Annotated in this window: 183 protein-coding genes, 8 tRNA genes and 1 other RNA gene (2 of these 192 only partly in view); 99 read left to right on the top strand and 93 right to left on the bottom strand. The window is 40.3% G+C overall.

Going from position 1 to position 230,686, the window contains the following annotated elements; genetic code table 11:
- Positions 1 to 758, top strand: partial view of a GNAT family N-acetyltransferase gene (locus NSE_RS02660; protein ID WP_081430825.1) — the 3' portion only. The gene continues 7 nt to the left of window position 1, outside the view; 758 of the gene's 765 nt are visible here — the last part of the coding sequence; its start codon lies beyond the left edge, outside the window; it ends in the stop codon at positions 756 to 758.
- 398 nt (positions 759 to 1,156) lie between these two features.
- On the opposite strand, the gene NSE_RS02655 is transcribed toward NSE_RS02660, so the two are convergent.
- From NSE_RS02655 to NSE_RS04135, 4 genes are all read right to left on the bottom strand, one after another.
- Complete coding sequence (locus NSE_RS02655) at positions 1,157 to 1,564, bottom strand: hypothetical protein (protein ID WP_011452040.1); 408 nt, start codon at positions 1,562 to 1,564, stop codon at positions 1,157 to 1,159.
- Between the two features lie 817 nt (positions 1,565 to 2,381).
- The gene (locus NSE_RS02650) at positions 2,382 to 2,810 is read right to left on the bottom strand and encodes a hypothetical protein (RefSeq protein WP_011452037.1); all 429 of its coding nucleotides are present in this window, start codon (positions 2,808 to 2,810) and stop codon (positions 2,382 to 2,384) included.
- Positions 2,811 to 3,298: 488 nt separating this feature from the next.
- Positions 3,299 to 4,126 (bottom strand): hypothetical protein, encoded by an 828-nt coding sequence (locus NSE_RS02645; RefSeq protein ID WP_041917512.1) that lies wholly within the window; start codon positions 4,124 to 4,126, stop codon positions 3,299 to 3,301.
- Positions 4,127 to 4,278: 152 nt separating this feature from the next.
- A complete protein-coding gene (locus NSE_RS04135; protein ID WP_011452034.1) occupies positions 4,279 to 6,708 on the bottom strand; it encodes a DNA translocase FtsK in 2,430 nt (809 codons plus the stop codon).
- 257 nt (positions 6,709 to 6,965) lie between these two features.
- Between NSE_RS04135 and NSE_RS02635 the strand changes: the two genes are divergently transcribed.
- On the top strand, positions 6,966 to 7,598 hold the full coding sequence (locus NSE_RS02635; RefSeq protein ID WP_011452033.1) for a 3,4-dihydroxy-2-butanone-4-phosphate synthase: 633 nt from the start codon (positions 6,966 to 6,968) through the stop codon (positions 7,596 to 7,598).
- 296 nt (positions 7,599 to 7,894) lie between these two features.
- Entirely contained in the window at positions 7,895 to 8,788 is an 894-nt protein-coding gene (locus tag NSE_RS02630; RefSeq protein ID WP_041917511.1) for a hypothetical protein, read from the top strand.
- Positions 8,789 to 9,012: 224 nt separating this feature from the next.
- Here the strand turns inward: NSE_RS02630 and NSE_RS02625 are convergent, their stop codons facing one another.
- On the bottom strand, positions 9,013 to 10,191 hold the full coding sequence (locus NSE_RS02625; RefSeq protein ID WP_011452030.1) for a CCA tRNA nucleotidyltransferase: 1,179 nt from the start codon (positions 10,189 to 10,191) through the stop codon (positions 9,013 to 9,015).
- 5 nt (positions 10,192 to 10,196) lie between these two features.
- Here NSE_RS02625 and NSE_RS02620 point away from each other — a divergent pair, with 5 nt between their 5' ends.
- The 4 genes from NSE_RS02620 (at position 10,197) to groL (ending at position 14,993) form a co-directional block, all read left to right on the top strand.
- Positions 10,197 to 11,960 (top strand): SurA N-terminal domain-containing protein, encoded by a 1,764-nt coding sequence (locus NSE_RS02620; RefSeq protein WP_227028936.1) that lies wholly within the window; start codon positions 10,197 to 10,199, stop codon positions 11,958 to 11,960.
- A gap of 32 nt (positions 11,961 to 11,992) precedes the next feature.
- Entirely contained in the window at positions 11,993 to 12,904 is a 912-nt protein-coding gene (locus NSE_RS02615) for a hypothetical protein (RefSeq protein ID WP_227028935.1), read from the top strand.
- Between the two features lie 146 nt (positions 12,905 to 13,050).
- A complete protein-coding gene (locus NSE_RS02610; protein ID WP_011452027.1) occupies positions 13,051 to 13,347 on the top strand; it encodes a co-chaperone GroES in 297 nt (98 codons plus the stop codon).
- Entirely contained in the window at positions 13,347 to 14,993 is a 1,647-nt protein-coding gene (gene groL / locus NSE_RS02605) for a chaperonin GroEL (RefSeq protein ID WP_011452026.1), read from the top strand. The genes NSE_RS02610 and groL overlap by 1 nt, the downstream gene beginning before the upstream one ends.
- 154 nt (positions 14,994 to 15,147) lie before the next feature.
- On the opposite strand, the gene NSE_RS02600 is transcribed toward groL, so the two are convergent.
- The 3 genes from NSE_RS02600 to NSE_RS02590 all read right to left on the bottom strand — a co-directional run bounded on the left by NSE_RS02600 (position 15,148) and on the right by NSE_RS02590 (position 17,087).
- Positions 15,148 to 15,885, bottom strand: coding sequence for a YebC/PmpR family DNA-binding transcriptional regulator (locus tag NSE_RS02600; RefSeq protein ID WP_011452025.1), 738 nt, complete (start codon positions 15,883 to 15,885; stop codon positions 15,148 to 15,150).
- Between the two features lie 40 nt (positions 15,886 to 15,925).
- Positions 15,926 to 16,222, bottom strand: coding sequence for an HU family DNA-binding protein (locus tag NSE_RS02595; protein ID WP_041917510.1), 297 nt, complete (start codon positions 16,220 to 16,222; stop codon positions 15,926 to 15,928).
- Positions 16,223 to 16,544: 322 nt separating this feature from the next.
- A complete protein-coding gene (locus NSE_RS02590; protein WP_227028934.1) occupies positions 16,545 to 17,087 on the bottom strand; it encodes a hypothetical protein in 543 nt (180 codons plus the stop codon).
- Positions 17,088 to 17,388: 301 nt separating this feature from the next.
- Between NSE_RS02590 and NSE_RS02585 the strand changes: the two genes are divergently transcribed.
- The 6 genes from NSE_RS02585 (at position 17,389) to NSE_RS02565 (ending at position 25,059) form a co-directional block, all read left to right on the top strand.
- Complete coding sequence (locus NSE_RS02585; protein ID WP_011452021.1) at positions 17,389 to 18,765, top strand: ABC1 kinase family protein; 1,377 nt, start codon at positions 17,389 to 17,391, stop codon at positions 18,763 to 18,765.
- 11 nt (positions 18,766 to 18,776) lie between these two features.
- Positions 18,777 to 19,295, top strand: a complete 519-nt coding sequence (gene nuoE / locus NSE_RS02580; RefSeq protein ID WP_041917509.1) for an NADH-quinone oxidoreductase subunit NuoE — start codon at positions 18,777 to 18,779, stop codon at positions 19,293 to 19,295.
- Between the two features lie 245 nt (positions 19,296 to 19,540).
- Complete coding sequence (locus tag NSE_RS02575) at positions 19,541 to 22,189, top strand: hypothetical protein (protein ID WP_227028933.1); 2,649 nt, start codon at positions 19,541 to 19,543, stop codon at positions 22,187 to 22,189.
- Between the two features lie 245 nt (positions 22,190 to 22,434).
- The gene (rpmF, locus tag NSE_RS04045; protein WP_011452017.1) at positions 22,435 to 22,626 is read left to right on the top strand and encodes a 50S ribosomal protein L32; all 192 of its coding nucleotides are present in this window, start codon (positions 22,435 to 22,437) and stop codon (positions 22,624 to 22,626) included.
- 45 nt (positions 22,627 to 22,671) lie between these two features.
- The gene (gene plsX / locus NSE_RS02570; RefSeq protein ID WP_011452016.1) at positions 22,672 to 23,703 is read left to right on the top strand and encodes a phosphate acyltransferase PlsX; all 1,032 of its coding nucleotides are present in this window, start codon (positions 22,672 to 22,674) and stop codon (positions 23,701 to 23,703) included.
- Between the two features lie 420 nt (positions 23,704 to 24,123).
- The gene (locus NSE_RS02565) at positions 24,124 to 25,059 is read left to right on the top strand and encodes a beta-ketoacyl-ACP synthase III (protein ID WP_011452014.1); all 936 of its coding nucleotides are present in this window, start codon (positions 24,124 to 24,126) and stop codon (positions 25,057 to 25,059) included.
- A 287-nt stretch (positions 25,060 to 25,346) separates the two neighbouring features.
- Here NSE_RS02565 and NSE_RS02560 read toward each other — a convergent pair.
- A tRNA-Arg gene (locus NSE_RS02560) sits at positions 25,347 to 25,420 on the bottom strand.
- A 182-nt stretch (positions 25,421 to 25,602) separates the two neighbouring features.
- On the opposite strand from NSE_RS02560, the gene ubiG reads away from it, so the two are divergent.
- Positions 25,603 to 26,295 (top strand): bifunctional 2-polyprenyl-6-hydroxyphenol methylase/3-demethylubiquinol 3-O-methyltransferase UbiG, encoded by a 693-nt coding sequence (gene ubiG, locus NSE_RS02555; protein ID WP_011452013.1) that lies wholly within the window; start codon positions 25,603 to 25,605, stop codon positions 26,293 to 26,295.
- A gap of 284 nt (positions 26,296 to 26,579) precedes the next feature.
- Here ubiG and secD read toward each other — a convergent pair whose 3' ends face one another.
- The 11 genes from secD to bioD form a co-directional block, all read right to left on the bottom strand.
- On the bottom strand, positions 26,580 to 28,088 hold the full coding sequence (gene secD / locus NSE_RS02550) for a protein translocase subunit SecD (RefSeq protein ID WP_011452012.1): 1,509 nt from the start codon (positions 28,086 to 28,088) through the stop codon (positions 26,580 to 26,582).
- Between the two features lie 56 nt (positions 28,089 to 28,144).
- Positions 28,145 to 28,915, bottom strand: a complete 771-nt coding sequence (locus tag NSE_RS02545; RefSeq protein ID WP_011452011.1) for a cytochrome c1 — start codon at positions 28,913 to 28,915, stop codon at positions 28,145 to 28,147.
- A 9-nt stretch (positions 28,916 to 28,924) separates the two neighbouring features.
- A complete protein-coding gene (locus NSE_RS02540; protein ID WP_011452010.1) occupies positions 28,925 to 30,157 on the bottom strand; it encodes a cytochrome b in 1,233 nt (410 codons plus the stop codon).
- Positions 30,150 to 30,671, bottom strand: a complete 522-nt coding sequence (petA, locus tag NSE_RS02535; RefSeq protein ID WP_011452009.1) for a ubiquinol-cytochrome c reductase iron-sulfur subunit — start codon at positions 30,669 to 30,671, stop codon at positions 30,150 to 30,152. Before petA ends, NSE_RS02540 begins: the two co-directional genes overlap by 8 nt.
- 14 nt (positions 30,672 to 30,685) lie before the next feature.
- Complete coding sequence (locus NSE_RS02530; RefSeq protein WP_011452008.1) at positions 30,686 to 31,594, bottom strand: heme o synthase; 909 nt, start codon at positions 31,592 to 31,594, stop codon at positions 30,686 to 30,688.
- A gap of 9 nt (positions 31,595 to 31,603) precedes the next feature.
- The gene (gene ctaD / locus NSE_RS02525; protein ID WP_011452007.1) at positions 31,604 to 33,163 is read right to left on the bottom strand and encodes a cytochrome c oxidase subunit I; all 1,560 of its coding nucleotides are present in this window, start codon (positions 33,161 to 33,163) and stop codon (positions 31,604 to 31,606) included.
- A gap of 28 nt (positions 33,164 to 33,191) precedes the next feature.
- Positions 33,192 to 33,959: a cytochrome c oxidase subunit II gene (gene coxB, locus NSE_RS02520; protein ID WP_011452006.1), complete on the bottom strand. Its 768-nt coding sequence runs from the start codon at positions 33,957 to 33,959 to the stop codon at positions 33,192 to 33,194.
- Positions 33,960 to 34,179: 220 nt separating this feature from the next.
- Positions 34,180 to 34,410, bottom strand: a complete 231-nt coding sequence (locus NSE_RS02515) for a hypothetical protein (protein ID WP_011452005.1) — start codon at positions 34,408 to 34,410, stop codon at positions 34,180 to 34,182.
- A 128-nt stretch (positions 34,411 to 34,538) separates the two neighbouring features.
- Positions 34,539 to 34,612: transfer RNA gene (locus NSE_RS02510), tRNA-Val, on the bottom strand.
- A gap of 197 nt (positions 34,613 to 34,809) precedes the next feature.
- Entirely contained in the window at positions 34,810 to 36,153 is a 1,344-nt protein-coding gene (bioA, locus tag NSE_RS02505) for an adenosylmethionine--8-amino-7-oxononanoate transaminase (RefSeq protein ID WP_011452004.1), read from the bottom strand.
- A gap of 199 nt (positions 36,154 to 36,352) precedes the next feature.
- The gene (gene bioD, locus NSE_RS02500; protein ID WP_011452003.1) at positions 36,353 to 37,102 is read right to left on the bottom strand and encodes an ATP-dependent dethiobiotin synthetase BioD; all 750 of its coding nucleotides are present in this window, start codon (positions 37,100 to 37,102) and stop codon (positions 36,353 to 36,355) included.
- 505 nt (positions 37,103 to 37,607) lie between these two features.
- On the opposite strand from bioD, the gene bioC reads away from it, so the two are divergent.
- Positions 37,608 to 38,360 carry a malonyl-ACP O-methyltransferase BioC gene (bioC, locus tag NSE_RS02495; RefSeq protein ID WP_011452001.1) on the top strand — a complete coding sequence of 251 codons (753 nt, stop codon included), beginning with the start codon at positions 37,608 to 37,610 and terminating at the stop codon, positions 38,358 to 38,360.
- A 111-nt stretch (positions 38,361 to 38,471) separates the two neighbouring features.
- Here the strand turns inward: bioC and NSE_RS02490 are convergent, their stop codons facing one another.
- Both NSE_RS02490 and NSE_RS02485 read right to left on the bottom strand, forming a co-directional pair.
- Positions 38,472 to 39,119, bottom strand: coding sequence for an alpha/beta fold hydrolase (locus NSE_RS02490; RefSeq protein ID WP_011452000.1), 648 nt, complete (start codon positions 39,117 to 39,119; stop codon positions 38,472 to 38,474).
- Positions 39,116 to 40,297 carry an aminotransferase class I/II-fold pyridoxal phosphate-dependent enzyme gene (locus tag NSE_RS02485; RefSeq protein ID WP_011451999.1) on the bottom strand — a complete coding sequence of 394 codons (1,182 nt, stop codon included), beginning with the start codon at positions 40,295 to 40,297 and terminating at the stop codon, positions 39,116 to 39,118. Before NSE_RS02485 ends, NSE_RS02490 begins: the two co-directional genes overlap by 4 nt.
- A gap of 578 nt (positions 40,298 to 40,875) precedes the next feature.
- Here NSE_RS02485 and bioB point away from each other — a divergent pair.
- Entirely contained in the window at positions 40,876 to 41,853 is a 978-nt protein-coding gene (bioB, locus tag NSE_RS02480; RefSeq protein WP_041917574.1) for a biotin synthase BioB, read from the top strand.
- A gap of 251 nt (positions 41,854 to 42,104) precedes the next feature.
- On the opposite strand, the gene mutL is transcribed toward bioB, so the two are convergent.
- From mutL to prfB, 4 genes are all read right to left on the bottom strand, one after another.
- Positions 42,105 to 44,063 carry a DNA mismatch repair endonuclease MutL gene (gene mutL, locus NSE_RS02475; protein WP_011451995.1) on the bottom strand — a complete coding sequence of 653 codons (1,959 nt, stop codon included), beginning with the start codon at positions 44,061 to 44,063 and terminating at the stop codon, positions 42,105 to 42,107.
- A gap of 319 nt (positions 44,064 to 44,382) precedes the next feature.
- Positions 44,383 to 46,644, bottom strand: coding sequence for a hypothetical protein (locus NSE_RS02470; RefSeq protein WP_011451993.1), 2,262 nt, complete (start codon positions 46,642 to 46,644; stop codon positions 44,383 to 44,385).
- Between the two features lie 205 nt (positions 46,645 to 46,849).
- Positions 46,850 to 48,208, bottom strand: a complete 1,359-nt coding sequence (locus tag NSE_RS02465; protein WP_227028932.1) for a hypothetical protein — start codon at positions 48,206 to 48,208, stop codon at positions 46,850 to 46,852.
- A gap of 249 nt (positions 48,209 to 48,457) precedes the next feature.
- Positions 48,458 to 49,556 (bottom strand): peptide chain release factor 2 gene (prfB, locus tag NSE_RS02460; RefSeq protein ID WP_011451990.1). Its coding sequence is split into 2 segments (ribosomal slippage): positions 48,458 to 49,486 and positions 49,488 to 49,556, totalling 1,098 coding nucleotides; the frame shifts between segments, so codons are not numbered across the junction.
- A 285-nt stretch (positions 49,557 to 49,841) separates the two neighbouring features.
- Between prfB and NSE_RS02455 the strand changes: the two genes are divergently transcribed.
- Together NSE_RS02455 and NSE_RS02450 are read left to right on the top strand one after the other, a co-directional pair.
- Complete coding sequence (locus NSE_RS02455; RefSeq protein ID WP_011451989.1) at positions 49,842 to 52,475, top strand: valine--tRNA ligase; 2,634 nt, start codon at positions 49,842 to 49,844, stop codon at positions 52,473 to 52,475.
- A 263-nt stretch (positions 52,476 to 52,738) separates the two neighbouring features.
- Positions 52,739 to 53,710 (top strand): class I SAM-dependent methyltransferase, encoded by a 972-nt coding sequence (locus NSE_RS02450; protein WP_011451987.1) that lies wholly within the window; start codon positions 52,739 to 52,741, stop codon positions 53,708 to 53,710.
- Between the two features lie 178 nt (positions 53,711 to 53,888).
- Here NSE_RS02450 and acnA read toward each other — a convergent pair whose 3' ends face one another.
- Positions 53,889 to 56,606: an aconitate hydratase AcnA gene (acnA, locus tag NSE_RS02445; RefSeq protein ID WP_011451986.1), complete on the bottom strand. Its 2,718-nt coding sequence runs from the start codon at positions 56,604 to 56,606 to the stop codon at positions 53,889 to 53,891.
- 405 nt (positions 56,607 to 57,011) lie between these two features.
- Between acnA and NSE_RS02440 the strand changes: the two genes are divergently transcribed.
- The 4 genes from NSE_RS02440 to NSE_RS02425 all read left to right on the top strand — a co-directional run bounded on the left by NSE_RS02440 (position 57,012) and on the right by NSE_RS02425 (position 63,327).
- Positions 57,012 to 57,641 (top strand): O-methyltransferase, encoded by a 630-nt coding sequence (locus NSE_RS02440; protein ID WP_011451984.1) that lies wholly within the window; start codon positions 57,012 to 57,014, stop codon positions 57,639 to 57,641.
- A gap of 365 nt (positions 57,642 to 58,006) precedes the next feature.
- Complete coding sequence (locus NSE_RS02435; protein WP_011451982.1) at positions 58,007 to 59,305, top strand: hypothetical protein; 1,299 nt, start codon at positions 58,007 to 58,009, stop codon at positions 59,303 to 59,305.
- 253 nt (positions 59,306 to 59,558) lie between these two features.
- Positions 59,559 to 62,042: a type I DNA topoisomerase gene (topA, locus tag NSE_RS02430; RefSeq protein ID WP_011451980.1), complete on the top strand. Its 2,484-nt coding sequence runs from the start codon at positions 59,559 to 59,561 to the stop codon at positions 62,040 to 62,042.
- Between the two features lie 346 nt (positions 62,043 to 62,388).
- The gene (locus NSE_RS02425) at positions 62,389 to 63,327 is read left to right on the top strand and encodes a fructose-bisphosphatase class II family protein (protein WP_011451978.1); all 939 of its coding nucleotides are present in this window, start codon (positions 62,389 to 62,391) and stop codon (positions 63,325 to 63,327) included.
- Between the two features lie 108 nt (positions 63,328 to 63,435).
- Here the strand turns inward: NSE_RS02425 and NSE_RS02420 are convergent, their stop codons facing one another.
- Positions 63,436 to 64,908, bottom strand: coding sequence for a hypothetical protein (locus NSE_RS02420; protein ID WP_011451977.1), 1,473 nt, complete (start codon positions 64,906 to 64,908; stop codon positions 63,436 to 63,438).
- Positions 64,909 to 65,003: 95 nt separating this feature from the next.
- Between NSE_RS02420 and NSE_RS02415 the strand changes: the two genes are divergently transcribed.
- The 3 genes from NSE_RS02415 (at position 65,004) to NSE_RS02405 (ending at position 67,660) form a co-directional block, all read left to right on the top strand.
- Entirely contained in the window at positions 65,004 to 65,852 is an 849-nt protein-coding gene (locus NSE_RS02415; RefSeq protein ID WP_011451976.1) for an FAD-binding protein, read from the top strand.
- A 472-nt stretch (positions 65,853 to 66,324) separates the two neighbouring features.
- A complete protein-coding gene (locus tag NSE_RS02410) occupies positions 66,325 to 67,134 on the top strand; it encodes a F0F1 ATP synthase subunit gamma (protein ID WP_011451974.1) in 810 nt (269 codons plus the stop codon).
- A complete protein-coding gene (locus tag NSE_RS02405; RefSeq protein ID WP_227028931.1) occupies positions 67,115 to 67,660 on the top strand; it encodes a GTP cyclohydrolase I in 546 nt (181 codons plus the stop codon). The genes NSE_RS02410 and NSE_RS02405 overlap by 20 nt, the downstream gene beginning before the upstream one ends.
- 253 nt (positions 67,661 to 67,913) lie before the next feature.
- Here NSE_RS02405 and NSE_RS02400 read toward each other — a convergent pair whose 3' ends face one another.
- The gene (locus tag NSE_RS02400) at positions 67,914 to 68,450 is read right to left on the bottom strand and encodes a cell division protein FtsQ/DivIB (protein WP_011451971.1); all 537 of its coding nucleotides are present in this window, start codon (positions 68,448 to 68,450) and stop codon (positions 67,914 to 67,916) included.
- A 359-nt stretch (positions 68,451 to 68,809) separates the two neighbouring features.
- On the opposite strand from NSE_RS02400, the gene rpsD reads away from it, so the two are divergent.
- From rpsD to NSE_RS02370, 6 genes are all read left to right on the top strand, one after another.
- On the top strand, positions 68,810 to 69,427 hold the full coding sequence (gene rpsD / locus NSE_RS02395; protein ID WP_011451969.1) for a 30S ribosomal protein S4: 618 nt from the start codon (positions 68,810 to 68,812) through the stop codon (positions 69,425 to 69,427).
- Positions 69,428 to 69,436: 9 nt separating this feature from the next.
- A tRNA-Leu gene (locus NSE_RS02390) sits at positions 69,437 to 69,519 on the top strand.
- Positions 69,520 to 69,772: 253 nt separating this feature from the next.
- Positions 69,773 to 69,976 (top strand): Fe-S cluster assembly protein IscX, encoded by a 204-nt coding sequence (gene iscX / locus NSE_RS02385; RefSeq protein ID WP_011451968.1) that lies wholly within the window; start codon positions 69,773 to 69,775, stop codon positions 69,974 to 69,976.
- Positions 69,973 to 70,767: an MBL fold metallo-hydrolase gene (locus tag NSE_RS02380; protein WP_011451967.1), complete on the top strand. Its 795-nt coding sequence runs from the start codon at positions 69,973 to 69,975 to the stop codon at positions 70,765 to 70,767. Before iscX ends, NSE_RS02380 begins: the two co-directional genes overlap by 4 nt.
- On the top strand, positions 70,764 to 71,351 hold the full coding sequence (locus NSE_RS02375) for an L-threonylcarbamoyladenylate synthase (protein ID WP_011451966.1): 588 nt from the start codon (positions 70,764 to 70,766) through the stop codon (positions 71,349 to 71,351). Before NSE_RS02380 ends, NSE_RS02375 begins: the two co-directional genes overlap by 4 nt.
- 184 nt (positions 71,352 to 71,535) lie before the next feature.
- Positions 71,536 to 74,253, top strand: coding sequence for a 2-oxoglutarate dehydrogenase E1 component (locus tag NSE_RS02370; protein ID WP_011451965.1), 2,718 nt, complete (start codon positions 71,536 to 71,538; stop codon positions 74,251 to 74,253).
- 262 nt (positions 74,254 to 74,515) lie between these two features.
- On the opposite strand, the gene ruvB is transcribed toward NSE_RS02370, so the two are convergent.
- The gene (gene ruvB, locus NSE_RS02365) at positions 74,516 to 75,511 is read right to left on the bottom strand and encodes a Holliday junction branch migration DNA helicase RuvB (protein ID WP_011451962.1); all 996 of its coding nucleotides are present in this window, start codon (positions 75,509 to 75,511) and stop codon (positions 74,516 to 74,518) included.
- Positions 75,512 to 75,787: 276 nt separating this feature from the next.
- The gene (gene ruvA, locus NSE_RS02360) at positions 75,788 to 76,414 is read right to left on the bottom strand and encodes a Holliday junction branch migration protein RuvA (RefSeq protein ID WP_227028930.1); all 627 of its coding nucleotides are present in this window, start codon (positions 76,412 to 76,414) and stop codon (positions 75,788 to 75,790) included.
- 659 nt (positions 76,415 to 77,073) lie between these two features.
- Here ruvA and NSE_RS02355 point away from each other — a divergent pair.
- Positions 77,074 to 78,090, top strand: a complete 1,017-nt coding sequence (locus NSE_RS02355) for a hypothetical protein (protein WP_227028929.1) — start codon at positions 77,074 to 77,076, stop codon at positions 78,088 to 78,090.
- Here the strand turns inward: NSE_RS02355 and ccsA are convergent.
- A complete protein-coding gene (ccsA, locus tag NSE_RS02350; RefSeq protein WP_227028928.1) occupies positions 78,087 to 79,898 on the bottom strand; it encodes a cytochrome c biogenesis protein CcsA in 1,812 nt (603 codons plus the stop codon). The two genes, NSE_RS02355 and ccsA, sit on opposite strands and share 4 nt — an antisense overlap.
- A 437-nt stretch (positions 79,899 to 80,335) precedes the next feature.
- Here ccsA and NSE_RS02345 point away from each other — a divergent pair, with 437 nt between their 5' ends.
- The 6 genes from NSE_RS02345 (at position 80,336) to NSE_RS02320 (ending at position 85,542) form a co-directional block, all read left to right on the top strand.
- Positions 80,336 to 80,644 (top strand): hypothetical protein, encoded by a 309-nt coding sequence (locus tag NSE_RS02345; RefSeq protein ID WP_041917508.1) that lies wholly within the window; start codon positions 80,336 to 80,338, stop codon positions 80,642 to 80,644.
- A 13-nt stretch (positions 80,645 to 80,657) separates the two neighbouring features.
- The gene (locus NSE_RS02340) at positions 80,658 to 81,575 is read left to right on the top strand and encodes a tRNA (adenosine(37)-N6)-dimethylallyltransferase (protein WP_011451957.1); all 918 of its coding nucleotides are present in this window, start codon (positions 80,658 to 80,660) and stop codon (positions 81,573 to 81,575) included.
- 217 nt (positions 81,576 to 81,792) lie between these two features.
- The gene (serS, locus tag NSE_RS02335) at positions 81,793 to 83,040 is read left to right on the top strand and encodes a serine--tRNA ligase (RefSeq protein WP_011451956.1); all 1,248 of its coding nucleotides are present in this window, start codon (positions 81,793 to 81,795) and stop codon (positions 83,038 to 83,040) included.
- Positions 83,041 to 83,645: 605 nt separating this feature from the next.
- A tRNA-Asn gene (locus NSE_RS02330) sits at positions 83,646 to 83,718 on the top strand.
- A 79-nt stretch (positions 83,719 to 83,797) separates the two neighbouring features.
- Positions 83,798 to 84,964, top strand: coding sequence for an NADH-quinone oxidoreductase subunit D (locus NSE_RS02325; protein WP_011451954.1), 1,167 nt, complete (start codon positions 83,798 to 83,800; stop codon positions 84,962 to 84,964).
- Positions 84,961 to 85,542 (top strand): hypothetical protein, encoded by a 582-nt coding sequence (locus NSE_RS02320; protein WP_041917507.1) that lies wholly within the window; start codon positions 84,961 to 84,963, stop codon positions 85,540 to 85,542. The genes NSE_RS02325 and NSE_RS02320 overlap by 4 nt, the downstream gene beginning before the upstream one ends.
- Before the next feature lie 747 nt (positions 85,543 to 86,289).
- Here NSE_RS02320 and NSE_RS02310 read toward each other — a convergent pair.
- Positions 86,290 to 87,717, bottom strand: a complete 1,428-nt coding sequence (locus tag NSE_RS02310; RefSeq protein WP_011451951.1) for an NADH-quinone oxidoreductase subunit L — start codon at positions 87,715 to 87,717, stop codon at positions 86,290 to 86,292.
- A 281-nt stretch (positions 87,718 to 87,998) separates the two neighbouring features.
- On the bottom strand, positions 87,999 to 89,510 hold the full coding sequence (murJ, locus tag NSE_RS02305; RefSeq protein WP_011451949.1) for a murein biosynthesis integral membrane protein MurJ: 1,512 nt from the start codon (positions 89,508 to 89,510) through the stop codon (positions 87,999 to 88,001).
- Between the two features lie 393 nt (positions 89,511 to 89,903).
- On the opposite strand from murJ, the gene ndk reads away from it, so the two are divergent.
- The 5 genes from ndk to NSE_RS02280 all read left to right on the top strand — a co-directional run bounded on the left by ndk (position 89,904) and on the right by NSE_RS02280 (position 93,889).
- Positions 89,904 to 90,323 carry a nucleoside-diphosphate kinase gene (gene ndk, locus NSE_RS02300; RefSeq protein ID WP_011451948.1) on the top strand — a complete coding sequence of 140 codons (420 nt, stop codon included), beginning with the start codon at positions 89,904 to 89,906 and terminating at the stop codon, positions 90,321 to 90,323.
- A gap of 153 nt (positions 90,324 to 90,476) precedes the next feature.
- Complete coding sequence (locus NSE_RS02295; protein ID WP_011451947.1) at positions 90,477 to 91,079, top strand: peroxiredoxin; 603 nt, start codon at positions 90,477 to 90,479, stop codon at positions 91,077 to 91,079.
- 6 nt (positions 91,080 to 91,085) lie between these two features.
- Positions 91,086 to 92,030: a thioredoxin-disulfide reductase gene (gene trxB, locus NSE_RS02290; protein ID WP_011451946.1), complete on the top strand. Its 945-nt coding sequence runs from the start codon at positions 91,086 to 91,088 to the stop codon at positions 92,028 to 92,030.
- A 125-nt stretch (positions 92,031 to 92,155) separates the two neighbouring features.
- Complete coding sequence (locus tag NSE_RS02285; RefSeq protein WP_011451944.1) at positions 92,156 to 93,073, top strand: RluA family pseudouridine synthase; 918 nt, start codon at positions 92,156 to 92,158, stop codon at positions 93,071 to 93,073.
- A 297-nt stretch (positions 93,074 to 93,370) separates the two neighbouring features.
- The gene (locus tag NSE_RS02280; protein ID WP_011451942.1) at positions 93,371 to 93,889 is read left to right on the top strand and encodes an HK97 family phage prohead protease; all 519 of its coding nucleotides are present in this window, start codon (positions 93,371 to 93,373) and stop codon (positions 93,887 to 93,889) included.
- Between the two features lie 71 nt (positions 93,890 to 93,960).
- On the opposite strand, the gene NSE_RS04040 is transcribed toward NSE_RS02280, so the two are convergent.
- From NSE_RS04040 to NSE_RS02265, 3 genes are all read right to left on the bottom strand, one after another.
- On the bottom strand, positions 93,961 to 95,370 hold the full coding sequence (locus tag NSE_RS04040; RefSeq protein ID WP_157858675.1) for a replicative DNA helicase: 1,410 nt from the start codon (positions 95,368 to 95,370) through the stop codon (positions 93,961 to 93,963).
- Between the two features lie 25 nt (positions 95,371 to 95,395).
- Positions 95,396 to 95,470 (bottom strand) — tRNA-Pro (locus tag NSE_RS02270).
- 169 nt (positions 95,471 to 95,639) lie between these two features.
- Positions 95,640 to 96,200 (bottom strand): SCO family protein, encoded by a 561-nt coding sequence (locus tag NSE_RS02265; RefSeq protein WP_011451940.1) that lies wholly within the window; start codon positions 96,198 to 96,200, stop codon positions 95,640 to 95,642.
- Positions 96,201 to 96,212: 12 nt separating this feature from the next.
- Here NSE_RS02265 and NSE_RS04130 point away from each other — a divergent pair, with 12 nt between their 5' ends.
- Positions 96,213 to 96,383 (top strand): hypothetical protein, encoded by a 171-nt coding sequence (locus tag NSE_RS04130; RefSeq protein ID WP_011451939.1) that lies wholly within the window; start codon positions 96,213 to 96,215, stop codon positions 96,381 to 96,383.
- A gap of 133 nt (positions 96,384 to 96,516) precedes the next feature.
- Here the strand turns inward: NSE_RS04130 and NSE_RS02260 are convergent, their stop codons facing one another.
- Positions 96,517 to 97,836: a TldD/PmbA family protein gene (locus NSE_RS02260; RefSeq protein ID WP_227028927.1), complete on the bottom strand. Its 1,320-nt coding sequence runs from the start codon at positions 97,834 to 97,836 to the stop codon at positions 96,517 to 96,519.
- 264 nt (positions 97,837 to 98,100) lie between these two features.
- Here NSE_RS02260 and odhB point away from each other — a divergent pair, with 264 nt between their 5' ends.
- From odhB to NSE_RS02245, 3 genes are all read left to right on the top strand, one after another.
- Positions 98,101 to 99,384, top strand: a complete 1,284-nt coding sequence (odhB, locus tag NSE_RS02255; protein ID WP_011451937.1) for a 2-oxoglutarate dehydrogenase complex dihydrolipoyllysine-residue succinyltransferase — start codon at positions 98,101 to 98,103, stop codon at positions 99,382 to 99,384.
- A 210-nt stretch (positions 99,385 to 99,594) separates the two neighbouring features.
- On the top strand, positions 99,595 to 100,194 hold the full coding sequence (gene tmk, locus NSE_RS02250; protein ID WP_011451936.1) for a dTMP kinase: 600 nt from the start codon (positions 99,595 to 99,597) through the stop codon (positions 100,192 to 100,194).
- Positions 100,166 to 100,807: an RlmE family RNA methyltransferase gene (locus NSE_RS02245; RefSeq protein ID WP_011451935.1), complete on the top strand. Its 642-nt coding sequence runs from the start codon at positions 100,166 to 100,168 to the stop codon at positions 100,805 to 100,807. The genes tmk and NSE_RS02245 overlap by 29 nt, the downstream gene beginning before the upstream one ends.
- A gap of 127 nt (positions 100,808 to 100,934) precedes the next feature.
- On the opposite strand, the gene ftsY is transcribed toward NSE_RS02245, so the two are convergent.
- Complete coding sequence (ftsY, locus tag NSE_RS02240) at positions 100,935 to 101,864, bottom strand: signal recognition particle-docking protein FtsY (protein ID WP_011451934.1); 930 nt, start codon at positions 101,862 to 101,864, stop codon at positions 100,935 to 100,937.
- Between the two features lie 185 nt (positions 101,865 to 102,049).
- Between ftsY and NSE_RS02235 the strand changes: the two genes are divergently transcribed.
- From NSE_RS02235 to NSE_RS02215, 5 genes are all read left to right on the top strand, one after another.
- Positions 102,050 to 103,030, top strand: a complete 981-nt coding sequence (locus NSE_RS02235; RefSeq protein WP_011451933.1) for an NAD(P)H-dependent flavin oxidoreductase — start codon at positions 102,050 to 102,052, stop codon at positions 103,028 to 103,030.
- A 171-nt stretch (positions 103,031 to 103,201) separates the two neighbouring features.
- Complete coding sequence (locus tag NSE_RS02230) at positions 103,202 to 104,212, top strand: methyltransferase domain-containing protein (protein WP_157858674.1); 1,011 nt, start codon at positions 103,202 to 103,204, stop codon at positions 104,210 to 104,212.
- A 5-nt stretch (positions 104,213 to 104,217) separates the two neighbouring features.
- Positions 104,218 to 104,868: an RDD family protein gene (locus NSE_RS02225; RefSeq protein ID WP_011451931.1), complete on the top strand. Its 651-nt coding sequence runs from the start codon at positions 104,218 to 104,220 to the stop codon at positions 104,866 to 104,868.
- A 104-nt stretch (positions 104,869 to 104,972) separates the two neighbouring features.
- Complete coding sequence (locus NSE_RS02220; protein WP_227028926.1) at positions 104,973 to 106,346, top strand: hypothetical protein; 1,374 nt, start codon at positions 104,973 to 104,975, stop codon at positions 106,344 to 106,346.
- A gap of 6 nt (positions 106,347 to 106,352) precedes the next feature.
- Positions 106,353 to 107,702, top strand: a complete 1,350-nt coding sequence (locus NSE_RS02215) for a signal recognition particle protein (RefSeq protein ID WP_011451929.1) — start codon at positions 106,353 to 106,355, stop codon at positions 107,700 to 107,702.
- Positions 107,703 to 107,792: 90 nt separating this feature from the next.
- Here NSE_RS02215 and NSE_RS02210 read toward each other — a convergent pair whose 3' ends face one another.
- From NSE_RS02210 to ileS, 3 genes are all read right to left on the bottom strand, one after another.
- Positions 107,793 to 108,851, bottom strand: a complete 1,059-nt coding sequence (locus NSE_RS02210) for a hypothetical protein (protein ID WP_227028925.1) — start codon at positions 108,849 to 108,851, stop codon at positions 107,793 to 107,795.
- A 136-nt stretch (positions 108,852 to 108,987) separates the two neighbouring features.
- A complete protein-coding gene (gene pyrE, locus NSE_RS02205) occupies positions 108,988 to 109,608 on the bottom strand; it encodes an orotate phosphoribosyltransferase (RefSeq protein WP_011451927.1) in 621 nt (206 codons plus the stop codon).
- Positions 109,609 to 109,610: 2 nt separating this feature from the next.
- The gene (gene ileS, locus NSE_RS02200; RefSeq protein WP_011451926.1) at positions 109,611 to 112,748 is read right to left on the bottom strand and encodes an isoleucine--tRNA ligase; all 3,138 of its coding nucleotides are present in this window, start codon (positions 112,746 to 112,748) and stop codon (positions 109,611 to 109,613) included.
- A 667-nt stretch (positions 112,749 to 113,415) separates the two neighbouring features.
- On the opposite strand from ileS, the gene der reads away from it, so the two are divergent.
- Positions 113,416 to 114,837, top strand: coding sequence for a ribosome biogenesis GTPase Der (gene der / locus NSE_RS02195; protein WP_011451925.1), 1,422 nt, complete (start codon positions 113,416 to 113,418; stop codon positions 114,835 to 114,837).
- Positions 114,838 to 114,906: 69 nt separating this feature from the next.
- Here der and dnaJ read toward each other — a convergent pair whose 3' ends face one another.
- A complete protein-coding gene (gene dnaJ, locus NSE_RS02190; protein ID WP_011451924.1) occupies positions 114,907 to 116,046 on the bottom strand; it encodes a molecular chaperone DnaJ in 1,140 nt (379 codons plus the stop codon).
- A gap of 277 nt (positions 116,047 to 116,323) precedes the next feature.
- Between dnaJ and NSE_RS02185 the strand changes: the two genes are divergently transcribed.
- Positions 116,324 to 117,088: a succinate dehydrogenase iron-sulfur subunit gene (locus NSE_RS02185; RefSeq protein WP_011451923.1), complete on the top strand. Its 765-nt coding sequence runs from the start codon at positions 116,324 to 116,326 to the stop codon at positions 117,086 to 117,088.
- Positions 117,089 to 117,365: 277 nt separating this feature from the next.
- Here the strand turns inward: NSE_RS02185 and NSE_RS02180 are convergent.
- Positions 117,366 to 117,457 (bottom strand) — tRNA-Ser (locus tag NSE_RS02180).
- A gap of 54 nt (positions 117,458 to 117,511) precedes the next feature.
- Positions 117,512 to 119,071, bottom strand: a complete 1,560-nt coding sequence (locus NSE_RS02175) for a sensor histidine kinase (protein WP_157858673.1) — start codon at positions 119,069 to 119,071, stop codon at positions 117,512 to 117,514.
- A gap of 205 nt (positions 119,072 to 119,276) precedes the next feature.
- Between NSE_RS02175 and recA the strand changes: the two genes are divergently transcribed.
- Genes recA through NSE_RS02155 form a run of 4 tightly spaced genes read left to right on the top strand, consistent with a single transcriptional unit; the run spans position 119,277 to position 121,647 of the window.
- Entirely contained in the window at positions 119,277 to 120,260 is a 984-nt protein-coding gene (recA, locus tag NSE_RS02170; RefSeq protein ID WP_011451920.1) for a recombinase RecA, read from the top strand.
- Positions 120,261 to 120,298: 38 nt separating this feature from the next.
- Positions 120,299 to 120,919: a ribonuclease D gene (locus NSE_RS02165; protein WP_011451919.1), complete on the top strand. Its 621-nt coding sequence runs from the start codon at positions 120,299 to 120,301 to the stop codon at positions 120,917 to 120,919.
- Between the two features lie 7 nt (positions 120,920 to 120,926).
- Positions 120,927 to 121,190 (top strand): NADH-ubiquinone oxidoreductase subunit NDUFA12 family protein, encoded by a 264-nt coding sequence (locus NSE_RS02160; RefSeq protein ID WP_049821604.1) that lies wholly within the window; start codon positions 120,927 to 120,929, stop codon positions 121,188 to 121,190.
- Between the two features lie 19 nt (positions 121,191 to 121,209).
- Positions 121,210 to 121,647: an MlaD family protein gene (locus NSE_RS02155; protein ID WP_011451917.1), complete on the top strand. Its 438-nt coding sequence runs from the start codon at positions 121,210 to 121,212 to the stop codon at positions 121,645 to 121,647.
- Here the strand turns inward: NSE_RS02155 and NSE_RS02150 are convergent.
- The 6 genes from NSE_RS02150 to nusA form a co-directional block, all read right to left on the bottom strand.
- The gene (locus tag NSE_RS02150) at positions 121,640 to 123,844 is read right to left on the bottom strand and encodes a hypothetical protein (RefSeq protein ID WP_157858672.1); all 2,205 of its coding nucleotides are present in this window, start codon (positions 123,842 to 123,844) and stop codon (positions 121,640 to 121,642) included. The genes NSE_RS02155 and NSE_RS02150 overlap by 8 nt on opposite strands.
- A 237-nt stretch (positions 123,845 to 124,081) precedes the next feature.
- Positions 124,082 to 125,527: an IMP dehydrogenase gene (gene guaB / locus NSE_RS02145; RefSeq protein WP_011451915.1), complete on the bottom strand. Its 1,446-nt coding sequence runs from the start codon at positions 125,525 to 125,527 to the stop codon at positions 124,082 to 124,084.
- A gap of 195 nt (positions 125,528 to 125,722) precedes the next feature.
- The gene (locus tag NSE_RS02140; protein ID WP_227028924.1) at positions 125,723 to 127,900 is read right to left on the bottom strand and encodes a RecB family exonuclease; all 2,178 of its coding nucleotides are present in this window, start codon (positions 127,898 to 127,900) and stop codon (positions 125,723 to 125,725) included.
- Positions 127,901 to 128,033: 133 nt separating this feature from the next.
- Positions 128,034 to 128,327 carry a ribosome-binding factor A gene (locus NSE_RS02135; protein ID WP_011451913.1) on the bottom strand — a complete coding sequence of 98 codons (294 nt, stop codon included), beginning with the start codon at positions 128,325 to 128,327 and terminating at the stop codon, positions 128,034 to 128,036.
- 8 nt (positions 128,328 to 128,335) lie between these two features.
- The gene (infB, locus tag NSE_RS02130) at positions 128,336 to 130,675 is read right to left on the bottom strand and encodes a translation initiation factor IF-2 (RefSeq protein WP_011451912.1); all 2,340 of its coding nucleotides are present in this window, start codon (positions 130,673 to 130,675) and stop codon (positions 128,336 to 128,338) included.
- Between the two features lie 9 nt (positions 130,676 to 130,684).
- Positions 130,685 to 132,298 (bottom strand): transcription termination factor NusA, encoded by a 1,614-nt coding sequence (gene nusA / locus NSE_RS02125; RefSeq protein WP_011451911.1) that lies wholly within the window; start codon positions 132,296 to 132,298, stop codon positions 130,685 to 130,687.
- A 236-nt stretch (positions 132,299 to 132,534) separates the two neighbouring features.
- Here nusA and NSE_RS02120 point away from each other — a divergent pair, with 236 nt between their 5' ends.
- Genes NSE_RS02120 through NSE_RS02105 form a run of 4 tightly spaced genes read left to right on the top strand, consistent with a single transcriptional unit; the run spans position 132,535 to position 136,196 of the window.
- A complete protein-coding gene (locus NSE_RS02120; protein ID WP_011451910.1) occupies positions 132,535 to 133,503 on the top strand; it encodes a ribonucleotide-diphosphate reductase subunit beta in 969 nt (322 codons plus the stop codon).
- Entirely contained in the window at positions 133,496 to 133,972 is a 477-nt protein-coding gene (locus tag NSE_RS02115) for a Na+/H+ antiporter subunit E (protein ID WP_011451909.1), read from the top strand. The genes NSE_RS02120 and NSE_RS02115 overlap by 8 nt, the downstream gene beginning before the upstream one ends.
- Positions 133,969 to 135,270, top strand: a complete 1,302-nt coding sequence (locus NSE_RS02110) for a glutamate--tRNA ligase (RefSeq protein WP_011451908.1) — start codon at positions 133,969 to 133,971, stop codon at positions 135,268 to 135,270. Before NSE_RS02115 ends, NSE_RS02110 begins: the two co-directional genes overlap by 4 nt.
- Positions 135,270 to 136,196 (top strand): hypothetical protein, encoded by a 927-nt coding sequence (locus NSE_RS02105; protein ID WP_041917505.1) that lies wholly within the window; start codon positions 135,270 to 135,272, stop codon positions 136,194 to 136,196. The genes NSE_RS02110 and NSE_RS02105 overlap by 1 nt, the downstream gene beginning before the upstream one ends.
- A gap of 78 nt (positions 136,197 to 136,274) precedes the next feature.
- Here the strand turns inward: NSE_RS02105 and NSE_RS02100 are convergent, their stop codons facing one another.
- A complete protein-coding gene (locus NSE_RS02100; protein WP_011451906.1) occupies positions 136,275 to 136,550 on the bottom strand; it encodes a glutamyl-tRNA amidotransferase subunit C in 276 nt (91 codons plus the stop codon).
- A gap of 228 nt (positions 136,551 to 136,778) precedes the next feature.
- Between NSE_RS02100 and NSE_RS02095 the strand changes: the two genes are divergently transcribed.
- The 3 genes from NSE_RS02095 to NSE_RS02085 are packed head-to-tail and all read left to right on the top strand — an operon-like array spanning position 136,779 to position 143,245.
- Positions 136,779 to 141,539, top strand: a complete 4,761-nt coding sequence (locus tag NSE_RS02095; protein ID WP_011451904.1) for an NAD-glutamate dehydrogenase — start codon at positions 136,779 to 136,781, stop codon at positions 141,537 to 141,539.
- Positions 141,540 to 141,543: 4 nt separating this feature from the next.
- The gene (locus NSE_RS02090; RefSeq protein WP_011451903.1) at positions 141,544 to 141,819 is read left to right on the top strand and encodes a hypothetical protein; all 276 of its coding nucleotides are present in this window, start codon (positions 141,544 to 141,546) and stop codon (positions 141,817 to 141,819) included.
- A 55-nt stretch (positions 141,820 to 141,874) separates the two neighbouring features.
- Positions 141,875 to 143,245 (top strand): PleD family two-component system response regulator, encoded by a 1,371-nt coding sequence (locus NSE_RS02085; RefSeq protein ID WP_011451902.1) that lies wholly within the window; start codon positions 141,875 to 141,877, stop codon positions 143,243 to 143,245.
- 335 nt (positions 143,246 to 143,580) lie between these two features.
- Here NSE_RS02085 and NSE_RS02080 read toward each other — a convergent pair whose 3' ends face one another.
- The 3 genes from NSE_RS02080 to ccmC form a co-directional block, all read right to left on the bottom strand.
- Entirely contained in the window at positions 143,581 to 145,164 is a 1,584-nt protein-coding gene (locus tag NSE_RS02080) for a hypothetical protein (protein WP_011451901.1), read from the bottom strand.
- 549 nt (positions 145,165 to 145,713) lie between these two features.
- Complete coding sequence (locus NSE_RS02075; RefSeq protein ID WP_011451900.1) at positions 145,714 to 146,592, bottom strand: aspartate carbamoyltransferase catalytic subunit; 879 nt, start codon at positions 146,590 to 146,592, stop codon at positions 145,714 to 145,716.
- The gene (gene ccmC, locus NSE_RS02070) at positions 146,573 to 147,274 is read right to left on the bottom strand and encodes a heme ABC transporter permease CcmC (protein ID WP_011451899.1); all 702 of its coding nucleotides are present in this window, start codon (positions 147,272 to 147,274) and stop codon (positions 146,573 to 146,575) included. The genes NSE_RS02075 and ccmC overlap by 20 nt, the downstream gene beginning before the upstream one ends.
- Before the next feature lie 227 nt (positions 147,275 to 147,501).
- Between ccmC and NSE_RS02065 the strand changes: the two genes are divergently transcribed.
- Positions 147,502 to 148,119 (top strand): helix-turn-helix domain-containing protein, encoded by a 618-nt coding sequence (locus NSE_RS02065; RefSeq protein WP_041917504.1) that lies wholly within the window; start codon positions 147,502 to 147,504, stop codon positions 148,117 to 148,119.
- Between the two features lie 70 nt (positions 148,120 to 148,189).
- Here the strand turns inward: NSE_RS02065 and NSE_RS04100 are convergent, their stop codons facing one another.
- The gene (locus NSE_RS04100; RefSeq protein ID WP_157858671.1) at positions 148,190 to 148,489 is read right to left on the bottom strand and encodes a hypothetical protein; all 300 of its coding nucleotides are present in this window, start codon (positions 148,487 to 148,489) and stop codon (positions 148,190 to 148,192) included.
- Between the two features lie 328 nt (positions 148,490 to 148,817).
- On the opposite strand from NSE_RS04100, the gene leuS reads away from it, so the two are divergent.
- The 7 genes from leuS (at position 148,818) to ligA (ending at position 156,169) form a co-directional block, all read left to right on the top strand.
- Entirely contained in the window at positions 148,818 to 151,313 is a 2,496-nt protein-coding gene (gene leuS, locus NSE_RS02055; RefSeq protein WP_041917503.1) for a leucine--tRNA ligase, read from the top strand.
- Positions 151,314 to 151,406: 93 nt separating this feature from the next.
- The gene (locus tag NSE_RS02050; protein WP_157858670.1) at positions 151,407 to 151,973 is read left to right on the top strand and encodes a DUF1013 domain-containing protein; all 567 of its coding nucleotides are present in this window, start codon (positions 151,407 to 151,409) and stop codon (positions 151,971 to 151,973) included.
- Positions 151,974 to 152,151: 178 nt separating this feature from the next.
- Positions 152,152 to 152,403 carry a hypothetical protein gene (locus NSE_RS02045; RefSeq protein ID WP_011451894.1) on the top strand — a complete coding sequence of 84 codons (252 nt, stop codon included), beginning with the start codon at positions 152,152 to 152,154 and terminating at the stop codon, positions 152,401 to 152,403.
- 79 nt (positions 152,404 to 152,482) lie between these two features.
- Complete coding sequence (gene rpmE, locus NSE_RS02040; protein WP_011451893.1) at positions 152,483 to 152,713, top strand: 50S ribosomal protein L31; 231 nt, start codon at positions 152,483 to 152,485, stop codon at positions 152,711 to 152,713.
- Between the two features lie 11 nt (positions 152,714 to 152,724).
- A complete protein-coding gene (gene carA / locus NSE_RS02035) occupies positions 152,725 to 153,834 on the top strand; it encodes a glutamine-hydrolyzing carbamoyl-phosphate synthase small subunit (RefSeq protein ID WP_049821603.1) in 1,110 nt (369 codons plus the stop codon).
- A complete protein-coding gene (locus tag NSE_RS02030; RefSeq protein WP_011451891.1) occupies positions 153,815 to 154,141 on the top strand; it encodes a dihydroneopterin aldolase in 327 nt (108 codons plus the stop codon). Before carA ends, NSE_RS02030 begins: the two co-directional genes overlap by 20 nt.
- Positions 154,142 to 154,156: 15 nt before the next feature.
- Positions 154,157 to 156,169, top strand: a complete 2,013-nt coding sequence (ligA, locus tag NSE_RS02025) for an NAD-dependent DNA ligase LigA (protein WP_011451890.1) — start codon at positions 154,157 to 154,159, stop codon at positions 156,167 to 156,169.
- Between the two features lie 34 nt (positions 156,170 to 156,203).
- Here ligA and ribD read toward each other — a convergent pair whose 3' ends face one another.
- Positions 156,204 to 157,322 carry a bifunctional diaminohydroxyphosphoribosylaminopyrimidine deaminase/5-amino-6-(5-phosphoribosylamino)uracil reductase RibD gene (ribD, locus tag NSE_RS02020; protein ID WP_011451889.1) on the bottom strand — a complete coding sequence of 373 codons (1,119 nt, stop codon included), beginning with the start codon at positions 157,320 to 157,322 and terminating at the stop codon, positions 156,204 to 156,206.
- A gap of 140 nt (positions 157,323 to 157,462) precedes the next feature.
- Here ribD and NSE_RS02015 point away from each other — a divergent pair, with 140 nt between their 5' ends.
- The gene (locus NSE_RS02015; protein ID WP_011451888.1) at positions 157,463 to 159,922 is read left to right on the top strand and encodes an AsmA-like C-terminal region-containing protein; all 2,460 of its coding nucleotides are present in this window, start codon (positions 157,463 to 157,465) and stop codon (positions 159,920 to 159,922) included.
- Between the two features lie 41 nt (positions 159,923 to 159,963).
- The gene (gene lnt / locus NSE_RS02010) at positions 159,964 to 161,337 is read left to right on the top strand and encodes an apolipoprotein N-acyltransferase (RefSeq protein WP_264370747.1); all 1,374 of its coding nucleotides are present in this window, start codon (positions 159,964 to 159,966) and stop codon (positions 161,335 to 161,337) included.
- Between the two features lie 38 nt (positions 161,338 to 161,375).
- Here the strand turns inward: lnt and NSE_RS02005 are convergent, their stop codons facing one another.
- The gene (locus NSE_RS02005) at positions 161,376 to 167,141 is read right to left on the bottom strand and encodes an ankyrin repeat domain-containing protein (protein ID WP_011451886.1); all 5,766 of its coding nucleotides are present in this window, start codon (positions 167,139 to 167,141) and stop codon (positions 161,376 to 161,378) included.
- Between the two features lie 204 nt (positions 167,142 to 167,345).
- Entirely contained in the window at positions 167,346 to 169,208 is a 1,863-nt protein-coding gene (gene htpG / locus NSE_RS02000; protein WP_011451885.1) for a molecular chaperone HtpG, read from the bottom strand.
- A 315-nt stretch (positions 169,209 to 169,523) separates the two neighbouring features.
- Between htpG and NSE_RS01995 the strand changes: the two genes are divergently transcribed.
- From NSE_RS01995 to NSE_RS03985, 4 genes are all read left to right on the top strand, one after another.
- Positions 169,524 to 170,183, top strand: coding sequence for a CADD family putative folate metabolism protein (locus tag NSE_RS01995; protein WP_227028980.1), 660 nt, complete (start codon positions 169,524 to 169,526; stop codon positions 170,181 to 170,183).
- A gap of 205 nt (positions 170,184 to 170,388) precedes the next feature.
- The gene (dnaX, locus tag NSE_RS01990) at positions 170,389 to 171,579 is read left to right on the top strand and encodes a DNA polymerase III subunit gamma/tau (protein ID WP_011451882.1); all 1,191 of its coding nucleotides are present in this window, start codon (positions 170,389 to 170,391) and stop codon (positions 171,577 to 171,579) included.
- A gap of 237 nt (positions 171,580 to 171,816) precedes the next feature.
- Entirely contained in the window at positions 171,817 to 172,233 is a 417-nt protein-coding gene (locus NSE_RS01985) for a YbaB/EbfC family nucleoid-associated protein (protein WP_227028979.1), read from the top strand.
- A gap of 42 nt (positions 172,234 to 172,275) precedes the next feature.
- The gene (locus NSE_RS03985; protein ID WP_049821602.1) at positions 172,276 to 172,656 is read left to right on the top strand and encodes a helix-turn-helix domain-containing protein; all 381 of its coding nucleotides are present in this window, start codon (positions 172,276 to 172,278) and stop codon (positions 172,654 to 172,656) included.
- Between the two features lie 2 nt (positions 172,657 to 172,658).
- Here the strand turns inward: NSE_RS03985 and metK are convergent, their stop codons facing one another.
- On the bottom strand, positions 172,659 to 173,807 hold the full coding sequence (gene metK, locus NSE_RS01975) for a methionine adenosyltransferase (RefSeq protein WP_011451878.1): 1,149 nt from the start codon (positions 173,805 to 173,807) through the stop codon (positions 172,659 to 172,661).
- Positions 173,808 to 173,887: 80 nt separating this feature from the next.
- Between metK and folK the strand changes: the two genes are divergently transcribed.
- Together folK and folP are read left to right on the top strand one after the other, a co-directional pair.
- Positions 173,888 to 174,445: a 2-amino-4-hydroxy-6-hydroxymethyldihydropteridine diphosphokinase gene (gene folK, locus NSE_RS01970; protein WP_227028978.1), complete on the top strand. Its 558-nt coding sequence runs from the start codon at positions 173,888 to 173,890 to the stop codon at positions 174,443 to 174,445.
- A 246-nt stretch (positions 174,446 to 174,691) separates the two neighbouring features.
- Positions 174,692 to 175,477: a dihydropteroate synthase gene (gene folP / locus NSE_RS01965; protein ID WP_049821601.1), complete on the top strand. Its 786-nt coding sequence runs from the start codon at positions 174,692 to 174,694 to the stop codon at positions 175,475 to 175,477.
- Between the two features lie 287 nt (positions 175,478 to 175,764).
- On the opposite strand, the gene NSE_RS01955 is transcribed toward folP, so the two are convergent.
- A complete protein-coding gene (locus tag NSE_RS01955) occupies positions 175,765 to 176,535 on the bottom strand; it encodes a thiazole synthase (RefSeq protein ID WP_011451873.1) in 771 nt (256 codons plus the stop codon).
- Positions 176,536 to 176,661: 126 nt separating this feature from the next.
- Between NSE_RS01955 and NSE_RS04125 the strand changes: the two genes are divergently transcribed.
- The gene (locus NSE_RS04125) at positions 176,662 to 176,799 is read left to right on the top strand and encodes a hypothetical protein (RefSeq protein WP_011451872.1); all 138 of its coding nucleotides are present in this window, start codon (positions 176,662 to 176,664) and stop codon (positions 176,797 to 176,799) included.
- Between the two features lie 12 nt (positions 176,800 to 176,811).
- Here the strand turns inward: NSE_RS04125 and tatA are convergent, their stop codons facing one another.
- From tatA to pstA, 3 genes are read right to left on the bottom strand one after another with little or no spacing between them, the layout of a single operon-like run.
- Positions 176,812 to 176,967 (bottom strand): twin-arginine translocase TatA, encoded by a 156-nt coding sequence (gene tatA, locus NSE_RS01950; protein ID WP_011451871.1) that lies wholly within the window; start codon positions 176,965 to 176,967, stop codon positions 176,812 to 176,814.
- A gap of 12 nt (positions 176,968 to 176,979) precedes the next feature.
- Positions 176,980 to 177,993, bottom strand: coding sequence for an ABC transporter ATP-binding protein (locus tag NSE_RS01945; RefSeq protein ID WP_011451870.1), 1,014 nt, complete (start codon positions 177,991 to 177,993; stop codon positions 176,980 to 176,982).
- 6 nt (positions 177,994 to 177,999) lie between these two features.
- Positions 178,000 to 179,193 (bottom strand): phosphate ABC transporter permease PstA, encoded by a 1,194-nt coding sequence (gene pstA, locus NSE_RS01940; protein WP_011451869.1) that lies wholly within the window; start codon positions 179,191 to 179,193, stop codon positions 178,000 to 178,002.
- Positions 179,194 to 179,462: 269 nt separating this feature from the next.
- Here pstA and NSE_RS01935 point away from each other — a divergent pair, with 269 nt between their 5' ends.
- Positions 179,463 to 180,440, top strand: a complete 978-nt coding sequence (locus NSE_RS01935; RefSeq protein WP_011451868.1) for a Mur ligase family protein — start codon at positions 179,463 to 179,465, stop codon at positions 180,438 to 180,440.
- Positions 180,441 to 180,669: 229 nt separating this feature from the next.
- Here the strand turns inward: NSE_RS01935 and aspS are convergent, their stop codons facing one another.
- On the bottom strand, positions 180,670 to 182,466 hold the full coding sequence (gene aspS / locus NSE_RS01930; protein ID WP_081430823.1) for an aspartate--tRNA ligase: 1,797 nt from the start codon (positions 182,464 to 182,466) through the stop codon (positions 180,670 to 180,672).
- Between the two features lie 315 nt (positions 182,467 to 182,781).
- On the opposite strand from aspS, the gene NSE_RS01925 reads away from it, so the two are divergent.
- From NSE_RS01925 to NSE_RS01905, 5 genes are all read left to right on the top strand, one after another.
- Positions 182,782 to 182,854: transfer RNA gene (locus NSE_RS01925), tRNA-His, on the top strand.
- A 46-nt stretch (positions 182,855 to 182,900) separates the two neighbouring features.
- Positions 182,901 to 184,421, top strand: coding sequence for a leucyl aminopeptidase (locus tag NSE_RS01920; RefSeq protein ID WP_011451866.1), 1,521 nt, complete (start codon positions 182,901 to 182,903; stop codon positions 184,419 to 184,421).
- Between the two features lie 59 nt (positions 184,422 to 184,480).
- On the top strand, positions 184,481 to 185,059 hold the full coding sequence (gene purN / locus NSE_RS01915) for a phosphoribosylglycinamide formyltransferase (protein WP_011451865.1): 579 nt from the start codon (positions 184,481 to 184,483) through the stop codon (positions 185,057 to 185,059).
- 141 nt (positions 185,060 to 185,200) lie between these two features.
- Complete coding sequence (locus tag NSE_RS01910; RefSeq protein WP_011451864.1) at positions 185,201 to 185,740, top strand: c-type cytochrome; 540 nt, start codon at positions 185,201 to 185,203, stop codon at positions 185,738 to 185,740.
- A gap of 189 nt (positions 185,741 to 185,929) precedes the next feature.
- Complete coding sequence (locus NSE_RS01905) at positions 185,930 to 186,706, top strand: alpha/beta hydrolase (RefSeq protein ID WP_041917502.1); 777 nt, start codon at positions 185,930 to 185,932, stop codon at positions 186,704 to 186,706.
- Positions 186,707 to 186,792: 86 nt separating this feature from the next.
- Here the strand turns inward: NSE_RS01905 and NSE_RS01900 are convergent, their stop codons facing one another.
- From NSE_RS01900 to NSE_RS04035, 3 genes are all read right to left on the bottom strand, one after another.
- Positions 186,793 to 188,430: an aminopeptidase P family protein gene (locus tag NSE_RS01900; RefSeq protein ID WP_011451862.1), complete on the bottom strand. Its 1,638-nt coding sequence runs from the start codon at positions 188,428 to 188,430 to the stop codon at positions 186,793 to 186,795.
- A 209-nt stretch (positions 188,431 to 188,639) separates the two neighbouring features.
- Positions 188,640 to 189,326 (bottom strand): DNA polymerase III subunit epsilon, encoded by a 687-nt coding sequence (dnaQ, locus tag NSE_RS01895; protein ID WP_011451861.1) that lies wholly within the window; start codon positions 189,324 to 189,326, stop codon positions 188,640 to 188,642.
- On the bottom strand, positions 189,310 to 189,480 hold the full coding sequence (locus NSE_RS04035) for a zinc-finger domain-containing protein (protein WP_011451860.1): 171 nt from the start codon (positions 189,478 to 189,480) through the stop codon (positions 189,310 to 189,312). The genes dnaQ and NSE_RS04035 overlap by 17 nt, the downstream gene beginning before the upstream one ends.
- A 151-nt stretch (positions 189,481 to 189,631) precedes the next feature.
- On the opposite strand from NSE_RS04035, the gene mnmA reads away from it, so the two are divergent.
- The 4 genes from mnmA to mgtE all read left to right on the top strand — a co-directional run bounded on the left by mnmA (position 189,632) and on the right by mgtE (position 196,340).
- The gene (gene mnmA, locus NSE_RS01890; RefSeq protein WP_049821600.1) at positions 189,632 to 190,738 is read left to right on the top strand and encodes a tRNA 2-thiouridine(34) synthase MnmA; all 1,107 of its coding nucleotides are present in this window, start codon (positions 189,632 to 189,634) and stop codon (positions 190,736 to 190,738) included.
- Positions 190,739 to 190,844: 106 nt separating this feature from the next.
- A complete protein-coding gene (locus NSE_RS01885) occupies positions 190,845 to 193,568 on the top strand; it encodes a UvrD-helicase domain-containing protein (protein ID WP_011451858.1) in 2,724 nt (907 codons plus the stop codon).
- A gap of 177 nt (positions 193,569 to 193,745) precedes the next feature.
- Positions 193,746 to 194,855, top strand: coding sequence for a phage major capsid protein (locus tag NSE_RS01880; RefSeq protein WP_011451857.1), 1,110 nt, complete (start codon positions 193,746 to 193,748; stop codon positions 194,853 to 194,855).
- A 171-nt stretch (positions 194,856 to 195,026) separates the two neighbouring features.
- Positions 195,027 to 196,340 (top strand): magnesium transporter, encoded by a 1,314-nt coding sequence (gene mgtE, locus NSE_RS01875; RefSeq protein ID WP_011451856.1) that lies wholly within the window; start codon positions 195,027 to 195,029, stop codon positions 196,338 to 196,340.
- Positions 196,341 to 196,498: 158 nt separating this feature from the next.
- On the opposite strand, the gene NSE_RS01870 is transcribed toward mgtE, so the two are convergent.
- The 6 genes from NSE_RS01870 to NSE_RS01850 all read right to left on the bottom strand — a co-directional run bounded on the left by NSE_RS01870 (position 196,499) and on the right by NSE_RS01850 (position 201,356).
- The gene (locus tag NSE_RS01870) at positions 196,499 to 196,852 is read right to left on the bottom strand and encodes a YraN family protein (protein ID WP_041917501.1); all 354 of its coding nucleotides are present in this window, start codon (positions 196,850 to 196,852) and stop codon (positions 196,499 to 196,501) included.
- A gap of 80 nt (positions 196,853 to 196,932) precedes the next feature.
- The gene (lpdA, locus tag NSE_RS01865) at positions 196,933 to 198,306 is read right to left on the bottom strand and encodes a dihydrolipoyl dehydrogenase (protein WP_011451854.1); all 1,374 of its coding nucleotides are present in this window, start codon (positions 198,304 to 198,306) and stop codon (positions 196,933 to 196,935) included.
- Positions 198,307 to 198,486: 180 nt separating this feature from the next.
- The gene (locus NSE_RS01860) at positions 198,487 to 198,948 is read right to left on the bottom strand and encodes a ClpXP protease specificity-enhancing factor SspB (RefSeq protein WP_041917500.1); all 462 of its coding nucleotides are present in this window, start codon (positions 198,946 to 198,948) and stop codon (positions 198,487 to 198,489) included.
- 7 nt (positions 198,949 to 198,955) lie between these two features.
- Positions 198,956 to 199,272, bottom strand: a transfer-messenger RNA (tmRNA) gene (gene ssrA, locus NSE_RS04010).
- Between the two features lie 158 nt (positions 199,273 to 199,430).
- A complete protein-coding gene (gene recO, locus NSE_RS01855) occupies positions 199,431 to 200,144 on the bottom strand; it encodes a DNA repair protein RecO (RefSeq protein ID WP_011451852.1) in 714 nt (237 codons plus the stop codon).
- Between the two features lie 54 nt (positions 200,145 to 200,198).
- Complete coding sequence (locus tag NSE_RS01850; RefSeq protein WP_011451851.1) at positions 200,199 to 201,356, bottom strand: deoxyguanosinetriphosphate triphosphohydrolase; 1,158 nt, start codon at positions 201,354 to 201,356, stop codon at positions 200,199 to 200,201.
- A gap of 359 nt (positions 201,357 to 201,715) precedes the next feature.
- Here NSE_RS01850 and NSE_RS01845 point away from each other — a divergent pair, with 359 nt between their 5' ends.
- Positions 201,716 to 202,252: a HesB/IscA family protein gene (locus NSE_RS01845; protein ID WP_011451849.1), complete on the top strand. Its 537-nt coding sequence runs from the start codon at positions 201,716 to 201,718 to the stop codon at positions 202,250 to 202,252.
- A gap of 278 nt (positions 202,253 to 202,530) precedes the next feature.
- Here NSE_RS01845 and NSE_RS01840 read toward each other — a convergent pair whose 3' ends face one another.
- From NSE_RS01840 to NSE_RS01820, 5 genes are all read right to left on the bottom strand, one after another.
- Positions 202,531 to 204,621 carry an inverse autotransporter beta domain-containing protein gene (locus NSE_RS01840; protein ID WP_011451847.1) on the bottom strand — a complete coding sequence of 697 codons (2,091 nt, stop codon included), beginning with the start codon at positions 204,619 to 204,621 and terminating at the stop codon, positions 202,531 to 202,533.
- Positions 204,622 to 204,796: 175 nt separating this feature from the next.
- Complete coding sequence (locus NSE_RS01835) at positions 204,797 to 205,378, bottom strand: retropepsin-like aspartic protease family protein (protein ID WP_011451846.1); 582 nt, start codon at positions 205,376 to 205,378, stop codon at positions 204,797 to 204,799.
- A gap of 44 nt (positions 205,379 to 205,422) precedes the next feature.
- Positions 205,423 to 206,307 carry an oxygen-dependent coproporphyrinogen oxidase gene (gene hemF / locus NSE_RS01830; RefSeq protein ID WP_049821599.1) on the bottom strand — a complete coding sequence of 295 codons (885 nt, stop codon included), beginning with the start codon at positions 206,305 to 206,307 and terminating at the stop codon, positions 205,423 to 205,425.
- Positions 206,276 to 207,523 (bottom strand): beta-ketoacyl-ACP synthase II, encoded by a 1,248-nt coding sequence (gene fabF, locus NSE_RS01825; protein WP_011451844.1) that lies wholly within the window; start codon positions 207,521 to 207,523, stop codon positions 206,276 to 206,278. Before fabF ends, hemF begins: the two co-directional genes overlap by 32 nt.
- Complete coding sequence (locus NSE_RS01820) at positions 207,524 to 207,958, bottom strand: acyl carrier protein (RefSeq protein ID WP_011451843.1); 435 nt, start codon at positions 207,956 to 207,958, stop codon at positions 207,524 to 207,526.
- A gap of 447 nt (positions 207,959 to 208,405) precedes the next feature.
- On the opposite strand from NSE_RS01820, the gene NSE_RS01815 reads away from it, so the two are divergent.
- On the top strand, positions 208,406 to 210,907 hold the full coding sequence (locus NSE_RS01815) for a hypothetical protein (RefSeq protein WP_011451840.1): 2,502 nt from the start codon (positions 208,406 to 208,408) through the stop codon (positions 210,905 to 210,907).
- Between the two features lie 91 nt (positions 210,908 to 210,998).
- Positions 210,999 to 211,721, top strand: a complete 723-nt coding sequence (locus NSE_RS01810; RefSeq protein ID WP_011451839.1) for a phosphoribosylformylglycinamidine synthase subunit PurQ — start codon at positions 210,999 to 211,001, stop codon at positions 211,719 to 211,721.
- Between the two features lie 229 nt (positions 211,722 to 211,950).
- Here the strand turns inward: NSE_RS01810 and NSE_RS01805 are convergent, their stop codons facing one another.
- Entirely contained in the window at positions 211,951 to 212,874 is a 924-nt protein-coding gene (locus NSE_RS01805; RefSeq protein ID WP_011451838.1) for a tyrosine-type recombinase/integrase, read from the bottom strand.
- Between the two features lie 95 nt (positions 212,875 to 212,969).
- Positions 212,970 to 213,644, bottom strand: coding sequence for an SDR family NAD(P)-dependent oxidoreductase (locus tag NSE_RS01800; RefSeq protein WP_011451837.1), 675 nt, complete (start codon positions 213,642 to 213,644; stop codon positions 212,970 to 212,972).
- Between the two features lie 519 nt (positions 213,645 to 214,163).
- Between NSE_RS01800 and cgtA the strand changes: the two genes are divergently transcribed.
- Positions 214,164 to 215,189 (top strand): Obg family GTPase CgtA, encoded by a 1,026-nt coding sequence (gene cgtA / locus NSE_RS01795; RefSeq protein WP_011451835.1) that lies wholly within the window; start codon positions 214,164 to 214,166, stop codon positions 215,187 to 215,189.
- Positions 215,190 to 215,389: 200 nt separating this feature from the next.
- Here the strand turns inward: cgtA and NSE_RS01790 are convergent, their stop codons facing one another.
- From NSE_RS01790 to NSE_RS01775, 4 genes are all read right to left on the bottom strand, one after another.
- On the bottom strand, positions 215,390 to 216,559 hold the full coding sequence (locus NSE_RS01790; protein WP_011451834.1) for a 1-deoxy-D-xylulose-5-phosphate reductoisomerase: 1,170 nt from the start codon (positions 216,557 to 216,559) through the stop codon (positions 215,390 to 215,392).
- Positions 216,556 to 217,728 (bottom strand): EAL domain-containing protein, encoded by a 1,173-nt coding sequence (locus NSE_RS01785; RefSeq protein WP_041917499.1) that lies wholly within the window; start codon positions 217,726 to 217,728, stop codon positions 216,556 to 216,558. Before NSE_RS01785 ends, NSE_RS01790 begins: the two co-directional genes overlap by 4 nt.
- A gap of 92 nt (positions 217,729 to 217,820) precedes the next feature.
- Positions 217,821 to 218,531 (bottom strand): uroporphyrinogen-III synthase, encoded by a 711-nt coding sequence (locus NSE_RS01780; RefSeq protein ID WP_011451832.1) that lies wholly within the window; start codon positions 218,529 to 218,531, stop codon positions 217,821 to 217,823.
- Positions 218,528 to 218,824 (bottom strand): hypothetical protein, encoded by a 297-nt coding sequence (locus NSE_RS01775; RefSeq protein ID WP_011451831.1) that lies wholly within the window; start codon positions 218,822 to 218,824, stop codon positions 218,528 to 218,530. The genes NSE_RS01780 and NSE_RS01775 overlap by 4 nt, the downstream gene beginning before the upstream one ends.
- A 155-nt stretch (positions 218,825 to 218,979) precedes the next feature.
- Here NSE_RS01775 and ispH point away from each other — a divergent pair, with 155 nt between their 5' ends.
- A complete protein-coding gene (gene ispH, locus NSE_RS01770) occupies positions 218,980 to 219,954 on the top strand; it encodes a 4-hydroxy-3-methylbut-2-enyl diphosphate reductase (protein WP_227028977.1) in 975 nt (324 codons plus the stop codon).
- 110 nt (positions 219,955 to 220,064) lie between these two features.
- On the opposite strand, the gene NSE_RS01765 is transcribed toward ispH, so the two are convergent.
- The 6 genes from NSE_RS01765 to NSE_RS01740 all read right to left on the bottom strand — a co-directional run bounded on the left by NSE_RS01765 (position 220,065) and on the right by NSE_RS01740 (position 224,322).
- The gene (locus NSE_RS01765) at positions 220,065 to 221,192 is read right to left on the bottom strand and encodes a phosphoglycerate kinase (RefSeq protein WP_011451827.1); all 1,128 of its coding nucleotides are present in this window, start codon (positions 221,190 to 221,192) and stop codon (positions 220,065 to 220,067) included.
- A 315-nt stretch (positions 221,193 to 221,507) separates the two neighbouring features.
- Positions 221,508 to 222,512: a type I glyceraldehyde-3-phosphate dehydrogenase gene (gene gap / locus NSE_RS01760; protein WP_041917497.1), complete on the bottom strand. Its 1,005-nt coding sequence runs from the start codon at positions 222,510 to 222,512 to the stop codon at positions 221,508 to 221,510.
- 82 nt (positions 222,513 to 222,594) lie between these two features.
- Positions 222,595 to 222,677 (bottom strand) — tRNA-Leu (locus NSE_RS01755).
- Between the two features lie 6 nt (positions 222,678 to 222,683).
- Entirely contained in the window at positions 222,684 to 223,244 is a 561-nt protein-coding gene (locus NSE_RS01750; RefSeq protein ID WP_011451824.1) for a complex I 30 kDa subunit family protein, read from the bottom strand.
- A gap of 15 nt (positions 223,245 to 223,259) precedes the next feature.
- On the bottom strand, positions 223,260 to 223,763 hold the full coding sequence (locus tag NSE_RS01745; RefSeq protein ID WP_011451823.1) for a NuoB/complex I 20 kDa subunit family protein: 504 nt from the start codon (positions 223,761 to 223,763) through the stop codon (positions 223,260 to 223,262).
- 166 nt (positions 223,764 to 223,929) lie between these two features.
- Positions 223,930 to 224,322: an NADH-quinone oxidoreductase subunit A gene (locus NSE_RS01740; RefSeq protein ID WP_041917496.1), complete on the bottom strand. Its 393-nt coding sequence runs from the start codon at positions 224,320 to 224,322 to the stop codon at positions 223,930 to 223,932.
- A gap of 206 nt (positions 224,323 to 224,528) precedes the next feature.
- On the opposite strand from NSE_RS01740, the gene NSE_RS01735 reads away from it, so the two are divergent.
- Positions 224,529 to 224,942, top strand: coding sequence for a DoxX family membrane protein (locus tag NSE_RS01735; RefSeq protein ID WP_227028976.1), 414 nt, complete (start codon positions 224,529 to 224,531; stop codon positions 224,940 to 224,942).
- A gap of 312 nt (positions 224,943 to 225,254) precedes the next feature.
- On the opposite strand, the gene ftsA is transcribed toward NSE_RS01735, so the two are convergent.
- Positions 225,255 to 226,457 (bottom strand): cell division protein FtsA, encoded by a 1,203-nt coding sequence (gene ftsA / locus NSE_RS01730; RefSeq protein ID WP_011451819.1) that lies wholly within the window; start codon positions 226,455 to 226,457, stop codon positions 225,255 to 225,257.
- A 74-nt stretch (positions 226,458 to 226,531) separates the two neighbouring features.
- Entirely contained in the window at positions 226,532 to 229,162 is a 2,631-nt protein-coding gene (ytpR, locus tag NSE_RS01725) for a YtpR family tRNA-binding protein (protein WP_011451818.1), read from the bottom strand.
- Between the two features lie 288 nt (positions 229,163 to 229,450).
- Between ytpR and ftsH the strand changes: the two genes are divergently transcribed.
- On the top strand, positions 229,451 to 230,686 hold the 5' portion of the coding sequence (ftsH, locus tag NSE_RS01720) for an ATP-dependent zinc metalloprotease FtsH (protein ID WP_011451815.1). 675 nt of this gene lie beyond the right edge of the window; only the first 1,236 of its 1,911 coding nucleotides appear in the window; its start codon is at positions 229,451 to 229,453; the stop codon falls past the right edge of the window.

Raw genomic sequence — 230,686 nt, 5'->3', positions numbered from 1 at the left:
GTTTGCTTCATTTCCGTAACCTTCGGCAGTATGTTTGCTATCTCGCGAAGATTTCCAACTGGGAAATTATCGCGGTAGGGGATCACCTTATTGTTTACAACGGTGTCAAGGATTCTTTGTTTAACTATGTATTCTGTTCAAGTGCAATAACAGAATCTGAGTTCGTAACGATCCTGGCGAAGCTCAATGAGCGTGGTTGGAACATGTCCTGGGCTGTTGAGCCGGGTATGAGCGTCCTAAAAATGTACCTAGGTAAGTATAATATCGGGCGCACAAGTAATCCGAAAAAAGCTTTCCTAGATCTTTCAAGATATACAATACCCTCAAGTAAGATTGATACTTCTGTAAAATTTAAGCAAATCTTCACACTCGAAGAAGTACAACTATTTGATGATTTATCGTCGAGAATTTTCTGGCACAGGCCCGGAGTATTGGTTCCGTCATTTCGAGGTATAGGAGAAGCTGATCCTAATAGGCTTCGATTTTTTCTCGCTTCTTTGGATGGCAAAATCGTGGGTGTGTGTGGCTTCTATCTTGATGAGCGCGTGGCATGTTTTTATGCTGATGGTGTGCTTCAGGAGTATAGGGAACGTGGTATAGGAATGCAATTAATACTACAGCGGCTTGCCTTAGTTAAGGAGCTAGGTTGCGATGCAGCAATTGCTCATTGTATCAATCCAATTTCTGAGAGCTTATACAGGAAAATGGGTTTCAAGATGCTTGGCGGGCTAGGATTGTACTACTCAGAGTGTGCCTGAATCCATGTTTTTCTGATGGATTTGTAGCTGTTTTTCCTGTTTTATGGCCCTGAACGCTGTATTTTTAGAAGCGCAGGCGGGAGTGATCTCCAACTAGGCATCATTGAGCATATATCGACTGTGTGAGCGCTTTCTCATTGTGTAATGTCAAGAACTGTATTTTTAGAAAGGTGAAGGGACGCGTTTGTGACTGGATCCCATTAGGTAAACAGAAACCGACGCGTCTTTTTCATATGATGCTAACAGAAATATTTCTAGGGAAGTGGTGAGGGACGCTGCAATCAGGTATCAATAAGTATACATCAATGAGATTGACAAATGAGGTGCATCCATGGTCTCGTACTTTCCATCAACTGTACTATGAACAGTAGGATGTAGTATGTCAATTCTTGGCGTTTTCATGTGACTCCACCGCCACGATTTTTATCCTGATCTGCCGCGTGTTTCTCCGTGTCACTTGCCGATAATTTTGACCCTGGTGCTGTGGCAGATGGATTTGTGCATGCAGCAGAAAGAGGTTCTTTGCTCTGAGGAAAAGGTCCAAAAGGGTTAGTAGGGCGCAGTGCACTTCTAACTTTTTGCAGGTATAGCAATGGACCTTTTGTATCTGCTGCGGGAGCGGTGTTGCTTCCTCCGGAACCTCCACCAGCTGCTCCTTCTCTCATATCATTTGATTGATCTTGTCCACCCTGTGGTTCAGATGTTTGGTTTTTCTCTGACTCTTCATCACTATTTGAAGAACTCGTAAGTCCTTCAGGTAGGAAGTCTTTTAATGTTGTTGGTTTTAGGTGTCTTGGATGTGGCATGCGTAACTGTTCTGATAAAACAGTCTCATTGTAGATTTGATTTATTAAAAAATTGTCTATTTTCTTACTATTTTTTTACTTGATACGACTAGGAACATTCTCCAGTGAGTCACGATCTGGATACCTTAGAGCTACTTACCACTCTGAATGATAAGGTGTTAACTACTTAGTTATTTTTTCATTTGCCATAATAAGAAGCATTCAAAACGATTTGCACTACCCAAAATATATTGATTATTGAATTACATAGTTGGAGTCAGGCGGAGTAGCTTTTTAATTGTTAGAGTGGTCTAGCGTCCCACTCTTGAGGAGTCTCTTCCGGTTCGGGATAGGCAATATTTCCCTGTTGTGATTACCCGGCTTTTGTATGTCAATTCCCCATTCTATAATCCAGCACGTGTATAAAAAGCAGAGCAATGTGGAAAGTGGGAATAGCAAAAGATGTAAACCAATCTCCACATTCCCAGGAGACTTAATTCCGTGTCCTTGACCTAGTTCTCTCAAATCCCGAGTACGTATGGTCCGACTTGGGAAAGGACGAGATCATGTGATGCAATAAAAAGCACACACAAGGTGTGAGCAGGGCAGTAAAAGCAATGATAAAGTGGGCAAGTACATTTGGGTCAGCTGTGATACCTATATCAGTTGTTTCCACTAGATTTAGAGCTGTGGCACCTTCGTTTTCAGGTGTATCTTGCGTAGGAGTATACTCGTTTTCCTATATGCCTGTACGTACTTCCTGCGTATTCGCTTCATCTTCTGACGCGCTTACATTAAGATGGTCACCAGGATCCCATATTGACGTTACGCTTAGTGCTTAGCTAAAATCCCGGCCTTCAGTATGTTCTTCTGGTTCCGGATCATCAAGTGTACCAGTAAGTGATCCTTCTCCTGAGAGAAGATTATCCTCACGCTGTCCTGCATCTGCTCCTCCACTCCCTAGAAGCATTCTAAGTCGATTGCCCGGTGCTCCAAGTAAACCTACTGCTCCCGTTACAAGTGCTACTAAAAAATATAAGAACCAACCCAGCACAATCACGTAGAGGGGACCAATTTGTGGTAGCGGGCTTTCTTTTGGTTCGTGCCTTTCTTGGTAGCCTCCACTTTGTTCTCTGGCATGATCCCTTATTTTAATAAGAGATGACCGAAGAAAATAATTTAAACAAAATGCAACAACAAGGAGTATAAAAACGTACTGAAGTTGTCTTCCTTCAGCGCCTTCTGGTTCGTCATCCCATTGTTCCACGCCGTCCGTTTGGCGGGCACCTCCTCCTACGTTACTAGTCTCTCTATCACTACTTTCATCCTGACCCCCCCGCTCTCACGCGTCTACGTCTCCTTCTGCCTCTTATAGGTGCTTGTTGGCCCCTACCTTGTGTCGGGTTGTTACCTTGATCTGGGTTATTACCATCATTTCCTGTATCTCCACTTTTGTTAGTGCAGGCACCTCCACCCCTTGAGTTTAACATATTTACTTTACATTTAATAAATCAACAGCAGACCCTAATTAAAACTTCAATCGCGCCCGCGCCGTCGTCTTGTTTAATCTATACTTGATGCCGTAAGCCTTCTCGGATTCCCCCCACCATTTCCTTGTATCACGACCGTTTTGATTGGGGTCTTTATCATTTGTGTTTAACATATTGATTGCTTTCTATTTTTCTAAATTTATTAAGTAAACGTTCAACTTGTCAAGTAAATATTTAACTTATTAGGCAAACATTAGCTAAAATTTTAATTATGATTTCGTCCTCCTTGATCTATCCTACCTACCCTGGCTTCGTTAAGTCCTCCGTGAGGGGGTGGTTGCTGTCCATTTTCATCATGATCTTCAAAAACACCTATCGCATCCAACATGAGGTACACTATGCACCAGAGACACATTTTAACTATCGTGTACATGGCCATGAACATACCAAACAGTATTGACAGCATATCGAACACAAATCTTGGATCTGTCATGAATCTCTCTAATACTCTTCTCTGAGCAGCTCTTTCTCTTGGGAATATCCAGTCAAACCGACCCGTTCTTAGTAGATGTCTGCGGAAAAATATTCGCGTTTGTGGATCAATAGCATATGCAAATCCTGCAGCACAGATGATCTGAAAAGGAGTACATTTTCTTGGAACATCGGTTAGTCCTGTCAGCAGGCGAGCCAGTTCCTGTGATGGTGATGGCTCTTGGTTGCCGAGTTGTGGTGCACCTCCTACAGCGCCTTGCTCTTCTTCAGGTGGTTGTGGAGCATCTTGCTGAGCACCTGTTCCACCTGTGGCGCCTTCTGCTTCTTGAAAGATCTCTTCCTCGCCGTTACTACTGGACTCTCCTGCTTCAGCATCTTGCTGGGCATCCACACCTCCTACAGCGCCTTGCTCTCCTTCAGGTGGTTGTGGAGCATCTTGCTGGGCACCTGCTCCACCTGTGGCGCCTTCTGCTTCTTGAAAGACCTCTCCCTCGCCGTTACTACTGGCTGCTTCTGCATTGTTACCTTGTTGGGTCTGATTGTTTTGTTCTTCGTCAACGTGTTCAGGTGGGTCACCCTGCTTGCCAGTTGGATTGTCCATTTACTTAAACCTTTGTTAAAGGTAAATAATAATTAAATTGTTAATGAGTTTTAGCGGTGAAAGCAAGATTGACCGAGTGCCTTAATTCTCTCTAAACAGCGAGTGACTCTTGCTCCTGTGAAGCTTATTCTTATTGTTAGTGCAAAAGTTTGCTAAAGGAGAGTTCTTTTTCCTGCATTATTTGGCGGGCTCACAACACCTTCCTCTTCCATCTTTTCAACGAGTTTTGCAGCCTTGTTATATCCAAGTGAGAGTCGTCTTTGGATGTAACTGATTGAGACCTTATTATCTTTCCTTACTATTTCTATTGCCTGCGCGTAGAGAGAATTGAAATCATCACCACCAGCAACACTGACTGCTGTATCTTCATCTGATTCCTCTTCAAGCACGATATTTTCGTTGTACTGCGGACTCCCAGATTTTTTTAAATATTCTGCAATTTTCTCTACTTCGGGATCGCTCACATATGGTCCGTGTATTCTCACAGGTGCTTGGCCAGCAGCCATATATAACATGTCACCACGTCCAAGAAGTTGCTCTGCTCCCTGTTCACCAAGGATAGTCCTACTATCAATTTTTGAGGTAACTGCGAAACTGATTCTAGTTGGGAAGTTTGCCTTAATAACACCAGTGATGATGTCCACCGACGGACGCTGTGTTGCCATTATTATATGGATTCCCGAAGCTCTAGCCATTTGCGCTAGTCTTTGTATTGATGTTTCAATTTCCTTCCCTGCAACGAGCATTAAATCTGCCATCTCATCAACTACAACTACGATAAAGGGTAACTTCTCGAGTTCAATGCTTTGTGTACGAGTGAGTTTCTCTTTTGTTGTGGGATCTATTCCAATTGTTTCTTCATATTCAAAAAGCTTGCCTCGCTTTATAAACTCCTCAGCTTTTTTGTTGTAGCTCTCAATATTCCTCACAGAGAGTTTTGTCATGAGTCGGTAGCGTTCTTCCATTTCCTTGACTACCCACTTTAGTGCGACCACAGCCTTTTTAGGGTCTGTTACAACAGGCGAAAGCAAATGAGGAATATCATTGTAAATGGACAGCTCAAGCATTTTTGGGTCTATCATTATGAGCTTGCATTTGTCGGGTTCAAGTTTGTATATCAATGAGAGGATCATTGTGTTTATTGCCACGGATTTCCCGGATCCTGTTGTGCCTGCAACTAAAAGATGCGGCATCTTTGCGAGGTCGACGACTACTGGTTCACCGCTAATACTTTTGCCAAGTGCTATTGGGAGAACCTTATCAGCTGCTTGATACTCGCCCGATTCTAAAATTTCTCGCAAAAGCACAACTTCCCTGTGCTTATTTGGAAGCTCTACCCCAATTACGCTTCGTCCTGGTATGATCGAGATTCTTGCTGAGATGGCACTCATTGTTCTTGCAACATCTGCTGAAAGTGCAATGATTGAGGATGATTTTATGCCAGCTGCCGGCTGTAGTTCGTACAGCGTCACTACAGGTCCAACTGTGATCTCGACCATTTTGCACTCTATTTTAAAGTCTTCTAGTACTTTTCTTAGATTCTCACCTTCTTTTTGTGTATCTTCTAGTTGTTTGGGCTCAGGGCTACGTTCCTTAAGTAGCTCCAGCGGGGGTATTGTGTTTGTCTCGATAGCAAAAGTACCGGATTTGAATTTCTTCCTGATTTCATGAGACGTAAACTTTCTCATGATGGAGCTTTCTTTGAGAGAGGAAGACTTGCTTGTTTTTTCGGTTTCGATACGTTCTTCATGAGCCGGAATAGAGTCCTTCTGTGAAAATGATTTTGTACCTGATGACTCCATCCTCTCCTTGAGTGATGGCTTTTTCTTGGGTTTAATTGTAGGTGTTAAAACTTCATGGGAAGCTTTTTTATTTATTTCAGAGAAGGTTTGGCCTTTATCTTCTTCATTTACATGTGGTTCCTTCTCTTTGATGAAATTGTATGTGCACTTTATAGGAAGGTCTTCTTCCGGTGTCTCATTATGTATGTGGCCTTTTTGTGTAACCGCGTTGCCCTTATCATCGTGCGACTTGGATTTTAATTTCTTCTTCAGGAGTAACAGCGGTAACGAGGCAAGCACTTTCACAGTGCAAAATGCTTTTCTTATAGCTTTTTTTATCTTCCTTATCGTGAGGAAATTGAAAATCCATAAGCTTAGAATGATTGTCAGCGCTATCAAAAAGTGTGACGCGTGTGGGTGGTCCAAATAACTCGCGAGTAATGAACCCATGATTCCTCCGTATGAGCCGAATAGCCATTCATCAGACGGTGGGACCTTTGATAACAACGTGATCAATATAAGAATTAACACGCTTAAAAGAATGACTTTTTCTCTGGAAAGAATGAAACTGCACACAAGTAGCGTACAGAGTGGGTAGAATCCAAGTCCAATTAGAGTCATTAGATAAGTTGCTGCTGACCGACCGAAAAATATAAATTTGCTGCTATGTAACTCTGCTGCAGTAGTAAAGGAAGGTATCTCCTCACCACTTTTTAAGCTGCAAACCATTAGGAAAAGCAATACAAGTCTACACGTGATTGATGAAAGTATGTAAAGAAAGTTTTTGATTTTTTGTGCCATCCTCACCGAGCTCTTTCTTTGATACTGGGCAGTGTAGCATTGATTGAAGAGCACTTTAAGAGAGTGAAATACCGAAAGAGGCATCGGTAAAAGCCCTTAGCGCAACTATGGACGTGGGTTATTGTGTGAATTACGATGATACTGCCGGGATAGAGGTGCGCTACTTTTGATCGTTATTTTTGTGTTGTGTCAGGCCTAGACATTGGATTTTTATAGGAACATGCTTTACTCTATACATTGCCTAACTTGCTATATAAATGTTTTCCACTGTAGAAGAGGTAATACACCAGCTTAAAGAAAGGAATAAGCCTTTTGTTCTTGTTGACTCCAGTGATAGAGAGAATGAGGGTGATATAGTGGTACCAGTTCAAATACTGACAAGTGAGATCATGAATTTTGTAGTCACACATTGTCGTGGTCTTCCATGTGTCTGTGTAACTAAAAGTTTGTGTGAAAAGCTCGGCTTAGATCTTATCAAGCGGTCTGATTCGTGTGAGTCTTCCAATGTTGCTAGATTTGTCACTACCATAGAGGCAAAGGAAGGTGTGAGTACGGGAATATCTGTTCGTGACCGTGTGCGCACTATGCGCCTGTTGGCGAATGATAATGTCGATAAGGATAGCTTTGTTTCACCTGGACATGTTTTTCCGTTAATGATAGAGGAAGGAGGGTTGATGGTGCGCTCTGGGCACACTGAGGGTGCTGCAACTTTTGCTCGTTTAGCTGGTTTTAAATCAGAGTCCATGCTGTGCGAGATACTTGATGAGGCTGGTGATGCAGCTAGATTACCCTATTTAACGGACTTCGCTAGGAAATATGATCTTTGCCTTACTAGCATAGATCTTTTAATTACTTATCTGAAAGAGAAAGGTACTAGCATTCTCTTTTAACGAGTCAGACGATATGGATTCTTTATGAAACTTCTTAGGTGGCGTCTTTCTCTTGTTATGGGGTTTCTTTGTTTGTCTGTGATCGCTTGCTTTTCTAGTAGTGCAGCCTTTTTTGAAAAGCTGGTTCGACCCTAGTGATATATGTGTTTTACGTTCTGGGGAGTTGCAGTTGATGTAGCACTGTTATAGTGCTCTACTTCAGTTTCCTTCTGCGCAGCAGATTCTCTGCTGTTGCATGTGCGTTGCAATTTTTTTACTTATTTTACTATGCCATTGTATGTTAGTTTCTTGTTTTTGTGGAAAAGAAAGTAGCTGAAGAAATTGTCAATGAGATAAAGCGTTCTATCAGAGAAGCATTAGCAAGCTTCGATGGTGCGGATTCTCGGTACTATCAAAGAGCCTACAGATACTTTTACGAACAGCAAAAGAAGATTGCTAAGATATCTGGTCTTCCACTACGCATTATCGAGGAGATAGTTATGCTTGTGGGCAAGAAAAGGGTTCTGCCGATCGGCAAAGAGTTATTTGAAGAGGATGTCCAGTATATTATCGAGAATCTAAATCCTTCAGATACAAGAGAGAGGGACCAGCTTAGAATTAGAGAAAAAGAACAAGAAGAGGAAAAGAAGGAAGAACAGGAAAGAGAAGACGAAATCGAAGAAGAACTTGGAACCGATTTGCTTGCGAAGCTATCTAAAAGAAAGCAGAAGCAAGATGCAAAGGAAATTTTAAAGAGACTGCTCATTTGCATGATTGCGGCGAGGATGGACCCAAGACGTAGGGCTGGTGAAAGCATAGAGTCGAATGCCCGAAGCGCAAAGACATACGGAAGGGAAGGGCAAGTTTCACTCAAAGATCTCGTGAAGGCAGGTGTTGTTAGTGCAGCCGTTTTATTGAGGTTAAATGCTCAAGGCATTTCTGGTAATGCAAGTCTTTCGGTGAGTAAAATTCAGTCGTTTGTTGCTAGTCAGTTTGAATCTATTATTAATCTGATTAGGAGAGAAGATTTCGGACGACTTGCAACAAGAGTTCCAAATAAGTCTCAAGGATTGCTTACCTTAGCTAAGGTGAATAATAGTCTTGGTATTTTGACTGAGAAAGCTTCCAGTATCGCTGTTGGAAGCAATATCTGTGCTGGGTTCACACCTTTTGTTGATAGGAAATCTAAGGAAAGTGACCGGGGTAGGTAAGTTTGTGATTGGGTTCTATAAAAGGCTAAATCCCGTTCATTGTATATGAATGTAAACGCATAAGAAGGTGTTTCTTAGATTTTTCTCCCCGTGTCGAGCAGTACTTCTAATCGAATAAGTAGTACTGATCTTCTACTTTGGTTGGTGCTTTAGTGTGGAGAAATTTCCTAGGTTTCACTTTTTAAGTCTGGGTTTTGCAGTTCTGTGTTATCTGAAAAATGGGATTAATTTACTTGTTTCCTAATTGCCATCAAAAGGAGCTCGTTTTTACTGAGGACACAACTACTTTCTCTCCATAGATATTCTAATTGCTTCAATTTCTTTCCTATCTCGGGTCCGGTGTAACCCAGCGGTATAAGATCCCTACCCATTACCGGAAAAATTGGTCTTTCAGAATTATTTGTGACCAACATAAAATCTTTGCGTTGTATGTCAGACAGTTTATTTTCTGCATACAGGATGTTAATCAGTTTTCTTGTGAGCTCATTGCCGAGCTTTGCCAGGGTCTTTTTTGGACAGTGCATTTCTTTTTCTTCTGAAAGAATTGAAATAGCCTTTTGTACCTTTTTCGAGATTCTCCATCGTGAATACAGCCATTGTAGGTTATAGCTATTCTCTGTATTCCTTATGAGTAGCGTCAAAGCCGCGATATGATCTTGTATAAGCCGACTTTTTTCATAATCTAATCCTGAGAAGGACACTTTCGCACCTAGAACTTCGTCTATTATTTTTGCTTCCTGCATTGTGAAAACTGTGCTAAGGAAGTTCACATAAGAAAGCAGTTTAAACATTTCTCCTTGGATCCTCTCACCCGAAAGTGAAGAGATTTTTTTTCTGTACTTTGTGCAAGCATGAAGGATTTCTTCCGAGAGCGGTGTCTTGCAAATAGATGCCTGGAAGCGAAATGCTCTCAATATGCGTAGATAATCTTCTTCGATTCGCTGATGAGGTTCTCCGACAAATTTTAATCGTCTGTTCTGTAAATCTTCCAATCCGGAAAAATAATCATGAATATTACCCTCGATGTCTATATACATTGCATTGAATGTGAAATCCCGTCTTTGAGCATCTTCTTTCCAGCTATCTGTGAATGAAACAGTTGCGTGACGCCCATCGCAGTGTAGATCCTGCCTTAGTGTTGTTATCTCAATTGGTCTTGAATTGACTAGAACAGTGAAGGTACCGTGCTTAAGCCCAGTGGGAATAGTTACTAAGCCGTTTGTTTTGAGTGCCCTTATCGCTTCTTCTGGTTTGAGGGTTGTAGCCAGATCAATATCGCTAATTTTTCTTCCTAAGAGCTGGTCCCGCACGCAGCCGCCAACGAATCTTGCTTCTCCGCCATTATTACGTATTATTTGAACGAGGGTTCTTAAGTCCTCAGTCCAGCTTGTTTCGACCTTCATTGACTATGCGACTAAAGAAGCTTTTCTCTCCAAAATGGTTAATCCTTGTACTCCTGATTCTAGCACTCTTGGTTACTGCAATAAACGCGTCCATTACGGGTAGCAGGTCTGACGTGGTCGCTTCGGTTGGAAGGGAGAAAATCCTGGTTGACGATTTTGTTTCTGAGTACAAGAAGCACGAGCGCTATTTTCAAAGTATGTTTGACTTTAGGCTCACAGATACCCAGCTTAAAGATATCGGAGTTGGCAGGATTGTTCTCACGACTTTAATCCAAGACAAGGTGATAGAACAGCTCTTTAAGCAGATGGGTCTCCATATTGATACCTCGATCGCAATTGACAAGATAAAGAAAAATCCTGTTTTTAATGAAAATGGAAAATTTGATCGAGCTAAGCTTGATGATTTCCTCGATCGTAACGATCTTACGGAAAGAGAATACATAAGAAAAGTGAAGCGTGAAATCGGTAAAGACTTTGTTTTTGGTCCGTTTTTTAATATTCAAGGTGAGTATGGGAAGTTGGCTGAACTTTTCTACAATTTTGAGTACGGACTAAAAGAGGTCAGTATTGCGAAAGTAGATAAAAATGCGTTGCCTACTCCTCCTGTACCAACCGAGAGTGAGCTCGTATCTTTCTATGAAGAAAATAAGGATAAGTTTTTCAGTGATGAGTACAGAGCTGCTGCGTGTATTCTTATTTCGGAGGATAATGTAAAGCCCGAGTTGGTCGAGGTAGCAGATGAAGATGTACAGAAAAGCTTTGAGAGTCTGCAATTAGGAAAAAGGTATTACATCAATTACGTGGAGTTTGACTCACGTGACGAAGCGGAGCGCATGAAGAGATCTATTTCTGCAAACCCAGAGTTCTACGCAAATGATCTAACTCGGATAGAGGGTTCAGTTAAGACAGATTTGCCAGCTTTTCTTCCGAAAAATATCCAATGGGATGGAAATAAATGGCTCCTCGCAAAGTATATGGGCAAGTTTTACATTTACACAGTTGTGAAAATAGTTTCTGTTTCTCCAGAGGAGAAAGAGAAAAATTTAAATGAGCTCCGGAAGTTCATGCGTTTGAACAAACTAAATCAGATAGTCGATGAAATAAGAGATAAGGTTCATTTAGGTGAAGATTGGAAAGTAATAGTAGGAAAATACGGTGGAGAAATAGATTACCTTACTCCCATGAGTCGACTTTCCTTGGATAAGGATGGGAAGAAAGTTAAAGTAAGTGAAGAGCTATTAGAGCAGGTTTTTTCAAGTAGCGAAGGTGCTATAAGCGAAGTTATCACTGGCAAGAATGAGTTTATACTGTTTCGTGTTACTTCCGTTGAACCAGTGGCTAAGCAACCTTTCAGTAAAGTTAGAAGCAAAGTGATGGAAGCATTGTCTAAAAAAAGACAAATGCAAGTTGCGCTTGAGCTTCTACAAAAGCAGCAGGAAAGGGGAGAAAAAACAGAAAAGGTGGCTCTGTACCGGCCAGGGATTGCGAAGCGTAAAGGGCTGAACTACCACTATCCTGATGAATTCATAGCAGAAGTATTCCAGATTGATTCCGGGGGCACAACAAAAGTTTTTGAGTCGGATGTGGAATTCTTTTCTGGCAAGGTTCTGGGTAACAGAAATCCTGAGCTAGATAAGTCAATAGTTGCCGAAATTGAGGCTAAGCTGCGCGAAGAGATTGGGTTTTCAATGCTAAGTGAGCTAACTCAAGCTGCGATGAAGCAGTTTAAGGTAAAGGTAAATTCGGATCTTATAAAAGACCTTTTGTAATGTGTAGCATAAACGCTTTCCTGTTCAGCGATTTGGCTTCAAAGCGGATTTTCCTTTTTGAGGGTCAGCTCGAGTTGATCTATCTGGCCTATGTCAAGGAAATACAGGAAATCTTCAAGAGGAGCGGGCAGTTATTGGTAGAACACGTTTATTTTAAGGACTGTTCGCATACACTTTTGTTGGAGAAATTGCACTCCCCCTCTTGTTTTGGAAGAGTATTTTTCACTTATGATGATCCAAAACTTTCTCTAGAAAAGATAGGAAAAATAGAAAATTACCTCTGTTTGTATTCTCGAGATGGCTTTAAGGTTCATCCACAAAGGGACGATCTAGTAAGGATAGCATTTTCAGACGCAACACTAGAAGAGTTAGTCATATATTATTCAAATAAGTATTGTTTGAATTTCGGTGGAGAGGCGATCAAAGTTTTTGTTCAACATCTCAAAAGGAACGCCTTTGCAATAGATACGGAAATGTTAAAGTTCAAGCACTACTTTGGTGCGCGCGATATCACTGTGGATGATATGCTTACTCTATGTGAGCCTGCATCACCTTCGGTTAATAGGTTTTGTCGCAGTATTTTTGCACTGGAGGTGCATGACTTTTACGATAGTATAGCTCAGTTCTCGGAGGCTGAAGGGATGTTAATGATTCGCAGTTTGATGAAGTGCTGCGATGCGATTCTTGATGTTCTTACGAGCGCCGTACGTGGCATCCCAAAAAATGAAATTATTAAAGACTTGCGCAAAAAGCAATTCTATGACCTGGAAATTATTGATCAGGCACTGAAAAATGTTTTTTATCAAGATAGGGCCAAGATAATGCTACTTGCGCTGCCAAAATTAGAAGCACAGTATAAGCTTTTTCCCGAGAGAAGGTTCACTCTACTTGTGGCAGGATTATCAAGTCTGTTTGCTCAAATGAAACAATCCGTTTGTTCGTAGCGAAATAACTCATTTATCGAAAATAGGACTTGGCAGATTCATATGTACATGTGATGTAGGTCTTGAAAAATATCACAGCGATTACGATATTTGATTCTGTAGGTCATTAGAATGGTTAATCGAGATTGATAGGAGAGAAGATACTTATGAAAGTTGGATTAAAGATGTTACATGATCAGGTCCTTATTAGGCCTCATGAAGAAAAGGATGGTGCTGGTGGGATATATATTCCTGATTCAGCAAAGAAGAAGCCAACAATGGGTCTTGTTGTAGCTGTTGGAGCAGGTGCGAAAAACTCAAACGGCACTTTTCAGCCTGTGTGTGTCAAAGAGGGAGATATTGTTCTTTACAGAAAATGGGCAGGCAGTGAAGTGGAGCATGACGGTGTTGAGTACGTCGTGATGAAGGAGACTGATATTATTGCTATTAAGGAGGGTAAATAATGGCGAACGAAGTAATAAGTGGTGAACAGTTGCAGAGAGTTATCCGTGATGCAGCTGACTTGGTTGTATCAAGTGCTGGTGTAACACTTGGGCCTGAGGGTAGACCAGTCATAATGAGTAAGTCTTATGGTGGCCCGGAAGTAACCAAGGATGGTTATAAGGTGATGAATCAGCTTAAACCGGAAGATGAGAAGGTTGCAAAGATAGTCGAGCTATTAAACCAGGCTACCTCACAGGCGAATGAAAAAGCTGGAGATGGGACTACTACTGCTACTATCTTGGTGGGCAACATGATCAAAAATGCTCACAAACACATTGCTGCTCAAAGGTCCCGGATGAAGCTTAAATCCGGTATGAAACGTGCACGCGACGAGGTCGTGAAGTATATTCAATCAGTTGCCAAGAAGATAAATTCGGAAGAAGAGATAGCACAAGTTGGTTCAATTTCTGCTAACGGCAATAGTGAGATTGGTGGCAAGATTGCCGAAGCTATGAATAAAGTTGGTAAAGAGGGTGTTATTACTGTCGAAGAAGGTAAAGGATTAGATGAGTTTTCTGTATCCGTTGTGCAAGGTATGGTCTTCGACAGAGGATACGTTTCTCCTTATTTTATAACAAACCCGGAGAAAATGATTGTTGAGTTTGACAATCCTTATGTCCTTCTCGCGAATAAAAAACTCTCTAGCATACAACCAATGGTTCCTCTTTTGGAAACGATTGTTCGTTCGAACAGAGCAGTCGTCATAATCGCTGAGGATGTTGAGGGTGAAGCTCTTACTTCTCTTGTTCTTAGCAAAATGAGGGGTAGCTTGAAAGCTTGCGCTGTTAAAGCTCCAGGCTTCGGTGATCGCAGATCTGAGATGCTCGAAGACATTAGGATACTTACCGGTGCTAAAACACTAGTAAGTGACGATTTGGGCGTGACAGTTGAGAGCCTTACTGTTGAAGATCTTGGTACTGCAAAGAGCATCATTATATCTAAGGATTCCACGACTATAGTAGATGGTGGTGGCGAAAAAACAGCAATTGAAGCGAGGGTCAAGCAGATTAAGACACAAATAGACAAGACTACTTCTGATTACGACAAGGAGAAACTTCAGGAGAGACTTGCTAAACTTGCTGGTGGTGTTGCTGTCCTCAAGGTTGGTGGTGCTACAGAAGTTGAGGTTAAAGAACGCAAAGATCGTGTAGAAGATGCTCTACATGCTACACGTGCCGCAGTTGAGGAAGGTATAGTTCCTGGTGGTGGTGCTACATTGCTTAGTGCAATCGCTGTTTTGGAAAAGCTCTCTTCTGATGATGATGATGAGCAGGCTGGTATTAACATCGTAAAGACGGCACTCAAGGCGCCTATTTCTCAGATTGTTGAAAATGCCGGTGAAGATGCTTCTGTGATCACATACAATCTTCTGGAATCAAAGGATCCTAACAGGATCTTCGATGCACGCGAGCTTAAGTATGTAGATGCCTTCAAGGCAGGCATTATAGATCCAGCGAAGGTAGTGCGTGTCGCACTGGAAAGTGCTGTTTCTGTTGCTAGTGTTCTAGTGACTACCGAAGCCCTAATAGTTGATTTGCCGACTAAAGATAACGGTTCTTCTTCAATGATGCCTGGTGGTGGCATGGGTGGAATGGGCGGTTTCTAATTGCTTGTTGGGAGGGGTACTCTGGGCCCCTCCTGCTTATCCCTTGTGTTATTTGATCCAGGTAGTCTTCGTTCTGGATGGGGTTGGTTCAGGTGTCTCATTCATGTGACGTATCAGCGCCCCCATTTTATTATTCAGGGTTGCCCTACTTGATTTATTTCTCTGATTGCCGCTCTGTGAGTATGGAAGTGTAGACGCGCTGGACATCGTCATCTTCCTCGAGAGCATCTACCAATTTTTCTAAACGGACGTGCACCTCAGGCGGTACTTCTTGATGTGTCTTTGCCCTCCATACCAGTCCCGAATGTTCATACTCTCCGAGCTTCTTTCTCAGTTCTAAGGAAGTTGCAGCGAAACTCTCCCTGCTACAATAGACATCAAAGTGGTTCTTTTCAGTCTTAATGTCCAATGCGCTAGCTTCAAGAGCGACCTCCATTAGCTTGTCGAAATCTGTAGATTTCGGGTACGAAAAAACCCCGAAACTCTCAAACATAAAAGAAACGTCGGCTAAAACCAAACCAGATTTAGAAAGAATATGCTTAACATTCGAGGCAGTCCTGTTCTTATTATCCGTCAGTGCAGTCACAACGACTGCAAAACCACTAGGCCACATGCCACCAGAACTAGCAGCCATATAGCACACTTCTTGATAATCACCTTCCGTTTTGTCAGTTGAACTCTTAATCGCAGACTCGATTTTATCCTTCGGAAGGCCAAAACGCCGTGCATTTGCAAGAGCGGACCGCAAACGCGGGTTAAATTCAGGATCTGGAAGGCCAGAACGCGCTGCAACGAGAATCTCTCTTCTCAACTTGGTAAACTTCCTTGCCCGCTTCGCATCTTGAGCGTTTTTCCTATGCTTTATATTGGCATACTGAGAATGACCAGCCATAACTCAGATGAGACACTATCTGGATGCAAGATAGCTAAAACTAACTTCCAGACCTGAGATCACCTTTCACAACACTGCTTATAGTGAACTTCACTCTTTCAGTTTCAGCTTGCCTCACCATCTGCTTGGTCTTAGGGTCACAATAAGTAGTTGCTTTTTTCTTAACCACTGAGAGAGTTCCAATCTTTGGAATTCTAATAGACTTCCTGCGTTTGAGCGATTCATATATGTACTCATACAATGCGTTTATAGCACGCTTGGCATGGCCTTTAGAAATCGAAGCACCTTCAGCAACAACATTGATCAAGTCAACATTTTTCACTACTTCTTTTGTCATCAAAAGCTCTCTGAAACAATCAAAACTGCAGATTATGATATAAACCCGAATAAATCAAGAGGAAATGCGAATATCGAGGCGCAACTTCAGGAAATTTCGAGTTGTGCATTAAGAATTTCACAATCAATAAACTTTACTCTTCTTGCAGTAGTTCCTCTTGAAAAGAAAATTGACCAAAACTGCCTTCTAATCCATCAAGAATATATCTTTGTGGGATGATGCTGTGAAGAATTTCTGAGACTTTGCTGCATCTATTCATTTGGAATCAGAGCTCATTGCCTGCATGTCCTTACGACATGAGCAATGGGGTGTAAGAGAAATTTTAGTTACAGTTTTCTTTCATTTTCGTATACGCTTTTGCGAAGCCCCTTAGTGAATAAAAGTTAGTTGAACAGCCATGCTGGCTCGACTTTGCTACTACGACTGCGTAAAGACCTGCATTCATTGAGCGCACGGCATTTTCATCGTTTTCGACATTCTTAAACCAGGCCCTTTCGCCTTCAATCAGGTCGAAGATATACGCGTCGTATGGTTTTCCTTTGTTGCAATTACCCGTTCTTGCGCCATCTATCATCGTCTGTCTGTGCTCAAAAAATTCATCTCTCCTTCTGTAGGTTGCGAGTTGGGGCAATGAGCTGTCTCCATAGTCGTGACCGGAAGTAATACTAACTTCATCGATGTTTGCACTGATGTGTCTCACCCAGAGATACGAAGCCCCATGATCAGTTTGGTATCCTGCAACAAAGAATGGTTTAGAAGCAATAAAACATGTAGTTTTCCCATCTTCAACCTGGGTGTAGAAAGTCCAACGCTCAAAAGTCCATATCTTAGTCAGCGTACCATCAGCTAAAGTTAAAAAGGGCACGAAGAGGAACAACAATACGCATAGCGCTCTTTCCATTACCGCGGAACTATGTGGGGTGAAGGAATGTTACATCGAAAGTCTCTAAGTTTCAAATGCACAAGGTTGGCGATGTTTCAATCTTAGAGACTTCCTGGTATATGTATTTTTTATCTGTTTTCCACTCTTTTTGGGTTGGAAATTGTACCTGTGTATGTAGTACTGAGGGGTGGACTGTGTTACCGGCCTGAGTTTAGTACCTAAGTTGCTTTGAATTGCACCTATTTCCTTTCGCTCTTGTACTTAGTAGAAAAATTGTTTGTGCATGTATTTGTTCTTTAGGGTATTCAGAATAGCGTATTTTGTCTTTTACGCGTATTTTGAGCTCCTGTACAGGAAAAATTATTCTGTTCTGGTTTCTGAAGTGGAGAAGATGGGTCCAGCATTCATCAAATTTGGACAGTTTTTCTCCAGTATGGGTGATTTTATCTGCTCCGATTTATCTACCGAATTAAGGAAGCTGTGTGATAACGTGAAGCCCGTTTCTTACGTAGAGGTAAAGGCATCTATTGAAAAGGAATTTTCAAAAGGAATAGACAGGCTCTTCAAGTGGATAGATGAGAGGCCAACGGCTTCTGCATCGATTGCGCAAGTGCATAAGGCAATTACGCTATCAGGTGAAGTTGTGGCTGTAAAGATTCTGAAACCAGGAGTAAAAAAGATCTTTAAGCGAGATATCAAAATCGCCTTTTCGATCGTGTACATTTTATCGTTTTTTCTCCCGAAACGCTTTAACCTAATCACGATTTTGAAGAAATTTTCTGCTTCCACAAAAAACGAGCTGGACCTCAAAATGGAGGCAGCTGCATTGTCAGAGATGAAGGACAAGCTTCTTACCAATAAAACAGTTGTGATACCTGAAGTTTATTGGGGCCTAACGACTAATGAAATTCTCACTATGTCTTGGCTTGAAGGGGTGCCACTGACACACTGCAAGTTATGTGATCCACAGTTTGCACGAAGACTTGTTGAGACATTTTTCGTGCAAGTCTATGTAAATGGCTTTTTTCATGGGGATATGCATCTGGGAAATATATTTCTCATTTCTGGACACAAAGTTGGATTAGTAGACTTTGGAATAATTGGAAGGATTGATGAGCAAACAAAGGTTTACGTTTTGGAACTGATTAAGGGGTTCTTAGAAAGAGACTACGACCGCGTGGCAGAATTACATTATTCAGCTGGATACGTAGAAAGGTCCCGAACAGATTTTGCTTCTGCGTGTCGTGCTCTCGCTGAGCCTATAGTAGACAAACCGCTGAAGGAGGTCTCACTATCTCGTCTTCTGGGTGATTTCTTTAAGCTTTCTAGGGATTTCCGTATCGAGATTAACCCAAATCTTATTTTGATGCAAAAGAATTTAATTTTTCTCGAGGCAAACTGTGCGAAACTTGATCCAGAGATAAACGTATGGCGAATAATAGAACCAATGATAAGGAGGTGGTATAAAGACAGGATGTGTCCAACAGTGCTAGTGAGGGAGAAAATCCATAAGATAGCGGTTGTTTTAAAAGAGGCCTTCGAGGACAATAAGGAGAGTAAGTATCGTGCGGTTACTGCGTCACGATGTGAGGTGTTTTTCTGGATCTGTCTTGCCTCAATTATCAATTTCCTTGCCATACTTGCTTGCAGGTTTTTTTAGTTTTGCTTTTCATGAAAAAACGTATTGCTCATGCATCAATTCAACCGGACAAATTCTGCTTTAGTGAAGAGAATTCACGAGAGGTAGCTAGAATCCTTGCTAAATATCCCGCTTCCCGTAAGAGGAGTGCTGTCCTTCCGTTGCTACACCTTGTCCAAAGACAGCATGAAAACTGGATTCCTATCGCTGCAATGGATCATGTTGCACAGTTACTTGGACTACCGGTTATTAAAGTGTATGAAGTGGCGTCTTTCTACAGTATGTTTAATACTGCCCCGGTGGGGAAGCATACCATACGTGTCTGCAGAACCACGCCATGTTGGTTGAGAGGTTCCGATTGTCTAATTGAAGCTGCGAAACGAGAATTAGGGATCAAAGTGGGCCATAAAACCGAAGACAACAAATTTTCTTTAGATGAAGTAGAGTGTCTTGGGGCCTGTGTTAGCGCGCCAGTCGTACAGATTAACGACGACTATTTTGAAAATTTGGACGAAAGGTCTTTTCTCGAGCTTTTATCCAGGCTTAAGTAACTGACTATTTTTGAGTCCTAGCGATATTTTAATTACTTAATGTTACAATGAAAGCATGAGGGGGTCCCTCTAGGAGGAGGTTCCTTTTGGTTTTTAAAATAGTTATATTATTTACATAATAGAGCATAGATATCTTTCTAGAATAATGCTATTATTATCACAGTTGATATAGTAACCATCTGGCAATTTAGGCGTGTCCTTTATTTGAGGGCGGTCTTCTTGCTAGAGGTGGCCTTGGAGCTGTGATGGGTAATTTAAAAAAGGGTCACACTTTCCTCAGGAATGTTGTTTCTCGTCTTTCTCGTAAAAAGAAAGATGGAAGGTCTGCTGCTGTACGTAGTCTACTATCTATTCCGGGTGATGCTGAAGTTTCACCCGTAGTTGATGGGTCTGTATGTGACTCTGGTCAGTTTTCTGGCTCTAGTGGGAGTAGCGTTGTTGGTAGTTATAGTAGCGATTTTGTAGCTTTTGATCTGATTCAATCTCCTAAAAAGGAGAAGTCTTCAGGGAATCTACACAGAAAAAAGAATGAGAAAAAGGTCATTTTAGGTAAAAAGCAGTCGATGTTCAGTAATATCAAAGGTACATTGCAGTCTAGTAATGAGCTAGTTAATACTTTTGTTTCTCCAGGATTCTTGTCGGCTCTTTTAACTTCGATTGGAGAAGAGGGAGGATTACACGTCCATTTTATCGCAGAACTAGTCTCATGTTTCAGAGCAGTTGAAGAGATGCTGTACCCTGTCAGGGATGGCAGGGCTGCTCAAGACCTCGTGAAGATCCGAAAGAATGTTGTATGTTCCCTTGAGAGCGTAGTAACTATGCTTTCACCTTTTGCAACACTCCCAAGTGACGAGAGCGGTTCTATTAAGTCTTGTCCTACTGCCGCCGCTTCTGCCCCATCAGAGATCGCTCTGGCACGTATTTTGTTTTTTTATGTCAGTGCTTTGTTGGACGAGGTAAGAGGGATAGATGAGGCAAGATCAAGTAGGTCACAGCAAATCGCTGAAGACGCTATTAATAAGTGTCGTAGGTATGTTTGTGCGCTTTCCCTATATCCTGTCTTTAGGAGTGGTAGTGCTACATTAAGAGAGATATTTGGCGATGCTAGTGCTTTCCTAGATAGTTTATCTACTGCTGTTACAGGTATTTCTGCCTCTTGTGGGGTGGGTCTTTCGCTTGAAGATTTACATGCTTTAAGAGGTCTAGCAGAGGATCCAACTAATGCGGCTGACGCTGGTGAAATTCATGCTGTAATTGGCGCATGTGGTACTGGTGATCTTGCGGCTGCAAGAGCAGCTGCAGATAAGATAAGCGATGCGCGTGTCAGAGAAGAAGCTGTAAGATGCATAGAAAAGGTACGGCGGATACGCTCGACTATAACTAGCCTTCCTGAAAATGTCAGCAATACCTCCAACAGTATATTCACTCTCGTTACAGGTATTTCTGCCTCTTGTGGGGTGGGTCTTTCGCTTGAAGATTTACATGCTTTAAGAGGTCTAGCAGAGGATCCAACTAATGCGGCTGACGCTGGTGAAATTCATGCTGTAATTGGCGCATGTGGCAGGGGTGATCTTGCGGCTGCAAGAGCAGCTGCAGATAAGATAAGCGATGCGCGTGTCAGAGAAGAAGTTACAAGATGCATAGAAAGAGTACGACAATTGCGCGCATCAATAAGACGGATTCCAGCTGATGTCGCTAGTGCTACCGGTGAAGTGTGCAAAGTAATTGAGCAATCTAAGGGTTTTGTGCGGAGTCTAAGAGAGACCCTTGGTCTTAACGGGTTTGTAGAGGATTTGATCTCATCTACCAGTAATCTATATGCTGCTCTATTGGATGTAGGGGGAGAGTCTTCAAGATCAACTGCCTCAATTACTTTACTTCTTGGAAGAATGCAAGAATATGCTGCTTGCGTGCCTATTCAGCTCGCGATTGCTGCAAGTAATCCAAATGTCGTTGCTTCCTGCACTGTGTCTGGGCGAGAGAGTGGCCCTTTAGACGATGGTAGCTCAAGTCGGCAGGTTGTAGAGTCTGTTCTTGGAGCTGCTTTTGCGTCTCTGTTTGGAGGTGTGTATTCGAGTCCGCATCAGCCTGTCAAGAGTTTGAGCGCTGTTTATTCACTGGTCACTGTACTAGAAAATTCTGCAAGCACCACACGTACAGAGATTTCTGATGCGGTGTCTGCTGCGTGCTCAGAAGTGCTCGATTTTATGTACGCACTAAACGTCCTTAAGGAAAAGCATTTTAACACAGCAGCTGAGGGTGTGCGTAATGCTGTTAATACAAGCGCTAAAGCCGATCATGTCATGAAAAAAGTTGTTTCGTGCTTTGGGCCAAGGGTTATCTTTTTCTTCTCTATAGTTTTAGGGATGGTTTTAGTTGCTCTTGCGTCTATTGAAATCCCTTGCTTTAAGGATTTCAGCGCTGGTGGAGTGGCATCAATGATTATGCTTTGTGCTGGGATAGTCCTTCTTGGGGTCGCTTTCACTCAAACTTATAGGCGGGCTCCTAAAGATTCTAAGCGATCTAGGTCAGCCGAGCTTTGTCGCGGCGTTTTTTGTGCTTTAATACCGGGGCTTATATTTTGTGCAGCAGCTTTTGTATCCTTGCTGAGGTTAGTTAGAGAAGACCCCTTGGGCATACCTAATCTTTCAGAAACACTAACCTTAGAAAGAGTTTGTATTGTTGCTGGAATTCTTTTCTCACTAATATCCGCTCTTGTGCTTGCATGTTTTGATGTTGTTCAGTGCAAAATTGATTCCTTTTCTTCATTAAGCGCGTCTTTTAAAGGTATAAAAGCCGGTCATCGTCCTGCTTCTGGAGAGTGTGCTCCACTCTTGGATTCTGCCTCAGTCTCTTCCGTATCAGAGGAAGATCCAGCTTCTCTCGCTGTTTGAGGAATAACATAGTGTTGTTGTTCTAACGTGTCCAATGTTCAGTTTATCTTTGCACTTTCAAGTTGTTGAACCATTTGTTTAATAGAATTGCAATTTCTGGTAGGATTTTTTTTGCTCTTACTAACGGTAAAGATATTGTTAAATTTTTGCTCTCGTACAGTGTTCTCTACTTAAAGAGGAGACTCTTGTTTTGAAGTGCACCGCGTAATATAATTCCCTCAGCGTGAAAACTTATTAGCTCTGTTATGCCTGTTCCCAAAAGGAAGACCAGCCCGTCCAGGCGCGGTAAAAGACGTTCCCATGATGGCCTTCGGCCTGAGAATGTTATTGTGAATAAAACTACGGGGGAGTTTCAACGGTCGCACCATGTGTCGTTGGATGGTTTTTACAATGGTAGACGGGTTCTTTCTCCAAAGGGAAAAGCAGGTTCTAGTTGATTCTCTCAATTGGGGGCTCTTGCTGTGGCGGTACCGGTTTATGTGATGGATCAGGTAGGGCGTAAGGTTGTAGTTGCCCTTGATACTATGGGCGGGGATAGGGCACCTGATGAAATTCTTCTTGGTGCCTCTGTGTATCTTCGGCAGAATCCATCTTCGGTTTTCTTCAGGCTTTTTGGCAACTCTTCATCTATCGAGCGCTGTTTATCATCTAAGGCTAACGTTCATTTACTGGAGAGTTGCGAAATCATCCATGCTGGCGATGTTGTGATGTCTGATGACAAGCTCTCTTCTGCAGTGAGAAAGAAGGGCTCGAGCATGTATAAAGCTGTTCAGGATGTGAGAGAAAAGGCTTCTCAGTGTGTTGTGTCTGCTGGAAACACAGGGGCGTTTATGGGGATATCGAAGATACTGTTAGGGATGCTGGAGAACATATACAGACCGGCTATTGTTACAACTCTTCCAACGAAAAAGGGTGAGGTGGTGGTTTTAGATCTTGGTGCGAATCTGGACTGCAGCTCGGATGTTTTGTATCAATTTGCCTTTATGGGTTCTGCTTTCGCAAAGGCAGCGTTGGGAGTAAAAAATCCCAGAGTGGCACTTTTAAATGTTGGTGTTGAAGAAAACAAGGGTACTGATGCGGTGAAAGAAGCTTTTCATTTACTTAATGAAAGGACTGATGAGGACTTCACTTTTATAGGTTATGCGGAGCCTTCTGATGTACTTGGGGGCGAAGTGGATGTTGTTGTCAGTGATGGCTTTACTGGGAATGTAATGCTCAAGACGGCCGAGAGTATTTTTCGTTTGCTCAGGGATGATATTGTTGGTGCGACTAGGACTTCATTGCTCTCTAGATTAGCTGGGTTAGTCCTAGCAAAAAGCTTGAAGAAATCAATATCTAGGTTTAATCCTGATCTCAGGAATGGGGCGATGTTAATAGGAGTGAATGGAGTTGCGGTAAAGGCTCATGGAGGTTCTGATAGTGTTGCCTTCGCAAACGCAATAGGAGCTGCTGTGAAACTCGTAGCAAATAATCTTAATTCCAAGATTATTGACAGTATTTGCACGATTGATTAAAAAGCACCATTTTTTGTCGGTTTTACTCTAATAGCTTACATCAGGATCTTGTCATAAAAGGGCATGGAATGTGTGTTAGGTAGGGGTCTGTGTTTCAATTTGATATTCTGTTGGTGGTGTGTATTCTATGAGCTATTGGGTGATTCATGTAAGCAAAGTTTCTACAATATTTGTCAGACCTGACGGTAAGTAGTTGTATTCTCCAGAAAGGGGTGGTAGGGGAGAATGCGAGTCTCATTCTATTGACCAAGGGTTGTGAAAAAGGGATTTGCTGTACCTGTACGCTCTTCTTATACTTTACGGTATGTTGTTTTTACTGAGTTAGACGTGCACTTTCTTGTACCTTGTTGTAAATTTTATCCACCTCTGGAAGAGAAGTAGTATTCTACATGTATTCATAGAGTTTTACACAGGATTATAATGAAGAAAACTAATTTCTTGAGTTTTGGTTGCTATCTACCAAAAAAAGTGCTTACTAATTTTGACCTTGAGGAGTTGGTTGATACATCTGATGAATGGATTCTCAGGCGTACTGGGATTAAAACCAGGTATATAGCCGAGGAAGAGGACGTATGTGAGCTTGCTTTTAGAGCGTCTTTGAACTGTCTTGAGAGGGCAATGCATTTTTCCCAAAAAGAGGTTGATGCGATAATCGTTGCGACCTGTACTGCTAATAAAAGGTTACCTGCAGTTGCAAATATGTTGCAGGCAAGATTAGGCATAGGGAGACACATTCTGTCCTTTGATGTCAATGCTGCATGTACTGGATTTCTATATGCTCTCTCAATTGTTGATGCAATGATCGTGTCCGGTAAAGTTTCTACAGTACTTTTAGTTGGAGCAGAAGCGATGTCCACAATTATTGATTGGAATGATCGAAATACTTGTGTTCTCTTTGGTGATGGTGCAGGTGCCGTATTGGTTTCGGCTGGTGATTCTGGTGGGGTCTTATATGAACACATGGCTTGTGACTCTTCCCTTGGAGAGGCACTCTTAGCAGAGGTTGGTGGAACGCTTAAAATGGATGGTCGAAGTGTATTTGAGGCAGCTATCAAAAGGTTGACTCTTGCCATAGGTGAGGCGCTCAAAACAACTGGTATTAGTGTTGAAGAACTGGACTATTTTATAATGCACCAGGCAAATATAAGAATTATAGAACTGATAGGTGAGAAGATAGGGATAGATCGCTCTAAAATCATTGTCACTGTGGATCGTTATGCAAATACCTCTGCTGCATCCATACCAATTACACTAGCTTATATGGATTCTCATGGATCGATAAGAAAGGGTGCTAAGATACTTTTCGCAGCTATGGGTGCTGGATTTACCTATGGTGTAACAATTTTTGAGTACTAAAAGAATAGCTGTTCATGTTAGGATGGCTTTCTTACTACTGTATTATGGGTAAGATCTCTTATTTATTACTAGAGGATTGTATATCGAGAGGGTAACCGCGTAATTACAGTGAAAATTAAGCAAGATTAGTAGTGAGAGTCTAAGCAAAATAAAAAGATTGATCGAGGCAAGCAGGTTACAGAATCATTTTCGTTAGTACGCGTGCAAGCACACACTCGGGAAAGTCAAAGAGGTAGCTCCTTAACATATGGATAAGGCAGAACCCTATCCGGAAAACACTAAACTAGTGATCCCGGTGCGATTCGAACACACGACACACAGATTAGGAATCTGTTGCTCTATCCTACTGAGCTACGGGACCCAAGCCTAAAGTATAAAGGAAACTTATGTTTTGTAAAACCAAGAAGAGAGGCATTACAGTGATTGTTTTTCCTCTATAACGGATTTAGTTAGAGTGTTTGTTGACTTCTTTGAGTGGAACGCATGGGTTATCTTTATTTTTAAGCGTAAATGCCAATTTAAGGAGGAAGAGGGACTCTACGAATGACGACTGTAAATAAAAAGGAAATAGAAAAGTTTGCCGCTCTTGCTGATGAGTGGCACATCGCGAATGGCAGTTTCGAGATGCTTCACAAAATGAATAAAGTGCGAGTGCGATATATACTAGGCCACGAAGACATAGTAGCGAAAAAGATACTCGATATAGGCTGTGGGGGCGGAATTCTTTCTGAAAATCTAGCAAGCCTTGGAGGAATTGTGACAGCAATAGATCCATGTAGCAAGAGCATAAGAGTTGCTGAGGATCATGGTCGAGGTGAAGTAAAATATTTTGCTACGTCATTAGAGGATTATGTGAAGCAAAATAATAATGATAAATTTGATGTTATATGTATCATGGAAGTAATAGAGCATATTGATAATCTCAAGGAGTTTATGCACCTTTGTGCAGAAATTTTGCTCCCAGGAGGAAAAATCTTTTTTTCTACACTGAATAAAACCGTGAAATCCTTTTTACTCGGTATTCTTACAGCGGAATATATCCTCAGACTTGTTCCAAAGCATACTCATTCCTGGAAAAAGTTTTTATGTCCTTCTGTATTGAACAAGTTTTTTGAATGTTCCGGCTTGGAAATAAGAGGTATCAAAGGGCTAACTTATAGTATTCTATCCGACTCTTGGAGATTAGGCAGTGATGTTTCAATGAACTATGTAGGTCTTGCGATGCACAAAAAATAAAGTATGATCCTATCACTCAGGTTATTGGGAATTTTCAAACTTCTAGAACTCCTGTATGTGTATTGCGTGGACGAAAGTTGGGGTACGATTTGATTCTCTTTAGTGCAATGTTAGATACTTAGAATTCCCTTGTTGGGAAAGTATACACATCCGATCGAGAGACCGTCGCGACTTTGCTACTGCTTATGGAAAGGTGGACCGTTACCGATGAAAACCAAACGAGCTCATAAGAAGTCCGTGGTCATAACCTCAAGAGAATCGCCATGACATGGCCAGCCAAGATCCTACCTAGATGGTTTCTTGGGTAACACAAATACTTCTAACAATACTCTTGTCACAAAAATTGATGAAAAAACTGAAGTGATGATTCCGAGGGAAAGTGTAACGGCAAAGCTTCTGATTGGACCAGAACCAATGAAAATCATCATAAGCGCAGCAAGTATTGTGGTAATATTCGCGTCAAAAATTGTTGCCTTTGCATGTTCAAAGCCATTCATTAATGAATTTCTCAGGACACCTGTCCTTTTGAATTCTTCGCGCATACGCTCAAAAATAAGTACGTTTGCATCGACTGCCATGCCTATTGTTAGTATCAACCCAGCGATTCCTGGAAGAGTGAGTGTCGCTTCGAGTAATGTCAAACTTGCTACCAGTAGTGTCAGATTTACTATTAATGCTATAGTTGCAGCTACGCCATACCAACCGTACCCAAATAACATGAATGTTACTACCAATAGCATTGCAAGGAGGCTAGCTCTTTTCCCCAAAAGTATTGCCTCTGCGCCTAGTGAAGGTCCAATGGCTCTCTGTTCTATTACCGTAAGTTCTGCAGGTAAAGAACCAGATTTGAGCAGTAGTGCAAGTTCTTTTGCTTCCTTAACATCGAAATTGCCGGATATTTCACCCCGGCCATTAATTATTGGATCACGAATCACCGGTGCAGTCAAAATAAGATCATCCAGTACTATTGCCATAGCTCTCCCTACATTAGCCTTTGATAGTTGTTCTAGTTTTTTTGTGCCATAGGCATTGAATTTAAATCGCACTACTGGCACACCCCTTTGACTAAATGCAACACTAGCGTCGTCCAGGAGATCCCCAGTAAGAGAGGGAGTCCTTTCAAGGGGTAGGTTCCTGCCAAGTTTATCTTTCAAAAAGAATTTGCCCAGGATAGTTGCAGTATCATTTACAACCATATGGAAACTCAGTTTCGCTGTTTTACCAAGCAATGTCACTAACTCTTCTGGATCATGCAAACCCGGGACTTCTATTGCAATACGGTCCCCACCGAGCGAATAAATCAATGTTTCCCTTACACCAAACTCATCTACTCGTCTCCTAAGGTTATTTATGGAATCTTCAAGCAATTTCTTATCTATTTCGTTAAGGTAGCGCTCGGAGTACGAAAGTTGCATATATGCACGTTTCTGATCGATGCTATCAAATACTATTTCGTCAGAAGTTTTAAAAAAATCCCTTATAACCGCAATATTGTTTTCTTCCGACTGTTCAAGTGAGATTGAAATTATTTGGTTTGACTCATCAATCCCAATTTTTTTTATTTTAATACCTTTCTCTTTTGCAAATTCTAGGATTTCAGAAACAAGTCTGCGCAGTTTTTCTTGAATGTACCCGGTGCGATTTATAGACATTATAATGCTTACACCCCCGCGCAAATCTAATCCAGGATTAATTTTCTTATTTGATCCAGAAGAAAAATTACCCCAAACAACGAAGGCAGAAACCAGAAAAAGAAACAACAGAAAAAAACACTTTACGCGCAACGAACGCATTGGATTAATACAACAAAAGCGATAACAACCTGGTTATTATAATATGAGAAATCCATTTAGGATGTGCCATCATTACTTACCTGCTTAATATCCTTCCAAATGCGTTTGTTCGAAACCCATGAGAGTACTAGTAATATCGAAAGGAATCCCATCACTTTTAACCCAAGTCTCTTGCGATGTTCCATCTCGTATTCGGATGCCCACTGAAGAAAATTCACCACGTCAAAAGCCATTTGTTCAACCGTAGCCGGGGTACCGTCCTCGTAGGACACGATATCTTCAGACAGAGGCGGCGCCATGGCAATTTTACCGGTGGAAAAGTACGGATTACTGTATAAACCTTCAGGCGCTTCATCGTCTGTAAATCCAATCAAAAGAGAATACAAATAATTCGCTCCACCAATTCTACCTCGCGCAATTAGAGATAAATCCGGCGGATACGCAGCATTGTTTGCTGCTTCTGCTGCTTTTCTGTTCGCATAAGGAGGAACAAAATAGTCTGAGAGCATGCCCGGGCGTTCATAATATTCACCATCATCATTAGGGCCATCCTTCACCTGATACTCCGATGCTATCAACTTGGCTTCTTCGGGCGTAAAACCGGCACCTAGAAGATGGCGGAACGATATTCTATTAAGTGAATGGCAAGCCGCACAAACCTGTTGATAGACTTTCAGGCCACGCTTTATGGCCTGTTTATCAAAGGTACCGAGCGGTCCCTCAAACGACCAAGACATTTTAACGAGCTCTTTTGGTTCAAAGCTTCCTTCACTCGCAAGTGCAGAAACTTGGCAGAGCAAAAGAGCAATAAAAAAATACTTTTTCATATCACAGACCTACTCTTTGTTGCTCTCCTTGAGGCTTTCCTCAATACTTTTTGGTAGCGGTAGCGTTTTCTCAAGCTTCCCTAAGATAGGCAGCACAACCATGAAATAACCGAAGTAGTATAACGTCGCTACTCTACTCATACTTATGTATGGTTCCACAGCTTCTCTACCTCCTAACCAAAGCAAAAATAGAAAATTCACTAAGAAGACAAAGAAGAACTTTTTAAAAAGCGGACGGTACCTACCACTTTTAACTTTTGAAGTATCCAACCATGGTACTGCTATCAGTATTAGAACTGAGGAAAGCAATGCTACCACTCCTCCAAGTTTATTTGGAATTGCACGTAAGATTGCATAAAAAGGGAGGAAATACCACTCCGGCACTATATGACTTGGTGTAACCAATGGGTCTGCCTCAATAAAATTATCTGGGTGCCCTAAGTAGTCAGGTGCAAAAAATACAAACCCTGAGAATACAAGGAAAAACAGCACAACTGTTACAAAGTCCTTAGCAGTATAATACGGATGAAAAGGCACGGTTTCTCTTGTAGAGGCTACTTCTATCCCAGACGGATTATTCGAACCAAACCTATGTAATGCAATCATGTGCAGACAAGCCAGTGCAACTATGATGAATGGAAAAAGGTAATGTAAGGCAAAAAACTTATTCAAGGTAGGATTTCCCACAGCAAATCCACCCCAAATCCACTGTGCTATTGACTCTCCAAAAACAGGGATTGCTGAAAAAAAATTAGTTATCACAGTTGCTGCCCAAAAACTCATCTGTCCCCATGGGAGGACATATCCAAGGAAGCTAGTGGCCATCATGCATAAGTATATTACGATTCCGATTATCCACAGTAGTTCGCGCGGGTTTTTATATGATCCATAATACAGTCCCCTGAAGATATGAATGTATACCACGGCGAAAAACATCGATGCTCCAACCTGATGTGAGTATCTAAGTAGCCATCCAAAATTAACATCCCTAGTTATATGTTCCACACTCGCGAACGCATTAGCAGCATTTGGATCGTAATGCATAGCCAGAAATATCCCTGTCAGAAGCTGAATCCCCAGTGACAGCGCAGCTAATATACCGAAATTCCAAAAAATATTCAGGTTCTTTGGTGCCCTATAATCGACAAAAAACCCCTTTAAAAACGAGAAGATGGGCAACCTATGTTCTATCCATCCTACAACACCAGAATTCCCCTTTAGAGTAGCTTCAGTATCAGACATTTTTTTCCTTTGCTCCTACCACAACTGTTGTATCGTTGATGAAATAATAATCCGGCACAACAAGATTAGTCGGCGCTGGACCGGAAACAACCCTGCCGGAAGTATCATAGTGCGACCCGTGGCAAGGACAGAAGAAAGTACCATCAGTATTACTAAGGGGCACACACCCAAGGTGCGTACATACACCGACCACCACAAGCCAGTTCTCCTTGTTCGGTTTTACACGCGCAGCGTCGCGTTCAGGATCCTTAAGAGAGGTAAGATCAGCGTTCCGCGCCATCCTTATCTCTTCTTCTGTCCTGTTTCTTATGTAGACGGGTTTTCCCTGCCATAAAACCTTAACACCCTGACCAGGCTTCACATTGCTTATATCCACTTCTCTTGTAGCTGTCGCGAGTACATCCGCAGAGGGACCAAACGACTTCAACAAGGGCCAGGTAGCAGCAACAGCACCACCAGCACCGAAGGCAACCGTAGTTGTAACTATGAAATCTCTTCTTTTTTTATCTACCATCTGTCTACAGAAAATTAAATAAGCATACCCAAAGCCGTGGACAAAGCTGCATCAAGAATGAATACTCCAAAAAGCAGGAATAAGTATAACACGGAATAATAGAATAACTTCATACATTTCTTCTCGTCTAGATAAACATTAATTGCATAATACAAAAAGACAAGCCCGAGTATGAAGGCCACGATCATATAGGTTCCACCGGAGAACCTTAAGAGGTATGGTAGGATTGAAGTTATAAATAGGAGGACAGAATAACACAATATCTGCATTTTTGTTGCCTTGACTCCGGAAGTAACTGGTAACATAGGGATCCCAGCAGCCTCATATTCTCCTGAATTTTTTAATGCTAATGCCCAGAAATGCGGGGGAGTCCAGAGGAATATTATCAGAAAAAGAACTAAGCTTTCCACGCCTATATGATTAGCCACGGCTGCCCATCCGATCATGGGTGGAAATGCTCCAGCACCACCTCCTACGACGATATTTTGAGGTGTACGTCTCTTCAAATAGACCGTATAAATCACAGAATAGTAGAATACCGCTACGGATAAAAGAACCGCGGACAAGTGATTCACTGCCAATTCCATTAGTAGTACGGACAACGCAAAAAGTACCAACCCGAAGACCAATGCCGCTTCTGGTGAGATCTTTCCTTGTGGGATAGGCCTTTTGCTGGTACGGCTCATGATCGCGTCTATGTCACGATCATAATACATATTTAGTGCACCGGCCGCACCAGAACCCACAGCAATGCAAAAAATAGCAGTGAATACTGAAAAAAAAGGTGCATGATACCCAGAAAAATATGCAAGCACAGCACCGGTCACTGCCGTAAAAGTGACCAAACTGACAACACGAGGCTTGAGGAGGGCAAAGTACGCCCTCACGGTCAGCCAATCAGTCTTGGATACAACCTGAAACACCTTGCAATGCTATTCTACCACAGGTTGCTTTTCAAACGAATGGAACGGAGGAGGGGATGACAAAGTCCATTCTAGAGTCTTTCCACCCCAAGGATTAGCTTCACATTTTTTCCCCTTACAGAGTGTATGAAAGACTATAAACACAAAAAATAACGCCGATCCAAACGAAAGTGCTGCGCCAAAGGAAGAGACATAGTTCCATGGAATGAAGGCATCCGGATAGTCGGGTATTCTTCTTGGCATACCTGCTAAACCTAAAAAGTGCTGTGGTAGGAATGTTATATTTACGCTAACGAGCGTAATCCAAAAATGGATTTTAGCAAAGCACTCGTTGTACTGTTTCCCTGAAATTTTACCAATCCAGTAATAGAAAGCGCTGTATACAACAAACAGCGCTGCGATCGACATCACATAGTGAAAGTGTCCAACAACATAGTATGTGTCGTGTAGAGCCTTATCTAGCGCAGAATTCGAAAGTGCAATACCCGTAACGCCACCGACCACAAACAAGAACATGAAGCCTATAGCAAAAAGCATAGGTGCTTTAAGATCTATAGAACCACCCCACATTGTTGCTATCCAACTAAAGACTTTTATGCCTGTTGGAACGCCAACTAGCATTGTTGCAACGGTGAAATAGGCAAGAGCATTGAAGTTAATACCAGTAATAAACATGTGGTGAGCCCACACGAAACAACCGATTATGCCGATTATTGCCATTGCAGCAACCATACCTTTGTACCCAAAAACCGGCTTTTGCGAGAAGGTAGACACAACTTCACTAACAATACCAAAGGCAGGAAGGATGATAATATAAACTTCAGGGTGACCAAAGAACCAGAACAAGTGTTGAAAAAGAAGTGGATCACCACCACCTGCGACTTCAAAAAAAGCTGTACCCAAATTACGGTCGGTGAGCAGCATCATAAGAGCGCCAGCCAGAACCGGCATTACTATAAGGACCAGTATAGATGTCACAAAAATAGACCATACAAAAAGTGGCATCTTGAACAATGTCATACCAGGTGCGCGCATGTTCAATATAGTTGCGACAAAGTTAATGGCCCCGAGAATTGATGAAATACCAGCCAAATGTAAACCGAAAATTGCTAAATCAATGGATACATCAGGATGAAAATGAATTCCCGCGAGTGGCGGATAGAACGTCCAACCTGTACCAGGTCCTTCGCCAATAAGCGCGGACATGACGATAATCACCAGAGAGAAGAAAAGTATCCAAAAGCTGATGTTATTGAGCCTCGGAAAACACATGTCTGGTGCTCCTATCATAAGTGGAACGAACCAGTTTCCAAATCCAGCTATGAGTGCTGGCATAAGCATGAAGAACACCATAACCGCCGCATGAGCAGTTATAGATACATTGTAGAGTTGATAGTTGCCCATAAAGACATCTAGGTGTGCAAGTTGTGCACGTAGCATCAACGAGAAAAGGCCACCTACAATTCCCCCAGCTACAGAAAGAATAATGTACAAAGTGCCTATGTCTTTATGATTTGTTGAAAAAAGCCAACGCCTTATGCCGCTAGGGACCTCTGAATGTTTATTCATAATAATTAACCTTAACTAATCTCCAAAACTAAAAACTGTCTTTCGCTTGAGTAACCCATTCTTTAAATGCTTCTTTACTTACGGCAGTCACAGCTATAGGCATAAACCCGTGCAGTATACCACAAAGCTCAGAGCACTGTCCGTAGTAAGTGCCTTCCTTGTCAATACGAACCCAGGTTTCATTTAGTCTACCTGGGATCGCATCCTTTTTTATTCCAAGCGACGGCACCGCCCAGCTATGTATTACATCATCGGAAGTAATTTGAATTCTTACTGTCGTATCAACAGGTAAGACGAGATTATTGTCTACAGCCAGCAATCGAGGTTCGCCCTCATCCAAGTCGTGCTTTAAATTGCTGTCGAAGGTAATTTCACCATGATCCGGGTAGTTGTACGTCCAATACCATTGATGCCCGATAACTTTGACTGTCATGTCTGCATCTGGAACATGCTCCTCGTATTTTAGCACCTTTAATGAAGGGAAAGAGATGCCTACCACGATAAGCACTGGTATCACTGTCCAAATAATTTCCAGCAAAGTATTGTGCGATGTCCCAGAAGGAGATGGATTCCTCTTCTTGTTAAACCGGATAACAGTATATAGGAGAAGAGCATTAACCCCAGCGGCAATGCAAATCATGATTATCAGCATTAGATTGTGGAAGTCATTGATATAGTCCATCACAGGACTAGCTGATCGCTGAAATCCAAGCTGCCATTCATAGGGTTGTCCAAGTTGTTCGCTAAAACCGAAGACCGGCAACAGAAAGATGAGTATTAAAACAAGCTTCCGCATAAAACGACGTCGATCCTAAAGAGTTGATCAATTATACAACACGAATAGAAGATCTTTAATACCACAAACATACTAGCAAGCGCAATGCTCGCAGATAAGTTGAATGAAAGTAAGATTAACGAAACAATAACCCTATTTTCTTAATTTAAAATATTATAAACTCATCCTTATTCTACCTTGCTCCTGCATAAGGGCCAAGGCCCACACACGACTTAGAGGGTTATTTTTTATTATTCGATAGGTAAGCTCTTTTTAGTAATTTTTTCAATGCCGCTACCAGCTCAAGCTTGAGGTTTTCCGAAAGGTTCAAACGACATATTTCATCAATCTTTTTCTCCAGTGATAGGAGTCTATCTTTCACCTGATTCACACCCGTAATGTTCCCATCAAACTGCAACAGGGTTGTTATCTCATCAATATCTTCAAAGGCCTTTTTAATGATTTCAGACAAAACGATTCCTCATCTAAAAAGTATGCTGCTTCGTTCTGTATAGAGCAGAACACTTGTCTGCACGAAGCCTTACGCTTTATCTTCTGTTGAATATATGAACGCCAAACAAGAAAACAAGTCAAAGCGACTGGGTGGTACTGGACTCGAACCAACAACCTCTTACACGTCAAGCAAGTGCTCTAACCAATTGAGCTAACCACCCAGATGAACCCTAATAATACGTAAAATTTTCATTGTAGGAAAGTCCAAGCAAGTAGGGTTTAATTCGATGGCTATTTAGCTATATATGATGAAGGCAAGTTCTTGATGTATAAATTGAAACTGTGATGGATCAATCAACTGGGCAGTAAAAAGGTAATTTCTTACGGTGCCACCAACGCAATTATTTAAAGGATGTAATTAGGTAAAAGAGCCTGCAATGGAGCTAATTAGCTCCATTACTTTGCAGTGTGCCTCTTTTAGCGCTTTCTCAGAGATGCAGTAAGGCGGCATTAAGTAAATCGTGTTTCCGAGTGGTCTTATTAGCAGTCCCTCTTTCATGAATATCTCTCTTAGTTTTACTGCAATCGTGTGATTGTAATTGCATTCCTCTGAAAAGAGATTAAATGCCACAATGGTTCCACAAACCCTTTCTGCTTTAATTATTTCTGGTAACGTAAGTTTCAGATCACAAATGAAACTTCTATGTAGTTGTTCAATCTTAGCAATTTTGTCGAGTGTGCTTGTACTTTTAAGTAATTCTAATGAGGCAATAGCAGCTGCGCAGCCAAGGGGATTTCCGGTGTATGAGTGACTATGAATTAGCGCACTACTAAAGTTGTCAGATAAGAATGCGTTGTACACTCTCTCAGTCGTAATCGTGAGCGATAGTGGTAAAAAGCCGCCTGTTAATCCTTTTGAGAGACATAAAATATCTGGTTTGCTAAGGATATAATCCGAGGCGAACATTTTGCCTGTACGGTAAAAACCAGTCATGATTTCATCAAATATGGTCAGTATGCCATATTCTTTAAATAACTTTACACACTGTTCGAGGTACTTGTATCGACACATCCGCATACCTCCAGCTCCCTGGACTAATGGTTCAGCTATGAAACCTGCTACTCGGTTTAAATTTTGTTCTAGAAAGTTTTGGATTGTATTTAGTGAAGCCTCCTCCTTTATCTCTACATCTGGATCGTTTTCCCAGGTTGCAGGAAAAGGCACATGCACTGTCTCGAATAGAATTTTCTTGTATTGGTCGAAAAAGCCAGATGATGCACCCAAGCTCATTGCTCCAACGGTGTCTCCGTGATACCCCTTATCAAATGAAATAAAGATATCCCGCTGTTTCTCACCTGAGTTTTTCCAGAACTGCAATGCGATTTTCAATGCTACCTCAACTGATGTAGACCCGTTATCAGAGAAAAAAAATCTTGTAAGGTTTTCAGGCAATTCTACTTTGAGGTTTTCGCATAATTGGATGGCTTGATCGTGCGTAAAACCTGCGAAAATTACTTGTTCAAGTTTTAGTGCCTGCTCATATATCGCATGTGCGATTGCTGGATTAGCATGACCGTGTAAGTTTACCCACCAACTCGATATAAGGTCCAAGTATTTTTTGTTTTGCTCATCATAGAGGTACTCACCTTCTCCCCTAATTATCGCGATTGATGGAGAAGAGGTTTTTTCTTGTGTAAGTGGGTGCCAAATTAGGCTCTTATCCCTCACAGACAGGTTAACTGTTTTATTATGTTGATACATCTCTCCTATAGCCGCGTAGGTGTTTTTATGCGGATTCTACTATTACCCGTGTTGTAACACAAGTTAAATTAATATCTTTATAATAGCGCTGAACAGACTTTTCTGTTTTTCAAAGAAGTTGAAATTTGTCAGCTCGAAATAATAACTCCATAGCTCAATTTTGTATGACGTATACAGAAATATCTTGCTCCAAGAATCACTAGAGCAGCGAATTTTTGCATTTTAGTGTGGATTCCAGTAGTGCTTTCATTGAATCACCCATCTGTACGCTGAGGATGCTATCTCTGGTTACTTCCTTTAGGTATGGAAAAGTGGCTAAGATCTCGGTCGAACCGTATTCTGCTATTGCTTTTGAATTGTAGTCCAGAAAGTCCTCGCACATTGAGTTTATCACTATGCCGAGAACTTTTATTTCTCTTGCCTGTAGTGCTTCGAGTGTAAGTAAAGTGTGGTTAATTGCGCCTAGAGTAGAGCGCGATACAATTATCACCGGTACGTTCAGGTGTTGAATCAGATCCACCATTTTAGTCCCGTTTTCCTGGAGGGGCACAAGGACACCGCCAGCACCCTCGATAACAATTTTGTTATTTTCTTTTTCCCAATACTTTGTTTGAGTAGTTGCGCTGATGAACTTACTTCGCCCGTGTTCTGTGGTCGGAATAGAGTTTATTTTGTTGCTAAGGCTTTTCCTATATTCAGGTAGTTGAATTTTGAGAATATCAATTGAGCTTCCACTCATCTTAGCTGCAACATGTGGTGCAATTGGATCAGGGAAGGAAAAGACCGAATCATAGGCTGGCACACCAGTGGTACTGGAAACGAAATCGCTGTCACTATTACCTCCGGTTTGTATTGGCTTAAAATAACCCCAACCCAAGTGCAAGCATATCCAAGTGCTTATTATTGTTTTGCCGACATTTGTGTCTGTTCCAGTGATAAAGATGGCCATGTTCTACTCAGCCAATACGGAGGGTTGCTTGTTTATATAAATCACACTGCGTTAGTACTTCAAGATGTGCTTGCTTGTAATTCGCTAAGGCTGTTTTAGATGTATCTATCTTGTCCAGCATCGTATAGTTGATGCGGAAACATGTGAGGCTTCGTAGATCCATATTATGCACTCGAAAGCGATTTAGTAGTTGCTTGCGCCCTTTTGAATTTGCTAATCGTTTGATTCCATAAGTGATTTTGCGTTTAAGATACGAGTGTGAGAGATGCATGGTAATGTGTTTGATGCAATGCTAATTGGCTAATAATTGTGATAAGTGAGTTGTGTTTCTCTGCATTGGAGCCATTTTACCTAGCTGTACGGCCCGTAATTGGTGTATGTAAGATGAAGGAATTCATTGAGTTTATACACAGGGTTCACTGTTACTGCCGTGTGTGGTGTTTTTTCAGCTGCATAGAAAACGCATCAGGATGATATGATTGTATACGCTACTTATTGATTGTAGATGCCAGATATAAATAACGATGTAGTAGCGGCAAATTTTAGTAGAGCAAGTTGCTCTTACGACCTCGTGGCAAAAATACAAAAAGAGTGTTGTTATAAGTTGGTTGCGATGATACGAGAGAGGCTTCCACACTTTATACCGGCATCTGTCCTGGATATTGGGGCTGGAACTGGTTACTTGACAAAATTATTGCTCTCAGAATTTCCTGATGCTAGTTTCACAATGAACGATATATCCTATGCAATGCTCAGCCGTGCTAAGGAGATAGTAGGAAAAAATGTATCCACGATCTTAGGTGATATGTCGAAAGTTAAATTTCCCGTATCTGACCTCATTGTGTCCAGTATGGCTATACACTGGAGTTCAAACCCTGTAACAGTTTTAAAGAGGGTGTGTAGGTCAAGTAAAGTGTTTGCATTTTCAATACTTGTTCAGCCTTCCTTATATGAATGGAATAGGTTATTTCATGAGCTTTCTTTGCCATCGCCAGGATTACACTATATTTCATCCGAAGAAGTAGAGTTAGCAATGTTGGATACTTCTCCGACATTATTTACTTGGGAAGTGTGCAATTTCGATATGCGGTTTGCCTCACCAAGGGAGTTTATAAGGTATATGAGACAGCTTGGCTCTAACTATTCGCCAGATGGGTTCAATGCATATCATGTGAGGAAAGTTTTAAAACATGCGCCTGGTGAATTTTTTTCAAAATACTCAGTAATGTTTGGGGTGGTTTCATGGCCATATTCTTAATTTTTTCTAAATACGCGAATGAATGGGATCTAACTTTCCACTTTACTCAGGTATTGCAACTGTCATAGGAGTTAGCAATTCGACGATGCAGTTTTAAGAGCAAAATCGATGTCAAATTTGCAAAAATCTCTCTATCAAGCCATAGATTGAAAAAGGTAGTGAGCCTACTAGGTTGTGTCCGCCTCCTTCAAAAAGTACTACTTCGTGGTTGGGGAAATTGTCATATAGAATTTCTATCGGTACGATACGGTCCGAGGTACTACCGAGAATAAGTGTGGGTATTTCCGGTACTGGAACAGGCGATTTTAAATTCTCCAAGTCGGTAAGAAGTTTTTGTGTATCCATTTTACCGCTTGGAAGTTGCTTTTGAATGTCTTTAGCACCTTCGAGGCTTCTCATATGGAAATTTTGCAATGTCCCATGTGGATCGTATCTAAACGCTTTAAGCATTTTCGTGAGCTCATGTGTTCTCTTATTTTGTAACTTGGGGTTTTTTCCTAAGAAGTTTACAAAACCGTTTATGCTGATGATGCGGTTGAGTCTGTCTCCGAAAAACAGGATAAGCTTCGCCATGCCAAGCGAATGACCTATTCCTACGTAATTCGTATCTGCTTCTATTACTTGGTTAGTGATCTCAGTTCCGAAATACCCTAAATCAAGTAGTTTGACATCATCTTTTGCAAAAAGTTGTATTATCGGTGACCAGAATTTTTGATCGAAACCCCAACCATGACATAAGAGTATCACTTTCCTATTCATGCAGTGTCTTCGGTTAGGTTTTTGGTGCTTTTGATGTTTTGTAGAAGGTGGGCAATGTCGTGTTTAGTGTGAAATGCACACAATGCTATACGAATTCTTGATGTGTTCACAGGTACAGTTGGTGGACGCACAGCAGAGACAATTATTCCTTTTCCGAGAAGTTTTTGCTTCAATGTGAGAACTTTTTCTTCCTCTCCAAGTATGATGGGAATTATATGATTGGTTGAATTGCCGATATTGTACCCTTCCTGGCTAAGAAATTTTCTTGCTTTACTTGCCATTTCTAGCAGTGTTTTTCTTTCTTTGCTTAAGAGCGCTACCGTTTCCCATGCTTTTGCTATTGCACCTAGCAGAATAGGTGGGAGTGCGGTCGAGTATATCAAACCAGGGCATTTGTTGATCAGGTAATTTTTTATCAATGTAGAAGATGCGATATAGCTTCCAAAGACCCCAATTGCCTTGCTAAATGTTCCCATGATTACATGTGTGATCCCTGAAAGGTCAAAGTTAGTTGAGAGACCATACCCACTCTTTCCAAGAATGCCTGTAGCATGTGCTTCATCCAGATACAGCACTGCCTTATGTTGATGTGCTAAAGTAGCTATACGCTCCATGTCTTGTACATCGCCATCCATTCCGAATAATGTCTCCGTTACTATGAATTTTGGACGTCTATCCGCAGAGTATTTTTCCATTAATCGGGAAAGATCTTCCATATCACAGTGTCTATAACGGACCATTTCTGCACCAGCAAGAAGTATTGCGTGGTACAGGCTGGAGTGATTCAACCTATCGAAGAACACAATTGCTCTTTGGCCAAGGACAGATCTATCAAGAAGAGTGGAAAGTACCGTTATGTTTGTCTGAAAACCCGAACCCATTACTAAGGCAGCTTCGGTATTTTTGTCTTTTGCGATTTGTTGTTCGAGTTCTTTAAAAATTGTGTTGTTTCCTGAGAGAAGTCTCGATCCAGTCGCCCCAATCCCGCTCTTTAAACCATATGAATAGGCAGCTTCTAATGTCTCCCTAGATTTACTTAAGCCAAGGTAATCATTTGACGAGAAATTAATGCAACTTCTTTCATTCAGGCACGTCTCGAGTTGACGATAGAGATTCTTTGCGCTTCTTTGTGTGAGAAAATCTGCATAGCAAGATGTATTTTCCGAAGCTTCTTCCATAAAGAATCAGAGATTTTTAAGTGATCCAGATGATCTTGATTTTATAGTTGTTTCTTAAAAAATGTTACTTCTATTCACGCTCGTATGAGGCAACGCGACTTATTTTTGTGAGATGCAATTTCTCGTGGTGGCACAAAGCTAGTAGTGTTATAGCGGTGCGTTTAAAAAATGGTCTACCTCATTTGAGATAAAAATGCACAGTTTGCAAATTCACCTCTTTAGAAAAGAAACACATGTAAGCTGTATTGCGATTAATAATGGGAAGTATTCTTGGTGTTATGTGGGACGGTCGGGCATTTGTAATCCTTTATCAGACAAAATATTGGTGACTACAGCTCGAGTAGTGTGGATCTGGGGTGGATGCTAGTGTAGTTTTTAAGAATTGTGGTTAGAGTGATACCGAATTCAAGCGAGTTAATTTCTTAGATAGTTCAAACTTGGCCTTTGTATAGAAGACTGACTTGCATAAGGGGAGATTAGGTCTGGAAATGTTGAATGAGGTATCGATACGTTATTGGATAGGAAGATTCATTTCTCTTAACCAGGGTGGTACAATGGCACCGGTTCCAGCAGGTATTATGGCGAAAGTTTGGCAATTCTCTGAGGCTGAGGAGTTATTCCACCTTCCTTTTTTAGATCTTCTTTATTCTGCTCAACATGTGCATAGGGAAAATTTTCCACATAATGAGGTGCAGCTCGCTATGTTGCTCAGTGTTAAGACTGGTGGGTGTCCGGAAAATTGCTCCTACTGTCCACAGTCTGCACACTATGACACAGGACTGAGAAAGGAACCCGTAATGCATGTCGAAAAGGTACTTGAGGCAGCGAAGAGAGCTGTTGAGCTTGGTGCCACGAGATTCTGTATTGGTGCTGCCTGGCGCGGACCGCGTGGGAAAGATTTGGATATAGTCTGTGAAATGATTTCCAGAATCAAGAAGCTCGGATTAGAAACTTGCGCTTCGCTGGGCCTTCTCTCTTACGAACAAGCTGTTTCCCTGAAAGCAGCTGGTTTGGATTTTTACAACCACAATATTGATACCTCACAGGAATATTATTCTAAAATAATAACTACCAGAAGGTTCAGCGACAGGATAGAAACCCTAGAGAATGTTGCGAAAGCTGGTTTAAAAATCTGCTCTGGAGGTATTTTAGGGATGGGTGAGAGTAATGAAGACCGCATAAAGATGCTTGTTGAGCTTTCTCACCTGAGTTTTCCACCCGAATCAATACCCATAAATAAGCTCATTCCGATTCCGGGGACTCCACTAGCGGAAAAAAATGCTGTTGATCCTTTAGATTTCGTAAGGATTATCGCGCTTGCGAGGATTATGTTTCCTAAATCCTATGTGAGGCTTTCTGCAGGTAGGGAAAGCATGTCAGATGAATTACAAACTTTATGTTTTATTGCCGGTGCTAATTCCATTTTCTATGGTGAGAAGCTTCTTACATCTGCCAACTCTGACCCAGAGAGCGACGAGAAACTCTTATTGAAATTAGGTCTTCTGAGAGAGAAAAGTAAAACAGCTGTTGATTGTTCCATTAATTTGGGATCATAGAGAAAGCAGCTTGCCTAAGGATTTTTTTCTGGGATGTGTAATACCTCTGTGTGTCTGTTTAAGTCATACAAGAAATAAATCCGTTCTAAAGGAATGGTAGTGATACCGCTTAGGGGAGGCTGTTTTTTTGCATAGCTTTTTCTTTTTGAGAATCTTATAGTACACATCCAATTTTGGTTAAGTATAATTTCGGATTCTTCTGCGCTTGCGTCACTATAGCAGATGATCGTCTGCTAAGTTTTTTTGGGTGTTCAAGAACGGAGGAATAACTTTTCAATCTCTTTTCTAGGTAGACGAATGTGAGTGGGGCGGCCGTGATTACACTGACCTGTGTGTGGAATATCCTCCATCAGTGTTAATAGCTCCTCTATCTCTTCTCTTGTGAGATTATGGTTTGCCTTTATAGCTCTTTTGCATGCTATATTTGCGTGTATTCTTTCGAGGAGTGTTTTTGGTTCGATTTCTTCTTCCAGCAGGGAAGCTATGTCTTCTATTAGTTCGTTCGTAGGTACATTTTTAAATGCTTCTGGTAGCGAATTCACCATGACGGCACAATGACTAACACGCTCTACTACCAAACCGATTTCCTTGAGCTTTTCTACGTTGAAAGAAAGTATCTCGACAGCTTTTTCGCTAAGTGGTACGAACTCTGCTGTTAATAAGTTTTGTCCAGGTGAAGTAATGCTCTTTTTCATCTGTTCATACAGTATACGTTCGTGTGCTGCGTGCTGATCTATTATAATCATTTCGTTCTCCGTTTCTGTGATTATAAAAGTTCCGTGTACCTGGCACTTGAACTTTCCAAAAGTCTCGAAGTGTTTCTCATTTTGCAGGTGTTCGCAATGGTTTATCTTCCTCAGTTGTTGCTGCAAGAACGAGGTGTCTCGATTGTCATGTAGAAAAATTGAAGGGCTCTGTTGCTTTTCTAGTGGAAGTTTGTTTGAGTAATCCTCAGAAGTTTTTTTGTGACTCATCAAGGGGAGTGCTTCTTCAGATTGGTCTGTTGAAAAGTGAAACGGGCCGTTGTTGTTTTGCATCTGATCAAAATCCAGATTTCTTTTGCCCTCAAATTGTTTCGCATATTCTTGCGATTGATCTATCGCTTTTTTTGCTTTAGGTGACTGAAAAAAACCACTTTCTGTTGTTTTTGAAACGGTTTCCTTGCGAAAGGCAGTTTGCTTTTTGAGTAATTGATTGAATTGTTCAACCGCACGATCTGCAACAGTTGTAGAGGTACTACGGCCACATTGTAAGAGGCTCCTACTGCTCACTGAAAGGAGAAATCTTCTAATTACTTGAGGGTCACGGAACTTTACTTCAGACTTATTGGGATGAATATTGACATCCACTTCGTTGTTATGAACCCTAATGAAAATAACAGCAATCGGATATGTATTTTTGGGGATGTAGTCATTATATGCATGCCTCATTACCGACGAAATAACGCTGTCTTTTACTGGTCTCCCGTTTACGAAAATAAGACAGTTGTTCCTCTTTTGAGTGAGAGTGGGTAGCCCTAAAAATAGTTCACCGAAGATACCGTCGTTTGTGTGCTTCACATGTATCATATTCTCGACAAATTCCTTGCCCAAGACTTTCAGCTGTTCCATCCGTTTTAGTTGGGTTGCAGTCTGGTAATCGAATACCTGCCTACCATTTGAGATGAGTTCAAACGCAATATTAGGGTTTACTAGAGCCAGCCTATTTAAGAGTTCAATTATGGATGAGAGTTCTGTCTTTTCGCTTCTCAAGAAACGGAGTTTATTTGGTATGTTGTGAAAAAGTTTCCTTACTTCAACTAGCGTACCGCACTTTATATGGTGAGGCTTTACTTCTTTCGTCTGAGCATCAATTACGTATCCCTCTCCATTGAAACAGGAGGCGATCTTCATTTCGGAAGTGATAGCAATTGAATGTAAGGCTTCTCCCCGAAAACCTAGGTAACTGATATCGTAAAGATCCTTTGTATTCAGTTTTGATGTTGCATGTTTCTCTATTGCTAAAGGTAAGTCCTCTCTTGAAATTCCTACGCCATTATCAGTGACACGAATAAGATTTCTGCCTACCTCCTCCAGCTCGACTTTGATGCTGGTCGAGCCTGCATCTATAGCATTTTCAACGAGTTCCTTAACAGCATTGGCAGGCTTCTCAAGGATTTCACCCGCAGCGATCTTATTTATTATCTCTATTGGAAGTATATGTATCTTCACTGCATTTATGAAAGTGCGTTTTATAATTTCGAGGGAATAACCGTACCCTTATTTTAAACGTTATTATTCATACTAGTACAGAAATAGTTTTTCTACTGCTTTGTGTGTCGGATATTTTGCTGGTTTATATGGTATTTCAATGAAAATATACTTTGGTTGTGTTAGCTATTTTCTACCAGTTTGTGTAGTCTTTAGATGGGGACCCGATCTTATTGAACGATCTGCGAATCTGTATTGTTTATGGGGTAGACAACGTGTGTGTGGTCATGTGCCACACCAGTTATTGGAGGCGAATAACTCGCCTCCAATGCATCCAAAATCAGCGTTGAGGTGCTTCGGGCTTTTGATCAGCTCCTCCAGCTCCAGGCCCTTTGACTGAGCCTTCTGGCACTGTTCCCTGTGATTGGACGCCTTGCAAACCCACGGCCGCTTCAGTTAGTTGCCCCATTGGGATATCTTCCGGCTTTGGTGAAGGAGATCTAGGATCTACTTTAGCGTCTCCGGAAGTTGCCTGAGACTCCCTCTGTTCGAGTACACCTTTAAGCTGCGCCATCATCGCTTCTCGTGGGGTAGGTTCTGTCTTACTTTTTTCAACTGCCTTAGCTGAAGGAGTACGATCTCTTGATGGTTTTAGTCCACCTCCTGATTGAAGTCGTGCTGACAGCTCGCTTAACATAGCTTCAGCAGGTGATGGAGGCTTAGGCCCCGCCTTCTTTGGTCCACTAGGTGCAACTGCCTTAGGTGCTGCTTTAGCGGGTGGTTCAGGTAATGGTGGTGCTGGAGGAGGGAGAGGTTTATCATCTGGACTCTTTGTAGTTGATGCAACTGCTGACTGCTCACTCCCGGAGGGGTGCCTACTTCCCGTAGTTGTAGTTTGTGTGGCAGTTCCCGTTTTTTTAGTAGGTGTGCTTGGACTTCCATCTCCTAGTGTTCTTTCTAAAGTTTCACGCAGTGCTTGCATTTTTGGTGTAAGTATTTTGCGACCATGACCAGCAGTGGACGGTGTATCTCTCCCGCTTTCATGCTCGAACGTCCTAGGTGGTTTAACAGGTGCTACACCACTCCCTGCAGCATGATCCTGTTGCTCCAGAGGTGTTTGTGTAGCAGCATCACGTACTTCCCCTCCACGCAGTCGGTACATATCTTGAATGGCTAGACCCGGATCAGAATACCTACGTGGGCGTGCGCCTTCTTGTCCTTGTTCCACATCAGGAGAGCTTAAACCTTGCTCAGAAGTACTACGTTTCTGTAGCCCGTCAGCTCCGTCATGTGCACGCCTGCTTTGAAAGATTTCCCTGAAACTACGGCTCTCGAAGGGTGCCCCTATCATCGAACTCAAGGTCTCTAGAACACCCTGGACTAAGATAAGAAACCTTTGGAACAATGTATTTAAAGTGCCAGGTTCTTGTCGCTGTGTTTTGTCTTGTTTTTCCTCTTCTCTACTTTCTTCCGGAGGAAGTGGTGTACGTTTTGAAGTAGATTTTTTCTTTTTTTCTGCAGACTCTTTCTCTTCTCCTGAGTCATGTCCTGTTCCTCTTTCTTCCGGCGCAAATTCTTGTTCTGCAGAGGAGAATATTTCTTCTACCTCGAGATCCTCAGATGTTGAAGATTCTGGAGATGGTTCTGGCTCTTGCTGCGGAGTATCTGGGGCTGCTGGTGCAGCTGCTTGGGCTCCTGCAGGTCCCTCGCCGCCTACAGAAATGTCTTCCTCAGACCCTTCAAGTGGAGGCATCTCTGGATCCGTACTAATGGAATCTTCTGTCACATCAGACAAAAGTTCTTCCTCTTCCCCTGGTTCTGTATGTTCTGCTTCTTCTGTTAGCACTCCTGTTGACACTTCAGCGGTTTGTGCTTGGTTTGGGTCTACGCATGCAGCCTGAATAGTACTAGATAACGTGCTACCTGTTGCAGCTGCAACCAGCTGGATTAGACTGCAGAGCTTCTCTCTTTCCACTTCGAAACCCTTGCCTTCTTGGGGTTTTACACCTGGAACACCTGTTATTTCTTCCTCTAGGGCAAATGCAAATTGACCTGAATAAGTTGCCTCAATTCCCCTACGGGCAGAAGCTGCAGCAGACTGTGCTGCTTGCGCCAACCCGCCAGGTTCTGTTGCCCCTGTAGCCGATAGCATATTGTCTGCATATTGATCGAGTAGTGCGCTTAATACACGAGATGCTGAAGCGGGTAAATTAGGAGCAGCACTCCCCAAGAGCCCTGAGAGAGCTTTGCAGGCTTTTGCCAGGCCACCTGCTGCTTTTAGTCCCTTGTCACGTGGAATAGCGGTGTCGTTGTGTCCATCTGTGTCTACATACTTTATAACCCTTTCCGCACACCGAAGAATTTTGTCACGACATTTAATAACATCCTGCTTGTCAGGAGCATCTATCTCTTTGAGTCTAGCCTGTTCATTCCCGAAAATAGTGAAGACATCGAGTGCCGCAGCGAGCAGCGTTTTCCTTTCCTTGTGAGATGCTCCCTGTTGTTGTGTACCTTGAACTATGATAGAGCCCAGTTTTCCTATTGCCTCAATTGCGGAGACGACATCGTGAGTTATAAAAGGTGCATAACGAAGTGGGAGCATTCTACATTCAGATATAGTAAATTTCCTAACAGATTAAGATAAAACTCTTAACAAAAGATGTAATATCCCAATACGGATATTTACTAATTTATTTGAATGTTAATTGGCTACAGGCACGCAAAAGGCTTATATGAGGAGAAAACGTGCTTTCATCTATTCATGCAAACCCTTCCCAAAGTTGAACTTCCTAAACCAGAACCATTGATTACCTGTGGCTCTGTGTAGTTTCTATTACCTTCTTTGTGTCAGAAATAACAATGTTACTCCCTGTCTGGCTTGAGGCATCTCTTTTCTGTTGGACGATATTCTCTGTTTGAGTTGAAGCATCTTTTTTCTGTTGGACAACGTTGTTAGTTTTTGGCGTAAAAGTTTCTTTTTTTAACATATCAAAAGATAATTTTTTCTGATTTTTTAAAATGCCATTGTTACTCAGTTTCGTCATAGCTGTTTTTCCTATGGAAGGCTTTTTTTCTGGTACGGTGGGAGATGATTTTCTTTTCTCCTTAATGGTATTCTTGCTTTCTGGTGTGGTTTTAGTTGATTCTTCGAATTGCTTTTTTAGCACGCTAGAATAGGGGTTTTCTCCTTTAGTTGGCTTGTCATTTATGGGGATATTCTTTTTTGCATTACCGACTTTTTCTTTAAATTGAATAATCTTTTTCATAACAAGGTTGAATAACCGTTGTGACTTACCTTTATCCTTTCTTTGTTTTAATTTAGCTGGATCTACTGGCTCAACTGAGAACCTTGCTTTTATCTTGATAAGTCCTGCGATGTGTTGTACCAGGCTTGTTCTGACTAAATCCCTAACTTGCTCTATTGATTTTAATACACTTTTTCCCAGTTCTTTTTCTGATTCTCCTTCTTTAGCATATTTTTTGGCATGTTCTCCTAGAATCTGAATCGTTCTTTCCACTGCTGTTGTCTCACTCTTGATTGTATCTTCGATAAGCTTTATGAGTGCTTCACTTTCAAGTGTGGGATTTGCCTGAGTAAGCGTTTCCGTTACCATTTTCCTATAGGCCTGAGGTGCTGTAATTGCCGTAAAAGAGTTGACGCGATTAGTCTGGGCTTTGTTTTCGTACTCTTCATAGGTTGCCTCTTGCTGTTCTCTACCTGATTTTTCTAAGACATCCACTACAAGTGTTGTTGCATCTTGAAATATTTTGTATATGTATTCGGTAGCTTTCTCATGCGTGGGAATCTCATTGTATAGATGCAGTTTACTTATGGTGCTAAGAAATTTCTTGTGCGTCTCTCTTAGCCGTATAGTAATGTTTTCCCTGTATTTCGTTGGGAGCATAGGGTCTCTGGTTTTGTTAGGGTTTGCAAACAACACAATTGCCTGGAGTGTGTCTAGAAGGGAACTCATCGCACCTTGTATGAGTTTTTCGGATTCATTTGCCATTCCCATTGCAGAATTCAACCCTTCATTGAATGAATTTTCTGCTTCTTGTAATAGCATCTTCATAGAGTTTAGTTTCTCTTGCTGATTTTTTAGGGATAGATTCAGCTCTAGTACTGTATCTAAAGCAAAAATATCGGTTTGGATTAAGGTTTCCACAAGATTTTTAAATTTATTGTCCAGCATGCGTAGATAAGTATATAAAGAAATATTATCTATATCTTTTAATTAGAATATTATTAAATATCTATGCTAACTATAGTGGGATATACTCATTACATACTAGCCAATAGATGCGGCTTACCTGATTGCAAGCGCCATTAAGAGATGTATGGGCTCGAGTTTTGTAAGCGTGGGTTCAGGTGAGTGAGTTGTGCGGAACCAGAGTAACCTCTAGAAGATGAATCTTCAGGAATTGTTAGATATGGTAGCGATAATAAAAGAGTCCAGATCACCATCAAGAACCGAGGTGATGTTTCCTACTTCGTGTCCAGTACGAAGGTCTTTTATCATCTGATATGGGTGCAGCACGTATGATCTAATCTGGTAACCCCAGCCAATGGAGTCTTCCACATTACGTGCAGCGTTGAGTTTTTCTTCTTTTTTGCGGAGTTCTATCTCGTATAACCTGGACTTTAGCATTTGCATTGCCTCTGCTTTGTTCTGGTGCTGTGATCTGCTGCTTTGCGATTGTACAACTATTTTACTCGGCAAATGAGTAATTCTGATGGCGCTTTCAGTCTTGTTTACGTGCTGTCCACCTGCGCCCGAAGCTCTATATGTATCAATCTTGAGGTCTTTTTCATCAATGCTGATGTTGATCTCACCTTCTATACATGGTGAAACGAAAATTTTGGCAAAACTTGTGTGGCGCTTTGCATTCGCGTCAAACGGGGAAATTCTTACCAACCTATGTACTCCAGTTTCCGTTCTAGCCCAGCCGTAAGCATTCTTTCCCATTACCTTGAGCGTGCAGGATTTTATTCCAGTCTCCTCTCCTTCAACTTTGTCTACAATCTGAACTTGGAATTTGTGATAAATTTCTGCCCATCTCGTATACATCCTCAGTAACATCATTGCCCAATCATTGCTCTCTGTTCCGCCTGCGCCGGATTGTATTTCTAGAAGACAATCGTTACCGTCTGCCTCACCTGAAAAAAGGCATTCTATCTCTTTTTTTTGGATTTTCTCCTTGAGCAATAAAAGCTCTCTTTCAAGATCTTTCATTGTTTCTTCTTCGTGGTCCTTCGACGCAAGCTCAATCATTTCGATTAGGTCATCGAGCTGAATCGAAAGTTCTTTGAATTCTTTTAGGCTTGTCTCTATTTGTGATTTCTCTTTGAGCAAGAGCTGTGCCCTGGATTGATCTTCCCAGAGTGTGGGAGAATCAACTAGAGCTTGGATCTCTTCCAAACGACTGTGCTTCTTCTCGATGTCAAAGCTGCCTCCTGATTACTTCGACAGACTTCTTCAAATTATGCAGTACTACTTGTGTTTCAAAATCCATTGCTTTTATTTATCATACGAGGTGATTGTACTTCAGGTGTTCTTTAAGTCAAAGGACGGGTTTATCGTGTGTTATTTTCTCCAAACTATTTCACCCTAGGAGGGATATACTTACGTCTTTCTATTTTCCACACATGCTGTCAAGTCACGAGCTCTGTGTTTAAAGAGAGCTTTCGCTCAAGAAATATGCACTGTTTTGAGAGCACTCCATTAGTTACGGAAGAAGGTGATTTAATAGTTCTATTTTCTTGGATAACATGAAAGAAAGATAGGTAAGTTCAAGGCAATGGCAAAGCTGGAAAGCAGGTACAACTTTTCTCAGATCGAATATAAATGTAAGACTAGGTGGAAGGAGAGCCAAGTATATAAATTTTCTCCGCAATTTAGGGATATTTTCTCGATAGATACGCCTCCACCTACTATTTCTGGCTCTCTACATATTGGGCATGTATTTAGCTATTGCCATACCGATTTTATAGCTCGATACCAAAGAATGCGTGGTAAAAATGTATTTTATTCTTTGGGATTCGATAATAATGGTCTTCCAACGGAGAGACTTGTTGAAAAGTCCTGTAAAGTTAAAGCTAGCAGATCTGATAGAGCAGAATTCGTAGCTCTGTGTGAGGAAATTTCGGCGGAAAAAATTGAAGAATTCAAAGATCTTTTTAATAGCATAGGCCTAAGTATCGACTGGGATTTTAGTTATCAAACAAACAGTGAAGATTGTAAGCGTCTATCACAGGAGTCCTTTCTGTACCTGTACAAGAAGGGACTGCTCTACAGGAAGAAGATGCCCATACTTTGGGATGTAATAGATCAGACGGCAATTGCTCAGGCTGAGGTCGAGGAGAAAGAATTTGATTCCAAGATGAACTACATTATTTTCTTATATGAGGAGAATGAGGATGTTAATATAGAAACCGATATTCAGGGTAAGTACGAGGTTGCAACTAAAATTTCGGAGAAGACAAGTGGTAATGTTTCTGTTGTCGTTGGTAATCCTAATGACAATAGTTTAGAAGCCGATAGAGTATGCGAAGATGATTTTACAGGAGCTAATTTTCCCGAGCAGTGGTGGTCTAGTGGGCTGTCATCGTGTACAAATTTGAGAAAACTTGAGGTTGGTACAACAAGACCGGAACTTCTTCCCGCATGTGTAGCGCTTCTCTATAATCCTTCTGACGAGCGCTACAAAAATCTTGAAGGCAAGTATGCTATCACCCCAATCTTCAGCAAAAGAGTTCCTATTATTCCTGATCCAGACGTTATCGTTGAAAAGGGAACGGGTCTTGTAATGTGCTGCACTTTTGGTGATGAGATGGATATCAAGTGGTGGCAAAAATATGATCTTCCCTTACTCGAGGTAATTGATAGATACGGTAGAATAGAACTACTTAATGGTAAAAAAGTCGAAGATGCGCGTGGGTATGTGTTGGAAAAGTTAAGGGAAAAGGGACTTTTGACAAGGCAGGAAGCTATCACGCATCGTGTTAAGTGCGCAGAAAGGTCGGGTGGAAAGTTGGAGATTATCTCGACATATCAGTGGTATATCGAAATCCTCAAGCATAAAGAAGATCTGAAAAGTAAGGTTCAGGAGATTTGTTGGTTGCCTGAGAAGATGCGAATCAAAATAGAGCAGTGGATTGATGGGCTCAAATGGGATTGGTGTATTTCCAGGCAGAGGTATCTTGGGGTGCGGGTTCCAGTTTATTACGAAAAAGAAACAGGAAGTATACTGCTACCCGAATTGTCTGAATTGCCTGTGGAAAGTAATGTGATTTTCAGAGATGGGAAAACATATATACAGGATAAAGATGTCTTGGACACGTGGGCAACTAGCTCTCTTTCACCGCAGATTAATTACTTGCTACTTATGAAGAGTGTGTATAATTCCAGGGTAGTAGAGCAAATGGATGCTGATCCAGTCACCGGCATAAGTCCTAACTTACTGGATGAAGAACGGCTACAGTTTCAGCCAATGTCGCTTAGGCCACAAGCACACGAAATAATACGCACTTGGGCTTTCTATACAATTCTCCGATCGTTGTTAGAGTACCAAACAGTTCCTTGGAGAAGAGTTATGGTTAGTGGTTGGTGCCTTGCAAGTGACAAAAGTAAGATGAGCAAGTCCAAGGGTAATACGGTTGATCCAGTAAAACTTATTGCCGAATATGGTGCTGACGTCGTTCGGTACTGGAGTGCAAGTGCAGGACTTGGCTGCGATACGTGTTTTAGTGAGAACGTTCTCCTTATAGGTAAAAAGCTCGTTAATAAGATATGGAGCGCTGCTAGGTTCATTGAGCAGTTCCTTGTAAGTGATCCGGAACTACTCAAAGTGGATTATGTAACTGATTTATGGATTCTTAGCAGGTTATCTGAGGTAGTGAAGGATACGGAACTTGCGCTTGAGAACTGTGATTATTTTCACGCAAAAGCCTTAATGGAAAGGTTCTTCCTACACGAGTACTGCGATAATTACTTGGAGCTTGTCAAGTCCAGGGCATACAATGATGTCCCCGGGAGAGAAAGTGTTCTGCATTCCTTAAGCATATCCCTAGCAGTAATTTTAAAACTTTTTGCCCCTTTTCTCCCATATGTGACAGATGAAATATATTCGGCACTTTTTCCGAATTCTGTATCCTTGCATGGCGGTTTTACTTGGCCTAGTGAAATTCATTTAGCTCGTGGAATAACTTTTTCTGGTAACGATTTTATAAAGATTCTCGCAAAAGTTAGAGGGTTTAAATCAGAACACTCTATTTCCATGAAGAAAGAGGTCAGCTTGGTTGAGATAAAAACAGCTGCACTTGAGATGCTGGAGGCAGAATATGACATTAAGGCGGCTACCAATAGTGCACGTATTGTATGGGAAATAGACGATAATGTGCCAAATGGACTGGAAGTGAGAGTCTTTCTATAGCCCGCTTTTCTATCTTGCGTGTGGCTTGTTGAATCATCATGTTTTACGGACTGCGAGTCCTTTTTTGGTCTGTGTATTTATAGGGGTATAGCAATTGTGCTGGCGCGGTTTTCTATATAGTCATGTAAGTTTTATTTGTTGATCACAACCCAGATCATGTAAAGTAGATCTCTTATGTCTCTTTGAAGTTGGTTTGTGTATCGATTATTCTTCTACGCAAAGTGCTCGAGGGATGTATTATTGGCGGGTTTTAATAAGAACAGATGAGATCTTATATAGAGAATTTTATTAGAGGAAATGGATCTATCTCATTCTCAAAATTTATTGAGTTGAGCATGTACCATCCGAGCAAAGGGTACTATATGACAAGAAACCCAATAGGTAAAAGTGGGGATTACATTACTGCACCAGAGATCTCGTCTCTTTTTGGAAAGACGATTGCAGTGTGGATCCTTGAACAGTGGGAAAAGTTAGGAAAACCAGGTGAAATTGTACTAGCAGAACTTGGTCCTGGGAGCGGAATGATGATGTTTGATATTCTTAATACCATAAGGAATATTGAGCCTTTCTATGATGCAGTTACTGTTCATATGGTAGAGATAAGCCCGTTTCTCAGAGGTGTACAGATGGAAAATTTACGTCCTCATAGCTGTAAGACTCGGTGGTGTAAGAGTGTAGATGAGCTTCCGAACGGTAAACTGCTTGTTCTGGCAAACGAGTTTTTTGATGCACTTCCAATAGACCAATTTATTTTTTGGGGTGGAAATTTTTTTGAACGGAAAATAACGGAGGATTTTCAAGTAGAGGAAGAAAAAACTCAAAAAAAATTTAGTGGAGAATTTAAAGATGGAGATATAGTTGAGATAAGTTTGCTTGGGAAGCAGATCGCCTCGTCAATACTTGCTAGAATTGCGAAAGACGGGGGAGGTGGACTCATAATAGATTATGGGCACGCTACCCGCACACGAAGAAGTACAGTACAGGCAGTTAAGGGACATAGATTTATCGATATTTTTGAAAGTATAGGCGAATCAGATATAACCCATGAAATTGATTTTTCTTACTTATTTCCGAGGGCCAAATTAATGACACAAGGAGATTTTTTATCCCTCTACGGTATATTTGAGTTTGCGAAGAGGTTTTCCGCTACCGACACTGGAATACTTGAGCAAACTTTATCTAGGCTTGTAGATAAGGGAAAAATGGGCAGATTATTTAAGTGTGCAATAATTTAAATTGAATCAATGGCTCTCATGTAAGCTTCAGTTCGCTAGTTGCGGTAGCTCTGGGGGAGTAGTCATCAGCCTCACACGGAGAGTCTATCTGAAGTCAAAATCAGAAGACGACCGTGATTCCGCCTATCAGTACTTCAAGATCCTAGTAGGTTATACGGGTTTCATCGAACCTACTTATTTAGTGCTTTTGTTCTAGAAAAGATTCTTTGAGCACGTACTTTAGTATATTACCAACTTTTACATAATTCATCTCTTTCTCCGTTGTAACCATTAGGATAAGCCTTAGAGGAAGTGTTACACCTGTTTCTTTGATAAGTTGACACTTTATTTTGCACATCGGTGAAAGGTTGTCTTCCAACTCTATAGTAACAATTTCCCTGCCAGTAAGTTCTAAGCGACTGTATTCTTTAGGATCAGAATAAACAAGCGGAAGAACGCCCATGCCAACTAGGTTGCTTCTATGGATGCGTTCGAAACTTTCTGCTATCACCGCCTTGATGCCAAGCAAGTACGTGCCCTTTGCAGCCCAATCGCGACTTGAGCCAGTACCATATTCCTTACCTGCAAAAATAACAAGATTGGTTCCAGAGGATTTGTAACGCATTGCTGCTTCATAGATACTAACGATTTCCTCTCTACCATCACGGCTGAAATGAGTCGTATATCCTCCCTCGACATTCTCAAGTATCTTATTTTTGATCCTTGTGTTCGCGAAGGTGCCACGTATCATGACCTCATGATTACCTCGCCGGGCTCCATAAGAATTGAATTGCTGTGGAGTTACACCTAATGTCTTCAGGTACTCCCCTGCTGGGCTCTCTACAGGAATCGTCCCAGCCGGAGAGATGTGGTCAGTTGTGATAGTATCCCCGAAGATGGCAAGTATTCGTGCATTCCTCACTGATATATCAAATTTCGCAGGGTGGTGATCTACTTTTTCATTGATCTTAGAAGTTATATCCTGAAGGCTGACCTGATCATCACTCCTAAAAAATGGGGGACTTTTAATATAGGTACAGTTTTCGTCCCATTTGTAAGTGACTGAGCTAGTACACTCTAATTGTTGCCAGTTCTTGTCGCCTAAGAAAACATCCTGATATTTTGACAAGAATATCTCCCTTCTGAGGACGCGACGAACATAAGCATCAATTTCATCATCTGAGGGGGTGATATCTCTTAGGTATATTGCTTTACCGCTTTTATCATACCCAAGAGGTTGAGACTCTAGGTTTACGTTTATATTGCCCGCAATAGCATAAGTAACCACGAGCATGGGCGAAGCTAGGTAATTTGCTTTTACTTTTGAATGAATTCTGCCTTCAAAGTTACGGTTACCGGAAAGTACAGATACTACTACTAGATCTTTCTCATCGATTTCCTCAGAGATTTCCTCTTTCAATTCACCCGAATTACCTATACAAGTCGTGCAACCAAAACCCACGATGTTAAAACCCAGCTTGTCCAGATAGTCCTGTAGTCCAGACTGCTTCAAATATTCTGAGACAACTTGGGATCCAGGTGCAAGAGATGTCTTCACCCAGTTCTTTACGCGTAGCCCAGATTGTACAGCTCTTTTTGCCAACAGGCCTGCTGCAATCATCCCAGATGGGTTAGAAGTATTTGTACAACTCGTGATTGCGGCAATCACTATGGACCCATTTTGAAGCTTGGGCGAATCTGCCAATCTATCTACAGAAGTTTGCGGTACTTGAATACATTCTTCATCAGGTGCGGAAGAAGTTTCCACCTTTTCTTCAGAACGAATACATACCTTATTAAAGTTCTCTGGTACCAAGTGGAGAGGTATCTTGTCTTGTGGTCTTTTTGGTCCTGCAAGGGTCGTACGAACCTCACAGAGATCCAGCTCAATCACGTCTACGAAGTCTGTTGCACGTGCGTAATCTGCCCACATTGTTTGACTCTTTGTATAGTCTTCTACTAGGTCGATTTGTTCCTGTGTTTTCCCTGTGAGGTCGAGATAATCTAGTGTCTTTTGATCCGGAGCAAAGAAATTGCAAGTCGAACCGCATTCAGGTGCCATGTTTGCTATTGTTGCTCGATCTGCGACAGAAAGGTTCCTGACTCCATCACCAAAGACTTCAACGAATTTTCCTACTACTTTGTGTTTTCGAAGTAGGTGAGTAATGTGTAGAACCAGATCAGTTGCAGTAAGACCAGCTTTTAATTTTCCTTCAAGTTTTAATCCAATTACTTCAGGAATTACCATCGAAATAGGTTCACCCAACACCACTGATTCGGCCTCTATTCCACCGACACCCCACCCAAGCACGGAGAGACCACCGCTCATAGTAGTATGACTGTCTGTACCTACGAGGGTATCTGGATATGCTAATACTTCTGTTTCTTGCCGTTCTGTGCGGACAACCTGTGCCAGGTACTCTAGATTGACTTGATGGCAAATACCAGTTCCTGGTGGAACTACTCGAAAATTCTGAAAGGACCTTTGGGCCCATTTTAAGAATTTGTATCTCTCTATGTTTTTTTGAAATTCTATTGTTTTATTTTCGGTGGCCGAGCTTGCCTTGCCATAAGAATCAACCTGAATCGAGTGGTCTATAACAAGGTCCACCGGGATTTTTGGGTTTACGCTTCTGGGGTCTCCTTGTGCTTTAGAAACGGTGTCACGTAGGGCTGCTAAATCTACTATAGCAGGTACGCCAGTAAAATCCTGCATTAGCACGCGAGAGGGATAGTAATCCACAGTGAGGTTTCCAATATGCCGTTTGTAATTGCATAATGCCCTCACAACTGAATCTTTTTCTCCATTTCTCAGTGCATTCTCTACCAGTATCTTAATTACACAGGGAAGATTAGGGACCCCTTTCTCGAGCTTTATATCGAAGTAGCTTATTTCGGATTTTAGTTTCTTCTTCATTTTGTGTATATTTCTGAGTCCAGACTAGCCTGTAAAACTAAAGGAAAAGTATCATGCAAGGAAGTAACTTTTATTCTCTGCATGTGTGCTTGAAATGCAAGGCAGCTTTTGCCCCAATTGTTCCTCACTATGTGCACTCAACTTTTTCACGTGAAAGTGCTAGGTATCCGAGTAATGCTGTAAATAGTTGAGCCACGGCGGGATTAGGTCTGCTAATTGTTTTGTGGTACCTTTAGAGTAGTTTGGGTTTTCGTTAACGGGTTGGTAACCGAAAAATCCAGATTCCAAGCATGCTTCTAATACTCCAGATGAAGTGATACTTCTAGGACATAAGTATCTTGACGCAGCCATGTAAGTTTTGTGTCGTGCGCTTTTCCATATTGTTGATCTTAGTCGATACTAGCCATGCGTTTTGAGGATTCATGGGCTGAAGAATACATCATTTCCAAGTTACCGGTCGAATGTCAGTTGATGAAGAAAATTAGGGAGGAAACTTTTTCTGATGAGAGGCGATTTATCCAAATTGGGCAGATAGAATCGGCGATTCTAGCATTTCTGATAAGGATGAATAATGTAAAGACCATCGTTGAGGTTGGAACATTAGTTGGCTACTCGGCGATTTGCATGGCAAAGGCTGTTGGGAATGGTGGTAAAGTATACACGATTGAAAAGAATCCTGAATATGCGCAAATTGCACTAAGAAACTTCTCCACTTTTCCACAAATAGAGCTTTTCACAGGTGATGCAAAGGTTAAGCTCTCGGAGCTTAGCTTCTTTGGTCCTTTTGATATGCTGTTTATTGATGCAGAAAAGTCCGGTTATCCAACTTATCTTGAATGGGGAGAAGTCAATGTAAGGGTTGGGGGACTCATTGTTGCTGATAACACACTTAGTTTTGGAAAAAATAATCCTTCCAGTAATAGTAGGGCCTGGCAATTTATGGAGCGGTTTAACACAATGATTAGCGATTCAGATAAATATGATTCAATTATCTTGCCAACTGCTAATGGCCTTACTGTTGCAATAAAGAGGTAATTTTATAGAGGTGGAAAAGTGGATGTGTTCATAGCCTTCGTAGCTGTGGTCTGGTCTACCGTTTTTATTCTTACCACTGCTGACAAAAGGGGTGCCTTATTTTTCTAGTGTTGCGCTCTTCTGTATCTGAGCAGGAGAAAAGTCTTGCCGAAATCGGAGTTATTTCCTGAACTGCTCCTACTACTAAGGTCTAGTTGTTTGTTCTTTTTCATTTGAAAGGCTTCAGTCTTCTTATTCGGCAAAACAATATCAATTAACGCATAATTAGTAATACTTTACTTTAAATCTGAGTAACTGTCATATATAGCATATCGCTAATTATAGACAGAGTATTTTGTTTCTATTGTTTGAGAAGTAAGAGTGTTATGCATAGTGGAGCAGTTGTTGAGGAAGAAGTAGGTAATTCCGAGTTTGTGCTTGTTTATCAACCTTTTTACGAAGGTATTATGAAAGGTATTCGTAACCTGTTGTTTTTGGATAAAACTAATCCTGCGTATTTGGTAACCCAGCTCTGGAGTGCTGGTGCAGCGTCCATAGAACCTTATAGTGCGGCGATAAAAGAGAGAGTTGCGGTAAATGGGAGCTTATATAAAGGCGCTGCTAGAAGGAGTTCGTTTGAGAACAGAAAGATTAGGGATGCAAACCAGTTAATGTGCAGTCTCTGCATTGTAGATGAACGAAGCAGGGACCTTTTTCTTGATCTTTTTGAATATGCGCTCTGCGAATTTATTTCAGACTGCAAAAAACGCGATTTACCAGTGGGATCAAGCAGCATAGCGACGGTGTTAGAGGGGTTTAGAGAGTTTTTCAATAAGCGTCCCATCTATATGAGTATAAATACGATAAAGGGTGCAGGTGCAATAAAGCTTGGTGCACCGAAAGAAGGCTACCTTGATGGTGATTCAGGTGGTTCGTGTATGCGTTTTCACCCCGTTTTCTTTCGTTTTAAAAAAGAAACTTCGCAAAAGGAAGAGGTTAACACAACAATACTGCTCTTGTTCTTATCATCTTTAATAGACTTTTTTTCTATCCTGGTTGTAAATAAGGAGAGCCTCTTTAGGCGGGGAGGTGTAAAGGTATTTTATGAGGGCTTGCGCATCACAGAACGCGGTATTTCAGCTAGCGACGCCCATGCAGCAGAGTGTAAAAAGGAAAGAATGTTGTATATTGCCAATGAATTTTTGGCTAGTAATAAAGCAAGAAGGTGGGATTTTGCTCTTGAGGGTGTCGAGTTTCTTAGTCATGATGAACTTACTTATCTTCCTAAACGTGTTTTAGGTTCAGGCACAGTTGAGTGGGCAAAATGTCAGGCACACTTGTCTCCAGATAATCTTTGTCATGACGGGAAAGAGGTTAGTGTAGAGGAAGTTTGTCAACGTTTGTATGGGTCTCGTCTGCTCAATGCTTCATCGGATGGGGTCATGCATCCGGGTATGAGTGGACAATCGAAAATACTGTCGGAGGTGATTTCTCATACAGGGAGTTCTGCCGTTCTTCCTCTTGGAAATAATTCAACGCATTTGAGTGCAGGTAATTATGTAGTTTTTGATCCTGTTACAACTGCTTCTGCTGCCTCTATTTCTAGCGGCATTCCGAGTATGCTAGAAGAGCCTGCGGTTGTTGAATCCCCTGCAACCATTTCTTCTTTTCTGGAGCGTGCTTAGGTTTTTGAGCACCGTATTAGGTTAGTTTTCTCGTTTGGGACGCCTCCTTGTTGGTTGTTCCATTCGAGCGGTTTTGCTTTTACAGCAACTCTATCGTGCTGTAGGTGTAGAGGTTCATTTTTGTTCAGGGATGAGGCTCAGTTGTTTTTCAGAACTATACTTGCCGAATTGTTCGGGGTAGCTTATCTCTTTATTGAAGCACTACGTTGTTTCTGAGTTTTTGTTATTTTCGTTCATAGAAAGTCTCTGAGAGATGAATGTCCTCATAGTAGAATCACCCACTAAAGGTAAGGCTATTGCTCAATATTTGGGTAAAGACTTTAGGGTACTGTCGTCCTTTGGTCATGTGCGAGCGCTTCCCAATAAAAAGGGCTCTGTTGATGTGACGGAGTCGTTCGAGATGCTCTATAAACTTACCGATACCGGTGAGACAGTCGTGCCTCAGTTAATTAAGGATGTAAAAAAGGCGACAGCCCTCTATCTTGCTACAGACCCTGATAGAGAAGGGGAAGCTATTTCTTGGCACCTTGTTGAGGTGTTTAAGGAGAATGATGTGCTTCCCAAAGACGTACACAGGGTTGTGTTTCATGAAATTACAAAAACCGCTGTGCAAAATGCCATCGCTTCTCCAAGAAAGATAGATGAGAATCTTGTTCGCGCACAAAGGCTAAGACAGGCACTTGACTATCTTGTTGGGTTTAGTATTTCTCCAGTGCTATGGAAGAAATTACCTGGAAGTAAATCTGCTGGGAGAGTTCAATCTGTTGCCCTCAGGATCTTGTGCGATAGGGAAAACGAGATAGGTCTGTTTACACCAGAGGAATATTGGACGGTAACTGTGAATATGACCGATGGCGAAGCTCTTGTCCTTCCTACTCAACTTTCACACATGAATGGTGAAAAACTCGAGAGAATGTCTATAAGAAGAGCAGAGGAAGCTGAAAAGATTGTTGAGGAGATCAGTGGACTTCCATTTCTTGTTGAAGAAATCAAAAAGAAGGAACTTAAGCAGAAGCCTAGTCCCCCATTTATCACGTCCACTATGCAGCAAACGGCATCAACCATACTTGGGTTTAGTGTAAAAAAAACTATGAGTCTAGCGCAAAAGCTGTATGAGGGTATCGAGATAGGTGGTGTGATTGAGGGCCTCATCACGTATATGAGGACAGATGCTACTCATCTTTCTGTTGAGAGTGTTGATGCTATAAGAGAGTTTATCCAAGAAAAATTTGGGCAAGAGTATTTGCCTGCATCTCCTGTTTTATTTAAGAAAAAAGTGAAAAACGCTCAGGAAGCACACGAAGCTATTCGTCCAACAAGCATTTTTCGTACACCTGAAGAAATTGAATCTTATCTCACACCAGATCAGTATAAGTTGTACAGGCTTATATGGGAGAGAGCACTTGCCTGTCAAATGAGTGATGCTATTACGAGTAGTCAGAACATCGTATTTGTTTCTCAAGACAAGAAGTTCAAAACTTCTGCGTCGGCATCACTGCTTATTTTTGATGGTTTCAATGCTGCTTTTTCGCATGGTAAAAACAAAAATAAAAATCAGGATGTTATAGATTTTATAAAGAAGCATAAGGAAGGTGCTCAGGTAAAAGTAGGTGATGTATTGCTTACACAAAACTTTACTGAGCCCCCACATCGCTACTCGGAAGCAGGGTTGGTCAAACATCTTGAGGAGTTGGGTATAGGGCGCCCTTCAACTTACGCTACTGTGGTTTCTGTTCTGCAGGAGAGGGGATATGCATCTATTGTCAACAAGTCGTTTATTCCAGAAAGCAGGGGAAGGCTAGTTTCTGAGTTTTTGGTACATTTTTTTAGCAAATATGTTGAGTATCATTTTACTGCTGAATTGGAAGATAGACTGGACAAAGTCGCAGATGGAACAATTTTTTGGCTAGATGTAATTCAGGATTTCTGGGACAGCTTTCATTCTAATGTAGAAGAGGTGGAAAAAGTTCCGATCACTGAGGTTCTAGCATTTGTAAATGGTGCCCTTGCAAGACAAAAGCTTGTTTCGGCTGAGGTAAAGGTTGGTGACAAGTGTCCAAAATGTGAAAAAGGGTATATGCATTTAAATGTAAGTCGTTATGGAGTTTTCCTTGGCTGCACAGATTATCCGGTTTGTAGGTTTATAGTGAATAGTTATAGTACTGATAATGATACTGAATATCCTAAGCAAATTGCTCAGGATATTAGCCTCCACAAGGGTCCTTATGGTATCTACCTTAAATGCAAGGGCAAAAATAGTAGCATACCAAAAGATGTTGATCCCGTTTCTATAGATGAAGAGTTTGCTCATAAAATCGCTTCCTTACCAAAAATTCTTGGTAAACACCCGATAGATGGTAAAGAAATCAAGATGGGTCTGGGCCCATATGGTCTGTATCTTTTTTGGAATGCAAAATATTACAACTTGCAGTTTTCCCAAATGGATGAAATGACACTAGACCAAGCTGTTCAGTTCATGGAGGACTATGTTAGTCATGACAAGAGTTTGCTCCGTGTGCTTGGATCCCATGAAGGTGAAGAGATACAAATTCGTGATGGGAGATACGGTCCGTACATTAAGTATAGTAAGATGAATGTTCCTATACCGAAGGGGGAAAGTCCGGAGTCGTTGTCCCTTGAAACGGCGATTCTTCTCATTGAGAAAAAGAAAAATACCTCTAAGTCCGCAAGGAAAGTAACAACAAAGAGAAAGGTCTTCACAAAAGAGAAGAAATAACGCTTTCAATATGCATTTCAAGGTTGATAAGAAAATGGATACAGCAACTTCGAGAGCGAAGAGGGGGTTTATCTTTTTTCAGTTTCCTTGAAAGTATCTTGGTCCGCTTACATTACCTATTTCCGCGTGTTTAATAACTTGTTATGCTGTGCTTTCCCGATATTGTAGTGAGATACCTCATAAAGGGAGCATTGGATTCGTGTCACTTGGTATTCGTACAAGGAATACTTCGTAGTTCGCGTGAGTTTAATCGTGTTGCTTATTTATTAATTGGATAAGAGTCAATTTGCCCAATCTCTGGATTTCGGGTAATCTTCCTGGGGCGTGTCTGTGATGAGTAATTAATATGTTGCATTCGTATATTTTGGAGTTTTTATCTGTGGCGCAGAAAACAGCAATTTCTTGCTACGATATGGCTGGCCTGGGTGATAGTAAAGAGGCGGATCGTGTCGCTGTAGAGACGATGCGGAATGCTCTGAATGAGATCAATGCAACTACTAATGTTATGATAGGCGAAGGCGAAAGAGATTGTGCGCCAATGTTACGTGTAGGAGAAGTGCTGGGCAAGGGAGGGCCACTCTTAGATCTAGCTGTGGATCCATTAGAGGGAACAGATATTTGTGCATCCTTTATGGATGGTTCGCTAGTTGTACTTGGCTTTGGTGAGTCCGGAAGCATAATTTCTGCTCCGGACGTTTATATGGAAAAGATATACACACCTTATGACTGTGATATAGGTTTTGGTAACACGGTTGCTGAAAACTTGAAAAAGATTGCTTCTGCTAAGGGGGTTAAAGGGCCCGAAGAGCTTATTGTTGTAATTCTAAGGCGAGAACGTAATCAACAACTCATTGCTGAAGTTAGGGATGTTGGTGCAAGGGTCCAACTGGTGACGGATGGAGATATATCAGCTATTGTCTCAATGGTTATTGGGAATGCCGGAGATGCGTATATGGGCAGTGGTGGCGCTCCAGAAGGTGTCTTGTCAGCTATGGCTGTACGTAATCTCGGAGGACGAATGGTAGGTAAATTCCTTTTTAAGAGCGATGAGCAGAGGGAGCGTGCACGAAAAGTTGGGATCACAGATTTTGAGAGGTCTTATTCACATGATGAACTCGTAAAGGGGAATGTAATACTTATTTTAACTGGCGTTACGGAGGGGAAGTTGTTGGATGGTGTCAGAAAGGATAAGCTTGAACACCTAACTTATTGTGAATCACTAGTTATATTGCCAGGGTCGTTTAACAAGGTGTGTTCCACTATTCGAGGCTCGCATGTAGGATAACTAAAAAGAGTTTTCGGGCAGCGATAGCAGGTCGTACAGATGTAGGCCTTATCGCTCCGCACGAAATATGTGACTTATGATGGAGCCCTTACATAAGTAAGTCCTTTACTAATTTTCCTCTTCACTCTGATCACCTTGGACATTTTCTATTATCGGGTCAGTCGAGTATATGACTGTGCTGGCGCATTCGTTTTTGCAAAATGGCAGACCTGGCAGAATTTTTGCTAAGGCTTCACCGCTTTTAAGGGTATGCTTTGCACAACTACTCTGAGTGGCTTGGACCGCCTTACTTTTTTCTATAGGAGGGATGCTCTTCTGAACTTCTTCTTTTACTTCATTGGTTTCACTGCAACAGGAGCACTCACATGGATCTACAGTAAGATTGTTCTGCTGAGACACGTTTTCCTCTGCAGAAAGTGTATCGTTTTGGCTTTCTTCTTCTGTTTCATCGATTCCATCACAAGTACAAACGAAAGGACTATCTTGTTGCGTCACACTTCCGTCTTGTTCTTCCTGAACTGCTTCCCTTTTTTGGTCATCCACGCTTTCTGAGTGGGATGATTCAGTGAAACTCGAATCTTCTATTTTTGTGTTCAGCGTAGAGTCATTCTGCCAAGTCAAATTTCCGTATTGATTATCTTTAGCCGTTCTGCTTTTTTGATCATTTTCACTTCCCGATTGAGATGGGTCACTGGAACCTGAATCTTCTGCACCTGGTGTTGCGGTTTCGTGGTCGGTTTTCTCAGGATTAAGCTCCTCTGTCGGACGGCTGTTATCACGATTTTTTAGATCAGAATTTTCTTCCTTATCGACACTCATCTGCTTTTGCTCCAGATGAGCTACGCGGCTGTCTTCTGTTTTGATATCATCTGTTTCAGGTAGTCCTTCTGCTGAGGGTTCCAGAAGCTCACCAACGTTTTGAGTACTTTGGTCGCTCTGCAGATCAGTTTCTTCGAAAGCTGTATTCCTTTCTTGCGCGTTACTTTTTTCTTGTGTGTTACTTGAGACTGTTACATTTTCGGCCTCTGTCTCTACAGTGATCCCTGCTATTTCAGTGGTGCCCTGACTGTTGTTTGATTTCCTTGCTGTGGATTTAGATGCAGCACTGCGAAAGGTACGTCTGGCACGTTTGCTACTACGACGTTTAACATTATTACCACGCTGTTCAGCAAGGGATTTCTTCGTTACGTTTGCAACTGCTCCAAACGAATCATTTGCCTGTTTAACCGCGTCCGTAATATTGGTTTTTAAGGCATCCAAATTATCAGTGAGGAACTCTTCAAAATCTGTTTTTCCTGGAGGGATTTTGTCGACTTCCCAACCTGCATCAACAGGCTCGAACTCTTCTAGTTCTTCAACACTGTCTAGTTCGAATATGCTTGCACCTTTTCCCGGGTTTTTTTGACCATCTGCGATGCCTAAGTACCTCATGTAGGATGATACAAATTCAGGATCGCCTTCAAAATCTATTCCTTGAGGGTTCTGGAGCGGATAGGATGCAAAGTCCCTTCTTTTTTTTCCACAAGAAGGTAAACAGAGAAGCAGTATAAGGGAAAGTATAACAAAACGGATCCGTAACATTTATCCTATAACTTTACAAACTAAAAGTCTGCCCCTTGGAACATGGCAGCAGAGATTGCTAAGATATCACGATATTTGTTTTATTTCTATGAATCTTGCGCAACGCGAAGTATAAGCTGAAGGAAGTTGAGTTAAGTAGATATACTCGGCTCAGAGTTGGAGGTAAGACCAAGTTACTTTACGCAGCAAATGTAAATGAAATTGTGCATTTCACTAAGAATCACAATTTCCATGTTATAGGTGCTGGATCCAATATTCTTGCAGGCCAAGTGTTAGACAAGCCCATTTTGAAACTGGGGAAAGGCTTTGAGTATGTATCATACGCAGATGGAAAAGTGAAAGTCGGAGCGGCAGTACTTACATCGACTCTGGCGAGATTTGCACTTGAGAATGAGATTGGTGCTTTTGAGTTTTTTGCGGTTATGCACCGGACTATCGGAAGTGCTATCACAATGAATACGGGTGTTTATGATCAGAGGGTCTCAGACCTTTTAGTAGCTGCAACTTTTATTGATGAGAATGGAGAGATGCTCACACTTTCTCGTGAGGAAATAGGTTTTAAAAATGGGGGCAACTCATTGCCGAAGAATTACATCTGTGTTGAGGCAGTTTTCGATGCTGGATGTAAGATGCAGAAGGAGAAGATAAAACTGCTGACACTCGAGATGTTAAGAAAAAGCCAGGATTTCCAACCTGCATTTTCTGAATCAGCCTGTCAGCTTTTTCAGGATCTACCAGAACAAAAAGCCTGTGAGCTTATTGCCAAGGCTGGATATGCAGGGTTTTCTGTAGGGTGTGCAAGGATTTCCGAAAAGTACAACAATTTCATCATAAGTGGTGGGTGCAAGACAGCTGATCCACTTTTAGAGCTTTGTTACGTTGTGAGAAATGGGATAAAAAACAGATTGGGAGTTACCCTGGATTTTTCGGTGGTCTTCATATGAGACTTTATTCATGAGTGGGGAATAATGAATAACACACAAAGTTCATTTACGTAATTTTGTTTCACACAGTGATGGATGTAAGGTGTGCATGATGTGCTTGTCTTGAATGTTTTATTTCAGAAGAAATGTCTGCTCTAACTAGCTGATGAATATGCAATGCATGTGAGTACTAGAAGAGTCATTTAATGTGTAAAATCATGTACTTGACTAGATTCTATCAGTACTGGTGGAAAGTAGACTATCTCGTTTTTATTCTCTCTTGTAGACACCTGCGAGAGCGTAAAGGTTGGCTGCGCTGGGTTTTCTGATTTTTCGGCTTTCTGTCTTTGTGAAATTGAGGCCAAGTATCGCTTTATGCACCTTTGTGAACAATCTAGTCATGAAAAAGTAGGAGAGGTTTATTCCTTTGGTGTTTAAAAAATCCACGGAGCTGCTATGATGCTATAGGCCTACTGCTTATTTTATTTGTCAAGTGTCGGACCTAAAAAGCCTTTTACTCCGGATTAACAGCGTAAATTCTACGAAAAAGATTACCAGAGTGATGCAAATGATTGCCACTTCGAAACTAAAACAGGCAAGAATTTCGCTGATGGCTGCACGTCGTTATAGAGACGAGGTGCTACGATCTTTGGAGATATTTGGCAAATTTCGTGAAGAAAGACCTTCTTCAGACGCTCCAACTCAAGGAGATGTGTTGGTTGCTTTCTCTGCGGATAGAGGATTGTGTGGGGGCTATAACTCTTCATTGATTAAGCATCTACGTAGTCTTACTGATAAGTTCAAGGATGGGGGTGCTGCATTTTACTTTATTGGAAGGAAAATTTCTCTTTTTGCTGAGCAGTTTTCATCTATGCACGCAAGTACTTCAGGCAGTGAAGTAGACTTTCACTTTCTCAATAGGCTGGTTACCAGCTTAGGTAGTAGCGCTGTTTTTCATTGTCTCTACACTAAGTGCAAAAGTGCGATGAATATGCACTCTGTGCTACTTAGGATACCTACCGTCAGTGATTTTGTTTTTCATGATGAGTGTACTTCATATCTTGAGCCAGAACATAAGAAGTTGTTTGCGTTCCTCTACACTAAATATGTGTGTGCACAACTTTATGTATGCCTAAGAGAAGCAAAAGTAAGTGAAAATATGAGCAGAATGCTTGCAATGGATGGCGCAACTAAAAATGCTCAGGAAGTGGGTGATAAGCTGAGACGTCGCTATAACAGCGCAAGGCAGGAGAAGATTACAAAGGAATTGATAGAGGTTGTCAGTGGTGCAGAAGTTATCTGAGGGCGATATTCAGGATTTTTTCGGTGTCGGGGTAGGTGAGACTGATCGCCTAGGGGCACGTGGTGCGTCACACTCATTTCTCAAGATGTTTGCAAACTATTTTTCGGGTTATGCATGCAGCGACTTCTCTTCTCTTGTGGCAAAAATGGAAAATCCCGATGGAGGTGAGTCTTTGCTCGTGCTAAAAAGGACTCCATTTTTGTCTTTTTGCGAACACCATGTTTTACCCATTTCAGGGTATATTTCTATCGGATACATTCCGGATAAGAGTATCACAAGTCTTGGGAGTCTAGGAAGATTGGTAAGTGCTTGTACTAAAAGACTGCAGTTACAAGAGAGGATTTGTGCTCAGATTGCACTTGCAATTGAGGAATCTCTGTCTCCAAAAGGAGTAATAGTGTATGCTTCAGCCAAGCATGCTTGCGTGGCGCATAATACCTCGGTCTTTGAGTCTGTAGCAAAAAGAGGGGCTTTCGCTGCTAACACCAAAGGAGAAGTTCAAGAATTTTTTTCTATCTTAAAATAAATTCTCATTCCTATTAATTAGAAATTTTTGAGGATTATACTCTCTGAAATTGTGTTGCGTGGTGCTTCCGGATAAGTGGTGCATCTTTTTATGGGGCTGCAGGGCTATTTCAAGGAGTTTGTTATCTGTGTGCACCACGCCTTTCCTCTTCACAAAGGGATTTTTATGTTTTGTGTGTGCTTCCTTATTGAAGGGGCATCATCTTATCGCCTTTGAGTATCGGGTTGCGGTTTTTGTTAAGTAAATCTTGGACCTATGTAAGTTGATTAGAGCCTCTTTTCCTCATTTTTTCGCGCAACTCTGCTAGTAATTGTGTCCTATCTTCTAAGCTTTTTGACTCGATTCTCAGGAGGTTGCGGAATCGATTTCTTTCCTGTGGAGTTTTTAAGGGAATGATGGTAACTAAGTCATCAGCTATCACGCTATCATCGTTCAACAGTGCAAGCGGTTTATATTCCTCAACGATGATCATGATCGTATTGGGTAATTTCCTTATTACGGATGCTTTAGCAGCCCATTTCTCTTGAAGAACTTTATTTCTTATTTCAGTAAGTGGAACTGAGAGTATATTCCCACCTTTGTACGGTTCAACAAACGAGAATACCTGTTGTTTATCCATATAATTGCAGCCTCTGGTCTCTATTTTATCCACGGTGTATCCGTTCTCTATAAGCAGAGTATTAAAAAGGTGCTTTAATTTACTTGTGAGACTTATTCCTCCGAATACACAGATCAAGAAAAAAAGTAAACAAGATAGCAAAGTAAAGGATTTTTTAATTCTTTTACTCATAGTCTTCTGAGTGCCAAAACTAGGTCTATTAGGTAATACAAAACGAGCAAGCTGTACCTCGTTGAGTTAGTAACGCTCATTCAACTATTAAATCAACGAAAAATCTCCTTGGGATATTTGCTTGAGAAAAGTGTATGGGTAATGTCTTGCTTTTGTGTAGCCACCTGATTTTCATTCCTTTGATATCTAGATCTTAATGATTGTATGTATATTCCTACGAAGCGAGTCACAATGCTACTCTACTCATGCTTTTTATAGGTTGCTACAAGATCATGTTCTCTTTAGTTATAGAAATATTTGTTTTTTTGTTGCTCAAAAGGTCGCGGCATGTTAGAAGTAATTGGTGATTTTGTACGACCATGACAACTACGATAAGACGAAAGTTCAGAGTAAGCAGGCAGATGAAGGCAAGTCTCTGGGGGTCGCAGAAGGATCCAGTGCATAAGAGGAATTATGCTCCGGGACAGCATGGTAGGGCCCCGGTAAAGAAGATTTCGGATTTTTATAAGCAGAACGCTGCGCAGCGTGCTTTTAGAACTTACTATGTTATTGGAAAAAAGCAGTTCGCGAACGTGTTCAGTAAGGCCTATAGGGGTAAGGGCAATACGAACGATAATTTAATTTCTCTTCTTGAAAGCCGTGTTAGCTCAGTTCTGTACAGGTCTGGTATGGTTCCGACGATTTTTGCTGCTAGACAGTTGATATCGCACAAGCATGTTACCGTTAATGGGGAAATAGTAAACATTTGCAGCTTTACCTTGAAAGAGGGGGATGTCGTCCAGATAAGGGATAGGGCTAGCAATATTCCTTGTGTTGTTGCCGCACTTAATTCGAATTCTGAAAGTCCACACTATTTGGAAGTGGATAGAGAAAAGAGATCTGTTAAACTGCTGGTTTTGCCAAAGTTTGAGGATGTTCCATATCCTGTTGTAATGGAGCCGAACTTGGTGACCGAGTATTTTTCCAGTAAGATGTGAGGTTTTTCTGCCCATGTGACGGAACGGTAGACGTAGCGGACTTAAAATCCGTGGGCCTTTTGGCCTTGGGAGTTCAACTCTCCCCATGGGTATTCTCAGAGTTTACTTCGTATAGTGGCTCTGGTGTGTCACTTTTCATTTTGCTGGGCAGAGTTATGTTGTGCGTTTATCAGCGGGTTTGCTGTCTCTGTCTTTTATAAATAGGAATGGGTCAGGCTTTGGTGCGCTTGCGTTAAGCCTGTTTTTAGGGTGAACGTGCGGGTTACAATCTTGTGCTGGTGTGTGGGACTTGTGAAGTTGGATGTACCATCTATAATGCGGGTTCTGTTATTTTTGTTTTGTTGAATGAAATGGAATGATTTCGAGGATATAGCAAGTGCCCTGGAGCTGCGTTATTCCGATAAAGATAATGTTAATCTTCGATTTACTGATCTGCGCAAGTGGGTTCTCTCGCTGGAGGGTTTTGATGACCATCCCGATGCTTGCAATGAGAGAATACTAGAATCTATACAAGCGGCTTGGATGTCTGAGCGGGAAGACCGGGAATGAAGATTACGGTTTTAGGTTGTGGCAATTCTTCAGGTGTGCCAGTTTTAGGTTGTGCATGTTCGGTATGTTTATCAAGTAATCCGCTTGATACGAGAACGAGGTGCTCTGTTTTTGTGGAGACTGCTTCTACCCGCTTACTCATAGATGCATCACCAGATTTGCGAGCTCAAGCGATGCGGGAGGGGTTCTCGAGTGTGGATCAGGTTTTTTACACTCACATACACTTCGATCATCACGCTGGAACTCACGAGCTTTCTTCCTTTGCCACCTCAGAAGGGAATTGTATTCATGTATTCAGTGATGAATTTACTATCTCTCATATAGAGAGTCTCTATGGATATCTTTTCAAGCCGGAACATTTAAGCAATGCAATGTGGAAAAGATGTTACCTTAGTGCAAAGGTTGTCCCGTACTACGAGGAGTTTGCTGTGGGGGATATGCTTTGCATGATTTTCCCCCAAACACACGGCAGTATAAACAGTTGTGGAATTATTCTGAATGGAAAGTTTGCATATTGTACTGATGTTCGTTTAATACCGGATCGTGCCCTTGATATTATGAAGTCCCTCGAGCTAGAGGTTTTTATTATTGAGTGTTTTGACTATCAAAGTTCCTATGCTCACTCCAATTTTTCTGAAGCTTTGGAGTATATAAATCTCATACAACCGAAAAGTGCTTTTTTTACCCACATGACGCATAAGTTAGCGTATGACGATCTGCTTACCAGGCTAAAAGTCAGTGGTGTTAGTCATGTGATGCCAGCACACGATGGTCTCTCTTTGGAGATATGATCTTTGAGACAGTTAGTTTGCTACGTGTTGGTGGGGTTGTTATCTTTCCAACTGAGACTGTGTATGCGCTTGCTTGTGATGCATCAAATTATCGTGCCATGTTGCGGATATACGATATTAAACAAAGAAATTTCAGAAAGAGTTTGCCTATTATGGTGGCAGGTATTTCAGACTTAGGGAGCTTTGCATCATTTAATGAATCTCAAGCCAGGCTGATACAAGAATGTTGTCCTGGTCCAGTGACGTTCATACTTAAGCGTAAGAAAAGCGCTCATCTAAGGTTCAGGTTTCCGGAGAAAGTTGCAGTGAGAGTTCCGGACTCAAAAGTAGCACTTAAAATCCTTAGAGGATTCAAACGGCCAGTTTTCGCTACCAGTGTGAATCTCTCAGGTAGACCAGCGGTAAGCAATTTTACTCAAATAGGTAGTTATATAAAAAAAAGAGTCAGTCGCATCATATGTGATAACCGTGAAGTTAAAGGTACTGCTTCATCCATTATTGATATTTCTGGAAAAAGAGCCGTTTTAGTCCGAAAAGGAGCATTCAGCACATCTTTTGTTGAAAATTTAGAGTTTATAGAATAGGATACTTTGCAGTTTTCAGACGGTGCTTATTATTATAAGCCCTACATTTGCCAATTCGGAATCTCAGGAATGTAGAAAATTTCACTGAATGAAATTCTGTTCAGTGTATTCATTCATCAACAAATATTGCTCACTTCTAAAAGTTGTAGTCTAATATCAGGTAGGAATAGCGCCTCTGGGGTGCATGAAGGGAACTCGCATGAAAGTTGCAGATGATGAATTATTGAAGAAAGTTCACCGGGCCTATCTAGATAGTCCGAATTCTGTTGACCCAAGTTGGAGAGCTTTTTTCGAATCGAGGGGATGTGTGAAGCGTTCTGGTGGGCAGAGTGGATTCTCAAACATGTCGTTCGTTCGGAAGGATAATGGTGCTGTTAGAGAAAATGCGGTTAGTGAGCAGTCTCTACTTGATATAAAAATCAAAGATTTGAAGGACGCATACCGAAGATTTGGATACCTCGCTGCTGATTTGGATCTTCTTGGGTTGGTTAAGCCAATTGTTAGGCCAGAGCTTAACCCGGAGTTTCATGGCTTGAGTGACGTATCTCTTTCAAGTGGGTTCACAGTAGAGCAGATCGTATGTGAAATGCATGCTGTTTATTGTGGACACATCGGAGTGCAATTTATGCATCTAAGCGATAATAGTGAAGTTACTTGGCTCGAAGAAAGGCTTGAAGGTAGACCGTTTTGTCGTATAGGTTTTGGGACATCCCATAAGCTCGCTCTTCTAGATGTACTAATAAGAGTAAATGGGCTCGAGGAATTTGTTAACACCAAGTTTAGAGCTGTCAAACGCTTTTCTGTTGAAGGATGTGATACTGCCCTGGTTGCATTGGAGTCGATAATAGAGGTTGCAGCTAATGCTGGATGTACAGATGTTATAGTGGGGATGTCTCACAGGGGGAGGCTGAATTCTCTGGTCAATACATTTGGAAAGAAATATAGGGCTCTATTCCATGGTTTTGAGGGTAAGTCACCTTTTCCGGAGGAATGTAAAATTCACGGTGATGTAAAATACCATTACGGTTTTTCTTGTGAGCGGAAAACTTTCTTGAGCGAAAAGACTATATTTGCGAGGTTATTGCACAATCCATCGCATCTAGATTCTGTTGACCCAGTTCTCGTTGGTGCTGCGCGTGCTGCTAAAGATTCCGGTGCGGTGGTCTTTCCTGTGCTTTTACATGGTGATGCTGCATTTTCTGGGCAAGGAGTGGTATATGAGACCATGCTCTTGGAAGAGTTACCTAACTATGAATCGGGGGGTGTGATCCACATTATACTTAACAATCAAATAGGTTTTACTACTTCACCACAGGATGTCAGAAAGCAGCGTTACCCTTCTTTCATTGGAGAGTCGTTTGATATTCCTATTTTTCATGTCAATGGAGATGATCCGGAGGCAGTATTTTATGTCACCTTACTTGCTGCAGAGTTCAGAAATACATTCAATAAGAGCGCTATAGTTGATATAGTCTCTTACCGTCGTCATGGGCATAATGAAATCGACGAGCCAAGGTTCACTCAGCCGGAGATGTACGACGTGATTGAGAGGCATAAACGGTCGGTTGATATCTACGTTGAGCGTCTTATAAAGGAAGGTGTTATTTCACAAGATAAATTTGTGGAACTTACTCAAAATTTCGGGGGACTTCTCGATAAGGAGCTGAAGGAAGCTAAGACTTATAAACCTAGCTATGAGGGTTTGATCCAGAAAGGCTGGGAGCGATACCTTGGGCAGGAAGGTCGTGATGAGCCTCAAGTGGAAACAAAGGTACCTAAAGAAGTGCTTCTTTCACTTTCTGAAAAGCTTAACCATATTCCTGAGGGATTTGATGTTAGTCCCAAAGTACTGCGATTGCTCGTACGGAGAGAAGAAACTATTGTTTCTGAGTGTGATGTAGACTGGGGGAATGGAGAGAATCTTGCTTTTGCGACGATACTGAATGATGGGATGTCGGTAAGGCTTGCTGGACAGGATTGTAAAAGGGGTACTTTCTCGCATAGGCATGCCGTTCTCACGTCTCAGTCTACAGGGGAAGAGCTATGTCTGCTGAACCACATTTCCGATGTAGCAAAAATGCAAGTAATTGCCACACCACTATCTGAATATGCTGCACTGGGATTCGAGTACGGCTATAGTCTTATTAATCCAAAGACACTTGTGTTATGGGAGGCGCAATTTGGTGATTTCGCTAACGGTGCTCAGATTATTATAGATCAGTTTATTTCCTCTGCTGAGTCGAAATGGCTTAGCAGAAGTGGTCTAGTTATGTTGCTTCCGCATGGATATGAAGGTCAAGGAGCTGAACATTCATCTGCGAGAATTGAAAGGTTCTTGCAACTTGCTGCTGACAACAACATGCGTGTAGCCAATTGTACAACTCCAGCGAATTTTTTTCATGTTCTGCGCAGACAAGTTCTTAGTGAAATAGTAAGACCTTTGGTAGTTTTCACGCCTAAGTCGCTGCTCAGACATAAGATGGCTGTGTCAAAGTTAGAGGAGTTCTATGAAGGGAGCTTCAGGCCTGTAATTAGTGACTATTGTAGTGATGCTAAGAAAATCCATAGGGTGATTTTCTGTAGCGGTAAGGTTTATTATGATCTCTTGGCAGAACTCAAGTCAGAGAGCATACTTCTCGTGAGGGTGGAGCAACTTTACCCAGTTCCAGATCGTGAAATTCGTGAAATTTTAGATGTGTACAGGGATGCGGAGTTTATATGGTGCCAAGAGGAGCCGAGAAATATGGGTGGATGGTCCTTTATGCTTCAGGTATTTGAGGAACGCTATTCGAAGAAGTTAAGGTATATTGGCCGGAATTATTATCCGGTTCCGTCAGAAGGTTTAATGGATGATCATATTGCTAACCAAGCTGCCCTAATTAAGCAAGCTATTACCGTCTAAAAAGAAGTAAAGCAGTTCTCTAGTTGAGAACTCTCGGTAAGGGTTTGTGAGAAGAGAAGAGGAGCTGCTCCCGCTCCGATTTGTAAATGTAGTTCATCCACACTACGTGCGAGCTCTTCAGTGTGTGTTATTTAGTTTGCAGATTCGTCTTGGTAATTGGGTGTCCCTTATTTGGACTTCTCCTAAGAAGAACACTGAATATGCTATTCCTACCTGCAGAACAAAAGCAAATATAACTTCATATCCCATACGAATCTTTTTCTCAGGGCAGCCTTGCTGAATTAATTGTTGACAAGTAGTCTAATGCTTTTCCCGTTAGTCGACGACCCCGTTGTGTACGACTCAGAAAGCCTATTTTTATCAAGTATGGCTCTATTAACTCTTCTATCGAATCCTCTTTTTCCGAGATTGCTGCAGCAATGGTTTTGATACCCACCGGATTATCAGAATAATTTTTTGCTATGAAATCCATATACGTGTAGTCTAACTTATCTAAACCGAATTGGTCTACCTCCATCTTATTCAGTGCTAGGTCTGCAAATTCGCGAGTTATGACATCAGAATCGCTGACTTCAAGAAAGTCACGCACCCTTTTGAGCAGCCTAAGAGCGATTCTTGGTGTTCCTCTAGAGCGTTTTGCAAGCTCTATCATGGCGCCATTTTCTATATTAACAGATAACCTTTCTGCTGCTTGCTGAAGAAGTTGAAGTAGTTCGCTTACAGTATAAAAGTCGAGCCTAAGTGTAATACCAAATCTATCTCTGAGTGGATTGGAGAGCATCCCTATACGCGTAGTTGCGGCAACTAGTGTGAATTTAGCTAGATTTATTCTAATACTCTTTGCTGCTGGTCCATCTCCGACAATGAGATCAAGGTGGTAGTCCTCCATAGCGGGATAGAGGACTTCTTCTACAGCTGAAGGTAGTCTATGTATTTCATCTATGAAGAGGATGTCATTTTTGTGCAAGTTTGTAAGTATTGCTGCAATATCGCCAGCCTTTGAGAGAAGCGGTCCAGCGGTTGTGTGGATTCTACTTTCAAGCTCGTTACTTATAATATGTGCTAATGTTGTTTTTCCGAGACCTGGTGGACCACAGAAAAGTACGTGATCAAGGGAGTCATTCCTTTTTTGTGCGGAGTCTATAAAAACTTGCAAGTTTTCTACGACACGTTGCTGTCCAACGAACTTTTCGATAGATTTCGGTCTAAGTGAAAGGTCCTGGAAAGTCTCCTCTTGTTCAAATATACTATTTCGCACTTTCTCTTGGTTGGGGCCAGCAGCTAACGTAACTTTACTATACTTTCCATCACCAAAATAGTGGTGATGATGGTCTTATTTCCCTTGAATTCCTGATGTGTTTAACTGAGTTACCATATGTAGCTAATCCACTAAGGCATTCTCAATTAGAATGGGTTTTTCATCAGTAGTTACCGTATTTCTTTATTGTTGAAATGATCATTGTAATGAGAGTATGTTGCTGGTTTACCGAACATGACTTTAACAGAAATGACAAGTTGGTAGATTACACAAAGATTACAGCATTTTGAGCGCTAGCGTGATTAGTTCGGCTATTTCAATTGCAGGTCGTTTTGTCATGATTTCCATGACCACTTTGTGGGAGGGTTTATGTTGAAAACCTAGCTTTACTAGAGCAGATACGGCCTCACTTGCTATATGTACATTTGTCGAGGAAGCAATTCCAGAAAGGTGTGAGTCTAACTTCAAGAAGTCTTCATACGTTTCTGTGATAATGCGTTTTACTAGTTTCTCTCCTATACCTTTGATTTTTAAGCGGGATTCATCTTTATTTTGAATTGCTAGGATTAACTCTCCTAGTTCGAGATGATTTAGCAGACTAAGAGCAATCTTGTAGTTTATTCCCTTTACTTTGCTCAGCATTCTTGCTACTTCTTGCGATTTTCTGCATTCAAACCCGTAAAGTTTGTTTATGTTCTCCAAGAAATAATGTTCTATGTACAAAGATAGATTTTGCCCAGTACGAAGACTATCAATGAGTCTGCGTGTTGTAAAGACGTTATATCCTACTCCGCCTACGTCTAATATAAGAGATTCTTGGCATAGGTCTGTTACCGTGCCTGTGAGTTTACCTATCATATTGGAAGAAAGATTCCAGCGATGAAATAAATAAAGTAACTCCATAAAGAGTGAATCCAGTGACAGATTAAGCGCAAAAGGTGTTTATGTGCTTTCTCGAGCTGGAGATGCCTGCAGCGCAGACGATGCGCGGTTGTGTCTAAACGCTCAGGACATGGATGATTCTATTTGCTCACACAATAAAAGACAAGTGATAAAGCAAGTGTTCCCTTATAAAGCCATTAGCCATTGGCTCTGAAAAATAGTAGTATAAAATATGTAGCAATTGAATAATAATTTTATTTTTCGAGAATAAAATTAAATCTTTGTTGAGGATATGGAGGACATAGGCAATGCTTTTTGCGGGTTATGAAAAGTCTAATCCTTATGCGCAGAATGAGGGTTAATAGATCTGCAATTTATACTCCAGTGGTTCTTCAACTGTGTGTATCAAGATAAAAGTTGCCGTATGGATAGGATCATAGGTAGGTAGCCTAAAGATTATTTTCCGTCATAAATATACTATAATTAACCTAATAGGTGTGCGGGGCTGTAAGCTTTTTCAGTTGATCTTTGCAATTGGAACTGTGACCAAATTTTGGATCTCTTTGTTGTAGAAGTAAAGGATCATCTTTTTGGAGCGTAATCCGTGTCTGTTATCCTGTTTGATAATCCGACCGCGACGTCCGCTCTTTCACGTACCATCTGTTTTCTGGTTAGTTGATTTGCCTTCCTTTCGTCGGAGGATTTTAATGTTTGGTGATAATGGAAAAAAAAAGAGAGGATATAAGCTTCTTCGGGATGCTAACTCCGGTGAATTGCTTACTCAGTATGTAAAAGTAAAAAAAACGGAAGCGATTGTTGCGGTTACTGCTGTTGTTCAGAGTACGGCGTCTCTGGTGTTTATCTCGTTTGTGTCGATACTAAATCAGAGGGGTTTATTTAGAAGTGAGCTGAAAAGTAAAGTCTGGGCCTTTGTTGAGTTCGCAGCTCTTTTATTGGTGTCCACATCACTTGTGCTGAGTGCTGTGTCCTTAGCATATATTAGTCGTAAAAAGGCACGGTTACGGAAACTACTGGAAAACTCTGATACGAAGATCAGTGATGCAGAGCCTCTCTGTGCAGTGGAGCATTGTGCTGAAAGCACTTCCCCAATTGTTAATGGCAGTTTTGTATTGGAAGTCCTTGCAACCTCAGTTTTGCTTGTTAACCAGGTCCTTGTAGTTGTTGATATATTTTGTCCTTATGGATTCCAAGAGCTGCATAAGTCTTGGGGAATGCCTTTCAGTACCCCATGCCTTGTAGATCTTGTTGCTCTAGCTATATTACTTGCTGCTTCGGTTCTAAGGGTAATCGCAGCAGATGAAAAGCGCCGAAAAGATCTTACTACCGGAAGTAAAAAGCCGCAATGCAAAGTTGGTGTATTTTCGTATATTACGCTTCCTCTACTTTCCCTCTGTGTGGGGATCTGTAGCACAGTTGGTAAAGTGCTTCAAGGTATGGAAAGCAATGCCGTAATCGAGATAGGAAAAGATTCTCATGGTACTTTTCCTCTTGGGTTTACAATTAAAGCGGTTTGTGTTGCCCTTGTTATATGCCTTGGTGTTTATAAGGCTGTTTCCGCTGTTAGCGAATACATAGAGGTGAAAACTCGTTTTGAGATGGAAAGCGGTCATGTGAAGCATGCTATTGAGAAGAGTGATCAAGCGGAAACGCTTGGAGTGCAATCAATCCTAGATTAACGAATGAATAACTTGTGTGTCGTCCCCAGTATAATTAGCACTAGTCCCAACCAGATTAGCTGTATCTTGTCTCTATAATAAATTTCTACTGCGAGTCCCAAGGTCTTGTCTATCCCAGTTACTAGTATTTGTATATCACTCAATAGACAATGGAAGGTGTCTGACTCTGTGTTAAGAGTGTTTTCATACTTATAAAATCGCAGTTCTGGCTCTAGTTTGGCTCTTCCGTTGATAGTAAAAGTAGCCCTTATACCGGAAAAAAGATCGTTGTTGATTTTGTCGAAATCTGTGAGCTTTATAATATGCTGCTTTACTATACGTTGTTCTCCTATCTGAAAGTATTGTTTGTTTTCTAATGAATTTGATGCAAATCCAGCCACTGCGTAAAGAAATAATCCAAATCCAAAGTGCGTCAGAAAGAAAGCATTCTTTTTTGTTCTGAAGATCCCTTTTATGCTATCTTCTTGCTGCAGATCTTTTACATGTTTGGTCAGGAGACTGAGCATTGTCATCATCCCTGAAATCGAGAGAAAAGCAGTAAGAATGTTTACGAAATTTCCTAATGAGAGTACTATTGCAGCTAGGGTTAACACGATGAATTTTGTGCACCTTTCCTTACTTGTGAGTACAATAAATAGGCAAATGCAAACCGCTAAGGTCCCAGCAACTTCTCCAGAAACAGTGTTGTAAAAAGATTGCATTATGTAAATGGAATCGTAGCCAAATATCTGAGAGAACTTTGGTGCAAATGTTGTTAAAAGTAACACTATAAACAATCCAAGACACAAAATACTCTGTGCTGACATCAAATAGTCTCTTGACTCTGTATTGCTGTTGCTGCTCACGTCGGTGCTACTAAGAGTACGGAATTTTGCAATGAAAATAACTGCTGAGGTTAGTGATAATAGGCTAGTTATTATCAATAAGTATATTCCACTTTCTGTGTTCGTGTTAAATGTGTGAAGAGAATCTGTAATGCCCATTCTAGTGATAAAGGTACCGAATGTCGCTGTAACAAATCCAAGGATCGAAAGTCCTATGGAAAGAGCTTTAGACTTCCATTTTTTAATTGATAGAAATGACGAGTGTATTGCACCGAGTATAACTAAATATGGGAATAATGATATATTTTCCACTGGGTCCCAAGACCAAAACCCTCCCCATCCAAGTTCCCTGTATGACCACCATCCGCCAAGTGCTATACCGGATGTTAAAAAGATAAATGCGAGTAGAAGGAAGAAGTTCAACAGCTTAAACTCTTCTTTTCCAGATTTTCCCGTGAGTAAAACCGCTATTGCAATTGAAAAACAGATTGAGGTTCCAACATACCCAAGATAGAGAATTGGTGGATGGATCATGAGAGCTGTATCTTGTAAAATCGGGTTCAGCCCAGCGCCTTCAGAGGGGGCAAGAATGAAGAGTTTGAACGGATTACTCGAATAAATTGTGAACAATAGAAATATGGACGCAATGTAAGATTGTATTGTTATAACGGCTTGGTAAATTTGTGAGTTTCTATATTTTCTTGAAAATATAAATAGATATAGTGAAAGTGACCAGTTCCAGAGGATCATAGATCCCTCATGTGTCGTCCAGCTTGCAACGAGTTTGTAATAAAGTGGAAGATTTGTGTGGGAGCTTGAGTATACGCTTTGCAGGAGGAAATTATTTGATAGATGTGCGTGAAAAAGAATGATGAAAATGATCGAATTCAAGAAAAATAATGTCCCGGGTTTTCTCACGAGACTTGAGAACAGACTGAGAAAGAGCAGTATTGTTCCAAGATAGTAGTGAATTGTTGTCAGCATCGATATGCACGATGAGGGTACCATCTATGGATTATACATGACGCATTGAAGTTGTTTAAGTAAAATAGTTGACCAGCTGTCAAAAAAGGATAAGTTATCTTTTACGGTGGTCCGGCAGTTTTCCCGAGATGCGTTAGTTGCTATATTAGAGCATTCCCTATTAGAATAGAGGGAATTTCTAGTTTATTCAATATTAACCTATGTTATTTAAAGTATTACCGAGGATCTATACGGACTTCTTCTTGTTCCCTCATATTTTTAGTATTTATAGGAGTGAGTTTTGGTTTGTCAGTGTCTTCTTAGTGTTTCTGATAAGAGCTGTTTTCTTAATTATTAAACTGATCTAGTTAAATAGATGTTTACATTCATGAGTTAATATGCTTTTATTGTAATAAAGTATACCCTTTGTTTTTTGATATTTGATCGTGAAAAGTAGTATGAGTGAAGAAATGGGATTCGAAGAGGATTATTCGATCAGGCAGGCTTTTAGGAACAAGTTGCAGGAGATGTACTACAATGCCGTTGTTCTTGGTGATCAAGATATGTTGATTGATAGTAATGATCAGGTTATTTTGTTTGAATCTAAGTTGATCATGAGGAAGTATTTTTGGAATCGCAGAACGCAAACCTTTGAGAAGATTCCTACTGGTGTGATGCGTGGTGTGAGAAGGGGTAAAGGAGGTTCGCAGCAAGAAGAGCACGACTCTGAGGAGATTCACCAGAAGGAAGAGGAGCTGGTACAGTAGGAGTCACTTTGCCATGCCCAATGCAAGTCGGAGGGTTCTTGTTCTTACAGGGCCTACTTCCTCTGGGAAGACTTCTGTTGCATGTGCGGTCAGTCAGGTGTCTGATGATCTTGTGATTATTAATGCCGACTCGAAACAGGTTTATAGGGAGTTACCCATTTTGACCAGTCAGGCTTCTTGCGGAATGCTTTACGGGTATTTGTCGGTTTTTGATGAGTTTATTCCATCAGTTGCTTCTTGGATGCGTGATTGTGCTGATTGTCTCGAGAGTGTCTGGGCGCAGAAAGGTATACCTTTAATTGTTGGTGGGACCCCAATGTATCTGTATTCCCTGCTGCATGGGATTAATCTTCTTCCTTCCTTGCCCGATTGTCTGATGCGGGAGCTTTCGGAGGAACTTGATAATCTTGGTCCTTCTGGTTTTCTTAATCGTTTTGTTTGTAAATCAGGTGAGGACTTGTCCCGGTTTTCATGCGATTCGTATAAGATGCTTAGGGATGTTGCATACTTCCTATACACTGGTAAAACGATTCAAGAGTTGTATCGAGAATCTTCCGTATACAAGATTCCATATGACTCCATTGACGTTGTAGCTATTATCCCGTCGGATAGAGATTCTCTCTACTCCAAAATAAATGAGAGGTTTCTTGAAGCAGTGAATTCAGGGGCGATAGATGAGGTAGCCTCAGTTGTTGAAAATAAAGCGGCTTTTAGGAACCGTGCGGTGACAACCATATGTGGTTTTAGAGAGATAGCCTCATATTTAAGGGATGAAATCACCCTCGAGCGCATGGTTGCGATGGGTCAGCGAAGTATTCGTAATTATGCTAAAAGGCAGTTAACCTGGTTTAGAAACAAGTTCAATGGAATTAAAGCTTTCGACCAACCTCAGGATGCTGAGAGGTACATTTTAAGGGAAATACTTCTCTGACGTCTAGCATAGTTGCAAAACTAAATGAAGGGAATTACTCGGAAAAGCTAGTTTCACATAAAATTAGCCACTTGGACTTTCCTTGTGATTGGTGCGGTCTTCTAAGGTGACAAAGAAAGTGCTTCTGATGTTGTGTTACTGCGAACCGTGCCCAAAGAGTACAAAGTGACTACGTTAGGCGATATATTCTCATTGAATCACACAGGCAAAATGAACGATGAATGATCTCGAATATATAGTCTCTAATCCAGAAGGGTTCACTGAGATGATGAAGAGGCGAGGTGTAAGGTTTGATCCTCTGCCTCTAATTACACTGTATGAAGAACGAAAAAGTTGCGTTACTTCACTCAATAATCTTCAAGCGAGCAAAAATGAATTGACCAGATCTTTTCAGGTTATTCAGGAGAACAAAAGTGAGCTTTTTGAAAAAGCCAAAGTGATAGATAAGGAGATTTTAAGAGTTAAGAAGCATCTCCAAAAAATTTGTGAGCAGCTTGAGTTAATTGTGTTAGATTTACCTAACATCTTAGCTGAGGATGTCCCAATAGGTGAAGATGAGAGATCTAACGTTGTAGTAAAGTCGTGGGGTGCAGTTAGGGATTTTGGGTTTGAACCTAAAGCCCATGATGAACTTGGTGTCGCTCTTGGTATATTGGATTTTTTAAATGTTGCTAAGGTTTCAGGGGCGAGATTTTCGGGATTCATTGGCAGTGGGGCAAGGCTGTTTAGAGTGCTCAAAGATTTCATGCTTGAGCATAATACGGAGCATGGTCACCGTGAATATTTTCTACCGTACCTGGTGAAAGAAGATGCCATGTATAAAGCTGGGCAGTTACCGAAGTTTTCTCAAGAGTCATTTAAAGTGGATGGCGGAATGCGCTTGGTTCCGACAAGTGAAGTTTCTCTGCTAAACTTTGTGTCTGATAATTTCTATGGGGAGACTGAGCTACCACTTAGGATGACCTCCTACAGTGAATGTTTCCGTTCTGAGGCGGGGAGCAGCGGTAAGGATACTAAAGGCATAATAAGGCAACATCAGTTCGGCAAGGTCGAGCTTTTGTCGGTAACGGAGCCGGAAAAATCGGATGATGAACTCGAGCGAATGTTGTGTATAGCTGAGGGTTTATTACAGAAGCTGAAGCTGCCATACCGAGTTGTTAATTTATGTTCGGGTGATATTGGTTTCTGTTCAAAAAAAACATATGACATAGAAGTGTGGATTCCGTCTCAATGCTGTTATAGAGAGATTTCTAGTTGCTCTAACTGCGGAGATTTTCAGTCTAGAAGGTTAGCGATCAAGTATAAATTCAAGAAAAAAAAGGGCTTTTTGCATACACTGAACGCGAGCTCTCTTGCTATTGGTAGAACTATTGTTGCAATTTTGGAGAATTATCAGATGCATGATGGTTCTATTGAAGTTCCAGAAGTCTTGAGAAGTAGGTTCGGTGCTGATTTTATCAAGTAAGTGAGTTGTCTGCTGCAACGGTCCCTATGAGATGGGAGTAGTGTACCTTTTAACTTGCAAATGTTAGTGACATGCGGTGTTCAAAGATAACCGGGATGGTTGCCCAATTTCTTATGTGGTTCCAAAAATGGCGTCGCCGCAAATCGCATTTCCGCTTTCACGTGATTTATGGAGCTTTGCGGAAGAAAGTACTTCCTTCTTTGAGTCTATCAGCTTTGCTTGAAATAAGGTGTCTGGAATGTGTGTATGTTTCTGTCACTTATTCTACGGCCTACTCTTATCAGTTTTGTATACTTACGAATCAAAGCGAGTAGTTGATCTTGGTTATTGATCTAATTTGAAAAGATCCATTCAAATAGGAGTAGACTTTCCCCGTGTGCTGTATACGTGAGACAGATGGTCGTTTTTGTTGTCTTATCTAATGAGGACGAATTGTGTGACTTTTTCAAAATCCTTCTTGTATGAGTGTGTTTCTTAAAATTTGGATATCAAATATCTAATAGGAAACGTGTTCTATGTACTTACTGATGTGGAGCAAAGTGCTAAAAGCTGCTTTGTATTTCCTCTTGTTTCAATATGGCTTTTATAGTAGAATCCTGGGAGTTTCCTCGGTAGCTCAGTTGGTAGAGCATGTGGCTGTTAACCACAGGGTCGCTGGTTCGAGCCCGGCCCGAGGAGCGTCTGGCTCTGATGGTTGCGAGCTACGGTTGGTATCCGGGTTATACGGTGCCCTTTCTTTTTCATATTTGTATTAGGTATGACCGTAATAAAGGAGCTTAACTTCGGGCCTCAGCATCCGGCTGCGCATGGGGTGCTCCGCCTGATTATGCAGCTTGATGGGGAGACAGTTGAGCGCCTTGATCCGCATATTGGTTTTTTACACAGAGGAACTGAGAAGCTAATAGAGCATAAAACGTATCTTCAGGCTTTACCGTACTTTGATAGGCTGGATTATGTCTCACCGATGGCACAGGAGCATGCCTATTCGCTTTGCGTAGAAAAGCTGCTCGGCATTACGGTACCTCCTAGAGCGCAGTATCTGAGGGTAATCTTTGTCGAGATCACTCGCATTTTGAATCACCTACTAAATGTCACTACTCACGCGCTTGACGTAGGTGCTATGAATCCCTTGTTTTGGATGTTTGAGGAGCGTGAGAAGATGCTTTCTTTCTATGAAAAGGCTTCTGGGGCGAGATTCCATGCTGCGTATATACGTCCTGGTGGACTGGCTGCTGATATACCAGATGGTCTCGACGAAGAAATAATGTCCTTCTTGGAGAGTTTCACACATAAGCTTGACGATGTGGCAGATGTTCTTACAGACAATCCAATTTTTAAACAACGCTTAGTTGATATAGGTAAAGTAAGTAAACGGGAAGCAGTTGCACTTGGTTTCTCTGGACCAGTTTTGCGTGCTTCGGGTGTACCTTGGGATCTACGTAAAAGTCAGCCATACGAAGTATATGAGTCGTTGGATTTTGCGATTCCGGTGGGAAGTTGCGGAGATTCGTACGATAGATATTTGGTGAGGATGGCTGAAATGTATGAATCAGTCAAAATCATTAAACAATGTATAGATAAGCTTCCAGAAGGGCCGGTTGTGGTGGATGATAGGAAAGTTGCTCCGCCGAGTCGTGCTGAAATGAAAACTTCCATGGAAGCTCTTATTCATCACTTTAAGCTTTATTCAGAGGGCTATCATGTTCCTGAGGGGGAGACATATTTTGCAGTAGAATCTCCAAAAGGAGAGTTTGGAGTTTATATTGTTTCCGATGGCACGAATAAGCCATATCGTTGCAGGATCCGTGCACCTGGGTTTGTTCATCTACAAGCCCTTGATACTCTTTCACGGAAACATCTTCTTGCCGACGTACCTGCTATTCTTGGGTCCTTGGACATTGTTTTTGGTGAGGTAGACAGATGATCGATTGGTACGGCCTGGTTTTTGAGAGGAGTAAGAGTTTTTATTTGGTGTCACTGGTGATTTTCATGTGTATAGTTGGGCTAAGTGGCTTTGGTTTGTATAAACATTTTGACAAGGCTCCTGCATTGAGGGAAAGTATTTTGCTTTACGATGCTCTCAGCACAGAAAATCTTCGTGATTCAAAGGGAAAACTACAAAGCATCGTGGCTGCGAAGCATCAGCCCTATGCAAGTATTGCTGCTATCTACCTTGCTAAGTTCCCACCTGAGTATTTAGATGATTCAAAAAGGAAAGGGTTGTACAATTTTGTTTGTCTCAATTCACCTTATGTGTACATTCGTGAACTTTCTAAGTTAAACCTCGAATTACTCGATCGGCATGTTGAAAACCATTCTATCTATGGCTCAACCTCACAGTTTCTGGATGCAGTTATGCAATTTTTGGAGGGTAAAGTAGATAGTGCCGAGATATCTCTAAGTAACCTGGGGGCGGCTGTTGATGTGAATCCGTATTTAAGGAGCCTTTCTAATAGACTTTTAGAAGCTATTTCTTATCAGCATTCTGTATCCGATTCGTGATCCTGCTTCCTTTTATCTGTCTTCAGTAGGTTGCTCTCTCATTGGGGTGGCATCGTTCCTCTTTTGTTGTTGATCCATTTCCTGTTGTACCCGCACGTTTTCGTGAGGTGGATGTGTTGGTGTTACATTATCTTGTATGTATGAAGGATGGTGGCACGTGTAACTGAATGTGTCATTCCGATTATTCAATTTGTTTATTCTTCTTTTTCCTGGGGACACAGGTTGGTTCGCACGATGTCGTGCACACTTAGATAGTAATTTTTTTAATACTTGTGATTTCAGAGCTTTCAAGTATTGTTTTCCACTTTTTCTGAGTTTTCCTATTGTTGTTTTTGCTGTCTTTTTTATGTATTTCCAACTCAAGTAAGGTGTAATAAACGAAATAAGTGTATAAAAGAAGTACTCTAGACTGATATGTCTTTTATTAAACCATAGCCATCTTAGGTACCCAAGCAGGTAGTGAAGACTCTCACCTGGATTCAGAATTGCATGTTTGGTAGTGGAAATACTAGTCGTAAGAAGTGCGATAAGTATAACACTTGAGAAAAAAAGGTATGCTACTGCTAATATCAGCTTTGGTATTAATGTCAGTAGTGAATCGATTAAATACGAAAATAAAAGTACCCTGTAAAAAAGCATCTTATTGTTTAAGTAATCGAAATCATATAGCTACCTGGTTAAATGAGTATTTACAGATAATAGGAGAGGGCATTTGTGTTCAAGCTGTTGTTGTATAAACACTGCTGTTTAAAAAAGTTTGTATACAAAAAGAACGATACAGATGCTTCCAGTAAAGAGATATGACAGTGTGAGCGGATGGCATACCGTATATCTAGTCGGAGTCTTTGCAATAGAAGTGGCTACTGTAGGTTCACAGAAAAATGCATTGAAAATAATTGGTAAAAAGTATCCGCAATTAAGAGCGGTGCTTATAACTAAAGTGATAATAAGTATATAGTTACCTTGTCCCAATGCCTCTGATAGAATGTCAGCCTTGCATAGAAGGGTTGCAGTAGGTGGGAGTCCTATCATTGTAAGTGCTCCTATTATAAAGGAGGACATTGCTATAGGCATGTCCCTTCCTATTCCGTGGAGTTGCTTTATGCTTGTCTTTCCGGTTCTTGCATATATAGCTCCTGCAGTAAAAAAAAGTGTTATTTTCGCAAAGGCATGTAGGATCATATACAGAGTTGCATAGTGGAATGAGTTTTCAGTGAATATACTTAACGTAATTCCAATATAGGAAAGTTGACTAATAGTAGAATAGGCTAAGATTTCCTTGAGGGAGTGTTTTTTCAGTGCAACGACAGATGCGAAGATGATTGTAAAGGCATAAATACAAGTCATTGGTGTCATGAGAACTACATTGGCCGGATCAGATATTGTAAAAACGTATTTCACAATCTTCAGCATGCAAAATACTCCTGCTTTGACAACTGCAACGGCGTGTAACAATGCGCTTACAGGGGTTGGTGCAACCATGGCTCTTGGTAACCAACCATGTAAAGGAAAGATAGCAGCTTTTGCGATTCCGTACGCGAACATCAAGAATAGGGCCAACCTTGGAAGTCCGACGATGCTTATATGTAAGCTTTTATCAAAGGTGAAGGTGCCAGTAATCTTGTATGTAATGAGGATTGCAGGTAATAGTAATCCGACTGACGGAAGAACTAGATATGCTAGGTAGGTCCGTACAGCTCTGAGACTATTTTCTGTCTTGTCGTGATTTACGAGTGCATAGGTCGCGAGGGTGAGTAGCTCATAGAAGATAAACATCGTTACCAAATTTCCTGAGAATGCTAAAAGCATAGTAATAGCAAGCGAAAGATGGATCCGTGCGAAAAATATGGCTTTTCTTTTTCCATTTATTGCATACATATAGCTGATTGCATATATTGTCGCTGGTATGCCAAGTAGCGAGCATAACAAGGCAAATGTCAGTGTGATTCTATCCAACCCGAATGCGATTCCTATATGATGTGTGATTTGAAATACTTCAATCGCAAGCGGCTCACCTTTTATTGCTAGCACTGCTGCAGCAATAAAACTTAATGTTGCAGTGAAGGTGCTAATTGTATAGTAAAAAACGGGCTTGCACCGTCCTGCTGTGTAGTACAGCAAAAATGCGAACAAGTGTGCTAGCTCAGTGACCCATAAAAAACCTGATTCGCTCATTTCTCACTTGTAACTCATCTATTTGTTTAAGCATATGGAAATTTTCTTAGTTGCATACTGTAAGGTAGGATTTGTGCGAAGAGTAAGTAAGTCATGTGGTAAATTTATTAAAAATGGAAGAGGGTTTATGTAGCATGTTCGAGGATAATTGACTGTTTTTAGTTTTGTTATTCTTCGACAGAGTTAGTCGCTTTGTTTGAAACTATCCTGTCGACTTTTTAGTCCGCAGTTGCGAATTATCCTATGAGAATGGCCGTAGACAAAATAATTGAGCTCAATGATTATTTTTTCTTCCATGGAATTTTTTTAAGCTGTGAAAGCAAAAAATAGTAGATGAATATACTTGATATACAGACGATCACCAAGGAAGCCAGCCTTAGTGAGTAAATTGTTGATATACCCGGATGGCTCTCTATGAATGCTTCGCAAATCTGTATAAAGAAAATCGTTATAGAAGCCGGAAAAAAGACAGTGCTTAATAAACGTGGAATTTTCCCGTCCGAACTAAACATTTTCCTTCTTTTTAAATAGACGATAATTAAAAGCGTATCTAGCCATGCTGCGGCACATAAGGCTATTGCTATTCCAGTATATGAATAATGTGGTACCAGAATTATGCTTGTGATAGCGTTTAAAACCACCGAAGCAACGGTAAAGCTCACTGGAGCTTTTAGCTTGTCAAAGGCAAGAAAGGGTTGTAAGAAGCCTTTTTTCAACGCATGTGCTGGAAGGGCAAAGGCAAGGATTTCTAGCATGTGTGTCGTGTGTTTTACAGATTGAATGTCAAATTTTCCTCCAAGTAGAAATAATGAGGCAGTAATGTGTTCCGGCATGAAAATTAACATGATTGTCACTGGAATGCACGCAGTAATCACTTTCTTGAGAGCTTTATTTTGCGTTTTTTTCAACTCCTCCGCATTATGTGTAAACATAATTGATGAGGAGCCTGAAATTTCCAGAAGTGATGTATTCGTGAGAACGAAAAACAGCTGGATTATTCCCTCTGCGTAGCATAGTGAGGAAATTGCTTGTGGGATCTTACTAGCAAAATAGATACTAACTAAAATGTTTATTTGATACGCTTCAGATGCAAGTGCTGAAGGGAGAAAGCATTTAAAAAAGTTCTTTATATTCTTACTCAGTGAAAATTGTATAAGAACAGGGATGAGGTCACTTTTTTCAAGCTGATGTAAAAATAGGAGCATCTGTATCATTCCGGAAAATGCAATGGTACAGCCCATATTAGGTAGTAGAAGAGTACTATTGTTTCCTGTAAAAAGGATTACTGCCGTCAGAGCAGTATTCGTTATAATCGTGTAGGGGGTTATGAGGGCAAAATTTCTTCGTGTGTGCACCATTGAGTAGTAAAGTGATGTAAGTGGGATAAAAAGGATGCTTGGAAAGGCAATTTTTGCAGTTGTAATAAGGGAATCTCTTACCGGGGAGGAAAGCATCCCTGGCATTAGACAAAATAAAATCTTTTCTGTGAATATCTCTGCAACTGTGAATATAACAATCCCTATAAAAGCAAGTATCAATTGAATTTCATGTGAGAATTGTAATGCCGAATTTCGACCCTCTCTCAAGAGCTGCAAAAAAATTGGGGAAAAAAGTGCAGAGAAAATACCGTTTGCAAATAAAGAGGTTATTAGGCTTAGTAATCTTGATATTCCAAAGAAGGCATCTGCAAATTGTGATGTTCCTAGGACTACTGCGATTAGCATATCCCTAATTACATGCAAGAACTTCGATAGGAAAACTACACTATCTGAAATTAAAAAATATTTCCTCATAATTATATTGAGTGGACGGAAATCATCTTTTGAAGGAAAATAACGTAAGTAGGAAATTATCAATTTCCTTTTGTTCCGTTAATGTAGGGTCTTTCTGTAGGTGAATGATGGTGGACCATTTCTTTATCTCTGTGTGCAAAATATATGTAGCATCTGGCTGTATAAATCTATGTAACTGTTGAATTGAAGGTAGTTTTGTTGCAGGATTTTTAGATATTCGCGCGTGTTCCGACAGGTGTTTTTGTAAAAATTCATCTAATTTTTCGATGGGCGGTTCATGATTTGGTAGAGTATCGCAAGTAGAGTATAGTAATGTACATAAGTGTTATGGATTTCTAAATCCGTTAAGTCTAAGCCCTTTGGTTGTTAAAAAAAAGCATTTTAACATTAGTCATGAAGAGAACTTTATCTATTCTTAAGCCAGATGTTATTTCTAGGAATATAACAGGTAAGGTTAATGCCTATATCGAGGCTGCCGGTCTGCAGATTATTGCGATGAAGCAACTTCATCTGACGCGTATTCAAGCCGAAGCTTTTTATGTGGTCCACAAAGATAGATTCTTTTTCAACGACCTGGTTAACTTTATGACATCTGCTCCCGTTATAGTGCAGGTATTATCAGGAGATGATGCTGTTCATCGCTACAGAAAGCTTATGGGTGATACGGATCCAAAAAAGGCTGCAAAGGGAACGATCCGTGGTGACTTCGCCGAGAGTATAGATGCAAACTGCGTTCATGGCTCTGACAGCGAAGAGAATGCTAAGAATGAAATTGCATTCTTTTTTAGTCGGTGCGAGATTTTTGACAGATGATATCATGAGGGCACTATCGCTCTTCTGACTAAAAGTTCGAGCACAGTTTGTGTTTTTAGATCGCTTATGTATCTGAAACAAAAAATTTTTAGGATACTTTAAGCTTCAAAGTAAATGGTATACAATCCCCTTCTTGGAGGTGGTCTTATTGGTATGTCTACTTTAGTTGGTAAGAAAGCGTTTGATTTCACAGCAAAGGCTGTACTCAAGAACGGTTCTTTTTGTGATGATTTTAATCTTCAGCGTGAATTGTCTGGCAAATACGGGGTGCTCTTCTTTTATCCATTGGATTTTACTTTTGTCTGTCCAACGGAGATTATTGCTTTCAGTAATAGGATTCCTGCGTTTATCGAGAGAAATGCGGTTGTTGTAGGTGTTAGTGTTGACTCCCATTTTTCGCACTTTGCCTGGCGCAGCTTGCCTGTAAAAGATGGTGGAATAGGCAGTATTGGTTACACTCTGGTCTCAGACATAACAAAGTCTATTTCACGTGACTACCAGGTTTTGCTAGACGATGCAGTTGCTCTTCGTGGTACATTTATCATAGATCCGAATTTTGTTATCAGAGTTGCTCATGTTAATGACCTGAACGTGGGTCGGAACGTCGATGAGGTTCTCCGTACTTTGGATGCGCTCAAGTATAGTGACGAAAATGGAGAGGTTTGTCCGGCAGGTTGGAGCAAGGGCAAAGAAGCGATAAAGGCGACGCATGAGAGTATTTCCGATTATCTAGCTTCCAATAGGGATGAGCTTTGACTAAAGATGTGTGATGCTCTTGAAAGCGATGTAATAATAATCGGGTCTGGGCCAGCCGGGTGTACGGCTGGGATATACGCGGCACGTGCATCTCTTAGCGTTGTTATAGTCAGTGGGAATCAGTCAGGTGGGCAACTTACCACAACAACCGAGGTCGAGAATTATCCGGGTTTTGCTCTACCTGTGCAGGGTCCCTGGCTTATGGAACAAATGCAGCAGCAAGCTGTGAATGTTGGGTGCCGTCTTGTTAATGATCACATCTTGCAAATTGAAGCCCCATATAGCTCTCCATTTGTCCTTCGAGGAGAGGGTGGAAATAAGTATCGTGCTAGAAGTATTGTTGTCGCGACAGGTGCACAGGCTAAGTGGTTGGGTCTTGAGAGCGAGAAGAAGTACCAGGGTTATGGAGTGTCTGGCTGTGCAACGTGTGATGGCTTTTTTTTTCGCGACCAGGACGTAATTGTTATTGGTGGTGGAAATACCGCCGTAGAAGAGGCACTTTATCTTACCAGGCATGCTAAAAAGGTTTACCTGCTTCACCGTAGGGAACGTCTTAGGGCAGAGACTGTCCTTCAGGAACGCCTTTTTGCGAATGCAAAGGTAGAGTTAATTTGGAATTCTGTTCTTGATGAGATCCTTGGCCGCGACTCGCCTCCTGAGGTAACAGGTGTGCGTGTCCGCTCATTGATGGACGGTACTTTTAGGGAGATACTTGTTTCTGGAGTGTTCGTTGCTATCGGTCATGCTCCAAACACAGCGCTGTTCAGCGGTATTCTGGAAATGGATTCTGCTGGGTACATCAAGACATCCAGTTCAGATACTTCTACTAGCGTGTCTGGTATTTTTGCGTGTGGCGATGTTCAGGATCCTGTCTACAGACAAGCTGTTACCGCAGCTGGAACCGGTTGTATGGCTGCCCTTGATGCCATAAGGTTTCTTGACTGCATATAGTTTATACTCTTTGCGTGTTAGCTTGTAAGATGTGTGTGCAAGCCACGGAGCACTGTCTATTTTTTGTCTGGGGGATGTTTGTTTTTTGTGTGGCGGTGTAATCCTTGTTAGGGTAGTTCAGTCTGGTGAGAAGTTTTATTGTCGAAAATGACTGCCGACGATTAGATAAATATCTGAGAGATACGTTTGGTCAGTTTCCTCAGTCTGCACTTCAAAAGGCACTGAGAAAGAAAGCAGTGAGGCTTAATAATTCTGTGGTTAAGGCTTCTGCTGCTGTTTTAAAAGGTGATTCATTGACTCTTAGTGCCAATTTTCTCCAAATTCTATCTTCACCCAGAGAGATACCGAGTGATAGCTCAAAGGTAGTTGATAGTAAGTTTGTCGAGTTTATTGCGTCACTCATGTTATACGAGGACGAAAATGTCTTAGCCATTAGTAAGCCATTTGGATTTCCTGTTCAGTCGGGTTACGGCATTACAGCAAGCATAGATAATGCAATGAAGTCTATCAATCCTGAATATCGTGTTGTTCACAGGCTTGATAAACATACTACTGGCGTACTTATCTTTGCAAAGACGCTGGATGCGGCTAGAGAGTTGTGGCGACTGTTCTCGAACAGGCTCGTCAAAAAAAGCTACCTTGCTATAGTGATTGGAGAGTTGAAAGAAAAAAAGGGGGTAGTTGATTGTTACATAAACAAAGTCCTTTTTAAGGGTGAAGAAGTAATGCAGTGCAACAATATCGGCAATGGTGAACATGCTATTACACAGTTTCACGTTATCAAGAAATTCAAAAATACATCACTAATTGAACTCTTTCCTTTAACTGGAAGAAAACACCAGATTAGAAGCCAGATGGCAAGTATTGGGCATCCGGTATTAAATGATGGAAAATATGGAAGAAGAAAAGCATTTTTAGAATGGTCCGTGAATAAGAAATTATGCTTGCACGCATGCGAAATAGAGTTTGAACTTTTTGGAAAAGTGATAAAAGTCACCGCGGAGCTACCAGTTCACTTTGCCGAAAATCTCGCGATAATGTGACCCAATTCGTTGTATTTTAAAGATCTCCACTAGCAATACCTTTTTGCAAGACATTGCAGCAGTTGGAACTAAAAGATCTTATTCACGGGTGAAAATAATTCATGGTGTGCTAAGAGCAATAACTATGTCGCACAAAAGTAGAGTAGAGGAGCTCTGATTTAAGAAGGGGCACTTCTATGAAACTAGATTGTACAATGAAGGTGTTAGTCGCGACCTATAGGAATCCAACTTATGTGATTTGCTTACCTTGAGAAAGCTCTTCTATTAAAATGATTCTTTTCCCATATACGTGCAATTGTGATCGAAAAAAAAGTTATTTTTGACATTGATACAAAGAACCTCAACGAAGAAGGTGTTTTTTATGGCTATGCTAGTGTCTTTGATGTAGTTGATGAGCAAGGAGATATTATCAGTAGTGGTGCTTTTGACTTGACGAAGTGTGTACCACTTTTGTGGCAACACAGGCAAGATCAACCTATTGGGAAAGTTCTTGAAATGCAGGAAACTGAGAAAGGACTTTATTTAAAAGGTCATATAATTATGGAGGTGAATCAGGGGTATGAAGCGTATAAGCTGCTCAAGGCAGGAGTGCTAAACGGGCTGTCAATTGGATACATACCAAAAAAGTATAAGATGGATAAGCACACAGGAGCGAGAGTTATGACAGCTGTGAAACTCATAGAGGTAAGCCTCGTGACCTTTCCAGCAAACAAGTATGCAAGGGTAAGCTCCGTGAAAAGTCAATATGATGCGGATCAGTTACTAGAAGCAAGATTAGTAAGACTAATAGAAATAATGAGAAAGGAATTTACTTAAAATTTTACTATTCCTTTATGGATATCCCCTTGACTGTTGCGCTTTCCTCAAAAGGGTATCAACAGTGCCTATTAATCATCTGAGAATAGGGACAGATCATCAAAGACTGTAGTTGACTGATCGAAAAAAAGTAGGGCGGTCCCAACTGGGCCGTTCCTTTGTTTTGCTATTATTATCTCGGCTTTGTTTCTTACTTCGTCCATCTTGAATTGCCAATTCTCATAATTTTCATCATCACTTAAAGGTTGTTTACGCATCATGTAGTAGGCTTCGCGAAAAACAAACATTACAACGTCTGCATCTTGTTCTATTGAGCCCGACTCTCTTAAATCAGAAAGTTGCGGACGCTTGTCTTCTCTCTGTTCAACCAGTCGGGAGAGCTGCGAGAGAGCAATAACTGGTACATTAAGTTCCTTAGCGATTAACTTTAGTCCCTTAGTGATTTCAGAGACTTCTTGTACTCTGTTGAACTCTGTACCCTTAGAGCCTCGTAAAAGTTGTAGGTAATCTATGAAAATGGCCCCGAGTTTTGCCTTTCTATGCAATCTGCGTAGTTTTGTGCGTAGCGCTGAGATTGATACAGAAGCAGTATCATCTATAAAAAGGGGTAGTTCGGACAATGCTTTGCTACTTTCAATCACTTTCTTTAGTGATTCTTCAGAAAACTTTTTACCTGTTCTAATGCTGAATGCGTCGACTCCAGAATGCACAGACAGCATTCTAGAAGCAATTTGATCAGCTGACATTTCTAAGGAGAAAAAGCACGCAGACATTCCTTGCTTTTGTAGCTCTCTAGTTACCCTTAGGGCCATACTTATGGCTAAAGATGTTTTACCCATAGATGGACGTCCTGCGATTATTAAGAGGTCTGAATTTTGCAGCCCGCCCAAAAGATTATCTATATCTCTGAAGCCAGTGGAAGTATTCTGAAACGGTGCCTTTGCTTTGAAAGTAATTTTTGCTCGTTCAACCGCGACCTCAATCGGTTTAGAAATGTGTAAGCAGGATGAATCAAGTTCACCTGAGCTCGCAAGTTGAAATAAAAAATGTTCGGCTTCTTCTATCTGCTCGCTTGTAGTTATATTGCTATGTTCGCCGGTGGCCCCAGAAATCATTTTTTGCGCCAAAACGATTAGTTGCCTTCTTATGTAAAGCTCTTGTATTACACGTGCTAAACTTGATACGTCCACTACAATACTAGCTTTTTCAATTATATTGAGTAGATATTCTTGACCACCAATAGCGCTTAATTCATTGCTTGATTCAAGATAATTCTTCAGGGTTACGGGATTAGCAACAAGTTCTTTTGATCTAAGGTGAAGTAAAACTTCAAAGATTTTTCTATGTACCGGAGCATAAAAAGAAGATGATGAAATAATCTCTTCTATCTCATCACAGGCATCATTATTAGTGAGTAGAGCACCGAGTATAAGTTGTTCTGCTTCAATATTGTTAGGAAGTTCGGCGGAAAAATTATTCAACGCTTTTTGATAATGCAGAAAAGTGTCGGAGTGGAGGGATTCGAACCCCCGACCTCTTGGTCCCAAACCAAGCACACTAACCAGGCTGTGCTACACTCCGCACACAGCTCGAGATTCTAAATCAAAGCTTGTTTATAGTCAATTCAAGAGCACGCACACTAATTTTGTCTCCCGCTTTCAAAAGCGAATCTCGAAAAGATGAAACGGGCAAGCGTGTATATGTAGAAGTCCAATTAACTGAGTAAAAAGTAAAACTACGCCCAACCGAATTATATTGTATGGTGATATATAAATGCGAGTAATTCATCTTCACTACGAGGTGCTATATGACTTATATAACGACCATCTAGTCCCATAAGATACATAAGGGCTGAATGATTGAATTTATCAGGATCCTCATTCGCTGCTACATAAACTTTATAATCGTTGGCAATTTTTTCTATCATCTCATTCGGACCTGTAAGCATGAGTATTCGCTTGTGAAATGAGCGACTAAATTTATTTAGAACTTCTACTGTATCATTTGCGGGATCTAGAGTAATAAAAAGTGCCTGAAGTTTTGGGAAAGCATCAAGCGTTTTTTCCAAAAGGGTTAATTGTCCTGGGCAAATATGCGGGCATCTACTAAAGCCAAAAAGGACGAGAGTGTATTTCCCTTTTAGTATGTTGTTCGTGACTTGATCGCCATTCTGATCGGTTAGTTTAAACGTTCCACCTATGTCTATTTGTGAGGTCGTAATTTCTTTGTTGAATCCTTCTGCTTGATATGAGATTCCAAAAAGCAAGGCAACACTCAGCAATTTAAAAACAAAAACGATTTTATTGATCATCTTTTTCCTACCATGAGCATACAGCTTATTTCTTTTATAGCTGAGATTTTTGTTAAAGTAAAAAAAAGTATCATCAGCGCTGATAATATAGGTAAAAAGGGAATTTATTCGAGCATATTAAAGCGATGCATTAAGGTATTGTTGTATGAATTTTTATGGTTAAAGCATTACTTAAGCCACTAATGCAGATATTTCATCGGGATCTAATCTTATAAAAGTCACTGCATGGACTAGCATGAGTTTTGGTTAAGATGAAACCCCACTTTAAAGTAGGGTTTTATTAAAAGCCTATTTTAAAGTAGGAAATATTTTTATTTCATGTTCCGCCAATAGACATAAATCCGAGATATAGAGAAGGAGAGTTCGCTCTACCAAAAAACTTTATGTTATTAGCTGCGATAATTTCTTTGAAAACATCTTTTAGTTGTCCAGCAATCGTAATCTCGCTCACGGGAAACGAAAGTTGCCCATTTTCAATCCATAACCCTTGAACTCCTTGGCTATAGTCTCCGGTTATTGGGTTAATACCGCAGCTAAATAAGCTTGTTACGTACAACCCTTCCTTGATTCTACTTATCAGTTCCTTTTCAGAATATGTATCGCTGCTTTCTAGATAAATATTTGTCACTAAAGGAAGGATGCTTCCGCTAAGGGTGCGTTTGGCAAAACCATTTGATTGTAAGCCAAGTTTGTTGGCGTTGTACTGATCAAGTATCCAGTTTTTTAATATCCCTTTTTCTATTAGCGGAAAGCATTTGCTCGTGTAGTTTCCCTCATCATCAAAGGCTGGTGTTTCGATTTTACAGTTTGCTCCTTCTGGATTGTTCAATATGTTTATACTGCTTGGAAGTATCTCTTTATCCATATAATTTTTTAAAAAGGTTGCTGATTGGGTAACTGATTTGCCACTAAGGAAACTGCTAAAGTTGTTGAGAAAAGTCGAAGCGCACCTTGCATCAAATATAACTTCTCGTTTGCACGTCGGGATTTTCCGTGGTTTTAGGCCTTCTATAGCTCTTTTTTCTGCTTCGGCTGCTAATTCTGCTGGGATGAGGTCCTTAAGCGAGTTGCTAGTGACGTATGAATAACCTGCATTCAGGTTGCCTTCATTTTCCGCGACTACGCCTACTACAGCAGAGAATAGTTGGTTTTGAAAAGTTCCAGAAAACCCATTCGTATTTGCAACTATTTTTTTTATGATTTTTTTTTCAAATTCAATGGTTTCTGTGGTTTTTAGTTTCCCATTTGAGTGGGCTATTTGCTCAGTTTCGATTGCCAACTCCTTTAATTTATCGGGAAAGTTGTGGTCAGTGTGAGTACTATAAATATCATCAATTACTGCCACATTTTGTGGTAGTGAAGCGTATTCATTTTCTGGAATATATGCTAATGTATCGTATGCTTGGGAAACTAAGCGTCGGACATCTGCAGAAGGGTCACATCTTATAGAGGTTACCTTCTTGTCTTTTATTAGTCTAAACGTAACGCTCGAGAATAAAGATTCCTCTAGTTTTTCTATTTCGAAGTTTCTTGCGTTCGCGATCGTGCTTTGAGTTTGAGTCAGCAATAAATCTGCTTGGCAATCTCGTTTTCTTGCTTCGCTTAATATGACTTCTATGCAATTTTTGACGTTCATTTTGGTATTTTTGAGATCTTTATAAAACTTAAGTATCTTGCTCTCAATTCGCAATGCGTTGTTATTACATTTGCTGATGTTTTATGGATTTTATTACACTAGTAACGTTATCCGGCAAACATCATAAATGTAATAATTCGATCTCATTCATCATTTATGTAATGAAGAAATGAAATTGCGGGAAGCTATGTCTATTCAGTTAGAGTGGGTTTATAATTGCGCCTGAGTGCTAGTGATAAACATTTAATTTGTATTAACTGAAACATGAAAAAAGTTCTCGTCCCAAGAATGGGTGAATCAATTGCAGAAGCATCCGTTGTGAAAATTATCAAAAATATTGGTGAATCCGTGAGGGAGGACGAATTACTTTTTGAGCTTGAAACCGATAAGGCAGCCGTAGAAGTATCTGCTCCTGTTTCTGGAATCCTGAGTAAAATCAACGTTGAAATAGGGCAAGCGGTAAAAGTAGACGATGTTCTCGGGTTAATTGATGAAAATGTTGTCGCACCCGGTGGAGGTAACCCAATTTCATCTGGAGTTGGTGATCGTAATATCGTTCCGCCATCTGTTGCCATTGCAGGAGGAGTCGCATTGGGTGCAAGCGCGGAAAAGAATATTTCCTCGATAAAATCTTCTGAGTTAATTTATGCAAAGCAGGATGCACCATCTGCGCGGATTCTGATGGAAGAAAAGTTCTTGTCCCCGTGTGATATCGTTGGTACGGGGAAAGATAACAGGATAAGGAAAGTTGATGTATTAAGTCGACTGTTTTATGGTGATCCAGAGCAAGAAAAAGATTCGGAATCAGAACAGCGTGCAGTTGCTGGTAGTAGTTCTGTGAGTCCTGGGTTCCCTGAAAGGGTTGTGCCGATGTCTAAGTTGAGACAAAGAATTGCGTCGAGACTGAAGGAATCACAAAATACAGCTGCAATTTTAACGACTTTCAATGAAGTAGATATGGGGAATGTCATTCAAATAAGAAAGCGTTACAAGGATTCCTTTGAAAAGGTCCATGGCTTAAAACTTGGCTTTATGTCGTTTTTTGTACAAGCTGTTATTTGTGGGCTTGAAGCTTTTCCGGAAATTAATGCCGAGATTCGTGGAAAGGACATAGTTTATAAGGATTACTATAATATTGGGGTTGCCGTTGGAACAAAGAACGGTCTTGTTGTGCCAGTAATAAAAAATGCGCAGAATCTTTCCTTTGCAGAAGTTGAAAGACAAATACTTGAGTACGGAAAAAAGGCTAGGGATGGCAAGATAGAGCCAGACGATATGCAGGGTGGTACTTTTACCATTTCTAATGGTGGTATTTATGGTTCACTCATGTCAACGCCGATTATTAATCCCCCACAATCTGGCATACTTGGAATGCACGCAATAAAAGAAAGGCCTATTGTTATTGATGGTGCGATTGTTGTGCGGCCAATGATGTACCTTGCTCTCTCTTATGATCACCGTATAGTTGATGGTAGGGAGGCAGTGAGCTTCCTTGTTCGTGTGAAGGAGTGTTTAGAAAACCCTGAGAGACTCTTACTTAAAGTCTAGTAGAGCTTCTAGAGATGGTTCAAATTTTACCTGACCTTTTGCTTTGGGGGAATTTATTTACTTTGGCCGCGTGGTTGTGTCTCTGTTATTCGGCAAGAGCGGGATTTCTTAGCTGTACTAAGGGTTAGAGTATGATATACAGAGATGCTATTTTCTAGATGCGGGTTCGCAGAAAGATTTGTTTTTCTTATGTAGTTTATACAGGGTAGTGTGTTTATAGTATTAGAGGGAATTGATGGGTCCGGTAAGAGTACACAGGTAAAACTTTTGAGTAAGTTTCTTGCAAAAGATGGTTATCCTTGCGTTTTAACGAGGGAGCCCGGTGGTACTTCCTTTGCCGAGAGTTTAAGATCCATGATCCTCCATGATCCTATAGATCCTATGGCGCGGTTGTTGCTCATAGTTAGTGCACGTGTTGATCATTACAATAAAGTGATACTGCCCGCATTGAAAGAAGGTAAGGTTGTCGTTTGCGACAGGTTCATTTATTCGACCTTAGCATATCAGGGATATGGGGATAAAATTGACCTACAGACAATTTTAGATTTACACAGGCTTTCCGGTTGTCTGGTTGAACCTGATTTAACTCTGCTTCTTTTGGGATCTGGTCATAAAAAATTAGGTCGTGATAACTTTGAACGTATGCCCAGAGAGTACCTTTCGAACGTATGTATGGGATACGAGAAAATTGCACGTATGTATCCGAATATTCATGTTATTAAATGCATGGGAGTCGGTCGTACGAGTGAGGAGATCGTTAAGATAGTACAAGGAAAAATAAGTGAAAAACAAACTTCATCGTGTAGGTAGATGCACTGCTTCTTCAAGTCGGTGGCTTTATAGACACGTTAATGATCCTTTCGTGAAAAAAGCGAAAGCTGAACAATACAGATCCAGAGCGGCATACAAACTTCTAGAAATAGATGAAAAGTTTAATCTCATTCGGAAGGGTTTTGTTGTGCTTGAGCTCGGAAGTGCACCTGGTGGTTGGAGCCAAGTAATCGCAGATATTTTGAATGGTACTGGACGGCTAATTGCAGTTGATTTGGCTGATATGGATCCTATTTCTGGGGTTGAGGTCGTAAAATTGGATATAGAGTTGCAGCGTAAAGAGCTCTATGAATACATTAGCGGTGTTGAGTTAGATGTTATTGTTTCGGATCTTGCACCAAGCGCTTCTGGCAGCAGAGTCACGGATAGCATTTCATCAATAAGATTGGCTGAGCTAGTTCTGCATTATGCAAAAAACAGCTTGAAGAAGTTTGGTACAGTGGTAACCAAGATACTTAGAGGTAGTGAGGACGAATATAGATTTGTTAATTCACTAAGGAAGCAGTTTAAGAAAATAGAGTATTTCAAACCGGACGCTAGTAGGAAGGCTTCTCGGGAAATATACCTTATTTTGCTTGGTAAGCTTTCTTAGCTTGTCTGTTTCTATAATACGAAATCTCTTTTTTTTTGTGGAGTAAAGCGGAATCCCTACTATTCCGATTACGGGTCGTAAAAATCTGTGGAATTTTTGAGGTCCTGATTCTGTGGCAACAATTTTATTAAGATGTAGTTTTTACTTCAAGCAAAGCATCTACAAACTCTGAAGGAGAGAATTCTTCCAGATCGGTTATTTTTTCTCCTGTCCCAACAAAGTATATCCCAAGATTAGGATACCTTTCAGCTATAGCTACAATCACTCCTCCTTTGGACGTGCCATCTAATTTTGTCACGACCAGTCCAGTGAGATTGACCGCATCTTTAAAAACCTGCACTTGGTTAAGAGCATTTTGCCCAGTACTGGCATCGAGAGCTAGTATAACTTCGTTGGGTGCTGAGGGCATTAGCTTCGAAAGTACCCTGCATATCTTTTTGAGTTCTTCCATGAGGTCATTCTGTGTGTGTAACCTGCCAGAAGTATCTACTATAAGTACATCAACTTTATCTTCTAGAGCTTTTTCTAAGGCTTTATAAGCGGTACCAGAGGCATTTTTGCTTGTTTCGCTTGAAAAAAATGTCGCAGATGCTCTTTCCGCCCAGAAACGCAGTTGCTCTATTGCAGCTGCCCTGAAAAGATCACATGCAGCAATCATGACCGTTTTATTCTCTTGAATAAATTTGTATGCTAATTTCCCTATAGTGGTTGTCTTACCATTGCCATTCACACCACAAAATACAATGACTTGAGGTCCGGTCTGTGGGAAAATCAGCTTTTTTGATGTGGGATCGAGTACTTTTTTCATTTCTTCACGCGTAATACTTTTCACTTGTTCAAGTGACTCGCCATCTTTTACTTTAATTTTTTTGACCGTTTTAATGATTCTCTCAGTCACTGTAGGGCCAATATCAGCGGAAATAAGTAATTCTTCCAACTGTTCAATAGTAGATTCACTTATTTTCTCTTTTGCAAAAATATTATCGATTCCACTTGATAAGTAATCTCTACTCTTTGTGATCGAGTTTCTAATTGAGGAAAAGACACTTTTGAACACTACTATAAGCCTAATTTACTCCATGAAACTTCACTCTAACATAGAAACTTCTGCAGAAGGATATTTTTTTCTAAAATTCGGAAACAGAAGTTCCTCTTAGTAGTTAGTAAAGTAGCTTGCACCGGTATTGCAATGCCTAAGGTGTTATAGGAGAATCTTCGCACACAAAGAGAGAAAATCGGTTTATGTTTTCCCTTATAGATTGCTGGAACAGTGGTAAAGAGTTTCTTGGTACCAGGTATCCCATTATGGGAGGAGCAATGAGTTGGATTTCTGAGCACCGTTTAGTTTCTGCTATTTCCAATGCTGGTGCCTTTGGTGTATTAGCTTGTTCTGCAATGTCTCCGGATCAACTGGAACAAGAAATATGCCTTACAAAAGAGCTCGTTGGTTCTAATCCATTTGGTGTGAACATAGTTTTGATGCACCCTCAGTTACCTGAACTGATTGATGTGTGCATTCGTTTCGGTATTACACATATGATTTTGGCAGGTGGTATTCCCTCAAAACAGGTTTTAAGTCTTGTTTTGGATCGCGGGATTAAGGTTATTGTGTTTGCACCCTCCCTCTCGATCGCGAAAAAAATGTGTAGAATCGGTGCAAGTGCATTGATAATAGAGGGTAGAGAAGCTGGTGGTCATGTTACTAGGGTAAGTACATCTGTGCTTGCTCAGGAAATCTTGCCGGAGATTCGCGATGTTCCCATTTTTATTGCTGGTGGAATAGGTACTGGGGCTATCGTGAAAAGTTACCTAGAAATGGGAGCTGCTGGTTGTCAAGTTGGGACGCTTTTTGCCTGTGCAAAAGAATCCATTGCGCACCCAAGATTTAAAGCAAAGTGTGTAGCAGCCTCTTCTCATGATGCGATTGTTTCAGAGCAGCTGGATCCTAGGCTTGCCGTTATTCCGGTTCGTTTACTAAAGAACGATGCAACTGAAGAATTTAAAGTTTTTCAAAGAGAAATAATTAGGCAGCTTGATTCTGCTCATATTTCTAAGGAAGAAGCACAGCTTGCCATAGAAAAATTTTGGGCTGGAAGTCTGCGTAGAGCTGTAATAGAAGGTGATACTGAACGTGGCTCGGTGATGGCTGGTGAAGTTGTAGGTTTAGTTAAAGGCGAGCGTCCGGTAAGAGACATATTGAATGATCTAATCAGTTGTGTGTGAATGTATGCAGGAAGTTTCTCTGGTAAACTAATAGTTAAGTCTTCCTTGTATTAATAGCCCTTGTGGAGAAATGTTTTTCCTGTATTTTTAGTTTAGTTTCTTTGAATATCTGGTTCGGTGTTTAATTCGTTTCTTCTCTTCCTATCGCGGATCTACCGAGAGATTTCCGATTTGTTCACGCGGTTCTGTGGTCTCTTTGGAGAGAAGGAGAAGTTTTATAAAGTAATTAAGGATAACCTTCACTCTTCTTCCAATTTCAGAGAGTTTTATAAAAATAATGTTTCTCTAGGTCTTTATCATTTCTACAGAGGTAATCTTAGTGATGCTAAGTTTCGTTTTAAGATGCTTAATAGTTTGTACCGGAATAAACCATTGATTCCGTATAATCTGGCTAGATGCTTTTTGATCTCCGGAGAAACGAAGAAGGCTAGGGCTATATTTGAGAGCATTATCTCCAAAGGGAGAGAATATGAGGAAGTGAGGTTCTTTTTAGATTTTCTTAATGGTCAAAAAATAAATAGGATCCCGAACTTCATTGTTAAAGAAAGATTTGAACACTTGGCGCAGGAGTATGTTGAGAGGTTTCTTATAGGTAGAAGGTACATTGGACATAAGCTTATTTTTGAAGGGCTGAAAGCGATCATCGGTACTAAGCTTACTTCTGATGAGCTTTCGATTTTGGATCTTGGTTGTGGAACAGGTGTTTGCACACATTTCCTCAAATTAAGTGGTGTAGTGGGCGAGGCAACAGGTGTTGATATATCAGAAAACATGTTGGAAATCGCAAAACGATGTTTAGTTGATGGAAAGCCGGTTTTCAGTTCAGTTATCTGTAATGACATAAAGTCATTCCTTCTTTCTCAAGAGAATAACTACGATCTTGTGATAGCAGCTGATTCTTTTTCTTACCTTGGTGATTTATCGGATGTTATATCGAGTTGTATTACTATCTTGAAAGATGGAGGTGTACTAGCAGTGTTGGTGCGTGCAGCAAGGCAACAAGAGGTTCATGATTATGTCTTCGATGTTAATAGATCTCTATTCTATTACTCCTATGACTACATGAAAAATCTGGGTGAAGGTCTTGCTCTGAAAAATTGCATAGTTAGAAGGTGTACTTTCAAAAGTGCATGCAGCGGAATCATGGCGTTCTATGTCAAGGGCGATTGTGCCATCTCTTAGCTCTTATGAATAAGCTTTTTTCACCGTTCCCTGGTGTTATAAAATCGATCTTTAATTTTCCTCACAGGCTTTTTTCTTTTCCTCATAAAAACAAGACTGATGGGCGGGGAGTCATTTACGCCAGTCAATTTAAACGTTCTGTCAGTACGATTATGGACCTTCTTTTTTGTGTTCTGATATTGAAGGTTAGTGGGTACTTACTTTCTTTCTTCGTTGATCTGCAGTTTCCAGTCGAGGTTCTTGAGAGGTATAGATTTAGTCTTCCTATGAGTCAGGCAGAAAGAGCTCTTATCATAGGGTTCTATAAGAGTGTTCTAGTAATACAAGTATTTCAGTTGATACTTTTGGCAATATTATTTGTTACCTGTTGGCACAGGTTTGGCTGTACGCCAGGCAAGTGGATTTTAAGGTTGAGGCTTCTTGACGATGAGACTTTGGAAAAGCCTTCGGTCTCTGCATGTATAAAAAGGTTAATTATGGTGCCTTTGTCTTTGCTTGTGTTTTTCCTTGGCATGTTCTGGAGCATTTTTGATAAGAAAAGTAGAACCTGGCATGATATTTTCGCCGGAACCGTGGTTGTATCGAATGGTGCTGAAATTTTTCGAAAAGAAGCTGCTTATCATTCTGCAACTTACCAGGGCAAAGCAGAGGATTGAAATCGTTTCCCGGACTGAAGTGCTCTTTCTCTTTGGAAAACCGGTTTAGTAAATTCTCTTTCCCTGCTACTATTTTAAAGGATCCTTCTGTGGTACCTGGTTCTGTGAGTAGTCTCTTTTTTATTTCTGCGGCTTCTGTTTTTTTCTGTACCTTTGTATTTTTTTTCTTTAAGCTGAACGCCTTTGAGAAAGTCGGCACCGCGTTAATTTTAGTTGCTTGTCTTTTTACATTTTTTCAGAACAACTTATTCTATATTTTACTCGGCCTTGAGATTCTTTCGCTGATATACTCGACATTAATTGCTTCGCAGGGTAACGTAAAAGGAGCCATTACATATGCAGCATGCAGTTTTGCCGTAGCTACTGCTATGGCTGCGCTCATACCTCACGACCTTTCTTTTACGGCGGATAACATTAATTTTTTACATCTTCATGATTTGAGGGAAAAGTTATTTGGAGGTTTACTGTTTCTCTATGCAGGTGTATTTATCATGGCCCCAGTGATAAAAAGTGAGTATGTAAGTGCTAGATCACTCTTTATTCCGTTTCTTAGCATCTTCACATATGCATTACCGCTGGCTTTAATCGGGAAAATTGGTATTGGCGACAGCGAATTTTTATTCGTCTTAAGTTTTTTCACGTTGCTATATGCATTTTATCGGATGGCGATTGAGAAAAAGCTGCTAGATGCACTCATAGCAAACCAAATAGGGCAGGTGGGTTTAACAGGTATCATTCTGCACTGCTCTATAAGTGATGTATATCATTATATTTTTGCATCCGCTGTTTATCAGCTGGTGGTGTATTTTGTTTGTTCACTCCTTTTGAGGTTAGGTGTAGACACATTTACAAAAGTGACAAAATTTAGCTTTCTTTCGCTGATTCCTTTATTTGTATCTCTTATTGTAATTTTCGCGGGTTTTATTTTTTTCCGGAGCCCTGGTCTTCTTTTTTTGCAGTCCTTTGGATATGGAGCAAAAATAACAGTCTTTTTTTTACAAGCTCTTTTCACTTCTATGATACCAGTAAGGTTGTTATATTGCTGCTATGCTACCAGTGGAAGGATCAACAACAAAACTTTCGATATTTCTTTAGGTGAAAGGTTCTGTATTGCGTGTATTTGTATTTATGTGTTTCTTTCTTTCACCACTTGGCTTCATAATCTTGTTGAGTTTTTTCTAATGCTAGCAGTATTTCTGGGTACTGCCGTCCTATATTTCCTTTTCTCAGGTACGATACGTATGCTCCTTTTAGAATTAAATGCACTACTACGGTCAAGTTCACTGGTACTTAACCGACTTACTTCAAAAATGGAAAAGCATTTGTTTTTTCTTTGGAACTCGGCTATTCGAGGACTGTGCACTTTATTTGGATCAGTGATCCCAACGACCTGTAGTTGTTTAGACTCCTTGTCGCTTAGTATTGTGATTTTTTTAATGAGCATCGTTGTTGTATTGTTTCTCTTTGCAGGGGTTTGATTTCTTATGTTTGATTCACTTTCTAAAAAAATTGGTGGTGCACTGGATGGAATAAAGAATAGAGGGGTGATTACCGAAAAGGAGTTTGACGATTTTGTTCGGAAGTTGCGTCTGACGTTTCTCGAGGCAGATGTTAGTCTGCCTGTCACTAAACAGTTTATCGCAAATGTAAGGGAATCGGTTATTGGAAAGTCTCGTGTGAAAGGGATCTCGACACCAGCGGTAATTGGAAGTGTTGTAAAAGAGGAATTAGTAAAAATTTTGGGAGGTGAATCACAGAAATTTGAATTCCCGAAATTTGGGAAACAGATATTGATGTTTGTTGGTTTACAGGGAGTTGGGAAGACTACAACTGCAGCAAAGTTAGCTCTGTTGATTCGGAAAAAATTTAAAAAAAATATTCTTTTATCTTCTGTAGATATCTATAGGCCTGCAGCGAGGAAACAGCTTGAAATTCTTGCAAAGCAAATTGACGTTGATACTGTTCCTATAGTGGAAGGTGAGGATGTCGATGCGATCGTAAAGAAAACATTAGATTTATTTAATAATAGCCATGAAGGTTATGATGTGCTTATGGTTGACACTGCCGGACGTTCGCAAATTGATTCTGTGCTTATGGAAGAGCTAAAAGTGATTAAGAATCGCTTACAGCCCTCCGAGATATTTCAGGTTCTAGATGCGATGATGGGGCAAGATTCACTTAATGTTGCGAGGACATTTCACTCAGAGATCGGTACAACTGGGGTAATAGTGAGCAGGCTAGACAGCGATGCGCGGGTTGGTTCAGTGCTTTCAGTTAGGCAATCTGTTGGTCTTCCTATTAGATTTTGTGGCGCTGGAGAGAGGGTTAATGATTTAGAAGAATTTCACCCGGAACGTATGGCAGGAAGAATAATGGGAGCTGGGGATATTGCCTCCCTAGTTGAATATGCCTCGTCTGAAGTTGGTGAAGAAAGAATAGGTTCTATAAGAAAAAGAATCGAAGCTGGTAAGTTCGATTATGATGATCTTGTGTTGCAGTTGAAAAGCATTGACAAGCTTGGCGGAATAGCTAAACTCTTACGTTTTATTCCCGGAATTAATAAAGTTCCGACGGAGCATCTTGTCGATGATACAACCCTGAAGAAAAATCTGGCCATGATAGGCAGTATGACAAAGAGGGAAAGAGCGTGTCTCGATTCCATCAACCAGTCACGCAAATCACGCATAGCGAGTGGGGCAGGAGTTAAGATATACGAAGTGAACAAGTTAATAAAAAACTTTGAGAAAGCTCGCCTGCTCGCCCTAAAAATAGGAAAAGTAGGTGCAACAAATGAGAAATCCATACACGACCTCAACGAACTACTCAGGAAATAAGGAAAACAGGAAGGGAGGGGCCCCCCTTTTCTGGCCCCCAGAGAAATAGTACACGGGGAATCAGAAGTAAAAAGCGATCCCCGAGTCCGCCTATCGCTTACGCACTTTAGGAAAATAATGTGTTATTGTTGAGGCATCGTTCATCTCAGATACCGGTTTGGAAGCGCCTTCAACAGATAATTTTCTTGCATGAATAGAGACATCACTCTCGGATTTCTTATCCACTTTGGAGTCGATGGCTTCGCTCGGTTTCTGACTAGCTGACTGAGTACCTTGGGAGCTACACTGAGCTGAAGAGGTCACAGTATTAGGTAAAGCAGCAGAGGCCAGCTCTTTTCCACCGTGGAAGAGCCACGACCGTACTCGCATAAAATTACAATTCTTATTCAAGTAAGCCGACAAGCTATCTAACACCTTCCCACGAGCAGCGAAACACTTTGATTGATCTGCGAAGTCCGAAAGCTCGCCGTGCGAAAGCAGTATTCCATGCCCGGATATAAAATACTGGGTATCCTTAGTATCAAAACACATATAAGCACCGGGAATATTGAATCTGTAATGCAAATTCGCATTACGCTCCACTGCCTTTATTTTTTTGACTGTGCAACGGCACTGTGACGACCCACTTACTCTTTCAACATTTATTTCAGCTTGTGAGAAGGGCCATACGAAAAACCTTCCGTCAACGGTAGGAGAACGGACAGCTCCTGCCAAAGAAAGACAAAGCGTGCCACTAAAGACGTGATAATTAACTTGGGAGAGATTATAATTGACACCCTGAAAAAAAGCGCCACAGTAACCTAGAAAGGAAGAAGGCCGAAACGGCTTTCCCTCAGTTATTAGAGCTACAGTAGAACCATCATAGAAGAGTATGGAAGCGTAACTGGTGCCCAAATTAATACTTTCCTGAACCTTGATGAAAATCTTGCCAGTGGCAACAGACTCACCCTTATTTTTCTCGACCGCCACAACTAGGTGCTCATCATCAGTACCCGAGAATTCCAGACTCAAAGTGCCGCGCTCCTGAGACCAGCTTAACAATTTAAAGTTCCACTTCTCTCCGTCAGATTTGCGTAATTTAAAGAGCAAGGTTTCCAACTTTTGTATTTCTTGTAGATCCATATATTCCGTATTATCAAAATATACCAATCTTCTAAACTAATATTGATGTTATTTCTAGTCTACTTTAAGCGTTTGTACACATAATTTTGCTTATGGAAAATAAATGATGAGATATTACGCAGATCGATACTATTGGCTAGAATTTATATTCAGTACGCGTCCGTCAATTGAGATTATTGGAACCGGGCTTTATGCAAGGAACATTGCTCAATTCTTTTGGGATATTTGCTGCATCAAATGTGACACAATTTAATTTCACGACACTAAGAAACTCGCAACTATGCTTTTTAAAACGTTTTTCTGCAGCTCCTTCAGATCTATCTATTATTGAAGCTGCAAAGATAACATTTGCACCACGGTCATGGACTTTTTGTATAACATCTATAGAAGAGCCAGCTGTTGTGACTACATCCTCTATGAGCAGAACGTTTTGTCCACTCTCTACTTTAAAACCGCGCCTTAGAGTAAGTTCACCATTAAACCTTTCAAAAAACACAAAATCTTTATCCAATAAGCGCGCTACCTCGTATCCAATGATCAATCCACCGAGTGCTGGTGCGACGATTAAGTCGACCACACTCTTGATTTTTTCAGGGATGAGTTGCACCAAAGCCGATGCAAACTTAAAGACACGTCGTGGATTTTGCAGTAAAAGAGCGCACTGCACATATGTATCGCTGTGCAGTCCGGAAGAAAGGACGAAATGTCCCTTTAGTATGGCGCCAGAGGCGTAAAGCTCATCAAGTAGTGCTTCTTCCACCTGGCCTTTCCTAGAAACCCTCATTATCAGCTATATCCGCATGCGCCATCCTCCCTCATTATACCAATTTTTATTTCTTGTGAAATCTCTTCGATAAATGAGCAATCAGAGAAATTATTTGATCTATTTGCAATTATTTGATTCGCGTATGTTGATGTAACTAGTAAGCTCTGTAACTTCTCAAGTGTGTCAAGATATTCTGCTGGAGCATATACCTTTATTGTGACCTTCTCTTTTATTGTTAGACCAGCTGATTTCCTGGCTTGCTGTATCATACGTACTAAATCTCTGAACCTTCCCTCAGCCATCAGTTCCTCGTCTAGTTTCAAGTCCAACTTTACAGCTAAGCAAAACGAAGCGACTTGTCCCGTATTGCTGTTTTCAGAGGCAGCCGAAATCTCGTATTCGTCGTTTTTCAGAAGTCTATCGCCGAGATATACTTCGCCAGAGAGCATACTTTTCCAGTGTCCACTTTTGAGTTCATTGATCATGTGTTTTACTTCTTTTGGGTATCTTTTGCCTAAAACGTGAAAGTTTAGTTTAAGTGATTGCCTTACTTGAGGATCACTTTCTTTGAAGGTAATGCACTTTACGTTTGCCTCATCCTTCAGGATAGATAGTAGTTCGGTGTTTTCTATGAATGCTGAGCTGACTTTACCTATAACTTCGAGATGTCTTAATGGTTGCCTTATTCTAACGGCGTTTTTGTTCCTTATGGAAAAGGCTGTGTTGCATATTTCTCTTGTTAATTGCATTGTTTGTATGATTTCTTCGTCCTCAGGCAAAACATTAACCTCTGGGTATTTTTCTAGATGTACAGATGTTGTTTCATCATTGTGCAATGCCATCCAAATTTTTTCCGCATTCATTGGAAGGAGTGGCGCAATTATCTTAAGTATTTCCGAAAGTACAAAATGCAGGACTTCGAAGGCTTGCTGTTCTCCTGCCACAAACCTTTCCCTAGAGCGTCTAATGTACCAATTGTTGAGCGTATCGATAAAACTGAGTACATTTTTGCAAGCAGACTGTATATGATAGCCATTCATTGCATTTTTCATTTTTTGTGAGAATGCTCTGTACTCTGAAAAGATATACCTATCGAGTAAATTAGCGGAATCATTCACTTCATTTAGGAGACGTATTGAGTGGTAATTTGCATATGTTGCAAAAAAGTTGTAAGCGCTGTAGAGCGGCTTTAGGATAAGTCTAACAACGTCCTTGATTATTTCTCCACCTTTATCTATCAACAGAGTACCCCCATTCATCACTGAAGAGGACAACATTAGGAAGCGCAATGCATCAGCTCCATATTCGTCAAATAGCTCTTTTGGATCCTTATAATTATTCAGTCTTTTAGAGAGTTTTTTTCCATCTTTATCTAATATCACCCCATGGGCAAGGCAATTTTTAAACGGCACGCTGTCAAAAAGTGCTACAGATAGAACCATGAGCGTATAGAACCAACCACGTGTCTGTGCAACATATTCAGTAATGAAATCTGACGGGAAATTCTTTTCAAACCACTCTTTGTTCTCAAAAGGATAGTGAGCTTGTGCAAAAGGCATTGAGCCTGATTCAAACCAGCAGTCCAGAACTGATTCCACTCTTACCATAAAGGACTTTCCTGTAGGATCATCCGGATTTTTTCTTGTTAATGTGTCTATAAAAGGTCTGTGTAGATCAGTAATTTTCACACCGAAGTCCCTCTCAATTTCGGTTATACTTCCATACACATCAACTCTTGGATAAGCAGGATCTGTCGATTTCCATATTGGTACAGGTGTTCCCCAGAATCTATTTCTTGAAATTGCCCAATCCTTTGCATTTTCTAGCCATTTGCCCACCAGACTTTCTTTAAGGTGTGAAGGAATCCAATTAATACTTTCATTAAGTTCGAGCATCCTCTCTTTTATTTTACTGACACTCAAATACCATGACGGAACAACCCTGTATATGAGTGGTGTATCGGTACGCCAGCAATGTGGATAACTGTGCATGTACTCCTCGATTTTGATTAGCCGTTTTTTTTCTTTGAGTATGAGAATGATATCCTCATTAGTTTCAAAGACATGCTTGCCTGCAAATTGTGGCACTTCAGATGTAAATCTAGCTCGATCATCGACGGGGCAAACGACTGTTATCCCGTGCTTTTTTGCCAACTCAAAGTCTTCCTCACCGAATCCAGGTGCTATATGTACTATTCCGGTTCCATCTTCGTCTGTTACAAAGTCTGCATACTGTATAACAAAGGCACCATTCTCTTTTTCGTGTGCAAAGAATTTGAAGAGTGGCTTATACCTTTTACCAACCAGGAGTTCGCTCGGAACTATTATCCCACCTACTTCCTTATTTGAAGATTGAGAAGAGATATAGTACTTACCATCCTTCTCAACACGGGTATAGACAACATGCTCTGATATGCCAAGCATCATATTTGAAGGTAGGGTCCAAGGTGTTGTGGTCCACGCTAACAGGTAGGACGTTTTGCCGTCACCAAATAAATCGTCTTCCAATTCAAAGGCGACTGTCACAGACTTACTTTTTTTCTCCCTATAGGCATTATCCAGGCGTGTTTCGAAGTTCGATAATGGTGTTTGACATGCCCAGCTATAAGGCACTACCTTTACGGATTCATAAATCAAGCCTTTTTTATACAACTCCCTAAACGCCCAAATTACGGATTCCATAAAGGAAAGGTCCATAGTTTTATAGTCGTTGTGAAAATCGACCCACCTTCCTTGTCTAGTGACGTAGTACTCCCATTCGGATGAAAAAAGTAAAACTGATTTTTTGCACTCCGCGTTAAATTTATCTATTCCGAAGTTTTTTATTGCTTCTTTTCCTGAAATCTTAAGTGTTTTTTCGGTGTACATCTCTGCAGGCAAACCGTGACAGTCCCACCCGAATCTCCTTTCCACTTTTTTGCCGAGCATTGTCTGATATCTGGCCACGGTATCCTTAATGAAACCGGTAAGTAGGTGTCCGTAATGTGGCAATCCATTTGCAAAAGGCGGTCCATCATAAGAGACGAACTCTCTATTATCCGTTCTTGAAGAGACAGAATGAGCAAAAACCCTATTTTTCTCCCAAAATTGCAGAATTTGTTCTTCTATCTTCGCAAAAGAAAGATTTTGAGAAATTTCTGGGTAGGAAGAGTTACTCATTTTGAACTAGTAATGCTTGCATAGAATTCTAGCTAATTGCGCGTAGCAGAACAATTAGGTTGTACTACTATAGGATCATCCTCTTTTAACAATCTTTGAACGGGAACTTCACATTTATGTTTGTTTATATGGGTTAATATCATTTCCATAACCTTTTAAAGTGATACTTTCATTCATGACGTAGTTGGACTTAATCATGCTCAGAAAGCCAGTTTTGTGACACCTTCGTCTGAAAGGCCCATTTGCACAAAACACCGGGATCTCATAGTTTCTTTCATTTGATGGTATAGATGCAGTTTCCTCTGTGATTAGTGCACTCTTACTTTTCGCTTGTGTTTTTTCTTAACTTAAAGTTCTGCCCCTCTAGATTTTTATTTTTCTATTTCTGGGCTTAATAAGGTTCTAGCAAAGCAGATTGGATAACCTCTAGGAAAAGATCTAATTGATGTTCTACAACTGTTTACACAGAATGACACTTTTGTGGCTATTCAATTGAGCTTCCTGAAATGTGAACATTATTGCCCTATTTTTTTGAGCGTTATCATGTACGGATTAGCAAAAAAAGTATCTTGCCCTCTCCTTCTTTGGGTTTTATTCGGCTATATTGCTATTTAGATGTATTCCATACAAATTGACATCTACACTTTCTCCTTGTGTTGTCTTTAACATGCAGTCTACCTTTAGAGTTTCCATAGTTGGAAAGGCAAATGTTGGTAAATCAACATTGTTTAATAAGATGGCCAAGGAAAAACGTTCAATTACTATGGATAGAAAAGGAGTCACTCGTGATGTGGTTGTCAGAAGAATTTCACTAAGTGATGGGAAATCGCTTCTTCTACTTGATACTGCAGGCTTCAATCCACAACATCCAGAAACAGTTGAAAGGACTGAATATGCGATAAAGGAAAGCGATATGGTTCTTTTCGTGATTGACAATAAAATCGATTCCGAGGATATGCTTTTTGCCAATTGGCTTAGAAGGAATGCTGGAAACAGTAAAATAGTTTTGGTTTGCAATAAGAGTGATCGTAAAGATAGAGATGATTGCTCACTTTTTGGCTTTCAGAATGTTTTTCTAATATCTGCCGAGCATTCGTTAGGTCTCAGGGAGCTCATTTCCTACATAGAGTCCTTTATACCGGAGCAATTAGATACTCCGAAAAATGGCTCTGAAGAACAAAGGAGAATTAAAGTCGCTATTTTAGGTCAGCCAAACGTTGGTAAATCTAGTTTGATGAACAAGTTTGTAGGTAAAGATCGTGTCCTCGTGCTACCAATAGCAGGTACTACAAGGGATCCAATAAGTGATGAGCTTCAGTGGAAATGCACAACCTTTGAACTTGTTGATACCGCCGGTTTGAGAAAAAAACAAAGAGTCACTGACGGATTAGAAAAAATATGCAATTCAAGGGCTTTACGTACTTCAGCAGAGAGTGATGTGGTGATTTTTATGTGCGACATATCAAATTTTACGTTGGAACGTCAGGATTTTCTTCTTATGAATAGGATCCTAGAACAAGGTAAACCAATGATACTTGTGGGGAATAAGAAAGATGCAGTCGATGCTATTGAACTTGAAAATATCAAGGACTTTATTAGTCTGCAAGCGCAAAAATTAATTGCTTCGCAGATACCGATATTTTTTATTTCCTGTCTACATGAGGGCGATTTTTCCTACATACTAGACGAATGTAGGAGGCTGCATGACGACTCGAAGCGAAATATTTCAACGCATCGATTAAATATGTGGCTCCAAGAAATTGTACGTCGCCACCCACATCCTATGGTGAACTCCAAGGCAGTAAAGCTTAAATATATAAAGAAATTACTAAATAAATTTGTTTTTGTACTAAGTGCAAATCGCCCTGAACTTGTCGCTGAGTCATATTTAAATTATGTGAGGAACTCCCTTATTAGAGACTTTCGGATTTGCGGTATTCCAGTGACCCTCACTTTAAAAAAGAACACCAATCCATACGTAGAAAGCAAACCTCCTGAACAAAAAAACATGGAATTGATATCCAGAAGAGGATCGGCATCTGGTTCTGGACCTACCCATCGTAAGAGCAGCATGAGAAAGTCCTCATAAGATAATGCCGCGCAAATAGCCTTATGGATGGCACCAGACGATCAATAAGATATCAAGACGGTCCCGTTTTTAGAGACCAAACATAGAGCGAATTTTGCTAAAAAATTTCTCAGATTTTGGGCTGCACCCAAGCGATTCTTTCTCAAATTCTTCTAATATTTCTCTCTGTTTTTTCGTAAGTTTTACCGGTGTCTCTATAGTGAGTCGAACATACATATCGCCCCTATACTCAGAGTTAAGGAGATACATACCTTTTCCTTTGAGTTTAAGTTTATCACCTGTTTGAGACCCTTCTGGGAGTTTGATCTTGAACTTTTTACCTTCTAATGATGGAACTTCTATTTCTCCACCCAGGGCTGCCAAAGACATCCTTATTGGGACTTCGCAATAAAGATCATTGTTTTTACGTGTGAAAAATTCGTCCTGTTTAATATGGACAATCATATATAAGTCACCCGGCTTACCTCCTCTAGAGCCCGCTTCCCCTTGACCTCTAAGTAATACTTTTGCACCGTCACTTATTCCGCGTGGTATTTTTGCACAAGTGGTTACACCTTTCCTGATTCGTCCTGTGCCTCCACATTTTTTGCATGGATTTTCAATGATCATTCCACTCCCGTTGCAGGTACTGCAGCTTCTTTCTACAGTAAAAAAGCCCTGTTGTGACCTGATTGATCCCGCACCATTACACGTACTGCATTGCACCGGCTTGATTTTTCCCTCACATCCTGTATTACCACACTGCTCACATTCTGCTAGTTTTGTATAGGAAATTTTTACTTCCTTACCTTCAAATGCTTCTCTTAGAGTGATTGATACATCATATCGCAAATCTGAGCCGTCTTCCTTGATGACTTCATTGAAGTCAGCTTTTGTTCTGCGCGTCCTTCCCCCTCCGAAAAGATCGTTGAAAATATCTGAGAAGTCCATACCAGAGAAGTCTGCAGAGAAACCACCTGCACCTCCAAAACCGCCTCCGTTGAATGCCGAGTGTCCATATTGGTCATAGGATGCCTTTTTTTCAGGATTACTTAAGACACTGTATGCTTCACCAATTTCTTTAAATTTTTCCGCTGCCTCCTTATCACCCTTATTACGATCTGGGTGGTATTGAAGTGCAAGCTTCTTATAAGCCTTCCTTATTTCTTCGGTGGAGGCACTTCTACTCACGCCGAGTATTTCGTAGTAATCTTTTTTCTTTCCTGGCATTCTAAGAAAACCTATCAGTGTAAACAGCAATCCTACAATAGGTAAGGATAGTAATCGGAAAAAACAAGGTGATGACCAAAAGCAAGATCATGAGTTTTGGCATTGTCCTTCTGAAAGGATATTGAGGCAGAAGATGCATTGGTATTTTAATCCATATGCTTGTCTAACCACATCTATAATCTCATTGTGTATTACAGGGTAACATCTAAACCGCGCTTTATTTACCTGTTTCTGATAAAATGTTAGGATCTCGTTCAGGTTCATCACTTTTTATAGCATGGCGCAGTTTAGGCTACCTGAAAATTCACGTATCGTTGAGGGGAAAGTTCATAATTCTCCTTCTTCTGATGCAAGAAAGTTAGTCGTGTACAGATTCTCTCCTGGTGATGATAACCCGAGAAGAGATATCTATTACGTGAACCAGAAGGACTGTGCACCTATGATCTTAGATGCTCTCATCAAAGTGAAAGGTGAAATAGATCCTACTTTAACTTTCAGGCGCTCTTGTAGAGAGGGAGTTTGTGGCTCATGTGCCATGAATATCGATGGGCGTAACACGCTTGCATGTACAAAACGCATGGATGAAATTAAGGGTGAGATTCGAATTTATCCTCTTCCTCATATGAGAGTGTTAAAGGATTTGGTTACCGACCTTACCGTGTTTTTTCAGCATTATCGTTCTATAAAGCCTTGGTTACACTCCGAAAAAAGTAATAATGGAAAAGAACACCTCCAGATGCCTGAGGAAAGAGAAAAACTCGCTGGGCTGCATGACTGCATTTTATGTGCCTGCTGTTCGACGAGTTGTCCAAGTTTTTGGTGGAATGGAGATAAGTATCTTGGTCCTGCTGCGTTGCTACAAGCCTATCGTTGGTTGGTTGATAGCAGAGATTCAAAAAAGAAGGAGAGGCTTGAGTTTTTAGCGGATTCATTTAGGTTATATCGTTGTCATACAATCATGAATTGTGCACAGGCGTGTCCTAAAGGTCTGAATCCGGCCAAAGCAATTGCTGAAATAAAGAAAATGATCGTTTTGGAGTGATTTCGACTCCCCGTTTGTGTCGTTTTACATATCGGTCCTATCTTGTGCTTTGAGGTTATGTTTTCTCAGTGAAGCGGCCTGCATGGACGTTTACAAGATAGCAATTGTATCTGGCGTTTTCCGGTGAAGGACGGAAAAGCAGTTAGTTGGGAGCTTTACTTTTCGCATATCAAGATACCTATGCTCGAGTAAGTTTTCACAACTTATACTATTCATCCCTTGTTCTTGGGAGCGGTGTACACTAAAAACTATTTACGACCACCACAGCTAGAAGCGGCGGAAGAAAAGGGATTCGAACCCTTGTCAGGTGGTTTATGCACCTGAACACGCTTTCCAAGCGTGCGCCTTCAACCACTCGGCCATCCTTCCGTGTGGATTGTATAATATCTCTGCCCATTTTGCTATTCGTGCTATAAGGACAGGCTAATTTTTTACCTCATCTGCTTGCTTTTGGTTGAAGGTAATTGTGGTTTTCGTTCCTTTTCCAACTTGAGAGTATATCTCAAGAGAACCATCGTTGAGATGAATGATATTCCTTGACAACAACAGCCCTATTCCCAACCCACCTGCCTTCTTTGTTAGGAAATTTTCTAACTGTGGTACACCATTGATAACTTTCATTCCGCTTCCTGAATCTTCAATTGTGATAGAAATGCTTCCTTCCTCACAATTTTGACACGCCCTTATTGAAACAGTTGCGCCATTGTCGCTGAATTTAATTGCATTGCTTAAGATATGAGAAATTGCCTTTTTGACTTGATCACGGTCTAAAAAAATTTCCGGAAGATCTGCATCAATACTTTTGCAAAGAGATATTTCTTTTGTTAATGCAAAGGTTCTGCAATTTCTTACGGCTTCTGCTATTATTTGCTGGACACTCACATAATCCTTTTTTGGAGTCATGAGCATGCTATTTGATTTCGTTATATCTATTATGTTATCAACGGTTCTGAGTAGGCTCGTCCCAAATTTATAAATTTCTTCTCCATAGCACACGTACTTTTTATTTGTGATGCTTCCAAGGCACTCATCTTTTATCATCTCTGAAAATGCAATTATCACATTTAGAGGTGTGCGTAATTCATGTGTGATGCAAGAAATAAAATGACTTGAGTTCGTCGCTATTTGATCCAGAACCGAAGAGTTTTTGGTTTCCCGCCCTTTTGAAGCACGCGCCTTGCTACCTACGAATGCAAACTCAAGCCTTTTCAGGAAGATAAATATCCAAAGAATAACGCACAAAGGCAGCAGAATACTGATAACCCTTGCAATGACACTGCCATATGTTACGTGACTCGATCCGTATTGACAAAAGTATAGCTCGTTATCGAAGTAGGAATAAATACTTCTGCATTCCTTCATACTTCTATCTTGGATGTGATGACTCGGTCGATATATCTCATTATAGTTTTTGTCTACGATGGAGAAATTTTGTTTTCCTTCAAGCCTAACCAAAGCTCCTTTTAGTTTATCTAGAAGAGCCCCAGCCGGAAGGTAATATACCATGCGACGTACTTCGCCACCTGATTGATCGAAATTTTTATGCTGAAGACACGAAGAGTTTTTTAAGGAAATATTCTCGATTGTAACCAGTTCACCCGGCGCGTCTTTAAAGATTTCTGTCTGTGTTGGGCCGAACTCATATCCAGTTATCTTACCACTTTCACCAAGCCCGATGAATTCACCATATTGAAGGAGCGTGCTTAAGTGCTTGCTGTTTGAGCTGAGAGGTATTCCGCCCTCAACGAGGAAACGAACAATGGAAATCTCGTTCTGTACAGCCGAGTAGAAACTTTCTATTGTGTTCTGTGCAACACTGAATATGACAGAGGACTCAATAGAACGGATTGTGTTATGGCTTGTGATGGCATCTTTATTGTAGGTCAAAGAAAAATAAAAGCCGACCAGTGCAAGAACCGAAAGAAGTAATTTAACATACCGAATGTATCTTTCAGGTTTGAGGTCATATTTGTGAAAGATCATTTTGTATACACTGTATATGGTGCTTTCTCTGCTTATAATAACCAAATGTAATGAAAAATATAGATAGTTTGCTAAATTATGTAGCTTAAAGGTCCAACGGAGTAGAAGAGATTTGCATAGGTGATGCCAGTGTAGTAATGGCATTGTTCCTAAGTAAATTGTGTCATACAATGTCTGGGAACGTGAGGGTTGCGAGTTGATTTTAATGAACAGGGAAGATGCGCTTAAGGGCGTTGTGGTTCAAATTGAAAAAATGTTTGGGAAAGGTTCCATAATGACCTTTAGTCAGGAGCCAGCTTCAGTGGAGTGCATTTCTACGGGTTCCATAGGATTGGATAGTGCTCTTGGTGGAGGTATACCAAAGGGGCGAATTATTGAGATATTTGGACCGGAAAGTTCTGGGAAGACGACACTTACGCTTCACATAATAGCTGAAGCGCAGAAAAACGGCGGGACGTGTGCGTTTATTGACGCTGAGCATGCTTTGGATCCTGTTTATGCAAGAAGGTTGGGTGTCAAAATTGAGGAGCTGTTAATTTCGCAGCCGGATACTGGGGAGCAGGCTTTGGAAATAGTAGATAGTCTTATTAAGTCTGGTGCAGTCGATGTGATAGTTGTCGATTCTGTTGCTGCTCTTACTCCGAAAGCAGAAATAGAAGGAGAAATGGGAGATCTACATGTTGGGCTTCAGGCTAGATTGCTTAGTCAGGCACTGCGAAAGATCACAGCTTCTGTATCCCGTAGTAACTGCGTTGTGGTCTTCATCAACCAGATCCGGATGAAGATCGGTGTCATGTTTGGTAGTCCTGAAACAACGACAGGGGGTAATGCATTGAAATTCTATTCGTCCGTTAGAATTGATATTCGCAAGATTGGTTCAATTAAGGATAAAGAAGATGTTGTGGGTAACCAGACACGGGTGAAGGTGGTTAAAAATAAGGTAGCGCCTCCGTTTAAGCAGGCTGAGTTTGATATCATTTACACTGAGGGCATTTCGAAGCTTGGTGAAATAATCGAGATTGGTGTGCGCAATAAGATAATAGAAAAGGCAGGTTCGTATTATTCATACGGGGATGTCAAGCTTGGTCAGGGTAAGGAAAATGTGAAGCAGTTCTTAAAAGAGAATAAAGAGTTAGCAGCGGAGTTAGAGAGGAAAGTGAGGGATTCCATGCTGCTTATTGCAACGTAGCATGCAGTGTGATTTATATTTTAGTTTTTTTAGCGACCGTGAATAAGTACTATATCTATGAGGGTGATGTGCCCGCTGACTTCGCTCCATCTGATGCAATTGCAATTGACACGGAGTCTATGGGGCTCGTAAATCGAAGAGATAGACTGTGTCTTGTTCAGCTGTCTACAGGTGACGGTACAGCCCATCTGGTGAGGTTCAATGGTACAGACTATTCTGCTCCACGGCTCAAGAGTTTGCTCGTTGACCCTGCGGTTATCAAGATTTTCCATTTTGCAAGGTTTGATATAGCAATTTTGCGCCACTACCTTGGTGTTTTAACAGAGAATTGTTACTGCACGAAAATAGCTTCCAGACTTGTTAGAACGTATACAGATCATCATAGTCTCAAGGAGCTTTGTTTAGATCTATTGGGTGTGAGGCTTAACAAGGGTAAGCAGAGTTCGGATTGGGGTTCAACCTCCTTGACACGGGAACAAATGAGCTATGCTGCTTCTGATGTGTTGTATTTACATGCAATAAAAGAAGCCTTGGATGTGATGTTAAAGAGAGAAAAAAGGATCGAGCTTGCGCGGGCCTGCTTCCAGTTCTTACCCTATAGAGCAGAACTAGATTTACTTGGGTGGGAGAATCAGGATATATTCAGCCATAAGATTTGAAGTTTATATGTTTTTCCAGAACACGCTTGTTGGTGTTGATAATGCAGGGAATCGTTATTACAAGCGGGGCAGTCGCAGGTTTGTTCGTTATGCAACAAGTGCGTATGATTCAACTAATATCGCTCCTGAATGGCATCTTTGGCTTCACCACGCTGTTGATTCTGTTCCGGATGGTTCATCCTATGCTGAAGCATCGCGGTTTTGTGGGTTGGGTGAGACTTCTCCAAGGGCTAAAGTGGATGCTTTGTCTTATGTAGCGTGGAGGCCATAGTAGTTTTGCTTATCGGTATATGGATGTGAGGCTTTTTTCTGGGACACTTGTTCTTTTAGTATCGGCTCTTATTTTTGTTTTTCTGAGTAGTAACTTCTCACTTCTAAAAAGAGGTGGTTGTTATGAATTAAACGCTATATTTGATGATGCGTTGGGTCTTTCAATCGGTAGCGATGTTTTGCTTTCTGGTGTGAAGGCTGGCAGAATTACGAAGTTATCCATAGGGGAGTCATTTAGAGTGCATGTAAGAATGTGTATTGATGAAGGGGTCCGCCTACCGCGCGACAGTGTAGCAGTGATTTCAGCAGGGAACATCTTTTCTACCACGAAGAACATTAACATAGACCCAGGCATCAGTAGTGAGATACTTCCACCAGGCGGAACGTTTGAGACTACGCGCTCCGCACTGGATATGGAAAAAATCCTTAGATCGATAATAAAGCTAAAGCTTAGATAGGTGCTAGCCTCATTCTATGGCCAGGGGTGGTGACGTCGCTAGATGGAAGACTGGTGCTAGGAGTTTCGTTGTCCGGATCCCCGGAATGGGGATTAGATGTGTACGGACCTGCTTCTCCCTGACGTTGTGGGTATATCTTATACACTATGGGCAAGACAATGCTCAGAGCTAACGAAAGGACGAAGAGTGTAGACAACAACGCTATGTGGGTCTTTGCTGCGGTTGCAGTATCTGCCGTATAAATACCAAGTGTTATCAATGCTATAGGTAAAGCTGAGAGTCCAGCAATCATGATCGTGCGCGCATTACAGACTTTTACAACTGAGGCATGATCGCTTGCAATGTCGTTGTTGTCGGATTTTCTCAAAAGCCTCGCTTCTTGAAAATATCTACCCATGAGCGCGAATATTACTGTAACAGCGAGAGCCTGCAGTACCGCACAAACCACACTGTTATCCTGATTGACCGAACACCGAAGCACAAACGCTGCAAGTGGTAAAACCTGAACACTACCGATCAGGCTGAAAAGCTTTATATTCTCCGAGATAACAGAGATCGAATTCGCAGAGTTGGATGTATCAACACAAGCCCTCCTAACGCGAGGGATTACACCATGCATATGCCCAATCGTATCTTGGATATTACTGGAACGAAGAAAATATTTCTTTAATTTGTCTAATTCAAGGAAATCGTATAGTCTGTTACGATCCCACGAGTATAAAGTATCACCTTGCTTAGCTACGGACGAAAGTTCCACAATTTTTTTAGCAAGATGATCTAAACACAGGAGTTTATCGTTATAATTATCTTGAGTATCACTCTTTAAAAGACACAAAGCTTGAAGTTTTTCTATCTGCTTTGACATGTTCTCAAGGGCCTCAAGAATACCATCACTATCATGAAGCGAAATAGCACTGTTAAACTCCATAAATATACTGAATAAGCGACTTAAGTGGAGGGAAGTTCCATTGAATGTTTCAGAGACTGCAGCCGCAGCAGCTGAGACATCTTTACTTGTACTCTGCAGATGTGTGACAGCGTTATTGATGCCTGATATTGCTCGATTAAGGTTCTGTAATGTTTCCGTAGATTCTGGAAAAGTGCTATTTACGGCGGTCTGTACAGCCGACGACAACATCTCTTTTCCAACGCTACTGAACCCATTTTTCATATTGTTAATACCATTGCCAAGGTAGTTCCGAAACCGGGTGTAAGAGCTGCTATTGTAAACATAGCTTCCTGCACTATATAAAGCGTTTGAAGTGCTTTGCATTAAGCTACCGAGAGCACCGCCTAAGTTAGAGGAAAGGAATTGTACGTAGCCTGTTGTTTCACCATGCTTATCAGAATCTTCTTCAGTGGAAGTGGTACCTGAAGAAATAGGAACCACACTATTGTAAACATAGCTTCCTGCACTATATAAAGCGTTTGAAGTGCTTTGCATTAAGCTACCGAGAGCACCGCCTAAGTTAGAGGAAAGGAATTGTACGTAGCCTGTTGTTTCACCATGCTTATCAGAATCTTCTTCAGTGGAAGTGGTACCTGAAGAAATAGGAACCACACTATTGTAAGCATAGCTTCCTGCACTATATAAAGCGTTTGAAGTGCTTTGCATTAAGCTACCGAGAGCACCGCCTAAGTTAGAGGAAAGGAATTGTACGTAGCCTGTTGCTGCATGCAGTCCAGCGAAAGCACCCTGTTTTATACTTTTGGAAACATGACTCGCATAAGAAGGCGAGTGCTGACATTCCAAAGTTGGAACAGTGCCAACTTTATCAACTTCAATAAGTATCTCAGGTTCATGTATACTGGAATCCTCTTCAGCAGTAGGGGTGATGCTTGAATAGACCGATTCCGCATCAGAGGGGATTTGTCTGAAGTGGGAATCGCCAGAGGGACAGTCAAGCTGTTCTTGGTAAAGACTACCTGACAGTTCTTCCCGAAGATCCCAAAGAGAAGAGGAGATTGAAAACAACGATTCTACCGATTTCATATCGGAAATATTTTCATCTTCACTTGAGCCGAAAGTATAGAAGAATGTTGGAGAATAAGGGCAATCTGGCACAAAAATGCTTCGGCTCCCAAGGTCAGGATTCTCTTGAGGATTTAGCACCACTTCAAGTTCAGAAGCATCACTGTTGGATACTTGTCTGGTTGGGAAAGGAGAAGCATTAAGCTCATTATAGGAACTAGGCACGACAACTAAATATACATAAATAGATATATGCGTACACAACAAAGACCTAAGCCAAATATCATTGGCACGGAATATAGAGAATACACTTTCTAGTATTACATCTCTTTTACTAGAAAGCAATTGGCAGCATATTTATTAAGACAATTTTATAAAAGATATATTACATAGATATGAAAAATCTAAAATAATATAAAAGTTAAACTAAAGAGAGCTAAAAGAGACGGCAAAAGATTTGATTTAGTGAGTTTTGGAATAGTTGGGAGATTCCTGAGTTATAACGATATCATGCGGATGTCCCTCGTTATTTGAAGCCGTAGTTATGTGAATGAAACTGCAGTTGTTTTTCATTTCGTTGACGTCCTTGCAGCCAGCATAACCCATAGAAGATCTTACACCGCCGACAAGCTGATATACTGTCTCACTGAGTGCACCCTTGAGCGGCACTAACCCCTCGACTCCTTCAGGTACAAGCTTCATTGAAGAATTCTGGAAGTACCTATCTGAGGAGCCAGTGCTCATGGCACCCACAGAGCCCATTCCTCTATAGCTCTTATATGAACGTCCCCTATACAATACTACTTCCCCTGGAGATTCATCAGTTCCAGCAAATAGGGAGCCAATCATCACACAATCCGCTCCAGCTGCAAGCGCCTTAGCGATATCACCTGAATAGCGTATACCACCATCTGCAATGACCTTAACACCTGTTTTTTTACATACACTTGCAACATTTAGAATAGCGGTGAACTGAGGGACGCCGATTCCTGTAACTACACGTGTTGTACATATCGACCCAGGACCGATGCCAACCTTGACTCCATCCACACCCATTTTGATCAAGTATTCTGCAGCTGCAGCGGTTGCAATGTTCCCAGCAATAAGCTGTATATTTCCAAAGTGGCCTCTTATTTGCTTTATTGCGTCACCAACGATTTTTGTATGTGCATGAGCTGTATCTATCACAACGACGTCTACATTTTCTCTTACCAATAAATCAACTCTTTCCAAGAAGCTACCTGTCACACCAACTGCTGCACCCACTCTCAGCCTACTCTTAGAATCTTTGCAGGCATTTGGGTGAGCATTGGTATTAGCGATATCTTTGACTGTTATTAAGCCAACACACCTAAATTCCTCATCAACTACGATCAGTCTTTCTATTTTGTGTTTATGAAACAACAGCCTAGCCTCATCATAGCTTATTCCTTCTTTTACTGTGATCAGGTTTTTTGTTGTCATAAGCTCCGAGACCTTTCTGGAACTATCTTCGACAAAACGCACGTCTCTGTTTGTCAGTATTCCTATGAGTCTGTTCTTTTCATCTACAACAGGCAAACCAGAATAGCCATGTTGCTTTTTAAGTGCTGAGACTTTCTCCAATCTATCATCTGGGGAAACTGTTACGGGATCAGAAACAATCCAGCTCTCATACTTCTTTACCTTGCGAATTTCCAGAGCCTGAGCCTCCGGAGTCATATTTCGGTGAATTATCCCAATTCCTCCATGCTTGGCTAGGCATATCGCAAGACGAGCCTCCGTTACCATATCCATAGCGGATGAGACAATAGGGACACCAAGCTTTATCTCTTGTGTGAGGTATGTCTCCGTACTTACATCTCGCGGGAGAACTTCTGAGTATTTAGGGACGAGCAGTACGTCATCGAATGTGTATCCCTGTTCCATCACTAATTCCTAGCATTTTTATCAAGAAAATAAAAGTAAGGCTACCTTACTTTTCCGGCATCATCCTACAGTCCAAATACTTGACAGTCGTGCGAGAGCCTTAAAGCAATTTTATTTCAGAAGCGTTTTTCTTAAATTGGGTTTCTCTTTCTATTAAATTTAGCTTAGTGGTTTCATTGATTATATCTAGCTAATTTAGTTTTTCGTTATATTAGCGAGGAAATCAAACTCTCCGGAAAGATATATCTGTGCTAGCGTCGTTAACTTTTTGTGTATCTCCGCTATTGTCTCCTCTGGCGATTGAAGTTTTTTCACAGTCACTTTCTCAGTTGAAGGCTTGCAATACATCATCGAATTGAATCTCACGTTCCTGTTTTTTTGTAATATTAGTCCCTGAAGAGGAAGTTGTGGCTTCACAAAACTACTTATCTCCTTAAAAGTTGGTATAGTACCGGTTTTGAATTCTATGATGTTTACCGTATCCTCTTTCAAGGATTCTATCCTATCAAATCTACAAAAAAGTTCTAATCCATCTGCGATAAAAATGCTTAGTTCTTTTTCATTTTCTAGTATATCGATCTCTTCTAATCTTCGATTGTGAAAAGTAGCGAATTGTTCTAGGATCTTTAATCCTCGTGGCAGCCACAAATTTTTTACATATTGGTACCGCGTTGCATATGTCTTGAGTTCGTTTTCTAAAATTCTTGTATATTCTTCTTTAGAAAAGCGAGTTTTACTTGCACTTTGAAAAACCTTGTGCATTATATACCCAAACTCCTTGTGGCCTGGCTTCACTACCACGGAATTTGTCTCTTTGATTGCCAATATGTAGCGTACATAAAATCTGTAAGGATCATTGATGAGTAACTCTATCATGGTTGGAGAAAGCTTTTTAGGAAGCATTTCGATGGGTACGAAAAGTTTCTCTTTTACAACCGCTACTGTTTCTATTGGTTGAGTTGGTTCTTTTTTTATCTCGTAGTTTCCTACACATGAGTGCTGAATTTGTAAGAGTAACCTAGAGAGTGGTTTCTCTTTGTTAAAAATAACAATACTTCTTTTTGTGCTAAGGATATGAAATAAGTTTAACATCACTAACGGATCCCTTATTTGGAAGTCCTCTTCAGTGCAATCGAGGAGAATTGCGTTTCTATATGTCAGGAATGATGCTTCTTTTGGTGAGAAAACATTAATGAACCGTTTGTTATCTGTGAATGGATAAAAATACTGTCTTCCTAGAAAAAATGACAACACTTGTCTATATTCATATATATCAGTGAATCTTGGTGAGTATTTCTTGATAAATTCGAGAACTCTTTTTCCTCCACAAGTGATACGATTTGTAATTGCATCTGACCACTTGATGTGATACTCGGCAAAGTTTTTTGCGTGGTGAAAGCCTTTGCTCCACCTCTTTATTTTTTCCAGGAAAAGTTGTGCTTCTTGTGTTACCTGTTTACTTGTCGTCGTCCTTATAATGGAATCTTCTATGCAATCAATGATTTCGGCGTTTTGTTCGTAGATATACGGATGCTTTAAAAGTGCAATAAAGCTGATATCAGTTTCACCAAGTATTGCCGTATCTAGAAGTTTTAAGAGAAAAATTCCATCTGGATGGGCTGTGTATTTTTCCTTGAATATGAGGTTGATATTTTCCTTGTTGCTTAGCCTTGCTCCAATCTTTTTAACTAAGCAATAGTTAGTTGTCACAAGGGCTACATCTGGATAGAAATCTGTTAAATATGTTACAGTAGACTCTACCATATGCTGTTCGTTACTCTCTTCGCAAAAGCGTAAGTCATATCTGAGTTGAAATTTTTTCTTGTTTTCTTTTTTTTCAGGGAAAAAATTTGGATCCAGCTCAGTGTTCAGCTGTGATATTGTTCTGCCTTTTCTTAAAGATGCAATTTCAAGATTCTTTTCTTTTTGAAAATTCAAGGTTTGATATAGGAAGTGTTCTGGTGCAGCGTCATAGGTTAGCTCTAGACCATAAACAAAAATTGGACAATTATTTGCTAACGCTTTTTCGTAAATATATCTGGAAGTTTCATCAGTAATATATATCCCTGCGACTATCACCTCTTCATAATCCCGAAAGATCAGACCTAATGCGAGCTTTTTAAACTCATTGTATTCGCGATGATAAGTGAACTTTTTATAGATTTCGCTGTGAATGAAATTGTCATGTTCCATCTTACCTTGCTGAAGGTTAGTGAAAATGCGCATAGCCTCCTTTATTGAGCAGTGTTTCTCATCCTTCATTAGATTGTACAGCATTAGAACAGCCTTCTTGCTAAAATTTAGGTAGTTGAAATATCCATTTTTGATAGCAAAGTCTTGAAGGATAGCATCAATACTAACAATTTTAGGCAAAATGCATGGTTTACTGAAAGATTTCTTTAGTGAATAGGAGAATAAGTGATTCGGTGTCAATACTAGGCAGCGCGAAAAATCACTCGGAGTATTGTCCCTTGAGAAAAGATAACTGACTATCGTGTCATAGATGTCATTCTTGAGATGCAGGTTGTAAAGCATCGAGGCATGTTCTTACGCTGATAAAATGCAGCCTTGGTGTGTTGCGCATCTCAAGATATTTTCCTATTTTTGCTTTTATACTGTTTTCTACTTCATGTGGTTCTGGGGCACCATTGAATAATTGGAGTGATACCGTCGCAAATCTAGAATTGTCTGTTATTTCCACATTCGATACTGCAGCCACCGGGCCAAAGGTTTTATTAATAATCTCAGTTATTTTTCTTCTAAGCAAAGATTCAACCCGTAACTTCTTTATCGGATTCATATAAGCTTCTATTCCTCATTTGAAAGCAGCCCAAACGACTCCAAGATGTCACCAACCTTGATCTCGTTATATCCATTAAGCAGGATCCCGCATTCGTAACCAGATTTCACCTCTTTTACTTCTTCCCTGAAGCGCTTTAATGATTTTATTGAAAGATCCTTTATGTTCTCTCCATTTCTCAAAAGCCTTATAGAAGCAGATTTTTTGATCACTCCAGACTTTACTTGGCATCCTGCGACATTAGATTTATCTGAAAGTGTAAAGACCTCTTTGACTACTGCGGAACCTAAAATAACCTCTCGTGTCTTTGGTGAGACGAGAAGTTCGACCATTTCTTGAACTTTCTTTATTACGTCATATATGATCGATTGAAAAATAATCTTTGGGTAATCTTTTACAGTTTTTTCCGTCTTAACCCTGAAACCTACAATGTAGGCCCCAGAAACTTGTGCAAGCAACACATCAGAATCACTTATATCACCAATACCAGTGTGTACGATAGCAATATCAACTTCTGGATGAGAAAGCCCACTTATTGACTGTACAAGTGCCTCCACTGAACCGTTTACGTCGGCTTTGATTATGAAATTCAGCTTATGCTTATCGCTTTCGAATGAATCACGCAAGGGTCTTTTATAGGAATCCTCCTTTATATACTCGTGGCTGCTGACAAGCATTTTTGCTTCTTTTTCGCTATTGACAACGAAAAATGATGTACCTGGTTCCGGAGCCTCACTTAAACCCATCACTTCAACAGGAGTTCCTGCGACTGCACTTCCGACAATCTCCCCTGACGAAGTCATCATACTTCTTATCTTTCCGTAGAAGGATCCAAGAACAGCTACCTGTCCAGTCTTCAGTTCGCCTTCTTTTACTATTAAAGTAGAGAAAGCGCCGCACTTTCTATCAACTCTAGATTCGATAATCACACCTTCTGCAGGCTGTTTAGGATTATATTTCAAATCAAGAAAATCAGCTTGAATTAAGATCACTTCTTTCAATTTATCCAGATTGATATGATTTTTTGCAGAGATGTTAACACTCATAACATCACCATGCATTTCCTCGACTATCACCCCGTGCTGCGCAAGCTCAGTGAAAACTCTTGCAGGGTTAGCAGATTCTTTGTCGATCTTATTTATTGCAACAATGATTGGCACCTCTGCTGCTTTTGCATGCTTAATTGCTTCGATAGTCTGCTTGTTCACACCATCATCTGCTGCAACGACAAGAACGACTATATCTGTAACTTTTGCACCTCTCATTCTCATTGAGGTGAAGGCTGCGTGCCCTGGTGTATCTATAAAAGTAATACTTCTATCACCCACCTGAACCTGATAAGCCCCTATGTGTTGTGTTATGCCTCCACTTTCAGTTGCTGTGAGACTTGTATTCCTTAGCGCATCTAACAAAGTTGTCTTCCCGTGGTCTATATGTCCCATGACAGTGACTACAGGAACTCTTGGCCTTAGATCAGATTCATCTGTGTTCCTTCTTGTGGCGGCAAAGATCTCAGCTGTAGAGGGCTTGTACTTTATTTCGTGGCCAAGTTCCAGTGCCAATAGTTCAACAGTCTCCTGCTTGAGATAATCATCTTCTCCGCAAATCTCTCCCATTTTTTTTAGGATCATCTTCATCCGCACCATGGGTTCAGAGAGTAATACAGAAAGCTCTCGCAGTGTTACCGAGCGCTTATCTATCATGATGAGCTGTCCGCGTTTTGGGTTCACATTTTTTCTCTGTAAAATATCGGAACCCCTAGACGACTTTCTTCTCAGACTTGGCGATCTCAAGGGAGCCTTCTCAAAGTATTCTTTTCCATCAATGTTCTGCAGCTTTACCTGAAGGTCCAATGCATCTTTCCGCTTTCTTATCTCTTGATTCTTCCATCCATCTTTGTTCTGTGAAGCCTTATGTCCTTTTTTACCCTTTTTCAAAGAAGAGCTATCCCTTTCTGGATTATCTAGTTGTACAAGTGATAGGGGATCTTCCTGTATGTTTGGTTGCACATCTGCTTTTGTTAAACATGAATTACCAGTGCGAGTTGAAGATATCTTTGCCCAAGCTGGCAAAATAAGGGCAGCTTGCGTAGACTCTTCTACCGCTTCTTCTTGCACAGAATTTTCCTGGGCAGCTACCGACATATTCGCTTTCCGATATCTATGAAGTGCATCCAACCTGTTTCGTTCCTCTTGTCTGGTTAGATGACTGGCACGATCCCCACCACTCTCTGCAGTCTGAGTACTGCCACCAGTGGAAGACTTGCCGATAAACTCTCTCAGGGCCCTGCGCGACAATTCTTCTTTCCCGTTCTTCAGATTCAAGCTGAGCCTTTTTTTAGTATCCATATGCCTGCACTATAACCAACCCAGAGTCTTCCTTGATCTGATGATAAGCTGTTCTAGCAACGGCACACCAAATCCATTATCTCCAATGACCTCTCTTAATTCATCACAAGACAACTCGGCAACCTTTTCAAGATCCGTCAGTCCAGATGAGAAAAGTACCTCAAGTAATCCCGTGTCAAAGCTTGAAAGGGCAAGCATATTCGGATTTGCTTTATACTTTTCTGCCAGAGCCCGTACTCTCTTAGGTTGCTCATTCACATATTCAACCGCCCTACTCCTTATCTCTTCAGCGATATCTTTATCAAACCCCTCAATGAAGGCCAGCCTTGACGTATTACAGTCAGCGATTTCTTCAACCGTTGAGAATCCTTCAGTAACCAATAGCTGAGCTATTACTTCCTCGACATTCAGGGCTTCTACAAAGCGTGCGGTCCCCGAAATGAATTCTTCCATTTTCTTTTTGGAAAATTCGGCATCACTGAGAACCTCTACACGATATCCAAGGAGAGAGGATAACAAGTATACATTCTGCCCACCGCGTCCTATAACAAGGCTGACACTTTCATCAGGGACAACTAGTTCTATTTTTTTTGTCTCTTCGTTTACAGTAATCTTAACTGGTCTGATTGGTTTAAGGGCATTGGCTAGGAAGGTGGCAGTATCGTTCGAATATTCGACTATATCTATCTTTTCACCGTGCAACTCGTTTACTACGGCGTTTATTCTACTTCCACCCATGCCAATACATGCTCCAACTGGATCTATGTTTCTATCCGATGAAAAAACAGCGACCTTGCTTCTGGAGCCAGCATCTCTGGCGACTTTCCTTATTTCTACTACACGATCATATATTTCTGGCACCTGCTGAGAAAAGAGCTGAGCGACAAAACTGCCACTAGACCTAGAGAGCAAGATTTGAGGTTTGACAACTGAATACTCAACTTTTTGTATAACACACTTGACTCTTTCCCCAGGCCTAAAGCTCTCCCCTTTTACTAGTGATGAATAAGGTAAAAGGCCCTCCACTCCTGCGATATCGACGATAATGCTTCGGCTACCCGTCTTAAAATCAATGGATTTTTTCACGATGCCTGTAACAATTTCACCAACTCTGCCTTTGTAACAGTGATACTGTTTTTCCCTCACTAATGAGGTAATGAGGCGCTCAAGCTTCGCTTTCATGACTCTGGCAATTATGTATCCAGAAGAAAATGAAGGTAAATGTTCTGTGATTATATCGCCCGCTTTGTGCTCAATACTCGGGTACTTGAGCCTTGCAGTTGACAAGTCGATTACACCATCATAATGAACCTTTTCCTCCGCACGAAATGAGGAAGGCAAATCGTCGGACTCTTCGGTAGTAACTTCCATCTGCTCAAGCATACGAGCTTTATCAGAATCTTCGACTACAAGAAGTCGCTTTGATACAAGTATCTCACCACTTTTTTTGTCTATCTCAACAAAAATTCTATGGTCTCCATACTGCCTTTTTCCTATTTCATGTGCTAACTCGATTCCTATCGCGCGAAACAGAGTATCAGGACTAAGTCCCTCTTTTTCTGCGACAGAATTTATGGATTCCACAATTTGGAGATTACTGAGTCCATTATTGGAAAAAGACATAACTGAACTAAAACTTGCCTACTGTGCTCAAACAAAAGACTGATACCAGGGGAGAAGCTCTTACGCCCTGAGTAGGAAATAGTATGCTTAAACACTTTAAAAGGCAATATGAACTGTTATAGCGGTTGTATGGTGTCGATTGAATGAGCAATTTATTGCGTACATAATCCCTTGAATTTTGTGAATCAATTTGAGACAATGGCACTCCTCCTTTCTTCCCTTATTCGAGGTGCGATATGTCCCTGTTAGAGCCCCGTCTCTCGTATAAACCGTTTCAGTATGATTGGGCCTACCAAGCTTGGGAAATACAACAGAAGATCCATTGGTTGCCAGAAGAGATTCCTATGGCTGATGATGTGCAGGATTGGCATCATAAGATATGTGGTACAGAGAAAAATTTACTGACTCAGATTTTTCGCTTTTTTACCCAAGCAGATGTTGAAGTTCACGATTGTTACATGAGGCACTATGCTGGTGTTTTCAAGCCGCCGGAAGTCTGTATGATGCTTACTGCTTTTGCAAATATGGAAACTATACATATAGCTGCTTATGCACACTTACTAGACACGGTTGGTATGCCGGAAACGGAGTACCTTGCCTTCACAAAGTACAAACAAATGAAGGAAAAATGCGAGTATCTGAAGGCTTTCAAGATGGACAATCCAACTGAAATAGCAAAGACACTTGCTGTGTATGGGGCATTTACTGAGGGACTTCAATTATTTGCATCGTTTGCGATTCTATTAAACTTTCCGCGCTTCAATAAGATGAAGGGTATGGGGCAAATTATTGCCTATTCTGTTCGTGATGAAACGCTGCATTCTAACTCGATTACTAAGCTTTTCCGTACTTTTCTGCTTGAGAACAATATCGACAAGTTTAAATTAGAAGCAGAGATCAGAGAGATATGTAATGCTATGGTTCATCATGAGGATGCGTTTATAGATCTTGCTTTCGAGATGGGAGATGTGGAAGGTTTAAAGGCATCTGAAGTAAAGGAATACATCAGATACATTGCAAATCTACGGCTGAAGCAGTTGGGTTTTTCAGAGATATATGAGCAGAAAGTGAATCCTTTGCTCTGGTTAGAGGCGGTACTGAATACAGTCGAGCACACTAACTTCTTTGAAAATAAAGCTACCGAATATTCTAAGGCTGCAACAAAAGGTACCTGGGACGAGGCATTCAATTTTAGTGATGCGTAAAGGTTACATATTACCGATATTTTCTCTGATTGCGTTTTGGCTGATTATTTCAGGGCAAAAGTCGATGTTCCTTTTTGTTCTTGGATTGGGTGCTACAGCGCTTTCTTACTTTTCGTACTTGTTTTTTTTGCGATCTTCACTTGATTTCTCTGTTGTTTTTTCTTTTCGCTTCTTAAAATACGTGCTGTGGCTCGTAATACAGATTCTTTTGTCATCCTTCTCACTTTTGAAACTTGTATACTCTAGGCGTATACCAAATCTTAATTGTAATAGACAACTCATTGTTGAGGGGGAGTTATTCAAGAATGATGTCATCAACGTTATTCTTGGGCTTTCTGTTACTCTTACTCCTGGTACGGTGACGGTTATGATGGATAATCAGCGTATTTGCTTTCATTCTTTCAGTGAAGACTTTAGTCCTGGGATATTTGAGGTGAAGCACCATATTTCCAATTCTCTTCTCAGATGATTACTCGTTTTGCACCAAGTCCGACTGGGCTTATTCACTTAGGAAATGCAAGAACAGCGCTAATTGCATACTTTGCAGCTCGATCTTCTGGAGGTGAATTTATTTTAAGAATCGATGATACGGATGTCACAAGAATCAAAAGTGAGTACGTGAACAAGATTTTTACAGACCTATCATGGCTTGGGATAAAGGAAGATCTTTGTATAAAACAGTCTGAGCGATGTGAGCTTTATGCAAATGCAGTAGTTAAGCTCAAAGAAAGTGGCAGGATTTATCCTTGTTATGAGACGCCTGAAGAGCTCGAAATAGAGCGTAGATCGCTTTTGGCTCGTGCTCTTCCACCTGTATACAGAAGAAAAAATAGACCTCAACATTCAACTCGACTCCCATACTATCGTTTTGAACTAGACCCTGATCGAGTGGTTATATGGGAAGATAAACTTCGAGGAAAAATAGTAATAGATTTGCATAGCACGAGTGATCCGATTGTCATAAGAGAAAACGGCACTTATACGTATATGTTACCTTCAGTTGTTGATGATATTGAGTGCAGAATTAGTACTATTATCCGTGGTGAGGACCATATCTCTAATACTGCTGTGCAGATACAGATGTTTGAAGCACTGGGGTGCACTGAAATTCCAAAGTTTGCTCATATGCCACTACTTAAACTGCAAACTGGAAAGATGTCTAAAAGAGCTGGCGGTAACGAAATACAAACTTTTAGGGAAAACTACATAGAACCCGAAGTGATATGTCTGTACTTGTTAAATTTGGGCAGTAAGTCTCGAAGTACTTTCAAGAATTATAAGGATTATAGCAATTTTAATCTAGAAAATTATTCTTCATCTTCGTCAGTGACTGTTTTGGAAGATGAAATTTATAGCCTTAACGCTGATTTTTTACGTCTTTCTAACTATGAGGATCTTGCAAGACGTTTGGGTGGTGTGTCGAAGACTTTCTGGGATGCTGTTAAAAACAATGTAAAAAGTATTCCTGAAGTAAATTACTGGTGGGAAATATGTACTACTGAGGCTAAGCTTTACCCTGGTATTGGATGCAATGCACAACTTGTTAGAGACGCTATATCAGTACTTCCTCAGGAAGAAGTCTCTAGAGAGACATATAGGCGGTGGGTTGAGCTAATTGTGGAAAACTATAGATATGATAAGAGAGAGGTTCATATCAATCTGAGACTTGCGTTAACTGGGAAAGTAGGTGGTCCAGAAATGGCAGCCATTCTTCCGTTCATAAGTAGAGAGAGAATATTAATCAGATTGAATGATTCACTTAGTTAATGTTTGAATTAATAACACTGTACATTTTGTTGATTGTACTCTTTCAAAGCAGCAAGATCAGGCGTCATGCGAAAAGCAAAGACTTTTTTATTGATTGTTTAGTTAAAAGTTGTGACAATTTTTATATCCGCGACTCTGCATCTGATACAGAGATTTTCAAGCTTGAGCTAGATAAACAGCAATATTATTCGCTGGCAGAATTTCTACAAAATTTTACAAACGGTGATGCTCTTCAAAAGGCACTTGGAGAGCATTTGGAACATGGAAAATTTTTTTTGAAAAGTAAAACTGGGGAGATCTCCATGATTGCTGTTCTCTGTAAAGTAGAAAGTAGTAAGAGTGCAATATTATTCCTAGATCTTTCTGTGAGTTCGCAAGGCGTTAGTAAGTTAGAAAAAGAAAACACATATCTCAGGAAGAAGTTGGGATTTACACAGCAGATCCTTGATGATTCGCCGTTTTTATTGTACGGAAAGAACGCGGCTCATGAAGTTTACAACGAAGAATATTCGAACTGGAAGGAGTTCATTAGTTTACCGGGTAAAAGTTGTGTTTTTGAAGTTGAAAGAGATACTAAATCTCTGCTCGTTGATGCTAGAATTGATGGTGACGTAGTTGCATTATTTGGACAGGATAATGCAAGTCTTAGAAAAAATAGCGCTATCGCCGAGCTTTATAATAAGAGGATAGATATTATATTGAAGAATACGTCGGACAAGATCGTAATCCTTGATCATAATATGCATAAGATAGCGTGTTCCAGGGCGTATCTAAAAGAAAAGGGGCTGGATAAAGCGATTAATAGACGAAGGATCGAGCTTAAGCACGTAGTCACTCCAAAAACAATAAGGATGGACCTAGATGAGCACGCAGTCAGTGTGGAGGTCATACCGTACATGAAAGAGACCATCCTCATATTCAGATAGTCAGCTAGACGGTAGAGAGCCGAGGACGAGTAAGAAAAAGCGAACCCGACTTTGTATAAACCACGAAACTAAAAGAGATTAACCAATTACTTTCGGGACAACGAAATACCCATACTCAGTCTTGACATGCGACTGTATTTCATCGCAGTGAGACCCTTCTTCAAAGCTGAATGTAAAAAGCTTCTCTTTTGTTGTTCTTGTTTTAGGATCATACTTTCTCTGCTTTGCCATTTTTGAAATCCCCTTTTCCCAATCAAGGAGACTTTCTATTTGTGGTGAGAATTCCCTTAAATCGTCTTCTGAAAGAACAATTCCAGCAAGAGCTGCGCTCCTAAGAAGAATGTGATCCCGCATAAATTAGAGATTTGCCTCAGAAAGAACTTCGTGAATTCTAACATTGCTTTGCAAGAAAAGGCAATCTCCATGATGGATGACCTTCATTTGTAGTGCAGTATATTCCGTGTTACGGGTGATCTTTTTATTTTACCATAAAGAAAAAAACATGGGCTTTGTTTTTACAACCAAAAATAAACAAAAGTTGTGTTACAATGACGTAGTCCGGTTTGCAGCCATCAGAGTAACATGCAAAAAAACACATATCCACAATTTGTCGCAGCTATAGCCTCGTGTTTTGAGGATGGGGCGTCCGAAAGTTTTGTATCATTTGTGGAACAGTTTTATGCGACGCTACCGACGGAAAAATACAGGGAAGTAGAACTATTTTCTGAGATTGCAAATGAAGCTTATGATTTTTTAAAGGAGCGTTCAGAGGATCAAAGGAAAATAGGGATCATTACTTTGCCGAAAGTATGTGGTATTTTGCATAAGGAGCGGGTAGCAATATTAATCTTAAATCCTGATAGTCCGTTTTTAGTCGACTCTTTTACCGAAGAAATTAAGGCGAATGGTTTTACCATATATAGACGATTGAACGTTGTTTTATCAGTCGAAAGAAACCAAGACGGAAAATTGACAAAAATATACAAGAACGAAAGTCCTAGCAGCTGTAAGAATGAGTCTTTCATTTACTTTCTTATCAGTTCTGCAGTGCCTGAAAAGATCTCCGAGCTACAGAAAAGGCTCAAAGATGTAAGTAGGCTTGTTGCAATTGTGGTTGCTGACTGGAAAAAAATGCTTACTGTTTTGGAAAATGAGATTCAAAGAATTGATTCTTCTGATCCTGCTAAGCAGAAAAATCCAAGCTGTTCACTTAGTGATGAAGTTACTGTGTTCCTTAAATGGTTGAATGACGATAATTTCATCTTCTTAGGCTACGACGAGTATACTCTGGTGGGTAAAAAGCTTGAAAAAGAGCCTACCCTTTCTCTTGGTATTTCAAAATTTGAAAAAGAGCTTGGTGGTGATGATAAGTTTAGAGAGTATAAAGGCGTTCTCCATATTGGTAGATCCAGGTATGTTTCTCGTGTCCATAGGCGTGTCAATGCCGATTGTGTGAGAATAAAGTGTCTCTCAGAAACTGGAGAAGTAATCGGAGAAAAGAGATTTCTTGGTTTGTTTACGTCTCTAGCGCACTACAGAGATGTAAGGCTGATACCTATCTTGCGTAGGAAAATAGAGAACATTGAAAGAATGTCAGGTTTTGTAAAGGGTGGACATAATCATAAGTCCCTCCTAGCACTAATGCAGGGCATGTCAAAAGGCGAGCTGTTTCAGACCTCAAGTGAGGAGCTCTACAAAGTCTGCAAAGGTATGATCTCTTTAGCTGTTAAGCCAAGTCTGAAGGTTTTTCTTAGAAGGGACAAAGTCGGGATGTTTGTTTATTGTGTGGTTTTTGTTCCAAATGCACAGTTTAGTATGAAACTGCGCTATAAGATCAGAGATTTCCTTGTACAGACGCTGAATGGTACTCTTGCGGATGAATATGTTGTTATCGGAGAGTCTGGTCTTGTTAGGCTGCAATTTGTGTTTAATGTTGACTCTTTTACTTCCTTATGTACGGATGAGGAAATAGAAGGGAACCTTATCTTCATGGCAAAAGACTGGGAAGATGAGCTCGGTCAATTGATAACAGATTCCACAGCTAAAAAAGAAGAGAAACTAAAATATAAGGAGTACGTTGGGAAATTTCCAGAAAGTTATAAGGAATCTTTTGATATTATCTCAGCTTACGGGGATATTGGAAAAATACGCAATGTTGTTCAAAAGAGGCTTATAGAAGTCAAACTCTACGAAGAAGGAAAACAGCGTTACTTAAAAATATATTTTCTTGAAGGGAAATTAGAACTCTACCAGCTGATATTAGTTATAGAAAATATGGCAATGGAAGTGGTAGAGCACAATTGCTACAAGATCAAATGCGCACCTACGGTGATGATACACCATTTTCTCCTTAAAAGTGGAGAAGAGATGCTTTTTCCTCTTTCTCAAATAAAAAACAAGTTTGAGGATTCGCTCCTGAGGATTCTTAATAAGCAGCTAGAAAATGATGCTTACAATGCTTTGATAGTTTTGGCGGGTTTATCTTGGCGTGAAGTTGTTTTATTACGCGCCTTTGCTGGATACTTGAAGCAGGTATCTTTTAAGTATAATCCTGCGTATATACAGGCCGCGCTGTCACATGTTCCGGAAGCTGCAGTATTGATTGTCCAGATGTTTCATGTGCGTTTTTCACAGGAAGTAGACGACACTGTAAGAAGTGAAAAAACTGAGATACTGAAGGCAAAGCTTGAGGAGCTTTTATCGTCTGTGAGCAACCTTATTTATGACAATATCATTAGAGGCCTTGCAGGGCTCTGTTTCGCGATATTGCGGACAAATTATTACATGAACAAGGAGTATATTTCAATTAAGGTCTCCTCTAAGGAAGTTGCTGACATGCCTCTTCCTAAACCTTTTGTAGAGGTTTTTGTTTACCATAGTCAATTTGAAGCAATACACCTGAGAGGTGGGAAGGTTGCACGTGGTGGCATCAGATGGTCTGATAGAATTCAAGATTTTCGTGTTGAGATTCTCGGGCTTATGAAGGCCCAGATGGCAAAAAACACTGCTATTATACCGGTTGGTTCAAAGGGCGGCTTCATTATCAAGGAAAGCATAGAAGATAGGAAGCTTATGGCTGAGACGGCAATTCGCTGTTATCAGGATTTTTTGAGGGGTCTACTTGATCTTACAGACAATATCGTTGATGGAAAGTGTCAAAAAGTAAAAGATATTGTCGCTTACGATGGGGATGACTGCTATCTTGTGGTTGCTGCAGATAAGGGGACAGCCAATTTTTCAAATTACGCAAACGAAGTTTCCTCAGAGTATAGTTTTTGGCTCGGTGATGCGTTTGCGTCGGGTGGTTCACATGGATATGATCACAAAAAATTGGGAATTACTGCTCTTGGCGCATGGATCTCTCTTGAGATGGCTTTTTGGGAGAAGTTTGGTGAGTTGAAGAAAAAGGGATTCACAGTTGTTGGTATAGGCGATATGTCTGGTGACGTATTTGGAAACGGGATGCTACTCTCAGATGAACTAAAGCTCATTGCTGCATTTAACCATGTGCACATTTTTGTAGATCCAAATCCAGTTAATCTAAAAGAGTCATTTGAGGAAAGAAAACGGCTTTTCAATATGCCCGGATCAACTTGGAGAGATTATAATCCTTCTCTTATTTCCAATGGTGGGGGTGTTTTTTTACGTAGTGAAAAATCCATACGGATCAGTAGCGAAATGAAAGAGCTCTTCAAGATATGCGAGGATATCCTTACTCCTGATGAGTTGATCAGATATATTCTTCAAGCAGATGTGGATGTTATTTGGAATGGTGGAATAGGAACATATGTTAAATCTTCTCAGGAAAGTAATGATGTAGTTGGAGATAAGTCCAACGACAATTTAAGGGTCAATGGGAAAAATATTAGAGCGTCGATCTTTATTGAAGGTGGAAACCTAGGTTGCACTCAGCTCGGTAGAATAGAATATGCCGCGAAGGGCGGTGTCATAAATACCGACTTTATAGATAACTGTGCTGGTGTATCGTGTTCCGATATGGAGGTTAATATCAAAATTGCTCTGTCCAGCGCTGTAAGATCAGGAAAGATTACACTCGGAGAACGGGATACTCTACTGGCAGCAATAGAACCAGAAGTAGTCAAATTGATACTTTTGAATATAAACATGGTTCAGTCCCTTATGATGTCTATGGAGACAATGAGAGCCGGTAGACAACTTGAGCAGTACCAAAGTTTACTGAACAAGCTAGTTAAAGTGGGTCTTTTAGACAGGAAGGTAGAGTTTTTACCCTCTGATGAGGAAATAAAGCGCCTTTTCGCAGAAGGTAGAAGTTTTGAGCGACCTCAACTGGCTGTTTTGGCAGCTTACAGCAAGATGTACATTTATGAAAAAATCATAACTTCTAATCTACCGGATGAGGAAATTTTGAACCGCTACCTTATAAATTATTTTCCAACTCTGATACGGGAAAGATTCATGGATGAGATCTTAAATCATCCACTTAGACGTGAGATCGTTGCAACTAAGCTTGCTAATGACATTGTCAACAGATTTGGATGTACGTTTGTGCAAAATGCAGTACAAAACACTGGTTTCTCGTCTAAAGAGGTAATCTGCGTGCTCGTTGCGGTTATGGAAATATATGAGCTCTCCCCTATTTTTGATGAGCTGGAGAATCTCATAGGGAAAGTGGATATCCATTCTTTTTATAGCATTGATTCGATTTTCGTGCAGTTTTTAAACCGTTCGGTGCACTGGTTGCTCAGAAATTATCCTAATCCAATAAGCGTCGTTTCAGTTGTAGAAGATTTCTCTGAGGAAATTAGAGGAATAACTATGAAATTAGTAGAAATCCTTGACACCGCTTCCCTTAAAAAATATCAAGATTCACTTTCTTCATTTGAAGCTATTGGCCTGCCAGCTAAACTGAGCGCTAAATTAGCAAGCTTGGAATTTGTTTCAGCTGCTTTGGGAATTGCACAGACCTGTAAGATCATTCTTGAAAATGATGGCCACAACGTAGATTGTTTGACTGTTGGACGGATTTATTTTAATGTAGGTGCGGCTTTGTCTCTTTCCTCTTTAAGGGAAATGGCATGTGAAAAATTCGAGAATGGCTCTTACTGGCAAAGAATGTCCGTGTATTGTCTACTAGATGAACTCTGTAAAGAACAGTTTGCGTTTACTCGTGAAATTGCAAGGTATGTCACCGAGGATATTGATTATACTGGAGCAATTGAAAAGTGGAGTAGTAAGTATTTTGCAAAACTTGAACGCTATCAGTCGTTTTATAACGATGTTGCGTCTTCTGGAGAACTTGACATGAATAAGTTCATGGTGCTTGTAAAGCGTTTACGCTCAATGCTGTTGAAGGAGTATTAGCATTATGTTTGGAGTGGGTTTTTTTGAGCTCCTTGTTATTTTCGGAATAGCAGTCTTTTTCCTAGATAAGGCATCTATAAGAGAAATTTTTGGAACCCTCAGAAGTCTACATGAGCGCTTTGAACTGCTAAAAAAGGAGTGGTTGGATTACCTCCATCGACCTATTAAGTCTAAATTCATTACTGGAGATGATAAGCAGATATACGAGGCTTATGAATTTTCCTCAGATGTACAAGTAGAAGAGAAAGATGCAAAGAAAACTGAAGAAAATGGCCAGTGAATAATAGTGCAGTGGTGTATATCGTTTTGTTACCTAAATATGAGCCTGGAAAACAATGACAGCATTAATTCTAGTTGTGGATGATATTCCGAGCAATATTAAGATATTAGAGATTAAGTTGACAGCAAAGTACTATCAAGTGATTACTGCTTCTTCGGGGATTGCTGCGATAGAGCTTGCTAAGCAGCACCAGCCAGATGTAATCTTGCTGGATGTAATGATGCCGGAAATGGATGGATTTGAAACGTGTAGACGCTTGAAAAGTGACTATGCCACTATGCATATTCCAGTGATTATTGTTACCGCGCTCAATGATATTGAAAACAAAGTGGAAGGTCTAAATAGTGGAGCTGATGATTTTCTTGTTAAACCAGCAAAAGACTTTACTCTCTTCATAAGAATAAAGTCTCTATTACGGTTCAAAACTGTTCTGGATGAGGTACGTCTCAGAATAAGCACTAAGTCTCAAATTACCAGCGGTACGGAAAGTAAAATTATAAATTATGTGGAAGATATCTCATCTGGAGTGATTGCAATAGTTAATCAACAGTATTCTGAATCCAAAGAGCTAGAGGAAATACTTAAGTCAACATTTCCGCACGTACTTTATCTTACTGAAAAAGAAGCAGAATATGCGTCTTTTGACGTCCTGATAGTAAATATCAGTCTCTCTAAGGATCTGCTTAGACTTTGTTCTGCGATCAAAAGCCACCTCAAGACAAGGTCCATACCGATTATGGCTATAGTTGATGATGAAGACGATGAAAGTTTAATCACTGAGATAACGGAACTTGGAATAAATGATTATATATGCGTTCCGATTAATAAAAGCGAGTTCATTGCTAGAGTAACTACGCAGGTCAAGCGGAAAAAATACCAAGATATAATCGAAAAAAATGTGGAAGACAGTCTTAAGATGGCCGTCATAGACCCGCTCACATCGTTGTACAACAGATACTATTTTGAAAAGTACATGGATGAGCTTTTAGCGACCTTAACGAAGTCACAAAATAAGACCTTTTCCCTAATGATGATAGATATTGATTACTTTAAAAAAATCAATGATGTTTGTGGACATCTTTCTGGTGACCTTGTTTTAAAACAACTTGCTGCATGTTTGAAAGGTTGTCTCAGGCTTAATGACTTGGTGGCTAAATTTGGAGGAGAGGAAATAGTTGTTGTTCTTGTCGATGTCGGGCTTGAGGATGCTTTTGATACCGCTGAACGAATTAGAAAAACTGTTGAGAAAACAGAATTCAGCACTATCAATGATGAAGTGAAAGTTCCGTTGACTGTTAGTATAGGAGTGTCCGAATATCAACCTCAGGATACTACGAAAACCTTAATAGGTAGAGCTGATGCAAACCTCTACATCGCAAAGGAGAAGGGTAGAAATCGGGTGGTAATGTCTGATCATTGTCACTAGTGAATCTGTTTTATATCCCATCAATGCCTCTGAATAGCTAGATTTTCTTGACATTAAAGTGGTGCTTTAGTCTCCGAGTGTTTGCGTACATAAAAATAGGTCTTTAGTTGTACGATCAATCCATGTGGCACAATACCGAATACTTATGCGTGTTCTAGTGATCTATCTATGGCGTAGTTTCGGACATCAGAGTTGTATTTCATCAATGTTAACACATAATCATTTTTCCATTGTGCATAAGTAAAAGGTAAAACAAGATTTTACAGTTCTACTTTCTTTTATAGTAAATCGAAAATCGAAGTCAGTAGAAATTTTTCCTTATATTTTAGAGCAAGTTACCTTTGATTATTCTTCTCAGGGTTGTGCCGGTCTACGTTTGTATCTTCTAATATATCGTTTACTTCGGAATCGGAATAATCGCCCTCAGAAGGATTGAACGCCTCCATTGCGAGTGCTAAACGATCTATCTCTAACCGACGTCTCTCTCTGGCTCTTCTCCGACATACAAGACATACAAGATATAGAAAGCCAAGAAGTAGAAAGCACACCACACCTCCAGCAATAATACCAAACGCAAGACCTGCGGTGCTTGCACTGGAAGGCGCAACTGCACTCGATGTGCTTTCTCTTGGAGGGTTGGCAGTACTCGATAGTAGTCCAACATTTGTTGTGGGATAAAAAGTAGGATTTGTGCTATGTGTTACAGCTGGAGAGACTGTCTTTGCAGCTCGCGTTGCTCTTTTTTTGGTGCTATGGTGTCCTTTGGTGGTTGAATTAGGCTTAGTATGAGGAGTGGTGTTTTTTCTCCTCACTGAGGGGGAGGTAGCTGTTTCTACAGTAGTTGCAGATGTCGATGTTACTGCTCTGTTTGTACTGGTGGCTCTGTTACCTGAATTGTTCCCTGTCGCCTGAGATGTGGTTACTAGTTTAGTGCCTACACTAGTTTGACTGCCTGTCGGCTCTGTCGTCGTAACTGATGCTTGGGATGTATAGATCTTTTCTGTGATGGTAGCACTATTACTTTTCTCACATTGATTTCCAATAACCTCGAAGCTAGCCTTTGTGACGCTACCTCCGTTCCCTGTTACAAATACATTAAACTTGCTTACAGTACTACCAGCACCATATTCTGGATCTACACTCAGGCTTGTACTATCACCTGTATAGCTCGCAATCTTGGTTGAGGTGGTACTAATGCTATCACCGTTGGACTTCAAATAATATACTTCTCCTTTTAGAGAAGTTACTACTGCGCAAACTCTGCTATCTTTACACGCATTGAGAAGAATTTTGTCTACTTTCTCTCCACTTAATCCACCAGTGGGTGTGAATGGGGACATAGTAATACTATTTCCTGTAGAACCACCTGTTTTTAAACCAGTGCCATCCTTTGCAAGTACTACAATGCGCTGCCCTCCTCCCTCTGTTGCAGAAATCGCTGCTACGTTCTTATCCAAGCCATTTATTATCTTTGGGGCGACAGAAGTTATAATGGCACCTGTGTCGCTATTGACAGAAAGGACCTGAACTTTTGTGCTGCCAGATTCATTATATACTGCACAGACTTTTTCACGGTTTACTGGACCACAACCATTGATACTTAATAGCTGTCCTGGGTGCGTATACCCAGGACCCTGCTCTGTCAATGAACCTTGCCCACTATTATATGAATAAACTACGCTCTTATACTTTCCACCAATACTTTTAAATGACAGTACAACTTGAGCTGTATTACTTTTGGAGAGTGGATCAAGTCTTGGTGTAAAATTTGAACAATCAACCCCACTTACACTTACACTAGCTTTTTTACCATATGAGTTTTCGATTTCTAAGGTTAATTCATTTCCTTTTTGTGATAACTGATACTTACAGCCCCCATGTATAAGATAACTTATGAGTCGATTCTCTTGTCCTTGCATGACTAAAAGCAGTATTTATTATTAATTTATTAGTAAATTATAGCAATAAATACGATGGTTTTTGTAAATATAAAATAATTTATTTTTAGTAAAGTTTTTAATCAAAAATTGGGAGAAATTTCTACTTGAAAAGAAAAATACTCGTTAAATGAGAGTATTAACTTGTAGGAATTCTGAAACTTTCCCTTATTGACAGATTCAGAACTTTTTGAACTCTAGGTCAGACAGCGTAAAAGATACTGCAGGGATAAAGTCGCTAAGTTGGATAGTAAAAAGCACCTAACTTGATGTTCACGAAGAACCCAATAAGTTGTGGTAGCATATGAGTGTGCTACCGATCGCATAAAACTTGAAGAACTGGCACAGAATTCATTCTAGAAGCATAATGTTTCTGTAATACCAATTAAAACTTGCTGTCCTATATTTGCAGTCTGAATATGGATCACCACCATGACATCAGCTAGACTTAATTGTTACAAAGAACTTGTCATACTACCCCATAGGGGCGTCTACCCTATTCCAAATTTATTTTCTTGATAGCAGTAGGTGCTAACTTTTCATGAGAAAGTTCAATACAGCTGCCCTCACATATTGGGAATTCCTTACTTGTGTAAGTACTGTACTCCTGGAGTCATCAAGGACAGCATTGGAAATCTCACAATTTCTATGAATGGGTCCTGGATGCATTATGAGCACGTCGGTACCTAAGTCTTTCAGAATATTTTCATCAAGATGAAAATTAGCCGTAGCACCAGCTAAAACTTTTTGTCCCATACGTTCGGTCTGGGTACGCAGCATTATTATCACATCAGCAGATTTAGCCGCTGCAGGAAAGTTATCATAGTAAACAATCTCTTCTACTTGGATTGTGGGCATAAAACTTAACGGCCCAGAAATTGCAACAGTTGCTCCAAGTCTTTGAAGTATAGGTATGGTAGAGTGAGCAACCCTACTCCTTATGATATCTCCGCAGACAAGTATATTTAAACCCTCTATCTTTTCCTTGAGTAGGAGTATGGTAAATGCATCTATCAATCCCTGTGTTGGATGTTCGTTTGTCCCATCACCTGCATTAATAATGCAACAATCAATATATTTTTCTAAAATGTGAAGAACACCACTTTGGCTGTATCGTATGATGAATGCATCCGGTGAAAGAGCATTTAAGGAAGTAAAAAAATCCACCAAGTGCTCACCCTTTTTTAGTGCGACAGTTGACACATTCACTTTTTCAACTAGGCAACCGAGCTTGCTAGCAGCAAGCGAAAAAGAAGTTTCGGTGCGCGTCGAGCTCTCAAAAAAAACCGAGAAAACCACTTTTCCAAGCAGGTCATTCTTAATTCCATTCTTTAGATAGAAAGCAGCCAGATCGAAGATCTCATAAATTTCATCAACCGTAATATCCTTATTACTCAGTAGACTTCTCATACAAAAGCAGCTTCTCTATTTTCTTTAAGTTCAAAGTTGCACGAGCGTTAAAATACCATAATAGCAGTGTCAACACAAAGGATGCTAGAAACATCAACAACAAAGGCGTAAGCATGGATGGATGGATTGATATACCACCACTTCTTATAAAACTGGATTTCTGATGTAATGTTGCCCAAAAATACACTGAGAGTTTGATGATCGGGATATTTGCCAAACCAACTAAGTTAAGTATAGCGGCCAATTTGATGTTAAATTCCTTGTAGTCCCAGAGTATGTAGTAACCCAAATATAAAAAGAAGAGAACTAACATTGATGTTAATCTAGCATCCCATACCCAAAATGCTCCCCATATTGGTTTTCCCCAGAGACCTCCTGTAATCAGACAGATTAAGGAAAAAACCATGCCGATTGGTGCCAATGCATATGCAATTACACCAAGCCTTGGTAGAGAAAAGGATAAATAGAGTAAATTCAGTAGCCCAATGACGCAGTACAGGCCTACACCGAGCCAAGCAGCGGGAACGTGAATGTACATGATTCGTACCAAGTTACCGTGTAATTGGTCAATAGGAGACGAAAATACAAAATAAAAAGCGAATGAATATAAAACGCATAAAGCGAACATCAAGCTAAAAATACACTTTTTTGATATACTGGTGTCGAGGAAGTTTTTTTTCATCGTATAGAGAAATTGTTACATTAAATAGTGAATACAACCGCTTGATGCCTAATGAAACTAAACATCGGTGCTGATTAAGATCAAAATAAGAATTACTATGTTTCTGCTTGAAGTTGATAATTTACATCTATTTTAATAAATAATTGTGAATAATTGTACAAAAAAGATTGTGCACAATTTTAAATTGTGATACATCCACGGTATATTTTTTTGATTGAGCAGCAGACATGACAAAAATCGCTGACCAGATGACAAATGTAATGGCATACAAAATAAGGAAGCGGATGGAAGAAATCGGCATCAATGCAAGAGAACTCGCTGAGAGAGCAGGGGTCGGAAAGTCATTCGTATACGACATATTGAATGGTAAGTCAAAAAATCCTACTTCAAAAAAGCTTAATTCCATTTCAAGGGAATTAGGTATTTCGATTTCCTATCTCATAAATGTATCCCCAGACTCAATAGATTACGAGAATTATCTACCCGTGCATAGCCTAGACAATCAGCTTGGTGTTAGTTTTCTCTTTAACAGGACCTTTTGCGAGGAACATATAAGCGAAACAAGTAAACTATACTCCTGCACTATGTATGACGATAGTATGTTGCCAAGCATAATGCCGAATGAGATCCTGATAATAAAAAAATTTATTCAGGGCGATAGAATGAAGTCCGGGGTCTTTCTTATACGCGATAAGTTCAACAGTATAGTACGAAGCGTTGAACATATTTTTGGAAGCCAAGACGTTAAGATAACCCCGGATAATGAGAAATACTCAACCTATATCAAACACTTTGATGAAATTGACATAATAGGCAAAGTAATCTTTACACTCAGGAGATTGTAACACTTTAGGTTTCTTATAGAACAGTCTGACTGCTCTGTAAGAAACAAAATTTATGAGTAGTATGCTGAGGTTATTTTTTTTCTTCGTTGCAATTTTGTACACATCTTGTTTGTACTTTTACCTCACCGCCGCAGTTTATATGACATAATCTGTGGTCATAACTGCAAGAATCCTGGCACCTCTCATATCTTGCCTTTTCTTCTGCCATTTTTTTGTACATTTCTATTTCACTGCGGCTGCGCTCGAAAAATTCATCCGAGGAGCTGGATTTTTCCTTTTTTTCTTCTCTTCCTATATTTATTAGGACATTTGCTGTCTGTACAGCATTACTCTTACTATTATTACAAGAATTTTGACACGTTTGTTTCATACGCAGACACTCGTTTGCGCATTCCCTTCCACTTTGATTTTTTGGAGGAATAAAACTATACGATGTCCTATATACCGGACCAAAAATCGTGCAGCTAGATAGCGTAATTCCAACTACAAGATGGGTAATGAATCTATTGATGTTAAAGTTTCTCATACTCATTTATATCCTCCTGTTTCACCAGAAAATGTTGCAGATATTACTTAAATTTGGATATAGGAAAACGCTGCAAAGTAGAAAAAAAGAAAGTTGATACACATGTATTATTGTGTCATGCAACTTGTCTTGTGCTAGAATCCTGTTCGGGCTGTTTACAGTTGGAATACACATGTCGAATTACGATTTTAAGAAAATAGAGCAATTTTCTCAATCATTGTGGGATTTTTCCAGTTGTGACTTCCAGAGAAAAAAGTACTATGTTCTGAGTATGTTTCCCTACCCGTCTGGAAAACTACATATTGGACATCTGAGAAACTATGTTATTGGAGACGTCTTAGCTCGTTATAAGAGGAGCCAGGGATACAATGTCTTACACCCTATTGGTTGGGATGCGTTTGGTCTACCCGCTGAAAAAGCAGCAATAAATAGCAATATTCACCCAAGGATATGGACAGAAAAAAATATCGCAAAGATGCGAACCTCTCTCAAGAGCATAGGTCTGTCGTATGATTGGAGCAGAGAACTTTCAACCTGTTCTCCCAAATATTATGAGCACGAACAAAAATTTTTTTTGGCCTTTCTAAAAGCTGGTTTAGCATACAGAAAAAATTCCGAAGTAAATTGGGATCCTATCGACAAAACAGTACTTGCAAACGAACAGGTCATTGATGGGCGTGGTTGGAGATCGGGTGCGGTTGTCGTGAAGAGAAAGATTCCGCAGTGGTTCCTTAAAATTAGCGACTTTTCTGAAGAACTCCTGAAGGGATTAGAGTCACTTACTGGCTGGCCAGAGAAGGTTAAAACTATGCAAACAAATTGGATAGGAAAATCTGAAGGGGCAGTGATAAAATTTTCTATAAGCGGATATGAGGAAAGATTTATTGAGGTATTCACTACTAGACCCGAGACGATCTTTGGAGCGTCATTTTGTGCTATTTCAGTGAATCACCCTTTGGTTAATGAATTAAATTTATTGAGTAATGCAGAGAGAGAAATACTGCGCATACAAACTACCTGTGAGTCAGATCATTACGATGACAACAAAAACTTTTCTGGGACGACAAATCTTGAGAAAGTTCATGAGCAAAAGCTTGGCATTCTAACAAAAATAAAAGTGAAGCATCCCTTTTCCGGCGATGAGCTTCCTTTATACGTAGCAAATTTTGTATTTGCAGAATACGGTTCGGGGGCAATATTCGGTTGCCCAGCTCATGATACACGAGATTTTGCATTCGCACAGCAATACAATTTACCGTGTTTAAGAGTCATCTCAGCAAAATGCACAAATACTGCACTACCCTACTGTTTGGAAGAAGGAGTAATGTGTAATTCAAATTTCCTAGATGGAATGCAGGTGATAGAGGCACGAAAATTTATAATTGAAAAAATTTCTTCGATTGGTATTGGTGAGGCAAAGAACTCATATAGATTGCGAGACTGGGGAATATCAAGGCAGCGATATTGGGGCTGTCCAATTCCGGTTGTGTACTGTGAAAAGTGTTCGATGCAACCGGTAAAAGTTGAAGATCTACCTGTCACCCTTCCCGAAGAAGTAGAGTTTACAGTACAGGGTAATCCACTAGAACACCATCCAACATGGAAATACACAAATTGTCCAAAATGTGGCGGTCCTGCAGTTAGGGACACAGATACTTTTGATACATTTTTCGAATCTTCTTGGTATTTTGCGGCTTTTTGCAGTAAAGAAGGAGGAATAGTTAAGGAATCTTGCAAGCGTTTTCTTCCTGTCGATATGTACATCGGCGGAATAGAACATGCAATATTGCATTTACTTTATGCTAGGTTCTTTACGCGCGCCTTAAACAAATGTGGATACATCGATATAGTGGAACCTTTTCGTAATCTACTCACACAAGGTATGGTTTGTCATGAGACTTACCAGAACTCTTCCGGTGAATATTTGTATCCTGAAGAAGCAAAATCACTGCTGGAAAAAGGTGAAAAAGTTCTGGTTGGCAAAATCGAGAAAATGAGTAAATCCAAAAAAAATGTTGTAGATCTTGAAGAAATCGTCTCAAAATATGGCGCTGATGCAGCAAGGTTCTTTATTCTTTCTGATAATCCTCCAGAAAACAGTTTTGGATGGTCAGACAGGGGCATAAATGCGTCGTTTAAGTTTTTGCAAAGAATAAAAAATCTTGTAGAAAGATATCTTTCCAGTAAAAACAGTGGTGAGGTTCAAACAGGCCAGAACGTTAAAATCCAGATTAACAAGATTATCTGCGATATGACGAAGTACATGGACGAAATAAAATTAAATTGCGCAGTTGCAAAGATTCACGAGTTGGTCAACTTGCTGAGCGCGTCCGGAGCATTATCTAAAGAAACGATTCACGTACTTTTAAGGATACTCGAGCCATTTGCACCACACTTAGCTGAATATTTAGCTTCAAAGCTTGAAAACAATGTCATTCTATATGGTTCCCCGTGGGTTGCTTATAACGAAGTACTCACTCAAAGCGATGCGGTCACATTAATGGTGCGGAAGAATGGAAAATTCGTACAATTGTTAGAAGTAAAAAAGGATTCTTCTGAAGAAGAGATAATTTCCCAAGCAAAAAGATTGATCAAGAATGCCGTAGTTGATAAAGTTATATATGTTCCTGGTAAGATGGTTAATTTCCTTTGCAGCAGTCCTGGTTAACCGAATGTTTAGAACGTTAAATTTAAGATACTTTGTTGGTATATTCTGCTGTGCGGAATTACAGTTGGGTTTCACTATGGTGGTTTATTAGTTATGGCTTCGCCCTTAATGCGCAAAGCAGTTGCTGTCTGGTTAGTAGATAAGACAGCTCTGACTTTTGAACAAATTGCACAAGCTTGTGGTTTGCACGTTTTAGAAGTAGAGGGTATCGCGGATGGCACCGTCGCACACGGTCTCATAGGATGCGATCCTCGTATTACAGGAGAAGTGGAGCAAGCCGATATAGAGGCTTGTGAGAACGATCCCACAAGGAAGTTGTGCATTAAATCTATTGTTGATAGGAGAAAAAGAAAAGGCAGGGCATATACCCCTGTTGTTAAACGTAGGGTTAAGTCGGATGCGGCTCTGTGGCTTATCGATAAGTATCCTGAATTGAGTGATGCACAGATAGTATCCCTCATAGGGACTACTGCGAAAATTGTAAAGTCTATTAGGGATAGGACTTATTGGAATTATGAAAACCTAAAACCTCGTGATCCGATTTTGTTCAATCTCTACTCACAGGAGGACTTGGATGAAGCCTTACTAAAAGTAAAGATTTCAGAACAAAGTGAACAGCGCCTTCGTGAAATCGAGGAAAACATCGAAGATTCCGTGTAGTGTGATCACTTTTTTCTCCTTGCACGATTGTGGTTTGTTCGCAGAGCTTTTTTCGAATGGTGTCGTGGGTAGGTGAGTTGTTTGTCTCTTGAGTTTCTTGAACAGTCAAGCTTGGTTGGCTTGGCTGCTTTATCTTGTTAAAATATTAACATATTGTGAGTCCTAGTGGTTTTAATGTATGGAACAATATGTTGGTAATGAAGTGCAGCTTGCGCTGGAGGAGTCCCTTACTCGTATAGTTGGTTTTTATGAAGATGGGTTTGTGGCTCCTCTGTATATGATACAAACGGTTGAGCCTGGTGAGCAGTGTCATATGATCTTTCGGACTTCAAATGGAAACGAAATAGTAATAGAGCTAACTGAGGAAGAACTGGAAGAAATTGCTCGCAACGGCGGTAAGTGCTCTACTAAGATCTACAGTATTTTTTAGGATGATAGCAAAGCTGTTGCTGAAATCGCTTTACTCGGTTAGAATGTTATTCCATTGTCGATCAGAAGAGTCTTAGCTCATGAAAAAAAACATTCATCCGGCAGTGTACGATGTTATCCTTGAATTTACCAATGGAATGAAACTCAAGGTAAAGTCAACCACGGGAAGAAAAGGAGAGGTTATTGTTCACAATGCTGGCGACTGGCCTCCTGAAACTCACCCGGCCTGGACGAAATCCGCCTCTACAAGCATTAAGTCCACTAGTAAAGTCAACAAATTCAAAGAGAAGTTTGGAGAGGACTTCATCTAATTTACTCGAGGATGAACAAGAATTTGTCATACGATAGCTGTCTTGCTTTTGCTGGTGGTGAGTGCTTTTTTGGATTTTCGTATGGTAAAAGGGATGTCGCAGTTGGTGAAGTATGTTTCACTACCGGGATGACAGGTTACCAGCATACCATCACCGATCCCTCTTTTTCCGGTCAAATCATCCTTTTTGCTTTTCCCCATATTGGAAATGTTGCTATTAATTCCTGCGATAACGAGTCTTCCCGTATTTTTGCTAGGGGACTGGTTTTTCGAGAAGGGCCACAGGATTTTTTGCATCATTTGAGGATGAGGAGCTTTTCTAGCTGGCTAGAAGATAATAATGTTACAGCAATATATGGAGTTGACACACGTGCGATTACTCGGTTGGTTCGCCTAAAGGGCAATCAGGGCGGTATCATTTTTCCTGTTAATGACATCAGTATAGATGAAGCTATCTTGCTTCTTAGGGAAACTGAGGATATGAATGGAAATGAGTTAGCTACGTCTGCAAGTGGAAATGCACGATGCTCACCTTGCTGTGTTGGTGATAAGAGAAAAAAAGTCTGTGTAGTCGACTTCGGCATAAAGGATGGTATCGTCAGAAATCTGGAAAAATATTTTACAGTTGTGGTAGTAGATGGAAAAAAAGGGTTTTCATCTGCTTTGGAGTCAGAGGACTTTGCTGGCATCGTCCTCTCGAATGGTCCAGGTGATCCGTCTGCGACATACTTACAATTGTGTGAGGATTTTTCAAGAGTTCTTACCTCTAATTTACCAGTCTTGGGGATCTGTCTAGGACATCAGTTACTGCTTCTTGCATTTGGATGCAAAACAAAAAAGATGCTTGTAGGACATAGAGGAACTAACCACCCCGTTATCAATCTTGAGACACAAAGGGTAGAAATCACAAGTCAAAATCATGGTTTTGTATTAGATGAATCGACATTAAATAGTAAAGATATTATTGTTACACACAGATCCCTGTTCGATGGTTCTGTAGAGGGGATCAAGATAAAAGACAGGAAAATCTTTTCCGTTCAATATCATCCTGAAGGTTCACCAGGACCGCATGACTCTCACTACATCTTTAGTAAATTTTTTAATGAAATTAGTTCTCAATAGAATTGCTCTACATACCGGATTAGGAATCCGTTCTTGGGAAAGGGTTGTAAAAAGAATAGTTTTGATTAACATTACTCTCCATTCAGATAAGCTACTTGATTACAGAGTGATTCTTGAACGCCTTGTCTTGTCCGTTGCTGATGTGCATTTTGAGTATGTTGAGGACTTAGCAGAGACTCTTGCTACAGCACTAATTAATTGTTTTGCTCCAGTTAAATTATCACTTGAAGTAAAAAAACCGTCTTTTTTTAAACTGCTTGAGTCTGCCTCTGTGCAGGTGGAATATGATAGTGAAACCGATTCTTAAGAGGCAGCACGTTCAATGGAAGCAAAGAAGGAAATTCAAGAGCTTTACGAGAAGCTCCTACGACACAATAAGAAGTACTATCAAGATGATAGTCCAGAGATAACAGATGCTGAATATGACTCGATTAAGGACCGTTACCTTAAGCTTCTGGAAGCAAATCCGAGTCTAGGCTTTCCGGTAGTTGTTGGCTACCCTGCTTCTGAGAAGTTTCAAAAAGTCAAACACCTGTCTCCTATGCTTTCATTACGCAACATCTTCTCGGAAGAAGAACTGGTAGAGTATATCGAAAAAACAAAAAGATTCCTTAATCTGAAAAGTGCACTTGAATTCCTGTGTGAACCCAAAATAGATGGTGTGTCATTTTCTGCACGTTATGTCAACGGAAAACTAGTCTCTTGTGCAACAAGAGGAGATGGGAAAATAGGAGAAAACATTATTGATAACATGAAAGTTATCAATGGTTTCCCCATAGAAATTATGGATGTACCAGATCTTTTGGAAGTACGTGGAGAAGTTTTCCTTGACCATGATACTTTTCAAACTCTTGAAGGCTTTTCAAATCCTCGGAATGCTGCTGCGGGGTCGCTTAGGCAACTTAATCCTGAAATAACAAATGAACGCAATCTGCAATACTTCGCTTATAGCGCGAGCAAAATCGATGGAATAGAACATCAAGAAGATGTGTTACACTTTCTCAGTGGGCGTGGTTTTATGACAAATCCGTTGAGACTAGCTTCGTCAAAAGTTCCTGAAATCATGAGCTTTTACGATTCTGTTTATCGTAGACGCTCGCAAATCAAGTACGATATAGATGGGCTGGTCTACAAGGTGAATGATCTCAAGTTACATGCGAGGCTGGGTACACTATCAGATGCACCTAGATGGGCCATAGCGCATAAATTTCCCTCACATCGAGCAAAGACTATACTTGAAAAAATTAAGCTCAGCGTTGGGCGTACAGGTATCATCACGCCAGTTGCTCACTTAAAACCAATTACCATAGGCGGAGTCGTTATATCAAGGGCGAGCTTATATAACGAAGACGAACTAGAGAGAAAAGATATCCGCGAAGGAGATCTGGTAATAGTAGAAAGAGCTGGAGATGTAATTCCAAAAGTGCTTGAAGTAGACATCTCGTATAGAACTAATCAGGAGAGGTTTATCTTTCCTGATAAATGTCCATCCTGTTCTTCTACACTGATAAGAAAAAATAACGAAGCGGCGACTCGATGCAATAATAGCAAAAAATGCCCCGAACAGGTAATACAACAAATAAAACATCTTGTCTCAGCGCAAGCGTTCGATATAGATGGTATTGGGACATCACACATCTCTTTTTTTATTGAGAAGGGATTTATTTCAGAACCAGCAGATATTTTTCGCTTAGATAAGCACAGAGATGAGATCAAAAAATATGATGGTTGGGGAGAGAAATCAGTAGAGAATATTCTTAAAAATATTAAAAACTCTCGGAAAATAAGTTTGGAAAAATTTATTTTTAGCCTTGGAATAAAAAATATAGGCGAAAAGACTGCTTACATGCTTGCACAACAGTTCAAAAGTTTTGCCAACTGGTTTGACAAAATGTCCATGCTCAAAGACGATACTCAAACTGAGGATGAAATTAGGAATCTCGATGGTATGGGAAGTTGTATCTGTGAATCTTTACTGGATTTTTTCAGTGATTCAGATAATTGCAATATGGTAAAAAGTTTATCCAATCACGTCATGATTACTGATCACACTGTTAATATAGGTGGCTCACTTAGCGGGAAAAAATTCGTTTTTACAGGCACGCTTCTCTCAATTACTAGAGAAGAAGCAAAAGAGATCATAAAAAAAGCCGGTGGTATAGTTGTGAACAGTATTTCTAAGCAAATCGACTACGTTGTAGCTGGAGAAAAAGCGGGCTCAAAACTTGCAAAAGCCAATGAGCTTGGTATTGCAATCATAGAAGAAAAAACCCTCATAGAATTCACAAATGGGAACAACACACCTGCTCTTAAGAAAGAGACAAGCTCCAACTAATAATGGATAAAGCGATTTTTTCACCGTACAGTCACTACAAACTTCCTAGAATAGTATTGAATCTCTCAGAGTTATCGTTGGCAAAAGACTCGACTGATTCATCGTGAATTTTTATTTCGTTAGTTTTTCTTAATTTAATAAACTTCAAAGGATGATTGAAATTCAAATTACTGCAACAACTCAGTGCATCACCACCGGCAACTTTATTGGATCTAAACCAGATAATCTGATCGAATAAATCCCCAGTTATAAACGATGAAAATAGTTTGCCTCCACATTCTACCAACACGCTATTAATACCCATCGTCCCAAGTTGCTGCAAGACGTCCTCCAGATCCAACATCTCCCCGTTTAGATTAGCTTCAAAATTAAAGAAATTTTTATGTTTGAATATATTTCTTTTACCGAATGACCAGACAATTCCGTCATTGAAGATTTTAAAATTAGGAGAAGAAATCTCACCTCGAGTATCAAGTACCACTTTAATCGACTCTTTTTTCACACCTGGTAACCTACAGCTAAGCTGTGGATCATCATGTTTAAGAGTTGAATAGCTAATCATAACAGATGAAGACATACGTCTCAGCATGTGCGCTGTTCTCCTCATAGCAGGACTCGTAATCCAAGCGCTCTTGCCATTAAAACAAGCAATTTTTCCATCAAGGGTAGTTGCAGTCTTAAGGATAACAAATGGTTTCCCAAGAACTTGACGGTAAAAATACCCTATGTTGCTAACACAGCACTCCCTTTTTAAAATTCCAGTAGTAACTACAATTCCGCTTTCCTGAAGCTTTTGTATGCCTTTACCATTAACCCTAGTATCTGGGTCCCTAGTTCCGATGAAGACGTTCTTTATACCGGATTCAATAATTAAATCTGTGCAAGGTGCCGTTCTCCCGTGGTGTGCACATGGCTCGAGTGTGGTGTACAAGTCGGCGCCTCTTGCCTTGATACCGGCAACTTTTAGAGCAACCGCTTCCGCATGTGGGGAACCATTAATCCCAGTTACACCTTTTCCAACTACCTCGTCATCTTTTACGATAATACATCCAACAGAGGGATTATCAGCGGTAAAACCTTGTCCAAAAAGCGAAGCATTTACTGCCGCTTCCATGTAATATACAATACGGCCGTGCATTTTGGAAAAACTCATGTAAATACGGGAATGACAGCAACAAAACTATCATCTATCTCTTTGCAGAACAACGATTTTTAGTATTTTATTTGTTAGCTTTAATTGTGAAAAAGAGTTTTTCTGTTAATCCCCTTTAATTTTATCCTCTGGTTCCGAATATGGCTTCTTACCGTCTCCCTAAAATTGTCGTTTGTTTTCTTTTGATGATTTTATGTTTTCTTGGCGGTTTTGTTATAAAACTCAACTCTCATAAAGAAAAATACCTTGATGAAATAAGCCATCTACTTGGTGGAAATATTGAAGTTCATGGTGATATATCCATTAATTTTTTAAATCTGGGGTTGAGAATTACATCCTTAAATTTTCTTCAGCATGTGTCCGGATCCCGGTATATGCTTGAAGAACTTGATATAGAGTTCGAACCAACTTCATTCATTTTTGGCAAGCCTCGGGTTTCAAAAATTGTGCTTAAAAATGGAAAAGTTACGTTAAGCAACACAAATGAATTCCCCGTGCTGAAATTTCACGACTTACACTTTCAAAATGTAGAGCTGCTTGTTCCCGATTATTCAATTAACACTTACATAAAAAATGGGAAGTTTTCTGCTTCAGAGAGAGAAGTCCTCTTTTCTGGTGAAGTTGGTAGATCTGATAAAATGCATTACAACATTCTCTTACGCTTGGAAAAAGAGAAAAACCAATCACTTGTGAAGCTCTCAAGCAAGAAAGATAAACTAGAGATATTGCTTTCAGAAAAAGAAAACCACATTTCGGGCAGCGGGAACGATTTGCTTAAAATCTTCTCTACATTTACAGATATTGCCTATAACCCAAAGGAAGATAGCAGCTTTCTCATTAGTAGTCACTATGAACAGAGCAAAAATAACTATTTGATAACGATTGATTCGGACTTAGTGAAGTCAGTGGTCAATGTCTCGAAAAATAACGAAAAAAATAAAGTTGAGATCAATAGTAGTTATATCGACCTAAGCCGTGTAACAAATAGCTCACCTGAAGGGATTCTTTTAGCATTTTTAAATATCCAGAGAGGCTTTCTTGGTAGAGGAGAATTAAAATTTGTTGCGCACGAAATTAAGTTTAGGGAAGCCGGAACTGCAAAGGTTCAATTTGATTTCAGTGATGAAGGCAAGTTCTCATATATTGATAATTTTTCTTCTCAATCGAAAAATTGGACATTCACTGCAAAAGGTGTTGTCGAGAGAAATTTGAAGGAGCATCCTATACTACGTGGAGAGGGGAACTGTACTGGTACAGTTCCCGAATGGATCACCGGTACACCTCTATTGGAAAGGCATGTGGATATTACAAATTTAATAGGAAAGCGGTTCAACTTTTCAGTTAATTTTATTTTTGGCCCAGACATGTTCCTCATTGATCGTGGTAAATTTCTCACAGATGAAATAGAGGTTGACGGAATAATTCAGTACAATCGACTCCTAAAGAAAGTAAGGACTGATTTCAAAGCTAGCTCGCTAGAGCTAAAAGACTCCATTAAAGAAAATATTCGTGCATTCCTTGATCACTTTAGTGAACTGGATACAACGCTCAGGTTCGAGCTAAAAAATACAAAGATTGGAAAGAATGAAATCTCTCATATTGATTTTGTTCACCACACAAAGAATAGAAATAGCGCTTCATATATATCTGTAGATTCAGATAAAATGGGCTTTACAGGCAGAGTGAGATTTGCTCAGGATGCAAATATTCTAGAAATAGATCTCGATGGAAACAAATTCGATAGAAGCATAATTGAGTTCCCAAGCCTGTTTAACGTTCTAAAAGAAAACAACAAAGATTTTAAAATACAATGGAACGAAGATTCTTTCCCTTATATTCCTAATAATCTAAGTAGTAAGTTTAATCTCAAGTGTAATAATATTTTTGGTATCAATAATGAAGAGCCCTCTTTGAACCTTGCAATTTCAGCAGAGACAAAAAATGGAATACTCAAATTAACTAAGTTCTCTGTCAAAAAAGAAGATTTACTCTTTGAAATGGTTGCAAATCTCGGTTTTACCCAAGGACAAAATAGCATCATCGCATCGATAGCGGCCATTAACCTAGATCTCGAAGAACTTTTTAAAAAATATTTCAAAGTCGATTATGTCTCTGGCAAAGTAAATATCCGGGGTGAACTTTCTTCTAAAGGTTTTAGTATTGCTCAAATAGTCAAAAATCTGAACGGCAAAATCACTTTTAATGCTCCTAGTATTTCCCTAGAAGGAGGTGATGTAGATGGTCTTCCAGAGAAACTAGTTGGAATAAATTCAATAAAAGAATTGGATGAGGTTATCAGAGTTGGTTTCTTTGAGAAGGCTACCCCCCTCTTTCAAATCGATGGTTCAGGAAACATTGCCGGTGGTGTTGTAGGTGCGTCACTTAATTTTATAACCCAGGCGACTAGTGGTGTTTTTTCATCGCATTTCAGTCTTGTTGATATGAAAAGCTCATCTGTTGCACGTGTATTCTTTAATCTTAACGACAGTCCAATCGCCGTTGACATCAATGTTGAAGGTAGCCTGTGGAAACCAAGAATCTTCTTTGATAGTAAAACGATATTCGAGACTCTCAGGGAAACAAAAGCAAATTACACATGAAGGTATCCGAAAAATACTTATCAGTACTCCTAGGAGTGTGTATGACGCTTGGGTTTGCACCCTTTCACCTAACACTCATTCTGGTTTTTGCGCTTGCACTTGTATATAGACAACTAAGGTTGTCTTCCTCTATGCAGGAAACCTTCTTGTTCTCTGTCCATTTTGGAAGTGCGTTTTTTTTGACTTCTTTATATTGGATTGCTTTTGCATTGGCGACAGATATACAAAATTTATGGTGGTTAATCATACCAGTTCCTATTGTACTTTCTCTCTTTCTTTCTCTTTATTTCGCGTGCGCCTTTACCCTATTTAAAGCAATCGCAATACAAAATCCACTTAGCTTCTCTATCATAATAACAGGATCAGAGTACCTAAGAGAAGTGTGTTTTGGTGGTTTCCCATGGAACCTCATTGGTTATTCATGGAATCATCTAGAGATTCTTCAGCTGACGTCACTTTTTGGTATCTTTGGACTTACCGCATTCACAACATTTATTTCTGGATCAGTTGGAGAACTTCTTCTCAAAGATTCAAAAAAAGCCAGAATCTACTTTGTTTGTTCAGTCATTTTATTTATATCAGTTTTTTGCTTTGGCCTCAGACGTTTGAGCCTTTATCCAACTCAATATTCCTCAAAAGTCGTGAGGATAGTACAGGCAAATATCTCTCATCAGCAAGTTTGGACACCTGAATTTCAAAAGATGGTACTCAAAAAGTACATTCAATTAAGCAGGTCTAGACCTTCAGCAAAAATCACCTATTTCGTGTGGCCGGAATCATCATTACCGTTCCTTTTCTCGGGACCTAAAACAGATGTAACGCTTCACGTGAGTCAAGCTCTTGGAAAACCTCTCGTAGCTGCCGGAACACGTAGAGATAATAACGCATTATTCAATTCAATTTTTGTACTTCGCGATGGGATCATCGCAGAATATTATGACAAGGTCAAACTTATCCCATTTGGAGAATACATACCTCTCGAAAATATAATACCAGTAAAAAAGATTGTTAATGGAATGAGCAGTTTTACTTATGGTGATGATAGTACGAAGGTGCTAGACAGTATAAAGGCAGCACCGATCCTCTGTTACGAAAGTATTTTTAGCACTTTTGTTGGTCGAAAAAAGCCTGCTGAATGGATAGTTAACCTTACGAATGACAGTTGGCTTGGAAATAGCACTGCACGGTATCAGCATCTACAAATGGCACGTGTCAGAGCGATAGAGTATGGCCTCCCAGTTGTTAGATCGACTACTACTGGTATTTCTGCAGTCATTGACCCATATGGAAGAATTCTGGAAAAAATAGACTACTCCTCCGAAGGAGTGTTAGATATCGCAATACCTGAAAAACATAAAAAGAAAACTTTCTACAGTTCACTCATCCAAAATATTAATAAACTCCGTTCCTGGTAACCAAGATGTGCACAGAGCCAGCCAGTACACAATGGTTTCTACGTTATATCACCTCCGCGCTCTGTAACGCGCGATGCCCCACCGGTCGGTACGTGCCTATGGGAAGCATGAACATTCTCTGCACCTGAAGCACCGGCCTCCCTCAAACTTCTTGCTACCCCCTGAAGTTGTTCATGCACTACAGCCTTTTTAGGCGCTGAACCGAATGCCTTCTCAAGTGGTGTACCATCAACATATACGCCTGAAGAAGTGAAATCAATCTTGCCCTCCTTGAAAAGAGAAGTCAATTTAGCAGAATTTTTTTTGGAACCAAAAGAGACAGAACCATCACTGCTAATGAATATCTCAACCTTCTCAGAATTTCCCTTTACCTTCGCATCAACCGAGACAATGACACACCCACTTTTGGGGATATAGTTCGTTAAACCATTTGCTTTTCTTTCCACCTTAACGACATCCCTACCCCCATTGAACGATAAATCACTACACCGTACTCCATAGGGCTTCACAGAAGAAAAAAGTTCATCAATATCAATAGAAGCGTTCTCATCAACCTTGATACACACCACGCCTCCAATAAGACTTGCGGAACTTTTATCCTTCGGTAATCTGAATGGAGCACTTACAATTGGCCTTATGCTTTCGACAAAGTTAAAACCGCTTGCAACATATAACGCATTCGCAGCCCGTTTGCTCACTTCTTCATTAAGTCGCTCACGCTCAAGTACAGCATCGCGGAGAATCCTACAGTAGTCTTGGTGCAACTGTGCATTCATCAAAATGCGCAATTCCGTATAATCGCTTTGACAGAGGTTAGGCTTATCCATCAGGACAGCTAAACGAGTACGGAGCACATCTTTTTTCTGTTCAAACTTCTCGAATCGTTCTAAAGTAGTTAAATCACCACTACTGTGCATCAAATCTACACCTCTACTTACAAGTAGGGACACCATCTCGGGACTAGGCTGAACGCCCGTCTCGAAAGAACGATCGAGTATCTTATCAAGGAAATTACGTCCATGAAGATCAACCGTATTTATTTCTGCTCCATATTCAAGGAGAAGCTTGCACATAGGAACATCGTTCCTTAAAATGGCACACTCAAGACTAGAAACACCATCGTTATCTTCAGAATTAATATCTAAGAGAGAACCTTGATGCCGTTCTAAAAATTCTCTAGTTTCGTCTAAGTCTGCTTCAAGTACAGAAAACATCAACATCTTCGCAAGGCTAATTTTATCATCAAAATTTGGAAAAGTTCTCCTAATGACATCTAAAAGGTGCCATGACCCTTTTACACCTGCTAAAACATCCAATGCCGAAAAACCATAGTAGTTTTTTTCCAAAAGCAACTCAGGATAAAAATTTTTGTTTGCGATAATAGCCTCAAGAGCTTCACGTACTTCAACAATAGCTCCAGGATTGCTTTTAAGCACCTTAAATAGCATATGCAGAACTGTATCCCCGTTCTCTGGGCTTTTTTCTCCAAAGTATGAAACTCCCTTGAAAAGATAGCAGAGCAGACCAAGACGCTTTGTAACCAAAGAGTGCTCACCATGAGTATTGTCACTAAGTATTTGCGAAAATATCTGCGAAAAAACAGGGAAATTATAGCCTTTAGGAAAAGAATTCATTTCTCCTAGCAATACGGAAGATGCACGTGACTTCGCACCCGTATTTGCGGACTGTAGAACATCCTCCAAACAATTCATTAGACTGGTGATTTTAGCACTTTCTTTCTCATGAGCACTTCTTAATTCCGCTGCAAAAGCCGGATCTCTTTCTTCCAGTAGTTGAAAGGCGCTTATCCCATCCCTTGAAACCTCAGCGAGGCTATAACCAGTATTTATACACTCAGCAACTAATTCTTTTAAACTTCCATCGCTAGCATGCTTTATAATACAATTAAGCAAGTTATCACCACTAGAGTTCTTTATGAACTTATTTGAACTTTGCACAACAACCTTAGCCAATTCTAAGTTGTTGGATGCTAGTACTGCCTCTATAATCTCACCCCTGTTATCGGCAGAATCGACAAGATCTGGATGCAAACGCATGTTAGCAAGAGCAATATCTATCCTGTCATTAGTAATATCTTCTTTTAAAGATGTAGCGCGCTTGTTGTACTCTTGTTGAAATTGTGAAAAAAGACTGTTGTGCGCATGAAAAGACTGCCTTTTGAATAGCTCAGACTCACTTTCTGCAATACAGCGCACCTGATCTATAAATTCCCCTCTTACTTCACTGCTTTGGGGCTCCACCGCCAAGGGCGGTGTTGGAGGAAGAGTTTTTCTTAAACGCTTCTCACGTTCAGCTAGGAGCGCAGCTGACTCAGCTCTATCTAACTTGAGAAGTTTAATCAATCCATCCAACTTACCTTTATCAAAGCTGGCTGGAAGCCCTGCAATTGCTTCCTTAACACTCTCTGCATTCATTTGCAGTCCAGCCCTATGCATCGTTTTCATAGCAGAAAGGTTTCCCATTTCGACAGCAAGAACAAACGGATCCCTACCTTGTTGATCTTTCTGATTCTCCAACAAGAGCTGCTGGTCTGGAGCAGTAATTACATTAAGCATTTTTTGCACACTCGCAATCAGCTTAAGCATCGCATCATTATTTGTTGCAACAGCAGTGTGTAAGAGGCGCGATTCAAGAAGTAAAGCGCTCGCAGCACCCGCTCCATGGCGTGCCAACACACTCTCAACTATTATTTTAAGCGCTGAAGCATTATCCATGTAAACGGCAAGCTCTAGAACAGTCCTACCAGCTCCGTTCCGTTGATTCAAGGCGGAAAAGGTGGTGGTACTTGTATAGATAGCATGCGTCAACATCAAGTCTAATACCTCCATATCGCTACATTTGACAGCCGTGTGCAAAAGATTTTCCCCATTTACGTTTGGAATAAAAACATCATCTAAGTGGTGCTGTAGCAAATAATCAAGGAGGAGTGATCTCCTTCTCTTTTCCGGACCATTGTTTGCAAAGTGCTTCGCCAAAAGCGCAACCTGCAAGGGAGTACCTATATCAGCAGACACGTTTACCGCTGGAGAAACACCACCACTATCTGCAGACTTTAGCTTGCTATACTTATTTGCGTAGGCCTGCCATTGTGCAATGCCACCAAAGGCAGCAATGAGGGTACCTATGTTATGCCCATCTGGGCTGCACACTGAAAGAAGCCCTTTATCTCCATCTTCAAAGCCATTCAATTTATCTTTTATATTCTCTGCTTCAGGTGTATCCATGGAGATAGCGTGTGCATACGTAAGCAAAACACCCTTACCAGAAAACTTTGAAGTAACCTGTTTCCTAAGAGTATTCATTTCCTCACGTATAAGTGCAACGGCCGCTACTGAAGGCTCAAACTCTGCCTTATCCTTTCCAGGATCCCTGAGCGGAGTATAAGTAGCATCATATAAGCTAGATGATCCAAAGCCACACTTTAAAAGACCAGTAACATCTTGATTTTTGATAAGACTATCCTTTAGATCATCATTTGCACACTCTTTGGCTTCTGACAATATTTTCTGTGCAACCGGATTGTTACCACTTTGTACAGCTGTAACTAGCGGGTTTGCACCACTATCCAAAAGTGTTGCAACAAGCGTCTCTTCACGCAAATCCGCAGCATCCATTACTTCTTGATGCCAATCTTGCGGGTTTTGGGTACTAAGCACCCTTAACAACGTTTCGTTAGCATGCCTACACATCGCATCGGATCTAGCACGCTGCATCCCTTCTTGAAGCGTCCTCTCAGCTTCCAGATCACCGATCTTTTCTTGCACTTCAGGAGTCTGGAAGGCTGTCAGTTGTTCAAGTTCAGCCTCAACGTCCTTACATTTATTTTTACTTTTTTCCTGTAATTTTTTATGTTCTAGAAGAATAAACTTCACCAAATCCGGTCTACCACTTTCAGCAGCCACTTCAAGAATGCTCTTCGTACCCTCAGCGGTATCTATGCATTTGTACACGTTGGATTCATCTTGTAAAAATAGCGTTTGCAGGACAGATTTATCCCCATCGGCGATTTTTTTATGAAGTACAACGCTTTCCTTTAGATCGTTAATTTGATTCGCCGTTGCCTCTGTAATTGGCTTGCAAAATTTCTTCTCGTATAGAGGCTGGTAAAAAGCGTTTATGTTTGCATTATGGTGAACTGGTAAGAGGCCTCTTGCATCCTTAACACGCAATAAAGCTTCACCATCAGAAGATAAGTTAAGAATCATACCTATCAGTTGTGGGGCTTTGTCAACAACAAAGTGCAAAGCCGCCTTTCCAGATGTCTTACCAACTCCTGCAAGAAGCCTATCTATACATTCTCGGTGTGCACTGAGCTCTTCCTGAGTGCTTGCAGCTACCAATGCACCTTCTAAGCTTTGAAGAATCGCAGCAAAACAATCAGGATCCTCATTTGCAATAGCAAGCTCCAACGGATTACATCCTGCCTTATTCTCGTGCTCCCAAGATTTCGGTGAAGCAAGAGCAGCAATACCAGCAATCCTATTGGGATCACGAGTTTCAACCACTCCATGTAGGATATCCTCAACATTGATCCTACCTTCCGTAACAAATTCTAGGCAGCTAGGGAAAGCGATTTTTATCAAGAAATCAATAAATGCCTTTTCATTGATAGAACCATCGCGTTTTTCATAAAAATCACAAAGTTTTTTCAAAAGAACGGAACCAGAGTGACCAGCAAAAAACCTTGCACAGACGTTTTCTGGAGCACAACGAACCATTGCATCAGCAAGCTTAATCAAGTCAGCTGGATCCGTCCCACCGTCAACTATTTCCGCAAGAGACATGTAACCACTCCCATCACTGTTTCCAATCATTGCATTTCTAGCAAACTCTCCAGCGTCCTGGGAAGGTATATTACTCACTATAAACTCCGTTGGAGTGAGCTCCCCACACGGCATATTAAATATCACATCCGCTGCACCTATCGCTTTCCTTATGCGGGTAAACTTATCATTCGAATAGCGAACACTTTGTAAAATCTGCGTTTTGTACTTACTTGATAGACTAAGATTATTCAAAAGTTCCTCTGCCTCTTCAATGATGGGTTTTTCTGATAGGAACAGCTTGTTTAACCACTGCAAAGCTTCAGGATCATTTTTTTCAAGTGCCCTATGATATAAGTTCTTCCCATCGCCGTCTGAAGACATTAAAACTGCCAGTGCTTCTTCATAATTCGACGCAAGAGAGCGAAAATAGTTACATAGGTCATTTACTATCTGCCTATCTGTCTTACCTGTTGTAGTCAACTGTCGAATGTTGGCCGTACCACGAGCAACCGCTTTCAACATTTCCACAGAGGCCGTACCACTTGCACAACTAAGCGCTTTCATGAACAAAGTACAACCGGAAACCCTATCAATCTCACACCTAGCACTTCTCAGGGCACCGTTCGCAAACAATCGATTTATTAGAGTGGTGTTATTAGCAGCTAAGGCAACTTGCACCGGTGTGAGACCAGTTCCAAAATCCGCCAAATTTATTAAACTATTTACACGAAGGTGTTTGCATAAATCTGCAAAAATCTCCTCTCTACCAGTTATTCTTGCCCTCAAACCTGCAATCGCAGTGGACGATTCTTTTGTCTGCACAGGAAGCAAATCAGCAATGTCTCTCTCATCTTTTGGAGTTTCTATGCAAATAGCAGAAACCACCGCATTAAAAGCTGAAACTCCGTTATAGGGACTCCCTGAATAATCAAAATCGACACGCTTAGTGAGTTGAGAGAAAAGAGAGTAGTTGCCACAACTAATAGCATCTAAAAGTTTATTGTATAGACCCTGCATAGCTCACTATAAAGCAAAAAAATCCCCTGAACACGACAAAACAACACATCAAAATCAGCCCACCAAGTCCCCGTCCAGAAGGGAACAGTAAATTCAAGGATAAGGCGCCAATTATACCTAAAACAGTTTAAAAAAATGCTACCAAGAAACTCAGCACCTAAGACTGCTCCTAATCTATCAGACTTACAAAGATAACCATCTATTTCACGTCATTAAAAGCAACCTGGTTAGTGCCTTAGACATCCTCACAGGATTTCTCACCTCATCACCTTGTAGAATGCATGCCTGATCATAGAGAAGAAATATCAAATCCTCTACTTCAGGAGAATCGACTTTCCCAATTATTTTTCCAATGACAGGATGAGAAGCATTGATCTCCAAAATCTTTTTTGATCTGGAATGAAGCTGTTTCTGCTCAAGCATAAACTTCTCCATCCTTATATCCATTGCACCATCCGGAACAGCAAGACAAACAGGACTTTCTGTAAGCCTCTTCGAGATTCTTACAGACTCAACTTCATCTTTCAAGACTTCTTGCATTTTTGCTATCAAACGATCTATCTCTTTATCATGATGTTGTTGAACCTCCTGTCCTGCTTTTTCAAGTTCAGCAAAAGCATCAAGATCAATGCTAGATCTAGTAATCGATTTAATATTATACGACTTATATTCATGAGAAACACTTATCCAAAAATCGTCTACTGGATCAGTAAAAAACAACACATCCAATCCACGGCTAACAAAACCCTCAAGCTGAGGACTATTTTTAGCACTCTCAAAGCTTGTACTACATAGACAGTAGATTTCTTTTTGTTCCGGATGCATATCCTGTATGTATTCATCCAGGCTGATAAGCTTCTCCTTTTTCAGAGAGTAAAAACGACACAAAGCAAATAAACGCTCCCTCTCATCTGTTGGCATAGCCTCACAGAGGCCTTCTTTTAAAACAGCCCCAAAATTGTTCCAAAACCCAGAGATATACTCTTCAGGATTGCTGTCCGCCCTTTTTTTAAGCTCGTTAAGCACCCTATTAGTCAAGGACTTCTTTATCTTAACAAGTGCATTATTATACTGGAGCGTTTCCCTGCTTATATTAAGCGGAAGATCAGCGCAGTCTACTACGCCCTTTAGGAACCGTAAGTATTGAGGAATTAACTGTACATTCTCTTCGGTTATGAAAACTTTTTTTATGTATAGTTTTACAGAAGCCCTCCTATCAGGATTGTAGAGATCAAACGGCTTTATAGACGGCACGTAGAGCAAGTTTATATACTCAGTGCTACCCTCATTTTTATTGTGGATGATCATCCATGGCTTTCCCCCTACATGCGCAACATCGCGGAAGAAGTTTTGATGTTCTTCATCAGTAATTTCAGTTTTGTTCTTCGTCCATATAGCACTCGCAGAATTAATCTGATCTTTCTCACCTTTCTCATCGATCAGGTATATTGGGAAGGCAATGTGATTGGAATTTGTCACAACAACATGCTCTAGTTTGAACTTATCCAAGAATTCCTCAGAATTATCCTTGAGATAGATTCTGATCTTTGTTCCCCTAGAAACACTTTCACCAAGTTCATCAACATAGAAGCTATCTCTTCCACGAGACCCCCAAATATAACCTTTTTTTGTACCTGCCTTTCTTGTCTCCACTTCAACCTTATCTGCCACCATGAAGACTGAATAAAACCCAACTCCAAACTGCCCTATTAAATCGACTTTTTTATCCTTAAGTGATTCCAAAAATTTCTCAGTCCCAGATCTGGCTACTGTTCCTAAATTTTCTACAAGCTCTTTTTCGTCCATTCCGATCCCATTATCGGAGATCTCTAATATTTTTTTCTCCTTATTAAGAGAGATAAGAATCTCAAGCTCAGGGTTATCTTCAAGTAATTCCTGATCAAAGTAAGATGCCTCACGTAGTTTATTTAGAGCATCAGATGCATTAGAGATGAGCTCTCTAAGAAAAACGTCCTTATGTCTGTAAAGAGAATGTATAACCAAATTCAAAACCTTCGATGCATCTGCATCAAAAGAATAGGTGTTCTTATGCTCTGTTTTCTCCATGAGTTAGCTATCAAAGTCCCAAGTCTACTCGAGAAGATATAAGTGTCTTATTTCACAATTTCAATCCCAAACACGTTACCATGGGATCGAAAATACAAGATGACAACGGGGACTTTATCTACAGCACCACTAGGTACAGTGTGGTAGCAGCTTTTATTAAGATTCTTTGCAGTTGTAAGGCTTCATGCTATAGAATGCAGGAATTTATCCAGCTATACATGGATGACTGTTAATTCATTTGCTGATTATAAGTAAGCACTTGAAAAAAGTTCAGCGTTGTGTTTTACTTCTGCTTGTACTTTTTTCCGTCTTCCAATGTTTGCAAGAGAACTAGAACCTAAATCCCTCCTTAGACACTGCTTTTATAAAGCTTGGGAGAGAGGTGAATTATCTAAAAGAGATCTACAGGAGTACGCTTGCCAGTACTTTAACCACGTCAATGAAACACCTAGGTACCTTAGTACTCTTCATTCAAAATGTTCGGATATAAAGACCAGGCAGGTGTTACTTGATAACTTAATTGATGAAGAAAAGGGAGAAGAAAATCACCCAAAGTTGTGGTTAGATTTTTGTTCCTTCATCGGACTGGAGAGCGAGAAAGCCAAAAATGCAAAGTTGCTTGAAACAACCAGGGACTTAAGTAACACATTCTTTAGATTATCAAATAGCTCTGTAGCTGAAGGTATAGGCGCACTTTATGCATATGAAAGACAGATTCCTGAAATAGCACGTGTAAAGATAGCCAGTCTGAAGAAATTCCATTCTGTGAATGATGAAAAGGCGCTAAAGTTCTTTTCCGTGCATGAAGAAGCCGACAAGTGGCACTCTCAAGAATGTGAAGATCTTATCAAAGAAATGAACGAACACGATAGAGAGAAAGCAAGAAAAGGAGCTCTTGAGCTTGCTTCCGCTTTGTGGGGATTTCTAGATGGAATGGAAGAAATCAGGTTAAAAGGTGGACATCTGAACGTGTGACTTTTTAGTCCCGTTCGTCTGGAAAGGCGTCCTGTTATGTTTGAATTTGCCAGAGTGCTCTTCGCTTTTCCCGAGGTGAGTGGCTGTCTGTTCTTGCTATAGTTAGGCTGAGCCCAATTTTGTGGACTTAGGTGGAAAGTCTGCAGCTGTTGCGTGGACATCGTTTTTCCGTGTATGGTTTGTACTGAGTCTATCTCGCATTAGCATGAGTTATATAGGGCTTGCAAACAAATATAGGCCACGCCTACTCGATGAAATTGTTGGGCAGGATTTTCTGGTCAAGTGCCTTTCCGCATCAATAGCAAGGGATGAGGTTGCTGGTGCTATCTTGCTATCAGGTCCATATGGAACAGGCAAGACAACAACAGCAAGAGCAGTAACTCTTTCTCTGCTGTGCTTAAACCGGACGAGCGCTTTGCCTTGTTTAAAATGTGATTCTTGCATCTCAATACTGAGTGGATCCCATCCAGACATTCTAGAAATTGATGCAGCAAGCAATACAGGGGTTGAAGATGTTCGAATGTTAATAGAGGGTGCGCTTTACAAGCCACTCCTCTCGAAATACAAGAGTTATATAGTTGATGAAGTTCATATGCTTTCTCAAAGTGCCTTTAGCGCACTGTTGAAGCTACTTGAAGAACCACCGCAACATGTAAAGTTTTTCCTTGCAACCACGGAACTGCAAAAGATTCCTGCGACTATAATCTCGAGATGCCAACATTATCGACTTTCGAGGTTAAGTAGGGTCGTAATCGCGGAAAGACTCACCCAAGTTGCTGAGAAAGAACAAATTGAAATCACTCAAGATGCTATAAAATTCATTGCAGAAAAAGCGGATGGCTCGCTTAGAGATGCTTTATCTCTTCTGGAACAAGTTACTCTTCATCCTTCCGAAGGAAAAATTACAGTACATGTCTTGAGAAACAAAATGGGTCTCGTGGACCTATCTGAAGTATACATGCTATTGGACTCCATCATTGCGGGTGATTGCAAAACCTCGCTTGGTAAATTAAACGATTTATACTCCAAAGGCTACGAGATGCTTACAATTTTTATGGAGCTTGTAGCACTAATAAATGAAAAGATCCAGGATAAACTCACCGCTGAAGATAGCAGCAAGTCCGGATTTTTTTGTAGACTTGCACAATGCATGCTTTCCAGTATTGAGGAAATTAAATCTTTTAACTGTGATCACAGTGTTGCTGAGCTCGCTATAATCAGAATGTCATACATAGCCAACTTACCTTCTCCAGGAGAAATTATAAAGATTTTTTCAAATGAAATGCGTACAATACTTCCTAGAAATTCTGAAATATCTAAGAACAGCAGTATGAGTTCTGCTGAGTTGACCAGTTATATACTTAAGGAGTTTGATGGTTCAGAATTATCAGACTAATAACGTAGCTATAGAAACTGCAAGCCTCAAACATGTAGTCGGTGAGTTGGTGGCTATATTTTTCGAGTATAAAAAATTAGCTGGACGATCTTCCATAGCCAACGGATAAGGGCGTGTATCTTTCGACCATAACATGGCGTGATTAAGACAGAGATTATTTCAAGACTTTTCGCATGGCCGGTGTAATAAAGTTATGGTACTTTCTCACAGCTCTACTATTGCTAAGCAGCCCTGTTAATGATTCAAATCTATTATTCTTCAATGAAGGCAAAGGTAGCAAAACTAAGAAATGAATGCTACTCTTGCCCCAAGGGGAGAATAAGTGACTATTGTGAGGTGATTCGCGTGGACATTCAGGGAATGCTCAAAGGGATGCAGAAAAAAATGAGTGATATCAAACAAAAGAAAGATAATGCTCGTTATACAGGTGAAGCTGCTGGTGGAATGGTTAAGGTCATAATCGATGGAAACTTTGACCTTAAGGAGATAACAATAGATGAGAAACTGGAAGAAGATATGTGCGTCATCTCAGATCTCATAATTGCTGCATACAATCATGCGAAAGATCTTGCTGCCAAGGACGAAGAATCCCTGGAAGGGAACTTGTTAAAAGATTTTCCAATACCTTTTGACATAAAAAAGCCACCTTTCTGAGTTTCAAAAATTTCTACAGTGCATTGCCCAAAGTGCAACAGTGTGAGGTTTATCAAGAGCGGCAAGGCAAAAGAAAAGCAGCGGTACAAGTGCTTGAATTGTGGGTGTCAGTTCAGCAGGAACGAAAAGCACGGGGCGCCACTTCGTTTAAAAATGCATGCAGTGCAGCTTTTTCTCTCTGGGATTTCGATGAACTCCATTGCAAAGATATTTTCAGTGTCGCCACCAACGGTAATGCGATGGGTTAATCAGTTTAGTGATTCATTTGGGGAGGATTTTCCCAAGAAGACCTCAAGCATCTCAGAAAGGAGTAACCTAGAAATAGTATGTGCTGACTTAGGTAGTGAGACGGAGGTCATACTCTCACACATTACGGAGGAACTAATTTGTGTCACTATACGCAAGCCAGCCAGCGAAAAGTGAGATCAACCTACTCTCTCTTGTATTGCAGGAACTAAGTCTAGATCTTCCCACTTGAAAGACATATCCGTAGGATTATATGAATGGCCAAAGTGACCTATTGTCGATGTCTTTAGATATATCGGCCTATCCAGATGAAGAAGCGTGGATATACCTAAAGGAGAAAAATCAATTTTATCTACAATTAAAGAAAAAATCTGCTCCTCATCACAGGCGGTGATTCCGGGTAGAGAGATTTGCACATTTAGTGGGGCATCCATCCCAATTGCGTAACATAACTGTACAACACATTTGCTTGCCGCACCTGAAAAAACTATATTTTTTGCAATATACCGCGCAAGATAAGCCGCAGAACGATCAACTTTAGTTGCGTCTTTGCCGGAAAATGCACCACCACCGTTTGGAATTACACCTCCATAAGTATCTGCAACTATCTTTCTTCCAGTCAGACCACAGTCCCCTTTAGGACCGCCTATTGTAAACGCACCAGCTGGATTAATGATAATACTATCCGCTGAAAATGACCAATCCTTAGGCAAAACAGAAACTATCTTTTCCAACAACGTATTTCTGACATCCCGCGTAGACATCCCTGCGGGATGCTGAACTGACGCAACCACATTAGTAACTCCAACTGGTCTCCCAGAAAAATCGTATTCAATTGTAATTTGACTTTTCCCATCTGGTCCAAAGAGAGGACTTTCTCTCACGACACGAATAATTTCCCTTGCATAATACATCGGGGCTGGCATACCAACAGGTGTTTCATCAGTCGCATATCCAAACATGACGCCTTGATCACCGGCGCCTAGACTAGCTGAACGCCGGAGACCCGCAGAAATTTCAGGGGACTGTTCATGTAAAAGATTAACTATCTCCAAAGATTCCCAGTCTAATAAGTGTTTTTCATATCCTATACCTTTTAAAAACAAGCGGATTTTTTCTTCCAGTTCCGCATTGGTAACCTCTGGACCATAGATCTCACCAGCTACAATAACCCTATCGGGAGTCACCATTGTCTCAGCTGCTACTCTGGATGAAGGATCTTTTTGAAGATAAGTGTCCAAAACCAAATCTGAGATCTGATCAGCTATCTTATCAGGATGACCAGGTAAAACCGCTTCACTGCTAAAATACCTGAACCCAAAATGCATAAAATATAGGAAAATCTTTTATATTTCAGGGAGGCATTATACAATACCGCCCTGTGCTTTTCCATCATGATCCTCTGGTGATGCGTCAGGGGAATTTAGTAGTACTTGGCCTGGGTTCAAACGTAGGTGATACGAAAAAAAACATTTTAGCTGCAGTAAGAAAGTTACCTGTGACAAGAAAAATACTTTCCCCAATCATTAAAACGAAAGCGCTTCTAACAAAGAATGCTCCTGAAGAGTGGAATATGGATTATCATAATGCTGTTGTTATCGGAAGAGCACTCTTCGAGCCATTCGAGACACTGAACCGCCTCAAAAAGATAGAAAAGCAGATGAAAAAGATCAAATTAGGTAAGTATTCTCCAAGAACTATAGATATCGACATCTTATTTTGGGGGAAGGCTATCCTATTTGAAAAACAACTCAGGATCCCGCACAAAGAAGTTCTGAACCGCTACTTTACGCTCAAACCAGCAGTAGAAATAGTTCCACTTCTGCATCATCCAATCTGTAAAATAAACATGAGGCAGGCTTTACTTAACCACAATAGAAACACTAGAAGAAGTTTTACCTCTGAGAATCACGTTAGTCCACAAAGTAAATACGCAAAGCCTTTGTATCAACTAAAAGAATATTAGCTCCAGTATATATAGGTATATATACCATTACCATATCTATAAGGTCTCTGGTTTTACTATTACCTTGCCAATTGATTCCACTTATCCACAAATCTCATCTCAGTAGAATATGTTATAAGTATGAATACAGTTATAACTGATCTGAATCTGTAGCTCTTGAACTGAGTGGGTATACTGTTGTCTCCCTTACGCTGAAGTGTATATAAGTTGTGTATCCTACTCTATTTTTATATAAAACGTAAGATAATGATTTCAAAAATCGTTGGGGTTTTAAATATTACCCCGGATTCATTCTTTGATGGAGGAAAATTTTTTAAGAGAGATGATGCTGTAAGACACGCACTGCACATGATACAAAATGGTGCTGATATAATAGAAATGGGTGCGGAGTCAACAAGACCAGATGGAGATCCAATTTCACAGAGGGAAGAAATAAACCGCCTGGATGGAATCCTCCAGGAGATAGTTGAGCTATGTAAGAAGCATGGTACCGTTGCAGCGATCGACAGTTACAATCCAGAAACGGTCGAATTTGCTCTAGAAAACGGTGTTACATTTGTTAACAGTCAAAAAAATGTAGAGGAAGTAGCAAAACTCCTTGTTAGAAAAGGCAAGGTAGATTTTCCACTGCTCTTGCCTCATGCATTAACCATACCAGTAAAGGGAGATCTCAACCTTCCGGATAATATAGATGTCATTGAAACCTTAAAAACATGGTTTGAAGAAAAATTAGCAGTTCTCGAATCAATAGGTATACCAAGAAAAAATATCTTAATTGACCCTGGTCTAGGTTTTGGAAAAACGAATCAGCAGTGCTATACCATCATAAAGAATATAGAGAGTCTAAGATGTTTCTCCTTGCCGATTTTTGCTGGTCACTCAAACAAGAGGCTTGTTAAACACTTAAATGACCAGTGTCCTGGAGTAAATTTCACCCTTCCCATATCCGCTATTTTATTTACAAAAAAAGTTGAGTATGTAAGGGTGCACTCAGTAAAGGAACATCATGTATTACGTTCAAATTTCTTTTAAACCATTGCATTGAATTCTTCGTCTGGGAGGACTTATTCCAAAGAAAAAAATGTCTTGGTATGGGAAAGCTGTCATTTTAGCAAAAAATATCAGAGTAAAATACAAAACAGATAGAGTACCACCCTGGAAATTTAAAAGCGGCAAAACCCCAGATTGAAGATTCATTATACCCTAACGATCCATTCCTAGAAGATGCCTACGGTAACGTATACACATACTAGAGGATCAGCGGAAAACTAAAGGGCCTAAAATTCTTTTCCAGATAAAGAAGATATCTAACGATAAATTCAAACAATACCGGAACTATTTGAGGAAGGAGAAGCAAACTGTTGAGGTAGCATCCTGCCAGCTAAGTAGCCTAATCTACCAGCACGAACAGCATGTTTCATCGCCTTTGCCATTTGAACAGGGAAACGCGCTTTTGCTATTGAAGTATTTATAAGCACCCCATCGCAACCGGCTTCCATCGCTATTACAGCGTCCGACGGCGTACCAACTCCAGCATCCACTATTACCGGAACACTAGATTGCTTCACAATAACTTTCAAATTAAAAAGATTCTGTATACCCAAACCTGAACCTATCGGCGCTGCAAGTGGCATAATCGCAACCGCACCGCTCTCTTCTAGCCTTTTACACATTATGGGATCATCATTGCAGTACGGCATAACGTGAAATCCTTCTCCAGCCAAAATTTTGACTGCTTTTAACGTTTCCCGCATGTCTGGGTAAAGAAACTCCTTCTCTGAAAAAACCTCTACTTTAACAAGGTTCCAGCCGCCTATTTCTCTTGCTAGAGCTAGATGTCGAACTGCTTCTCCCGCAGTAAAACAGAACGCAGTATTAGGAAGGTAAGTATATTTCTTAGGATCGAGATAATCCTGCAAACTTTCACGTTTATTATCGGTAATGTTCACCCTTTTTAGAGCAACTGTGACCACCTCAGCACCGGAGGCTTCTATGGCTTTAACAGTCTCATCGAAATTCTTGTATTTACCAGTACCAACAATCAAACGAGAGGAGAAATTTCTTCCCGCGATTTCTAAATGATCGAGCATAAATAACAGGATTTCAAATCATTAGCGACTTAAAAAGATTACCAGCCAAACAGGATCCAAGACAAGCTTTTCAAAACCCTACTACCTAGAAGACAGAGGACCAACTAGTCTCACCCCAAACAAAAAATGGACGGCCCAACAACAGGCATCCCAGCAGCAAACAAGCTAGAGAGAAGAAGCAACTACAAGCAGTCAAAAGCACCGCTAAAACAGTCTAATTCACTTCGGAGTGGCAAAGCAAAAGCTGCTTTGCCACCAGAATAAAAATGAGAGACGCTAACGCTCTGCTTTTTTCTCAGAATCTTTAAGCTCTTCTCTTAGTGTCCTAAGTCCTCTACCTATGTCCGAGATGACCTGAGGCAACTTTCCAGCTCCAAAAAGAACAAGAATTATAAGAAAAACAAGCAATATCTGCCAGGGTCCTAATGACATACAACCTCCTTATCAATCAAAAAAAATTAGATCTTTGTGATCTAATCGAAGGGAGATTTTATCATACTTTTTTGGCAAAATATCTACGGAGCCCTGTACCCAGTAGCTTTTTCCAGATAACTCAACATTAAACATTTTAGAAAAACTTCTCACTTTACAGACTGTTGCCTCACGCCCTTCTCCTGAGAAACATACTCTTATGCCACACGGTCTTACATAAGCATTTTTTCTTTCAATGTCAGGGAATTCACCTTCTAACTGGTGACTTCCAAAATCGCAACAAAACTTATTGTTAATAATTTGTCCCTCTATCACATTGATGATACCAAAGAGTTCAGCCGTCTTTTTATCCGGAGGATTATAGTACACTTCTTCTGCAACACCCTGCATAACAACTCTTCCCTCATCTATAACAACTATGGTATCGGAAATTTCTAGTGCCTCATAGGGATCGTGCGTTACGATAACGGTAGTGAGATTCTTGCTACTGATAAGAGAAATCATATCCTCCCTTATTTTCGTCCGTAAGCTGGTGTCCAAATTCGAAAATGGTTCGTCCAACAAGAGGATGTCAGGAAACTGAGCAAAAGCTCTAGCCAATGTGACAAGCTGCTGCTGTCCCCCGGAGATTTGAAAAGGCAAAGCAGCGCTGTACTTTGTCATCCCAACTAACTCAATCATTTCTTCGGCAATCCTACCCCTTCCCGTCTTTTTCAAAGCAAAACGGACATTTTCAAGCACAGTTTTATTCGGAAAAAGTGAAGAGTGCTGAAAAATCATCGCAATATTTCTGTTCTCAGTCGGGACAGAAATTTTCTCTACATGATCAAAAACTTTTCTATCTAAAATCTTTATGGTACCGAAAAAAGGATTTTCCAGACCAGCTATTAATCGTAAAAGCGTTGACTTCCCACTTCCTGACTCACCGACTAAGCAAACAATTTCCCCTCTAGAACACTCAAAACAAGCCTTCTCTATAGAAAAATGCTCATAACAGTGCGAAACGTCCTTCAGAGACAAACTCATAATATCTTAGTGGAAATCGTAGTGAAATACCTTTTTAATAAAGTGAACCACGCAGTTCAGCGCAAGAAGTAAAAGCAAAAGCACAAGTACCATAATGGAAGTCTTTTCATTCGTTGAAATGTCAGGACTAGTTGCCCATATATAGATCTGCACCGCAAAAACATTTGCCGGCTCTCTGATGCTTTCCGGAATGCTACCAACAAACGCAACCATTCCTATCATCAGCAGAGGTGCTGACTCTCCCAAAATCCTTGCAATCCCTAAGATAGTTCCGGTCATTATGCCTGGCATCGAAAGGGGTAATACATGGTGTAGGATAACCTGAACCTTTGATGCACCTAGAGCAAATGCGGCTTGCTTTATATTATCGGGTACACTCCTGATCGCGTGTAAAGAAGAAGTCACTAGAATAGGAAACATTATAAATGCTAAGGTTAGTCCTCCAACCAGAGAAGAAGACCTAGGCAAACCAAGGAAGTTTATATAGAACGTTAGGCCAAGTATACCAAATACAATCGGTGGAGTAGATGAAAGATTATTAATACTCACTTCAAGGACTCTCGTGATGCTGCTCCTACTGCTATATTCACCAAGCCACAAAGCCGTCAGAACACCGATAAAAAAAGAAACCAACAAGCTAACAAAGACAGTATATAAAGATCCGATTAGCGCACCTACTATACCAGCTTGGCTACTATCTCTAGAATCAGGATTAGTGAAAAGCTTATAATTGAGCGCCTTTTTCAAAAGTCCGCGCTCGGAAAAATACTGGACAACCCTTTTCATTCCGGGACTCCCGGAGCGTCGATATTTATGGACTGTATCTGCTTCGCCAGAAATTGTCGCCCAAACCTTTTTTTCTCCAACGTTCAAGGCGCCTAACACTTCGTCTACCGCATAGTTACTAAAAAAATTCATTATAATAAAGGGATCTTCCTCCCATGGAAGCTGATCTTTCAAATAGCTTATGAGCTTTTCCCGTATCTCGTAACGTAAGTCACCAGATGCAATACCTACCTTCTCCAGGTCAACTGCAAACTTCGTTTGCTGAAGAGCTTTATATGCTCCTGAAAAAGTACTAAAGAGCAGTACAAAAAGGAAAACTACCGGAAGAAAAGCGCAAAAAACGCACACAAACGAGAAGAACTTATTGATAAAACTACGCGTGTTAAGCTTTAAACGAAGGTAATTTATGTTCATTACAGACAGGTCTTTCGGAACCCACATTATAGCTTTACAAATAGAATGAACTCAAATTCAATCAACAAAAAACGGATGATGTCACCTTTTCGAAGTACATAAAATCGATATTCCCAATAAAATTTACATGTTATGCTTTTAGCTCTATATTTAAGTTAGTTTATTATATAAATATTATGTTAAATATAAAAAAAATAAATTATTTTGCTTTACTTTTATCGCAAAATACCTAATATCTGCTACCAATACGTGGTCAATAAGTACTGCTTATGTTATTAACTGCGGATCTCATTAGAAGTATTCTAAAGGCAGAGCTGATTTGCGAATACCAAGCAAAAATTGACATCTCAAGAAGCAAGTTTTCAATGAATTGTGAAAAGGTTGGAAAGGGCGAAATATTCGTTATAGCAGATGCAAAGAACCATGATATCCCCTGTTTTATAGAAACTGCATATTTGAATGGTGCATCGGCAATAATTACAAAAAAGGATATTGCATGCCCAAAAATTCCAATTCCTATCATTAGGGTTGATGACCCGCTGCGAGCAATGGAAAAATTGGCTGCAATCCTAATAAGAAATTATCAACCAACTGTTATAGGAATCACTGGCAGCAGTAAAACCTTAACAAAAAACCTGATTGTTACACTACTCAAGAACTACGGTAAAACCTGTTACAATGAAGATGGTACCGGAAATTTCGCAGGTTTCACCCTAGGTATATTAAACGCGGATTTCCCATGCAAGTTTTTGGTTTTAGAAGTTGACACAACTTGCAGTGGAAATGTTGATCTATTTAATCAAATCACACTTCCAAAGGTAGGAGTAATCACGGATATCAGATTTCACCAAGATAGGTCGATAGACTTAAGAGAGCTGATTGTAATGGAAAAAGCGAAAATTTTCCAAAATGGGTGTATAGCTGTACTTAACTTTGATACGCCTTATACCGAATTACTCCTCCAAGAAGCAAGGAAAAACAAAGCAACAATCATCTCCTTTGGGAGAAATGAGAATTGCGATGTCCAATTACTTAGCCATTCAAATAACACTGCTGTAGTGAAGATAGGTAGGTCACAAAAAACATGTAAACTACTTGATCACAACCAACACCTTAAATACGTAGTGCCCCCTATGATAGGCGTAATGAAAGCCTTGAAACTAAAAGTTACTCAAAATAGTTTAAATAACACTCTTTCTGTCTTTCAGTCCAAAATGGAACTAGAAAATAATATGATTACTACATAAGTAGAAAAAATATCACGGTATCTTGTATTTAGGATACAAATTACGCCCCATCATGTCCCTAACAGATTACTTAAAAAAAATTCAATTGAGCAGATATACCGATAACAACTGCATTTTGCTATTGCAACAGAAACTAGACAAATAGATAGGAAGGGTGTGTGACAAGCTTGCTGGATAAATACACCCTCATACTTCCACATTTGACCCAAACACTCGGTATTACTGTTCCCTACTCTACCAACTTGACCCCACATTCAAGTAATCTTTCTGTCTCCACAGGAGAAGGAGCTCTCATTAGTGTGTCTTCACATCTTTGGTTCATTGGGAATGCAATTACCTCCCTTATATTTTCCTCTTCTGCAATAAGCATCACCATCCTGTCTATTCCAGGTGCTATCCCAGCATGTGGCGGTACGCCATACTGAAATGACTCAATCAAAGCGCCAAAAACACGATTTACATATTCCCTATCTAGGCCAAGTATCTCAAAAGCACGATACATTATCTCTGGCTTATGATTTCTTACAGCACCACTCGATAGTTCCACCCCATTGCAAACAATATCGTACTGCTGTGATACAACTTTCAGCGGATCTCCATTAAGAGCCTCCAAACCACCCTCAGGCATAGAAAAAGGGTTATGAGAAAAATCTAATTTCCCAGTCGTTTCATCCAATTCAAAATACGGAAAGTTAACAATCCAACAAAATTTGTACTCTGAGTTGTCAAGCAGAGAAAGTTCCAATCCTAGTTTTTTTCTGATGGCCCCAGCAATTTTTGTAGCTGCTCGTTCAGCATCACATGAGAAAAAAATTGCATCACCCTTACCAAGAGAAGCCTTTTTGGCAATCTCACTTATTTGCTCAGAAGATAAAAATTTTGCAATCGGCCCCTTAGGAATCCCATTATCAAAACAAAGGTATGCTAACCCACGAGCACAGAGCTCTGTGGTAGCATATCTTATCATCTCATCAAAAAACTTTCTTGGCTTATTCCCGCAATTTGGAGCTGGAATCCCCCGAACAACAGCTCCTTTTTGTATTTGCTCTATGAAAACTGCGAGGCCAGATTCCTTAAAGATAGAAGTAAAATCAGCAATTTTTATTGGATTCCTAAGATCAGGCTTATCTGTCCCATATAGAAGCATTGACTCCTTATATGGAATACGCTCGAAACTCCCAGACACTTTTCTATTTGAGTACTTTGAGAAGATATGCTTTAAAAGCTGTTCCATCAGTTCAAATACCTCCTCTTGTCCCACAAAGGACATCTCTACATCTAATTGATAAAACTCCCCAGGAGACCTATCTGCTCGAGAATCCTCATCACGGAAGCATGGTGCTATCTGAAAGTATCGATCAAAACCAGCAACCATAAGCAACTGCTTGAATTGTTGTGGCGCCTGGGGCAAAGCGTAAAACTTTCCCTTATGAATCCTACTGGGAACGATATAATCACGAGCCCCTTCTGGTGAGGTAGCAGTCAGTATTGGCGTCTGAAATTCTGTAAAACCCTCGTCTTCCATAAACCGCCGTATCTCAGAAATAATCTTTGAACGAAGTATGATATTTTTCTTGAGTTTATTCCTCCTAAGATCGAGATACCTATACCTCAACCGTGTTTCCTCAGGATAAGGAAACTCGGAATCCACTTGAAGTGGCAATGAAGAGGCATGAGAATTCACGCTCCAGGATTTAACAATAACCTCTATTCTACCATTTTGAAGAGAACTATTTATTGTTTCAGGTGATCTTGCCGAAACTAGTCCCTGAACCGTGATCACACTCTCACAGGAGACACATCTGAGCTCCTCAAAACCATCGATACTTTCTGATATGACAAGTTGTGTTACACCATAAGCATCTCTCAGGTCAATGAAAAGAATTGCACCATGATCCCTTTTTCTAAAAACCCATCCGGCAAGCTTTATAACTTTGCCAATGTGCTCCTCTGATATTTCGCCAATTCCACAATCTCTATAACTTGACTTCAGCAATCCAACCCCCATATGAAAGACCCTCATCATCGATCTACTGCGGTAACGAAAATCCCTGCATGAGTGCAAAAACACACCACTCTGTCCACCCACACACAGCCCAGAAAATTATATCTTCTTCCTGATGAAACTCAATCTAATACCCAGATCCTGAGGAGGTTTCTGTGATACTTCTGCGATCGAATAAGAGATCCCCCACATGAATAATTACACCAACACATAAATGTATGTGCTGCTGCAATGCATTTGACTCCTCACACCTATAACCTCGAGGCTATCTAGAATACTGTTTGATATACAAAAGATGTTAAAGTATAATCGCCATTTGCTGTGACGTGCACTTTGGCGGATGTAGCTCAGTTGGTAGAGCGCCAGTTTGTGGTACTGGATGTCGCCAGTTCGAATCTGGTCGTTCGCCCGTTGTTTTTTCGAAGCACCACTCTGTTCTTTTTCTAGGAGTTATTATGGAAGTCTTTTTTTTGAATCCAGTAGAGGCAATGCAAAGCGAGCCTATTCTATTCAGTGGACTGTATGAAAATTCTGAGTTCTTTGGAAGGATTTCCATTTTGGATCAACAAAGCTCTTCGTTTATCTCCAAAAGCATTGCTTCGACTTCGTTTACTGGAAAAGTTGGGGAAAACGTTTGTATTTTTCTCAGTGACCTTGTCGAAGGGTATCCAAAACTGCAACAACTGTGTCTCATTGGGCTTGGAAAACAAAAAGATTTTGATGCTCATACCGCAGAGAAAACAGGAGCACAGATTGCTTCACTCATGAAGAAGAATAATGTTTCTTCCGCGACAGTACTTTTAGATGGTTTAAAAGATGACTATGCCTTGGATCTGGCTTTTGGGGCAAAGCTAAAAGACTATTCGTTCGATAAATATAAAACAAAAAAGACCGATGATAAGAGCATAACGCTAGAGCGGCTTGTAATTGGAATTGAGAACTACGAGCACATCTATTCGGTTTTTCGAGAGAAAGTCGAGCCTTTAATTGAATCAATGAAGTTAACTAGGGATCTGATAAATGAACCCGCAAATCACCTTAATCCGGAAACTTATGCCAATGCTGTAAAGGAGATTACCAAGACAGCTCCAAACCTAAAAGTCGAAATCCTTGATGAAAAGGGCATGCAGAAATTAGGCATGAACGCACTTCTAGGCGTTGGTCAGGGAAGCACTTACCCTTCAAAATTAGTGGTGGTAAAATATAACGGTGCAGTGGATAAAGATGATCCCTACATCGCTCTTGTTGGAAAAGGCGTTACTTTCGACAGCGGTGGTATTTCACTTAAGCCAGCACGTGGAATGTGGCATATGGTATCCGATATGGCTGGCTCTGCAACAGTTTTGGGGGCAGTTCATGCTATTGCAAAACAGGGTGTGAAAGCAAATGTTGCAGCCGTACTCGGGATCGTTGAAAACGCAGTTTCAGGAGTCGCACAACGTCCAGGGGACATAGTCAGGTCGGCTTCTGGGAAAACAATTGAAGTACTCAACACTGACGCAGAAGGTAGGTTGGTACTCGCAGATGCCTTGTGGTATGCGCAAGAACACTTAAAAGCAAACCAAGTAATAGACGTAGCAACACTCACAGGAGCAATAGTTGTTGCTTTAGGACACGATCATGCAGGATTGTTCTCTAATGATGATGCATTAGCCGAAAACCTTGCAAATGTGGGGAAAAAGGTTGGTGAGAAACTCTGGAGAATGCCTATGTCAAAAAATTATGATGATCTCATAAATTCTGAAGTCGCAGATGTGAAGAACATCTCTACAGAAAATCATGGCGCAGACAGCATAACAGCAGCTCAATTCTTGAAACGATTCATAAACGACGGAACAAAATGGGCTCACCTCGATATTGCCGGCGTTGCATGGAATAACAGTACTTCCCATTTTTCCAGCATTGGAGCTTCTGGATTTGGTGTACGACTACTAACGGAATTTATATCGGAATCAGTTAAAGAAACTTACAAGTAAATCTTTGCTTTGCTTACGTACCTATAGCAGGAAATAAGACTCTGCGTTTTGAAGGTTGAATGAGAAAAAAGGTTGCCATTTTTATTTCAGGCAGGGGCTCGAACATGAAGTCCCTGCTGGAGTTTTCCAAAAATGAAGGAAAAAAAATTTTCTCTGTTGCTCTTGTTATTTCAAATAAGCCCGATGCTGCTGGTATTAGCATAGCCCACACTTACGGCATAGATACACGAATTTGCACCTCAGAGGAGGAAATACTCACTGTACTGTCATATGTAAAGGTGGATCTTATATGTTTGGCCGGTTTCATGAAAATACTAAGTAAGGACTTCATATCGAGAGTTGGGTGTGACATCATCAATATTCACCCTTCCTTACTACCATCATTCAGGGGATTAAACGCCCAAGCAGAAGCGCTGGCAGCAGGGGTAAAGATCGCTGGGTGCACTGTGCACTACGTCACCCCCGAGGTTGATGCAGGAAAAATAATTGTCCAAGGTGCCGTTCCGGTGCTTAAAAACGACACTGTCAAATCACTAAGTGAGAGAATACTCAAAGCTGAGCACAAATGTTTCCCAATTGCCGTTGAAAAGGTACTTACCGACAATGTAGAGGAAGACTTTATTATTTTACAGGGATAAAACGCAAATGAAGAAACAATAAATAAGACTGCAACTTTTCTACATAAAAAATACATACTCAGGTTTTCATACCCATTGAAGAAAGGTAGTTAGTTCGTATATCATTTCCTCGTGCAGTACGCCTGTTATCATCATTTTCTCATGAAAGATCTGGAATTTAATAAGCTTTTTGCATCTGTGCTTCTCTTTGGAATAACGGTTCTGTCGGTAAGCAACGTAGTGGATGCCCTCTACCATCCCAGAGAGGTTACACATTACCAATATGCAGTTACGAGTGCTGAGACTATAGAGTCACAAACAAACAAATTTGATCCGGCAGCCGTTGATATGACTACCTTCTTCAAAGATGCAAACATAGAAGAGGGTAAAAAATTAGCTAAAAAGTGCGTTGCCTGTCACACCTTTGAGAAGGGTGGACATAACAAAGTTGGTCCTAATCTTTGGGATATTTTGGGAAAAAATAAAGCCCACTTGGGGGATGCATTTAAATATTCCAAAGCTTTACTGGAAAAAGGTGGTACCTGGGATTATAACTCAATGATACATCTACTATACAAACCAGCCCAGTACATCAAGGGAACTAAGATGTCATTTGCGGGACTTTCCAATCCTCAGGATATAGCAAATCTAATCGCATACCTACGTAGTCTCTCTGATTCACCTGTTCCGCTGCCAGAATAAACATAAATGTTCCTTCTGACTGCCTTGATAATATTGAAGCCTGGGGTGGTGTGCCTTCGAGCCTTTTTGGGTTCACTACCCCTGGTCTAGAATCGAGAGGTCAGTAGGATCGGGGTTTCTACTCCTTTGTTGTTTTCTTTCCGCAAAAGACAAGTTAAAATTGCACGGTTCTCGCAGATCGGGTATTTGATGTCTACGCAATATTTGTCTACACTAACCGGAAAAATAGCCTACCAAACCTTTGCAGGCCCCTCCGATGATGGAATTCTTTTCATGTGCGGTCGTGCATCAGATATGACAAGCACCAAATCGGAACATTTGAGGCTTTTTTGCGAAGAAAATGGAATTACTTTTACTAGATTTGATTACTTTGGCCATGGCCTATCAGATGGAGATTTCCAAGAGGGCAGTATAAGTATCTGGACCCAAAACGCACTTGAGGTGCTAGAAAATGTGACCACTGGTAAGCAGATTTTAATCGGCTCAAGCATGAGTGGTTGGATGATGTTCGCATTGGCTAAGGCTTTACCGGAAAGAGTGAAGGGACTAATTGGAATTGCTGCTGCACCTGATTTTACTGCAGATCTCGACAAACAATTTACTCCTGAAACACGTCAAAAACTTATAGAGCAAGGTTACTTTATTTTTTCATTTGAAAATGGCAGGGAACTCCTAGTCACTAAGGCATTTTTAGAGGATGGTAAAAAAAACCTAATATTAGACAAAAAATTAAGTATTTCTTGTCCAGTTATTCTTCTACATGGTCTTGCTGATTACATTGTTTCATATCAGAAATCCATCGAGCTACTCGAACATGTAGATGCTCCATATGCAGAAGTACGTCTGCTCCGTGATGCTGATCACAGAATGAATGATCCTATTAGTCTAACTGTTTTGGAGGAGGCAATAGCTCAAATGCGCAGGCCCCATTCTTTTCGTCCTCAAGAAAGCAAAAGTGCGGATTAGCAAAAAGTAAGTAAGCCGAGCGCGTTATTAGAGTTAACTTGTTGTTTTCTGAGTATGTCTGTTTTGCTTTTTCAAAGAAAAAAGTGCTAAGACCTGTGTGTTGTCCTGACTAAATCCGAGTAATCCTCCAGCCACCGTGATTCGCTATCGGAAAGCATTTCGTGTCGTATTAGATTCTCATCAAAATTAACAAGAGTAAGAGGAGCAAAACTCAAAAACCCATCTCCAGCTTCCTTAACATACATAAGATTCTCCAGTCTTATGCCATATTTCCCTTCGAAATAGAGACCAGGTTCATTTGAAATAATCATACCTACTTTTAACGGCACCTCACTTCCAAATGAATGTGGCCCTTCATGAACATTAAGAAAGCTCCCAACACCATGACCAGTACCATGAGCATAATCAAGTTTGTAACTCCAAAGGTGAGACCTAGCCAGTACATCTAACTGTCTACCAGTAGTACCAGCCGGAAACACAGCTTTAGCAAGCCCAATGTGCGCCTTCAGGACAATAGTATAATGAAACTTTTGCTCCTCAGTTGGCTCACCTATTGCAACAGTACGTGTCACGTCTGTCGTACCATCCAGATACTGAGCACCGGAGTCGACCAAATATAGATTTCCGGGCTTGAATTGCAAATTGCTCTTTTTAGAAGGAGTATAGTGAACTATCGCACCGTGTGGACCAAATGCAGAAATCGTAGGAAAACTCAGGGAAAAAAACAGCTCTTGCTCTTTTCTAAAACTTAATAACATCTCTGCTGATGCTAATTCATCTGAAGACTCATTTACTTTGAGCCAGTTTAAGAACTTTGTCAGAGCCAAGCCATCTCTTTTATGAGCTGCTATACTACCTTCAAGTTCTATGTGGTTCTTGCAAGCTCTCATAATAACCGATGGATCCTGCAGATGAGTAATTTGTATATCTCTATCTCTTATTAGATTCAAGTAGTAAATATTTACGCTCTGCTCATCTAGAGCTACCGATTTTAATTGTGTCAAGTAAAACTGTAATTCTTCCAATCGCAAAATCTCTATATGACTTTCCAACGAAGGTAAATCCTCTACCTGGCCCCATAGAAAGATTCTCAGCAGCCCATTCGAATAAAGAATGGCTCTGCAGCAAACTACAGGTGTATATTCAAGATCTGAACCACGTATGTTTGCTAACCAGCACACGGACTCTGAATTAGAGAAAAAATAGTTATTCCCACCTGTTATGTTGATGATTTGTTTGCACTTTTCCTGACTAGATAACCCTGCATAACAAAGTGGATGAACTACAACCCTTCCAACAGAAACTGTATTTCTGTCCCAGAGGCAATCAATGGGATTCCAATCTAAAGGCTCCATCTGACACCGGAAGAAGCTCAACATGGCACGGTTAAGCAATCTTGAATCGTAACAAATTCTCCGGATACAACTCTCCTTTATCACACGCTCAATTTCAGCAAGACTAAACTGCAGGCGTGTATATATTTCAGAAACTTCAAGCTTTACTTGAATCAAATACCTAGAATCGGTAAAAAAATACGCTTTCTCGCAAGTAATGAGGACCATAGCAAACGATCCACAAAATCCAGTAAGCCACTTAATGCGGTTATTATACGAAAGAGGAGACTCAAGTAAGAATTCATCACTAATAGTTATAAGAAAACCCTCCATCCGGTTATCTTCCATTATTCTCCTCAGAGCAGACAACTTCTCTTCAGGCGTTATCACACTAATCACAGAAAATTAAAACAAGTGTTTTAACATTACTGTCTGGTTTTGGATATGCAGGTCATAGAAATCACCATAAGCTTTGTGCTCTTAAAAGAAAGAAGATAACACTAAACTACTTTTAACAGTCACAATAGACTTAAAACAAGTACACAGCGTATATTGGTCATAAAAACCGTGTTAAAGCGGAATCCTGTCCGTAGATGACTTTATTCCTCCATCAAAATTTCATCCCAAAGAGGATTTTTAAGGCGCCTGATCAGTTCACTATGCTCAAGCGACTCCTCAGGGGTAATAATGAGCTTCTCACGTTCTTTGAACATTTTTTTCTCAGAACTTACACTAGATCCCTCTAAAAAACTCATACTGACTTGGCTACCCTTACTTAATTCTATGTAAACACGCGCTAAAAGCTGTGCATCCAATAAAGCTCCGTGTAACTCTCTCTGCTCAAGTGAAATCCTAAATCTCCTACATAGTGCATCTAATGAAGCTGGAGAACCCGGAAATATCTTTCTTGCCATAGCAAGAGTATCTATAACATTTTCCAATTTGATCAATCTTCTCTGCCTTGCACGGATCAGTTCAGAATTGAGAAAACGGATATCAAAACTTGCGTTATGAGCGACTATTTCTGATGAATCTATAAATTTTAGAAAATCATCTGCTATATCGATGAACTTTGGACTATCAGCAAGTTGTTCGAAAGTGATACCGTGTACACGTGTTGCCTCTTTTGAAATCTCACGCTCAGGATTCAAATAAATGTGAAAGATTTCGCCTGTAATTCGAAAATCCACCACCTCGACACAGCCAATTTCAATGACACGATCTCCATTCTTCATATCGAGGCCCGTGGTCTCGGTATCTAAAATAACTTTACGTCTCTGAGTCATCGTTTGTACCCCTGTGAACAAATATAGCACCACAATAAGGACAAGTAACCCGCCCGTCCCTTTGCAGATCTAGGTAAACAAGTGGATGCATTGAATTTTCTTCTCCATAACACGCAACTCTAGTACCGGATGTATAGTGAATAATTTTTTCCATACTTAATTTTCTTCTACAGAAGCAACTCCCTCGTTAGTACAGCACATAGAATAAACAACAAATTTAAATTGTAAAACAAGAACATATGTAATTGGCTGTTAAGCAAGATCATGATCCTGCTATAATAGCCCGTTGAGTATTTGTGAAATTGATGCAAGAACTTGCAGAAATCATCCCAGGAAAAGCATATAATGACGTAAAGGTAATGGTTGCTATGTCAGGTGGTGTAGATAGTTCAACCGTTGCAGCTTATCTGCACAGAGTCGGCTACAAGGTCATAGGGGTAACATTACAACTTCATAATAATTTCACTTCCACGCAAACAAACAGAAAAACTTGCTGTGCAGGTTCGGACATATTTGACGCAAAACGTGTGGCAGCCCAATTCGGCTTTTTACACTACGTGGTAAATATGGAGGAAACTTTCAGAAAAGAAGTGATAGAAAACTTCGCAGAGTCATATCTCAAAGGTGAAACCCCGGTACCATGTGTAAAGTGTAACCAAACAGTAAAGTTTAGGGATCTCATGAAAATTGCTAAAAGCCTATCCGTCGATGCACTTGCAACCGGTCACTATGTAAGACGATTAACCACAACAAACGGTGTAGAGCTCCATAAAGGCATCGATCCTTCAAAAGATCAAAGCTATTTTCTCTTCAATACTACACGTGAACAACTAGAATTTCTCCGTTTCCCATTGGGAAATCTTAAAAAAAGCGAAACAAGAGACTTAGCTAGGAAACTAAGTGTGGATATCTCGGAAAAACCAGAAAGCCAGGACATTTGTTTTGTAAATGGAAAATCTTATGCGGATGTAATAAAGAAGTTTAGACCGGATGCACAGAGACCAGGAAAAATACTCTCAACAGATGGAGAAGTCCTTGGCACACACAATGGTACAATTCATTATACCATTGGACAAAGACACGGATTACAATTATCAGCCCCTATCCCACTATACGTGGTAAAAATTGACGCTCAGAACAACATCATAATTGTTGGCACACGTGATAAATTGCAACAACGTTCACTTTACGTGAAAGAAGTAAACTGGCTTGATAGAAAAGAATTGACCGCTGGACTAGAATGCGAGGTAAAGTTGCGTTCTGGCGCTGATACGGTAAAAGGATATCTTTATCCAAATGGTGAGCTCCTAAAGGTCTCCTTAGCTGAGGAACCCAAATGTGCTATAGCTCCTGGACAAGCTTGTGTTATGTATCATGGAAGTAAAGTATTAGGCGGTGGATGGATCGTATGATCATGCATCACATCAAGATTCTTTTAGCATCGCTCATAACATATTGCATATCCTATGCTGCTCTGTCATGGTTGCCTGAACATATCAGTTGCTATAGCTATCACAAATGATAGAAAAAGTTACTGATCCTAATGTCTCAGTCTGGATTAATTCATCCGCCGGTTGCGGCAAAACCACCTTGCTTGTAAGAAGAGCCATATCATTACTGGTTAACAAAGAGAAGAATATACTGTGCATAACTTTTACAAAGGTAGCAACAGCAGAAATGCACAACCGCATTTTCGCTATATTAGGAAAGCTCTCCGCAATGAATGATACAGATATGGACGAGTATTTGCTTTCCACGATTAATAGAACTGTGAAAGATCGGGATTATGTCCGGAAACTTGTGTACACAGCCGACGCATTTATCCAAATACAGACATTACACTCCTTCTGCTGGCAATCCATTAAAATGTGTGACCGACGACATCTTTCAAAAGAAATATATGAGGAAAACCAACACATGTTCTGCCAATTACTGGCACGGTTTATTTGGGAAAGATGTCAACTTTCCAAGAAAACCGCAGAAAAGACAACCGAAAGAAAATTGCATGAAACGCTAGCATCTTTGCTAAGTAACTTTCACCTAGACTACAGAAAAATAATCGAGAAACTTAAGAATGATCCACTAGAACAATTGGCAACGGAGAGTATAGATATATTATCGGCATTCACTCAATTTTTAGAAATTAATCAAAATATCTCGAAACACTATATTTCCCATAATGGAATCATAGAGACTGCGATAGAGATGGAAATATGGAATGTTTATGAAATTGCTGCGAAAATAGACCATATCCTGCTCGATGAAGCGCAGGACAATAGCATAAAACAGTGGTATATCATATCTAATCTCTGTAGGGATTTTCTCATAGATGAAACACATAATAAGAGCATCTTTGTAGTTGGTGACTACAAACAGTCCATTTATGGGTTTCAGGGGGCGAGTCCCGAGATGTATCTTGCGTTTTACGACATACTTAAACAAAGGGATCCCCAAAATAAGCTTGTTCAGGTTAAGACAGCAAAGTCCTATAGATCATCTACAGCTATTCTACAATTTGTTGACAGCGTCTTTGAAAACATCCAACTTTGTAAAACATCCAGTGAGAAGATTCGCCATACCACAAGTAGAACTGAAGCGCCGGGCTATATAGAAGTAATACCATTGCTACAATATGGAGAAGTTGATGCAGAACTTCAACTGGCAATTTCTATAAGGGAAACCATACAAAGTTGGCTTAAGATAGGTAGAACACTTAAAGCAAAAAACAGACCTGTAAAAGGAAGTGACATATTGATCCTTGTTGCACACAGAACCAATTTGGTTGACCATATTTACACGCAACTTACTGCCATTAATATCCCGGTGAATTTTACAGGCAAATTCACAGTAAAAAACAATCCCTTGTTCGAGCTTCTCATAAATCTAGGAAAGTTTCTCATCTATAAACACGATGATGAAGCTCTGATCACACTTTTGAAATCTCCTATATTTGCCTGGAGCCACAGTGCTCTACTAAAACTTAAAGCTGAGAAAAAAAAGGAATGGTTGTTCGAGCAGATTTGTGCCACATACGCAGGAAAAGTACTTAAGAGGTGGCTTGAATTCTATGGCACGACTTTCGACATATATTCACAGGTTCTTGACGCAAGGACTGTCACCACATTAGCCAAATACTATGGAAGTGAAACCCCCTATTATATTGACATCTTTTTAGACAACACGCTCGAACACGAATGTATACATGATTTTATTTACATCTTTTCTGGCGAAGACGCGACTTTAAAAATCAAAAGCAAGAACGAAAACGGTGTTACTATCTCAACCGTTCATGGAAGTAAAGGTACGCAATCACCTATTGTGTTTATAGTGGATAGTAATTACGTACCACAAAATCGTGATATTTTTTTCTTTACTGAAGACGGAACACCACTCCTCTCATCTGAAACCCATGTTAGAGTCGTACAAGAAATGAGGGATGTAAAAAAGGAATCGATCCGATATGAACATCTGAGACTCCTCTACGTTGCCTTAACACGTGCGGAAGATGAATTGTACATTATGGGAATTGGCAAACAAGCCAAAAAGAATTCTTGGTATGAAGCATGCAGCAACGGAATCGTAAAAATAGGCTCACAAAATCAAGATGGAGCGTATTACTACACAAATGATCTCCTGTATCCTATAAAAATTAAACAAAAGGTAGATAAATCAGACGAAAACCCCAGTCTACATAGAGAAAGAGATAGCAACCGTCGCATGAAAAATACGCAAGAGCTACAAAACAAGGAAAGTGATTTAGCAAACTCATATGAATTTCCTTACAAAAGAGATGAAACATTTGATAATGGCATCATAGATGATGATGTAACAAAAGTTTCTGAGAAGACCTTTCAGATCATCCGTGGCAAATTAATACACAAGATTCTCGAATACATTTCTAAAGTTGAAAAAGCTGAAAAATGGATGAATTTATTCCTGGAAGAGTATTCTCCAGAATTATCGAACGAGCAAAAAAATGAAATCAAAAGGACGGTTTTGCTTTTTCTTGAAAAGAATCATAGAGCGGACGGTAAAAACGAGGTAGAAGTCTATTTTGATGGTAAGCTACTCAGAATGGATAATGTGAAATTCGAAAAGGATACAATAACGATTAGAGATTATAAAACTGGAAAAGATAAAAGCGTCGATCTTGCAATAGAAAAGCAAATGCATCGATATAAAGAAGCTATGCAAGCAATCTATCCAGAAAAGAATGTAATAACTGAAATAATTTGGCTTTAAATAGTTATAAAAAAACCTTTCGAAGCACTTCTAAAGTACTGCTGCTCCAATAAGTTCTCTAGTGTACTTAGGCTTGTTTTCATCTGTAAGACCCAAATTCCTATGTAGTAATAATGTTCTGCTTCCTCATAAGTGGATAAACGAAATAAACTAACTTTTTAATTTATAATCAACTAAATGGACACAAGAGTAAATAATTTACTTCTAAACCTCGAAACAGAAATTAAATCTTTTAAAGAGAAAGAAGACGAAAGATTACAGAGTTGTGAGAGAAGATTAAAAAAACTAGAAGATGGCTATGACTTGGCTGTGAAACGACCTTTTACTTCGACCGAAATAAGCGAAGATTGTCATTATAAGAAGCAACTCAATAGTTATCTTAAGAAGGGATCAGCAAATTCCATTGAAATCAAGAGTAATGGCTTTCCACTAACAGATACCTTAATTAACTCAATCCATGAGCAAATGAAGAAGCTCTCCCCAATAAGGAAGCTAGCATCTGTTAATACGATCTCAACAGACTGTATAACTTACATAAGCAATGGTGACGCGTTAGAGGCACAATGGGTTTCTGAGGATGAGATAACTAATAGCGATGCAAAAGAGCACATAATCACAACAGAAATAAATACCTATGAGCTCTACACACAACCAAAGACCACTCAAAAAGTCCTTGATGATCCATCTATAAACGTAGAAAAATGGTTAATTGAACAGGCTGCTTTGGCATTTACACAACTCGAAAACGAAACCTTCATTACTGGTGATGGAAAAAATAAACCACACGGAATACTTCAACATAATACAGATTCCACAGGAAAACAGATTTGTAAGATCACAAGCAAGGAGAAAGACAAAATAACCCCTGCTGATATTTTAAGCCTCTATTATGGATTACAAAGAGAGTTCTCTGTTAATGGAACATTTCTTATGCACAGTACAACTATCCAGCTAATAAGAGGGCTAAAATATGAACAGACAGGACACTATATGTTTCAGCCAGGAATTTTAGTAGGTCAACCCGACACGTTAATGGGAATACCTGTTATTGAGTGCTCAGAAATGCCTATAATACCAATATCTGATAAATCTACGAGTTCAACAAAGAAATATCCAATCATTTTTGGAGATTTTAAGCGTGGATATCAAATCGTCGATAGAAGCGAAATGCGGGTTCTAAGAGATCCATACTCTGCAAAACCTTATGTTTCTTTCTATATTACCAAAAGGGTTGGCGCAAAGGTAATTAATCCAAAGGCTTTTGTTTTTTTGGAAATGAAATCCTAAATTGAATACTTGACTATTGTCTCCAGATTACTGGAAACTAAACTTCATTAGGTCAAGGCTTACTGTGTACACCAATGCTATTGTTGGTGTACACTCTCCCTTGAGCGGGACGCTCTGAAATTCGTTGGTAGATAAGCTTTTTTAGAGAATTCTGATGTAAATGTTAAGAAGATGAATGATACTATCCCTCTTATCCTAAAGAAGCTTACCGGAGAAATACCTGAGCAAGATAGAATACAGAATCAAAAAGAGCTTGTAGATGCGTTTATAAATGCAAAAAGTGAGGTTCAAGAACACTTTATGCACAAGCATTTAATTCATCATACTTACATTTTAGCGGAAATACCAACTGAGTTATTGAGAAGAATAGTCGAGACAGTTGGTGTTCGAGGATTCGCGCAAATTATTACCTCTCTTCCAGTAGATGAAATAGTCGATGTGCTTGAGGAAATCGAACAGGATTTTGTAAAGGAGATCGTTAAATTTTTCCCGTCAAAACTGGCAAAAGTAATCAAGGAGATTCTTGCCTACCCTGAAGAAAGTGCGGGAAGGTTGATCCATAAAGACTTCATTGTTATCCCAAAAGACTGGAGCATAGAACAAGTTTTGCAGTTTATTCGTGTTCAAAAGCAGCTACCAAAGTATATAAGTGAAATCTTTGTTGTAGATGAGGAAAATCGCCCAATAGGGAGTGTCTCTCTTAATGATATCTTATGCGCAAAGAGTAGATCCTTGGTAAAGATACTCATGCAGACAAATATAAAAACTGTCGAGACAGGTCAAGATCAGGAGGAAGTAGCTCGTCTTTTTAGGGATTATTCTCTGCATTCAATCGCTGTGGTCGATAAAAATCAAAGAATTGTCGGTGTAATTTCAATAGACGATGTAGTGGATGTAATCTCTGAAGAGGCAGAGGAGGATATCTTGCATGCAGGTAAGGTCTCAGAATCAGACATCAACTCAGATGTTGCAAACACAGTAATGCGCAGAATTAAATGGCTCATAGTGACCTTCTTAAGCATAAACTTTTCCTCTTACATAATTGGCTTTTTCCAGCTAACACTACAACAACACGTGGAACTTGCAATTCTTATGCCCATAATTGCCGCAATGGGTGGAAACGCAGGCATACAAGCCTCTACAGTTGCAGTTAGAGCACTAATCACAAAAAGATTTTGTCAAGGTAATGCCCTACGCCTTTTTGTAAAAGAACTGATTGTAGGACTGTGCAACGGTCTCGTAATGTCGGCACTAATGATAGTGATAATAGCTTTACGCTTTCACAATCTGGCCTTGGAATCCACTTTCCTTATCTCTATCACCCTTGTGTTTGCACTTGCAACATCTTTTGGGGCTGCAATTCCGTTTATAATAGAGAAATTTGGTGGTGACCCTGCTCTTTCATCTTCGATCATCACTAGCTCTTTTACGGATATCTTAGCATTTGTAGTGCTCCTTTCGACCGCAAGTATTATTCTTGTCTAGCTGGAAGGTAAGAACCCTACAAATCCTTATCCTCTATCTCCGATGATCGTCTCATCTACTTAGAGAAATTGCGAAATTTTCAAATTCTCACCTAACAACCCAGAATCGGATAGCACACAAAAAAATATGAATAAAAGCTAGCACCTATACGCAGCTGCTTATAGCGTTATAACTTGTATTACTGAAGGGGTTACAAGAAAGACTTTAAAGACTCTTTCAAGGCAGTAGTACAACTGAAACTCACTACAAAAACTCTCAGAAGCTGGATACATCTTTTCCATACGGCTGTAATCGACCATGGTTTCGAGTACTTGCAGCGAACTCCGAAATTTCACCTCTACAAAAAGCAAAACTCCATGCTTGATACAGACTAAATCAAGTTCACAATGTGGATTCCTATAACGTCTACACAGGAGCATATATCCCTTAATCGAGAGATGTAGAGCCACTATCATCTCTGCTAAACGGCCTACTAAATCATTTACTGATCTGCGAGATAACCCCTGCAACATTTACTTATACTGAACCTACTTTCTAAAAAGACAGCATAAATGAAGTGATATATCTACCGCAGAAAATAGCAAGTTGTACTTTACGAATGGACTTCCTCATTGTCCGCTGCTAGTACTGCCTCATACATCATCTCAGAAATAGTTGGGTGGGGAAAAACAACAGCCTTCAGGCTTTCAACAGTTGCCTCCGAGGCTTTTGCAATAATGTAACCATTCAGAATCTCCGTAGCTTCATAACCAATTATGTGTGCTCCCAGAAGTTCCCCTGTTTTGGCATCAAAGACTGTTTTGACCAAACCTTTATCCTTACCAAGTACAACTGACTTTCCGTTTCCTTCAGCTTTTGCACGGCCTATTTTCACTTTATGACCCATTCTTATAGCGGCCTCTTCTGTCAAACCAACACTTGCAATTGAAGGAAAGGAATAAATACAACTAGGAATACTATCCATTTCTAGAGGAACAGGTTCTTTTCCCGCTATCTTTGCCGTACAAACATACGCATCATATATTGCCTTGTGAGCGACACAAGGAAAGCCCCTTAAGTCACCAATTGCGTATACACCAGGCTCGCCTGTTTCACAGTACTTGTCAACAGAAACAAAACCCTTATTCATCCTTATCGTAGGAATCTGTTCAAGACCAAGATTCTGAGAGCTCGCCTCTACGCCACCTGCAACCAAAATTCTTTCAACCTCTAGGTTAGTTCCGTCGCTTAATGTTACAAGAACCTTATCTTTATCCTTCTTTAAGGACTGAATAGTAGTACCTTTCCGTATAGTGATTCCACTTTCTTTAAACGCAGCTTCGGCAAGATTACTGATTTCAGTATCCTCAGCTGGAAGGATCTGGTTCTGCATTTCTATGACCGTCACCTTACTACCAAAAACATTATAAATGCACGCAAATTCAACACCTATCGCGCCAGCTCCAACTACCAACAACGATTTAGGCATTTTAGTTGCCGTCATTGCATCATTGTAATTCCAAATCAGCTCATGGTCATATTCCAGACCCGTAATCTCTTTTGGAGTGCTCCCGGTTGCGAGAATAATGTTTTTTGCACTTATAGTCTTACCTAAATCCTCTAACTTGACTTGCTTACCAGGCAAAATTCTTCCACTAGAATAAAAAAGCTCTACCTTATTTTTCTTCATAAGGTAGGAAACACCAGCAGCAAGTTTTTTAATTTTCTCTTGAGCATACGCGATAGCACTACTAAAGGTAAGAAAAACATTGGAAACATTTATACCTAGCTCAGCTGCTCCAGTTTTTACAAAATGGTACTTCTCTGCAATGTGCAAAAGAGCTTTAGTTGGGATACACCCGCAATTGAGGCACACCCCTCCCAACTTATTTTTTTCAACAAGCGCAACCTTAAGACCACTCCTACTCGCCCGAATCGCTGCAGGATACCCGGCCGGACCACCACCAACTACTATAACATCGTACATAGAGAGCTAAAACCAATGCAAACTTTCATACTACCCTGCCAATCCAGAATTCAACTTACGCAATCACAACTCGCCTTTTTTATGTCAGCCGTACAAGCTCCAGCAAACAAAGCAAAAATAAACAAGGCAGGGGAAAAAACCGTATAATTTTAAATCTCTCGCAACAAATACGCACAGGAGCTATTTCTTCTTTAGCATATTAGTAATATCTATTATCTTCCCCTGTTGCTCCCCCTTAGCATTGGTCCCAGGAACATAAGCACCACCAGCATTACAAAAATCAACTTCATCTACACTACCCTCGCTGGCTAAATCATGAAATTCCAAAGCAAAATTGCACTCCCTATCAAGAAAGTACAAGATCGACGAAAAGGGCACAGTAATGCACTCCTCAACACCTGAGAAACTGAGTACCACGCTGAACTTCTCATAAGAAACTTGCAAATCACTAAATTGGTTTTGCAAAATAATGCTCATCTCACGCGGATATTTTTTCTTCAGCCCATCCGACAAAGAGGTATTTCGCGTAGAGAAAGTAATGAAAAAATTCGCCGCTTCTCCAGCAGAGACGTCCTTCATTACAGAGCGAACAATGCCGAGCATCGCGGCATTCACCAGTGCTTTATACTTAATCTCTTTCATAAATAAAACTGGGGCAGTTCTGTTGACCGGCCGCCCCAAACCGCGCTGTACTACCTATAAACTAGGCAGCTACTGCATATTCAGCAGAACCAGCTTCAAAATTGTCGTTTGCACTTATAAAAAGTGTTGTGAATCACGGGATCACTCAACCGAACAAAAGTTTAGCCTTTAATACCTGTCGAAACTAAATCACCCCCGCAAAACGGTGGAGGTGCCGAACTCCGCCTTCGGGTCCAAGATACCTATTACGAAAAACCATTTATTGTCATAGCGCAAAACAGCGCGCCGCTTATCGTATCAAACAAACGCAATAACTTCAACTGCTAACCTCAATTATACACATATTGCTCTTCTGATGGTGGCTCCTCTTATTAAGGATACAGACTCTATAAAAAGCACTCACGATCACCAAATACGCCTTTGAAACACTATACATTTTCATATCCTCCTATGCACAACTTGCGTGAAAGCTAAAAAAATGCTCATATCCCATTTAATACAACCTTTCTATGAAATGGAAGGTCCAAATGCAGCAAGAGAAACAGAAATGCACGAAGAAAAAAAGTTGTGACTCTGATACAATCCAAGAACTCTTCCTGAGATATCTCCTCAATCGATAAGCCATTAGCAATTTTATATAGTGATGGTGGTAACAGAAGTAGTTTATCCTTGTATGCTTCACCGACCGCTTTCGTGACAGCTCTACCAGTTTTTGGAGAAATATAGAATAAATCTTTTGTTTCTCCAGTTACTGCACAACGAGACAAATCCAATTGAAACCCCAAATACTGTAATATTGACAAGTCCATTTCTATATACTGCCTATAATAACAAAGGGTGTTCGACTTAAATGCCTGTAACAACTGGATAAATGTTTTATAAATTTCCTTCTGTGGTTCATTCTCTGGAAGAACCTTAAGCAAAATACTTAGAACTGCATTAAGGAGCTTCAATTTTTTATAATCGGTAAACAAAAACGGAGAAATTATCTCTTTCACTTCCACTCTGAAGTAGCCCAACTGTACTTCCAATCGACCACTCCATCTACAGTAGACTACGTTTCCCACATCAATTGTTGTCTTCCTACTACATAAACCCCGTTTTAACCCATAGTCCTTAGTAAACAAAGTTGTTACGGCTTTGTTTTCGACGAGTCCTTTATTCGATAAAACTATACCTTCATTCTCCCACTGCATTGATTTATCACCAACTACTAACTAGAAATTGTTACCTATTCAGCGGAAAAGAAATCAGTAATCTCGCTCTAGGACACAGGTACTAAAGAATTGTCTGTGTTCTCTAATTGCGGAACTATCAGTTAAATTCGCAATAAAATCGCACACCAACTGAGCTTTTTTGTTCATGGAGTCAGCTATACGGAACCTTTCATAGTAATCTTTCGGTAGACACTGAGGGTCGTGGAAAAAAACTTCAAATAATTCTTTTACTATTCTTTTAAGTTTTACCCTGCTCTTTCTTATACTGTAGTAAAAGTAGAGATTATTATACAGGAACGCCTTAATTTCCTTCATCTCCTTGCCTACTTTCTCTGAAAAGTTTGCAGCCGGGAATCCCAACTCTCTTATGTCGTCCACAGTTTTTAGCAGATAACGCTTTATATTTTCCCGCGCTACATCAACTACATCATAAATCAGAAACCTTATCATTCGCCTCCGAGCCTTATACATCACCTGACTCTTACTTGCCTCAGGAAAAGTCTTTTCGAATTTTAAAATATTCTCCCCTATGATGGGTAAATGTCGTAAATCTTGGTAAGTGATCACACCAGATAAAAGCCCATCATCTATATCATGCGAGCTGTAAGCGATATCATCAGCTAACGATACTATTTGAGCCTCCAAGGAAGGTTGCTTGTTAAGCTCTAGATCAAGCAATCCGTTATACTCTTCTATTATTTGGTGCGGCTCCTGTATCGGACCATTATGCTTCGCCAAACCTTCTATCGTTTCCCAAGTCAGATTGAGCCCGTCAAAATCCATATACTGATGCTCGAACTCTCCTAAGATCCTCAGAACCTGAGCATTGTGCTCAAATCTATAGTGTTCAGCTGCAACTTCCTGAAGAGCTTCCTCACCTATATGTGCAAACGGTGGATGCCCTATATCATGAGCCAGTGCTATGGTTTCTGTTAAATCTTCATTAAGCCCAAGAAGCCTAGCAATGGAGCGCGCAATTTGCGCCACCTCGAGACTATGCGTAAGACGGGTCCTATAATGATCATCACCACAATGGCTGAAGACCTGGGTTTTATACATCAAGCGTCTAAAAGCTGAAGAATGTATCAACCTATCCCTGTCCCTCTGATAACAATCACGCTGAGGATCCTCTTTTTCTAAAAATAACCTTCCCTTAGACCTTTCTGGAAATGACGAATATGAAGATAACATTCTACCTATGAAGTACGTTGGCTAAATCAACTACCCAACTAAGGAAATCTTCGTATAGTCTATAGCAAAAGATATTGCTTCTAAATAGATAACACCCCGTCTATGGAACTACATTAATCAAATTAACTATGCAATTAAGTAAATCTTCATATACTCTATAGCAAGAGATATCGCTTCTAAGCATTCATTTGGTACATCCGTTTTCCATTATTGCTAATACAAAATCACGTCCGCATCATTTGAAACCATCGCTTGTAAAAAAAATCCAACTCTAAAACCTTGAACAATGTAAGCTTCATTCTGCAAGTAAAAAAAATGTTATACTTGGGTGTTCTAAATAAGGTACATCTATCCTTCCAGTGGAAACAGAAAAAAAGATCTCACTCACTGATGCAGCTCTGAAAAGAATACTAGCAATTACAGAAAGTGAAGAGTGTTTAAGCGTAACCGTGGAGCCTGGCGGTTGCAATGGTTTTGAATACAAATTCGAGATCAAGAGCTGTGATAAGACAGTATTGCGTCCAAATCGCAACCTTTTTAAAGAGAATAATTCTTTAAATACTGCTGATCCCCTCATGCATGAGCAAAGCATGATTTTCAAATGTGATGTGGAAGCAGCTCGTAGCACAGCAAGTCGCTCTCAAAGTGAAGGTGAACCATACCATAACCAAAATCCTACAGGTACTATTCAAGATGAGATGATTCACACAAGCAAAGAAGGAAAATACTATGTTACCTGGAATGGAAGAACTATTCTTGAAATAGATAATGCGTCCTTGGAATTGATCCGCTTTGCAAAACTTGACTACGTAAGAGAACTCGTCGGAGAAAGGTTTGTTATAAAAAATCCTAATTCACAATCCACCTGCAGTTGCGGAAACAGCTTTAGCATCTAAGAGGCTTTCATAAAAAAATGAATTTCCAAGGCAATCCACCTAAACCTATAACTGAAGAAGAACAACAACTTACTGCGCAAAATTCAGTTAGCCCATAGAAGAGCAGTAATCAAAAAAAACCATTAATTAAGAAGCAAACTCACAAAGTGAGGCCTTATCACTTCAACTGATAAGACCCCACCAAATTTTCTGAAGCCTGCTCTTGTGGGTGCCATTGTTTTCCTCGGCCACCAATTTCACCCTAGTGCGTCTCACTGAATAAACTTCATCTATCTTTACTACGCAGCTGAACTGGCTTCACCACTACCTTTCCCTTCAGAAACAGGAGCTTTTACTTCCTCTTCTGCCTTTTTTCTAGCATCAATTGAGGTTTTTGTATCTACTTTGATCTCACCCGCAAGCTTGACATCAATTTTGCCCATCTTATCAAGATCACCTGTAAAGAGAGCTTTAAAATCATCCTTAACTGGGTTCTTTGGATCATGGACGACCTTAGGTAGTTCTATATGTACATTCTTAAGTATATAACTCACTACCGGTCTTTCGTCTTTAGTATCACTCTTTGTTGAGTAAAACGCGGACTTTAGGTTGTCATGTGAAAACTCTAATTTAGAGTTCATCAGAAGTACGCCTTTGTCATCCTGGAATGGGCGTTCTTTATTACTGCTGACGAAACACGAGTTGAATGTAACATCTTCCATGGTGTATTTAGTAGGGTCATCTAACTCTACTCTTGCACCGTTGAAAAGTAACGATTTGTATGTCGTGCCTGTACTATCACTCTGATCTTTACCACCAAGTTTAATCGTTACCTCACTCTTAGGAATGAAATAATTCACTATCCTCTCTCCACCGGAGTATGGTATATACACTTTCAATGTTGTTTCATCTGAAAGCATTAACTCTTTAGCACCTTCGGTTAGACTTATCTCTTTGCTATTTACCCCCTCGCTACTTACCTCTTTACTTTTTTCAGCATCTCTGATGAGAAACAGATCCAAGCCTACTTTAGATTCCTCATTCTTTGCAGCGGTACTAGCAGAAGGATTTTCCGTTTTGTTGGTAAGCTTCTTAATAGCATCTTGATCATTCGGAGAAAATTTAATTAACTTACCAACTTGGTATTCCTTGTCTGCAACTAAAAACGCAGAGTTAACATTATAGGAATTATTAGTATCAAACAAAACTATATCTCTATCTCTCCTGACATGTCCTAGTAATCTTGTGTAATCCCTACCAACTGGCAAGTTAAATCCAACATTGACTAAGAATCTATTCCTTTTACTATCGGCTACAAACTCTGGTGATACCAACACACTAAAGCGCTCATTCAGGTAAAGCGAAAGATCTACGCCAGCCCTATAACCAGAAAATTTCTCCTCCGTGTTATAAGGACTGTAAAAGAAAAATGCACTACCATGAATATTAATATATTTATTAAGAGTTAAACCCAGACCTAGATCATACCCATTACCAGCAGCCCTTTCATCAAGCACAATCACTGCCTTACCTGGATCTGGGTCATGAAACTCAAAACTTTTAACGGAGGAAATAGTCGTTTTTTTATTGGACCGGTAGTAGTTGCCATTTAAAGAGAAAGATTTGAAAAATATCTCCCCGCCTAACGAATACCATCTATAATTACCCTCAGGTAAGAAGCGTACATCTGTAAATACGTTTATACCCCCTGTAAGCAAAGGGGACATTTGTCTGCGAAAAACAATTCCTGTACTAACCTCACCTTCTTTGGCATCATACAACTTTGATTTAAGATCAATATAAATAAGATTATCCACTTTGGACAGCAACGGCAAAAGAGCCCCAAACTCTGACATACTTACCGCCCCGCCATTTGAATCACTAAACTCGTTAGTGACTGTAAAGCGTGCACCAACTGTGTGACGACTTGTATTGTTTAGATCACTTTGCGTTACTACTTTTTCAGGGGCAAAGACATTAACCCTATAAGCATTCAACGTTGACCTTTCCGCTTGAGGTAGATTCCTTGCAAGCTCTGATACTCTGCCTTGTGATTTGCCCGCTTGAATTGCTGACTGGAGAGAATCACCGCGTGAATCGTGCGGTGTACAATTGAACTGAATAGCATTACCTTCTCTGTCAACGAAGCGTTTCTCATCACTAATCTTGGAATTTCTTAATCCACTAAAAGTTGTACCTACTTTATTCAGAAGACCTGTAGCAGCAACTTTCTTGTAGTACACACCTTTCTCCTCCGAATAACCACCCTCGGTTACAGATTTATCATAATTTTTCAGATTCGACGCATCCAGCGCAGTGGGAACTACAAGGCAAAAACCAGAAAGGAAGAACAACAACCTTGCCTTAGAAACACTTCTGAAATTTTTCATTTAATGGCATTACAAGAAATTTGGCACATTTTTTCAGGAAAGTTTTAATTTTCAGCAAACCTATTAATGCACAAATGAATCCTATTTGAATTCTAAAAGAGATCTATAACAAATTAAAAATAATCCCGAAGTAGGAACAATACAAACCGCCAATTTTCGCTAGATAACTAAAAGATCATTTTTGTAGCAAAAATAAAACATCTTTTTTGATAAAAAAATCAAAATGTTTTAAGAATGACATCCCTAATAGGGATCTTTCCTGCTCTCTTACTCCTGACACACTTACCTCTAAGTAAGGAAGGTAATAACTTCTTAGATATACATCTCTTAAGATTACAGGAGCTGCCCTTATCTTTCCGTTGGCAGTATTATATTCCTTGCTGTAGTTTAGAGTCCTAGGATCGACTCCTAGTCTTATAGCATCTTTTTGTGATAATACTGTATCTGAAGCACCTGTATCAACTAGACACTTTAGCTTCACACCACTAACAACAATATCGACATAAAAGTGCCCATCCCTCGCCTTTCTAAAACCAACCTGCTCATTCGAGATTCCACTTTGAACTTTCTCATAGATCTCACCAAGCAGTTTGTTTTGAAAAATCTTGTCCCCAGTGTTGTATATGGAGGCCAGCAGGCATATCACAATGCCCCAAACAAGCAAACTGAGTAATCCACCGGAACCCGACCTGCTTGAAGTCTGCCGATAAACAAAGAAAAAAACAGCTAGAACAACAAGCAGGCAAACAAACTCCATGTATCAGACCAAACTACTGGACGAGAAAGGATAGCAAAGTACCTTTAAAAATCTCTCCACTCCACCACAGGGGGCAAAGACATCAGGATTGCCTTCACGTTACCACCAGTCTTGAGCCCGAACTCGGTACCTCTATCATACAGAAGATTAAATTCAACATACCTGCCCCTCTTGAGAAGCTGAAACTGCCTTTGCTCATTTGTATAAGAAAGATGCATATTTCTCCTCACTATCTTTGGATATACAGAAAGAAAGCACTTACCAACATCTTTTGTGAAAGCAAAATCCTTCTCCCAATCATCTGTTCTTAAGTAATCGTAGAATATTCCCCCTATTCCCCTAGGTTCATTCCTATGTTTTACGTAAAAATATTCATCCGCCCACTTACTGAATTCGTTGTAATACTTGCTATCATGTCTATCACACGTTTCTTTAAACTCAGCGTGGAAGGTTTTTGCATCCTCCTCGTTGTAGTACATAGGAGTCAAATCTGCACCACCACCAAACCAGTATTTATCAGTAACTATCATGCGTGTATTCATATGCACTGCAGGAACAAGTGGAGAACTCATATGCGCCACCAATGAAATACCACTAGCCCAGAAATTCCCCCCACTTTCTAGTGCACCAGGAATTTTAGATGCAAAATCTTCGCTGAAAACTCCATGCACGGTTGATATATTCACACCTATCTTCTCAAATACAGTACCGTACATGAGGCTCATTTCACCGCCTCCGCCACCTTCTCGTTCCCAAGATTCTACTGCAAAACCCGACCGAAAATTGTGATCAAACTCTTTTTCTATAGCGACAAACTCATCCCTGATACAATCTCTTAACTCCCTAAACCAGGCAGCTGCTGTTTCTTTTTTCTCACTTAACACACGGACCTCACAATTATGAATATTGCCCAAACAGTAATGATACATTGGTTCCCCCAAACCCAAAAGAATTCGAGAGTACATACCGCAAATTCTTCTCTTGAGATGTGTGTGGTACTAAATTAAATCCACTAGCACAATCATCAGGTTTATCCAAATTAAGCGTTGGAGGCATTACCGAATCACGCATAGCGAGTACACAAAGAACCGCTTCTATACCGCCAGCAGCACCCAAAGCATGCCCTATAGATGACTTCGTTGAAGACACACCCATTCCTAAGGAGCTGCCAAACAAACGCCGTAGAGCATTCAACTCAGCAGCGTCGCCATTTGGAGTGGACGTTCCGTGTGCATTGATATAATCAATCTCGTCCAACCCAATCCCCGCCATTTTTATTGCAGAAGCCATTGCAGCAAGCGCGCCATCTCCATTCGGATTAGGAGCAGCGACATGATATGCATCTCCAGAGACACCAAAACCTACTAACTCAGCGTAAATTCGCGCTCCACGTCTTTTCGCATGGCCATACTCTTCGAGCACCATAACCCCGGCACCATCACTCATTACGAAACCGTCCCTATCAACATCCCATGGCCTAGAAGCCTTCTCCGGCTCATCATTACGCCTCGAAAGGGCTTTCATATTTGCAAACCCAGCTATACCGACTCGACATAAAGCCCCTTCAGAAGCACCAGCTATCATCACATCAGCTTCATCGTTAGCAATTATGCGCCAAGAATTCACTATTGCGTGAGCACCCGTTGCACATGCAGTGACCAAAGCATCATTTGGCCCAGTAAATCCGTTTTCAATGGCAACATTCCCTGAAGTAAGATTGATCAAACTTGCCGGAATAAAAAACGGACTCACCTTCCGTATACCCTCTTCACGGAGAAGAATCGAGTTTTTCTCGATAAGTGGTAACCCTCCTATACCAGAACCTATTGATACGCCGACCCTTCTCTTATCCAAAGAAGGATATTCCAGCAATTGCGAATGTTGTACTGCCTCTCTAGACGCGGCTATACCATACGATATATAGCGATCATGTTTTCGTGGATCACTAAACTTTTTACAGTCAAAGCCATCTTCCCCGTTCTCTAACACCTCCCCGCCTATAGTAACAGGAAGTCCTTCCGTTTCTATAGTAGAAAGTGCCCGCACCCCAGACCTCGACTCAAGGATCAGCGCCCAAGATCTTTCCCTAGTACTGGATAGACAAGTAAGCAACCCCAATCCGGTTACTACAACTCTCTTCGACATTTACTTTGCTGAAGCGGAAATAAGCACAGAGACCAAATCACTCATGCTGGAAACAGCCTCAAGGTTGGCAAGCTCGCAATTAAACGACACGGCAACACTAGCCAAAAATTTATTAAAAAGAACATCTTTCTTTGTGAAGTCAACTAACTTATCCAACGGTTTAGTACAGTGCTCAAGAAGATAGTCATAAATGTGTTTAACTGTGTTTGCTTTCCTAGCATAATCTTCAGGAATCTCCTCAAGATCATGATCTTCCTCAACGCGCATAATTATTTCGGCAGCATCGAGGCTATCTATACCAAGCTCAGAGCTAAGGTCTGTTTCCAACTTTATTTCATCATACTTCTCATCAGAAAGATTCAAGGCACCCATGACAGAGACCTTAACTGTGTGCTCAAGAACGATCTTCCTAAGTTTTTCCTGTGTTGCTCCCATTAAGACAAAACGCTAGATCCAGGGTAAATATATCTTAATGAAAATCCTACTGCAATCATTCGAATTTTATTTTTTACAAAACTCTTGTAAGTTTTGCCGAAACAAGGTTTTATCTCCGGCATATCAAAGTCTGATAAGTTGTTTTTAAAAGAAATTTATAAAAAACTAGACTTTATTTATTATTATATAAACCTGAAATAGGATTTCAGATCAAAATTTAATATAAATAGATTACTTTAATGATCTGTCTTGCATTCTATGTTGGAATAACCAGGATCGATCGCTCTATCACCAATAAAAAGAACAGATTGTGCACCTAGCTGCACTATAGGATGAACGAAATTTCCAAATTAGATATTGGAAGCACCATTTAGAAGCCTTACTCTGTACAGTTTCGAGGCCGATGGTGATTTCTCATTATGATCTAAGCAAACGAGGAGTATATAGATGCTACCACCTGACAACAGAAAGAAAGTAGATATTCAAGGCACAGAAGAAGACCACTCTCAGGAAGAAGCTGATCAATCAACTGTTACTACTCAACAAGGTGCAACAGATCCACAACAGCAAGAAGGAGAATCCCAATCAGAAGGAGCCGCTCAGACTACTCAACAAGGTGCGACAGATCCACAACAAGAACACCAACCGGCGTTTCGACGCTGGTCGCAGAATCTTGCAGCTGCCAGCAGTGCACTAAAGAAAAAGGCTAAAGAAAGCATAGACAAAACAGTAAAAAAACTTGACAAAATCCTTCCAGGGGAGAGTACAGATGAAACCCGACTAAGGCTTTTAAAAGCTGAAGAAGCTCAGGTCTTCAGAGAAAATCTCCAACCTGGTATGGAGCTGGCAAACGTATACGCAAGCGAAATAAGTGTCACCTTTGGAGTGCGAGATGTGAGTGTCACTTCATCAGGTAAAGGGAGAGAGGTAGTTGTCACTGCAAACTACCTGGATGCAAGTAACAACATTGCAGGGCCAGATGATCCGGATAAAGCGAAACTTGATGATACGCCTTCAAATAGCATTCCATTCACAAGTCATAGAGAGATACACGAGTGGCTAGCTAGAGCAAGGATGCCTGAACCGCTGGTAGCACAACTCCTGGCTAGAACAATCATGAATGTTACTGGGGCAAATACAATACCGAGTCCGATAGATCCAACAACTTCTCCAACAGTAGTTGTACCTGGTTGTGACCTAGAGGTACTTGCAGCAGCAGAACCTGTTGTTGGGGCAGCAGCATCATCGATCGTTCCACTTAGCGAGGAAAAAACAGTATTCCCACAAGCTATCTACAAGATAGGACCTTTATCACCTCAACAAAAAAATGCCTTGAGGGCATTTTGCATAAGTTTGGCATCTTCTACAACACCGAGATTACGCGTGCCCTACCAAGAAGTAATAGTAGGAGAGGGCAAAGAAAAAGAGGTAATTCTTGCATTCTATGGTTTCCCTAAAGGAGAAAGGGCACGCCTCCCTTTCATGCAAGAATTACATGCACTTTCACTGGAACATACAGAAGATTTTAAAACTGTTGATATCTTATTCAAGGCAATTCTAGAGCACATCACTCCCTCACCTACAGGAAGCACTCCTGAACCCCTCTTCAAAATGTTATTTGATCTAGTAACGAGGAGATCTTTCCTTCAAATTCAGACTGAGTCGCTCTTGCATCCTTGGGGCCTACATTTAGTAGGGTACATCTGCAACAAATTAGGGATTCAAGCCAGTTTAGTTGATACACTTCCTAGAACAAAAAACTGTTGCGCTAGAAACGAATCTTTCTATCTTGAAAAGAAACCCTACGAAGTATGCACATCAGCCTTAGGTGGGCTAGGCAGTGTAGGTATTCCTATCACTAATACAGAGAATTCCCTCGAACCTCTGACAAAAATTTTACGAGACATACTGATAAAGTGCCAGTGCGCAGTTAAGTTTTGCAAAAACATCCCAGACGCTCAAATAGTACCCCAGCATCGCTCGTTCTGCTGTGTAAATGTAGGTAGAGCCGAACCAGAAAGTGCATCCTTGGTGCTAAGGATACTCAATGCAGAAACCCAAAATATCCTTCCGAATCAGGTGCTTTTCACACAGACACGTCACTATCCAGATGACTACTGTGTTTACGCTATCGATATTGATGGGATTGTGAAACTAACACCAGAACAAGCGGAGAAGGTAGCATGGGTAGCATCTAAGATCCCAGATATTGAAAAAAATATAGAAGTAGTTGTCAAACAAGTAGCAAGTGTATTACATTTTTTAGGCGCAGAAAGCAAAAATCCTCTTTCTCTCCTGGAATGTTCTCGAACTACTCTCAACAAAGGGGATGTGGCTGTACCGGCGCTAGAACTTTCATGGGGTAAACCGCCATGGATTAAATGGCATAGCAGAAAGAGTGATAAACCCGAAGGAGTAAGCGAAATAACAGAAGGGGTGCTCCTCTTTGATCATGGAATAGTAGTAGCATCGAGCATATTCACTCGAGGTCGGACTGAAGTTCAAAGATTAGCGGAGGAGCTAGGGTTCAAATTAGGAGCCTTCATGGAAGAAAAAAACCTTCCTGATACGGCTCACCAAGAAAGCTTCTCAAGTAAGTTTGTTGGTAAAGCAGGTACACCCGCAGATCAAACTGTACCAGGAGCATTCCGAAGATTTTCGAAAAGGGTTAGTTCATTTTTTGAGCGAAGTAAAAGTGAAGGTAAATCAACAACGCAAAAAAAAGTTAGACAGCCAATATCTGACCGTCTAAGAAATATATTCATTGCCATAGCTACAGCCGTAGTACTGGCAGCTATAATCTACATTGTGATTCCCCTCATACCAAGACTCAAAAACATACCTGATGCATTGCAAGTTGTTGGTAGTATCCTAACTGGTGCCCTTATATCCTGTCTTGCCTATACATGCGCTACTAAAATTCAGAGCAATTCCCAAGAAAGGGAATGAACAGCGTAAAGACAACCTAACAGCATTAGATATTTCTATATGTATTTTGTACGTGAGTGTGTTACACTATGCTCCGCTTTTTGAGAAGAAGATGGCTAGTGTACTTGTACTATCTGGGTATGGACTCAATTGCGAGGATGAGACACTTCGGGCATTTGAGTTGTCCGGTTTTGCTGGAAGCGTGCTGCACTTAGATGATTTGCTCAACAAGCCTAATAAGCTTTGTAATCACCAAGTTTTAGCGATCCCTGGTGGTTTCTCTTTTGCCGATAATACGGGTGCAGGAAACGCGTTCGCGTGCAAAACTATCCCCTTACTAGAAGAAGTAGAGAATTTCCTTAACAAAGACAAGCTGGTCATAGGTATATGTAACGGCGCTCAAATACTTACACGTTTGATCAAGGACTTGGAAGTCACTTTTGAGGCAAATACATCGAACCAGTATCAATGTGGATGGCAAGACATTGAAGTGCCTGAAAGTGATTCTATTTGGATGAGAGGTATTCATGAAATCCGTTTACCAATTGCGCATGGTGAAGGAAAATTACTGCCCTTAGATAAGACCAATCTGAAAGTCAGTGTCGCCATGCGATATAAGCAGGATGTTAATGGCTCTTACAACAGAATTGCTGCTGTCACAGCATACGGCGGAAAGATGTTGATCACCATGCCCCATCCGGAGAGGGCGGTTTCCCTAGTACAAACTGACGACTACTATTTAGTTCGAGAGGAGTATAGAAGAAGGTACTTACCAACCCCTAAAGATGGCCCTGGGATGCGAATTTTTAAGAACGCATATGATTACTTTCACTAATCCCTCTGTTTAACTGTATTACTTCGGTGTGTTTAAGTTATTTAGTACGTCTTACAGTCACGTCGCGATGATAAGTCATGCGTTTCATCTTTATCATGACTGAAAAGCCCTTCTATTCCTCCGCACAAACTTGATACAAGCTTAAAAGTGTGCAAAAAACAGGGACATCATAATAAAAAGCACCCTGATTATAGCTAACTTTGCATAATTCAGCCCCCTTAGATAGAGTTCAATCCCTATCTCTCAAGCAGAATTGCTTATACTTTTCCATAAGCGATTCAGCATTAAGTTTTGTATAGACCTCAGTGCTCGCAAGTGAAGCATGCCCTAATAATTCTTGTATTTTACGAACACCAACACCTTCCTGAAGTAAATGCGTAGCAAAGCTGTGTCTCAGCGCGTGCGGCGTGATATGATCCGGGAGATTGAATCCTCTGCGAATTGAGAGAAAGGCTCTTGCTACAGCGGTCCTACAAAGCTTGTTTCCGTTTCGATCCAAAAAAAGGAAACCTCCGGCATCCGGCTGAAACGGGCATGAAGCAATGTAATCTGATAATGCAACGCGAACTATAGGTAACAAGCGGATCATCCTCTCCCTACCACCTTTACCTATTATCTTGATTTCACTATTGGTAAGGTCCGCGACTGTTAGACTTAACGCTTCACTAATCCTTAAGCCAGAACCATATAACAAGTAGCACAGAGCAATATTCCTCTTTACTATCCAACTTGTCTTTAAAAAAGAAAATTTCTCGATTAATTCTATTATTTCTTTAAAAGTCAGAGAACGTGGTAGCGTATTTGGCTTGAACCTCAATACAACCCCTAAGACATCTTCGTTTATAATTCCCTTATGTTTTGCAAGGTACTTAAAAAAACTCTTTACTGAAGACAAAGCCCTCGCATTCGTGCGGAAAGAAATAGAGTTCTTTCTTCTGCTTGCAAGCCAGGCACGTAGATCCTTACTATCTATGCAGTCCAAGCTAGTAAAACGCACAGGTTCCCCTCTGAAAGTAGAAAGGAAATCCAAAAAAGCCATTAAATCCCTGCTATAGGCAACTAACGTATTACTGGAAAAGCACTTTACACCACCTAACCATCTTGTCCACTCATCAAGAATGGTGAAAACTGAGGGATCAATTTTACACTCCACGATTCACAGGAAAAACTTGCACTACCGATATACCTTTTTTAAGAAGCAAATAGGCTCTAAGTAAAAGTTAAATTCAGGTAAAGTAGTATTTAAGGTTAAGTGTAAGAAACATAATGCTTTCTGCCAGAAATCTTACACTGTACTGAGCTCAAACTAAGGAAAAGTTCCGCACATTTGGGCTGAGGTTCCACAGAAATATCCTCCTCGTATCCTTCAAGAGCAACCATGTTCACACACATCCCATAATTTAGAACATCATTAGCATATCCTTTCATAAGCTGAGCAAGGGCTGCACTGCTTGCAACGTACGGGGAAAAGTATAAAGGATTTTTTCCAACAATTCTCTCAAGAGAAAGAAAAACTACTCTACCATGCTCAGACCGTTTCAAAAGCCCATCAAAGTTCTTTAACATATACCAATTTAAGGAGAAATTTTCTTCTACTATTCTTCTCCACTCATCAACTTCATAATCCACTAAGAGGTTAGGCTCACTAGTATAGAAGTGGGTAGAGATAAGAACATCTAACTTTTTTGAGGTACCTGAGATAGCATTTTTAAGCGACTCCATCTGAGAAACATCCAATATATCTGCTTGCACCAGAATCGATTCTCCTCCCAATTTTTTTATGTCCTGATTTAGCTCATCAAGATCTGATAGATCTGCTACAGGCAGGATTAGAGAAGCCCCTTCCGACGCGAACCTTCGCGCTATAGATGCACCAATCCTGTTACACGCACCAGTTACTAAGACTATTTTTCCCTGCAGCATAAAAGTCTCCTCAACAAAAAAGCCTGTACAAGATCTTATAATAGGGAAGGTGGCTTTGTAAAACACACTACAATATGTACAGGGGCCATGCTTGTTCTAAATCCTAAATTACACTCTTTATAAAAGAGTAAAAGGAATATTTCTCCCAGAATCTCTCATATTTATCTCACCAAATCGAAAAAGCCATCTCATTACACAGGAAAAACTTCATTCCAATAATCTTATTTAAACTTTTTTGATACTTGTCCTCGCTCAATCAAAGTTGCTTCATCACACAGAATAGTCTTATTCTATGAACCTTACTTATGGGTAGAGTTATTTTATATCTGAACAACAAAATAAAAATTTATACATTTGTATAAACAAGGATTCTCACTCTACACACCAAAAAAGAGTGCTAATTACCTTTTTGAGCTCTATTTAGATAAAAATAAAAAATTACTATACAATGAACCTCACAGAAGACGATTTTCAGAGTACGAGCAGTACAGAAAACACACCTTAAATGGAGAGTGAAATTTGAAATTTATAGACGAAGTAAAAGTCTTTTTGAAGGCAGGAAATGGTGGCGATGGCTGTTCAAGTTTTCGGAGAGAGAAGTTTGTTGAGTTTGGTGGACCGGATGGTGGTTGTGGGGGAGATGGAGGAAACGTGATCTTTATCACAGATGAGAATCTAAACACGTTGCTGGATTACCGACATAGGGTTCATCTTAAAGCCGAAAATGGAAAACCTGGAAGAAAATCTAATAAACGTGGTGAGAGTGGCTCTGATTTGGTTTGTAAGGTACCTATAGGTACTCAAATACTTACGCAGGACAGAGTACTCTTGTCTGATTTGGAGCAACCCAAACAAAGCTTTATTTCGGCTTTCGGTGGAAAAGGTGGTCGTGGCAATGCAACATTCAAAAATTCACTAAACCGGGCTGCAACTGAGTTTACCTGTGGTGAACCCGGCGAAGAAAAGACCGTAATTCTAAATTTAAAAATATTAGCAGATATTGGTTTAATTGGACTCCCAAATGCAGGAAAATCTACATTTTTGTCTAGGTGTTCGAACGCTAAACCAAAAATCGCTGACTACCCTTTTTCAACACTTGAGCCAATCGTCGGAATAGCAAAAATAAATAACCACGAAATAGTCATAGCAGATATTCCTGGTATTATCGAAGGAGCTCACAAAAACCTTGGGTTAGGGGTCAAATTTTTGAAACATATAGAACGCTGTAAGGCATTGATATACCTCATAGATGGAACAGAAAAGGATATTTACTCAGTTTATACACTCTTATCGAATGAACTCTCTCTATACAGCAAAAAGCTGGAAATAAAAGAGCACTTTATCCTTATTACAAAATCAGATCTACTTGGTAAAGATGAAGTACAAGAAAAGTGCCAATATATTCGGGAAAAAACCGGAAAGCTTACTTTGCACACAGGTATCGATCAGGAACTTGCGTCTTCTCTGAAGGCCGCTCAAAAACTTGTCGAACTTCACCAACCAGGAAACAAATCACGTGGTAAATATAATCCACTAGAAGTGTAGTTTCCATATCCTTTAGCATACAAGGCAGAAACTTACTGGAGGAGGTCTTACATGGACTGCTTCGATAAAAAGCATAGCACTGCACAAACAAAAGTTAGTAGATCTTGCCTTCTCAGTAGCTCTTATGCGAGAGGGTCCGTTTTTGCTATACAGAAACGCACTTCAGAAAATTAACGGGCACAAACACCTATAGGACAAGTTTACACACCTGATACCAATGGGTGATACCCCTTCGTGACAAATGAGCCACTGTTATCACTCCTACATACACGCTGAGCTTTATCATAAATGGAAAAGACGTCCCCAATATTTTTTACATCAGCTTTGTTGTATTGAAATTTATCCAACCCGGAAGAAATGAAGTCCGGTATGCTATGAAAATCTAGTTTCCCAGCAAGAAAATCCTCTACTGCAAGATCATTTACTGCGCTCAGCACAATTTCTTGATCGGTTCCAAGAAATTTTAGCACTCGAAATTCTTCCTCCTTTGCAGCATAGAATGTAAGTTTTCTCGTTGCTAAGGGAACTCTACCATAGGTATAAGTGCTCTCATAACCACCACCAACCAACCCTGCAAGTGCGTTATTTATACCAATTCTCATATCTGGTAAGGATATAAAAGCATGCTGGGAACCATCCAAAAAATCGACCATCCCATGTATTAGAGCCTCTGGATGTATCAGAACAGAAATTTTCTCTTTTGGTATCCGAAAGAGGTAGTGCGCCTCTACGACCTCCAAAACTTTATTCATCATAGTGGCAGAATCCACCGAGTTTTTCTTACCCATCTTCCAGATTGGATGAGCAAGAGCACAAGCAACCGTAACATTTCGCTTCTCTTTTCGAAAAAATGGTCCCCCACTAGCAGTCAAAGTAATTCCCGAAACAGACATAATGGGTTTGGAACGCAGTAATTTAGCTACAGCATGATGCTCGGAGTCCAAAGGGATTATCTTGTCAACAAAAGGTAAGAGTAAACTACCTCCACATACAAGGCTTTCCTTGTTGGAGGTTGCAACTTTAATCCCCTGACTTATAGCGCTGTATATTGGGTTTAAAGCGGCAATTCCAGAAATGCCTACAACAAGCATGTCGTTATCGCAGAGTGCAGCACCTATTTCGACCCCTCGATCAAGTATGACTTCTATATTTTGAGAACCTAATGCTGTTTTGACTTCCTTATAAGAAGATTCATCAGCAACAAAAACCTTTTGTGGAGACAATAAACGTGCCTGCTGTATTAACAATGCGTGGTTACTGTTACAGCTCAGCGCGTCAACCTTAATTGTACCGCTATAGAAACGGGAAACTACATCAACAGACTGACAGCCAACCGAACCAGTTGAACCTAAAATAGAAATTTTTTTCATGCATTAACCGTATCTTTTAACTCTGGACTGGCTCCATGTAGATAGTTACCTTGCATATATCTGATTCCCAATTCCTTGAATAAATCAAACACGCTCTTATCTTCGACAAACTCTGCAACTACCTTGATATTTAGATTATTTGCAATCTCAAGAATATTCTTAATAAAAATAGAAGCATTCTTGCTAGTTTTAATTTTCCCAGCAAATTCCCTATCAAGCTTCAAATAATCTATTGGCAACTTCTCAAGCTCCGAGAAAGGAAGATAAAAATTCTTTCCGAAATCATCTAAAGCTATAGCACATCCAAGAGATTTCAACTTAAAGATAAAATCAAACATCCTATCCGTATCATGCAACAGTACCCCCTCTGTAATCTCTACAACAAGCCTCTTCGCAATAAATTGCAGTGTAGCAAAAGATTTTAAAAATTCTTCTGTTTGCAGTTCGTCACTTGCACTTAACATAGAAAGGTTAAATGACAATCTTAGATCACTATGACGTTCAAGAAGTTCAACAACGCGCTTGAAAACAAATTTATCCACCACAGAAATTAAATGTGTTTTTTCTGCCGCAACTATACAATCTCTAATGCTTTCTTCGCCTTTGACCCTCAGCAGGAATTCATTAAAAATTACAGATGAGGTCTCTGTATCAACAATTGGCTGAAAGACGTTCAATAACTCGTTGTTTTTTAGAGCATTGTGTAAAACCGTAGCCTTCGCAACTGCATTCGAGAATTCTTTTAATCTTGAAGCACAGCTCGCATAACTAACAATCCCACTACCCTCTTTTTCACCAAAAGACACAGCTGCAAAAGCCTTACTTATCACTTCATTTGGTACCTCAAACGAAAAAACGTAGTAACCTACCGCAAAACTCACGTACTCCTGAAATACAGAAGAAGCAACCTCTGTCAGCTTTTCATATATGCTCCACACAGAGCTCCCATTACTCTCAAGAATCACGATAACCGGTGGCTTGAATGCTATGATATTTAGGCCAGCTGAAAGCATTTGTTTTTCCAACTCAACTAGATACCCCTCACATTTCCTTTGTTCATAAGAAAAAACCTTATAAGCAAGAGGATTCAATATTTTCGCGACAAGAAAAACACCCGATTTAGACTGCAAGATCCTCTTTTTTACCAAGTAGTTACACTCCTCAAACATTGCAAAAGTCCCTTAAAATAACCCACCTGTATAGGAAGACGAGCGATCAAGTACCATCCAAAAAGCCCACGGTAAAGTACAACTCTAGTGAGTTAACCTCTCTGCTCAACATAGTAATGCCTTTCTATTACATCAACAAGGGCATCTAAAGTAGGAACACTAGACACATAAACTGTATCACAATCCAAAATCGATGCTATTCTACTGCTCATAACGAAATAAGAGAAAAAATCCGGACTTATGCCATGCTTAAGGAACAGAGATTTGCACAAAACCGCTGCCTGCACTGAAAACAAAGTTACACAAGTAATTCTCTTTCTCCTTAACGCAACACATACATTACCGGAAAACTCTTTCAATGGGCACATCATATAGCAGATTCGGCGCTCTACCCATCTAAAACCCTTTTCTAAACATGTGGAAACAATATCTCTAGTTATTTCCGCTCCAGAAAGATAAATAATCCTCTCGTCTTTGCCAAAGTAAGAAAGCACATAAGCTTCTAATTCCTCAGCGGTATGACAACTGCACGAAAAAACATTAGAAAATCCACTAGAAACTGCAAACCTAGCAATATTGTCACTCATTGTGTACAATTGCAAATCATTACTGGCATTGGACCAAGTTAAGGCTCTAATGGCATTTTTACTGCTAACAACAACCTTTGCAGCAACGAGCGTTGCAACATCAAACCAAAGCGGTTGCACTACAAAGAGCGCTTCCACAAGACTTTCTATTTTTAAACTTTGTAGCCGTCGCTGCAAGTATACAGCATCCTCAACTGGCCTTGTTATCAAGATCATAGCGACAACACTACCCTGATCCCACCTCCAATTCTAGCATACAATTTTATCCGTTCCTCCAATTCATTGATACAGTGACGAAGCTTTACTGCATTTCCAGAATTTCTCGCACACACATAAACTATGATACTTCCAGTACTGCTATACGAAACTCGCCTTACCGTTATACCATCGAATCTCTTATCTTCACCAACGATTTTACCCCAATGGTAATAGATAAGGAACCTGGCACCACCGTACTGTAGAATTAAATCTCGATCAAACTGACACAGCGCTGTCCCAAACTTTTTCATTTGACAGAAGAATTCTCAAAGACTCACAATTACTAGCACTTACAAAGACCTCTACCTCAAGGATATCTCTGTTTGGAAAATTCACAAAGCTGGTAAGAAAATTGTACTCGGAGCATAATGATCCTAACACAAAAATGTGCAAAACCCTGTGAGAATTGACAAATTCCTTGCTGAGTGCTACCGTGTACACAGTCTATTCCTGTAAAGAAGAATTTAAGATGCAAATATTCGTTGCCTGCCCTAGGGGCTTCTGCGCAGGGGTGGAACGTGCAATAGAAACAGTTGAGATAGCAATAAGAAGATATCCAGAAAAAAAAATTTTTGTCTACCATGAGATAGTCCATAATTCCCGCGTTATACAGGATTTCAAAGCACGAGGTGTGGATTTTATAGAGGACATCACTAAAGTAGAACCAAAGTCAGTATTGATTTTTAGCGCACACGGTGTTTCTGAAGAAATTGAAAAATACGTAAAGTCACTAGATTTAGTGCTTGTGGATGCAACCTGTCCACTGGTCTCAAAAATACATCGTGAAGTTCAAAGATTTGAAAAAGAAGGTTTTATTATTCTAGTCATAGGAAATAGAAATCATGCTGAAATAATCGGAACAGTTGGAAGAACTAAAACACAAGCCTATATCGTCCAAGATCCTGAAGATATAGATAATCTCCCCTCAATAACTGGAAAGTTGGCATACGTCACACAGAGTACACTTGCGCTTGAGTACACATCAACAATGATAAACAAGATAAAAGAAAAGTTCCCAAATGTGGTTGGACGGTCTGATGTATGTTATGCGACTCAAAACAGACAAGAAGCTGTTAAAGCACTTGCCAAAGAAGTGGATCTGATGTTGATAGTTGGTTCTACCAACAGTTCTAATTCAAGGAATCTAATGCAGGTCTCATCAAAGATATGCCAAAAAGCATTTCTCATAGATAATTACAACGAAGTCGAACCCGATTGGTTTGAAGGAGTAGACAGAGTAGGAATCAGTTCGGGTGCTTCTGCTCCGGAAATACTTGTACAAGATCTTGTATCATTTTTGAAAAAAAGATTTCCTTCTGCAGAAGTTTCAGACTTCAAATTTAAGGAAGAGAAAGTGCAATTCAAGCTCCCAATTATATAGAGAAGTAAGATAGAACCCCAATTCCTATCTGATTTATAGTGCTTCCACCTTCGCCATCATATACAATTTGATGCTTCTCACACATATCTGCTATCAATAACTTATCAAGATTATACTTTGCATTTTTTTATGGCTTCTATTCCAGGGAGTGTGCCCTCCTCCTGAAATTTAAGAAAAGCACCACCGGATGTAGAGATATAGGAAAAACATGGCTCCTGGAGTGATTTAATTGCGGCTAAGGTGTCGCCTCCTCCTATTATGCTCTTAATGTTCGCATTCTTTGTTAGAAAAGAAATAAATCTAGCTAACTCATGTGTACCACTACAAAACGGTTCAAATTCAAATGCACCAATTGGACCATTCCACAAAATTTTCTCTGCTTTTGAAAGAATGCCCTTCATTGCAATGAGCGATGCTGGCCCTATATCCAAAATCATTTCATTGTGAGGAATCATCCTGGCATCGGTAAAGTGGAAATTTTGATCCTCAACCCCATGTGAGGTAACGAAATCAAATGGTATAAAAAGTTCAGGTAATGTAATATCACAGTGACAATCCTCACACATGGATTTGCCCACGTTATAACCTCTAGAACGCAATATCACATTTACCAGAGCACCACCCAATATGACCATTTTTACTTTTTTTAGAAGACCTCGTATTAATGGCAGCTTCGTCGAAATTTTACTGCCACCGATTACTGCAACAGTACCCTTCGTAGCTGCACTATCTAGCTCTTGATATTCCCGTAAAAATGCCAAACCCATAGCAGATGGAAGAAATTGTGGTATTCCTACTACGGATGCATGTTCCCTGTGCGAAACAGAAAAAGCATCATTTACATACACATCACCGTGTCTTGCAATAAGCATTGCAAATTTAGAATCGTTCTCCACCTCGCCAGCAAAGAATCTCACGTTTTCTAAAAGAATAATCTCCCCTTGTCTGAGTAGAAGTTCATTGCTCAGATCTGACACAACCCTTATATCTAAGCCAGTGAACTGACAAATCTGTCCAATGATTCTCTCAAATGAGAATTTCTCCTTGATAGCAGCAGTTGGTTTACCAAAATGAGAGAGCAACAATATAGCGCAACCATTTTTTAAAAGTAGATTTATAGTTGGTAAAACTACCGCAATCCTGGAAAAGTCAGTTATTAAACCCTCTTGATTAACCGGAACATTAAAATCGACCCGAAGAACTACTCTGCAGTCTTTTACATCTTCTACGTCAACCATTTATCGATAAAATTGAAAAATTCATTACATTTTACGTAGACAGTCATGTCATTTCTGTGCTGCTAAATACAACTGAAATATCCCTTTTGAAAGGAAGAAGACCCATGCAACCCAACGAAATTATACTAAAAACTATTCCTATCAACATAACGAATTTTGACACTGTAATCAGTAAGCAATTTTCCAATCCAAACTGACCACATAAAAAAATATGGATACTAAACTGGTTGAAAGCACAAAAACGACCCTTTTGCTACATCAGCGTATAACAAAAGCAGACTATTTCGCGAACGGCTCGAATGAAGATACGAGGTCTTACAATTTAGTGCTGATAAATCTGGCTACATCCAACATGCGCGCGGAAAATCCCCATTCATTATCATACCAAGCACCCAAACGCAGCAACCTACCCTCAACAACATAAGTGCCAGTAAGATCAACTATCGCACTATGCGGATCCCTGTTGAAATCCACTGAAACAAGCGGTTCAGCACAAGTTGAAAGAACACCCCCTAAATAAGAAGATTCTGCTTTGATAAATGCACTATTTACTTCATCAACAGTAACGGATCTAGAAGTGGTAACTGTCAAATCCACCATTGAAACATTAGGAGTCGGGACCCTGACTGCGACACCATCAATTTTCCCAGCTAACTCCGGGAATATTTTCCCTACAATCTTTGTAACCCCAGTTGTGGTCGGTATAATTGATGTCCCACAAGCCCTACCACGACGTAAATCTCTATGACTATTGTCAACAACATTTTGGTCATTTGTATATGAGTGTATGGTAGTCATAAAAGCGGCCTCAACACCAAAGTTCTTATGCACTACTTCGATTAGCGGCGCGAGGCAATTGGTGGTACACGAACCAACTGAAATTATTCTATCAGAAGGAGTTAAAGCGTGCTGATTCACCCCATAAATTATTATAGAATCAGCATCCAAAACGGGTGCAGAAACTAAAACAGCTTTCGCACCAACCTTAAGGTGACCCGACGCCTTAGTGTGAGAATTAAAAACCCCGCTACATTCTAAGACAATGTCAACACCTATAGCACGCCAATCAAGAAGCGATATATCCGTCTTGCTAGAAAATCGAACTGGTACACCATTTAGGATAGCTACGTTGTCCTCAGCTAAAGACATCGAACACTCAAATTTTCCGTGCACAGAATCATATCTCAAAAGATGCAGACAACTTTCAACTGCGCTAGGCGTATTCACAGCTACTATCTCTAATTCATCACACGGAGAACCTATTAATATCCTTAGAACGGCCCTACCTATACGACCAAAACCATTAATTGCTATTCTCATCTGTTCAACCAAAGGACAAAATCACGGAACCAGCAAAGAAATCATAAAACGGAAAACTTAGGGGAACCTAAAAAACTCTAAATACCCTTGACTGGATTTGAACCAGCACATCCGCGAGGATAGCAGATTTTGAGTCTGCCGCGTCTACCATTCCGCCACAAGGGCACATAACTACTCCTTCCTTCCATCGAAGGGATCACTTGGACGACCTACTCCTTTCCACGGAGTGAGAGAATCAAACGACCTATAATCCTGAGAAAGATCAACTTTCTCATAAACAACCTCCTTCGACTCAAGATCGTACCTTACCTCTTTATAACCAGTAAGAGGAAAGTCTTTCAGCATTGGGAAACCTTCAAACTCGTAATCGGTAAGTATCCTACGGAGGTCAGGATGGCCTTCAAAAACCACACCATACATATCATATACCTCCCTTTCAAACCAATTTGCAACCGAAAAAACACCACAACACGTAGGGACTTTCTCAGAAGCCGGATCTACAGACACCTTCACACAACACCTTCTATTACGTTTCAAATCTAGCAAAAGGTATACAACTTCAATTCTTTTCTCTCGTTCTAGGTAGTCTATCCCAAAAATATCAGTTAGCTGCTCAAAACCACAGGAAGACAGATGGGAGATAAGCTCAACCAAAGACTCCAGCGAAGAATTAACAACACACCGCCCAGGCGCATTAATTAGAGCATCAACTTCAGTTGTGTCAATAGTCATATTCGGTAAATCGGTTTATCTCCTGATAAAGTTTCTCTGCCGGTTTATTTTTTTCTGAAGGCACAGAACACCGTACAAAAGCGCTTCTGCTGTAGGCGGACAACCAGGAACATATACATCCACGGGCACAATCCTATCGCAACCTCTTACGACAGAATATGAGTAGTGATAGTATCCCCCTCCATTAGCACAACTCCCCATTGAGATTACATACTTGGGCTCGGCCATTTGATCGTACACCCTGCGGAGTGCTGGTGCCATCTTGTTGGTCAGGGTACCTGCAACAATCATAACATCAGACTGCCTTGGACTCGGCCTGAAAATCATCCCAAATCTATCCATATCATATCGACTAGCAGTAAAATGCATCATCTCAACTGCACAACACGCCAAACCAAAAGTCATCGGCCACAAAGAACCCGACCTAGCCCAATTTATAAGGTCGTCAAGTTTAGCAACGAGATAACCATCACTGCTAACATTAGAAAGTGCGTTTACATCACTAAAACCATTTCCCATAAAGCACCAAGTAATTGAACAAAAATAGCCTAGATTACTCCTACAACCTACTGAAACCGACACAACCCAATGCAAGAAGCTAAAACAATAACTGATACCAGGTCGAACACATCTCTGCGCCTAAAGATAGATTTTACCGATACAACCAATCTCCCAACCAGGTCATTTACCTCCAATCTAGTGCACCAGAAACAAATTCATACACAAATCCGACAGTCAAAATAATGAGAAAGATTAATACCGAAACGAAAGCTGCAGGACCAAGTTCCCTAGCACTTACAGCCCAGGGGAAAAGGAAAATTATCTCCAGATCGAAGATGATAAACAGTATTCCCACCAAATAAAACCGGACATTAAATCTTTCACCAGTAGAGCTTAATTTGTCAAAGCCGCACTCGTAGCTATCACCCTTGTGCCTCTCATGTGAAGAAGGCGCAATAAAAACCGGCAAGGCAAGCATTACGCAGCTAATGAAGCACGCCACAACAAAGAAGAGACCAACGAAAATATAGTCCTCCACTACCCACTTTCCTATGCCAACAACTGAGGATTCTAACATCTTTATGAGCACATAAATAGAGCTAGGTAACGATTTTATACTGTCGCTATGGCAATGTGTCATTAGTTCTTAGCTCGCTGTAACTAAGATTTAGCCCTCTTGCTTTAGTAGAAGAATAGGTATACGATCGCTATCATCTTTTTTATACTTCTCGCTTCTTGAGGTTGGATTCCAAAACGCGATTTTTTTTCAGTGTTCTCAGATGCGTGCCGATAGTTCTCGAGGAATATTTTGTCCCGTTACTCGTTTTGACAGTGAGACTCTGGATGGCGGGGGCTTTTGTTTATTACGGTCTCTCTAGATTGTCGGGCTTTTTGTATTGCTTGCTGTTCTCTTTGTGTGAATACAGATTTTCGCTATTGGGAAGTGTTTTGTGGGCGGTTTTGTGTACAGCGAGCGACGTTGTCTCCGCGCTTTTAGTTAGCCTTGGGCTCCTTAGCAGAGTAGCATCCTTTCAGATGCTTGTTGCGACCACTATTGTTTATTTATCTCATAGCTGTCTTTCGGGGTATTTTCACTGGTTGGTGGCCGGAAGTGTTCTTGCTCTATTTGGATTTAGCTTTTCCCAGTCAGCTCTTCCGAGTGAAGAAAAAATAGGACACGATTGTTTGTCGGCATAGGTCTTTCTTATTTTCTATAAAATGAAGTATTCACTCATCCACCGCTAAGGCGGGTGTTACGTAGTAAAGTTATGCAAAGTGATTCAGACCATTAAACTGTCTAAACACCTCTTGAGACAAACGCTCATAGGAAAAATTCTCGTTAGCAGAATATCGCGGTACCGTACGTCCATAATCAAATTTACAATGCTCAAGTACTAGATAAATTTATCAAAAGGCTGTCTCACGTAGAATCACAGCAGCTAGAAAAAACACTAAGCGCAGTCGAGACATGTAAATTCCCTATAGGGGAAATTCAATCCCTATTACTATTCACCCCTTCATGGAAACAGCGTTCAGGATCTTTCTTATGTAACCCACCGACTTCTTCTCCAATGCTTCCTTGCGCAAATCAAGAATCATTGTTGCCAGACCAAAAATTGCACTATATTCAGGTCCATAATGGGTATTGCGCACTTTTGTATTCCCGTGAGTACGCACCTTTTTTGAGAAAACTTTTTCTGCTATGCACTTAATATTCCCTATCCTGCTACCGCCTCCAGTGAGCACAACCGTAGAAAAGTTAACATCCTTAACTTTCTCGTTAAGCAACTCGAAAGTCTCTTCCAAGCGGGGAGTCACCATATCTGCAATTTCACGTATGCTAATTTCTTTAAGGTGTGAAACATCAGAAAAAAGAGAAAGATCCACGCGATTGCTCTCATTATTTTTATCCAAGAAAAGAGCTGCTCTGTCCTTTTTTAGCAGGTCCGCACTTGAAACACCAATATTCAGTCCAAAAGCTATGTCCTTACTGACGTTTGATCCACCAATAGGAACACCAGCAACATGACACACACGACCATCTTTGAATACAGCACCAGTTGTTGAAACTGCACCCATATCGACGACAAGGGCACCAACCTCCTTCTCGTCATTGGATAATACAGAATAACCCCCTGAATATGGAGCAAATGAACATCCTAAAAATCTCAAGCTGCACTGAGATATAAGATTCTCTAAGTTGAGCATCATAGTCTTAATGCCACTCACAACATAAAACGACGAACTTAAGCACCCACCGTACATTCCAATCGGATTAGAGACACTCTGCACCCCATCTATAAAACACTCTTGTTGAGACATGTGTATTATTGAAGTGCTTGCCCTATCGGCGATTTTTTTCTTAATGAGCTCTACATCTGCAGTAGAAATCTTCTTATCCTTGACTTCGATTTTTTCTCCGTAATGCCTTCCTGTAATACTAGTATCAGAGGTAATAACATACACATCATCTATCGCCTCATCTGCAACTCTCTCAGTTGCCTCCAAAACGTCCATTACGCAGCGCTTTGCCTTTTCTATGTTGATTACGGCACCTCCCCTTATACCAACCGTAGGTACCTCAGCAGCACCAATTAGATCGAGCTCCCCAGTATTTGTGAACTTAAATGTCGCACACTTAAGTCTATCACTACCTAAATCAAGAATTGTAAAACGTGCTCCGTCGTGCAATGACTGCAATCTTATTTCCATATTTTAGTAAAATTCACCTCAGAATCCCCGTTACCATATTCGGATTAACTTTACACTTATGCTATTTGAGATACTCAACAACTTAAACGCAAGGTTCCCGAGAACTTTCCCTGTACAAAACATATAATTTGATCGCTGAGACTTTTTATCTCTTCCTGCGATAAACCATGCGTTTGGTTTTCCATACTCACGAAAAAGGCTAATGACAACATCCGTTTTCCCTTAAAATCACCTTCATACTTATCAAAGAGAGTCACATTTTTGATGAAATCACTGATCAAGTACAAACCCCTCTCAATATCACCCCAAAGTGGCACTTTGTCCAGATCAAATACGAAGGAAAAATCCCTTTCGACAATCGGAAATTTGCCAAAAGTGTTTTCCTTTAATTTAAGATTGCAAGCAAGTTTATCTAGAAATAACTCAAATATGGTAATCTGCCTATTTGACGCAACCCTTGGATGCAATTCCCCTATGAAACCAACCTCTTTGCCTTCGATTTTCACATTAGACACTTTTCCAGGGTGATATAAGGACGGCCCATCGCATTTTTCAAAAGAGTATCTCCCACCTAAATCTAAAGAGGTTAGAAGTGCTTCTACATCGGCTTTTGCGTCAAAGAAATCCATCTTATGAGCTTTTTCATGCATATTTCTAGGAAATGAGTCACCATATATTAGCCCTGCAAGCATCTTTTTCTCACAGATAGTTGAATAAATTTTACCTATTTCAAAAATCTTGATGACGTGAAGCCCGTTTTTGATATTCCTTTGGGCAACTTCGACCAAATTAGGAATGATACTAGGTCGCATAACATTGAACTCAGCACCTAATGGATTTTTTATACGCAAGATATTCTCATTAGCAGAACACTTCTTCTCTGATATGAACGGCCACGTTACTACCTCAGAAAAACCCCTGTTCAATAATAATTCTCTGATTCTATCTTCCTTGGAAGTCTCGAAAATTACTGGAATCTTACTTTTCAGAGGAGTACTACGAAGTTGAGCATAACCATATACTCTGAGAAGCTCTTCAGCTATACATGCCTGAGTGATAACATCGCTACGCCAACTAGGCGGAACAACTCTGAAAATCTGCAAATCCTTTTTTGAACTAACCCCAACCTCAGCAGTTGAAACATGAGTATTGCCTATGGAATCTTCAGTAGCTAAATTTTTTCTATTCCCGACGTTAGTGTTATCAGAATGCGACTCGCTGCAAGTGCGGTAATGAGGCATACGCATCTCATGAACTTCAAATCCCAGTCCTTTAAGGATCTGAATTGCCTTACTTGAATCGAGCTCTATACCAGTGAGTTTGCTAAAAAACGATAAAGAAAAATCTATGAATTTGCTCTCATCTTTGGTGAAAAAGCTCTCTATTTTCTCTTTTTCCCCAGCACAAACATCAGATATCAGCTGAGCGGCAAGCACTAGTGCTTTCTCTGTAAAATATGGATCGACACCACGTTCAAATCGATAAGCAGATTCTGTATTAATTTTCATAGCCCTTTTCGTAGAAGCTACCATTACTGGATTAAACACAGCTGCTTCTATAAAAATATTTCGTGTCGACAATGTACAAGCACCTAATTTACTTCCTATAATTCCAGCAACTGCCTGCAATTGCATATCTCGGTCCCTAATTATTATGGACCCAGGTGGCACGCGATATTCCTTATCATTTAAAGCGGCCAAGTAGGATTCTTCATCTGATACGGATACTTGTAGAGTCTCACCAGCAATTTTGTCCAGATCATAAATGTGTAATGGTAACCCGTATGAGAACATTACATAGTTTGCTATATCCACGAGAGCAGAAATTGATTTTACACCTACTCTTTCCACCTTATTCCTAAGCCAGTCTGGAGAGACGCAATTTTTCACATTTCTGATCACTAATCCAGAAAATTTTCGGCAGGCAGTGGAGTCACAAATATTAAATAGAATATTGGCATCATCTTCTACATTCGCATCCTTCTTAAGGAGATTACTAGCTAATTCATCAACCACTGCGCTGCCTTGAGAATCAGTGAGAGGAGAACTTAACACATTGCTACCATGATTAGGTGTAATGTTCTCTACTTCACAAGAGTCATGCCACCCGCTTTCATGGTTACGTTCCGTGTATAAGCCATCAAAGGATGGCTTATACGTGCCAATGAGAACACCGTATCCCCCTGCAGCTAATTCCCTTGCCACGCCATATACACTCAACATATCGCCCCTGTTAGGTGTGACAGCAATTTCAATAAGTGGATCAACTGTGAAAGCATCCCCAACTCTATAATCATCAGAGAGCTCAATAATACCTCCCTTATCCCCTCCAGGAAGTCCTAACTCCTCTAGAGAACAGAGCATTCCTAGGCTCTCGCATCCTCTGATTTTACTCTTCTTAATTTTCATCATATTGCACGGTAGAACTGCACCAACCTGCGCAAGTACAACTTTAAGACCACCCCTTACATTTGGTGCACCGCAGACAATCTGTAGTTCTTGCGTACCATCAAAAACCTTGCAGAGAGTCAATCTATCTGCTCCTGGATGCTTATTACATTCAGTAACCTGTGCTACGATAAAACCCCTCCCTATCGAGTGACAATTTTCCACCTCAAAACCCAAAGATATCAGTGCTTCCACAACTTGCTCTAAAGAAAGTGTCGTATCTAGATGTTCTAATAACCACCCAAAAGTGAATTTCATACAAAGGAAAAGATAATGGAGCCATTAAAAGGTACATGATATTGCACCATTTATGAAAGCTCTTTTACGTCGAATATCGCTGCGTTAAGTACGCTGATCTTAGAAGTGTCCTTTCTTGCATGAAAAAATTGCCCTAACGCCAAAATTCACTCCTAGCCAAATTAATAAAGTTATTTTGTATGCACAACTGCAGAGATTGTAGGGAAAAGTCAGACGTCACCACAATTGATAAATAAAAGAAAAATTTTATAATCAGAGTTACATCTTCTTTTTCAAGCCGAAAGCTCAATGAAGAAACTTTTAGAAAACCTTTCTCTCTGGATGGGGATAATAATCCTTGTAACTCTTCTGTTTGGACAGGTTGCATTGAACTTTGGTTTTGGGGTCAGAAATGAGAAAATACAGTTTTCAGAATTTTTGGACCTGGTAGAGAAAGGGGAAGTCCAGAAAATAGTCATAGAAGGTTATGACATATCGGGTGTGTTAAAAAGCGGAACGCATTTTTACACCAAAGCTACTCAGTACACAGAACTGATTCCACTTCTAAGAAAAAATAATGTTGACTTTCAGGTAGCTTCTGGAGACAGCTTCCTGGGTTTACTCTTCAACATTCTCATATCTTGGTTTCCAATGCTTCTTTTAATCGGTGTGTGGATCTTTTTTATGAAGCAGATGCAAGCCGGGGGCAACAAGACCATGACCTTTGGAAAATCAAAGGCAAGACTTCTGAGTGACAGAAGTAATAAAGTGACTTTCCATGATGTTGCAGGGATAGACGAAGCAAAGGAAGAACTCGCTGAGATTGTTGAGTTTTTGAGGGAACCAAAGAAATTTCAAAAATTAGGCGGAAAAATCCCTAAGGGGTGTTTATTAATAGGACCTCCAGGTACCGGTAAAACATTGCTGGCTAAGGCAATTGCTGGAGAAGCAAAGGTTCCGTTTTTCAGCATCTCTGGTTCAGATTTCGTTGAGATGTTTGTCGGTGTTGGCGCAAGTAGGGTCAGAGATATGTTTGAACAGGGCAAAAAGAATGCCCCATGCCTAATATTCATAGACGAGATCGATGCAGTTGGACGTCACCGTGGAGTTGGATTCGGTGGCGGTAATGATGAACGTGAACAAACCCTGAATCAGCTCTTAGTCGAGATGGATGGTTTTGAAGCAAATGAGGGCGTCATTATTATTGCTGCAACGAATAGGCCAGATGTGCTTGACCCTGCTCTGTTACGACCAGGTAGATTCGATAGACAAATAACAATTTCTATTCCTGATATAGCAGGAAGACAAAAAATATTGGAAGTTCACTTAAAAAAGATTCCTACAGCACCAAATGTGGAGGTTTCAATCATAGCACGAGGTACGCCTGGCTTCTCTGGCGCAGATCTTGCAAACCTAGTCAATGAGTCAGCACTTATCGCGGCTCGTAGGAACAAGAAAGTAGTAACTAATGAGGATTTTGAATACGCAAGAGATAAAATACTCATGGGAATGGAAAGAAAATCTCTTGTCATGAGAGAAGAAGAA

It is taken from the genome of Neorickettsia sennetsu str. Miyayama (assembly GCF_000013165.1).
In the GTDB taxonomy this organism is placed as follows: Bacteria; Pseudomonadota; Alphaproteobacteria; order Rickettsiales; family Anaplasmataceae; genus Neorickettsia; species Neorickettsia sennetsu.
The sequence above is the reverse complement of the archived record's forward strand: the minus strand, read 5'-3'. Positions and strand labels throughout refer to the sequence as shown.

What these genes read in the sequence shown, in the direction of transcription:
- NSE_RS02655 (WP_011452040.1), bottom strand. Translation starts at nt 1,564, where the DNA reads ATGCCACATCCAAGACACCTAAAACCAACAACATTAAAAGACTTCCTA.
- NSE_RS02645 (WP_041917512.1), bottom strand. Translation starts at nt 4,126, where the DNA reads ATGGACAATCCAACTGGCAAGCAGGGTGACCCACCTGAACACGTTGAC.
- NSE_RS04135 (WP_011452034.1), bottom strand. Translation starts at nt 6,708, where the DNA reads ATGGCACAAAAAATCAAAAACTTTCTTTACATACTTTCATCAATCACG.
- NSE_RS02635 (WP_011452033.1), top strand. Translation starts at nt 6,966, where the DNA reads ATGTTTTCCACTGTAGAAGAGGTAATACACCAGCTTAAAGAAAGGAAT.
- NSE_RS02625 (WP_011452030.1), bottom strand. Translation starts at nt 10,191, where the DNA reads ATGAAGGTCGAAACAAGCTGGACTGAGGACTTAAGAACCCTCGTTCAA.
- NSE_RS02620 (WP_227028936.1), top strand. Translation starts at nt 10,197, where the DNA reads ATGCGACTAAAGAAGCTTTTCTCTCCAAAATGGTTAATCCTTGTACTC.
- NSE_RS02610 (WP_011452027.1), top strand. Translation starts at nt 13,051, where the DNA reads ATGAAAGTTGGATTAAAGATGTTACATGATCAGGTCCTTATTAGGCCT.
- groL (WP_011452026.1), top strand. Translation starts at nt 13,347, where the DNA reads ATGGCGAACGAAGTAATAAGTGGTGAACAGTTGCAGAGAGTTATCCGT.
- NSE_RS02600 (WP_011452025.1), bottom strand. Translation starts at nt 15,885, where the DNA reads ATGGCTGGTCATTCTCAGTATGCCAATATAAAGCATAGGAAAAACGCT.
- NSE_RS02595 (WP_041917510.1), bottom strand. Translation starts at nt 16,222, where the DNA reads ATGACAAAAGAAGTAGTGAAAAATGTTGACTTGATCAATGTTGTTGCT.
- NSE_RS02585 (WP_011452021.1), top strand. Translation starts at nt 17,389, where the DNA reads ATGTATTTGTTCTTTAGGGTATTCAGAATAGCGTATTTTGTCTTTTAC.
- nuoE (WP_041917509.1), top strand. Translation starts at nt 18,777, where the DNA reads ATGAAAAAACGTATTGCTCATGCATCAATTCAACCGGACAAATTCTGC.
- NSE_RS02575 (WP_227028933.1), top strand. Translation starts at nt 19,541, where the DNA reads ATGGGTAATTTAAAAAAGGGTCACACTTTCCTCAGGAATGTTGTTTCT.
- rpmF (WP_011452017.1), top strand. Translation starts at nt 22,435, where the DNA reads ATGCCTGTTCCCAAAAGGAAGACCAGCCCGTCCAGGCGCGGTAAAAGA.
- plsX (WP_011452016.1), top strand. Translation starts at nt 22,672, where the DNA reads ATGGATCAGGTAGGGCGTAAGGTTGTAGTTGCCCTTGATACTATGGGC.
- NSE_RS02565 (WP_011452014.1), top strand. Translation starts at nt 24,124, where the DNA reads ATGAAGAAAACTAATTTCTTGAGTTTTGGTTGCTATCTACCAAAAAAA.
- ubiG (WP_011452013.1), top strand. Translation starts at nt 25,603, where the DNA reads ATGACGACTGTAAATAAAAAGGAAATAGAAAAGTTTGCCGCTCTTGCT.
- secD (WP_011452012.1), bottom strand. Translation starts at nt 28,088, where the DNA reads ATGCGTTCGTTGCGCGTAAAGTGTTTTTTTCTGTTGTTTCTTTTTCTG.
- NSE_RS02545 (WP_011452011.1), bottom strand. Translation starts at nt 28,915, where the DNA reads ATGAAAAAGTATTTTTTTATTGCTCTTTTGCTCTGCCAAGTTTCTGCA.
- NSE_RS02540 (WP_011452010.1), bottom strand. Translation starts at nt 30,157, where the DNA reads ATGTCTGATACTGAAGCTACTCTAAAGGGGAATTCTGGTGTTGTAGGA.
- petA (WP_011452009.1), bottom strand. Translation starts at nt 30,671, where the DNA reads ATGGTAGATAAAAAAAGAAGAGATTTCATAGTTACAACTACGGTTGCC.
- ctaD (WP_011452007.1), bottom strand. Translation starts at nt 33,163, where the DNA reads ATGAATAAACATTCAGAGGTCCCTAGCGGCATAAGGCGTTGGCTTTTT.
- coxB (WP_011452006.1), bottom strand. Translation starts at nt 33,959, where the DNA reads ATGCGGAAGCTTGTTTTAATACTCATCTTTCTGTTGCCGGTCTTCGGT.
- bioA (WP_011452004.1), bottom strand. Translation starts at nt 36,153, where the DNA reads ATGTATCAACATAATAAAACAGTTAACCTGTCTGTGAGGGATAAGAGC.
- bioD (WP_011452003.1), bottom strand. Translation starts at nt 37,102, where the DNA reads ATGGCCATCTTTATCACTGGAACAGACACAAATGTCGGCAAAACAATA.
- bioC (WP_011452001.1), top strand. Translation starts at nt 37,608, where the DNA reads ATGCCAGATATAAATAACGATGTAGTAGCGGCAAATTTTAGTAGAGCA.
- NSE_RS02490 (WP_011452000.1), bottom strand. Translation starts at nt 39,119, where the DNA reads ATGAATAGGAAAGTGATACTCTTATGTCATGGTTGGGGTTTCGATCAA.
- NSE_RS02485 (WP_011451999.1), bottom strand. Translation starts at nt 40,297, where the DNA reads ATGGAAGAAGCTTCGGAAAATACATCTTGCTATGCAGATTTTCTCACA.
- bioB (WP_041917574.1), top strand. Translation starts at nt 40,876, where the DNA reads ATGGCGAAAGTTTGGCAATTCTCTGAGGCTGAGGAGTTATTCCACCTT.
- NSE_RS02470 (WP_011451993.1), bottom strand. Translation starts at nt 46,644, where the DNA reads ATGCTCCCACTTCGTTATGCACCTTTTATAACTCACGATGTCGTCTCC.
- NSE_RS02455 (WP_011451989.1), top strand. Translation starts at nt 49,842, where the DNA reads ATGGCAAAGCTGGAAAGCAGGTACAACTTTTCTCAGATCGAATATAAA.
- NSE_RS02450 (WP_011451987.1), top strand. Translation starts at nt 52,739, where the DNA reads ATGAGATCTTATATAGAGAATTTTATTAGAGGAAATGGATCTATCTCA.
- acnA (WP_011451986.1), bottom strand. Translation starts at nt 56,606, where the DNA reads ATGAAGAAGAAACTAAAATCCGAAATAAGCTACTTCGATATAAAGCTC.
- NSE_RS02440 (WP_011451984.1), top strand. Translation starts at nt 57,012, where the DNA reads ATGCGTTTTGAGGATTCATGGGCTGAAGAATACATCATTTCCAAGTTA.
- NSE_RS02435 (WP_011451982.1), top strand. Translation starts at nt 58,007, where the DNA reads ATGCATAGTGGAGCAGTTGTTGAGGAAGAAGTAGGTAATTCCGAGTTT.
- topA (WP_011451980.1), top strand. Translation starts at nt 59,559, where the DNA reads ATGAATGTCCTCATAGTAGAATCACCCACTAAAGGTAAGGCTATTGCT.
- NSE_RS02425 (WP_011451978.1), top strand. Translation starts at nt 62,389, where the DNA reads ATGTTGCATTCGTATATTTTGGAGTTTTTATCTGTGGCGCAGAAAACA.
- NSE_RS02420 (WP_011451977.1), bottom strand. Translation starts at nt 64,908, where the DNA reads ATGTTACGGATCCGTTTTGTTATACTTTCCCTTATACTGCTTCTCTGT.
- NSE_RS02400 (WP_011451971.1), bottom strand. Translation starts at nt 68,450, where the DNA reads ATGAGTAAAAGAATTAAAAAATCCTTTACTTTGCTATCTTGTTTACTT.
- rpsD (WP_011451969.1), top strand. Translation starts at nt 68,810, where the DNA reads ATGACAACTACGATAAGACGAAAGTTCAGAGTAAGCAGGCAGATGAAG.
- iscX (WP_011451968.1), top strand. Translation starts at nt 69,773, where the DNA reads ATGAAATGGAATGATTTCGAGGATATAGCAAGTGCCCTGGAGCTGCGT.
- NSE_RS02380 (WP_011451967.1), top strand. Translation starts at nt 69,973, where the DNA reads ATGAAGATTACGGTTTTAGGTTGTGGCAATTCTTCAGGTGTGCCAGTT.
- NSE_RS02375 (WP_011451966.1), top strand. Translation starts at nt 70,764, where the DNA reads ATGATCTTTGAGACAGTTAGTTTGCTACGTGTTGGTGGGGTTGTTATC.
- NSE_RS02370 (WP_011451965.1), top strand. Translation starts at nt 71,536, where the DNA reads ATGAAGGGAACTCGCATGAAAGTTGCAGATGATGAATTATTGAAGAAA.
- ruvA (WP_227028930.1), bottom strand. Translation starts at nt 76,414, where the DNA reads ATGGAGTTACTTTATTTATTTCATCGCTGGAATCTTTCTTCCAATATG.
- ccsA (WP_227028928.1), bottom strand. Translation starts at nt 79,898, where the DNA reads ATGCTGACAACAATTCACTACTATCTTGGAACAATACTGCTCTTTCTC.
- NSE_RS02345 (WP_041917508.1), top strand. Translation starts at nt 80,336, where the DNA reads ATGAGTGAAGAAATGGGATTCGAAGAGGATTATTCGATCAGGCAGGCT.
- NSE_RS02340 (WP_011451957.1), top strand. Translation starts at nt 80,658, where the DNA reads ATGCCCAATGCAAGTCGGAGGGTTCTTGTTCTTACAGGGCCTACTTCC.
- serS (WP_011451956.1), top strand. Translation starts at nt 81,793, where the DNA reads ATGAATGATCTCGAATATATAGTCTCTAATCCAGAAGGGTTCACTGAG.
- NSE_RS02325 (WP_011451954.1), top strand. Translation starts at nt 83,798, where the DNA reads ATGACCGTAATAAAGGAGCTTAACTTCGGGCCTCAGCATCCGGCTGCG.
- NSE_RS02320 (WP_041917507.1), top strand. Translation starts at nt 84,961, where the DNA reads ATGATCGATTGGTACGGCCTGGTTTTTGAGAGGAGTAAGAGTTTTTAT.
- NSE_RS02310 (WP_011451951.1), bottom strand. Translation starts at nt 87,717, where the DNA reads ATGAGCGAATCAGGTTTTTTATGGGTCACTGAGCTAGCACACTTGTTC.
- murJ (WP_011451949.1), bottom strand. Translation starts at nt 89,510, where the DNA reads ATGAGGAAATATTTTTTAATTTCAGATAGTGTAGTTTTCCTATCGAAG.
- ndk (WP_011451948.1), top strand. Translation starts at nt 89,904, where the DNA reads ATGAAGAGAACTTTATCTATTCTTAAGCCAGATGTTATTTCTAGGAAT.
- NSE_RS02295 (WP_011451947.1), top strand. Translation starts at nt 90,477, where the DNA reads ATGTCTACTTTAGTTGGTAAGAAAGCGTTTGATTTCACAGCAAAGGCT.
- trxB (WP_011451946.1), top strand. Translation starts at nt 91,086, where the DNA reads ATGTGTGATGCTCTTGAAAGCGATGTAATAATAATCGGGTCTGGGCCA.
- NSE_RS02265 (WP_011451940.1), bottom strand. Translation starts at nt 96,200, where the DNA reads ATGATCAATAAAATCGTTTTTGTTTTTAAATTGCTGAGTGTTGCCTTG.
- NSE_RS04130 (WP_011451939.1), top strand. Translation starts at nt 96,213, where the DNA reads ATGAGCATACAGCTTATTTCTTTTATAGCTGAGATTTTTGTTAAAGTA.
- NSE_RS02260 (WP_227028927.1), bottom strand. Translation starts at nt 97,836, where the DNA reads ATGAACGTCAAAAATTGCATAGAAGTCATATTAAGCGAAGCAAGAAAA.
- odhB (WP_011451937.1), top strand. Translation starts at nt 98,101, where the DNA reads ATGAAAAAAGTTCTCGTCCCAAGAATGGGTGAATCAATTGCAGAAGCA.
- NSE_RS02235 (WP_011451933.1), top strand. Translation starts at nt 102,050, where the DNA reads ATGTTTTCCCTTATAGATTGCTGGAACAGTGGTAAAGAGTTTCTTGGT.
- NSE_RS02225 (WP_011451931.1), top strand. Translation starts at nt 104,218, where the DNA reads ATGAATAAGCTTTTTTCACCGTTCCCTGGTGTTATAAAATCGATCTTT.
- NSE_RS02215 (WP_011451929.1), top strand. Translation starts at nt 106,353, where the DNA reads ATGTTTGATTCACTTTCTAAAAAAATTGGTGGTGCACTGGATGGAATA.
- pyrE (WP_011451927.1), bottom strand. Translation starts at nt 109,608, where the DNA reads ATGAGGGTTTCTAGGAAAGGCCAGGTGGAAGAAGCACTACTTGATGAG.
- ileS (WP_011451926.1), bottom strand. Translation starts at nt 112,748, where the DNA reads ATGAGTAACTCTTCCTACCCAGAAATTTCTCAAAATCTTTCTTTTGCG.
- der (WP_011451925.1), top strand. Translation starts at nt 113,416, where the DNA reads ATGCAGTCTACCTTTAGAGTTTCCATAGTTGGAAAGGCAAATGTTGGT.
- dnaJ (WP_011451924.1), bottom strand. Translation starts at nt 116,046, where the DNA reads ATGCCAGGAAAGAAAAAAGATTACTACGAAATACTCGGCGTGAGTAGA.
- NSE_RS02185 (WP_011451923.1), top strand. Translation starts at nt 116,324, where the DNA reads ATGGCGCAGTTTAGGCTACCTGAAAATTCACGTATCGTTGAGGGGAAA.
- NSE_RS02175 (WP_157858673.1), bottom strand. Translation starts at nt 119,071, where the DNA reads ATGATCTTTCACAAATATGACCTCAAACCTGAAAGATACATTCGGTAT.
- recA (WP_011451920.1), top strand. Translation starts at nt 119,277, where the DNA reads ATGAACAGGGAAGATGCGCTTAAGGGCGTTGTGGTTCAAATTGAAAAA.
- NSE_RS02160 (WP_049821604.1), top strand. Translation starts at nt 120,927, where the DNA reads ATGTTTTTCCAGAACACGCTTGTTGGTGTTGATAATGCAGGGAATCGT.
- NSE_RS02155 (WP_011451917.1), top strand. Translation starts at nt 121,210, where the DNA reads ATGGATGTGAGGCTTTTTTCTGGGACACTTGTTCTTTTAGTATCGGCT.
- guaB (WP_011451915.1), bottom strand. Translation starts at nt 125,527, where the DNA reads ATGGAACAGGGATACACATTCGATGACGTACTGCTCGTCCCTAAATAC.
- NSE_RS02135 (WP_011451913.1), bottom strand. Translation starts at nt 128,327, where the DNA reads ATGAATCCGATAAAGAAGTTACGGGTTGAATCTTTGCTTAGAAGAAAA.
- infB (WP_011451912.1), bottom strand. Translation starts at nt 130,675, where the DNA reads ATGGATACTAAAAAAAGGCTCAGCTTGAATCTGAAGAACGGGAAAGAA.
- nusA (WP_011451911.1), bottom strand. Translation starts at nt 132,298, where the DNA reads ATGTCTTTTTCCAATAATGGACTCAGTAATCTCCAAATTGTGGAATCC.
- NSE_RS02120 (WP_011451910.1), top strand. Translation starts at nt 132,535, where the DNA reads ATGTCCCTGTTAGAGCCCCGTCTCTCGTATAAACCGTTTCAGTATGAT.
- NSE_RS02115 (WP_011451909.1), top strand. Translation starts at nt 133,496, where the DNA reads ATGCGTAAAGGTTACATATTACCGATATTTTCTCTGATTGCGTTTTGG.
- NSE_RS02110 (WP_011451908.1), top strand. Translation starts at nt 133,969, where the DNA reads ATGATTACTCGTTTTGCACCAAGTCCGACTGGGCTTATTCACTTAGGA.
- NSE_RS02105 (WP_041917505.1), top strand. Translation starts at nt 135,270, where the DNA reads ATGTTTGAATTAATAACACTGTACATTTTGTTGATTGTACTCTTTCAA.
- NSE_RS02100 (WP_011451906.1), bottom strand. Translation starts at nt 136,550, where the DNA reads ATGCGGGATCACATTCTTCTTAGGAGCGCAGCTCTTGCTGGAATTGTT.
- NSE_RS02095 (WP_011451904.1), top strand. Translation starts at nt 136,779, where the DNA reads ATGCAAAAAAACACATATCCACAATTTGTCGCAGCTATAGCCTCGTGT.
- NSE_RS02090 (WP_011451903.1), top strand. Translation starts at nt 141,544, where the DNA reads ATGTTTGGAGTGGGTTTTTTTGAGCTCCTTGTTATTTTCGGAATAGCA.
- NSE_RS02085 (WP_011451902.1), top strand. Translation starts at nt 141,875, where the DNA reads ATGACAGCATTAATTCTAGTTGTGGATGATATTCCGAGCAATATTAAG.
- NSE_RS02080 (WP_011451901.1), bottom strand. Translation starts at nt 145,164, where the DNA reads ATGCAAGGACAAGAGAATCGACTCATAAGTTATCTTATACATGGGGGC.
- NSE_RS02075 (WP_011451900.1), bottom strand. Translation starts at nt 146,592, where the DNA reads ATGAGAAGTCTACTGAGTAATAAGGATATTACGGTTGATGAAATTTAT.
- ccmC (WP_011451899.1), bottom strand. Translation starts at nt 147,274, where the DNA reads ATGAAAAAAAACTTCCTCGACACCAGTATATCAAAAAAGTGTATTTTT.
- NSE_RS02065 (WP_041917504.1), top strand. Translation starts at nt 147,502, where the DNA reads ATGACAAAAATCGCTGACCAGATGACAAATGTAATGGCATACAAAATA.
- NSE_RS04100 (WP_157858671.1), bottom strand. Translation starts at nt 148,489, where the DNA reads ATGAAACAAACGTGTCAAAATTCTTGTAATAATAGTAAGAGTAATGCT.
- leuS (WP_041917503.1), top strand. Translation starts at nt 148,818, where the DNA reads ATGTCGAATTACGATTTTAAGAAAATAGAGCAATTTTCTCAATCATTG.
- NSE_RS02050 (WP_157858670.1), top strand. Translation starts at nt 151,407, where the DNA reads ATGGCTTCGCCCTTAATGCGCAAAGCAGTTGCTGTCTGGTTAGTAGAT.
- NSE_RS02045 (WP_011451894.1), top strand. Translation starts at nt 152,152, where the DNA reads ATGGAACAATATGTTGGTAATGAAGTGCAGCTTGCGCTGGAGGAGTCC.
- rpmE (WP_011451893.1), top strand. Translation starts at nt 152,483, where the DNA reads ATGAAAAAAAACATTCATCCGGCAGTGTACGATGTTATCCTTGAATTT.
- carA (WP_049821603.1), top strand. Translation starts at nt 152,725, where the DNA reads ATGAACAAGAATTTGTCATACGATAGCTGTCTTGCTTTTGCTGGTGGT.
- NSE_RS02030 (WP_011451891.1), top strand. Translation starts at nt 153,815, where the DNA reads ATGAAATTAGTTCTCAATAGAATTGCTCTACATACCGGATTAGGAATC.
- ligA (WP_011451890.1), top strand. Translation starts at nt 154,157, where the DNA reads ATGGAAGCAAAGAAGGAAATTCAAGAGCTTTACGAGAAGCTCCTACGA.
- ribD (WP_011451889.1), bottom strand. Translation starts at nt 157,322, where the DNA reads ATGAGTTTTTCCAAAATGCACGGCCGTATTGTATATTACATGGAAGCG.
- NSE_RS02015 (WP_011451888.1), top strand. Translation starts at nt 157,463, where the DNA reads ATGGCTTCTTACCGTCTCCCTAAAATTGTCGTTTGTTTTCTTTTGATG.
- lnt (WP_264370747.1), top strand. Translation starts at nt 159,964, where the DNA reads ATGACGCTTGGGTTTGCACCCTTTCACCTAACACTCATTCTGGTTTTT.
- NSE_RS02005 (WP_011451886.1), bottom strand. Translation starts at nt 167,141, where the DNA reads ATGCAGGGTCTATACAATAAACTTTTAGATGCTATTAGTTGTGGCAAC.
- htpG (WP_011451885.1), bottom strand. Translation starts at nt 169,208, where the DNA reads ATGGAGAAAACAGAGCATAAGAACACCTATTCTTTTGATGCAGATGCA.
- NSE_RS01995 (WP_227028980.1), top strand. Translation starts at nt 169,524, where the DNA reads ATGTTTGCAAGAGAACTAGAACCTAAATCCCTCCTTAGACACTGCTTT.
- dnaX (WP_011451882.1), top strand. Translation starts at nt 170,389, where the DNA reads ATGAGTTATATAGGGCTTGCAAACAAATATAGGCCACGCCTACTCGAT.
- NSE_RS01985 (WP_227028979.1), top strand. Translation starts at nt 171,817, where the DNA reads ATGATTCAAATCTATTATTCTTCAATGAAGGCAAAGGTAGCAAAACTA.
- metK (WP_011451878.1), bottom strand. Translation starts at nt 173,807, where the DNA reads ATGCATTTTGGGTTCAGGTATTTTAGCAGTGAAGCGGTTTTACCTGGT.
- folK (WP_227028978.1), top strand. Translation starts at nt 173,888, where the DNA reads ATGCGTCAGGGGAATTTAGTAGTACTTGGCCTGGGTTCAAACGTAGGT.
- folP (WP_049821601.1), top strand. Translation starts at nt 174,692, where the DNA reads ATGATTTCAAAAATCGTTGGGGTTTTAAATATTACCCCGGATTCATTC.
- NSE_RS01955 (WP_011451873.1), bottom strand. Translation starts at nt 176,535, where the DNA reads ATGCTCGATCATTTAGAAATCGCGGGAAGAAATTTCTCCTCTCGTTTG.
- NSE_RS04125 (WP_011451872.1), top strand. Translation starts at nt 176,662, where the DNA reads ATGGACGGCCCAACAACAGGCATCCCAGCAGCAAACAAGCTAGAGAGA.
- tatA (WP_011451871.1), bottom strand. Translation starts at nt 176,967, where the DNA reads ATGTCATTAGGACCCTGGCAGATATTGCTTGTTTTTCTTATAATTCTT.
- NSE_RS01945 (WP_011451870.1), bottom strand. Translation starts at nt 177,993, where the DNA reads ATGAGTTTGTCTCTGAAGGACGTTTCGCACTGTTATGAGCATTTTTCT.
- pstA (WP_011451869.1), bottom strand. Translation starts at nt 179,193, where the DNA reads ATGAACATAAATTACCTTCGTTTAAAGCTTAACACGCGTAGTTTTATC.
- NSE_RS01935 (WP_011451868.1), top strand. Translation starts at nt 179,463, where the DNA reads ATGTTATTAACTGCGGATCTCATTAGAAGTATTCTAAAGGCAGAGCTG.
- aspS (WP_081430823.1), bottom strand. Translation starts at nt 182,466, where the DNA reads ATGATGAGGGTCTTTCATATGGGGGTTGGATTGCTGAAGTCAAGTTAT.
- NSE_RS01920 (WP_011451866.1), top strand. Translation starts at nt 182,901, where the DNA reads ATGGAAGTCTTTTTTTTGAATCCAGTAGAGGCAATGCAAAGCGAGCCT.
- purN (WP_011451865.1), top strand. Translation starts at nt 184,481, where the DNA reads ATGAGAAAAAAGGTTGCCATTTTTATTTCAGGCAGGGGCTCGAACATG.
- NSE_RS01910 (WP_011451864.1), top strand. Translation starts at nt 185,201, where the DNA reads ATGAAAGATCTGGAATTTAATAAGCTTTTTGCATCTGTGCTTCTCTTT.
- NSE_RS01905 (WP_041917502.1), top strand. Translation starts at nt 185,930, where the DNA reads ATGTCTACGCAATATTTGTCTACACTAACCGGAAAAATAGCCTACCAA.
- dnaQ (WP_011451861.1), bottom strand. Translation starts at nt 189,326, where the DNA reads ATGACTCAGAGACGTAAAGTTATTTTAGATACCGAGACCACGGGCCTC.
- NSE_RS04035 (WP_011451860.1), bottom strand. Translation starts at nt 189,480, where the DNA reads ATGGAAAAAATTATTCACTATACATCCGGTACTAGAGTTGCGTGTTAT.
- mnmA (WP_049821600.1), top strand. Translation starts at nt 189,632, where the DNA reads ATGCAAGAACTTGCAGAAATCATCCCAGGAAAAGCATATAATGACGTA.
- NSE_RS01885 (WP_011451858.1), top strand. Translation starts at nt 190,845, where the DNA reads ATGATAGAAAAAGTTACTGATCCTAATGTCTCAGTCTGGATTAATTCA.
- NSE_RS01880 (WP_011451857.1), top strand. Translation starts at nt 193,746, where the DNA reads ATGGACACAAGAGTAAATAATTTACTTCTAAACCTCGAAACAGAAATT.
- mgtE (WP_011451856.1), top strand. Translation starts at nt 195,027, where the DNA reads ATGAATGATACTATCCCTCTTATCCTAAAGAAGCTTACCGGAGAAATA.
- NSE_RS01870 (WP_041917501.1), bottom strand. Translation starts at nt 196,852, where the DNA reads ATGTTGCAGGGGTTATCTCGCAGATCAGTAAATGATTTAGTAGGCCGT.
- lpdA (WP_011451854.1), bottom strand. Translation starts at nt 198,306, where the DNA reads ATGTACGATGTTATAGTAGTTGGTGGTGGTCCGGCCGGGTATCCTGCA.
- NSE_RS01860 (WP_041917500.1), bottom strand. Translation starts at nt 198,948, where the DNA reads ATGAAAGAGATTAAGTATAAAGCACTGGTGAATGCCGCGATGCTCGGC.
- recO (WP_011451852.1), bottom strand. Translation starts at nt 200,144, where the DNA reads ATGCAGTGGGAGAATGAAGGTATAGTTTTATCGAATAAAGGACTCGTC.
- NSE_RS01850 (WP_011451851.1), bottom strand. Translation starts at nt 201,356, where the DNA reads ATGTTATCTTCATATTCGTCATTTCCAGAAAGGTCTAAGGGAAGGTTA.
- NSE_RS01840 (WP_011451847.1), bottom strand. Translation starts at nt 204,621, where the DNA reads ATGAAAAATTTCAGAAGTGTTTCTAAGGCAAGGTTGTTGTTCTTCCTT.
- NSE_RS01835 (WP_011451846.1), bottom strand. Translation starts at nt 205,378, where the DNA reads ATGGAGTTTGTTTGCCTGCTTGTTGTTCTAGCTGTTTTTTTCTTTGTT.
- hemF (WP_049821599.1), bottom strand. Translation starts at nt 206,307, where the DNA reads ATGTATCATTACTGTTTGGGCAATATTCATAATTGTGAGGTCCGTGTG.
- fabF (WP_011451844.1), bottom strand. Translation starts at nt 207,523, where the DNA reads ATGTCGAAGAGAGTTGTAGTAACCGGATTGGGGTTGCTTACTTGTCTA.
- NSE_RS01820 (WP_011451843.1), bottom strand. Translation starts at nt 207,958, where the DNA reads ATGGGAGCAACACAGGAAAAACTTAGGAAGATCGTTCTTGAGCACACA.
- NSE_RS01815 (WP_011451840.1), top strand. Translation starts at nt 208,406, where the DNA reads ATGCTACCACCTGACAACAGAAAGAAAGTAGATATTCAAGGCACAGAA.
- NSE_RS01810 (WP_011451839.1), top strand. Translation starts at nt 210,999, where the DNA reads ATGGCTAGTGTACTTGTACTATCTGGGTATGGACTCAATTGCGAGGAT.
- NSE_RS01800 (WP_011451837.1), bottom strand. Translation starts at nt 213,644, where the DNA reads ATGCTGCAGGGAAAAATAGTCTTAGTAACTGGTGCGTGTAACAGGATT.
- NSE_RS01790 (WP_011451834.1), bottom strand. Translation starts at nt 216,559, where the DNA reads ATGAAAAAAATTTCTATTTTAGGTTCAACTGGTTCGGTTGGCTGTCAG.
- NSE_RS01785 (WP_041917499.1), bottom strand. Translation starts at nt 217,728, where the DNA reads ATGTTTGAGGAGTGTAACTACTTGGTAAAAAAGAGGATCTTGCAGTCT.
- NSE_RS01780 (WP_011451832.1), bottom strand. Translation starts at nt 218,531, where the DNA reads ATGATCTTGATAACAAGGCCAGTTGAGGATGCTGTATACTTGCAGCGA.
- NSE_RS01775 (WP_011451831.1), bottom strand. Translation starts at nt 218,824, where the DNA reads ATGAAAAAGTTTGGGACAGCGCTGTGTCAGTTTGATCGAGATTTAATT.
- NSE_RS01765 (WP_011451827.1), bottom strand. Translation starts at nt 221,192, where the DNA reads ATGGTTGACGTAGAAGATGTAAAAGACTGCAGAGTAGTTCTTCGGGTC.
- gap (WP_041917497.1), bottom strand. Translation starts at nt 222,512, where the DNA reads ATGAGAATAGCAATTAATGGTTTTGGTCGTATAGGTAGGGCCGTTCTA.
- NSE_RS01750 (WP_011451824.1), bottom strand. Translation starts at nt 223,244, where the DNA reads ATGACTATTGACACAACTGAAGTTGATGCTCTAATTAATGCGCCTGGG.
- NSE_RS01745 (WP_011451823.1), bottom strand. Translation starts at nt 223,763, where the DNA reads ATGGGAAATGGTTTTAGTGATGTAAACGCACTTTCTAATGTTAGCAGT.
- NSE_RS01740 (WP_041917496.1), bottom strand. Translation starts at nt 224,322, where the DNA reads ATGTTAGAATCCTCAGTTGTTGGCATAGGAAAGTGGGTAGTGGAGGAC.
- ftsA (WP_011451819.1), bottom strand. Translation starts at nt 226,457, where the DNA reads ATGGAAATAAGATTGCAGTCATTGCACGACGGAGCACGTTTTACAATT.
- ytpR (WP_011451818.1), bottom strand. Translation starts at nt 229,162, where the DNA reads ATGAAATTCACTTTTGGGTGGTTATTAGAACATCTAGATACGACACTT.